Origin of the sequence: Halococcus sediminicola, from assembly GCF_000755245.1 — an archaeon.
Taxonomy (GTDB): domain Archaea; phylum Halobacteriota; class Halobacteria; order Halobacteriales; family Halococcaceae; genus Halococcus; species Halococcus sediminicola.
This window is the reverse complement of sequence record NZ_BBMP01000023.1, coordinates 1-201,533: the sequence shown is the minus strand read 5'-3', so window position 1 is coordinate 201,533 and position 201,533 is coordinate 1. Positions and strand designations below refer to the sequence as shown.

Genomic DNA, 201,533 nt, shown 5'->3' with positions numbered 1-201,533 from the left:
TGGGTGTCCGCGACGTCGATGGAACGGTCGCGAGCCTGCTCGGCAAGGTCTTCCATCTCCGCTGCGACCTCCACGATGGACTTCCCGTCGATGTCTTTGACCACGGGCACCATGAGACCGTCCTCGGTGTGGGTCGCAAAGCCGACGTTGTAGTAGTGTTTCTCGACAATCTCTTGGGTACTATCGTCGATGCTCGCGTTCACGAGGGGGAACTCCTTCAGGGCAGGCACGACCGCCTTCAACAGAATCGGCGTGTAGGTGATGTGCTGGTCGTGTTTTTCGTTCAGGCGCTCCTTGAGCGCGACGAGTTCGGTGGCGTCGGCCTCGAACCCGGACGTGAGCTGGGCGGTGACGGTCAGCGACCGGGTCATGTTGTCGGCGATCTGCCCGCGCAGCCCCGAGAGGTCCCTGCGCTCCGACCGGGACTCGTCCTCGTCTATCGACGTGGGTTCGACGTCGATGCTCGGATGGAGGCCTCCGGCTTCGGCCGTTTCCGTCCCCGCTCCGCCCGCGTGCTCGTCGATGTCCTCGCGCAACACCCGCCCGTCGGGACCGGATCCCTCCACGTCCGCGAGGTCGACGCCCTCCTCGCGTGCGTAGCGCCGCGTGCTCGGTGCGGCGAAGACCCGTTCGTCGCCGGTTTCGGGTTCCTCGCTCTCGGTTTCCGCCAGCTCGGTTTCCTCCGCTTCCGATTCGTCTTCGACTTCCGAGACGGCCTGTTCCGGTTCTTCCTCGGCTTGCTCCTCTTCAGTTTCCTCTTCGGGTTCCTCCTCTTCAGGTTCCTCCCCTTCGATTTCTTCTTCGACCTCCTCGTCGGCTTGCTCTTCTGCTTGTTCTTCGGCGTTCTCTTGGGCTTCCTCGTCCGTTTCTTCCTCGTCTTCGCCTGTGTCGAGAACGACGATGACTGTGCCGACCTCGACCGTCTCGCCCGCCTCCGCGGTGATCTCCTGAATCGTCCCCGAGACCGGCGACGGGATGTCGGTGACGGCTTTGTCGGTCTCGACCTCCCCGAGCACGTCGTCTTCTTCGACCTCGTCGCCCTCCTCGACATGCCACTCTTGGATCTCGGCCTCGGTCAGCCCCTCGCCGGGGTCGGGAAGCTCGAACTCGTAGCTCATCGTCCGCCCCGCTGACCGTGACCGTTCGTCGTACGATGCTCGCTCGTCCGCGTGGCGTGTTCAGAATTCATAGTTCATCACCGCCTCGATAGCATGTTGGGCGCGTTCCTCGTCGGGCAGATAGTCGTCCTCGATGTTGTGGCTCGGGAAGTGCACGTCGTAGCCCGTCGCGCGCTTGACGGGTGCCTTCAACCGATCGAGAGCGTACTCGTTGACCAGCGCTGACAGCTCCGCACCCAACCCGAGGCTACGGCGCGCCTCGTGAACCACGACGCATCGCCCGGTTTTCTTCACCGATTCCAGTATCGTGTCGACGTCTAGCGGCGACAGCGAGCGGACGTCTACCACCTCGACGCTCGCATCCACCGCTTCGCTCGCCGCGACCGCATGACGCACCATCGCTCCCCATGTCAGCACCGTCACATCCTCGCCATCGCGGACCAGCCGCGCCTCGTCGAGCGGCAGGGTGTAATCGTCGGTTGGCACCGATTGCTCGCCGCCGCGATAGATTTTCTTCGGCTCCATGAACATCACGGGGTCGTCGTGGCGGATGCTCGCCGCGAGCAGCCCTTTCGCCTGATAGGGCGTGCTTGGACAGACCACCCGCACGCCGGGCGTGTGGAGGTAGTACGTCTCGGTCGATTCTTGGTGATATTCGAGGGCCTTCACCCCGCCGCCATAGGCCATTCTGACCGTGAGAGGAACCTCGACATCGCCGCCCGTGCGGTCGTATATCTTCACGAGCGCGTACATGATCTGGCCGAACGCGGGGTAGGAAAAGCCCATGAACTGGATTTCGGGGACGACGCGTTCGCCGGCCATCGCCATTCCTACGGCGGTCCCGATGATGCCGTTTTCCGACAGCGGCGTGTCGATGACGCGCTCGTCACCGTACTCTTCGAGAAGATCTTCGGTCGCACGATAGACGCCGCCGATAGGACCGATATCGTAGCCCATAATTCTGACCCCATCGTCCTGTGCCATCTCCTGATGGAGGGTGTGGTTGACGGCGGTCACGAGGTCGATGTCCTCGGTCTCGTCGCTCGTGTCGCGCTCGGACGCCGGGGCCGGATAGATTTCACTCATCGAATCCCTCCCCGTCGAAGTCGGTGAAGGGATTCTGGCCGTTCTGCTCGCGTTCTAACTCCGCGCGCTGGTGGGCGTGATTCCACGGCTCGCCGTGAATCTGGTGGTCGAACATCCGCTCGGGTTCGGAATCGGGCACGTCGCGGGCCGCATCGACGGCTTCGGAGACCTGTTCGTCGATTTCGTCCTCTACGTCCTCCGCGAGGTCGTCGTCGAGCACGCCCGCTTCTCGGAGGTAGGCTTCATACCTGTCGAGCGGGTCTTTCTCCTCCCACTCCTCCTTTTGCTCTTCCTCGTCACGATACACGTTGGGGTTGTCCGAGGTGTTGTGCTCCTCCATCCGGTAGGTGACACACTCGATGAACGTCGGTCCCTCGCCGTTGCGAGCGCGCTCGACGGCCTCTTCGGCCTTCTCGCGCACCGCGAAGATGTCGTTGCCATCGACGCGCTCGTGGGGAACCCCGTAGGCCTCGCCCTTCTTGGCGAACGTTTCGGCTCCTGTTTGTCGGTGTGAGGGTTCGGAGATGGCCCACTGGTTGTTCTGACAGATTATCACTACTGGGGGTTCGAACACCCCTGCGAAGTTCATCGCGTCGTGGAACGAGCCCTCGCTCGTCGAACCGTCGCCGATGAATGCCATCGTCACCGTCTCGCGGTCGTTGAGTTTATCAGCCATCGCCATCCCGACCGCGTTGGTCGTATTGACTCCCACTGGAGTGTAATCCGGCGAGAAATTGACCTCCGGCTCGTCGGTGTCGAGATGTTCGGCGACTGTCTCGGGTTCGGCACCCATGTCGCCGGCGACGATCTCGGCCATCGGGTACTCCCAGTAGAGCAGGGCCGGGTTCTGCCGGTAGGTGTAGAAGATCCAGTCGTCGGGTTCGAGCGCGGCGGCACACCCTAATGGCGTCGCTTCCTCGCCGCGCGAGCGCGCGACGAGACTCGCCTCGCCGCTGCGCTGCATGTTCAACATCTTGTCCTCCAGCGTCCGGGTGGCGACCATCGTTCGGTACATCGCCAGCAGTTCGTTGTCATCGAACGCTGGAGAATCACCGTCGAGCTGTCCATCCGCATCGAGGCGTTGATATTCCCCTTCCGGTGGCTCGTGTTCGGTCCATTCTACCATATCTGAAGTTTTGTTTGAATTCGACGGGATTGATTTCTCGGCGTCTGACACGCCATTGATTCATCGAATAGATAAAAACAGCATCCCGGCCAATTCAAGCCACTAATATCCACCCTATACTGTGTAGCCGCTCAAGCACCCCTGCTTCAACCGGGGAGTCCAGTGAAACCAGCTACGTTGCGGTGATTTCATATTGGTTCGGATCGTGGTTTCATGATGGTCCACGACCTAACATTATTACGCGTGTTCGTGAATCCATTCTGCTACACCAATTTGTAATTAGACGAGACTTTCAGGTGAGTCTGGGAATTCTTCAAAATGCTCGCGGTCATGAGCGAGGTAGACATCAGCATCCTCTTTTCGTTCCAGATTCCGGATTTTTCGGTTTGAGCGGATCGCGTGTTCGGTATCCCATGCGAACGCCGGTTGGAGTTCTTTCTCGTATGCTTCTTGGGTAAACGCGAGATCGGCCGCGAGGATGACTGTGCCTGTATCCTCTAATTCGACTTTCACTGCTTGATGGCCCGGAGAGTGACCCGGCGTCGGGATACACTCGATTGTGCCGTCACCGAAGACGTCGTAGTTTCCGCTGATCGCAGTCACGCTGTATTCCGGGGAGTGGAACACGCCGAAATCGCCTTCGACGTAAAGATTCTGTTGAATAGGGTCAGCAGGCCACCATGCGTATTCGAGTTCGTCCTGCTGGACGATGAACTCAGAGTCGGGGAATTCGCGGATGTCACCCGTGTGGTCGAGATGGAGATGCGTCATCACTACGTAATCGATGTCAGCAGGGTCGTAGCCAAGGTCGGCAACCTGATTGACCGCCTTTTGATCTTCACTCATTTCGATTTCGTCAGCGGCGAATTCGTCGATATAACCCGCTCCATACGGACCGTACTCCTCTGGGTTTTCGAGCATTTCGTAGCTAGTGCCGGTATCGATCAATACCGTCCCTTCAGGATGGTCAATCACGTAGAACGGGGTGAGTGAAGGATACGTCTCACCCGGCTTTTGATTGCGCATCATCGCACTGTACTCGTAGTCCCAATCTGCGGCGTTCAGCGCGTACAGTTCTGGTTGAGCCATACACAGTATTGTGTCTCTTGTTTCGTGTAAAGATGATGCCTGAACACGCAATCAAGGAGGTATCCATGCAGTAATACTAATGACATTTTATTGTCAACAAGAGCGTCGATACCCTGAAAGAGCAGAGCAATGCCGAACACTTCGTAATGGAAGCGTTCAAACACAAGAAGTCAATCGCCGCGCTTGGCGACGGTATCGAGATGTTTGACGAGGTGGGACTGTCGGACGTCGATGTCTCGGATTGATGAGGACATCGTATCAGAGAATGGTATTGTGGCGAGTCACGATAGCAACGATTTGGCGCGTTCGTGGACGACTTCAGCGATGCCATCGCGAAACACCGCCACTGGGAGCGCGACAAGAGAGATTTCTGCATAGTCGATTTCGTTCTATTTAGTACGGGAGGCATCCTCTCTCTACGTATAGCTGAGAATCCTGACTGGATCGGCAGATCTGAACCCAAGCGAAGAATACTGGCATCGACTCAAACTCGGCTTAGCAAACCGCTACTTCGGCGGTTGAGCCGAAATCCGATAAGAAATCTGGATAGCACTCGAATCGATCAGTCCGCCAGGTGTTTATCAATACCTCTGTCCGGTCTCTCGACACTCATCTCCGAAACGCTCGTCCAAGAACGGAACGAGACGTTATAATCCTCGCAACAGGCACAATCACTCTCATTGATCGGACCCAGCATCAGACACCACCGCTCCCTCCTTCGGTCTTCGACGTACGGGTACATGAGAAGGGTGAAAGAGTATGTTTCGTGCTGTATCTATCTAACTTGCCATGTTCGAGTGTGCCAACTGTGGAGGATGGGGTGACCGAGCAGTACGCGCGGGTGTTTGCCCGGTCGGGGATACGAAGCGTACGCATCTGTCCAACCTATAAGGACAAGCTCTACGAAGAGGGTCAAATTCGGAATGCTCATTCGCCCCACCATACTAATGGCTGAATCGTTATTCGCGCGCCCACCGGCCCGCACCGAAATCGAGAGCGCCACCACCGCGCGGGTCGCACTGGCCGCCGGGAGATTCGCCCTCGCCCCGGTGTTCGAGCACATCCCGGACGCACAGGTCAGCCTTGAACCTACTGTCGCTAACCCAGACACCCACGGGTTGGTGCTGGTTAAAGCAGAATGTGACCGGAGGGTGCTCGATACCGCACCCCGTGCCGATCCAGCGATTGCGACTACCGAAGAGTTCAGCGCGCGAGAAGACGCCCGACAGTATCGTGTGACATTGGACGGTCGCGCTCGCCAGCTTATCGAGGAACTCGTCGCCGAGGGAATTACGCTACTGGCTGCACACGGGCGTGCGGGCCAGTGGAAGCTCCGCTTGCTATCATCCAATCCGGAGGGAATCGCCCGTGCGCACGAGGTGTTAGAGTACCTTGGTTGCGAACCCGACTTGGAAGCGATTAGTTCGTTCAACAGCGAACAACAGGGGCGTGACTGGCTGACCGATGAACAGGACGAGGCACTGGTAGCAGCCTTCGAGATGGGCTACTACAATATCCCGCGGAGCGTCACCAGCGGGGAACTCGCCAATCAACTCGACATCAGCCATCAGGCATTCTCCGAGCGATTCCGACGTGCGTATAGGCAACTAAAGAGTGCGACCGTTGTGGCGATTCGGTACTCACACCATATCTCGAAGACGGAGTCTGTCCTCAATGTCGAAGATGACGAGAACAACTTTCAAGTTCAGGCTAAAGGCTCGTATCCCTGGGTGCTAAAGGACAAGTGCCTATTAGCAGGATAGCTGATAGGCACTGAGTGGTCACAGGAAAGGAAATCCACCTGCCCGTGATTTCCTGTCTCGAGACGCACCACGATGTCGTGGTGCAGTGCCCACACTTCCATTGGCAGCGGTTCAGGTGAGTTTCCATTCCTCCCTGAACCGTCTACCTAGTGCGCAAGTAATTCATGCATTTCCATATTATATATTATATTCGTCAGTTATTTCGACAGTGGTGGCGATCTCTTCGGTCGCAGTCTTGTCTTCAAAAATTATATCGTTTACTAACCAATAACTCACGTGAATGAGTACAAACAAAAATCTCTGGGTTAATTTTGCAATTATAAACTCGTAAGCTAAAGCCGGAGAAAAAGCCAAGTACAGAGAGACGAAGTACTCAGTATGAGTGATTATCAAGAGGCAATAGACAACGTAGAGCAGCTTGACATTGATCCTGATGCCTTTACAACTCTTCTAATACCGGTCTACAGCGCTTCCGAAGCAGAAGACAGAGGCGGATATGATAACCTTGTCGCTGCACGAGGTGAACCCGAAGATCGTAACCTCTTAGAAGTCGCCGGACTGGCCGAAACGACTGCAGAATTGAGAGAAGAAGGGCTTCCTCTAACGGAAAACGGAGCTGCAATTCATCACTATTATCATGAGGTCGGAAAGAATGACGCTGAAGCAGAAAAGCAGCTCAATGAGAACCCAACGGAATTCGCTCGCCAAGCATTTCAATGGTGGTATAACGAAGGTAGAAACGACACCGATATCTAGTGATTTATACCCTGTCTCTTGTACACCCTGAATAAGGAACTCTTCGGCTGTACTGGTCACCGCATCCTCACTTTTAACCCTGAATGTCACTTTAATAGGCAGTAGAGCTGTGTATGCGAGCTTCAATCCATTCCTGCAGTCTTCCAACGATTTGCTCCTTTCAGAACCATCTCAGGGCAACTCATAGTCCTCACAACTCCCTCAGAAACGAGACCTATCCGATAGATCTAGTGGTGACGATACTTCAAACAATCATCTGGGTTTGCTAGGATTCTCGCAGCTGTCTGGCCTTTACTTGCAAGCCAGAAGCTTTGCCCGCTAAGACGAGAACCTTGAACTCCCTCAGCTAGAGATCCCCAATGGACGTAACCTACCGGATTGAATCCGAAGAACCTGAATCAGTTGCAGAGACCGAAGTGATCCGATACTGGCTGCGCAAAGAGATTGAAGAAGACACTGAGGACAATCTTGATCCAGATACACTTGACGACCGAAAAGAGCTACTTGATGCTTTAGTTGACCGCAAGCCCCTCGCAGAGTCGATTTTTGGTGAGGCTGATCGCAACTGGTATCGACTGGTGCTTTCTGAACACGAACTTCGTGGTCTCGAAGTCGTTAGAGGGCCTGAGAACGAAGGGTGGCGGGCAGTCGCTAAGGGTGGCCTCATCGAAAGCATCGCCGAGCGAATCCTTGCTGCCGACAATCTTGATGCATTCGACAACGAGGTGCCGAAAAACCTCACAAAGGTCGCTGATTTCGCCGACAACGTCTCCAGTGAAACGGAACTGGAGGAACTGATTGTAGTAGGCGATGAAAACGGACGTCCCTACATTGCGGATGGGAATCATCGTGCGGTCGGAATGGCACTACATATCCTGCAGTCTGGCGAATATATTGAACAGCAAGCCTATGTCGGTGTCGACCGTCAGCGTATCAACCTTCAGTAACAGCGCAATTTTGTCCGTTAGTTGTGAGCCCACGCAACCGCAGGCCGCAGGATTACGTACTGAGGACCAGACTGAGAGATGATGAGCGAGAAAGCACAGCAAATCGATGCACAGAAGCAAGATCGTCAGCCGGGCCTCGAAGATGAGATGCACCCATCTGCGGAGTTCATTCGTGATGGTTACCAATCAAGTGACAAATTAGCTGGCGACGTTGCAATGGTCACTGGTGGAGACAGTGGAATCGGGCGCGCCGTCGCAGCCCATTTCGCTCGTGAGGGTGCAGACGTTGCCATCGTCTATCTCGACGAACACGAGGACGCCGAGGAAGCGAAAGAAATGGTCGAGAGGGAAAACCAAGACTGTCTCCTGTTCGATGGAGATGTGCGTGAGAGCGCGTTTTGTCAAGCTGCTGTTGAGGAAACACTCGATAGCTTCGGCGGTATCGATATCCTTGTCAACAACGCTGCTCAGCAAGTCGTGAAGACCGACCTCACCGAAATCAGTGATGAACAGTGGGAAGAAACGTTTGCAATCAATATGCACGGCTATTTCTACATGGCGCGAGCGGTTCTTCCCCATCTTGAAGCCGGCGATGTAATCATCAATACAACGTCCGTCAACGCGTTTCTCGGCAATGATATGCTCATCGACTACTCGTCGACGAAAGGTGCAATCGCTGGCTTTACGCGTTCGCTCTCGCAGCAAGTGGCCAGCGAGGGCATCCGTGTCAATCAAGTCGCTCCAGGGCCGATCTGGACGCCACTCATCCCGGCGACGATGGGTCAGTACGATCCAGAACTCGTCGAAGAGTTCGGAACGGACGTACCGATGGGTCGTCCAGGTCAACCCGCCGAACTCGGGCCTGCCTACGTCTATCTCGCTTCTGACGATTCGTCCTACATGAGCGGTCAGACCCTCCATCTCAACGGTGGAAAGATACTCAACGGTTAGGACTCCCGTGAATAGCTGTAGCTCAGTACTCACCTCCAAACAGCGACTATTCATTCAGAATTCTGACTTATATTGATTCAGTACTGTCTAATCAAAGTATGAGCAGTTCTTGGTTCGAGTATGATGACGCTCCAAGAACTGCTCACGGAGACTGTGCAACGCCGTCTATTGAGTGTTGGGACGAGGAGAGCACCGCGAACGCCCTCAGAGCGTTCGCGATGCGGCTCTACTCAACAGGCATTTCGCTACGAGAGACGGCTGCCGTGTTCGAAAGCATCGGCGTCTTCCGGTCGCATCAGGCGGTCTTCCAATGATTCACCGCGTCGGCAAGGAGGCTCCCGACAAAACAGTACGAGTCGCCATAGGTCGACACCCAGATATCGGCAGTGGCATCGCGCTCCACAGCGGGGCGGATCCTGCTTCCGTACTCGTCAGTCGAGTATTCCACTACTGTGTGAACCTCTTCACCAGAGAGGTGATCGCCTGTGTTACGGGATCGACCGGCTCCCCCAACGAGTCAAGTGTGAACTGCGTATCGGTGACTACATACCGGCGTGGTTGATTCTCAATATTGGGATACAGGATGGTCTTCGCCGCAGCGAGGATAACTGGTTCAGCGAGCAGCAGCTTCGAATCGATATCAAGCGCCCGTACTCCCAGAAATAATTACATTTTGACTAGACACTGCCCTGACTTTGGGGCTGAGCTATCACCGAATCGAACGATACTATGGTCGGTGTCGGAGCTCTCGTAGGTGGGTATGGACGGAATACGGTTGAGGTTACTTACCAACGCTGCTGAACCGATTCACGAATGACTGAACCATGACCGTGAGCCGACCCACACGCCGAGCGTGAGCCCGTAGATGAGATGACCGGCATAGAAGACCGCCGCTTCATCGGTATCCAACTTCATATTGAGCATCCGCGCAAGCACGACCCGTTCACCGAATACTGAAGCTGCAAGACCGTAGATCGCTCCAGTGACTAATCCAACTGTCTCGGGTTCGTCAGTCTCCCCGATCATAGTCGTGAAAATCGGAACAAAGACGATCCCTGCACCAATTCCGTATAGCAGATGTAAGACAAATGCCGCTACTGGGTAGTCCGCCTGTTCGCCGCTGAGGTAGCGCGCGAGAAATTCAGCAGTTGGGGGCAACGCTCGCGCCGTTGGCTCACGAAAGAGTGTCATAACCACGGTGGCAAAGAGTCCGCCCTCGACGCCAGTTAAAAGCGGATGACGACCATCTACAGTTTGATTCTCTCGCTCATGATCGTGGCTCATTAGCCAGACATCGTAGTCAGCGGTGATAGGGATGATGCTGGCAAACACCTCACGGTGACATCCTCCCCACCCTACCGCTCGCCTGACGGCTCGCGCTTGAGGGTAGGGCTTCCTGTTTCCGCGACGTGGTTTGCTGCGACTGGCTGAAAAGCAGTCGCCGTAGGGACCACCACCTCTCGAAAATCGGTGACATTCCCATCGAACTCCACCGCGAGATACCCGACGACGGACGACTCAAGCAGGTCGCGGTGAAGCAAGAACCCACGGGCGAGTGGTTCGCCACCTTTGGCGTCGAAGTGGACCGCGAACCACCCACAAAGCCCGACGAACCGGAACGGTGCGTCGGCGTCGACGTGGGTATCCTGAAGTTCGCTCACGATACCGACGGTTTCGCGCTCGGGTCGCTTGACCTCGCCGACGAACGCAACCGCCTCGACCGCGAACGCCGGAAGCTTTCGCGGAAGGAACACGGGTCGGCCAAATGGGAACGGCAACGCCGGACGGTCGCTGAACGCTACGCCGACCTGAAGCGAAAACGCCGTGACTTCCTCCACCGTGTCTCGGCGTACTACGCCCGCGAGTACGATCTCGTGGCGATCGAAGACCTGAGCATCGGTGGAATGCTTGAAAGCTCATCGAACAGCCGGAACACCGCGTCCGCCGCGTGGGGAGAGTTCCAGCGGATGCTTGAGTACAAGTGCGAGCGCGAAGGCACGCACTTCGTGGCGGTCGAACCAGCGGGAACGACCAAAGAGTGTGCCCGGTGCGGTGTCACCACCGACAAACCGCTCTGGGTGCGCGAACACTCGTGTCCAGCGTGTGGATTCACCGCCGACCGGGACGCGAACGCCGCCGTCAACATCCTTTCTCGCGGACTTGCCGACGTAGGAGTGGTTCACTCCGAAGTAACGCCCTCGGAGACTGCGACCGCTACGGGAACCGACGTTTCCACGGTTCCTGCAAGTCGCGTCACTGAACAGGGAAGCCCCGCCCTCAACGAAGCGAGCGCGCAAGCGCGAGCAGAGTAGGGCGGGGTAGTTCACAGACGTACACATAGGTGACCCTAATTGACTATTATCCCGGAAAGAATTGGCGTGAGTTGGAACTGTGTTAGACCTGACGGAGGTGGACGCCATCATCGTCGTACGAGTTTACGTCCTCACTCCGAAGCTCGTGGGTATCATCGTCGTCATCCCATCCGAGCGCATCCGTCAGGTCATCAAGGATACCTGAGTCACCATCACTCGTGTCAATGAGTGCATTACCGTCTTGAACGTCGTTAACAGTCCCGATGCGGTTTCCATTGTTATCGAACACACTGCTCCCTCGGTCGCCGTCAGTGAAGTCTCGTGCCATCGCAGTTGTTCAACGACGTCTATGGGAAACTTTGTTGAGCATGCAGTAGCAAGGTATCTCTGATACTGTCAGGATTTCACGATCACTCTCGAGGCGGCACTGTCTAGATAAGCGAGTTCGGGCGAGTGAGTGTAGCACTCTGGAGAATTACTTCGAGTTCAGACAAAGATTCTTGATCAACCGGCTGATCGCCTCTCCGTCTCATCACCCGCCGAATCAGCTCTCGTCTCTTTCCATCTCTCACTCCGACCTCTCAAACCCCCGAAATCGTCCGATCCGTCTTAACTAAACAGTGCCGACGGTATACAAACCTAAGCGTTCCGATGGAATATCCAAACGGCCACCACTGCGTTGCTGGCGGTTGCGACCATCCGAGACAAAGCGGACGGCGCGTATCCCCGCCCTAAAGGGCCGAGGCTTTGCGCCTGCAATTCACGGTAAGAGCTACGCTGAACGAGGGCTCGCGGCAATGAATCGCCGCAAGCCCGACCGAGAATACGAATGCAAACTCGACGGGAACGCTGAGGCTCACCACATTTGACTCGCTTGCAGCTAACTACCGGAGGGGCAAGCTTGTTGGACGCTGCATCTCCTTGTCGATGAACTCGTCACCCTCGACGAGATCAGTTATCACTGCCGGCAACGCTAACATTTGTTTTTTCAATGGTTGTTGAGTTCGCTGTATTGGAAGCAACGATCGTGACGTTCTGGTTGGTTGGAAGTGCAAGAAAAACACTCGTTTCTCCGGAGGTGATTTGGTGCGTTGAAAAAGCCTGTCCGTTTTCTTGGATGACGCTGATTGTGGTAACGTTGCTCGCCGCTGGCGTCGACCTAAGGGTGGTGTTCACCCATACGTGATTCGACGCCCACGGCTCGTTGACGGTAAACTCCTCGAAAACCACCGACTCGTTTGCAGCTGGATGCACAGACGTGTTAACTGAGAGACAGCCGCTGAAGACGAGCATACAAGCAAAAACGGTGATTAGCAACGTTCGTCTCCGATACACAGTCTCCGTTGGATGTTTTTTCGCAAAACGGTTCCGGTCGTTCAGTGTACCCTCTGCTCCGACCGCCCACTGAACACTGCTCTCTTCATCCGATAGTATATGCAATTGGACGGATAACCCATCCATGATGGTTCAAACAAGACGATGAGCGGGTCCTCGCCCGGGAACACGATGCAAGAGCGCATCGGCAGTCGACGAACGAAGCTCCGTCTCTATCTCCTCCTAAATGTAAATCGGCGTTGGATGGCGTTCGGTCTGGCGCTCGGAATGTTCGTTTCTCTTGTCTTACTCGGTGCTTATTCCGTCCCCGTGTTCCGCGAGTACATGGCGTCGAAGGCCCCGACACGCTACGTCTTTCAGGCGTTCATCGGCGCGCTTATCACTGGTGTGACGCTTGTCGTGACGATCAGTTTGAACGTACTCTCACAGGAGTTCGGGTCGCTCGGCGACCAGCGTTCCCGGATGTCGGGATCGATGGGCTTTCGCGCGGACGTTGAGGATATCTTCGGAGCGTCGAGTCCGCCCGAACCGAACGACTTCCTCCGGGCGCTGGTCGAGAACACCACCGAAAAAGCGGAGGCGCTTGACGAAGCTGCCGACGATGAGGGCGAGGGGTTCGCCGAGGCGGTCGACGAACTCACCGACGACATCCACGATAATGCGAGCGTTGTCAGCGAGGAGCTTGAAAACCGCAACTTCGGGGAGTACACGGTCGTGAAGGCGGCGCTCGACTACAACTATTCGTGGAAGATCCATCAGGCACGACGGTTGCAGGACGATTTCGACGAGACGATGGATCGGGACACCCGCCGAAAGCTCATCGACCTCATCGACATCCTCGGGTTCTTCGGACCAGCGCGCGAGCACATCAAGACACTGTACTTCCAGTGGCAGCTCGTCGATCTCTCGCGCGGCATGCTCTACCTCTCAGCACCTGCACTCGCGGTCGTCACGGCGATTGCGATGTATCTCGCCCCGACATCGTTTCCCGGTACGTTCCTTGGGATAGACAACCTCATATGGATCGTGAGCGCCGGGTCGGCGATCGGCTCTCTGCCGTTCCTGTTCTTGATGGCGTTCATTTTGCGGCTCGCGACGATTGCGAAGCGCACACTGGCGATTGGTCCGTTTATCCTCCGAGGATCGGAGCGCTCGGAGGACATCGAATGGCGATGACTATGATCAGTAGTTCGTTCCCGTCCGAGAAAGCAGGACCGCTCCGCGTTCGATTCGCGGGAAACGGCGACCGGCGCTTCGCGGCTACGACTCGACTGGTCGTTTGAAGAAAACGAGCAGCGAAGATGGGTCGACGATGGCGATGTCATCATAGACCCAGCCGTCTTCGGCCAGTTCGTTGAGGAGATCCTGAAGCTTGTACTGCTCGTTTCGGAGTTCGGTCGGCGAGAGGAAGGCTGGTTCAACTCGGTATTCGTACTGTTGATCGGCCATATCGGTTGTACCACTGGAAGAACTAAAAGCGTGCTTCGCCGGCTTTTCCCACAGTACGCTCCAACAGCCTGACGAGGGCACATCTCTCATCGAACGATACGGTGGCAGACACGTGCAAGCAGAACAGACGAGTAACCAATCGGCAAACTGTATGCATGACTTCAGACGATTACGGTATCCGAGAGCGTGAGGCGCTCACCGAGCGGTATCCGGGGTTAGACGTACTGGTTTCGGACCCGGCTAACGCCCAGACTGCCTCGCGGACGAACCTCGCAAGCCACCTCACGCCGCGCGAAGAACATTACATCCGTACTCATCACCGCACGCCCGACATTGATGCCGACGGCTGGACCATCTCGCTCACGGGGCTGGTCGAGCACGAGACCGACCTCTCGATGAGCGAACTCCGCTGTGAGTTCCCCACCGAGTCGGTCGTCCACATGATGGAGTGTTCTGGTAACAGCCGGCGCTACTTCGACCCCGACGCCGAGGGCGACCAGTGGGGCGATGGGGCTGTCGGCAACGCCGTCTGGACCGGCACGTCCGTCAGCGCCGTGCTCGACGAATATGGAGCCGCAACCGACGGCGGTCTCTGGCTGTCGGCGATGGGCGGCGAGGCACCCCCCGACAAGGACGTGTTCTGTCGGTCGATACCGATGGCCAAAGTCGTCGACGACTGTCTACTGGCCTACGAGATGAACGGCACGCCGATGAGTGCCGAACACGGCTTTCCTGTGAGGCTGATCGTCCCCGGCTGGTTCGGCAATAACAGCGTCAAATGGGTCGAGGAAATCCGTGTGATGGAGACGATGGTCAACGGCGAGGAGTGGACTGACCGAAACGGGCGGGACTATACCCAGTACCAGCAGTCATCCTACCGAATCACGCCTGCACAGGACAACGAACCGACGCGCCACGAATCGGTGGATGTCTTCAGCACCTACGACCAACTGACTGAGGCCGTCGAGGAGGTCGAAAACGCCTACCTCTTCGACCAGTTGGTAAAATCGCTCATCATCGCCCCCGCGGACGACTCTACACTTCCCGTTTCGGCGGTCGAACTCGCGGGTATCGCATGGTCGGGCGAGGAACGCGTCGAGCGCATCGAAATATCGACCGACGGCGGCGGGTCGTGGGACGACGCCGAGTTCGTCGGTCCCGACCTCGGTCCCTACGCGCCCACGAAGTTCCGGTACGTCTGGGAACCCGAACCCGGCGAACACACCCTCTGTTCGCGCGCGACCGACGAAGCGGGACGGACCCAGCCAGCGACACTCTCGAAGCCCGAACAGGAACTTCGCGGCATCGAAAACGACCAGTACCCCTGGAATCAGAAGGGCTACGGCAACAACGCGTATCTCCCGCACGCGATAACCGTCGAGGTGACCGAATGAGCGACGCCGCGACCGACCGGTCGCGGACGCTGGCCGAGGGCGTCTCCCGCCGGGCACTCGTGGGTGCCGGCGTGTTCGGGTTCGGGTTCAGCGGTCTGATCGACGTGCTCCTCATCCACCACATTCTCCAGTGGCATCACCTACTGTCAGGCATTTATCCGATGAACACCCTTGTCGGACTCCGAACCAACATTTTCGCCGACGGCTGGTTCTCGGTCGGGATGGTCGTCATTGCGGGCATCGGCGCAGGGGTCGTCTGGCGGGCCGAACGACGCACTCACGAGCCACTGGCCTTTCGTCCGATAGCAGGGTCGGCAGTAATGGGTCTCGGCATCTTCGATCTCTACGACGCCATCGTCGACCACGCCCTCCTCGGTCTTCATCAGCCGCTGTCGATGGGCGGGCAGTACAACCCCCACTGGGCAGTCGTCAGCCTCCTCATCATCGGGGTGGGTGCGTATATCTACCGTACAGCGACTGGGACCGACGAGTCCGCCTAACTCGTGCATCCCATCTACTCGGGGTGGACCGCGCTCTCCGCGACGCTGGCACACGCCGGAGCGGCGGCCACGCCCGTTCCCCACTGGGCAGTGTTGCTCGTCGGCGTCGTCGGTCTCTGGGTCGTCATTGGAAGTGGCGTCGTCATGATCGAGAAGCTCCTCGCGTGGCTTCCGAAGCGGTGATTCGATTGTTTTCCCTCTCCGCTGTCTCGGTATTAGTCCCCGCGGTAGCCGTCACTCGCAGGCTGCTTGCTTATCGAAGTCCCTCGTCTCGGTACGAGTGCAATGTGCGCCAATGACCTCAACGAGCTGTTCGAGGAGAGCCTGAAATACGTCTACTACGCCGAACAGCAACTCGTGGACGCGACCGAAGAACTAGCTGAAACGACCACCAATGACCAGATCGCCGAGGCGTTCGCCGAACACCACGACGAGACCCAAGAACACGTCGAACGCCTCGAAGAGGTCTTCGAGGAGATCGGGGTCTCGCCGGAGGGTGAGACGGACAAGGCCGTCGATGGCATGATCGAAAACCACGAGCACTTCGTGAGTCAGGACCCCGACGACCACGTTCTCGACCGATACAACATCACCGCAGGACAGATGTCAGAACACTACGAAATCGCCGCCTACGGCAACCTGATTCCGCTGGCCGACCAGCTCGACATCGATGTCGCCGATACCCTCGAAGCGAACCTCCGCGAGGAACAGGACGCGCTCGACGAACTCTCGGAGATCGGTGAGGAGTTCGACTACGGCCAGATTGAATAGAACCTCGCTTTGAGAATCCATTGACGACTGACAGCCGAAACCCACTCATTTCCATGTCCCCATTCATTCACCTGATAGCCGACTACGGAACGGGCGATCCCTCTTTCTCGGAAGTCATCCAGCGACTCAAATCTGAGGACCCCGCTATCGATGTCAGCGACCCACGACTGAAGTCGTGGGCTTGTCCGTGGACTCCTGGTCTGCCGACACGTCGTCGTGGGCGGTGTAATCGCCACTCCCGTTCAGCGTCCCGGACTTCAGGGCAAGCTGACCGTTGCCCAACCCATCGGGACGTTTGCCCGATGGTAAAGTTACAAGTCGCATACCGATGTTCTTCGCCGCGTTGTAGTCGCCGTCGTACTCGGTCCCACACTCGTTGCACGAGAACCAGCCGGTCGAACTGTCGCGGTTCGTGCTCGACTGGTGGCCGCACCGCGAGCACGTCTGACTCGTAAACGCCGGGTTCACGTCCTCGACGCGAATCCCGTGCTCGGCGGCCTTGTACGCGAGCATTTCTCGCAACTCGCGGAACGCCCAGTTGTGCATCTGACGCTTGATGCAGTCGTTTCCGTTGTCCAGCCGGTCGCGGATGTTCGTGAGCCGTTCGACGGCGATGAACGCACAATTGTAGTTGCGGGCCTCGTCCACGAGTCGCCGAGAAAGAGTGTGCAGACGGTCCAAGACGAAGCGGTTTTCTCGTCCCGACACTTGCTGGAGTGTCTGCTTGGCGGAGCGAGTGTCTTTGTCTTGGAGGCTTCGGCGCACGCGGAAGTGGTGGTTCTGGCCCCACAACAGCCGACCACCATCGTAAAACGTTCCTGTACTCGTGACGGCGACGTTTTTGAGGTTCAAATCCACGCCGAGAACGCGGACGCCCTCGCGTTGTTCGACCTCCTTCATCACGACGATGTGGAGGTAGAAGGCGTCTTCGTCCTCGCGGTAGTGCAACGTTCCCATCCGGCGCTCGTACTCGTCGTCGTCCAAATACGACCGCTGATAGTCGCCGATAACGTACTCGACTTCGACGCGCCCGTTGACGGTCGAAAGCGTGGCGCTTCGGTCGTAGATGGTCAGCGTACGTTTGTCGTACACGGCGGACGGTTCGTTGAAGCGAGGCAACGGTCGGCTGTTGCCCTTTTTCCAGTCGGCGACCGTCGATTTCATCGCTTCGACCGCTTTCGAGTACGCCCGAACGCATAGGTTCGACGGTAGGTCCGTTTGGTCTCGAAGGTCGTAGTACACGCGGTCGTGTATCTTCGACTTGTTCAGGATGAGGTAGCCGTCGTCGTTGCGTCCGTTCTGGATGGTGTAGTTGGCGGCGTCGTTGAACTGTTCGATAGTGGTATGGAGGTCGTCGCGCCGCTCGTCGGGTACATCGAGTTTGACGGGAACGGTGCGTTTCACCTCCATTCGCGTATTCACATACGAGGCGGTCCTTTATTGCGTTATCGGTTGGGGAGTCGGGCGGCAGGAACATCGAAACCGGCGTTTGTGGCCTTCCACGACACAGCTTACGCGATTCCTCCCACGAGTAAACTCGTGGGCATCCTCGCTGTTCTTGTGTGAATGCTTACTTCATCTTGATACCCTCGTATAGCGCAAGCAGAACGAATATATTTTGCAGCACGCTCTACTCTCTTGGAGAAGACAATGACAGCAGAATGTCCAGTTTGTGGCGAGCGGGTGGACGACACCGTCCCACCTGCTGACGTAGAGCACGACGGAGAGACCTACTACTTTGAATCAGCCATCTGTAAGGAGAAGTTCAAAGAAAATCCTAACGAATATCTCTGATACCTACGCACAGAGTCCCTAACGAAGGTGATCTCGCCCGACCGCACGATCTATAAATGGAAACACTCAGACACTGAAGGCATAAGATGAGCCTTGCCCTGTCGGACGCATGGAATGCCCACTACCGTGTCGCGGTGGTCCGCCTGTGCAACCCCGAGCACGGACGGGGAAGATCGTCGTTCATGATGAGGAGGTCACTGAAGGTCTTCGGAATGTTCTTGCTGTTGATGCTCCTGTAGTTTATCTTCGGTATCAAATATCCGCTCACAGATTGTACATTCATACTCGTCTTCACCACTCCACTCTCCTGATGACATGTCGGTTTAGTAGAGCCACATACTTGTTAGCGGTACGCTTGCATCTGCCTGTAATGTACCTACTCTACTCGCTCCCGACTTGCGTCGGTCGCTCATTCCTTGAGGACGGGGCTTTTGCCGTACCGCGATTGTGCCCGATCTCTATGCATGGACGCGGTGTCGAGACCTTCGACGCATCGGATAGAGGATAATGTTTCCTGAAAGTATGTCGGTGTTGACTCCCCAAATTCACGTTTGCATGCCTTCTGCACCGAGAAACCAGGCATGGAAAGAGAACAACAGTTGTCCGTGGTACATCGAGTATTGGCCGGGAGAGACTCTCTTATCGGGATCTGGTTCCAAACAGGTTGTGGATGGTATCAGCACTACTAATCGCAGGCGTCGTCGGAATCGGTTTGGGAATATTCCTCCAGAAAGGCCGATTCTGTTTCGTCCACGCCTTCCGTGACCTGTTTGCGTTCAAAGACACCAGAGTTACCAAGGGCGTTCTCGCCGCAACAATACTCACGATGGTGTTCTGGAGTATCGCTTACGAATTAGGATTCTATCAGAGCTTCTGGGTACCCGGATGGGGCTTTACCGGCTTAGTCGGCGGCTTCATATTCGGGGTTGGGATGACCTACGCCGGGGGCTGTGCCTCTGGAACGCTGTATCGTGCAGGGCAGGGATACCTCCACTTCTGGCTCACACTCGCGTTCATGGGAGTAGGGTATGCTGCATTTACCATCGCGTATCCAACGCTCGAAGCAGCGTACTTCGAACCGCTGACGATCGGCGAGGGGATGACACTGTTCAGAACGTCCCCCGTACCAGCACCTGTTCTTGCACTCGGTATTGCTGCTGTCGTCGTCGTCGTTGTCTATGCTCGACTCAATTATAGTGGAGGAGAAGGTGGCGAACCTGGGGCATCTGAAACAACGGCAGTCTACGCGTCTCTACTACCCCTTCCAGCCTCCTCGGGTAGTCTGCGAGCCTTTGCCCACGGTACCAGAGAATATTTCGAGGGTATGTGGGCCAAGATCTGTGATGACCCGATTGCAGCCTCAAAACAGCCGTGGGACCCACGTACTGCAGCCCTCGGTATCACAGCCGTTGCTCTCGTCTGGTTTTCCCAGGTCTCGGTCGTTGGCATTACTGGCCCTGAGTCCCGTTGGACGGGATATCTTCTGAATCAAGTCGGTGTCAATGCAGGCGAGTTCCAGTACTGGGGGTCGATTCTCTTCCAGGGACAAGGAATCGGTCTTACTACCGATATGGTCATGATCGGTATGGTCATCGTCGGTGCGTTCCTAGCCGCTGTTTGGAGCGGTGATTTTTCGATCCGTATTCCGAAACGACGTCGATTGCCGAACGCTATCGTCGGTGGCTTTCTCATGGGTGCAGGCTCGCGGCTTGCCCCAGGTTGCAACATCGGTAATATCTACACCGGTATTGCTGAACTATCGGTGCACTCGTTCATTGCTTCAGCCGGTATCATCGCCGGTGTGTATGTCATGACACACTGGCTGTATCGTGAAGTCGGCTGTGCGCTCTGATCGGTGTAGTATCACCCGCAAACATCACCCAAGACGCTCAAACCACCACAACACAACGATGCCAAACCTAGACGAATTCGTCGACATGCCGGATGAAGTCGACAACGACAGCGCAGCACAGCTCACGGATGAAGCGACACGCACTCAGGACATGGTAGGGGAAGTCTGTCCCTATCCCCAGATTGAGGCAAAGAAATCACTTCAGGATCTTGAATCGGGTGATCTGCTCGTTCAGGAGACGGACCACGTCCCTTCGACCGAAAACGTCCCGAAAGCTGTCGATGAGATGGCTGATGGGAAAGTCTGGCGGAGTGGCGATGGTACCTACAAGATCTTCCTTCGGAAACGCTAATCATGCCTACGGAAATCACACCGCAAGAATACAGACAGCGGCGACAGAACGGAAAGAACGTACAGCTCATCGATATTCGGGACACAGAGGCCTACGAAGAAGGTCATATCCCGGAAGCGGATAATATCCCACTCGAAGAACTCGGTGACCGAGCTGAAGAAAAAGAGTGGGTACGGAATGAGGGCGATGAAATAGTAGTCGCCTGCTACATTGGCGAAACATCAGTCCAAGCCGCCAGAATGCTCGAAGCCTACGAGGGGACCGGTAACGCGACTGTCTCGACGATGGTTGGTGGGTACGAAGACTGGTCGGGAGATCTGAAAACCGAAAAGTAGAGTACTGGATGCCATCTGGTTGGCAGCTCAGAGCACGTCACACTGAGGCAACATCTAAGCGACTTCGGATCAGTATGCCCGTCATGGCAGCAGTCTCCCGGATTAGGCTGTATCCGGTCAAATCGTTGTCTGGTGTCGATGTCGATAGCGTGCCCATCTCTGATTCAGGGCGGATGCGATACGACCGAGAGTATGCCCTATTCAGCGAGGATGGAGCATACGTGAACGGACGGCAAAACAAACTGGTTCACAAGATCAACACCACAGTCGACCTCTCGGCTAACTCGATCGAATTCGAAATCCACGATACGGAACGTACCTTCTCCTGCGAACTCGATCGAATTGACAACAGTCCGGAACTAGAGGAGTGGTTGACGAACTTCTTCGGCGAACCGATCACGGTCGAACAGGCCAAGCAATCGAACTTCACCGACAGTGCAGGAGGTATCGCCCCGATTCGAGTCACCGCCACGGGCCCTACTTTCGTCGGCGAGAAAACGTTGGCCGAAGTCGCATCGTGGTACGACGACCTTGATGCCGACGCGATTTTCAGGCGATTGCGGACCAACGTTGTAATCGGTGATGTAGAACCGTTCTGGGAAGACAAACTCTACTCGAACACGCCAGCCACACGTCGAAACCCCGGTACTGGAGTAGAGTTCACGGTGGGAAACGTCACTCATTACGGAATCATGTGCAAGCCGCGGTGTGTCGTTCCATCTCGTAATCCGGAGACTGGTGAGCGAAAAGCGAATTTCACGAAGAAATTCACGGAAAAGCGGAAGGAGCGATTTCCTGAATGGGCCGATGCGGAGACGCTGGGGACAAACATGGACCGTGACGGGGCGGAAGATTACTACTATCTGACGGTCGTAACGCGAATTCCGTCGCGTGAGTCCGGCAAGGAGATCGCCGTCGGTGACGAGATCTCTATTGAGGGGGAAGTTCCCCTCTTGCAGACACATTAGTCCCGACCTCTCTGCGTTTATCGTCTCGTCTAAATTGCGGTAATCGTGAGGGGTGCCCGGGTCAACCGCACAACCCACAGAGACATATTATCAATTGTTGACATTGGATTCCGTGGTAGGTACGGACCGTGTCTTCCATTTCCAATTCGTCAATGAGTGCAACGGCGAAATCTTCCATCGCGACGTAGCTTTCGCCTCACCGATGTCTGTTACAAATTGTGAGACGACGCTTATCAGAGAGATCAGGGTGCCTATCAGCTTACCCTCTCAGGGGCCGCTAGATGGATTTATCATGTATCGCCATCGATACACGAACATTTTCCAATCGACTTTCGCGTTCGGTGCAGCAATGTCTCCACATCCTTACAACCTACCTTTGTCAGTCCTACGTCACCGGAATTGCTGTCGCAGATGAAGATCGCACTCTGATTTGTGCGGGATCGGTGTCGTCGGGAGCAAAGTCTATGACGACCATTCTGCATCGAGCAGAGTCTGCTGGACGACTTCCTCACCGACGGCGTCAGCGAGTGCTTCGAAGCCGGCGCGCTCGCTGCGATCACTCGCGTTCGCTACTAATCGCGAGACGATGAATTCCGGCGTGGATCGACCAACGGTCTCGAATTGCGGTTGATAATCCACATCGAGCGTCAGATCATCGCGCAGGCCTCTAGCGAAAATACCGTCAGTGCGCGCCCGTTCGGGTAATGGTTCGAGGTCGTCTGCGAGGTGGGTTACGTAGACACCGATGGCTCCCGCGTCGACGGCGAGTCGCACTAATCCATACAGAAGATCGGCGGCACTCCCCGGCTCGGTGATGGCTTCGAACTCGTCGACAAGCATCAGCGTTCGGTTGCTTTCGGTCAGTGGCGGAACGATCGTCTGGAGTGTCGATTCGAGCACGCCCGCGTTGAAACTCGCGTGCCGACGATGGAACACGATGGCATCGACGCGACTCACCTCGGCCTCATCAGCGGGTACGGGCAGGCCCATGTGAGCAAGCACGACCACCTGACAGAGCGTCTCCAGGAGAGTGGTCTTCCCACCACTGTTCGCCCCTGTGAGCACCGTAACCTGATCCCCGGTTGGCACCTCGGCTGCACACTCGTGGTCGCCGACAGCGTATGTGACTGGCTGAACACCACTGTCAGCCGCGGCTACGAGCGACAGGTTGCGTGCGTTCACAGCCGCCACACAGCCTGATTCGACAAACGTAGGGCGAGCCAGATCGTAGGCGTGTACGAACCGAGCAAGCGAGAGCTGGAAGGCCGTCCCGCTCACCGTGGTCACAGCAGCTTCGATCTCATCGCGGCTGTCGTCGAGTGTAGCCTCCAGTTCGTTTGCGACCGCCTGCTCGCGAGTCTCGACTGCTTCACGGAGTGCCTCGAGTATATCGCGGAGGCCCTGCGTCACGAAGTCGGTGGCGTCGGCGGCTTCGGTTGGGGTTGCTTCTCGGACGCGCGGTGCTGGGAGTGGCGTCTCGTTCGCCACGTAGCTAATGAACGTCTCACGGAACTCTTCGGATGACCGAACGCCGTCGGATTGGATGGCTTCGATGACATCGATACCCTGCGCTTCGAGCTGTTCGACCGCTGCGAGCTGCTCGCGGGCCGTATCGAGTTCGTCGTCGACATCCTCGCGGACGGTGGGTTCACGTCCCTCAGTGTCGAGAGAGCCGAGTGCCTCGCGGGCATCTTCGAGCGCGTCTGGATCGATCGCGTCGATCGAGGCGAACACACCGGTTTTCACGCCGATGTCGTGGAGTGCGAGCACGGTCTCGACCGCGGCTCGGTCGCCACCACCTATCTCATCGAAGTGGGTGAAGACATCGAGAACCTCTTCACGGGTGGAATCGTCGAGATCGTTCCAGGTCTCTGTTGCGAGGGTCACCTCGTCGAGGCGCTCTTCCATGGCTTCGATCGACGTCAGTGGCGTCAGCACGCGGATTCGGTCGCCAGCGTGGGCGGTGACAGCGTACTCTTGTGCTCGTGCAAGGAGATCCTTGTAGACGGTGCGTGCATCCGGTGTCGTGAGAATGCCCATCCCCTGTTCGCCATGAGCGTGCCGGAGGATCCGGGTGGCTCGCCCGCGAGCGAGTTCAGCATCGACGAGGGTTCCGATCTCCATCGATTCAATCGCCTGAATTGCCCGCTCAGTACCGAGTTCGTTTTCAAGCCGGGTGGCTGTCTTCGGGCCGATTCCCCAGTAGTCTTGGAGGCGCATACTCGCCGTTCGACCGCGAGCCTCCAAATAGGTGAACCACTCACCGCAATAGCGCCGAAAAATCAGCCAGCTGGCAGGTGATGGACTTCACCAACCTTGGTGAGCCTCAGTTGCTGTCGACGTGTTGCTACCGGCCCGACCCGCGCTCGCTCTAGCGGCGGTTGCGGCCTCTCGAACGCGCTCGACGCGCTCGTCAGTTGGTGGGTGACTTGCAAACGCTCGCTCCATTCGTGTGCGTTCAGTGTGCTGGCGATTCGGGAGTAGCCACGAGAGCAGCCCCCGGCCTGGTTCGTTCGCGCGCTGGATCTTTTTGAGTGCCCGAGCCAGTGCGAGTGGATCATCGAGGACCGCCACGGCCCGGTCGTCAGCCGCATACTCCCGACGGCGAGCGTAGGCCTGGAGTGCCAGCGTCGGCATGACGACCAAACTCATCACCAGCCGGTGCAACCCGCTGCGGAGGCCACTGCCAACGCTGTCGGGGCCTCGCACTGGACGGCCCACGACCAGTGAGAGTCCCCAACAGGCTATCGAGACAGTCACTACGAACGGTACAACCACGACCAGCACGAGCGCCGTTACGGTCCGTAGCAGGCTCGTTGCGAGCGCCCGCAGGAGGCTATCGTAGCCTTCGAGATGGGCGAGTTCGTGCGCGAGCACTCCTTCGAGTTCCGCTGGCGTCAGCAAGCGGATAAGCGACTGATCAATTACAAGCGTTCCATTGCCGAGCGCGAACGCGTTGGGCTGGCCGAGACGCGCAACGTAGACTTCGGGCCGGTTGACATCCATCCGCCGCGTCAGGCGGTCGACACTCGCGTGAATGTTCGGTGCATGTGCGGTCGTGAGTGGGGCTACGTCGAGCCGTGAGAGGAAACGGTTGGTGTTCGCCCGATAGCTCAGGTAGCCGAATACCAGTGCGAGTCCGCCTGTGAAAACGAATACTGACGGGAGCGTTCCCTCGGCGAGAAGCGCACCGAGCAGTTGCGAGCCAACGAGAACCCCGATTCCAGCAATAGCAAGCAACCATGTTCCCAGCAGAACGGCAAGCCCGCGCGGGCGACGCGACGACACCGACATACTACTCGATAGGTGATGAGCACGCAAAACAGTTGTCGAAGCTCTTTCTGGAGGTCCCCCCCTGTGGCTCTCACTATCGTTACCAACCGTTACCAAGCGCTTGATTCGCTCGTTACGGTTGTGATAATACTGAACAGTCGTGGTTAGTGTTTTGACTTGAGTGTTGTCTAGACTGGCAATCAGCTTCACCACAACTGCCGAATCAGAGGTTTGCTAAAGCGAGTTTGAGTTGAGGCACTCGTGAATGGTCTTGGCTCCTGCCTTTTTCTCGCCGTCGGCTTCGGTCTCGCGCAGCACTTCAGCTGCCCGGGGTTCGTCCATTCCTTCGAACTCGTCACGTAGTTCGTCTATCGCATGCTCGTACAGTCGAATTTATGTGCTATTTGTTTCCAAGCTGAATACATGAATTGCTGCTCGATATCTCGCAGTATTCTACTGTTCGGCTTCCTCTTCGATGCGGACTTCCGGCTCGTCGGGTTCGGGCTGAGTCATTGGTGACGTACCGAGGTCGAGGTCTTTCAGTTCTTGGAGGTCACCCGATTCGGATGCCATCTCCAATTTGGATATTTCCTTGCCGTAGTGGAGGAACGTATCAACTGAAGCGACGACGATGCGGGCCTCCACAGTTAAGATCTCGATGCCGACGATCGACACTCTTGCCCAGATATCGATGACGATTCCCTTGTCGAGGATGCGGTCGAGCACTTCTGCCAGACTGTCGCTCGATGGTCGTGCGCTCATCGCAACTCCCTAACTCTGCCCACTACAATATCCTTTGGGCTGGCACGGGCAGGTACCGTGGTTTTGCGTCCGCTGGCGACACGCCTACTATCGGCATTAGCTGAAGGAAGGGGGAGGGGAGAGGTTCGTAGATTCTCGTCGTATCGGCTACCGTTGGCGATTTCGAGAGACTCTATCGCTCTGTGGGTGGACAACTCAAGAGATAAAACCTGGTAATCAGCGCCAATCGCTGTAGCAAATTAGAGGAAGTCGCTGACGCTGACTCCTTGGCCGGTACTTCCGTCTCCGCTGCTCTCGCCGCTCTCAGTAGGGGTGATTTCCTCATACGGCTGGATAATGACGAATCCGTCCTGACCGGCGAATTCGAGCTGGAAGGTCTCGCCCGACGAGCGTCCGATAAAGCTCTTGATATTGAGATCGTGTTTCGCGTTGGGCGAGACGTTCGCGCTCCAGGCCACGGTTGCATTGGGATCGGTTCGGACCGGTGTTGGGACCACGAGCGGTTTACCGTGGGTGGTGATGGCGATATGACCCGGTCCGCTGAGATGGACGTTGAATAGTCCTCCCGAGGACGTGCCCGCGATTGAGCTCATCATTTTGATGTCCCAGCCCACCGAATCCTCGAACGCGAGGACGTCATTGCCATTGACGCTGATCTCGTCGCTGGCATCGAGTTCGAGGATCTGGACTTCTTTGCCCGCATCGGCGAGGTAGAGGTGGCCGTTGCCTGACGCTTGCATCATCACGCCTCCCTCGCCGGTAACGCGCTTTTTGAGCATGCCTTTCAGGCCACCACCGGCGGATTTGCGCTCGAAAGCAATGTCGCCGGTGTAGCCGATCATTGAGCCTGCTTTGCCCATGATGTTTCCGTCCAGCGCGATGTCGAGCATCTTCGAGCTTTCGAGTTCGAACGTCTCTCCTGTCTCCCCTGGTTCGTGCGAGTCCACGAATTCGTCGAGATTCATTGGTGTATCTTCTCCTGAGCCACCCGAGGCGGCTCTATTGATAGAAAACACCGGTGTAGAAATGTATTCACCGCGTGAGACCGTTTCAGGCCCTGCTACGGTTTCGTCTACTGAGACGGTTCTGCTCGATACCTATAATCTGGTATCACCCGTCATACTCGTTGGCAACAGCTTCCTGTCAGTTGGACGAACAAGCGACAAACAGAACAGAGTGAACTCATGAAAATCGAAGAAGCCGTGAAGAAAATTATTCAAGTCGTTGCGGTGCTTGTCTGTGTGATGGCTCCCACGAGTAAACTCGTGGGGCTTCCTCCGTCCACGACAGGACTTAGACCCAATCGAGGGCAAAGCGGTCCCGGTCTCAAGAGGCGTTGTGTCGGTTCGGCTCCCCCGTTCCTACCGTGTCGAAGGAACGGCGCGGATCGGACAAGTACCTTACGCCACCGTATCCCACGAGTGAACTCGTGGGCTTTCGCGGCTGCTGAACATTTAGCTGTAAAAATTCTCACGCAGCGACCGCTTTTCAGCAGTTCGGCTATAATATTCACTGCAACTACGCGGCAGGCTCGATATCTACCACGTAGAAGCCTTCGTGGAGGTTTCTGGTGGTTCCGGAAGTTGTGTTTCACCCGACCGCGCCCACCCGAACAGTCAGTTGTTGTTCCACAGTCGAGAGAAGCGGTAGCGGATCTGCTCAGTCAGAACGATTTCGTTTCGGGGTGGATGATGTCCTACAACTACTGCGACGAAATCCTCAACGTCCGGCGAATTGAACGCTTCGCTCATCCGTCCGGATTCGAGTGGTGGCAGGTCCATATTCGCGGCTATGCCCATGTCGATGGTATCGAGTTGACGGCACACTTCGAACCCGAACCGAGGAGACACCCACGCGCGCACATCACCCTCTTCGGTCTCGATATCGACCGCGGCATGGAAACGTTGCTGGAACTCCTTGATCGTCACGAGATTGAATACGATTGACTCGACACTCCTGTCGAATCATGTTTCCACTCGTCGTTGCACTCTGCCTAATTGATATATGTATCTCCCGATGTGCTGTTCGTCTATTAGGTCACTGTTTCGACACTCATCGGCCGGAAACTGTACAGAACTTGTATTCCGAGTTGCCGTAACTCCTCGATACGGTCGGATGATTCGCCGTCAATTTGGTTTGTAGCAGTGTTGTCAGTGTGGACCGTGGTAAGTTGAACCAGATAGGAGCCACTAGCGTCTGGAAGGACGACCGTCCACTGGTGAGAGTGCCTCTGAGTGGTGATGCTAACGGCCACCGCTTGTCCGCCGAACTGGAGTGGGTCGGTTGTCTTTCCATTCGGTTGGTATCGTTCGAGCCTCTCGGTCTCTATTGGCTGGAGAGTTTGTCTGATCCGCAGAACGAGTGGGCGTGCGTCTTCTCCCTCTGTTGATGGGGCTAGTTCGACTGTCACGAGACTCGTATCGTTGATGATGGTCGTGACGTGCCAGGTCGTGGGTCGGTCAAACGTGAAAACGAATTTCCCATCCACGTTCCCGTAGGGCGTCGTATCCGGCCAGAGTTGGTGGTTGGTGGCACTCGCTGCTGTCCGTTCAGTATTCCTCTCGTGAGCAGGTCCCTCGATCGACGACTGTTCCGTGCTTGGCACTAGCGTGGCGGTTTGGCTCTCGGATCCCACACTGTCATCGGAAACGTCTCCTCTCTCGGGGACTGATTGCCTGCCGCCGTCAATCCTCGAACCCGCCTTCGCCGTTGCTTTCGCACCACCCTTGGCCGTTTCCATCCGTTCGGTCTTGTTTGTCATATGTTGACTCCAGAGCGCCTTCCATGCAATCGAGTGATTTAGCCCGGCCTCTCAGGAAGATCCGAGTGCGTTTCGAATCGTTCAGCCTCCATCCAATGGGTGTCATGTATCGTTTCGGCCCATTCGCGTACGTCTGGCGAGTCAGTGTCGATAAATGCCCGTAGCGCACCGGTGGTCTCACAGTAGCTCCTGATCCCGACTCGTTCATCGAAGATGACAATTCCATGTGAGATGTCAGTATGGACGCGGAAATCGAGACGGCCGCTCTCGATCATCTCCGCCATCCGTTCTGAATATGTTGATGAGAGGTGAGCGGCGATGGCCGGTGGGTAGACGAATTCCGCTTCCATCCCGTCACAAACCCGTCTGTGTACCGCATCGACGTGCTGTGGCGAGAGCATTGTTGTGTCGAATCCACGCAGAGTTCTCGTTTCCTCAATGAGCGAGCAGTACCGCTGTACTGGACGATAGGGGTTGCTTGGCTCGGCAGTCGTCACAATCGCGTCTTCGAATACCGCGATATCGAAGTCGGAATATCGGTCTTGGATGGTTTCTATGAGGGGAGTAAGCCGGTAGGCCGTCTCGACGCTTCGCGTGAATTCGGCGACCACGTCGGCGACGGCTTCGCCCAGTTTCGTGAGAACAAATATCCCGTTTGTTCTCTCGACGAGACCCATCTCGCCAAGTGTCCGTGTGAGCCGGTGGACTGTGGGTTTCGAGACGTCAAGACAGTCCTCTAAATCCCGACGGTCGAGCGGCTGTTCGCGTAGTGCAGCGAGTGCCGGTGCACGCCTGACGAGTGTGATGAGCGCAGGCGTGTCGAGCGGCGAATTCTCCTCACTAAGCCGATGAATCGCTCGTGTGGTGTCTTCGGGAGTATTCCGTGTTCTTTCGTTTGTTGATACTCCACCCGTTAGTGACGTTGCTTCGGTTGTTGCCATGTTATTGACTCACACTACTATCAGAAGACATTTGAGAGAGTATAATCGGGGGCTAGATAGCATAAATCGACGTCCAGTGGGATGGTTTCTACCAGGGCTTCGATCAGTCTGGATCGTCCGGATCGAACATTCGTCCTAGAAGCTTTTCTTCTGCACGGCGGAGATGCTTGTGGAGGGTCGGCGAGCTAATATTGATCGATTCGGCGACTTCTTCGGCCGTCCGATCGCGCGGCCATCGAAAGTACCCGGCCCGATAGGATGCCTCCAACACTTCGCGCTGACGGTCGGTGAGTTCGTCGAGAGTATCTTCGGGGAGCGAATCTTGTCCTGTCTCTACTGGGCGGTCGAGATCACGCTTCGCGGTTAGCGTCGCTTCCGGACAGTACTCGCGGACACGCTCTATAAGTGTCCGAACATCTGTCTCCGAGGCGATTTCGACGACGACCCGATACTCTCCCTCATTAGCCTCCACCGTGCGGACGTTCGTCCCGCCTTTCGAGAGCGCCAGTAATGCCGACCGATCCGTCAATGTAAACTCAACTATGTCGTCTGCGTCATCAACCATTCTGATACTGGCAATACCTTCAATTCCTGATGTGGTATCCACAACGTGCTGTGCGGAGTCATCCATGGCGTGGTAGTAGGCCAGGACTTCACCGTCTCTCGCAGGCACGAGTCCCTGAAGAGAAAGTCGGCAAGCGGCTTTTTTCGTAACCTCCGCAAGTGCAGCATCGGGACACTGAAACGTGATTTCGGTAACGGTATCGGCGAGCAGTAGTCGCTGATTTTCGACGGCGTCGATGGCTTGACTGACTATCTCTCCGAGCTGGCCGAGAATCGCGAGTTCTCGTGACTCGAACGCGTCGAGTCGCGTCGTGTAGAGGACAAGTGCGCCATAGATCGACTGACCATACCCCAATGGAATGACCGACCACGAGCCGTGTTTGGTATCGAGAACATCGGGACGTATCTCGGGAATCGACGAAACAGCCTCTTTCGCAGGTCCCGCTGTGGGAATCGCTATCGGTCTGGCACCTCCCTCGATATCCTCACCGCCATCACCGGCAACGATTTCGTCAGATGGGTCGATAATAATACTCGACTCGGTATACAGGTCTGAGGCAGTCAGCCGATCACAGACGACTTCCTCAATGGCGGTCCGACTGGTGGCGTTCACGAATGCTTGAGTGATGTCACGGATGGCTTCGTTGAGCTGGTCGAGCTGTGCAAGCTCGTCACGCTGTCTGCGGAGGCGGCGTTCGCGATGCTTGCGTGCGGTGATATCATGGAGGAGGAGGGTGTGCCCGATTTCGAAGCCGCGCCGATCCGTAATCGTGGAGGTCCGGGCTTCGTAGAATTGCCCCTCTATGTGGAGCTCGGCGAGTGCATCCGGCACGTCGAATTCGATAGCGGAGGTATCGACGAGATCCGCTGCTGATGTGCCGAGTGCTTTTCGTGGATCGCAGTTGAGGACATCGGCGGCTTCGGGATTGAGATAGATAACGTAATAGTTGTTGTCGAGGATGAGAATGGCATCGTCGAGGGTGGCGATGGCGGTATCACGCCCGAGCCGGCGGGTCGCGGGCACCAACTCAAACAGTCGCCGACGGAACAGCGCATACCCAAACGTGAGACCAGTTACGGTGAACGCAAACGGTGTAACGTCGATTCCAGGCAACGGCGTCACTTCGGTTACGGAGACCATGTTGCCGACTAGTGGAACGATGGTACCGACGACCAGCAGGACAGCCTGATCGAGGAACAGATAGTCCGAGACGAACACCAGTCGGAAGATCAGGAATGTTCCGACACCGATGAGCGTGTAGGCATAGACCACAAATAGCCAATACCAATCACCAGGCTGTCTGGTTGCGATTGCCATACCGTTCGCAACGTAGACCTGGGTATCCGCCCAGACGAGACCGTGTAGCGGGTTCGTTAACCCCAATGCGAGCGACACCAGCGGAACTATCGATAGCAAGAGCACAGTCCATCCCGAGACGAGTTCGTCGTGACCGGTGTATGTCAGAGCAAATAGCACCCAGAAAACCGGAACGAACACGGTCGCAGCCCACTGTCCCTGCTCGATGAGGAGATGTATCTCTGGGTCATGCGCCAGTAGCGTTGCGGCCGCACAGATCGCCCAGAGGGCCGTCGCCGCCATCAACCCAGCGAACGGGCCTGCACCGGGTTCATCCCGCCGGTGCCACGCGTAGACCGCTATCCCGCCAGTGATCACCGCTGAGAAGCCGAGTAGTGTGAGATACGCTGTGACGAAAAGTACCATTGTGAATGGCCTCGTCCGTTATCTTCCTCGTCGTGAGTTAGCTTTCGTCATATCAAATTCACCTATACCGTTCATACATATAACTATTTACCAATTCTAAAAACACTCAGACAACGGCCGGAAATTTGTTTGTCGCCGAATTGCAGAGCAGATCGGATGGATTGGTTCCTTTCGTTGTTGCTAGATAGATGGCCCTGAAACAGTCACGGGTGAACGCGCAATGACGTCATCGAGTGGGAATTGTCTCGGGTCATGGATTATTTTCAGTAGATGAGAGAGTTTCGCTCGATGATTATAATCATTCCTCGTCCTTTCCGATAGCTGTGCGCGGATAACTCCGCCGCCGTTCGAACGACGAACGTACTCAACTGGAGAACACCATGGCAAGCACACAAGATATCGACGTTGAGCGAGATCCTGCGGCACCGGCCGCGGCGAACGAATCGGAACTGGACGGCAACGTCGCGGGGGCACTGTCGTACCTGTTCGGATTCATCTCGGGACTGATCTTCTATCTGATCAAGAGAGACAACCGGTTCGTGCGATGGCACGCCGCCCAGAGCATGGCATTCAACGTTCTGCTCATCGTGGCGTCGGTCGTGTTGACCGTCGTTCAACTCGTTTTCACGACGGTGATGTTCAGCGGGAGCGACAGTGGATTCCTCGTCGGAAGTCTCGTCTCGCTGATCCTCGGAGTAGTCTGGCTTATCCTCGCTGTCGGCGGCTTCGGCGCGTGGGTTTACCTGATGATCAAGGCCTACCAGGGCGAGGCAGTCCGGATACCTGTTGCTGCCGGCATCGCCGACAAACTAGCGTGAACATCACCGGAAAAAGAAGATAATCCAATGCGATACGACACAGCAGATCGACGAACGAACCGACGGACGTACTTGAAAGCAATCGGCGCTGGCGCGCTCGCCACCGGTATAGCGAGTGTCGCGGGCTGTCTCGGTGCGGAAGCCGAGAAACGGAACGGATCAGGCGGCGACAGTGGAAGTTCCGCCGACACGAACAACGCACAGGAGGGTGGGGAAAAACCCGATGCACCGACGGAGACGAGTAATGATGGCGGTTCAGGCGGGCCCGTATCAGAGCCTGCTAAGTGTGACGTCTTGAAATCGAACCTTACGGCGTACGATACAGCGGGTACGGCATTCGTCTTCGCGTTCGACTATCCGAGTGAGTGGGAGCAACCAGAAATAGTGGGCGGAGATGAGAGTGGCGGTGATGTTGAGTGGTGGCAGAGCAAGTCATTCAAGGACAAGGATGAGTCCACGACCGGGACAAACGAGGTACAGCTCAAACTCGTACAGGAGTACGATGCGGTTACTCCCGCAAAGGTTTCCAAGGACCTCAACGAGCTGACAACGGAGTCCGACTCCTTTGATCGAACGTGGGAAGAAATCGAGGAACTCGATTTCGCTGGCGAGACAGTTCGCGTGATGGCTACATTTGAAAGCGATTACAGCCACTATGCGCTGTACCCACCACACGAGGGGTCAGGTAGTGGATCGGAATACTACCCGGTCAGCTTTAGCACCTTCTTCCTGAGAGATAGTGAGAACCCCTGCACGAACACCGTGAGGGAACTGTCAAATGGAATGATGCGGTCGTTCCGACCGAATCCCGACTCGATTATCGAAGAAATGTGATCCCATGGAAAGTAGCGGGATGAGGCCATATAATCCGTCGGCGTGGTCGAAAACAACGGCCAGAAACCATAAAACCAATGAAATATGAACTTACACGGGTACAGGACGGACGGGCTCAACTTCTGAACGCACGCGTCGTCGTAACGCTAACAGTGGCACTCGCAGTTGTCCTCGCGGGCTGTGTTGGCGGTTTCGGGAGCAGCGATAGCGAGTCCGGCGTCGCGGAAGCCGAGACGCCGGGCGGCGGTGCTAATGGCACGGATGGCGGGGCCAATTCGAGTGACGGAGCCAACGAAAACGCCGACAGCAAGGGCAACGAACTGGCGAAGACCAACATTCAGCCTCAAGCGAAAGATTGGTACAACGCCACCGAAAACGGATACGAGTTCGAGATTGTCGATGCCGAGAACGGCTCCGGGACGGCCAGCTTCGAGCCGCCGGCAGATCCTACTGAGACGCTGTATCCGACCGTGACCTACGAGGGTGACGAGAGCTTTGAGCAAACCTATTCGGGGACAGAGGATTCACTGGGTGACCCAACGGGAGCCGTACTTCAACCCCTCGCCCTCGGTAGTCTCTTCGGATCTGGCATTGAGGGCGACAACCTTGCAGTAGGATACGAAAACTCGACCACGTCTGATGGTTCGACAGTCACAGAGAAAATCACGGGCGTGGAGTCGTATGCCGGCGTCGAATGCTACGCTTATGAGATGACTGTCGACAACCATCCAACGATTAAAACCTGCATCGTGCCGTACACTGATGAAGCCATCGTGAGCAACTACCCGCCCTACGTCGTCATTTACGACGAGAACGACGAAGTAACGATCGAGGTGAAGCTCACCGAAATACGGGAGGAGTAAACTGCTCCCACTGATTTGAGTATCGACATCGCACATCAGCCACCGGGTATTCGTCATCTTGAAGGAACTGTGCCGTGAGTTCACGTTGGCGACGACCCCGTACGGGCCAGCCTCGCGCGGTTCAGCCCGTCGTCGACGAACGTCCTCGAACGCACCGCCGAGTCGATTCTGGATACGGTCGTGGAGCCGCTTGTTTTGCAAGCTCGCCTGATGTTCGTTGACGGTGGCCGGGCGCGACACCTCCGCAAAGAGATGCACACCACGCTCAAGCGATTCAAGAGCGTGACGCCGCCGAGTGGCGTACCGACGAACGCTTCGGGCACTACCAGAACTCCCTCACCGACATCGTTGAGAAAGCGTCTCGCAAGGCCGTCGAATACGCCCGGAGCTTCGAGCACCCGGTTATCGCCCTCAAAGACCTCTCGTACATCCGCGAACGACGGGATTATGGCGCGTACATGAACCAACGGTTGCACTCGTGGACATTCGCCCGGCTTCAGGACCGGATCGAGGACAAAGCCCGCGAAGCCGGTATCGCCGTCGAGTTCGTCGCCCCGGCGTACACGAGCCAGACGTGCCACGACTGCGGCCACATCGGGAAGCGTTCGGGACAAGCGGAGTTCCGATGTACGAACTCGGAGTGTTGGGTATCGGAGTACCAAGCGGATTTGAACGCGGCCAGCAACATCGCCAGTCGCGTTGACCCGTGGGGAGAGAGCCTGCCGCTGAAACTGGCGGGCGATGACTCGCCACAGGACGGGAGCACTCGTGACAGTGCCACAGCCCGCCGCGAGCCGAGCGCGAAACCCGCGCAGATGACGCTCGCGGAGTGGGGCTGAAACCTCTTCAGAACGACTAGACTCCCACCGTGTGGAAGCCCCGCCGTGAACGGCGGGCGAGGATGTCACGTTTTCCGCGCTGTATCATCTCAATGGGGCATCGACTCGATAGCTGCTACAACGTGTTCGATGCCAAGCCAGTGCGTTGAAACACATCAAGTGAGTAGCTGTGAGCAGTGAGGCGACTGTGGGATTATCGAGTGACAATCATCGCTCTGTGTACGCTCGCGTTTTTCGCAACGATGGTCGCTCGGTTGGTTATCAGCCCGGTCGTTCCGGAGATCGTCGACACGTTCGATTCCTCAACCGGTGTTCTGGGGCTGGCCTTGACTGGTCTCTGGATGGCGTATGCGTTCGCACAGTTTCCTAGCGGGGTGCTCGCCGACCGGTATGGCGAGCGGATCATTATCCTTGCAGCGATTGGGTTAACGACCATCGCCAGCGCTCTGCTCGCGCTTTCACCGTCGATGCCTGTATTCCTCGTTTTGACGTTGGTTTTGGGTGGAGTTGCTGGCCTGCATTATAGCGTTGCGACGACGTTTCTGACTCGCGAACTGAACAATATCGGTACCGCGATCGGCCTTCATAACTCTGGAGCACCACTGGCGGGATTGGTAGCGCCGATCGCAGCGGCTGCAGTCAGTCAGTGGTTCGGCTGGCGGGCCGCGATCGCACTCGGAGCCGCAGCCGCATTCCCGATTTTCGTTCTCTTTCGCTGGAAGATCCGTCCGACCGAGCCGGCACGGCCCGAGCAGCCGATGGGCGATCGGCTCGCCCTCAAGCCGGTCATCGAGTTGCTCTCCCGGCGGAAAATCGCGTTCACCGCTATGCTCGCGTTTCTATTCGAGTTCATCTGGCAGGCGACGGCATCGTTCCTCCCGACCTTTCTGATCGCGTATCACGGCTATTCGGTGACGTTCGCCAGTACGCTGTTTTCGGCGTATTTCATCATCCAAGGACTCACACAGCCTGGCATCGGGTCGCTCTCGGATCGGTACGGTCGCGAAGAGATTGCTGCTTTCTGTGCAGTTGCCGGCATCGTGGGGTACACACTGCTTCTCGTCGGCTCTCGATTGGGCGTCCTTCTCGTTGGCATCTTTCTGATCGGTGTTGCCATGGGCTGGGGAGCGGCACTGTTGCCTCGATTCGTCGACAACCTCTCGGCTACGGAACGTGGTGCGGGATTCGGTCTCGTTCGGACGACGTATATGATGCTGAGCGCGACCGGAAGCGTCGTCGTGGGATCCGTTGCGGATACTGCTGGATGGAGCATCGCGTTCGGGATTTTCGTCGCGTTTCTCTCGGTGATCTGTCTCGCGCTCGCCGGTAATCGTTTGCTCGATCTCGGCTTCTAACCGAATTCCTGCTGGCGAGTTCGTTCGAGACCCAGATAGACCGCGGTTGAGGCAGCGACTATCTCCACAATACTGACAAATAAAGAATAATCGAACCATGATGCGATTTCCCCTCGCGCAATCAACGTATCCGAGAGTGGCTGAATTGCCGATATGCACTCTGTGTTCTGCACTGACGAACAGAACTACTTGATTGCCGTCAGAACGACCCTGACCGACTCAGAGCGCGTATCTTTCAACCGTGGAGAAGATTGACCTAGACCACTTGAACTGAGTTGATGAACTCACTACAGTTAGACCGAGGTTTTCACTTCGTTCCACTGCCAATATTCATCCGGGTGGTCAGCACTGCGGCGTCGCTCCCTCCGGAGCGTTCACGGAGTTTGGTGTCCAGGACCTTTTGGACTTCAGCTATTTGCTCCTGGGAGAGGTCGGTAACCAGTGCTCCGGCGATTGGGTTGCTGTTGACTACCATGTTCCAGAGGTGCGTGGCAGACTGGAACTCCGTGTCCCACGTGTCGGTGTCAATGCGGATGTTGTCCAATCCAGCGTCGGCAAGCTGTGCACGCAGATTCTCGGGATTTGCCACTTGAAACGGCAAGGGCGGGGGGTCCATCGGAAGGCTATCGAAACCGGGAATGGCCGCTTGCAGAGCCCCCATGAAGAAGGTGAGAAACTCTGCCTCGGTGGGCGGACCAAACGCTAAGATCAACACCCGACCACCTGGCTTTGTGACGCGCACCATCTCGCGTAGTCCGCGCTGCATGTCGGGAAACGTCGAGATACCGTTCTGGGATGCGGAGATGTCGAAGGTGTTGTCCTCAAGCTCAAGGGCGTGGCCGTCCATGACGCGGACCTCAATATCGGTCAGATCCTCGTTCCGTGCACGCGCCGTGAGCAGCTCAACCATAGCCGGAGAGATATCTGTCGCCACTACCTCCGCTCCGAGGTGTGCGGCCGGGATACTGAGAGCTCCGCTGCCGGCAGCCACGTCCAAAAATCGCATTTCTGGCTCGAGATCTACGCGCTGAAGGACAGCCTCTGCAAAGGAGATTGTCAAGGGTGTGGCGTACTCGTCGAAGCCGTCCGCGATCTCGTCCCAGGCGGCTTGTGTTTCACTGAGTTCCTTAGCGGTCATGGGTGTTTCCCGCTGTGTCAGACTGGAGTACGGGACCGCGAAGTCGCCCCCGAAAGCCTCCAACTGTACTACCATCTACCGGGTTTGCATGTACTCTCATAGCAGGATGATCCTAGAGACGCGACGAGAGAGCAAATAATTTACTACCAATAATTATTATATAATCACGACACTATGGCGGCGGAGGGTGAAATTTTTGAACTGCACCTACTGCTTACATCCTCTGTATCTTGCACGCTGATAAGCGCTGACACCTCCAGAACAGAGGCCGTTGGTGATGTTACTGAATATCGCAACTATAATATTCAAGATGAAGAGAAGGTACCCGAGAACTCTTCTAACAGGTCATCCACCGAAATCTGGCAGCATCTCTCGTGAGAGTCTCAAATCTCAATATCTCCGCGTGGCTGAAGAGACGAACGCCGAATGCAAATGCCGTCACAGCAGGCCTGTGACAGCTACCGTCGGTGGGGGCGCGGCGCGTTCTCGTATTTGATCATCTTCTCGGGCTTGTCGGAGATCGTCTCGTAGATGCGTTGGAGGGTTTCCTCGGCCTCCAGTAGGTTGTGTTCGTCGAGGAACTCCCGGCCCGCATCGCTCACGCCGTAGAACTTCCAGGGATAGCCCTGCCGACGTTCGTCGTCTGGAAGCGCCGCCTCCTCGACGATGCCGGCGTCGATGAGTTTCTGGATGTGCTTGTAGACGGTGGCGTCGCTGATGCTCGGATTCAACTCCTCGAGTTCGTACATTGAGGGGAGCTGTTCGGGGTGCTGGAGAATGTTGCTGAGCAGCGTGAATCGCGTCTGCTGAGTCACGAAGTGGACGAGTTCACGCGCCTCTGTCCCCTCAGCGGTTCCCACGTCGGTACTCATGCGAGCATCTACACACCGGCGCGGCAAGTAGTTTATCCTTGAGTAAATCACTTTGGGGTAAATCGTAGTATAACTAACCCAGTAGTTTATGTAGTAAATCATATCTCGTCGTCGAGCGATAGATGCGGTATGACCGACGAGGGGTCGCCGGTTCCCGACGAAATTCTCACGAGTGCTAAAGAACAGATCGACCAAGAGGAGCTCTCGCTGGCGGACAACGAGGAAATTCTGCACGCGCTGAGCGAACTCACGCCGATCTACGAGAACGAACGCTCGTATTTCGTTCTCGGGAACTACGACCGGGAGCCGATTCGGCGACTAAATCTGGTCGTTGACCGGCTCAACCGTCGTCAGGACGCCTACGCATTTCGAATGGTGGACATCCGCGGGGAGTGGGACAACAGTATCCAGAAGTTCTGCCTGGTCGCCGACCTCGTCACGTATCTCGTCGGCGTCGCCGAGAAGGGCCCCAGCGACTTCCTCATCGAACAGGGCCTGCTCGTCGGGACGGTCGAGTACTTTTCGAAGAGTCACGTCCTCAAACGAGTCTACGAAGACGAAGAGCACCCGTTTGGCTGGATGCAGGATGGCGTCTTCGGCCTGTTCGAGAACGAAGGTCGGCTCTATCAATGGCGAACTGAAGAAACCCTCGTCGACGTCACCGAGGAACTTCCGTAAAGTCTGGTCGGTAATCGGCCTCGGTTTCGAGATCGTCGCACATTCGGTCAAGGATATCCAGTGCCGACTCGAAGGTCGCGTAATGCTCGCGCGCGAACGCAACGGTTTCCGAGCAAGAGATGACCGGCCGCCCGTCGATGGTCTCCGCATCGATCTGTGCACACGGTTCAAGGACGATCTGTAGCGACCCATCGACTTCATCGGGTGGCTGGCGCTGTTGAGCTGTGGGAATCCCGAACCGTTCGAAGAATCGCTCCCAGCCGGCGAGATTCGATTCGCGGGTAGCAATGAACAGCGGGTAGTCCGTTTCATTGCGTGCGACCTGGTAGCCGCCCCGGGTCCAGACATAAACGGCGTCGATAGCCGTATAGGCGAACTCTAGCCGGCGAACTAAGGGAGGACGTACGCCTCCGAGATGGTAGGTGGGGATACGGCTGCTGCGGCCGCAAGGAAGTCGAGCCCCGCCTCTCGAACGGTGTCGTTGATAACGAACAATCCACCATCGTATTGCACGTAGCCCGCCTCTTCGAGACGGTTTACGAGTCCACAGCTTAATGGCCGCGTGGCGGCACGGTTTGGTATGGATCGGGGGACCGACGTGCTCGTCGTTGGCGGCGGCGCGACTGGAGTCGGCGTCGCGCGCGACCTCGCAATGCGAGGCATTGACGTCACGCTCTGCGAACGCGGCGGGCTGGGATCGGGAACGACGGGGCGCTCGCACGGCGTGCTCCATAGTGGCGCGCGCTACGCCGAATCCGACGCTGAGGGCGCACGCGAATGCATCGCGGAGAACCGGATCGTGAAGAGGATCGCCGGCGCGTGCGTTCGGGATTCGGGCGGCTATTTCATCGCACTCGAAGCCGACAACCCCGACTACTTCGAGGCGAAGCTCAATGGCTGTCGCGAGCTGGGCATCCCTGCCGAGACGATGTCGGGAACGGCGGCGCGTGAGGCGGTCCCAGCACTCGCCGAGGATGTCGAACGGGTCATCCGAGTGCCCGATGCCGTGGTCTACCCATCACGGCTCGTCGCGGCCACGGCCGAGAGCGCCCGACAGCACGGCGCACGGGTCCTGCCGAACGCGCCCGTCACCGACCTCCATACCGAGAACGGGCGGGTCGTCAGTGCGGCGATCGACCACAACGGTGGTGAAATGATCCGTGCTGAACACGTTGTCAACGCGGCGGGTGCGTGGGCGGGCCGGCTTGCCGAAAAGGCCGGCATCGAGCTCTCGATGCAGCCCACGAAAGGCGTGATGGTCGCAGTCGAGGATATCGCTGTGAAACCCGTCCTGAATCGATGCCGGTCCCCTGCCGACGGTGATCTCGTGGTCCCCCACGAGGACGAGGTGGTCCTTGGCACCACGAGCGTCGCGGTCGACGACCCTGACGAATACCCCACGGAGACCGAGGCGGTCGACCGAATGGTTGCCGAGTGTGCCGCGATGGTGCCGGACCTCGCCGACCGGGAGCCCAACCGGAGCTACTGGGGCGTCAGACCGCTCTACGCACCTGACGAGACCGACCGTGACGGCGCGCGCTCGATCTCGCGGGGCTTTTTCCTGCTCGACCACGCGGACGACGGCGTTGCGGGCATTTCGAGCATCGTCGGCGGGAAGCTCACCACCCACCGTCGGATGGCCGAGGCCGTCGCCGACCATGTGTGTGAGACGCTCGGCGTAGACGGGACGTGTCGAACTGCCGACGAACCGCTCCCCGGTTATGACGATTCCGCCAAACTCGACGATCTCGTCGGTGAGTTCGTGACGGATTCGCCCGCTGACAGCGACCTTCGGGCCTGAGGTAAGGATTCCGACCACGGTAGGTCGGATGATGACGGGCGCTGTATCCCCACCCTACCGCTCGCCTCCGTAACGCGGCTCGCGCTTGAAGGTGGGGTCTTAGCGCCCTGTGATTCAGAAAAATCGCAAAAACTACTACTGAATACGTGTGTTTGTGTGGCAGGGAAAGCGCCCATGCCATACGAAAAGCAAGCGGCCAGATGTGCCGAGTGTGGGAGTGTTACGACGGCGAAAGTGGATAGCGATGAGGATCAGTTCTTGATGGGGATAAACGAATGCCCGGACTGTGGGTGCGAGGACTTCGAGATACTCGAACTGGACGAGTCGGAAGATTCCTCAAGAGCAACCAACAACTAACTACGTCGCCAAATCTCGACTAACGAACTCAGAAGCTTCGAGGCGATCAATTGTCACTCAGTAGTCGACGCTTGAGACGGTACTCAGTCGTCGAACTCATTCCATTCGGAAGATAGTTCTTTATTAATGTCTCTAAATATCTCAGAATCCATCCATAATCTTTTCGTGCTTCGACATCACTGGTTGAATCCCCGGTATACAGTGTCACTCTACCGGGGAGAACGTGGGAGGACGAGCGTCATGTCTGCCAGTTTCCCACGTTTTGAGCAGGATGCTATGCTCCAACATAGTAGAACTGACCAGTTTGAAGACTGATTGACCTACCTCAGTGGGTAGTAGTCTGGTCAATGGTTAGAAAGGACTTTACGGTGCGCGCACTTATCCCGAATCGGCTGGAAAGGGCAGCGGACCAGTCAACTATCCGAAGGGGAGAAAGGGTGATGCCACGCAACGATTCTGTATTCTCTCCCTCTTCGGAGGGACTTTCGTCCCAGTAGCAGCTACGTTCTCCCACCCTTTTGAGGTCCACGGCTGCATTTGCCGGTGTTAGCTCCCTTTGCCGAAAGATATGCCTTCTGGAGCGGTCTTAATCAGCTTCGAACCCAAAGACTCGCTGCAACTCAGTTTCTATGCGAGCAACAAACTCTTGACATCCTCCCACGTCTGAAGACGTGGGATTCCTTCGGTCGGGGTCTATTCGGCAGACACGCCGACGAAGGTCTTTTGCTGGTGCGTGCGAACTTCGTTGGGACGAGAGTGTGGTGACTCTGCCCATGTATGGGCGTCCCACTTGAAGCGCACGGGCCGTGCCATCGACCCTACTTCCCTGTCCGTGTGCCGATTCAGGAACGTCGCCGACGCCGTGAGGTCCGCGTGGCCGTCGAACCCACACGGACAAGTGAGCGTATCGCTGTGGCGAACGGTCTCGTCGTATTCGCCACAGTCGGGGCACTCTTGGGAAGTCCACGCTTCCGACCGCGCTTCGACCTCCATGCCGTATTCCTCGGCAGTGTACGCCAGCCGGTTCAGGAACGCGCGGAACGCCCAGAAGTTGTGCGTCTTCGCGTTCGCTTCGACCGACCAGTGCGTTTCGAGCACGCCGGTTAGGTCGCCGACGACCACCGTCGAAACACCTTCGTCGTGAAGGCGTTCCATGAGGTCTCTGGCGAGCGCGTCCATCGCGTGGTCGCGTCTCGCCGTTCGCTTCCGGTACAGTTGTCGTATCCGTTGGGTGCTGTATCGGCCTTCGTCGGCTTTGGCGAGTGCCTGATACTCGGCGATTCGTTCCGTCGTCTCGCGGAAGCGGGCGAACAAGTCCCTGCCTTCGTACAGGAACTGTTGGCCGGTGCTCGTACTGCACGCGACGATGTTGTTCGCGCCCACATCCAGAGCAGCCGTCTCGTCGGCTAATGGTGTGTCCTGCCGAGAACAATCGCTGACAGGTTGAATGGCCCTGAATTGGTCGGAACGCTCGTCGTAGAACAGTTCGAGCTGGCACTGTTCGCCCGTCCACTTCGGTTCGCCCTGCACTTCGAGGCGAAGCCGCTCGCGGTGTCCGATGTTGAACTCGTCTTTCAGGTCTTTGCCGATCGAGATTTCGAGTATCGACTGTTCGCTGTTGCCGGTCGCCCATCGAAGCCGGTACATGTCGTTGCGGATGTACGACCGGAGGTCGCGGCCTTCGTCCTCGTTGCCCCAGTAGCCCGGCAGACCGTTCGCTTCGCCGCTCTCTTTGAGCTTGAAGAACGAGCGCCACGCTTGGTCGTTCTTCCGAATCACCTGTTGAGCCGTCGCCGAACCGAGAACGCCGACGTACTGCTTGCGGTAGTCCTCGGTATCCCACACCGACTTGTCGATATCCGGGTCGGTGAAGTTCTGGCGACGTTCGTAGTTCAACTGGTTCCACAGACTCGCCGAAGCGTCCAACACCCGCCGAAGGCACTCCGCGTCCGCGTCGGAACGGGGAACGACTCGGAAGGTGTTGACCCGCTTCATTGGCCTGTTTGCGCCTCGATGTACTCCTCGATGATTTCATCCGACACTGCACCGGCAGAGGACACGAAATAGCTCCGTGTCCACATCGACGGCAGGCCCATGCTGCCGAACTCGTCGCGGAGAACCCGTGACGAGTAGCCCTTGACCTGCTGGATGATTTTGTTCGGCGCGAGCGTCGGGTCGCCCTCGATGAACAGGTGAACGTGGTCGGGCTGGATGGACAAACTGATGATGTCCACGCCGAGTTCGTCCGCCTTGTCGTGAATGAGGGCTTCGAGACGGTCGTGAACGTCATCGGTGAGCACTGCCTTGCGGTACTTCGGACACCAGATGAAGTGGTAGTGCAGGTTGTGGATTGAGGTCCGTTCCCTGCTGTACCCGCGAGGCATTGGCAGTAGATAGAAGCTACACAAGCATAGTGTACCACTTCCATTGAGACCCCGACCAGCCGATACACTGTGCGTTCGGCAATTCAGCCACCTCCGCTCTGGCGCTCGGACCCACGACTAAAGCCGTGGGCTTCCGCTTGCTTACTGTCAATTTCGTAATATCTGGTGGTGCGTATTCTCGTCGTAAATGCCAATTTCTGGCAAGCGTTAAGCTTTTGCTGCTGAAAGTCATACAAACGCTTCCGAAATGAGCGATGTAGACCATCTAACGGACATTTTCATGGACGTTTCTCAGGGCGCTGAATCGACTACCGAACAACAGGACGAACAGCGCGGAAGCTGGCGGCCAAACACGAGTGGCGACACCGATACGAACATCCGCGAGACGATCGTGGAGATGCGAGAGCGCTACGGCCTCCAAACCCAGCTCTCGGACGACCAACTGGTCACGCTCGTCAAAGCGTATTTCGAGGGCGATGGAGACACGACAATTGCCCGCCGGCTTGGCGATGTCGGTCTCGATAAAACCGTGACCCGTGCTCGACTCAGCCTTCACCTCTTTCGCGAACGTGATACTGCAGCCGACTTCGATGTTGAAGGTCTCAAGGAGTGTCTCGAAGCAGGAAACTCCGGGGCAGAATGTGCACGGCGTCTCGATATCGGGAAGTCGACTGCCAATCGGTATCGACGCATCTTCAACGCGAAAGCAGAAGCCGAACAGGTAGACCACGAATACTCCGAGCGCTTCCACCAGTACTATCAAGAGGAAGCTGGTGACGACGATCTCGAACCCCTCTCCAATATGAACGATGGACTCTCCGACGCGGTCGCGGGTGCTGGCGCAGACAACCCCCAACTACAGTAGCGACAATATCCGATTCAACCGCTTTCTACCTGCGTCTCAAACGAACTCGCCGATCCCGCCGATCTCGTTGCCAAGCAATTCAGCGACCACTACTCCGGAGGATGTCATCTCGATTGACCTCCTCCACGCCGTAAACGGCGTGGAATCCGACCATCGGATTTCAGTAGCTACCGAGGGCTACCGTCGGTTTCAAGACGCATACGTTCCAAGCGTCTGTTGGTGGGCTTCACCATCGGCTTGGCTATCTTGTGGCGCGGTCAAACGCGCCCCATCTCCAGCCGAGTCATCGCCGTCCGTGTGTTCTCTTGAACGGCTCTCTCCGCTGGAGTAGCGGTCTGCTATGTTCAGCGCGGCGTTCACGTCCGCTTGATACTCCGAAATCCAACACTCGTCGTTCGTACACCGGAACTCCGCCTGTCGCGGTCGGTATCCCGTCTCGCCACAGATATGGCACGTCTTGGATGTGTACGCGGGGTTCACCGTCTCGACAGGGATACCGCGTTCGGCGGCTTTGTAGCACAGTTGCGCGTGCATCTTCGCAAAGCCCCATCCGTGGAGACGACGATTCATGTGCGAACCGTAGTCCATGCTCTCACGGATGTACGTGAGATCTTCGAGCACGAGAACGGGATTCTCAACTGACGCGGCGTGCTCAACCACAGCATCCGTCACCGAATGGAGGGTGTGGTCTATCTGCCGCCAAAGCGAGTCACCGTAGGAGTTGGCAATGCGCTCGCTCCCTCGTTCCTGAAGCCGCTGCGTGGCGGTGAAATACGTCTTCCGAAGGCGTCGGACTTCTTTGCCCTCGTTGTTCCAGAGTGTTGGTGCGGTCGGGGTGCCGCGCTCGTCACGGTGACACACCGTGAGCAAGGCAGATTCCCCGATGTCCACGCCAATCGGCGTCTCGTCGGACACCGAATCTGACCGTTGTTCGACCTCTTTCGTAGCTACCATGTGGAGATACCACTCGCCGTCGCGCTCGAACAAACGACACTCGCCCATATTGGCATCTCCCGCGAACACCGCTTCGACCCACGACCGCTGTTCGGGGTTCGGTTGCGCGGGTATCCAGAGGTGATAGTCGTCGTGGTGCGGGACTTTCACGTACCACTCAACGGCGTTCTGTGGTTTGTGGTCCAACTTCACGCCCTCATTCGTGAACCGAACGGGATGCTCGTCGTGAAGCTCGTCGGCGTGATAGCTCCCGCCATAGAGTTGCGGGACGTACTTCTTGAGCGCGTTCTTCGCGTAGCCCGAGAGGTCGTACTCGACTACCACATCGTTCGCCGCCGATTGAGTCGTACAACCAGCGTCGAACGCGGCATGGAGTGCCGAGCGGTAGGCGTCGGTCGTCTCACGGAGTTTTCGCCGCTTGTGGGCGTTCGGCGAGACGAGTTTTAGTTCCAGCGTCTTCGTGGTCCCGCTCATGCTTCGGCCTCTTGGCGCTGGATGTAGTCTTGGACGGTTTCGCTGGATACCTCGCCCGCCGTCCCCGCGTAGTAGCCCCGTGCCCACTTGATTTTCTGGTCGTCAGAACTTGCGTAGCGGTGATTGTATTTCCGCGACGAGATACCTTTGAACCAGTTGGCGAGGAGCGAGGGCGCGTGCTTCGGTGGACTACTCACGAACAGGTGGATGTGATCGGGCTGAACGGTGAGATCGATAATCTCCAAATCCTTGTCACCTGCTATCTCTTGGATGATCTCTTCGACGTGGCGCGCGACCGTTCCCGTGAGTACCGAACGACGGCACTTCGGCAACCACACTATGTGGTAGTTGAGGTTGTAAACCGAGTGCCGTGTGGTCTTCATCCGTATGCACACTATTCACCCAAACATTACTAAGCGTTACGGTAGGCTGGAAATCCAGTCCACCGATACGCCAACGGAACCAGTTGCACAGACACAGAAAAGGCCTACCGCTCAACCTCCGCCTGAAGACGGGGGTATGCGCTAACGGTTTGTATCAAGCCGCCCCCGAACGCCTGCGGCGAGAAGGAGTGACTGACACAGCAGATCCCTGATAGCGACAAGCATTTTACTATTGCACACTTCTGTGCAACTATACGATGTTCGAACAGTGTGGTGAAGCAGAACTCAAGACACTCCTCGCCATCAATCCGGGCGACCCAATCTCGGGCGTGGCTCGCAAAATCAATGAGAACCATGAGACGATTCGCCGAGCTGTAAACCGTCTCGAAGAGGCGGGCTACGTGCAATACGATGGTGGATTGTTCGTTATCAACGACACCGTTCGAGAGGCGGGGCTCGACTTCCTTGCGGCCGCAGCAGCCGTATCCCCACCTACCATCTCGGAGGCGTACGTCCTCCCTCAGTTCGCCGGTCTAGAGTTCGCCTATACGGCTATCGACGCCGTTTATGTCTGGACCCGGGGCGGCTACCAGGTCGCACGTAATGAGACGGATTATCCGTTATTCATTGCCATTCGTGAAACGGATCTCGCCGACTGGGAGCGCTTCTTCGAACGGTTCGGGATTCCCACAGCCCAACAGCGTCAGCCAGCCGATGAGATCCCTGGATCGCTGCAGATCGTTCTCGAACCGCGTGCGCAGGTTGATGCGGAGACCATCGACGGACGGCCCGTCATCTCACGCGAGGAAACTGTGGCGTTCGCACGCGAGCACTACGCGACCTTCGAGTCGGCGCTGGATATCCTCGACCGGATGTACGACGACCTCGAAACCGACGCCGACTACCATACGACGCTAGCCTCGCCATGAGCCAGGAAGAACGAAGCGAGGCTCTCATCGATGTGCTCGCGGACCTAGAGCGCTCCACTATCGACTTCGTCCTCGTCGGAGGCTACGCTGTCTCGCAGTTCGAGACGCGCTTCTCGACCGATCTGGATCTCGTCATCGCCCCGAAGACACCGATGCCGTGGTGACGTTCTTGGAACAACACGACTTCGAATGAAAGAACGAACTCGAAGTGCCGCCAGAAGAGACCACATACGACCGCGAAATCGAACTCTTCGAGCGAACAAAGGGGCTTCCTCACCCGATCGGCGTTGATCTGTTGGTGAACGGTCTGGGATGCCGCCAGACCGAGGCCGAGTGTCGTTCGACTACGTTAATCGCAGGCGCAGAGCCTCGCCCTTCAGGGCGGGGGTACGCGCCGTAAACTGTGACGTGGAACGCCACAACCACCGGGAACAGCCGTTTCGCCCGGCAGGAGTGCCACCGTGTACGGAACGCTTAATACCATCCCACCCCACAGTATACATGGATGGTAAAGAGCACTCGTCACGTGGTTTACGAACTCTATTACCACATAGTGTTCATCCCGAAATACCGGGAGTCGCGTCTGACGGGAGAGACGCCACAGCGTCTTGACTCCATCTTCGCCGAGATTTGCGACGAGAAAGGCATCGAACTCATCGAGTCCGAGATTCGCTCCGACCACGTTCACCTGTTCGTCGGCAGCCCGCCGAAGAACGCGCCGTCACTGTTGGTGAACTGGCTCAAAGGCATCTCGGCGCGCTGGTACAACCAGCGTTTCGAGGACCGAATCAAGTGGACGCGCTCGTACTATGTCGGCAGTTCCGGCAGTGTCCTGAAAGAAACCATCGAGCAGTACATTCAGGAGCAGAGCGAATAGATGCAGCGCGTCAATACCTTCGACGTGGTTCCACAGACCGACGCCGACGAAGAACTGCTTCGTCGGCTGTTGGACGCTTCGGCGTCTCTGTGGAACGAAGTCAATTACGAGCGCCGCCGGAACCGCGAAGACCCCGACGGGGACGTGTTCGACACGTCCGAGTACCGTGGCCGGTACGGAGACGTTCTCGGCGCTTCGACCGTACAGCAAATCGAACGGAAGAACGCCGAAGCGTGGCGATCGTACTTCGCGCTCAAGAAGAAGGGCGAGTACGCTCGCCCGCCCGGATTTTGGGGCAACCGCGACGAAGGACGCGAACTTCGGACGTACATCCGCAACACGTCGTACTCGATTCAGTGGGGCGAACGGTCCCGTCTCGACATCCTCGTGGGTTCGAACCTAAAAGAAGAATACGGTCTCGGCGCTCAAGAGCGCCTTCGACTAGAGATACGCGGAAAACCGAAGTGGTCCGGCAAACAAGGCCGGCTAGAACTGTACCACGACGAGAGTTCCGGCAGATTCAGGGCCATTCAGCCTGTACGCGACTGTTCTCCACAGGGATCACCACTGGCCGACGAGACGGCCGCTCTGGATATTGGCGCGAACAATCTCGTTGCCTGTACGACCACGACCGGGAAACAGTATCTGTACGAAGGACGCGACCTGTTCGGACGTTTCGCAGAAACGACCGAACGAATCGCCGAGTATCAATCGCTGCTGGACGAAGACAGGTACAGCAGCAACCGGATTCGTCGGCTGTATCGAAAGCGAACGAAGCGTCGGAATCACGCACAGGACGCACTCGTCCGCGACCTCATCGAACGGTTGCACGGCGAAGGCGTCTCGAAAGTGTACGTCGGTGCGCTCACCGACGTACTCGAAACGTCGTGGTCGATCACGGCGAACCAGAAGACGCACAACTTCTGGGCATTCCGGCAGTTCGTGAAGCGTCTCGCGTGCGTTTGCGAGGAGTTCGGGATGGAACTCGAAGCCGACGGCGAAGAATGGACTTCGCAGGAATGCCCGCACTGTGGCGAACGCGACGAAACGGTTCGCCACAAGGACACGCTGACGTGTCCGTGTGGCTTCGACGGTCACGCGGACCTCACGGCGTCACGGACGTTTCTGCACCGGCAGCTAGACGATTCACAAGTCGGGCTGATGGCACAGCCTGTGCGCCTCAAGTGGAACGACCACGAATGGTCAGAGTCGCCATACTCTTGTTCCAACGAGGTTCGTGCGAACCCGCAAGTTGCCTTCGTGGCCGAGTCGGCTTAAACCGCACTCCCCACCGAAGGAATCCCGCCCCTTCAGGGGCGGGAGGATGTCAACTTCGTGATCACAGCTCCGAGACGACTATCTCTGGAGGAACGCGGTCAACCACCGCTTCTGTCGCCGACGGTGAGGTCTTGGTCGCTGCCAAGCTCCACAGCGCCCGCAAAACCGATCTGGCTGACGTCCTCGCTGCCGTCCCTCACGTCGATTTTCTGACCGTGGCATCGCATCTTCATCGAGGAGACGAAGACGCACTCCAATCACAGCTTACGGATGCACAGGAGTTCATCAAAGGCGCGGGCTGGATCACCGATTCAAGAGCATATTCGGCCAATCGTCGGCCTCGCCAGAGGATATCGACGCTTTGCTCGAATTCCTCCAGCAGCAACAGTACTGACCAGAATCTTTAGTAACAGATTGCGGAGTGCCAACTCGTGCGATTGAGGTTAAATCCAGTACAGAACGGACATCGGACAGAGAACATGCCGCCGGCTATCCGCGACTCAGGACATTCGTACTCCCACACTCCGGACACTGTGTCATCGTTCCGAGCGGTGGAGCCTCCACATGGTCCCACTCGTCGCTACCAGGGGCTGCTTCGAATCTACACTCCAGACACCGCGACGGCAACACTGTCGAGTCACGCCGACTCATATCGATTCCCCGGTTGTGGAAGTGACCCCAGCGCTTCGAGTTCCGACTCCGCATCGTCATCAACCCGGATGAGTCCCCCTATCATACTGACAGCCACCACGCCAGACTCTGTAAAGGTTGTCCCCACCGCCACCCTTTTTCTCCTCAATGATCGCGACACATCGCTGTGACCACAGTTGTTCTCCAACTCCGCAAAAACTTCAGTACTCAATCGTGCCCTCAGTCAGGCCGGAGCCGCCGCGAGCAACTCACTCGCTATACTACCACTCCATGCCGCCGTTGACGGCGAGAATCTGGTCCGTCATGTACTTCGTCTTTACCCGCGACGAAGCGGATGAGACCCGCGATACACCCCTCACAACACACCTCTGATTCGTATTTATTTCGGTGAGTCCTCTTCTCTGAGCACCGGGGCCACTACTCGCCGTGGAAATCATCGCCATTGGCCTCACTGACAGTCGCTGAGTGACTCTCAGCATCCCTCCCTGTCGATCTTAGTATTATATACGAAGCACTCTCGGAAACCACAGTCCCAGACATCCAAAGGAGTGCATTAGCTCGTCGCCACGAACAACGAAGCATCCGCTACTCAGATGACTGTCCATGAGTTCCAATGCCAAAGAGTCATGAGAGAGTATGACCTTCATTCGAGCACGAAGCACGCTATACAGCTCGTTCACATTATCCAACGGACGGTGTCACCGTCCTCTGGCGTGGATTTCTCTTGTAGACGCGCCTTCGACCCCCGAGGTGAAAACTCCATGACCCCAAACTGTTCGAAGCCGATGACTGAGACGGAATTCGAAACCCGTCTTCATCAACTTATTACCGAAGCACGGGACAGAAACGCACCGCTTGCCGGCGCGTATTTCGTGCATTCGCCCGAACCCAACGTCCAAGATTACGAGGTGCTGATCACAAAAGTCGCCAACCAATTCCCCGCAACTACTAATACCGACAGCTGACCTTGCAAACAGCGGCTCCACCGTAAGACGTTTCATTGTAGTAGGTCTAAAATTCCTCCACAATCACATATCCAAGCTAAAAGCCACTCATCCTCGACAGACGTTGCGCGCATTCAGCGACCTGAGAGCCCTGAATGTTATCGTCGCTGTCGCTCGTCCCAAATGGGAGGATCGTTAGCCTACTAAATGTGAAATCAATGAATTCATCTGGATAACAACATTAGCCTATGACTCAGACAGACACGAGAAACAACGAAAACGAGCGCGCACAATTCGAAACGAGCCTCGTCGCCGAATTCGTCATCGACCGGCCGAGCTATGTGGCCATCCTCGATGAGCTACCCAACACACAGCTGATCGTCGAAGGAATGACTGCCTGTGATAGCGAGACCGTCCTGATCACGTTCTGGGCGAATGGCCCCGATCTCGCAACGCTCGAACGGGGCCTCGAAAACGAACCATCGATTCAGACCATCGAAGTGCTGAGCGGCACGGACGCTGACCAGAAACTGTACCAAGTACGGCTCTCGGGTGCGGCGACAACCTACTGGGGGTGGATCAACCTCGGCGGCGTGTTGCTCGGCTGTACGCTTGACTACGAGGGAAAGTGGATACGCATGCGCTTTCCCAACCGGGATGCGCTCGTGGCCTGTCGTGACTACTGTGCAGATCACGGCTACTCGTTTGCCCTCAACAGCCTGCAGCCGACGTCTTCTGGTGTTGATAGCAAACCAACCGGACTGACCGTTGCACAAGACGAGCTACTCACGGCGGCTACCAATGAGGGCTATTTTAACGTTCCCCGTAACACGACGATGGACAATCTCGCCGATTCATTCAATATTTCGAATCAAGCCGCCTCCGAACGCCTGCGGCGAGGAATCTCGAACATCCTCGCAAACAGACCACCTCGGTCGGCCGAGCGATTGCTGAGTCAACGACCCAACGAATAAGTTGATACTGCACCACTGTCGATATCGAAAACAGACCAAGTGCCGAATACGATTCCAAGGCGAGTTACACTACCAACAACTCCATCTCGATTAATCGCTCGGCAGCTACGCCGGAGCCGTCGCAAGCAGTTCGTGAGCGACGCTTGCTAACTCCTCAGCATCCGCCTCGCGCAGGCGCTCATCGCCCAGCAGTAGACGCAAGCGCGGACGCCCGACCTCGATAGGTACTTTCTCCGTCTCGAGTAATCCCTGCTCTTCGAGGTGGGTCTTCGTCCGTGAGAACGTCGCCTTACTCGCAACGCCTGCATCCTCACCCCATCGCGAGATATCGTACAGCAGCTGTTCGTGTTTGGCTGCCACCAGCAGGCTCAACCCTACTTCATCCAGTCCGCCGTTCTCCATGCTCTCGACCGGTTCCAGAGCTGTCCGAAAGTCCGTCTCCATCCCCGAGCCGAATTTCTCACCGAGCGATTCCAGCACGCGCGTGTACGCCGGCGTCCGTAGATCGAACTCTTCTCCACTCTCCCAGAGGTCGTTCCAATGCTTACGAGCCGCCGCGACGAACTCCTCGTCGTCAGTCACCAGCGCGGCGCTGTGCTCGTCCGATGTGAGCAGCGAGATGACCGTCTCCTCAGTCACCACCAACGCGCCATCTAACTGATCGGTGGCTGCCCGTATTTCCAAGGTGTCCGCTTCAAGCAGATCCGCTGCCGTGCTCGCCAATACGAAATCATCGCGGACCCATTTCAGCACGTCTTCTTCGACGAGCAGGCGCGCTTTCGGCGGCTCGTCGCTCTCGGCGAGTATCTCGACGAACTCGCGTGTCGAATCCCTATCGAAACCGACAGCGATGATCTCTCCGCTTTCCTCGACAAGGATTGTCCGAAGGTTCTCGCCAACCGATGTTCCCATCTGGTTCGAGTTGATTGTCATAGAGTATTAGTAGCGTTGAAGCTATATCTACCTTTTGGCTATATTAATAAAGTTCTACAAGAATAAATATGGTAGGGAACCTCAAACACCTATTTTCGGACGAATGCTTTGACGTGATTCGGAATAGTATAACGTTTTGAAAAAAGCAACCTGAGTTACACAAATTCGTTCTGCCTCCTCTTTGGTCGGTTCGCCACGCTGATATTCTCCCCACGTCTGTCGTGGGTTTCCGCTTGCTTACTGCCCTTCGGCGGTTTGAAGCCACGCTATCCGGCGGGTACCGAGCCGGCGCAGTAGCGCTGAGGAGCCATACCCCAGCACGCCGACCGCTATCATCCCGACGATGATGTTCGAGTACGCGCCCGCGGTGAAGGCGTTCCAGATGAAGTAGCCGAGACCGCTGCTCGACAGCAACTCCGCAGCAACGAGGCTCACCCATGCCAGCCCCATCGCGTTCACAAGTCCCGTGTATATCGACGGCAGCGCACCGGGCAGGATGACGTGACGCATCGTCTGGGGCGGCGAGGCCCCGAGCGAGCGCGCCGCCTGCGGGTACTCCTCCTCAACACCACGAACGCCCTCGACGGTATTGAGCAAGATCGGGAAAAAGGCCGCTAAAAAGATGATGAACCGGACGATGTTCGCGGGCGTGAACAGGATGATCGTCAGCGCTGGATACCACGCAATCGGTGGAATCGGCCGAAGCACTTCGAGCGCCGGAAACGTCAGGTCGGAGATGGTCTCGCTGCGCCCGATGAGCAGTCCCAGCGGGATCGCGACGACCGCCGCGACGATGAAGGAAAGATACACCCGGAACGTGCTGCGGGTGACTTCCTCCCAGAAGGAAATGCTGGCGGCTGCACCGGCGAACGCGACCGCCACCTCAACGGGTGAAGGGAGGCTCGGGATGATGTCCACGACCATCGTTCCGAGCGCCCAGATGGCTAGTATGGAAAGCAGCGACGCCGCCTGTTGGAGGCGTTGTTCGTACGCCATCAGACCCATCCCTCCGCCTGTTTCATCGCGCTCTCGGCCTCGTCGTGGATGTTCTCGATGGCTCGGCTCTGGAGTTCGTTGAACCGATCTGTCGTGGTGTCGTCGTGTTCATCCATGCTTACTCCACCGACCATGGCGTTAGCCACCGGCCGAGTGCCTCGACGAACGCCGAAGAGGCGTATCCGAGCGCACCGACGGCGAGCATCCCGATGACGACGATTTGATTCTGTAGCAGTCGCGAACCCTGGATGATGATGTAGCCCAATCCCGGTCCACCGGTCAGCAGCTCAGCGGCGACGACGGTAATCCAGCCGAGACCGACACCCAGCGAGAGCCCGGTGATGATCGAGGGCAAGGTTGCCGGCAAGATCACGTGTCGGAAGATGTCCCCCGAGGAGGCCCCGAGCGAGCGCGCGGCTTGCGTGTACTCGATCTCGATGGTGCGTGCGCCCTCGAGGGTGTTCGTGAAGATGGGGAAGAAGGCCCCGATGAACACCACGAACAGTGCGGGCAGCGGCACCGATACTGCCCCCACCGCGAGCGCCGGAAAGACGATGATGGCGACGGGCAGCCACGAGATGGGTGGAATCGGACGAAACGCTTCGAGTGCCGGATAGAGCAAGTTTTCCCAGCGATCGCTCGTCCCGATAACGAGACCGAGTGGGATGGCGAGCAGCGCCGCGACCACGACGCCGACCGCGACCCGCGCGCCCGAGTAGACCGCATGCAGGTAGATGGTGTCGCCGCCCTCGGTTAGCGGTTGGCCGGTGAGCGCGCCGACGAATTCGACGATAGTGGTCGTGGGGCTGACGAAGTGCTCGAAGTTGAGTACGCCGAACTGGTAGAACAGCCACCAGATCGCGATGAAACCGACGAGCGAGACGAGTTTGCGAGCACCACGGAGCGGTGATGGAAGCCTCTTGGCAAACCCTTTGACGAGGCGCTCGTTTATCGGACTGGTGCTCATCGTGTGCCTCCGGAATCGTTCCCCTCGGAAGCATTCTGCGCCGATGCATTCCCGCCCGAGCCGTTCGTGGAAGTGTTGTTGGAACCTCCGGCCGACCGCGGTGACCAGTTAACTGACTTGCCGAGTTCGGCCGCCGCCTCGTTGAGTATCTCCGGTTTGTACCGATCCGGTGGCGGCGGTGCTTCGAGCGCACCCTGTTCGGTGAGGAACGCCGGTGCAGTCTCTTTCATCAACCGCCCCGGCTCCTTGGCCTGCTCGTAGTCGGTCGCGAACTCTAAGCGCTTGACTGTTTCGCCGATTGGTGGGTCCTTGTAGACACCCCACCGAAGCGTCGCCCGGTCGAAATATCGGAGGTCTTGTTCCTGTTCGACCAGATCCAGAGTCCGCTCGTGGTCAGTCGCGAGAACGCGGGTCGCTTCGAGTTCGGCCTTCAGAATCGCCTTCGCTGCCTTCCGGTGGTTATTGATGAGATTGTCGGTCATCGGGAGTCCACCGGCATCGATGACATTGTACTCCGCACCGGTTGAGACGTATCGCGTGAGGTCATCCTGAAAGACCGACTTCGCTATCGATGGCTCCCACCCGACCCCTGCCGCGATGCGGCCCTCACGGAGGTTGGCGAGAATGGTCGAGATGCCCGTATCGACCATTTCAACCTCGTCCGTACTGATTCCCTCGGCTTGGAGCAGACGGAGGAGATAGCGGTGGGTACACGAGCCTTGCGTGACGCCGATACTCTTGCCCACAATATCGGACGTTTGTTCAATGTCCGAATCCCGCGGGACGATCAGGAGGTTACATTGCTGGCCGCGCGACCAGTTGGCGAGCCCGACGAGGCTCGCGGGAGTCTCGGTCTGAGCGATGGTCGTCAGCGCCGGCATGTCACCCATCCAGCCGGCCTGATTCTTCCCGACGCTGATGCGATTGCCGATAACCGCTCCTTGCAAGGCCGACTGCCATTCGAGCGAGTAGCCATCAGGGAGGTATTTCTGTGGGATATCGCTGTGTTTCATCACGAGCGCCTCCCACGCATGGGCCGAAAACGGCTGATAACCCATTGTCAGCGTCGTTTTGGTGCCACTGGCCGATCCGAGACAGCCCGCCAACAGTCCAGTCCCCCCGATGGCCGCCCCACGAAGGAATCGCCGTCGGGAACTGCCTCTCGATACTCCAGCCAATCGTTGCCGATGGTTATCTTTCATGTATGCACTGTCACCATTCGCCACCCGGCACGCTCTCACCGAAGTCATGTCGACCCCCTTCGAAGATGGCAGCCGCCACCATGCTCTGTAAGTTACGTATTAGATATCTCCCCTTCCTATTCGTGTAAATCTATTGCATTCACACGCAGGCTATAGTTCCGAAATATCTCACCGACAGTGGGCCCAGTGGGGCAATCTCCGGGACCGGGCGGGCTCGTACTGGTCGGCCAGTGGTGGCTCCTGCTACGACTGCTTTTGCTCGGCAAGGGCTGCCAGAAAGGTTAACAACACGGCTCACGGAGGATGCTGACTACGTCACGATGGCTCGAAAGAAGAAACTCAGCCCGAGCGGCTCGAAAGACCAGAACGGAAGCTACCACAATGCTCATCTGAGCCTTCACGAAGACGAACTCTCGATCGCAGGTCTTGAGATCGGTGACGAGGTGTTCGTTCGCGTGTATGACGACTCGATTACCGTCCAGAAAGCCGATTGATGTAAGCGCGTCTCCTTGTACTCGTCGTCCACCCCAGCTTTCCGGAGAGCTAATTCGTGGCTGATCCCTACAACAGGACGACTTGTGCCAGCCCGAGAAAGGCAAAAAAGCCGAGCACATCGGTCGCCGTGGTGATGAAGATGGTTGCTGACGTTGCGGGATCTTGTCCCAGCCGGTCAAGGATAAGCGGGATGAGGGCACCGAAGAACCCAGCGATAATGAGGTTCAGTACCATCGATACACCGATGACCAGCCCCAACAGCGGACTTTGATTGAATATCGCCGCAATGACCGCAACGAGCGCACCAGTAATGACTCCGTTCGCGGCACTCGCGATGACTTCGTTGATGATAGCCCGCGTGCCGGTTGCGAGTGATACCTGCTCAAGCGAAATACCGCGAACGGTCACGGCCATCGTCTGAGTACCTGCGTTCCCTCCCATCCCCGCGACGACCGGCATATACGCCGCCAGCACTGCGAGTGCCGCGATAGTGCTCTCGAACAACCCGACGACGGCCGCGGCCATGAACGCCGTTCCGAGGTTGATAATGAGCCATTTGTACCGACTCCGGATTTTCCTGAGTGGCCCATCGAGCACACTCTCCTCCTCGGCGACGCCAGTGAACTCGTAGAGGATCTCACTCGCTTCCTCCTCGATAAGCGAAAGCACGTCGTCAGCACGAATGACCCCGAAAATCGTGTTCTCCTCGTCGAGAACGGCGACGGTACGCTCACGATTCGCCTGAAACACTTCAATAACCTCTGTCTCAGGCCAATCATAGCGGACGTACGGAACATCATGGACGTACTCTGTGATCGTCTCGGATTCTCGGGCGGTCATCGCTAGTGTTGGTCCCGGTAGTTCGCCCAGTAGCTCCGTCCCATCAGTGACGAACACGGTCGGAAATCGGCCCGCTCGATCCTCGAAGCGACGGACGCGCTCAGCCACACGGTCGAAGCTCGCGTCCAAGCTAACAGTGATGTAGTTGAGGTCCATTACCCCGGCGGCGGTTTCGGGATCGAACTTCAGCAAGAATCCGAGTTTCTCTCGACGAGTGTCGCCAAATTCTTCGAGGACAGCCTCACGCGTTTGTTCATCGGCCATTCCGAGTACGTCGGTGGCTTCGTCAGGATCGAGACTGCGAATGAACACCCGCAACTGCTGATGATTCATATCCGCAACCAGTGACTCCTGTATCACCTCCGACAGGCGGAAGAACACCTCCCGCTTGCGGTTCTGGGGAAGCTCTGCAAAGGGTGTTGCAGGCGTCGGAGAGACCGCAATTGCCTGCTGGATGTCCATGAGCTGGTCAGTCATAAAGGGCGATCTCACCGAGTACCTAAATTTTGCATTGGTCCGTTAAGGCGCTCTGCTTGGGTTGCTGGCCGCCCGTTATGTCGCGCGAGCGTCTGACTGCTATTCTGGGCTGGCCCGAACGAACAAATACGCGCTAAATCCGCCACCGATCACGGCGAAGACGGCTAGCAACATGAACAAAACCAACGGAGAGAAGTAGGTGAGAACTGCCCCCGCGAGCGAGGCGGCGAGTGCCCCAATACCGAAGTCGCCGAGATAGGTGAATCCATACGAAAGTCCACGAGCTGCGGGCGGGGTGTATTCGGCGACGGCCGCCTGATAGAACGGCTGGACATAGAACAGGACGAACCCGAATACGGCAGACAGCACGAGCAACGGTCCGAGACCGGCGTTCGCCGCGGGGAGATAGCCAACGGCGAGTACTGCCAACCCGATAAAACCGGTGATGAGACCGACTTCCACGGGAACCCGATCAGTGAGTTTCCCGCCAGTGTACTGGCCGAATATCCCCATGGCGAGCAAACCAGCGAAGACGTAGTTTCCCGGTTCGAACGTCGCTCCGAAGGCCTGAATCGGCTGAATTGCACTGAATCCAGCGAATAGTTGCGGGAGGAACGTGAGCGAGCCACGGTAGTAGAGTCCGTAGCTCATCACCATTCCAAAGACGATGATAAACGCACTTGCAAACAGGAGCTTCGAGGTGTCGATGAACTCGCTCATCGACTCCACGCCCGTGTCGGCTTGCCCGCCGTCAGTCGCTACACTGACAGCCGCTGTTTCATCGACGTCGATACGTGCGGCGAGTACGGCTCCCGCGAGCGCCGGCAGTGCGAGCACGAGCGCTACAAGCCGCCACTCGTCACTGAACACGACTAAGAGGAGTGTTGTCAGCAGCGGACCGACGGCGGTGCCAATGTTCCCCGACATTCCGTGGTAGGCAAAAACGTCGCCGCGGGTGTTTGCCCCCTTGGTGATCAGCGTCAATCCTGATGGATGGTGAACGCTTGCCGCGGCTCCCCAGATCGCGAGTACGAGCGCCAGCACGGGTAGATTCGGCGCAGCACTCACCCCGACGAAAGCGATTCCCATACCGACGAGACAGCCGACCAACAGCGGTTGTGAACCAATGCGATCGGCAAGGATTCCTGACGGAAGCGAGCCGACACCATACAGGGCGAGACCGACGGTCACAGCGCCGCCGACAAGCGCTGGTGTCGCGTTGAACTGTGCAAGCCAGACCGGGATAAAAATCGGGATGGCGAACTCGTAAGTGTGCACCAACGAGTGCGAAAGCACCACGAGACTGGTGATCGCCCGGTCGTTGTGGTCCATACCGTCTGCGACGTGAGCCACTCACTTCATCCCCCGATTTGCATAAAGTGCCCGCAGTCCCCAGCTCAGCGTTCGCCCCGCTCGTTGGTGTGGTACTCGTTCTCTGCAATCCTCGATAGAAACGAATATAGCGAGGCTAGGATCGCTCGATCGTGGCAATGGTCGCCGCTTCGATACGGTCGGGGTCGTCGCCGGGATACGAAGCGACGAACTGCCAGGTCTCTTCGCTTTCGAGGTTATCCACAGTGAGCCATCCTTGGGCCAGTATCTCCTCCAGGCTGGTTTGGAACTGCACCTTGATGCGGACCTGCCTGATGGTGCTCTCGGAGATGTTCTGTATCCGTCCAGCGACCGCTGTCCCGCCTTCGCTATCGGTGACCAGCGATGCCCCGAAAAAGGCGATAGTGCCGTTTCCGTAGAGGGTGGCCTTCACTCCGTTCTTGAGCGTTTTCGAGTTGGAACTGGGCGGTGTTGTGACCGAGCCATAACTAGGGCCGTCGTTGAGATCGGTATCGCTAAGGGCGGCTCCCACACCGGCAAGGACCAGCGCGCCACCTCCGCCGCTGGCTGCGAGGAATTCTCTTCGATTCACGTATACTGATCGTTCGTGCCCTCCGAGATAGTGTTTCGGAACGAGCTACAGGACATTCGACGAGTGTGTTCTGATTGGGACTCTCGATGTCGGCCTTCGAAAGTCAGAGCGAGTCGCTGTGGCACTTTTCGGACGAGTCGGTGTCGCTCTCGACTAGTCGGGGTATGGCCGGATGTCTCTCGAAGCGTCTCGTTAGCAACGGATATATTGGGAATATCTGAAGGGGGACATATTCTTCCAATCGAAAGTTATGCATAATGAGTTTAATTCCCTACTATTTCGGAATCTTTTTTAGATAGCTAGCATTAGGTGTAGATGGCTGGGAGGGACACCAGCCAATTCCCTGAATGGGTTACATGGTGATGCCACGCAGTGGACTATCCCCTTCCTGCAGTAGGAGTTCACGCGGACTCCGCTCCTCCTCTCGGTCGTAAATCAACCGTTGCCCTGGTGAAACTCCCTCCATAGAATGGATGGTAACTGGAGTGGAACCGCACTACACAAAGCTTATGACTCTCCGAACTAATCATTCAATCAGGTCGAGCGAGGAAGCTACGTTGCGTGGCATCACCTTGTGACTTCTTCCCCGTTCGACCGTCCTCCCCCCCCTGTTTCACAATATCGATAGCACTGGCTCCTTCGGGGCTATTTGCCAGCTGTCGATGCAGAATGGCCAATCAACCGAATACAGACATTGACCTCGGAGTTGCCAAGCGCTTGCTGATCACTCGCTGGTTGAACCCGGCGACAGTCCTTCGGTCCACTCGGGTGCGCAACACGTTTGCTGCTCCTATGGAATGCAGCTCGATTCGGCAGCGACGGCTCGTCTCTGAACGGTCCCTTGAGTGGATGGGCCCATGAAGAGCAAAAGGGCACACCAGAAACAATGCCAGAGAGTGCTCTAGTGCCGACAGGACCTGAAGAGGCTCACAACTCCCGCAGATCCATCCCTTTTACTCTATAGAAGGGTCACAGACGGACACCAAAAGCTTTTCTATGAATATTGTTACAAAAAGTAACGAAGCCGGTGGGATATAATTACGGCAGTATTAGTGCCACGAACAACTCACATCAGGATGATACGTTTACCCACAGATGTGTCTCTCGGTAGGCGTTCTCGACGGTCGGATTGTCAGGCGGCGAGCCACGATAAAGCAGGTAGGTAAGGCGGAGGCGCTTGCCAGTCAACGTGGGTGTTACGTCGTGGGTCCAGTTGGCCGATTCGTTTGCAGGGATCGTCCGACTGAACCGATCTAACTCTCGACTTTCGCGGACAGTCGTCGAATTGTTTTGAATCGAGACACGCTGGAGTTCGGCAACGACTGAGTAGTCGACCTGTTCATGCTCGTGGTTGCCAATTCCGACAACGAGGGATTGACTCTGGCCGGCGGTGAAGTTCTGTGGGTAATCATCGGCGACGAGCGCACCGGACTCGTTCTCGGTAAGCAGGTAGAACTCGCTGAAGCTCTCGCCGGATTTGGGCACCAGTATGGCGTAGCCGACGCTACTGACCGCGAGCAACAAGCTCACGACTAATATGACGTTCAGGACGGCATCGAGGCGCGTCTCCGGGGCGAACAGTTCCGCCCGCGCGGTCTCTATCCAAGCACGATACGGGACCCGAAACCGTTCGGCGGCGGGCAGCGCCTGACGACGCAGCGCAGCAACCACGCTGGCGGCCAGCGTGAACCCACCGATCGAGAGCACGATCGGCACGAGCCGGATCCCAAAGGGCGTAAAGTTCAGAACCAGTCCGATCAGCGGCGTGATGGCGATGCTGAGTCCAAAGGATAGTGCCACCCGCTCGATGCCGTCGATGCTGCCCTCGTGGCGGGGGTCGACACGTTCGGTCAGTCCGGCGCGGGTATCGGCTGCCGTCTCCTGTTCGGCCTCATCGGGGTTCGGCATCGGGCGCTCGCCCTCCTCGCCGTCGGTCGTTGAGACTTCCTCGACACTTGGACCGCGTTCGGGAAACAGCGCCGCGATGAACGCGTAGCCGGGCGCGAACAGCGCGAAGACGAGACCGAGGACGACGCGTAGTGGCGTCTCGCTGACGATGGGTGCAAGCGTGGCGACTCCCGTCGCGAGTACGAGCAGGACGATTGCCGCGAGATCCGCGGGAAACCGACGAAGGAATCGCGGCAATAGCAATCGAAGCGTCCCGTCAGACATACTCCCGGATTTCGCTAACGGCACCTAAAGGGCTTGCTTTCATCGTTCGCTTGTTCGAACGCTCACTACCAACCGCTGCACGGTCGTTACGGGACGGTTGACAGTAATGTAGTTAGAAATAAGTTTATCTACTTCTGAAACATATGAATCTCGTGAACTACGATCGCCGAACGATGCTGAAGGGTTCAGCGCTTGGATTATTAGGGGTCAGTATGGGCCACAGCGGGACGACCAAAGCAGAGGGGAACTCCACAAACTGGAATGACTCTTCATCTAATTCATCGGCGGGCTGCTCGTCAATCGAGCATAAACTCAATTCTCTTAAGGGTTCTGGGATGTACGATCACGCAACGTGGGGATTACTGGTGATAGATCCTGAAAGCGGTGACGTGGTCCACTCACTCAACCAGGACCAATTTTTTGCCCCAGGCTCTACCGCCAAACTCGTCCCCATTTCGGCCGCATGGGACACGTTCGGCGCCGACCATCGTTTCACGACGCCGGTCTACCGAACAGGAGCGGTGACCGATGGCCGGCTCAACGGCGATCTCGTCCTCGTTGCATCAGGAGACCTTACGATGGGTGGGCGGACACTCTCAAATGGGAAAATCGCATATACATCGATTGATCATACGTACGCCAACGCGATCCCCGGAGCCACTCTCACCGAGACTAATCCGTTGGCAGGAGTAGACGACCTCGCAGCACAAGTGCGAAAAACGGGCATTACACGAGTTGAGGGAGATGTTCTTATCGATGCACGATTGTTCGAGGACAACGATATTCTGGATCCGGAAACACCCCTCTCACCGATCCTCATCAATGACAATCTCGTTGACGTACTCATGACGCCGACGGAGCCGGGACAGCGAGCGGAGGTCTCTCACCGGCCTGAGACAGCAGCATATCATATCTGGGCTGACGTTGCAACTGTCGGGAATGATCAGGAAACCACTGTTGAAGTTTCCAGCCCGCAAGAGGGTGAGATCTACGTGAGCGGTCAAATCGCTGCTGGAGAAGACCCTCTCTTGCAAGTTTATCAGGTCGACGATCCGGCTGCGTTCGCCCGTACTGCGCTGATTGAGGCCCTTGAAGAAGCCGGTGTCGAAGTAGCAGCACCGCCTACTGGACCAAACCCGACCACTGACCTTTCGGGTTCCGGATACCAGTCTTCTATGAAGGTCGCTGAACACGTTTCGCTCCCGTTTTCCGAATATGCGGAATTAATTCTCAAGACGAGCCACAATCTCGGTGCTAATCTCATGGTCTGTCTCTTGGCTGTCGAAGCAGGAAGCAATGATTGCCGCGATGGTTTCCCAGTCATCTATGACTTCCTCACGAATGTCGGTATCGACACCAATGAGGTGTCACTGTCGGATGGCCGAGGGGGAGCGCGCGAAGACCACGTCACGCCCCAAGCGTTGGTTTCTTTGCTCTCATATTGGCATGGCACACCTTCCGCGGAAGCGTTCGCTCAGACGTTGCCAATTCTGGGGGTAGACGGCTCGTTAGCTGAAGTTGCCCCAGATAGCCCAGCCGCAGGCCATGTATTTGCGAAGACCGGGACCGTCGCAGGACCGGACCTCCTCAACAACCGTATCTATCTCACAGCCCAAACGCTTGCTGGCTATATCGACGCTGTGGACGGACGCAAACTGGCTTTTGGTCTCTTCATGAATCATGCTAGCGTAGAGAATATTGAGGGCGTAATTGAGGTAGCGGATCAACTCGGGGAACTTACAGCTACCCTCCAGCAGGAGTGCTGAGTAGCCGGTCTCTATTGGTATCTGCGTGACTGAGTTAGAGAATATCCTCAGCAAGGACTATTGATGAATTCATATAGCTGATTCGCTCTTGTGAAGAGTTCACGATGCAGATTGACACCCTCTTATCGACTTGTTCGTACTAGTATGTCCTCCAACCTATCTCATGAAAAGCTATGGTACTCTCTATCAGGAAAATTTAAATGTAAATGCGATATAGTATGGTCTATGAGGATTAAAGAAACCCTCTTTGGCGGGAAGAGAAAATTCGCGCTCGTTGCGCTCGTCGTCATTGGTGCCATCCTTCTCGCGATGGGAACGTACTCGTTTTGGACTGATTCGGAATCCGCTCCCGGAAACACAGTCGAAGCGGGGACGCTTGATTTGAGCATTGACGAGAGCGCTAGTGACACTATCTCGCTCACCAACGCCCAACCCGGTGACACTGACAGCGCTACGTTCGCCCTGCAAAACGTCGGCTCAACCGAAGCAGACCACGTCGAGGTCGATCTCAACTTCAACGAAAATGACATACAGGACGAACCCGCTGATGCAGATTTGAGTACCGAGTTGAATGCCCAGGAGACTGCCGCAATGATCGAAGTCACTGACTTCACCTACGACGGGACAGATCTGCTCGGCAACGTGTCCGATCAGAACGGCAACGGCATCGTTGACCTCGCAGACGTGCAGAGTCAGGCCGGGAGCACCGACAATCTCACTGCACCCAGTGCCGGTGGCTCTGACACCACCGAACTCATGCTTGGTGTTCAGATAGCTAACGACAACGATGGGTCGTTCACTGGCACTGACGAAGACATCATGGCTGATGGTGTCGATATCACACTCGACTTCACGCTCAACCAAGACGCGAGTCAGTAACGCAATCAACCTGATGAACCGCCGTACGGTCCTCGCCTCCGGCCTCTCAACGGCAGCACTACTCGCGGTTCCTCCAGTGGCGGCGCAGTTCATCGATACCGAATCATCTGAACAGGGACCGATTGAGGGAGGTGTACTCGATCTCAAACTCAGTGAGGTCGGCCCTGCCACGCGCGGCAGTACGACCGATGAACTTCAAGAAGACGAGGTCACGAGAACCTGGCGGGACACTGATCATGGACGCCTATTCAGTTCAACACCAGCTGGAAACACGCTTCGCATCGATAATACTGCATCGACAGTCGACTGTGATGAGATCGGCGTGGCGGTCTCATACGTGGAAAACGACGGCCGATTTGGACGAGGTGGAAATGCTAACTTGACGGTACGTTCGATGCGGGTGAGTGAGTTTACCTACGGCGGCAGGAACTTGCTTGGATCCGTCATCGCTGACGAGAACGGGAATGGTCGGTACGATGTCGAAGACCTCACGCTTGGGAGCACACGCGAGAGACTCACGTCGCTTGCAGGGATAGAGGCTGGAGAGAGCACCGACCTTCGAATCGAGATCAACGGAAATCGTGGTATCTTCGGGAGAGTTCGCCCGGATGACGGGATCGAGATCACGGTTTCGGTCGTTGGCTCTGCTCAGTCATTCGAAGACCAGGACGTATCGGTTGAGAACACGATCCAGTATCGATAGACACTTCCATTGCAGTAAACTCACCTTGAGATAGTAATTTGGTCGGAAACGTATGCATGCAGTGCCTCCGTGAATATCGTTCAGAGATACTGGTGAGTATTGCTCTTGTTCCACTCATCATCCACCTGGTGTTCGTTCCTCTACCAAGCTACGGAAGCTATGTCGTCCTGAGTGGGAGTATGGAGCCAGCAATTCAAACAGGCAGTCTTGTCTATACACACGAAACGAACGATTACACAAAAGGCGACATCATCACGTTTTCCGTGCAAGACAGAACGGTTACGCACCGAATTGTCGGCGAAACTTCAGAGGGGTTCATCACAAAAGGTGAAAAGCAGCCACCCGATTCATGGCGAATATCAGAATCGCAGATCCGTGGTGAGTATGTCTTTTCAGTCCCACTCTACGGATATCTCCTTCGTCCACTTACCGCGCCAGGTCTGGCGCTCTGGGGAATGATCGTGGGCGTAGTAATCCTCTATACCGCCGGACGGGAGCTACTCAGAGAGAAGTGTAGTGAAGAATAAGCAGACCGGTACAGCCCATCAGGAGAACCGCGGATGGGCCGCTCACCCTTTAGCTGTACTACAGTCAGGTTCGCGGTTATCGTCGGCTGAGGGTGCGCACGTCAAAACTATCACTTCCGGCTCACCAGAACGATTGCGACGGTGATGAGGTAGGTTGAACTATGTGGGCGTTCGTCATCGTAGCATGCAGGTCACGCGCCGCTACTGGGCGGTCGCCGGAACGGGCCTTCTGCTTGCCGTTCTCGCGATCGCGTTCGCTCGCCCACTGCTGTTGGTCGGTGCGGCGAGTCTCGGCGCGTGGCTGCTCGGACGCCAGTATCTGTTCGTTCGTGCACTATCGGAAACAACCGCTGTGATGACCATCGAGCAGCTCCCCGCCCAAGACCGAGTGGTTGCGGGCAACGAGACGCCAGTCACACTCGCGGCATCGTTCGCACGCCCCGCCCCGCTGGCGATCGAAATCGAGATCGGTCTGCCGATCAGTGCAACTGGTACGGACGCCGAAGAGCGCACACTCGATATCGCGCCTGGCGACGAACAAGTCGATACCGTTGTGACTATCCAGTGGGCAGTCGCTGGCTCCTACGAATTTCCCCAGCCGACACTCACGCTTGGCGATGCCGATGGACTGTTCGTCGAGCAGTTGTCGCGCGGACCGACGCCATCGATCGTTGTTGAGCCGCAAGGGCCGCGGAATGTCCACGTCGGTGAGGGTGGCGAACAACTTATGACGGCGTACGGGCGGCGTCAAGGCGGTCGTCGGGACGCCGGGCTTGATCCGGGTGAGCTTCGCGAGTACATCCCCGGCGACACCGCCGACCGCATCGACTGGAACGCGACCGCACGGTTGAACGAGCCGTACATTCGCGAATACGAGGTCGAAACGAATCGAACGACGGCGCTGCTTGTCGACCATCGTACAACCATGAGCGACGGGCCGCCCGGCGAGACGAAACTCGACTACGCAAGAGAGGTCGCGTTGACGTTCATCGACAGCGTCAACGAGTTTGATGATCCGCTCGGTTACTACGCCGTCGGCGACGGCGGAATCACCGATTATCGCCCCCCGACATCTGGGCGCTACGGCGACGTCAAACGCCGGCTGCGCGCTCTGGAACCAACCGCCGGAGATACGACCGCCACCGACCGCGACGACCCCGCCACGCTACGTCACACCGCTCGCGGACTCACAGACCAGAATGCCTTTGAGCGGACGGTCGGGGCGTATCTCGAATCCACGGCGACATATGTCGAGCATATCGCGGGCGATCCACTGTTCGAGACCGCACGCACCAGTCTTGCCCGGCTGTCAGGGACGGTCTGGACGGTGATCTTCACCGACGACAGCCATCGGGCTGAGCTTCACGAGACGGTCAGGCTCGCCCGGCGCGGCGACGGTCGCGTGCTCGTTTTTCTCACGCCGACGGCATTGTTCGAGCCGGGCGGGCTCGCCGATCTTGAGGAAGCCTACGAACGTTACCGACGATTTGAGTCGTTTCGGCGCGATCTCGCGCGTCTCAGACGTGTCTCCGCGTTCGAGGTCGGCCCACGTGATCGGCTGGATGCCGTGCTTGCAAGCGGGAACCAACGCAGCCGCTCGGCAAACGCACAGTAGACGTGTTCACGCCTGCGCCGCGTGGCTTCCCGCTTCGACGACGTGCTGTATATCCACTTGTATCGAGGAGAGTGGAGAGCACAGTCTTCCAGGTCTTATCTGTGACTTCGAGCGCCGAGTGTTGGATGGCAAGCGGGAATACGACATAACGCAGAAGATACCTGCGCGTTTTTAGTGGCAGGCGTATATCGAGAACGTATGGCGACCCGTCGACGGCAGCGATTCATCTATGCGCAGACGGCCTGGATGCTCGCAGCCATCGGTGGGTTGGCGTTGCTCGGGGCGCTCTCGCTGGAGTTGTTTTTCGTCGTCTCGCTCATCGGCTTTCTGATCATCGTTGAACTCACCGCTCCGTTTTCGGTGACGCCGGAGTGGCGCTCGCGGCTCCGATGGATCATCCTCGCTGGGCTAGCCGTCTTCGCCTACGTTGTCGTTCGTCGGGTGCTCGCGATCCTCCCAGAGGGGGTGTTCTAGTGGGGCTGCGAGAGCGTTTCGACGTCGGCTATCCACAGCTCGTACTCGTAGCGCTCACCGTCGTCACGGTCGTTGGCCTCGTACTCGCGGCGAGCACGTCGAGCGCGGCGTTCGGCTCGTACAATGACGCGTGGGACGGGGCCTCCGAGCTTCGCGAGCAAGCACAAGCAACCGGTGCCGAGGGTGAGATCGTCCGGAACACGTCGCGATACGCGAGTGTATCACCGAACGGAACGGTCGCGGTCGTCCTCTCGCCCGAAAGCGACTATGGCCCGCGCGAGACCGACCGGCTCCGTTCGTTCGTACGCAACGGTGGCACGCTGCTGGTGGCTGAGGATGTCGGTCAGCATGCGAACGGGCTCCTGGATGCAGTCGGCGCACGAGCGCGCGTGACCGGCCAGCTCCTACGCGACGAGCAGTACAGCTACCAGTCGACGGCGCTGCCGATCGCACCCAATATCTCGAACGCCTCGCTGATGACTGACGTCGATAAGCTGACCCTCAATCACGGTTCGCCCGTCGCTCCGAACGGCGCAACGGTGCTCGCGAGCAGCTCCGAGGTGGCGTACGTCGACAGTGACCGCGACGGCGAACTCGACGACGCAGAGGAGATCGGGACGAAACCAGTCGCGACGGCTGAATCGGTCGGTGACGGTCGCGTACTCGTCGTTGGCGACCCAAGCTTGTTCATTAACGCGATGCTCGAGCGCTCGGACAACCTCGCGTTCGTTCGCTCGGTGTTCGGCGTCCACGAACGCGTCCTGCTGGACTACTCGCATGCAGGCGGACTACCGCCGCTGTCGGTCGCACTATTAGTCGTTAGGGACGCGCCGCTCCTCCAGATCGTTGTCGGGGCGCTCGGCATCGGCGTCATCGGTCTCTTTGCACGCTATCCCGGTATCGCTAGGCGACTTGTCGACCGCGCCGGCCCCGCCGATGAGCCATCGCTAGCGTCGCGGCCAGAAGGACTGGCCGCGTTCGTTCGCGAGCGCCATCCCGACTGGGATGACGAACGAACCGAGCGTGTCATACAAGGGATTATGGCCCGTCGGGAAGAGTAATTCACCAATGGCTACCCCCGAAGAGCTCTACGAAACGCTGAACGAGGAGGTCAGTGCAGTACTTATCGGCAAGGAAGATCTGGTCGAGGGACTCACGATCGCGGCACTGACTCGGGGGCACGTCCTGCTCGAAGGCGTCCCGGGCGTCGCGAAGACGACGCTCGCACGACTGTTCGCACAGGCAAGTGGATTGGAGCATACGCGGATACAGATGACTCCGGACGTACTGCCGGCTGACATCACCGGGACGCACGTCTACCGAGAACAGACAGGCGAATTCGAACTCCAGCGTGGACCGGTGTTCGCGAATCTCGTGATCGCCGACGAGATCAACCGCGCGACAGCGAAGACCCAGAGTGCGCTGTTGGAGGCAATGCAGGAACGACAAGTCACGATCGGCGGCGAAACCCTCCCACTGCCGGAACCGTTTCTGCTCGTCGCGACCCAGAACCCGATCGAGATGGAGGGAACCTTCGAACTCCCGGAAGCTCAGCGCGACCGCTTCCAGCTCAAGCTCACGGCCGACCTGCCGGACCGCGAGGAAGGACACCAGCTCCTCGATCGCTTCGACGACGACCCCGACCTCGGCCCAGGGGACATCGAGCAGGTCACCACCGCCGACGAACTGCTTGAGGCGCGGACGGCCATTAACAAAGTGTACGTCGATAACACGGTCAAAGAGTATATGCTCGATCTCGTAGCCGCAACACGCGAGAACCCAAACGTCGAGTACGGTGCGTCGCCGCGGGCTACGCTTGCCTTCCTCAATGCAGCAAAAGCTCGTGCGGCCATCCATGGCCGCGAGTACGTCATCCCGGACGACGTGAAAGCGCTGCTCGAACCAGTCCTCGTCCACCGACTGGTGTTGAGCACCGACGCGTCGCTTGGTGATGTCTCGGTCGCAGACGTGCTGGCGGACATCGAAAACGACGTCGAGCCACCCGGTAGCGACGTTACGACCCCTGCGGCGACCCCCGATGGAGGCGAATTTTTCGACGGTGAGGCGAGGTAGTCATACAAAATCAGTTCCAAACTCGATTCGGTCGATATCGGCTAATAGAACGGTGAGACTTCTCTACTGTCTCGGTTAGGTATGATTCTCCCACGAACACGTTACGAGGTAGTCGGCACGATCACCGTCGGCTGCTTTGGTCTCGACGGTGACTGCCCGATCCAATCCGGCCGCGGTCCCGACGCCGAGAAACGACGCTACGGGGTGATCGATCCGGTCGACCGCACCATAGGTACTTCCGTTGATGGCAAACGTGACCTGCCCGTCCCCGTCAGTGCGATCTGAGGTTACGCTCTGTGCCAACTCGAACTGTTCAACGAGTCCATCGGCGAGCTGTGTAGCGAGCGTGACCGGTTCATCGGCGAGCCCGCCCGATAGCGTCTGACGGAACTCAGCGAACAGCGGGCCACCGCTCGGATGAAGGGCGACGCCACGCTCGGCTTCGTTGTCTGTAAGGACGAACACTGCGTCGAGTGCTGATGGATCTGGATGCGTGTATTCGGACTGCTGAGGGACGAACAGTCGTATCGAGACGCCGTTTGGCGTCTCCGGTCCAGGGAGATACAGTCGCTCGTCTTGGAGTCCGAGTTCCCTCACGAGTGCTGCCTCGGTCGCTGCAAGCGAGCCGTAGATTCCCTCACCTACCGATGCAGAGATGAACTGCTCCGGAGTGAGATAACGGGTCAGTGCGGCCGCGAACAGGCCGGTGCCACCGAGCGCGAAGAGTACGGTGCGAGATTCAGGAAGGGCCACCCCGCCGAGTGTCGCGAGCAAGCCGACAGCGGCCAATGCGAGCGCCGTCCGACGGTACTGCGTTCGACGCGCGCGTGCATATTCTTCGCGGAGGCGCTGGTTTTCCTCTTGAAGGACGTCGACCTGCGCGGCGAGTTCGGAGGCCTCGGCAGTTGCTTCCGCTTCGGTTTCCGGCTCGTCCGACCCTACAGGTCGATCCTGAGCTTCGCTCTCGCTCATGTCCTGACTAACCCCAGCATCACTCGCTCGTATCGGTGAATGCCGTAGGCGAAGAATGCGGTGGCGAGGGCGAGCGCGCCCGCGACGATCCAAACTGTCTGGCTCGCCTGAAAGCCAAGCCAGCCGATCGATCCGATCACGAGACCGGCCAGCAGCGACACGACGAGTAACCGTGCTGGGTCGTGATGATCGACGGCAGTACTGAAAAGCACTCCGAGCAGGCCGATCTCAGCAAGTACGAGGATCGCAAACGCCCCACTGGCTGGGACGAGCGCGACGAGAACGACCTGTCCGAGCGCAAAGGCTGCCGTCGTCGAGATGAAGTAGAGAGCACTAACGAGACCAGCAGCCATGAGAACACCGAGCGGACCGACTGCCACGCCGACCGCGAGCGTTGCGACGAGCGTTCCGAGCGCTGCAACCACTTTCGCAATACGAGAAAGGCGTGGAGCGTTCGGTTCGTGAAAGGTAACACTCATTGGTATTCTTTGGAATGGCGCTAGATTAAGAACAATCGTTTGTACACGGGAGTCGTCACAGGATGATTTATGTTTTGTCTTTTGACCGAAATCATTCCGATTGTGCCCTGGAATCCGTGTCCCGCTCGTCGGTCGTCGCTGGGTTATCGGATTCGGCTACCGTCTGAGCGTCATCGAGTGCGGACGACGCTGTCTCAGTCGAGAGCGAACGCTGGGAGAAGGTTGCACGCTCGTAGCGTTCGGTCAGTCGCCTGAGTGCCCCGAGCCGATGGTGGTCGATCCCGTGGTCGACGCATGCTTCCAGAAATTCCCAGTGTGTTCGTGCGCCACCGAGTTCGGGGTCGCGACCGAGCGTCCGTCGGACGGCCGTGTACGCGATCTCGATCGCATGCTCAGAGTCACCCGCCGATAGCCGTTCGCGTGCCGCCGTGAGCAGCGCCACGAGACCATCGCGCTGTTCGTCGGTGGATCCTGTCGCCTCACTTCCTATCGTCGACGTGGGAGAGTCTGTGGTCTCGGTACCGCCGAGACCGAGCCACGCACGAAGGACGGCGACGGAAGCGCCGAGTACGAAGATGCAAGCGAATCCAAGCAGCAATTGATAGGTCACGGGGAGAGCTGTGAACACGCTGAGGAACTGCTCGAAGACGCTAGTCACCTGGACCGGAACCATGAGCTGGAGCGTTGTTCGGCGACGCGATGATTCGAGGTTCGTGTTTGCGCCGTCGAACGTCGCACCGATCGTCGTCATCGTGGTGCCCGTCTGATCCGCGAAGACGTTTTGCGGCACCGTGATGTTGGCCGCGTAGCTGCCGTTTTCGTCAGTTCTCACGGGCGTCGTTGAGTTATTCAGTTTGACTGCCACCGTTCGGTTCTCGACCGGCGTCCCGTTGGCGGTGAGGTTGCCTTCGACGTGGACGGTCGGTCCGCCGATGGCCGAACCGTTCACCGACTGCTGGGTGGCGTTGATCGACAGTGCCGTCGGTGTCTGCGTGACCGTCACGGGAACCGACGTGTTCGCACTGGCGATGGACCGATTCTCGACTGGCAGCGAGACGCGAACGTTTTGACGGCCGGGGGTGACGCTGGCCGGCATCCTATCGGTCATCCTGAAGCGACCGTTCTCGCCCGTCCGGACGCGACTGCCATCGGAGAGGTTGAACTCCTGGCCGTCAATCGAGACGGCGACCGGTAGCGAGCCGACGCCACTGTCGTTGACCGCGACGCGGCCGGTGATCGACAGTAGGTCGTCGAACCCGACGGTCTGTGGGGCCGTCCGTGCCTGGATCGCCGGCGTTGTCTGTTGGACGGAGACAGGCACGGAGGTTTGGTTACTCCGATAGATCGACTGGGTCGACGGTCGATAGCGGACCGTGAGACGCTGTGTATCCAGCGGAAGGAGTGTCGGTCGAAAGGTGATGGTGTACCGTCCGGAATCGTCGGTGGTCGCCCGTTGGAGACGGTTGTTGTCCTCCAATGCGATGGTACGGTTTGGGAGTGGTGTCCCATTCGGCGTCGTGAGGCGGCCGCTCACGACAAACGGATCGTCGAAGGAAGCTCGTGGGTTGGCCGTCGAGGCTGTGATCGTCGTATTTGCGAACTGTTCGACGCTGACCGTTTCGGCGACGGCGGAGACGTTGTTGGTGGTCGCGTTGGTCGTTTCGATTGCCGCCGAGAAGTTCTGGGTCGTGCCGTTATCGATCGTACGATAGTCCTCGGTCAGTCGGGTCCCAGTCTCGTTGATCTGTTGGGATAGCCGTTGGGCACGACGCGCAAGTCGACGGGCACGTTCGGTTTGACCGTTTTGCCGTGCAGTCCGGTACTGCTCGACGGTCCGGTGAAAGCGTTGGACGTCGTTTGCGTACGACGTCTGATTTTCTCTGGCCTCTTGGAACTCGTCGGTTTTGTTGGTCTCGGAGTCGGAACTGCGGGTGACGTTGACGTATTTGCCGAGCCAGTCGGGGTAGTCCTTTGATTGGTTGCAGGCGTTGTAGTTGCCGACCCCTATTCCCTCCGTACAGTCGACGAGCGTCTCGCCGAGTCGATCGGACAACGATCCCTGCAGGGCGGAGACGTTGCCCTCGTCGTCGGCTGATTGTGGGTCCTCGTGGGCGACGGAGCTGTTGTTGGCCGGCTGGTCGATCTGTGATGGCTGGTCGGCCGTGTCAGCGCTGGCCACCGCCGCACTGGCTGGTACCAGCCCAACGGTCACGAGCAACATCGCCAGACAAACCACCATGACGGTGCCGAAGCGAGGCGCGGAGACCACACCGGCATCTCTCCACGACCGGATAAAACTGCTTTCCTTCCCGGCAATCGGCTCGATTGTCGCGTTCGGCGGCGTAACAAGCGACCGCAACTGTCATCATTCAGGTCACCGTCGCCCAGACAACAGCCGAGATGAAGATCGCACTCTGTCCCCATCTCTCCCTCGAACATTATCGCGGCGGCGAGAAGTGGACGGCAACGCTCGCCAACCGCTTGGCCGCTGATGGCTTCGATGTCGCGGTCCGTGCGCTGCCCTATACCCCGCAAGACGAGCGTCGTGTAGCGGTTGATGATGTCCTTGACGATGCTGTCTCCTACCGCGAGTGCTGGCATCACGATCTCTCGGCGTTCGATAGTGCCTACCTGTTCTATCATCCGTTCGCCCGCTCGTTTTTCACCGGCGAGACGCGTGCGATCGCGGGCATCCATTCATGGGTGTATCTCACGAAGCAGTTGTACGAACCGTACTATGGGATCGTCCCGACGGCAGCGAAACTACTGTATCACGCACTCGGCAAGCACGCTTTCGATCGGTTCGATGCGGTTCACACCGTGACCGACAGCTACACCTCTCCGCATCCGAACACCCATCATATCCCGAACTTCGTCGATACGTCGCTGTTCAAGCCCGTCGAAGGCGAGCGCGAAGGACCGTTTACCGTACTCGTCACGGCGGCACAGCTCCCTTCAAAGGGCTGGGATCGCACGCAGAAAGTCGCTACCACGCTTGCCGACGAACTGCAGGTGGTGACGACCGGTGACAGCGACCATCCAGCGATCGAAGGGCTTGGTTTCCTCGATGAAGACGAACTCGCTGACGCCTATGCGAGCGCTCATACCGTCTTGCATCCGACCCGCATCGACGTCGACAGTCTAGTGATCAAAGAGGCGCTGGCGTCAGGCACGCCGGTCGTGACGACACCATTGCGAACCCACCCCCCGGAAGGGGACGCCGTCTTGCATGGGTCGACGGTCGGCGATCTCGTTGCGCGGCTCAGAACGCTTCGATGGGAGTGGACCCACGACAGCGGCTACGAGCGGCGCTGTCGCCGGGCTCGTGAGATCGGTGAACGCTCAAGCATCGACACGGTGTATCCACAGCTCAAAGCACTGCTGACGACCCCGGAGCGAGCCGATGGATAGCCGTCTCGAACGTATCGGGGGTCGACTTCTGCCCGATACGATTGCCACGCTGCTCGCACGCTCGTTTCGACGTTACGCAGTAGTGCCGTGGTATATCGTCGTGCTCGCGGTGGTGTTGTTCGTCGGGTTTGCAGCCTACACCATCGCCCTCTATGAGAGCTTCTGGCTGACTGGTGCGGACTTCGGCACGTATGTCCATATGCTTGCAACGACGCTTGATGGCGAGGGATTCCTCCAGCAAGGGAAATACGTCGCCGGCCATCCAAGCGGGTCGTACTGGGGCGGCCATTTTACACTCACACTATTGGTGTTTCTGCCGCTGTTCGCGCTCGTCACATCGCCGATAACGCTGCTGTTGTGGAAATCGTTCTTTCTTGCAGCCAGCATCTTGCTCGTGTGGGTCGTCGCCAGAGATCACATCGAGGATCGACGCTTGGCTGGATTTCTAACCGTCTCCTATGCGTGCAACCCGTTTCTCTGGTCGGCCTGGATATACGACTTTCAAGAACACGTTCTCCTGCCGATGCTGGTCCTTTTGGCCTATCATTGGTATCACAACGAGCGGTATCGACTGTTTTTGCTCGCGTTCGCACTCGTGTTGGTTACCAACGAACTCATGGTGCTCATCGGCGGCGGCTTTCTGGTCGGTCTCGCAATCAGTGCCTACCGTGCCGGCCGTCTTGCTCGCGAACGATGGGTGTTCGCTGGGGCGGCCGTACTGACCGTCGCCGCGAAACTCCTCTCGGGGGCGGTCATCGCTCGCTTCAGCCGTGTCTCGGGCATCCGCGAGGCGGCGATCGCGGCCCCGCTGCAGCCATTCGTCGAGGGTGGCCGAGCAACGACCGGTCAGTTGCTCTCGTTGATTCTTTCGCGGCCCGAACTCATTGTCGAGTCGCTCGGAGCCGACGTCTTCACCAAACTGCTATATTTCGCGCTCTTTCTCGCACCGGTACTGTTCCTCGCGCTGGTCGATGAGAGCACGCTCGGTGCGCTGGCACCGTTTCTCGGGTTCGCATGGCTGCTCAGCGGGACGGAGGCGTTCTACACGTTCGATGTCCACTACCCGCTCTATCTGCTGCCGTTCGTCTATATCGGGGCCAGTCGCATATTGGGGCGACTATCGCCGATGTTACCGTCGGGACGCGCGCTCACGACGTTTCTCGTCGTGGTGCTTCTGACGAGTGCCGGGGCCGGCGCACAGACTATCGCCGACGAAGGTGCGGTGCCGGAGACCAACGACCACAAAGAGACGCTTGCGACGGCTGTCGAGAGTGTGCCGGCAAATGCCTCACTCGTGACCCAAAATACGATCTATCCTCACGTCGCGACGCGCTCGAACGCGACGTTCATCCCGAATCCATCGCTGTTCGGGCTCTATCAGCAGCAGTACGGCACGCCGAAGCCGGAGTACGTCCTCTTCGATACAGGACTCGATACGCGCTCGTACGACTGGTCGATACCCGTGCGGGACGCATATTTCCCCCTGGTTGGCGACGAGTACGGCGTCTATCGCTATCAGGACGGTATCTGGATTCTCAAGCGGGGGTATAACGGATCGCCAGTCGGCATCACGCAATCATCACCGAGCGAGCGCGTTGTCTTCGATGCCAACGAGTTCACAGCGAGCGAAAGACGAGTCAACGGTAGCCGCCTCGTCGATACTCATGGCACCAACGGCAGCAACGTCTGGCACGGTCCTTACACGGCGCTGCCAGCGGGCAACTACACCGCAACGTTTCGTGTCTCCGCGGCCGACAGCGGAGCGAACGGCTCAGCCTTAACCGTCGACGTGGCGGTGGGCGATAGAGCGCGTGTAATTGCCCGTCAACAGGTGCCAGCAGCGAGTGGGGCGCAGACGGTGACCGTCCCGTTCACGCTTGCGGAACCGCGCAATGGAATCGAATTCCGTGGCTTCCGGACCGGCTACGGGACGATCGCGCTCGAGTCAGTCGTCGTAGAGTCGAAGGCGAACGGATCGGCAGCGGGTGGTTGAGGGAACGAACTTCGAACGTGGTTGATTGACCGGCAATATGATAATTGAGAATATTTTGAAGCGCTCCTTGAAACGCGCACGTACTTTCGCTGAAACCGCGCCAACGAAGCCTGCCGGACTTATTCTATTATGATGGGATCTCTGCTCCGCACTCCTCACACTGGTTTGGTTGCCACGCAACAGTTTGGGTGATCGACTGCACGGACTCACACGTCGGGCAGTATTCCTCCTTGTCTGGTGTCTTGCTGTACGGCATCTTTCTCTCTGATCGTTGGATTGTTTGGTAAAGAATCTGATGGATATTTTCAATATCCACTTGCTAAACACAGGATTCTCTCCGCGAAATAAGGGCTACGAACGGCCGAACACACCCTTCATCCATCGGTTTCGTTGATTGGTTCGATACGATAGAGGTCGAACTGTCCGTTCGCATAAGTGTTGGCGATACCGGGTGTTGTATTGAGGTATGCAAAGTCCGCCCGCGAGAACTCGACCCCACCGTACAGTTGTGTGCTCGACTGTCGGTCGGCTGCCGTCACCGGGAGATAGAACGGATCGTCGGACTGTGTTCGAAGCTGTTGGTCGGCGAAATGGTATGGGACGCGCGAGTACGCACCGCTACCGCGTGGGTCGTCGAGCGATGCTTTGGGAACGCTTGATGCATTCGAGCCGGCGATGCCATCGCGATAGCGATAGATCGGCGATCCGACGCCGGCAAATCCCATCTCGCTTGCGCCATGGGCAAACGCGAATTCGTAGCCATCCATCTGCCCTTCCGGAACATGGTCGGTCTCTTGGGTGACATACGGTGAGCGAAACATCGTGAACGAGGAGACGACGAGCAACACGACGAAGCCGACGGTAAGGACGCTACGGACGGGCATCGATGGAAGCCAGGTTTCGGCGGTGGCGCGTGCCTCCCAGAGGAAGACGCCACCGAGGACCGTCACGAAAACGAGGATGAAGCCGAGATACCGGAAATACTGGAGCGGGTTACCCGCAAGGACGTATAGCACGGTGAGGACCACAGCAGGGACGACCCCACAGGCGAGCGAGAGCACGACCGAATAGCGGATGTTGCGGCGGTCCGCCAGTTTCGAGAGGATCGGAACGAGGAGGGCGAGCATGGCGAAAACAGCATAGACGATCTCGACGGCGAACGTGCGGCGATAGATTGCGCGGACAGACACCCCGAGTATTTGTAGTGTGTTGCTGCGCGGGATAATCGGTTGTGCGGGATTGTCGAGCAGTTCGGCGATGATGGTGTCAAGCGAGTGTGTTGAGAGGAATGTCCGAAGCTGAGTGGTGTTCTCGACGTCAAACAGCACTGGGCCGAGCTCGGAAACGCCCCGGCCAAAGAGCGACTGGGTACTGAGCCAGAGCCAGACGACAGCGAGGCCAACACCGGCGAGCACGACGAACTGGACGAATAAGCTCGCGATTGCTTTCGGCCCCGTGACCGTACGCGTCAGCGTCTGGGCGAAAAACTGTGTAACCAGTACGATTCCGAGTAGAGCTCCGAAAACGAGCCCGTGCTGTGGGTGAAGGACGACGAGAAAGGCGAGAGTAATCACAAGCAAGGTGCCAAAGGCGAGCCGTCGGGGGCGGCGTGTGTACGCGAGTAGGACGAAGGTGACAGCAGGGATGAAGAGGATGGCTTCACTGGTCGGGATCGGCTGGAGCACCGGGAGGTAGATAACGGCGATCGGGAGCAAGAGCAGGGCCGAGAAGACGGCGATCGGGTCGATAGTGGTACGGGCAACGATCAGGCGTACACAGAGGGGTACGTACAGAACAAACACCGCGACGAAGATTGGGACCGTAATTAAGAGAGCCCACGTGAACGACTTTGTAGTGATCGTGCCGAGAAGGACAGCAAGAGTGTGCATCGCTGGATAGATAATCGTCGTGAGATCGACGGTTCCGTGAACGAGGCCCTTCGTCGTGCCGAGATGTGTGAGCGCGTCCTCCGGGCCAAAGAAATAGTAGCCACGAATGAGTGGCAACGCGGTGAACGCGACGATTGCGAGACCACCGAGCCACAGCGCCGCGATACGGATCGATCGTCGGTCGCTGCCGAAGGCAAGAACGGCCGCGACCGCCAGCACGGCAAAGAAACCAATCCAGAACACACTCGGTGTCGCCTGGTAGATCGAAAGTTCGTAACCCGTCGCCGGCGTGAGGTGTGCAGCGACAGCGGTAACGGTGAGCGCAATTGCACCTGCTGCAAGTGTGGCCTTCGAGAGTCGCCGGTAAGTGGTAGCGTTCATCTGGGTTGTTACTGTACCGTTGGTAGGTGGACAACTGTAGACTGTTTAAAAGACAGGGAATTGCGCGGTGGATACCGATACTCAACTGAGTGCCCTACTTTGAAGTGGCGCGAAACGTGGTAGTGAGGAACGCTGTTGACGGAATTCCCTCTCAGAAGGATCTCGTCGGAAGAGTTCGCTATTGACAGACTACTAGAGCGAGTCATAGCGTTCTAGTGAGCGTACAGCGGGTAGTCGACACTATTATTAGGTTTGCTTCAGAGTGTTTGTTAAAGGGCTAAAATTGACACGGATTCTAAAAGAATTTGTCAAAGGGTGTGATAGATGAACAGCATACTGATGCTAGCGTTCGTAGTGCTAGCTATCGCAGCGTTAGCGTGGGGATTCGAACGTTATCGGAGGCGGTTCATCAGGACAGACCTGCTGCTTGCCGGCGGTGCGGCCGTTGGACTGCTCGCCGTCGCCTTTATCCCGGCGATCTACGATCAAATTGGGAACCTCCTTAACATTCGCAAGCGATACGTGACCGTCTCGTTGCTCGGGAATGTTGGCTTGCTGGCTTGTGTGTTCTATCTCGTGTCGCTTGTGCGTGCCAATCGGGGCCGGATCAACGATCTCACACGAAGTCTCTCGCTCGACCAGGCCAACGCGATCCAGGCAGACGGAGGGGGCGAGACAATCGGTGTTGTGATTCCGGCCTACAATGAAGAAGCAACCATTGAGAAGGTCGTCAACTCGTTGCCGGAGACGATTCGTGGCTATCTCGTCATGCCGATCGTCGTTTCGGATGGTTCAGCAGACGCGACCGCCCACCGTGCCCGTTCCGATGGCGTGACCGTCGTTGAACACCATCTCAATCAGGGTCAGGGTGGCGCTCTTCAGACGGGCTTTGCCATCGCTATGCGCGAGGAGGCCTCGATCGTAGTGACGATGGACGGTGACGGTCAGCATCCAAGCGATCGGCTTGAACGGATGGTAGCCCCGATCATGAACGACGAAGCCGACTACGTAATGGGGTCGCGGCACAAGGGCACTGATTACTCGGGCAACAGTGTCGTTCGTCGAGCCGGGATTCGTGTGTTCACGCGGCTGATCAATATGCTCACGAAATCGGATATCACCGATTGTACGAACGGCTTTCGGGCGATTCGTGGGTCGGAACTGCCGAAGCTGACGCTGACCGAAGAACGATTCAGCGCGCCCGAGTTGATCATCGAAGCGCGCAAGAACGGGCTTCGACTACGGGAGGTGCCAATCACCATCGCAGAGCGACAAGCCGGTGAAACGAAAAAGCCGCAGTTGGGCTATGCGTTCGGTTTGATGCGAACGATCCTCACGACGTGGATTCGGTGAGTAGCTATCGAGACGCACAGCGACTCCCCGGACGGTGGTATGAAGCTGCTGTACGTCAACAACACCTCGTTTCTCTCCGGCGGCGGTGGCGGCGAGGAGCGGGCGAACGAGATCACTAAGCGCCTCGCGGCGAACGGCCACGAGGTGACGGTGCTGGCGGGGAAGACCGATCCCGAACTGCCGAACGAAACCGTCGATCAGGGACGGCGCTTCCGGCACGTCACCTGCGTTCCGGTGTTCGTCTTCAAGTATGGCTCGCTCGGGTATTTTCTGTCGCGCTATCTGTTTGCGTTCGTCAGCCTGCCGATCGTAATCGGGCTGCTGTACCGCGAGGAGTTCGATGCGATCGCCGAGACGATGACGCCGTATCCGACGTTTGTGGTTCTCGCGGCGAAGCTGTTCGGCGTGCCGATCGTCGCGACTCGCCACGAGTTCTTCGATCGAAGCTGCTACGACGTGTACGATCCGCTCACGGCGACGATTCAGCTGACCGTACAGAACTTTCTGCGTATCTTCGAGTATAACGCTATCGTCGTTCCGGCGACCCACGTCAAACAGCAGTTCGTGGACTACGGCGTGCCCGAGGAGCGACTCACCGTCATTCCGAACGGTGTGGAGTACGAACGGTACCGACGGCCGGCGATCGAGTCCGAGCCGGGACGACTCGTCGTGGTCGGTCGGTTGACGAAGCGAAAGCGCCAGGATCGACTTGTTCGTGTCGTGCGACGGCTTCGCGACGAGGGCTCCGACGTCCGGTTAGACGTTGCCGGCGATGGGCCCGCACGGGAGCGGTTGGAGCAGATGGTCGAAGAGCTCGATCTGGATGGGTGCGTTACGGTGCACGGGTTCGTCGACGAGGAGCGGAAGATCGAGCTGCTCAATCGGGCCGAGCTGTTCGTCTTCGCTTCGACACAGGAGGGGTTCGGGATCGTGCTGCTGGAGGCGATGGCCGCCGGTCTGCCGGTGGTCGCAAAGCGGCTGCCGGTGTACGAGGATTTCTTCGTGGACGGGGAGAATGGCTATTTGATACAGGATGATGGTAGTGGTACCGACGAGTTTGCGGACGCGATTCAACAGCTACTTGACGCGCCTGCGATTGAGGAAGAAACGAAAGCGAGGAACATGCGTACCGCCGAGCACTACTCGTGGAATGCAGTCACGGATCAGACAGAAGCGGTACTCGCCGCAACGATAGCATGACCCGTGTCTTACTGTTCGCACCGCTATATCCGCCGTACAGCGGTGGGTCGCCGACATTCTTTTCGGAGCTTGCGAATACACTTCCAGATGAATACGATGTGCACATCTTGACTGCATACCATCAGGACAGACCGCTCTTCGCCAAAGAAAACGGCAGTCATGTCTATCGTATTATTCCGATGAAACTCGATCTGCCAGCTCCAGCTCGAATGATTCTCGAAGGTGGGGTCGCATTCGTGGCGGCGATGCTTATCGGTCTCTTTCGTCGTATCGACATTGCTCACATCCATTCGACATCGTTCTCGACCCCGCCGATCGCCATTTCGATGATGCTGCTCTCCGTTCCAGTCATCTATGACTGCCAAGATCTGGCTGTTCGATCGTGGATAGCCACACTCGGTAATCCAGTGGCCCACTTCAGCGTCGGCAAGCGGGTCGACGAGATACTCGTGGATGCTGGCGTCGACGAAGACAGCATCATCAGAACACCGATCACGAATCCAACATACGTCTCCGAGTACGCTTCTCGACCGGTCGATAGCGCTGACGATTCGTTTTCAGTCGTGTTCGTCGGTGCATTGCGTGAACTGAAGGGCGTCGATATTCTTTTCAACGGGTTCTGTGAGTTTGCGGTCGAGCATCCGGATGCAACACTGACGCTTGTCGGGGACGGCCCTTTGCGGGAACAGTTGGACGATAGCATTCGCAACACCGAGGTCGGCAGTCGAATCGAACTGCTTGGAAACGTACCACATCGCAAAGCCCTGTCAGAGATAGCATCAGCCGATGTGTTAGCTCTTCTTTCGAAACGAGAAACTGGGCCACGAGTCGTCTTCGAAGCGTTTGCAGTCGGCACGCCCGTCGTAGCCACCCGTGTCGGCGCGGTTCCGGACGTACTCGACGACGAGGAGACCGGGCTGTTGATCGAACGATCGCGCGAAAGCATCATCGAGGCGCTAGCGACGTTGTACGAGGACCCGCAGCAACGGCAAAAGATGGCTGAGAACGCATTGGACGCGAAACATGGCCCAACCGAAAGCGAACTCATCAACGCTGTCGAACGGGGGTATTCTCGTGCAGAATCCGTTTGAGCTAGCTACGGGCCTAGCCACCCCGCCACGATTGGTCACCCCTCGCGACGTTGGCTTCATCAAAGCGGTGTCGCTACTTGACGACATCAGCTATCAGGATCGGTTCCAATAGGGGAAACGAATAGGTCGTCTCGGATGAATGGATATTTATGAAACACTTGCGCAACCACTAACGAATGAGAGTCTCTGGGAGAGTGGCTGGCGTCTGGGTAGTGAGCGCTCTCGCCGGCTTGGCACTGGTTTTGCACCCAGACCTCTATCCTCGGTCGTGGCTCATGTTTGGTGTGGTGGCCCTTCCGGGCATTGTTACCGTCATCGCCGCCCTCTCCGAACAACTCTCACCGCGGAAAACGATGCAGTATGCCATTTCCGGACTGTACACTGCATTGCTTGTGCGGATCGGTCCGTTTCTCGTTATTCCATACAGTGGTATCGATCAAGTGTCACTTTATGAGATTGTTAGGAAAACACTTGCATCAGGAAAATATGCTGCGCCCGGTGGTCTCTATCAATCCGCTACTCAGTATCCGATTGGTTCAACCGTAATCGCTGCTGTGTCCGGCCTTCATCCCCCATCACTGCGTTTCGCTAGTCTCATCGTTGCGGCAACGTTTCCCTGGCTCCTTGCTGCACTGGTCTACAAAGCCGGAGAAGGTGGCCGTTCAGCAATCTTTGCTGGGGTCCTGGGATCGTATTTCCCGCTTTTAGTCCGAACATCAGCACTCATCGAAGCAGAATACATGTCACTCCTATACTTTCTTGTCGTACTCTATCTACTCGTTCTCGTCCTTCGTGCGCCGACCCGCCGAAACGTGTTTTTGCTCATGTTCATGCTAGCGACGAGCGTGCTCGTGCATTTCTTCTACTCACTGGCTATTGTTGGAATCATCACGATCTCGTTCGTTGTTCACACGGTTCTCTCTGGTCAAAAGCGAGTGAATCTACGTATCGTTGGAGCACTACTTGTCGGTGGAACAGTCATCCTCACCCGAATTCTGTGGTCCGGATACGCAGAAACCACCGTTGGAATGGCCGTTGGTTCTACAGTCGCTGCAGCCAAAAGTTCTGGTGGCCTTCTCGCATCGTTCATTCCGATGTCAGGCACGGCTGCTTCTGGTGCGGGAACTGGTGGTGGGCAATCGTTGATCATGGTCGTTCTTAAGTTCGTGCCCCTGATCGTCCCACTTCTGTTAGCCGCGATCGGTGGCCTCAGTATGCTTCGACGGAAGCGTTCGGATCCAATCGTTTCAGTTGGAATTGGGGTGGTAGTTGCGACAATCGGCTTAGCGGTCGCATCGGGGCCATCGGGCAAGCAATTTCGGGCGTACTATTTCGTGGGCTTACTAACGATCGGTTTTGGCGGGATCGGAGCAAGTGTATTGTGCAATCTTGGAAGATGGTCAGCTGTTCGAAATATCGTAGCTGTTGGACTCATTATACTATTTTCGGTCACTGCGGTCATCGGTCCAGCAGCACCAATGGGGAACGATGTTGATCCTCAGTTCGGAGGAACCTCGTTCGCTATCCCGCAGGACCCAGCAACAATCAATTTGATTGAGGAATTTCGATTCCTCAGTCGGTCTTGTGATCCACTACGGAAGAAGACAATTGATACCGGTGGGTACGCCAAATGTTCGCCACCGGATTGATTTTATATGACGGCAGTGTCTAGTCAGGCGTTCGTCGCCTCCTCAACTGGCGTGCGGTCATCGAGCGCTTGATTCGGGCGCTGATAGTTGTAGTAGAAGGCGAATGCAGCGAGCCAGCGCTGCGCGCTGGCTCTGCCGCCCATCCACGTATGGTGGAAGCGCTCGACGCGCATTTTGAGCGTCTGGAACCACTTCTCGATCAGATTTCGCGTGACATAGTTGAGGTGACCGCTCAAATCGGTCTGCGCGAGGGCGGTCAGGTAGCCCATTCCATCGACCAGAAATTCGGTTTCTGAGAGGTCGTGACGCTCTTTCAGCTCGGGAAAAAACGCGCTGACGGGCCGCGTGCCCCGCCAGCGCGAGACCCGTATGCCGAGTAGCAGCTTCGAATCAACATCAAGCGCGGCGTACACCCTGAACTGCTCGCGGCTGATCCGAATGGCCGTCTCATCGACCGCGACCCGCGACGGCTTCGCCGTCCTCAGAACGCTTTGCGTTCTGATGTGCTGCACGAGAGCTTCGCTCTCGTGAACGTCGGCGGGTCGAGAGCCTTCTCATCAACGCGGTGGATCCACTGATACACCGCCTGATGTGACCGCTTGATGCCGATGCTTTCGAGAGCGGCGGCCGTTTCTCGGTACGAGATTCCCGCTGAATGGAGCCGCACTGCGACCGCTCTCAGGGCGCTCGCAGTGCTCTCGTCGTCCCGACACTCAAAAGAAGGCGTCTTGACGGTCTCTGTGAGCAGTTCTTGGAGAGTCATTTACCTCAACCCAGGAAGTGTTCATACTTTGACTAGACACTGCCTATATGACGACTTTCACTATTTGTGACTATATGTATCCAAGAGCTTCCAAGTGCTCGCGTGTATTTGTCGTTGTTTGATTATACTGGCTTGGTGTATACTCCTGTGAATCCGTTCCGCTCGTAACCACCCACGGGACGTATTTCACATCGGGATGCAGGAGGCCGGGAAGGTGACCATAGATTCCGTACTCGCCAAATGCTTCACCATGGTCAGCTGTAATCGCTACTGTATCTGCGTCGAAGTTCTCAATCAAGAGTTCTACTTCGTCGAGTACAGAGCGAAGTTCTTCGAGATAGGCTTCCCATACTAACGACCGATCCGTTCCACTGCGAAGCGCGCTAAACGGATTTTCTTCGTACTCTCGGCGCTCACGGTCCTCACACTGTGCAGCAACCGTATATGGAGCATGTGGCTGTGAGTAATGCAGAGCAATATGATCGTACTCTCCCTCTCGCCCGAGTTCAATCGCGCGATCAGTCACTACTCTCGGTGGGATGTGTCCTTCGTATTCGCTTTCTCCCCGTTTCCATGCGTAATCGAGCTCTCCAAACGTCTCGTGATCGACGGTCCGATCTGCGGTCAGCGATGGCGGAGAACGGCGGCCGCCAATATACACTTCCGGATAGATGCCGTCCTCCAACACACGTTCCGCATAGCCATTAGCGGAGACATATGCTGTCTCACTTATTTCCGAAGCATACTGGTCAACGAATGTATTTGCAATCCACTCGTTCGAGGTACTTCCAACGGAAAGGAGTCGGTTGATCTCCCCCAGAAATTCGTAGTCATCAGCGACTTCTCGAAGGGCATCTACACGGCATGTGTCAAGGAGGATGAGGAGATCCCACTCTCGTTCGTAAATGTTGGTTCCAATAGGATATCGAGAGGTGAGTGTAGTCCAGGCTCCGACATACGTCGAGTATGCACTAGCTACCAGATCACGGTTGAGAAGCCAGTCATAGGACTTTCGAAGACTTGTTCCAACAATAGAATCGTGTGGAACGTCTCTCATTGCTGTAGAATGTGGCAACAAACAGTAAATCACTTTGGTTATCCGCGCAACCGCTGGATAGCCGCAAATCCAAATCGCTAAATCAAACGAGACAGAACAGGATTAAACACATGAACACAACACGTCTCGCGTTAGGGATTAAAAATCCCCGACTACTACTTCGAGAAGCCAATCGATTGTTTCATTCTAGGTTGGGATGTCGGTCACACAATCCGAATGGGATTGATGTTCTCAGCAAAGACTGGGATAATCTACTAATACTGGACGGGTGCCGGTACGACATGTTTCGAGAAATTGCCAGTCCAGAGCTAAAGGGCACGACTAAAAAGGAGATATCTCGGGGATCCGCAACACCAGAGTTCTTAGCTGCGAATTTTGATGGGAACGATGTTTCCGATACAGTATATGTGACCGCCAATCCACAACTTGAACGAAATGCAGACCATGTCAATGCGAATTTCCATGCAACAGAACAGGTCTGGCTAGATGAAGGATGGGACGAAAAGTGGGGAACTGTTCTCCCAGAGACGATAACAGAACACGCAAAAGAAGCAATCGTGTCCTATCCAAATAAACGGTTGATAGTTCATTACATGCAGCCCCACTATCCATTTATTACTGATTCGACTACAGAAGACAAAGAGTTTCTTAATCAAGCCAGTCCTCAAGGAAAGCACATCTGGTTGCGATATGAGACTGGAGATTCAACAACCTCTATCGAAGTTACTAAAGCAGCGTACTATGATAACCTGCGACGAACACTTCCTCATATTCAGAAATTGGTTGATGCACTTGATGGGCGTACAGTGATTACTTCTGATCACGGCAATATGCTGGGAGAACGATCTACCCCCATACCGATCAAACAGTGGGGACATCCTTCAAGAACATATACTCCGGAACTGATCGAAATCCCTTGGCATGTCATTGACGATGATGAAGAACGGAAGATCGTAGCAGAAGACGAGACAAATAACGAGACTGATGTTGAACAATCAGTGGTTGAAGATCGCCTCTCTCAATTAGGTTATCTTGAAGAATAACGCGATCGCAAATCAGTCAATGGAACTTATGAGGCTGGTATCTCTTTCTGAAAGGCCGATATTCATGATGGTTAAAGCGAATATCGATATGCCTACTATTGCTGCTACTATTGCTGCTAAGATTGATGACCCACCAACGAGCCGCACAACGACAATTCCACCGATAGCAGCACCGACTCCCCAGACGTGATCGAATATTTCCCGGTCGTACGGCGCAATGCTGAGGTAGTGTCGCACTTGCAGTGCTCGGATAATATTCACAACGCTCAATGAGAGACTGCTTGCTATCGCAGCACCAAACATCCCGTACCGATTCACTAACACGAAGTTCAGTATCAGGTTCGCTATTGCGACGGCAGCGGAGTTCAGTAGTTCAGTGCGTTCCTTATCGGCCATCATCAATAACATCCCAGCAGGACCGGTACCGACAGCAACCACACGGGCGGCGGCCAATACTGCAAGCACTGGAACGATACTCACGAATTCTTCGCTGAGTAGTCCCACATAGGACCTCCCGAATAGAACCAATCCACTGGCGGCGATCACCGTTAGATACGTGATCCATTTCGTGATCGCTTTGTAGTACGCTGAGAGTTGTTCGATCTCATTGTCATTGTACAGTCCCGCAGCGATCGCCGGAAACACTGAGTTGACCGCGACGAGCGCAAATCCGAGGAGAGCAGCGGTTTGATACGCGACCTCATACCGGCCAACGGTTCCGGCAGACGTCAGATACGCCAAGAATACGATATCGGCCCAGACGACCGACTGTTGTGAGATGCCGATGCCGAACATTCTGGCACCCTCGGGGATGATTGATCGCAGATCGAAGTCGAAGCCGGAATCGAGCGAGATCATGTCAAAGCGAGTGAGTGCGTAAATCCCGAGCAGTGAGGAGAGAACAGTTGCACCAACGTACCCGAGGACCACCAGTTCAAACGATGGATTCAGTATAACGATCGCACCAGTGATGAGAAAGGAAGCTGTGAAGAAGCCGATGTCGAGGATGTACACGGAATATTTGGCTCGCTTGAACCCTCTGGTAATCGCCGCTGATATTGTTGCAATAGCAAAAAATGGTATGCCAATCACGAAAATTCTGGTGAAGCTGTTGTTCGATTTACCGGACAGAACGGTAACAATGTCGTCGTTCAGAAGAAGAACACCGCTAAACGCTAATCCAAGAACCGTTACTGCGCCGATACAAGCTACAACGAGTCCATTTAGCTTCTGCTGTTCCTCATTTGCTCGATAAATCGAAACGTATTTTTGCGCAATATTCACGAGCCCTGCTGTTGAGAGGGTCTTGCCGATCTGTAGCGTAACTTTTCCAAATGAGAATATTCCGACGGCTACTGGACCAAACCTCCAAGCGAGGAGAAGGACCATGCCGTAGGACGAAATTCTACCGACGATTTTTCCAACAAAAGTTGTAAACGCAAGATTTCGTATGCTTTGTATCATTGTTCGAATTTACTTCATAGCTTCATGTTCTACCCTATAGTCTCCAGCCATCTCTGTTGTTACAATTTGCACGGCGGTAGTTAAGACGTGATGTTCACTCATAGATCGTCTCCCAGTAGGTGTTCTCGACGGTCGGCGTTGCGGGCGACGAGTCACGATAGAGCAGCGAGGCGAGCCGGCAGCGCTCGCCAGTCATCGTGGGCGTCACGTCGTGGGGTCCAGTTGACCGATCCGTTCGCGGGGATCACTGGCTGAAGCTGTCTTAATGATCGACCAGCTGCCCGCTCACCATCGCCAAATTCGGTATACCTACTGAGTTGGGATTCGCTTCACATACATATTCGCATCTGATGCGATGCAGAGTATGTGAGAATCTTCTAGAATGAAGGTGGTTCCATTCGAGTGCGGGAATTTGCTTACAATATCCCATGTTTCGCACCCATCGCTTGATTTGCAGATCGTAGCGTGGTTCTTGATATCCTGGCTGTGGAGAGCGAAAAACTCACCGTCGATTTCGATGGGGCGCTTAACGCGAATATCATCACCACCGAGCGCAGTATCGCCTGCTGTTGTTTGTCCTATTTTCTCGAAGTCGCGTCCAATCCCTTCTGGGTCGGATGCTACTGCCACTCCCTATCGTAGTTTTTGTGTCCGGTTCTCTGTGCGTTGTAGATGAGCCGGACCGTATCTTCATACAGGAATGCCTCTGGCGCGTGAACAAAGTGATCGTCGCACGTTCCTTTTTCTCCGATGTCAATCACAGCAGTAGGCTTTTCCTGTTGATTACGCTGAATCTGCCAGTCGAAGCCGTTGGTGCTGGTTGCATGCCCTATCGCGTAGGGTTCACCGGATCACAACCGTCTGAACTTCGCTGACGTTTTCAAAATCGGGATCGCCCGAGTATAGCCGATCACACTCGGTCGCTACGGCAGTTGCAATGTGAATGGCGTCGGCGTAGGAGAGTTCAAGCGACCGGCGGTGGTAGTAATCGTCCCGAATGGCAGCGGCGTGAAGCGCGACATCGGCGGTAAGCGGCTCAATCAAAAGATGTTCGATCCGCTGAATCATTTCGGTGAGGCGCTGCGCTCGCTCAACACCAGCCTCGCGGCGCGCTCGGTAGTTGACTTCGAGGAGGACCGTCGGTGCGATGACTCCGCCCTCTTCATCGATGTCACGAACCAGCGCCGCGGCGTCCGCCCCATGAGTCCCTTGGAAAAAGGCCTCCAACCACACCCACGAGTCGAGGAATATCACTCGCGTGGCTCCGGCTCCGAATCCTGCTCGTCGAGTGAACTCCATACGGTTTTCGAGTTGCGTATCATGGCGTCAAGGTCGACGTCCGTCGCTGACTCCTCACCCATCACCAGCAGCTCGTCGGCCGCTTCAGCGGCAGTAATGGAATCGTGATCGGACGTAGCTGTGTCGTCAGTGTCGTCGGTGAGCCACCAGACGACTCTCCCAGCGGTCTTGCGCTGGTCGACGCGATCCTCTCGATGTAACTGTCGGAGCTTTCGGCGGGCAGTTTCGCGCGAGCAGCCGAGCGCGTCGGCAACGTCGCCGCTCGTGACGACCGGCCCCTTTACGGCATCGAACACGCCGAGCACCGCATTGAGCGTGACCGATTCGACGAACTCGCCGCCCTCGCTACGTTTTCGTTCCATATTTGGAGTACGGAGCTGTATAGTATAATCCTATTGGTGAAACCACGAGGTGTATACCAATAGGTTTAACACGGTGTGGTGTATACAATATGGTGGAGACAGACCGGCCCTTCAGGGCGTTCTCGACGGAGAGAATGCCCGCGCGCTGAGACGCGCGGGCTGGCTGTCTTACCAGGCAACAGCCATGTGCACTACAAGCCTAAGCGGTCAAAACAGTGTCGCACCGATAGCGAAAGCAATCACGGACGAGAGCGGTGGTGAGCAGCGATGAGCGGCGAGTGCTGCCCGAACTGCGGATCGGGATTCTACGGCTACTTTGCCCGTTATCACATAAAGTACTGTCCTCACTATGGGCACGGAGGCAGCCGATGAGCGTCGAGACACACCACTCGATCACCGTGCCGATCGAGCGGGCGGTCACCGGAGCCACGATCAGTGATGGTGAGCACGCGCTCTGTGGACGGTGTGAGCGATCAGTCGGCGAAGGGTCGCCAGTGAGTGTCTATGCGTACTCGATGTCCGACGAGCGTGATGTCACGGTCGCACGGATCAACTGCAGCGATTGTGCATCTGACACTATCGCTCACCCGACGCTCGGTGGCACCGAGTGGCTGGTGTGTGGAACTCTCGGGCTGCGAAGTGATGTCGCGCGTCAGTCGCATCAGCTCGTGTTCGTACCCACTGAGGGTGTAATCGACATGTCGCCGCCAACTGAGAGTTCGGGAGATGCAATAGAGGAGCAACTGTAGATACAGGACTAGCGCAGTGTTCCACTTTTCTAGGAGGCGATTGAACAGGGCGCGCGCCCGGAACAGCGATGAATTGCTGTATCGAATTCGCCCGATGGAATAGTGACTGTATCGGAAGCGACAGGGTTCAAGCTGACTCGTCTCAATCCTCTATCTTTGTATGAAGATGACTGAAAAATCCATAGCCCACAGGGGTGTGCCGAGTGCCACGCGCCGCAATGATGCCGAGCACACCCCTGTGCGCGCTTAATTTCCTGACGAGTTTGGAATAAGCTTTGTGTATCAATGACCTGCATCACGTTTACACCCTGACACATCACTGGTACGCTAGCCGATTTTATCTTATGTAACTTGTCGCTACCAGTGGAAGGTCAACTGTTACACAAGGTTTGGTTGCTGAAGGCACGTCTGTCCCGATATATCTCAAGCGGGAACTATGCATCGGCGACAGTATCTTGTAGCACTCGGACTGGCCAACAGCTACATCGTTTGCGGGCTGTAGCGAATTGAGTGCCAAACTGGCGAGGGGGGCCGCGGAGGGCACCCCCCCCCCCCCCCCCCTCGTTCGTTTCACTTTTACCACCTAGCTGTCTCCCCTGATCATTGTCTAAACGACTCACCCACTGGTTCATTTATCGGTAGGTGAGATAGGTATTTATCGACCGTTCACTACAGTGTAGATATGCCAACCTTTGATTCCATTACAAGCCGCATCCCACTCATGCGGCCGGGCCGCACCGCCCGCAACGTTGGTGTCGTCATCGTCGCGCTCGTTGCGCTGCTTTTTCTCCCGGTGGTGATGCTACTCATCGCGCTTGCCGTGCCACTGCTTCTCGCGTTCAACATCCGCGGGCTTCGCGATCGTCTGAGCGCATCGTCGCTTTCGCGCCTCCCGGGACTCTCCCACGAGCGCCGAGTCGTTCTCGTGCTCGCAGCCTTCGTCTATCTCCTCGTGGTGACCGGCGCAGCCAGCGCCGTTTGGTCGGGATTCGCGCCCGCGGGGAACAACACGAGCGCGACGAATGCCACGGCAGTCGAAGCACAAGCCCCTGGCATTGAGGTCGTGAACACCACGGACGTGAACGGTGATGGAAGCTACGAAGCGTTCGATGTCCTCGTACACGCGAACACGTCGGTTCCCGAGGGTGACGGTAGCCCTGGCGAGCCTGGTGAGCCGTACTTCGCCGTCCAAGCAAACGGGCAGTGGCGCTTCGATACCTCGGAGGTCGCCCGAGACGAGGAATTCTCGACGACGATCCCGATGAACGACTCAGTCATCCCTGACGAGGCAAGCGGGGAGTTGAACGTCACCGTTCGGCTGCTTGACCGCGACACAGCCTTCAACGACGGTATCGCGGCCTGGTCCACGACCGTTCTGTACGCACCCGCCGAGACACCGACTGCGACACCGATATCCACATCGACGGCAACACCGACCACGACAGCGAAGCAGTCGAACGCCAGCAGCGGTGGAGGTGGAGGACAGAAATCTCCCTACCCAGATCAGGCGCTCATCAAGAACGTCTCGGTCGTCAACGAGCGCGATAGCGATAACGACGGACGCCCCGAAGCGTTTGCACTGCAGGTACGTGCAAACACGACGCTCCCGGCGGCCAATGCTGACGGCAGTGCTGGCGATCCATACTTCGCGATCGCTGTCGGTGGGAATTGGAAGTTCGACACGCCGAATGTACGTCGCGCGCCGAACGGGACGTTCACCATCCGGATGAACGAGTCGCGGCTCTCGTCGGCCTCGCCGGGTCAGGTCTGGATACGCGTTCGGTTGATGAACCGAAACACGTTGTTCCACGACCGCATCGCGACGCAGAAGGTGAACGTTCCGTACGCGCCGGCAAGCACACCAACGCCGACACCGACGGCAACCCTAACACCCACAGCAACGGAAACACCGACCCCGACCCCCACACCAACACCGACAGCTACCGAGACACCGACTCCTACGCCGGAACAGTCGGGCGCGAGCGGCGGAGGCAGTGCAGGTGAGGGTGGTGACTCAGGGAGTAGCGGCGATAGCAGCTCCGGCGATGCTGAGAGCGGTGCGCGCAGCCCTGACGAAGGCAGTGAATGGACCGTCACGGTCACGGAGATCGTCGATGGCGACACGATGGAGGTGCGCTTCCCGAACGGCGATGTCGAGAACGTTCGTCTGCTTGGTGTCGATACACCCGAGGTGAGCGGTGGGGTCAGCCCCAACGAGTTCGAGGGTATCCCCGAGAACGACGCCGGTGAAGCACACCTCTCGGAGTGGGCCGACCGGGCGAGCCGGTTCGCAAAAGATCAGTTGAGTACTGGTGAGGAGATTCGTATCGAGACCGATCCGAGTGCCGACCGGCGCGGGAGTTACGGTCGGCTACTGGTCTATGCCTACCACGATGACGGCCAGCTGTTCAACCGTCAGCTGCTTGAGGGCGGGTATGCACGACTTTACGAGAGTGAGTTCTCGAAGAGCGGCGAGTTCGCAGATCTCGAATCGGATGCACAATCGGAGAACATTGGTCTGTGGAACTTCGAGGCCTCGGACACTCCCACCCCGACGCCCGTCCCGGATGGCGGCGACAGCTCGGGAGAGCTCACCATCGCGAACATCCAGCCCGAAGGTGACGACGAGACAGTCACTCTCGAAAATCCAACTGGCTCGACGATCGACCTCTCGGGATATACGATCGTCTTCGACGACGATCAGACATACGGGATCCAGGGTATCACGCTCGAGGCCGGCGAGACGCTCACCGTTCACACGGGCGAGGGGAGCGATTCAGACGGTGATGTCTACGCTGGATTCGGGCGTTCGGTGCTGAACAACGATGGCGACACGATCTCGATACAAGACAGTTCGGGCACCACGGTTGCCGAAGAATCCTACGGTGACGGCGGGTAAACGGCGAGTAGAGCCAACCCCTATGGCCCCGACCATTCTTCGTCGACGTCGCTGACGAGCGCGTCCGGTGAGAGGCCATCACTGTCGAGCATTGCTTCAGCGAGGTCCCACGCGCGCTGCTCGCGTGGTCTGAGAGTGCGCGTATCCCACCGTAGGCGACGAGCGCTTCGATGATGAGGAGTTTATCCTGGCGGTGCATTACGCGCGTGTGGCTGCACCATTGTACAAGAACCTTCGTCTGTGCGATCAGTAGCACGGCTCGGTCAGTCGTCGACCGCGGCTACCAGCGCCGGTCGTTTGCGAGATTGCTTCGTGCACTTGACTTTCCACTCTATACTTCCGCTCAACTTCCCCCATGAGAATGGTTATGTGGACACGGCGGATTGGCAGTCATGATGGACCGACGAACATACTTAGCGACGTTCGGAACGATCTCAGGGGTGGCCCTTGCGGGGTGCAGCAGCGGCACGGGCGGAAACAACAGCAGCAACGGCAACGGCGGTGAGAACGAAGACACCGCCGGTAGTGGTGGCAGCGGAGATGAAGAAGACACCGCCAGCAACGACGATAACGACGACAGCGGTGCCGAGACCGATAGCGATAGCAACGACGACAACGACGGTGCTGAGACGGACAACGACAGCAACGACGGCAACGAGAACGACAGCAACGACAGTAGTACGGACGGCGGCAACGACAGCGATGATGACGATAGCGGCGCTGAAACGGATAGCGACAACAACGACAGCGATAGTGACAACAGTACTGACAGCGGTAACGATAGTGACGGCACCGACAGCAGTAGTGAAGATTAGCTGTAGAGAGCCTGCTACCACCTTCGACTGTCACCCGCTCTTTTTCAATACGGGGTGAGAAGCGAACGAATAGTCCAACAAGGACAGTCAACGCTACACGTCGCTATCGAGAAGCACTTGGAAGCGTTTCCAAGGCTCGATTCCACTTTCACAACGCATGGCTCGCCGCTTTAACGGTGCCAGTAGAACCAGCGTCTATGGAACCAAGCGCGATGCAGTGTTCGAGTTGGGGCGAATTTTGCGCTATCGGTATAACCACAGCCGGGGAGCACTACTGTACTGGCTCCAGTAGATGTTCGACCTGGGGCGGAACGGAGCTTAGCCGAGTGACGACTGCGATGACTCGGAGGACAGGCCCGTGAACGAACTGATTTTCTTGGCTGGTCTTGCTGTGGGATTCAGTATTGCTGTACCTGCACTAGCGCGAATTTGCCAAGTCGATCTCCGCAGAGCGTTTGAGCGTGTATAGCCGAGCAAAGATATTATAGTCCGAAAAAGCGCCCTCATAGCGCTCGCGGTGCTCTCGTCGTCCCAACACTCAATAGATGGCGCTCGACCAACTTCGAACGCTCTCGAAACGGCGTCACCGACACGTCGAATGACTCTGTGAAGAGTACGACATTCCGAAAGCTCGAGTGGCGTCGCACTCGCTGACGCGGCCACAAGCGGTAGAGTAATCGATCACGACAGATTTCTGATCCTAATAATCCGAGCCTCGGTAATGAAGCGAATCACCACAGCAACCCTGACACGGGCTGGGATTGGGAATAAGACTACTGTAACGCTTGGAACGCTCCATCGGAAGATAGCCAGGTTCATCATTCGCATCGCTTACTTGTGCATGTACTCATTCCCGAACGATGTTTCCGCCCACACCCGCCAAATTCGATATCTACCGTTGATATCCGCTTTTGATTCAGCGCAACCTATTAGTCGTAGAAATGCATCGGCATATCAATGACGCAAGGTAGTGATTGTCACAACAGTGATAAAAACCGAGTGATTTCTCGACCAACTACTATGAAATCGGAGAATGTAGCCAGACTCACAAGCAATTTAGCGGGTATCAGTTCCGGAAACGGTGAAACTTCTGCACAAAGGAGGCGCATCGATGTCCAACGATGGACTTCACCGCAAGACTTCGCTCCGGGCCAATTCAGCGGGACGCGACCCACGAATCGAGCCGGGTCGCTCACTATCGCACACTCCATTGGAAAGTGCGAGTACACCGATCCGTTGGGTTATAGCACGAAAACTTGGAGGTACAGCCGGTGGACATCACCAGTACACTCGGTGAGTTTCGGAGCAAAACAACTGATCGCATCGTGGACCGCGGATGTTCCATCAGATACATGGCTGGAAATAGAAATACGAGGGACGACCACCAGCGGTGACCGCACCGGCTGGTACGTCATGGGGCGCTGGGCAATGACGGATATGGATATCCATCGCACTTCCGTCCCAGATCAAGACGATGAGTTCGGCCGAGTTACTGTGGATACCTTCAAAGCAGTCGATGGAGTTACACTGCGTTCGTATCAGCTGCGTGTGACGCTTTATCGACTGCCCAATAGTGAGCACTCGCCAGTGGTACACTCGGCCAGCGTCATGGCCTCCCACCTATCGGAACAAAAGCACGTCGACGCCAGTCCGCTCGGCGGAGCAGAAGGCATCGTACTGGACGTACCGAAGTACTCACAGGAGATTCACAAGGGAGAGTATCCGAAGTGGGACGGTGGTGGCGAGGCGTGGTGCAGCCCTACCTCCACCGCGATGATCCTCTCGTACTGGGGGCGCGGTCCTACTGACGAACAGATGAGCTGGGTCAACCCAGACTACAAAGACCCGCAAGTCGACTTCGCCGTGCGCGGAACCTACGATTACAGCTACGATGGTGCCGGCAACTGGCCGTTCAACGTCGCATATGCCGGACGGTTTGGTCTCGATGGCTTCGTGACCCGACTCCGCTCTCTGACCGAATTGGAACAATACATCAAGGCCGGTATTCCCGTCATCACTTCGGTGTCGTTCGAGGCGGATGAATTGCCTAGTGCGGGGTATGGGACAGATGGGCATTTGATGGTAATCGTCGGTTTCACTGAAGACGGGGATGTGGTCGCCAACGACCCGTTTGCACCGACCAACGAGGATGTGCGATGTATCTATTCGCGCGCGGCGTTCGAGAATGTCTGGCAACGCACTACGGGAAGCGGCGGAATCGTCTATATCATCTATCTACCCGAACACACGCACCCGGCACATCCAACTGGGACGAAACAGCGATAGCGGGCATCCGATCGAGTACGACCGACGCCACGGTCAGAGACTGTCTCGAATTCCGTGTTGAGGACGTCTCAAACAACGGCCGGTAGATCATTTCGTTGAACTAGGACTTCGACTCCAGATAGGATTGGGGTTGACGTCACCCTACCGCCAGTCCGTCACTTTCTCTGTGCGTTTCGAGCCAATCGTATACGAGCGCACCAACCGATGCGAGGACGTCCGTCCCCTCCCCGGGAGAATCAAGTTCGTCAAGAAACACGGCGAAGACGAGGGGGTCGCAATCTTCGATGCGGAGGGTTCCGGCGTCGAGAACGGCGTCTGTCAGCTCTCCCGTCTTGTGTTCGATGTCTACGCCCAACGGGAGATAGCGAGCAACCATCGAGGTGTCGTGCTGGTGGCGAAGCGGAACCCGAAGACGGTCGTACGCAACTGACGAGAGTGTTGTCTCGTGGACCGTATCAGCTACCAAGCTGGCAACATCGCGCGGTGAGGTGACATTCTCAGAGATGCCCGGCGGCAGGTCTTTGGTCCCACCGCCAGTCACCATCATCTTCCGTCCGAGGCGGGTGTCGGCGTAGCCCAACTCGTTGAGGACGGTGTTTATTTTCTCTCGGCCAAGATGGTCGATGAGTTCGTTCGTCGCCGCGTTGTCGCTGATACCTATCATCGCCATGGCGAGATCCTCTAATGTCGGATCCGGATCGTCAAGGAGGTGAAACAATCCGGTGCCAGCGACCCGATTTTCGGCCGCAAGACCGTATGGTTCGGTGAGGGCATCGAGTCGGCCATCGTAGCGGTCATAGAGCGCGTACTGGACGAAGAGTTTAATCAGACTCGCGCTGGTGAAGCGCTCGTTGGGCCGCACCGTGTGGACGACGTCGAAGGTTCCTGGGGTCGTGGGAAACCCGAAGAAAGCCCCAAAGCGTGCATCGAGGCGATCGCCGAAGGCGTCGACTCGATCGCGGAATTCGACTCGGGTCTTCGGTGGTGTCGCGGGACGCATGTATCAGAGATCATTTTCTTCGCCCTCGCCCGTGCTCATCCCTTCGTCTCCAGCACGAGGGAGAATACGAATCGCCATCTCGAACGTGTCGTCGTGCAACTCGAGATAGTTCTCGGCATCTGGGTCGAGACTGCTGATGACGACTGCATCATCATCGCCGTAGGCGTGGATGTACTCGTCGCCGCCGAGACTGATCGCAACATGACCTGGAAAGAAGAGCAGGTCGCCGGGTTTGAGGTTATCGCGAGCGATGGTCGGTCCCATCGCTCGCTGCTGGTCCGCATCTCGCGGGAGGGAAACGCCAGCCACGTAATACGGAATCCATACGAGACCGGAGCAATCGATCCCCTCGGTCGTTATTCCGCCCCACTCGTATTCGGTACCGAGAAACTGTTTGGCTATCTCAACGAACTCGTCACCGCCGGGCGGTTTCGGCCGCGTGACGGCGTCGGCCGGGACCGTGACGGCCTCTCCAGTTCGGAGGCGACCGGTTGTCCGGCCGTTCTCAACCGTCTCGACGGCGATGTCTGTACCAGCGTGGAGCGTAGTCGATCCGGCGTCGACCCGGCGACAGATGACATGCTCCGGGCTGATATCAGCGACATCGGTGAGCTGAGTTGATTCGATCCACCCTATGTAACCGTCGGGAACGCGCACTTGGGTCCATCCTTCATGACCCTGACTTTCCTGATCGTCCGGTTCGTAGGCAGTTATTGCGGCACCCCGTAGCACCTGTGTCACTTGTTCAGCGTCCGTCGACGGCTCGCCACGGACCGAGGCGACGGAAACGGCTACTGTTCGTGGAGAGGCGTCAAGAACGCGAACCGCGGTGTCGAACTCGTCACGGACATCGCGTGCGGCCGCGAGCACTCGCTCTCGAAGGTACGGTTCGGAGACGACGCCACGAATGGTCGGAACGGTTGTCGAGTGGTCGACATCCACGTCGAATACGGTTACCCTGTCGTCGGGCGCGTATCGCGTCCGAACGCGACGAACTGCAAGGGACAGGGAGTGAGCGGTCTGATTCACCCACGACGGTGTGCACGCACCTATCAAAGGTCTATCGCTTATCGGTCTCGCTTTCTTGAGCGGTGTTGCGGACAGCGTTCGAAGCCAATGCTTGCATGAACTCGCTCAGGCGATCATATTCAGAAAAACTCGCTTGTTCCATATAAATAGCTACAAAAATATTATATACATTCGGTTTCAGCAGATGATACGGATGAAAGACAGTGACAAACGGACCCGGCGTTCCTTCCTGAAAGCTACCGGCGGAGTAGCGACGGCAGTCGCTCTTGCCGGCTGTTCCGGGAGCAATGATGGTGGCAACAACGCCACGAAAAAGAAAGAAAACGCCAATAACAGTAGCAGCGGCGGTCAGGGAACGAAACAAAATATTGAGGCTGATTCTTCGAAGACACTGCAACTGACCAGCAGCAGCGTGACAACGTTTGATCCAGTCGCAGCGACTGACGCCGTGAGTGGATACGTTAACCACCAGTTGTACGATATGCTGATGAGCTATCCGAACGGGAAGGCAACTCCCGAAAAAGGCCTCGCAAAGAACTTCAAGCTGGCCGAAGACAATACGACCTATACTTTCAAACTGAAGGACGCGAAATTCCACAACGGAAAGGACGTCACCGCACAGGACTTCATCTACTCGTGGGAGCGTCTCGCAGCCTCGAAGAATTCCAATCGAGCCTATTTCATACTCGATTCGCTCGGCGTCAAACACGAAACGACCACTCAGGACGGCGAGGAGACCTACAAACCCGATTCCTTGGCGCTCAAAGCCGTGGATGAGAAAACCCTCGAAATCACACTCTCTGAACCGTTTCACGCGGCGATGGAGGTGCTCGCGTACAACACCTTTGCAGTCATCCCGGAGGACATTCTCGGTGACATCAAGGGGTACGACGGCGAGATGTCGTACGAGAAATTTTCGAGTAGCAACCCGATCGGGACAGGGCCATTCACACTGAATAACTATCAACCTGGAACTGAGATCGAAATCACGCGATTTGACGACTATTACGGTGGCAAGGCATCTATCGCAGGCGTTCATTGGCAAATAATCGACAAAAGCTCGTCGGCGTATCAGTACGCGATAGCGAAAAACGCCGATAGCTTCGATATTCCGACCTCACAGTACGACAAAAGTAAAATCAACATCAAACGTGGCCCGGATGACCTTGGACGAGAGTTCGGGACCTATGGACCGCTCAAAAACGGTGAAACGGTCCAATACTCCTCAGTTCCGTTAATTATCACCTACTATCTTGGCTTCAACATGGCACGAGTGCCGAAGCCCGTCCGACAGGCATTCGCCTACGCAGTGAACCAGGATCAGATAATCAAGGAGGTGTTCAAAGGTCGTGGCTCACCGGCCTATCTTTTCACGCCGCCGTCGATCTATCCCGGCGGCGCGAAAGCCTACGAGAAACACGCAAAGCAGAACTACCCCTACGGATACGCGAAAACCCAACTTGATAAGGCGAGAAACGTCATGAAAAAGGCGGGATATGGGCCGGACAACCAGTACACCATAACGTGGACGCAGTATCAGGACGACACATGGCTCGAGCTCAGCAAACTGTTGCGCGACCAACTGTCGAGCGCGTATATCAAGATGGAGATCCAACAGGCTCCGTTTTCGACGTTACTTGAACGCGTACATAATGGAAAGGTCGAAATTTACACGCTCAACTGGATTGCCGATTGGCCGGCACCTGACAACTTCCTCCAGCTCCTCAATCCTCCCCAGACCGACACCTCGAAACCGGAATCGCTCACGGGAGCCAATTGGACATCGAAAAATGGCGACGCGGCTGAGCAGGCGAAGCAGGCCTACCAACGAGTTTTGAACAACCAAGACCCGACGAAAAAAGCTGAACGCGCCCGTAATAAGGCATACACCGAGATAGAGGAAGCAAACTGGGAAGATGTCAGTCTTCTCCCGGTCTATAACAGCCTCGGCGAGAGGTTCAGATACAACTGGGTCGACATTCCAGCATTTGGTGGAATGGCGAGCAATCGTCAGCAATTGAATGATGTGAAGATCGCCAAGCAGCGCGGCTGAACGAGTTCCATCTTCACTCGCGTCGAGTCATGGTCCTCTTCGATAGCAAGAAAGAGAACGCCATCCGCGCCGTGGCGTTTTCCATCGAGATCGGGATCGAGGTCCGTTTTCCGGTCGCAGTGAGCGCTGGCGAACACCGCGTAGTCGGGAACCGCCGCTACTTTCGTATCTCCGACGAGGAATCGTTCTCCGTGGCGTGGTATTTCTCGACCGCGATTATCCCGTCGCCGAAGCTTATGGTTCGTCCTTCTCCAAACGCGTGAGGTCAGCGAGCGTCTCGCGCTGACGGACGATACGGTTTGTCCCGTTCGCGAGCGCTATCTCAGCGGGACGAGGGCGGGAGTTGTACGTACTCGCCATTTCGTAGCCATATGCCCCGGCGTTGCCGATGGCGATAACGTCATCTCGTTTGGGTGTACCAAGTGGACGGTCGGTGCAGAAAACATCGGATGATTCACAGATTGGACCGGTGACGGTAATGGGGCTATCACCTCGATCAGCGAGGATAGCCATTGGGTGGAAAGCGTCGTAGAGTGCTGGACGAAGTAGTGTCGTCATGCCAGCGTCAACGCCGACAATGGTCGTCTTTGGAGCAGGTTTAATCGTATTGACTGTCGTCAGCAGGACGCCTGCGTCGGCGACAATATAGCGGCCAGGTTCGATAGCGAGTTGAGCACTTATCTCACCTATTGCCTCCCGCGTCGCGTCAGCGACAACACGCAAGTCAAACGGTGGTTCGTCCTTCCGATAGGGGACACCGAAACCACCGCCAACGTCCACAAATTCCAAGTCACCTACCTCACGGGCGAGTGTCCCCATCCGTTGTACGAGTTCACGGTGGTTCTCAAGTTGGTCGACATCGATGCCCGACCCGGCATGGGCATGGAGACCGATCACGTCGAAATAATCACGAGCTTCGGCGACGACATCAGCCGCACGATTGTAGGGTACGCCAAACTTGGCGTCCTTACCCGTTTGAACCATCTCGTGGTGACCCGCGCCAACGCCAGGATTAACGCGTATGCAGAGGCGACCATCGTATCCTCGTTCAGAGAGGCGTAACAGCGTATCACGTGCACCAACGGTGACAGTAAGAGCGTTATTCTCACGCCAGCAATCCACGATATAGTCCAAGTCCTTGTCGGGTGGGTTGACCGCAGTGTACTGTATGTCGTTTGCCCCGTAGCCTGCGTCGAACGCGCGAGCGACTTCACCAGCCGACGCACACTCGGCATCGAGACCAGCCTCACGGACGGTCTTAAGTACCGTATGCCCGGTATGAGCCTTTACAGCGTACTGGATATGTGCGTCAGGAAAAGCCCTGCACACGCGCTGCGCGTTCGAGCGCACGCGTTCCAGATCAATTACGTACAAGGGCGTCCCGTATTTAGCAGCCAGTGAGCGCAAGTGTGCCCTATCCCAGTCTGCAAGTCTGCGCACGTCGCCTCCGCTCATCCGCACGGCCTCTCTTCCCAGTGGAGAAGGCCACAGACATTGAATTCGATGCAGAGAGCGCCGATCAGTCGTTTGGCTACATTGTGCTCCCATCCGTTGATTCGCTGTCCTCCCGCCCCGCTCTGTGCGTATTTCGGCATGACTCGACTGCTGGGCGAAGCGCTCATATCACTTCTGTCTCTGTTGCGTTGAATGCAAGCAAAGTAAATATAAATAAGAGTGGGGAATCAGTCTTACTTCAAAAATGACCTATATGGCAACTATATTCGGATGTCTGTCAACACACATATTCAAACCGGTATTATAATCGGAAAATTAAAGCTATAGCGAACGGCACCGAATGCATGCGCATATTCATCTCAGCCGATATGGAAGGTATCTCCGGGATTGCGACTTCCGAAGACGTCACGATGGGTACCGCAGAATATCGACGTGGGAAGGAGTTGTTTCATAGCGATGTGAACGCGGCGATCGAGGGTGCGGTCGCAGCCGGTGCAACTGAAATTCTTGTAAACGATTCTCATTCCTCCATGCGAAACCTCGATCGTGTCGAGATAGACGAGCGAGCACAGCTGATCCGCGGAAACACAAAGCCTCGGTCGATGATGCAGGGGCTCTCCGACGAATATGACGGCGCGCTGTTCGTTGGCTACCACGCTAAGGCAGGGACATCCTCTGGCGTGCTCAATCACACGTTTTTCGGCTGGAAACTGGTTCGACTTCGCGTGAACGACCACGAAGTCGGCGAACTCGGGTGGAACGCGAGACTAGCTGGTGCACTTGACGTTCCCGTGGTGTTGGTGACCGGCGATGACGTGACTGCTACCGAAGCACGTACCGAATTGGGCGATGAGATCGAAACAGTGGCAGTGAAACGCGGTATCGACCGCTTCACAGCGTACTGCCGGCCCGTTTCGGAGACACAAGCAGCAATCCGTGACCACGCCGAGCGCGCAGTTTCCACTGCTGCCGATGGTGATGTAGCCGTGCCGATGGTTGATACGCCGATCCGAATCGAAGCCGACTGGGCAACAACGAATCAGGCAGCCCGTGCAGCCGGCACTCCAGACGTCACGAGAACCGACAGCCGCACAACGCGTGTTGAGGGCGACAACTATCCCGATGTCTACGAACGCTCGATCGCCATGCTACGAGCGGGTGGAGCCGGAACCGACGCTCAGTACGGCTAATCTGGTCTGATCGCCAAGCCGACGAGATGCTTGACAGTAGAGTGCTCTATTGGTGCCCTCTTATTGAGTCAGCGGACAGTTCTTCGTCTTCGTTGACGGCCAGCCGCTTGTTGAGCGCTATCCGAAACTGCGCTACATTCTCGGTGAATTCCCGAGAGCAAACGATACAGTGGTACAATCATCAGATGAATGCAATCAAAACGAGCGCGAAAACGCTACAAACTGAAACAACGGGACTTCTGGCCGGGACACTCGGAGTCGGGATCGGAAGTGGACTCGCCAGCGCACATTCGGGGACGAACAATTAGTGGACTCGTATGGGATTGGGCGGCTGGACGAGTGGAACCCTCGGATGGCTCTAAATGCTCGTCCCAATTGTCCTCATCGTCTGTTTCGTCTACCTACTCCGCACTCAGTCAACCATCTTTGGGGGAAAGAATCCGTTTGTTTGCCGATATACCCAGTTATTAGTGGTCATATAAATTGCGGCCATAAGATTAAAAAAGTTTGTTCCCGATACCGAGAGAAGAGGTATGAACCGCTCACGACGATGGTTCTTGAAAGGTGCAGGTACAGCCGGGGTCGTCGCCCTCGGAGGGTTATCGATGACTGGGACGGCCGCTGCGCGGTCGTACACCATCGATAGCGACCTCAGACAAACCGCCGATGTCACGGGTAGGGAACTCGATGCGGCCGTCGATGCCGTCTCGCCAGGCAGTCCGCTCGTCGGCCTCGGAGATACATGGGCGGTCGTGCAAAGCGAACGGCAAATCAACGCCGTCTACATGGCTGCCCACGCAGCGCTCGAATCCGCGTGGGGGCGTAGCAACATCGCCCAAGAGAAAAACAACATCTACGGGTTCGATGCGCGCGACATCTGTCCCTCGGAGTGCGCCGACGGTTACGCGTCGTTTGCTCAGTGCGTGCGCGAGGTAATGGCGTACGTCGATACGGAATATCTCACATCGGGTGGCGACTGGTACGAGGGGACGTCGCTGCGTGCGATGAACGTCCACTACGCTACCGACGACCGTTGGGCCGAGAAAATCGCCAGCATCATGAATGATCTCGATGCCGAGCTTCCCGATGGTGGCGGGGGTGGCGGCGGTGGCGGTGGTGGCGGTGGCGGATTCAGTGATGGCGAGCAGATCAAATCCACCGTCGATCTGAACACGCGCCACCGACCAGGTACCGAATCACGTGTGCTTGACACCCAACCCACGGGCACTACCGGCGAGATCATGAACGGTCCCGTCTCCGAGGACGGCTACACATGGTGGGGTGTTCACTGGAGCGACGACGTATGGGGCTGGTCGGTCGAACGCTACCTCGTCCGCGCATAACTCAAAATCGAAAATCGATCCTCAACTCAAAATCAACCAATGACGCGAAAGATCTCACGACGGACGTTCGCCAAAGGTATCGGCACCGCTGCAACCGCCCTCGCCACACCCGCCGTCCTCAGCGGGACGGCCAGCGCGTTCAGTAACGGCGACCGAGTCGAACCGACGACGGACCTCAACACACGCCACCGGCCGGGTACTGAATCACGCATCCTACAGACAATGGCTCCCGGAACGGTCGGCGAAGTCATGAACGGCCCCGAAACCGAGGACGGCTACACGTGGTGGGGCATCCATTGGCTCGACGCCGACATCTGGGGCTGGTCTGTCGAACGCTATCTCACGTCCGCTGATGGCGGCGGTGGAAGTGGCGGAGCGGACTTCACGTGGCCGATTACCGGCTACATCACGTCGCCGTACGGCGACCGCTCCGGCCACTACGCAGTGGACATTGGGGCCAACGGTAATATCGGCGAACCGATTTACGCGGCCCGCGATGGTGTCGTTGACATTCGGAGTTACCAAGCCGGGGGTTGTGGGAACTATCTCAAACTCGGTCATAAGAACGGTTATCAGACGATGTATTGCCACCTGAACAGCTTTGATGTCTCACAGGGTGAAAGCGTGTCGAGGGGACAACAGATAGCTGGTATGGGTAACACCGGCAACTCGACTGGCCCGCACCTCCATTTCACTATTGAGCGAAATCAAACTCATCAGTCAATCCCCGGTAGCGACGGACAGAACATCACTGCAAATGACGCAATCCCGAAAGACTACGTTGACATCTGAACAGAGAACACGTCCATGACACGAAAACTCAGTCGGCGGACGTTCGCCAAAGGTATCGGCACCGCCGCAACCGCCCTCACTACACCTATCGTCCTCAGCGGGACGGCCAGCGCGTTCAGCGATGGTGATCGAGTTGAGTCGACGACCGATCTGAACACACGGCACCGACCCGGCACCGCCTCACGCGTGCTCGATACGATGCCGTCGGGCACAGTTGGAGAGGTGATGAACGGTCCCGAGACCAAAGACGGCTACACATGGTGGGGTATCCACTGGCTCAATGCCGACATCTGGGGCTGGTCGGTCGAACGCTATCTCGATTCCACCAGCCCGGGTGGCGGCGGTGGCGGCAAGCCATCGGTGCGATACGACCAAGCCGCTGCGGGCAACTACGGCACGGCGAACCGCTCTGCGGGCGACATCCGGTGGGCGATTATCCACACCATCGAGGGGTCCTATCAGACAGGTATCAACGTGTTCAACAATCCGGACTCGGGAGTGAGCGCCCACTATGTCGTTGGCAACGACGCCGGGCAGATCACTCAGATGGTCGATGACTCGGACATCGCCTACACGGCTGGCAACTACGACTACAACACGACAGGGCTGAACTTCGAGCACGATGGCTTCGCCGCGGAAGGCCATCCCGATTCGCTCTATCAGAACGCTGCCGACATCGTTGGGTGGGTCTGCGAGGCATACGACATTCCGAAAAAGCACCCGAGCGGCGTCGCGCCTGCCGACGCGACCGTCGGCGGTGGAGTGATCGGCCACGAGCAGGTGCCAGATCCCAATAATCCGAGCCTCGGTGGTGGAGCAAATCACCACGGCGACCCTGGCGCGGGCTGGGATTGGGGGTACTTCATGAGCCTGCTGTAAACACTCAATTGGACAAAATCACGGTGAGTCATGGGAATGAAGGCGATACAAACTGGGGTGGCGCATGGACGACTCGGTATCAATATCGACGGTATCGTTGGCCCGAGCACGCGGAAGGTGCTGGTAGATTAACACCAGAGAGCTACCGAATCATCGAATCACAGGTTACCGAAACACGCGACTCACACTATAATAATCATGAAACGACGACAGTTCATCACGCGAGCAGGGAGTACAGCATTCGGAATAGCCACGGTCGGCGCGACGGCGAATACCGTCACGGCCAGTCGAACCGTCCCGTTGGTCTCGACACGCGAACACTTCACAGATGGAGGTGACCTCGCAGCCGGGCGGACAGCGACGGGCTATGACACGAATGGCAACGTTCCGGGAATCGATACGGCGTGCGCTGATGATCTCACCGTCTTCGTCCACGGCTGGAACAAAAACGGCGATGATCCCGAAGCAGAAGCGCTGGCCAAATTCCACGAAGCAGACACCGCATTGGGCGAGGCAGGATATACCGGAACTTTGGTCGGTTATACGTGGGATTCAGACAAGGGCGGTGGAGTGGACTTCGGCTGGGGCGAAGCACAAGCAGTCGCTCAATCGAACGGTCCGAAGTTGGCGAACTTTGTCCTGGATTATGCACGAAACTGTTCCGGTACGCTTCGATTCATCAGTCACTCTCTCGGTGCACAGGTCGTGTTCAGCGCGCTCCGAACGCTCAATGCCGACTCGACGTGGGATGCCAACGGGTACAAGCTTGCATCGGTCCACTTACTCGGTGCGGCACAGGACAACGAAGCACCGACAACCGAATGGCGCGATACGTACGAGGCACTCCTTTACGAAACCGAGTTGACGTTCAACTACTACAGCCAGGAGGACGACGTGCTCGCATGGGTGTATAATACAATCGAGTTCGATCAGGCGCTTGGAGAAACTGGAGCGGAGAGCGGTAACACCACTCCCGGCAATTACTCGGATTACGATGCCACCTCACAGGTGGGCAGCAATCACTCGGGTTACGTGTCTTCGCTTGCCGACGAGGTTGTCTCTGATATGGCATCATCATGATGATAGGCAAGACTCGGCAGTAGGATTCATACCATACCATATCATATCTATGCACTGTCTAGTCAAAGTATGAGCAATTCCTGAGTCTGGTGTCTATGTACATCCAGAAAAGATCGGCTGATGGCGATCAGACAGCAGTGTTCGGGTCGGAGTCCGTTTCCGGTCCAGGCTGGTCATCGCGACGGAGTTGGCGGTACGCGTCGGTGAGCACGGCCATCAGATAGACCACCAAAATGGTCGAAAGGATGCCCGTAACGAGCTGTGAGACGGCCGACGCAGGTGGCATGACGAATCCGAGGACTAGTGAGAGGATCATGTACGCGACGAAGACGGCGACATACAGTCCGAGCAGCCGCCATCGATTGCCCGACGCGAGGCTCCAACTGTTTTTCATCGCGCTGAAGAAATTCTCGTCTTCATCGGCGATGTAGATCACGGTGAACAACAAACTCACCGTCAGGAACAACCCAGGGATTATCAACAGAAAGAATCCCACTGTCGACAGGATTCCGAGGACGATTCCGCCAACGATCGAATTGAGTACCACCCACCCCATCCGTCGCGTGTACGTCTCACTGGTGATAGCAGGATGGTCCGCAGTCATCACGCGAATCAGAACGACCGTGATCACCTGCAATGCGAAGAGCACAACGATCGAGAGCACTCCCGCCATCGTCGCCGATATTGGCAGCGATAGTGGGACTGAAGCCGTGGTTTCGGTAGTCCCTGCCGGGAGGTCGAGACCTGCCAAAAACGCCTCAGCAAGGGTGTTCGACAACGCCAAGAAGGCGATCTGGGCGACACCGATCAGAACGACGAATACGAGCCCGGCTGTTGTGAGTGTCTTCGAGACGCCGTTGCCGAGTGCGCGTTTGATGTGCAACACCATGTGCTTATTTCCACTCGCTATAGTATAAAATACCCAAGCATACAAAGATGCGCCGAAGTACGGCTATGTGCGGGGTGCTCCAACTTATAGAGACGCTCCACGCCGTACTCCAACTATTAGATCTATTCGTCGCTGTTTTGCTCGTCAGAGTCTGAGCAGGTTGAACTCGTCGCGTTTCACTATATCTCACGCTCAGACCACTTACTAGGCAACGACTCCTTCAGGTCAAAATCGGCCATCCCTGTGACTTCGAGAGCCGTATTACACTCACAAACGAACACCGTTTCCCCGGGCAGCGCTGCTGCTTGTTTAACTATCGATTTACAAGTAGTACACTCGAGTAGCGTTCCCATCCCTTCAATATATACAGACCTCTGGGTTGTTCTTGTGGTTGTATTCGTATTGGAGTCCTTCGACAGGATCGCGTCATGCTCGTAGTCGCTGAGTGTAATAGTCTCGAATCACACCACTTACCTTCGGCACACCTTCTCTCAACCCTTGCCAGTATGACGGACTTCGTGCATCGTAGCGTGATCGAGTGCGTCGAATAGCTTTTCGCCTGTCCAGTCGCACTCGACACATTCGTAGCGGGGCATGAGACCAGACTCTGTACGAATTAATTCGTAGTTGATGCAGCCCTCGTTGATGAAACTACCCTCTGATTTAGGCCAGCCAAAAGACTCATTGGCGAGGGGGTAGCGTACTCTTTCGGAGAGGGCATTCGCACTGTCTCTAGTTACAGTGGGCATCACACCCTCCCATCCCATAGCTTCAATCGGGTGAATTGGTACACGCTGGTCGTTGAAGCTACCCCGCCCTACCCGCCGGCTCCTTGAGGACGGAGCTTTCACCGCACCGTGACGGCACCGCAACCGCCGCGGAGAGGTTTCGGCGGGTCGTCCCCATGCGGGGCGAGGCTCGGTTGCACGCCGGCAGCGCCGCCCCGCGAACCGTTCCGTTCGCGGGACGGCGCGGTGGTCTCGTCGAGACACGATTCTCCCCCTGTATTAAGATAGTCGCATGGCCTGAGAAAAGAGTAAATAGAGGCAGTCAGTAACGGGTCCCAATGAATATCGCGCTGGTGGTTCTTGATACTCTCCGCTATGACGCGTTTGTCCAGCATTTCGACTGGCTACCGGGGGTTCGTATCAAGAATGCATGGGCACCAAGCTACTGGACTGTTCCCTCTCATGCAGCGCTGTTCACCGGCTACTATCCGAGTGAGGTCGGGATTCATGCTCGCAACACGACTTTCGACTGTCCACAGTCGATGCTTGCTGAAGATCTCCACGATGCTGGGTACACAACACGGGCGTTTTCGAACAATGTCAACCTCACCCCTGTCTCATCGTTCGACCGCGGATTCGACCACTTCCATGGTGGATGGCGCATACAAAACCTCACTGCGAACACGTTCGATTGGGAGACGTTTGTCTCCGAGACGCGCAATGAGGGGATGATGCGGTACCTCCGAGGAATCCGTCAGTGCATTACTAACGATTGTGCTACATGGCCATCACTGAAACGAGGTGGGCGGCTCAAGCTCCGCGACCTCGGCCTCGATAACCAACCTGACGATAACGGTATACAAGAGACCCTCAACTACGTTCGTGAGACGGAGTTCGGCGAGCAGGAGTTCCTGTTCATCAATCTGATGGAGGCACACTGGCCATACCAAATCCCTGACTCGTTTGGCAACGAGGAAGTTGATGATCTCAGTGACGCGAGTGAGTATAACGGCCTCGTCGCTACACTCGGCGGCGGCCCACCGATTGATGGTGAACGCCTCCGCCGAGCCTACGACCGAAGTGTCGACTATCTCTCGACAATGTATAGGTCGGTATTCGCCGAACTACGCGACGATTTCGATGTCATTTTCACTGTTAGTGACCACGGCGAGTTGTTCGGTGAAAGCGGTGGATGGCAACACGCCTATGGCATCCGCCCAGAACTTACCCGTGTTCCAGTTGTAGTTTCAGGTGACCAAATCGGTAACGAGAGCGATGAGCAACCGACTACGCTTCTCGATGTTCACCGAACGATTCTCTCATTAGCGAACGTAGAGGGATCATCGAAGGGTCGTGTACTCCCCTACATTTCGGATGACCCACCAACCGATGAGGAACGCAATGTGTACACCGAATCTCACGGGCTCAATCAGCGCAGCGTGGCTCGCGCACAGACCGAAGGTTATGATCCATCCCTATTAGACCACGAGTTGACAGGCGTTGCAACGCCTATCGCGTATGGATACGAAGACCGCGATGGATTCGGGGTTGAGAACAAGAACGATGACCTTATAGTGGACTCGAGTCTGCTGAAAGAGTCCATCGAGACCCACCGAAATCGCATCAACCGGCGTACCGTTTCGCAAAGCGATGAGGCTTCGAAAGAACTTCAGCGCCAACTCGAAGCACTCGGATATGCTTAAACCCCCGTTGGGTCATCCACTCCTTTCTCTTTCGCATATCCGAGCGCTTTGAGGCGTTCATCGGCGGTTGCGGATAGCTCGTCGATCCGCTCTGGAATATCGGGATCGTATCCACCACAGTCGTTTGCGGTCGTTACAAACCATGGAACCTTGCGGAGGACATCGAGTGGAACGTTCGGATGTCCGTAGATCCCCCATTCGCCTTTTGCATTACCGTGATCTGCAGTGATGACCGTTCGATTAGCGTTGAGGTTTTCAAGTAATATCCTGACATCGTCGAGAACGTATCGCAGGTTATCCACGTACGAACGCCAAACCTCGCGTTTGGACACTGTCCCACGCCGGAGTTGCTGCCACGCGTGTTCGGCTCCCCCGAGCCAGTTATCGAGATCTACACCGCTGGAGAGTGGTTGAGGAATCGAGGGGAAGTGAGGCTGCATATAGTGAACGATGAGTCGGTCGGCGTTGTGTTTCCGACTGGTGTGAATCGCTCGGTCAGTGACTGGCCGCGCAGGGACCGTCCCGAGGTCTTCATCCCACTGGTCACGCCAGACTTCATTTAGTTCGAGAAAATCGGTTCGGTCGAAAAACCGCCCTGAGTGTGGATTCGCGGTTACATGAAGCGTCTTGGCCATTTCGTCAGCGTATTTGTCAGTAAACGTGCGCTCCATCCATTGGTAGGAGGCGGATCCTGGAGAACGATGTGTGCCTGAACTATCGAGAAAACTGTATTCAGGTGCGATACCACGAAGCACATCGGGACGACAACCGTCGAGAATCACGAGCGCGTCCCACGAGCGGTCGTAGATGTTTGTCCCAGTATTGGCAAAGTCATCGGCCCGTCGTAGCGCGCCGACCCGAAGTTCGTAGGCACTTTCCCGTGCACCGTCTACTCCTTCAGCAGCGATTCGTTCACTAGTCTCTTTAAGCCAATCTGATAGCCCCATATCGTGTAGATAGATACTGACTATTATAATAACTGTTGTGTATAACAGATATATTACTTCTCTACTCGCATCTCGAGACTATAACGATGATTTCGGCAGGCGATAGTACCTGCGTCTTCAGGTGCAGGGTACACTACCCTGAGCATCAGTTCCAAACCGCCGAAATCGCAAGATGTAGACTCTTTACCGCCCAGCGTGAGGGTCTTGAAGGTGGCATGTCCGCCTACAATCGGATACTATTCGACAACCCCATAGATGGATGAACGACCTTCGTCGTATCGTGAGGACGGAGCGACAGACTAGCGTTGCAACGCTAGTCCCAAGTGCTACGCCTGAATCTTGACTGAAACAGTGTCTTGATGGGGATAACGGGGACGTAACACTCCCTGTGGCTGTCCGCAGTCACAAACCGCCAAAGAACCAACAAACCCGCCTGCGGTGCAGGGCAGTGGGATACTCTATCCTTCAGGATGCAGAGGATATCACACTACCGTAGACTGCACACCCCACATGCATTGATTGTTGAGCTTCTCATCGAGAAGCGCCACGTATCCGCACTTGGAACAAGGACTCATAGCGCTTATCGCTCTCCTTTGAACTCCACGACCGTCGTCTCTAGGCTACAGTTGTGGCGTCTGTGACGAGTTCAGCGTCGTCAACGAGTACGGGGGCGGCCGATGAACGTCGAGACACACCGCTCGATCACCGTGGCGATCGAACGCACGGTTACCGGAGCCACGATCAACGACAGTGAGAACGCGCTTTGTGAACGATGTGAGTGATCAGTCGGCGAAGGGTCGCCAGTCAGTATCTACGTTCTCGATGTCCGATGAACGTGATGTGACAGTCGCGCGGATCAGCTGCAGTGGCTGTACACCAGATACTATCGATCACATGACACTCGGTAGCACCGAGATGCTGATGTGGAACTCTCGGACTGCGAAGTGACGTCATGAGTCAGTCGCATCAGCTCGTGTTCGTACCTAGCGATGGTACAATCGACATGGCACCAGCAACTGTCGGCTCGGGTAGTCGGAGACAACAATACCGACAACAGTCGCAGGAGCCAGAAAACCCAGCACAGAATTGAAGCTGTTCAGTAGCTATGTTCAGCAGTTGTGTTCATTAGTTGTGTTCATCAGTGAACAAAAACTCGGAAACCTCCGCACGGGCTATAGCTCGGGGTAGGAGACAAGACCGATTATCGTCCTCGAAGCGTCATCGGCAATCCGTTCTGCGTTTTCGTCGCCATCTCTGGTTCGATAGCCATATCTGTCTCGTCACCGGCCCATTCGAGATTGAACTGCTGACCGATCGTTGCGAGCGCGAGCGTTGCTTCGAGTCGGGCGAACTCCCGCCCGATGCATGTTCGCCGTCCACCCCCGAATGGAATGAAGGCGTAATCGTCTATAGGGATTATCGGAGCAATCCATAGTTTTGCACGAGTCTTCTCCAGTAGTTGGGGGATACAGCGTGTGAGATACAAAGCGCGTATCTCTCATAACAAGACATGCAAGTGAACAGCACACACCAATATGTAGTTATTGTCTTACTTATCTTTGGGGAGACTGGTGACCCGAAATGGCTACCACCGAACCGGCAACGGTCAATGGCGTTGACGTCTCTGCGCTTGAGAGGGCGGTCGAAGGAATCTCAGATGACCCCAATGTGGGGATGTTCACGTTCCGTGCCGAGACTGAATGGGAGGACGCGCTCAAGTCCACAACCAGTATTGATGAGTTCGATCAGGCGGGCGAAACGGTTCAAACACGCGAGTTTACGCTCCAAGGTGATGAACCCGAACAGATCCTCGGTGAGCGTGCGGGACCGAACGCCGTCGAACTCCTGCTGGGAGCACTCGGATCGTGTCTGAGCGTCGGCTACGCGGCAAACGCTGCTCACATGGGCATCGAACTCGACGAGTTCCAGTTCGAAATGGAGGGCGACGTCGACCTCCGAGGATGTCCGTCCGGGCTACGAGTCGATTACCTGTACGGTGTCCGTCGACGCTGACGCTACCGGGGACGAGCTTCAGGAGTTGCAAAACCACGTCGAAGCGACCTCACCGCTCGTGGACATGATCACGAACGAGGTCCCGCTTGAGACCCGCCTGATCGCTAAATAGATCCTCTCTATGCAGCACGCCGTTTCTGACAGAATTAGATTAGATCGAGTTGCTCTGGCAGAGCTCACAACGCAAGTCGATCAGAGGTTTCGTACGGCAAGGATCATCAATCATCGTCGGCAGTGTACGCTCCACCGCGACGCTTGGTTCGGGCGACCACCATCCGTTGCTCGGATTGATGAAAGGTCACGGGGAACTCACCGATGCGCACTTTCTTGTGCGGACTGTTCTGGAGGGGTTCACCATAGTCCGGCGGATCTCGCCACGGTGAGTCGACAATCTCGTCGAGTTTGTTCAGTATCTGCTCTTGCTCAGGTGGAGAAAAGGACGAAAGATCGTCCTGTGCTTTCGATGTGAGTTCCCACGTCCAGTCGCCCTCACTCATCGCTGTCCGTTCCAAACTGTTCGCGGGCTTCGTCGGCGCTCATCGTCCGTCCCTCACGGATGTCCTCCTCTGCTTCGAGGAGAGCGACGAGTTCGTCGCGGTCGAACGTCGGGAATTCGGTCGCGTCTCGGAGGGTGTATCGGATGAACTCACTACGACTGTTGAACCCGCGTCCCTGCCATGTGCCGTCTATTTCGTCAAGAAACGACTGTGTGACTTTGAAATTCACCGTGACGATCTCGTCATCTCCGTCTGATCCGGTAGTCGCTTCGGACATACGCTGATATTACGCGCGTCTTACTAAATCAGTTCCGACGGTACCCGCTGGATCAGTGGCCACCTGCTGCATACACCTCTATGCAGTATTGGGTGTACTGTCAGAAGAGATGAAAATTACCTACCTGTGGTGAACTTGTCGGAGTGCATCGGCAGTAGCGGTTCCAGAAATTCGCATGTATTTCTGAGCCGTCGCGAGATCGCCCCAGCCCATGAGGGCCTGCAAGGGAACCGGAGCCACGCCTTTATACGCATGATAGCTGGCCGCCGTCGCCCGCAGACAGTGGGGATAGATTCGTCCGGTGAGGTCAGCCTCCTCGACAGCTTCTTCAACCCGCCGGTTGACGGTCGCCCGCGACCGTGGAAAGCCGTCGTAGCGGTTCGCATATCGCTCGATGCACAACTCGATGCGGAGCGACAAATCGAAGGGGATCGACCGGGCCGAGGCGATAGTCTTCGGGTGCCAGCGTGAAGCGAGGGCATCCGGTACAGTAAGCTGTTCGTTGTGGGCTGCCTCCTGACGGGCCTGGGCGTCGACAGTAGCCACAGCTACACGATTCATGCTGTGGAATCCGGATGAGCTTGCGATCCCAGTTGATCCATGAAGTCTGGAAGTGAGCTATATCTCCAGCGCGGAGGCCGAGTCGCCCACCGACTAGGCAGACAAACCGCACTTCGAACCCTCGCGGGTCAGGGAGTGTGGTACACGCTTCCAGCAGAAGTGCGAACTCGCGGTCGTTCAGGACATCCTCGTGGGTGTGACGGGTGGTCAGCGCCTTCCGGTGCCGTTCCGCGCCCACTCGTTTTTGGATTTTGGATGGTGAGCCATCTCGTACGAACGTGTGCTGATGAAGAATGTGTCTTCCTCTCGGCACGACGACAATAGCGAGCCTTCTTGCTGGATAGAGAGCGCGTGTCTTGCAACCACTCTGGGAAAATCTTCCACTACGTGAGTGCTCTACAGAAGGCTGGAATCAGCTGACAACATATTCATACAATTGAAAGGTCATGGAAACAGTCACCTCTGCAGATGGCACGTCAATTGCGTACGAACAAATTGGGAGCGGGCCGCCGGTCGTGCTGATCCACGGTACTGTCGGCGACCATACGCGTTGGGAGCTGGGCGACGTTCGGCCCGCGTTCGCGAAGCATCACACCGTCTACGCGATGGACCGGCGGGGCCGGGGTGGAAGTGGTGACGCCCCGGAGTACGACCTGGAACGAGAATATGAGGATATCGCTGCAGTAGTCGACTCTATTGACGAGCCCGTGCACCTGCTCGGCCACTCCCACGGCGCTACATGTGCCCTGGAGGCATCCCTACTGACCGAGAACCTCCGGTCGCTGATCCTCTATGAGCCGCCGGTTCCCTGGGAGATCGTCGGCCCGGAACTCTTCTCCGAGAAGACGGTGTCCGAGATGGAGGCGCTTCTGGAATCGGGTAAGGACGAAGTGGCGCTCGTCATGTTTATGCGCGACCTCCTGAAACTCCCGGAGGAACGACTCAAGGAGCTCCGCTCGGCCCCGAGCTGGCAGGGTCGGGTGGACGCGGCCCACACGTTGCCACGCGAGGAGCGGGCCCGTTCGGCTATGAATGGGACCCGGGCCGCTTTATGGAGATGACCACGCCGACACTACTGCTCGGCGGCGAGAGCCCGAAGTGGGCCAAAGAATCGACGGAGGTGGTCCACAAGGCATTCCCGAATAGTCGGATCGCGGTCCTCGTGGGACAGGGACACGTCGCGATAAATACCGCACGAACTCTTCATAGACGAGGTATTTGCGTTCATCGGCGAGTGGAATTAACAAAATCTCGCCAGGCCAAATATCTGATAAATCTTCTCTATCTTGCACGGAATTTCAGGAAGCTGCTAGAGAGTTCGATAGGTCCATGCTGAATAGACAGCGCGTATCTTGCAAGTTCCAGCTCATGCTTATCCTGCTTTCATTTTGTCAACGGTTTGGATTTGCAATCATATGCCCGGGTGATCGGTTGGTCTCATGTGATGGTTGCGGTAGTTGTAGCAACTGACTATCCATCTGCGGTCGAATACATAATCGACTTCAGTTCAAAACTGGTCACTCTCGGCTGATCGTACGGACCTCAACACGAGTCCCGACCGGCCAGCGGCCTCATCTGATATGTATAAGCACGCAATTGACAATACGATTCTATATTCTTGTATGACGTTATATGGGCCGTCTAGGTCAAACGCAGACTTGGAGGAGACTTATGAAAACGAATATCGAACAGAAAAAGAAAATGAGCGGGTTACAGAAGATAGGCGGTGTTGCCGCACTGACTCAGGCCGTTGTCTATCTGGTAGCGATGGTGTTGTTCCTCGGGATTCTTATCCCGGCTGGCTACGGGACAAGCACCGATCCGATTCAGAACGTCGCCTTCCTTGCAGACAATCAAACCGCGGTGTACACCGTGAACGTACTCATCTACGTGGCGTCAAGCGTCCTCGTGGCGGTCTTGGCACTGGCGCTCTACAACCTGCTGAAGGCCAACTCGCCAGTGCTTACGCAGACGGCGACCGTGTTCGGGCTCATCTGGGCCGGCGTGCTCATGGCTACAGCCATGATCGCAAGCATCGGTCTGACCACCGTCGTCGATCTCTACGGCCAGGACCCAGCCCAAGCGGCGTCGCTCTGGATGGCGATCGAAGTCGTGCAGGACGGTCTAGGCGGCGGCACTGAGATCGTCGGCGGCATCTGGGTGTTGCTGGCGAGTCTGGCAGCCCTGCGGACCGGGGTGTTTCCACGCATCTTAAACTACCTCGGCGCAGTGATCGGGGCGGCGGGCATCGTCTCAGTTGTCCCGGCTCTCGGCGGTCTTGTGGACCTGTTCGGACTCGGGGCCATCGTGTGGTTCGCATGGCTCGGGATTGTCCTGCTACGCACCAGCCCGAGCGCGCTCGAAGCACAGCAGACCCGACAGAAACCTGCCGCTGATCAAGCGTCGACTTGATCCAGCAGCTTTCCTCGTTCCCCTCGTGAAGGGGCCACGAGGAGGCAAATTGTTTCAAAGTGAACCGCATGACCAACCACCGGATAGCCTTTCGGCGAAGGAGGATATCGGGAGTCGGAACTCATTGATCCACGACTCAGTGTTTGAGAGGTAAAAACCTCGATATCGACTTTGGCTGGCTGTCTTGTGGAGCAAACAGCCATGCTCACTCCAAGCCTAAGCGGTCAGAACAGTGTCCTACCGATAGTGAGCAATCGCGGCCGAGAGCCGGTAGTGGGCAGCGATGAGCGTCGAGACGCGCTATACGACTACCCCTCAGCGATACCGGGCGGCTGAAGTGCGGGACTCTCGCACCACGGAGTGGCGTTGCACATCAATCGCATATGCTCGTGTTCGTACATAGCGAAGATTGTGGTTAACACGTCGCTGCCGACTAATGGTTCGGATATTAAATCAGAGGAGCAACAGAGATAGGTCGGCTTCAACTCTCAGTCCGAGTCTTCGGCTTCGCTCTCATTAGAGTGAAGAGACGAAACTGCTGAATTGGAGGGGTTTTGTAAACGGTCTCGTGCTGAAGAAAGTTCACCATCGACCGATTCTGTAGGTGCAAAATTCATCATTCCTGTTGGTGTTTTCTCCATTCCATTGTAGATCGCCTCAATTCCATCTTGAGAGTAAAGTTCATGCCAAAATGATGTTCCCTCTGGATTCTCAGCTAGTTCATCCCATAGCTCGCTATGGGTACCAGTATATGTCCACTCTTCAAGCGAATCAAAATCTTCCCAATACTGCCGAATCACAAAGTGAGGCGGCAGAAGCGAGTGAATTTCCTCTTCTATGTGGAGCAATCCTTCCGGCGTGAGTTCCTTCGAATCATCAATTCCATTCACACTTTTAATGATCTGATAGCCGTATCTTACCAACTTTACCACGCCCTTCAGCGAATTTGCCCGCATACCTGCCCGAATAATGACTAAATCGGGATGATTCGATAAGTTAACTGTTTGTCTGCTTCGTTCAGTCATCGTATCTACTCATGCACGGAAGGACCATTAATCAATTCACCGACGACACTGGCTATTGGTAAAAAATATATGACGTAAACCGGATCTGGCCGCCAAAGATTTATTCAGCAAACCAGGACTGTACGGTAGAAATGGAGCCAGATGATGACATCAATTATATTGTCAATTCTGACAGTCAAATTGCTGTGCTGAGAACATTGCGAGGTCGGTCAGAGCCAATTATGAAACGCGAACTAAAAGCTGAAGCTGAAGTCTCTCGATCAACGGTCAAAAGGGCAATCAACAATCTCTCTGAGCGAAATTGGATTGAAGAGGCTGGGCGGAAGCGGTATGTAATCACCACTGTCGGCGAATCTATAGTGGAGCGATATGATGAATTCTCCAGCACTGTCGTTGGCGCGCAGACGAAGACGCAACTCATCAATCAATTGGGAAAGCACGTTGAACCACCATCGATTGATGTATTCAGTGAGGCGGAGGTGGAAGAATACCCCACCACAGACCCAATGAAAGGTTGGAATCGGGCCGATGATGAAGTCTCACAGCAAATCGAGACAGGTTTGAATTTCTATCGAGGAATGAATCCTATTGTCAGCACGAAAGGTAACGAAATTGGGCGTAAGTTGCTTGATGCGGTCGATGAAGCCGAACTGATCATTGACGAAGACGTGCTTGACGCATCAAAGGAGAATTACACCGATGAATTAGATGAAGGATTAGCAGACGACAGCCTCGAGATATATGTTAGCCATCAAAGAATACCTATTACGTTAGCGATTTACAATGATGAGCGAGTCGAATTATCGGTTCACGACGAGCAGGGTCATCCCATCGGAGGAATTCGCGGCACGAACGAGAAATTGGTCTGCTGGGCAAAGGACCTCTACGAGCAATATCGGGCACAGTCGTTCTCAATAACGAATTTGTTACAAGAAACTGGATAGCTAATATCACCCCTCCCCTTTCTTCGTTGGAATTGTAGAGCACTCGATGAGCGGATAAAAAGCCGAGTCTAAACTATATAATTACTGAGTGTTTAAATCACGGTGTGGTGCATTCGGTCACGGCATGAATGTTTAATCTCGCAACCCAGAGTGGGCAATGAACGAATGACAACCGCTTCGGGTGAACTTGCGATCGCGGTAGGGAAGCCATCATTCTTCAGAGATATCCGTGTCGGCTACGAACTCTGCCGGTTCGGCATTCGAGTCATGAAGATAGCGACTACCGAGATCAGTGAGTGCGTAATATGCCCGTGCCTCGTCCTGAAACGGCTGGTAGACAAGTCCATGTGTCGAAAGCTCTTCACGCAATCGCCGGCCGACATGCTTTTCGGAAGGTGCGGATGCGCCATGCTCAGCCCGGAGATTGAGCGCGATCGCCTTTGGCGGCATGGCGACACCCGTTTCATCAAGCAGACGCAGAATGTAGCCGTCTGCTCCAGTCATCCACGGTACCAGCGGCGGCATTGACTCTCGATATGCCCAGACAGGGTTTTAAGACCCATGGAGTGCGGGGCTAGATGCATCATTAGTCCCACAATACTCTTGTAAGGGACATATTTATTACGATCGCTCTCAAAGACGGCTAATGTCAGAGGCAACCGGATGCACAAAACCGCACCCAGTCGACGCAAGCGATGTCAGCAGACGTCGAGCAGCGGGTGCGGGACGGACGCTCGGCTCACGGGCGTTTGTCGTCAGTGCGGGCAAACTCGACTTCGCGGCCTGAGTGACTTAGGATCACTCGGAATCGGTCGAACCCGCACTGACTGGCTCTGGCATCATCGGAACGCTGACTCGTTCAAACTCAACCAATCCAATGAGCCACAGCAACTCGGGCTACGGTGTCAACCCACCTAAAGGCACCGCACGTTCGCAGGGCGAACAACATACCAATCAGTCAGAAACTACCGACAGCGAAACAGTCGAACCCGCCTGTCGCACGGTGAAGATGGGGCGCGGAATCGACCGTCGAGAGTGGCGCGAAATGCCCTACGTCGGTGGCACGAACACGTTCTACGAGCCATGCAACTGGCCAGAATGCTACCCCGACGGCCCTCCCGACGAGAGCGAAACCGAGACGGTCGTGCGGAGCTGTCGTGCACCCACGGTCTATCACCGGCCGCGAGACGACGGCACGCCAACACACGAGACCGACGATCCTGAATCCACCGCGGACGACACCCGAAGTTTACAAGACGCTATCGAGACGATCGGACCGATTAGCTCGCTGACGGACCTCCAAGAGGGCCAGCGGGTCGCGGTGGAAAACCGGAAACACCCACTGTGCGTCACCGAAACCACGAGCGAACCGGATGGAACGATCGGTCTTCGCGGTCCCGAAGGAGGTGAGTATCAGGTCGAGGGGCGACCGGAGTTCCCGCAACCATACTACCTCTCCGAAGCCGGCTACCTGAGTGAGATCATCCGTGTCCGCGTCGAAACCCCGGCGGAGGCCGTCTAAGAGGCTGAGTGGATGCACCCCACCAGCTGCCGCTCCCATCCTCTCATGGGTTCTCGACGGTCCCTCAGAACACCGTACATCGCTCCGACCACCAACCGCTGCACCGTCAGCCCACGGCAAGGGCTGACGAAGCAGTGCCCAGGAGAACGACTTGAATACCTCTCCTGGGTGGCTCACGGCAAACACAGCCATCGCCCGACACACAGCGGCGTTGCTGTCTCTCGTTGTGACGACCTGCGTACGTCGGCGACACGCGAAGTCAGTAAGTACGACGGTTCCCCCGACCGCCAGCACTCCAACCCAGAGCCACAGCGAATGGCCGCACGTCAGGGAGCACACGCCCACCGACACGAACGCGCACAAGCCGCCCACCACAGCGACCGCGAGCGCGCCCGGCAAGCTCGGGCACGACTGTCCCGCGCGAAAGAAGCCGTGCGGTATCGCCATTGCGAGCACGCGACGCTCGCGACCGATAACGACGACCGCGCCGGCCCTGGCATCGGCGACCGACAGGGGGAGGTGGCCTGATGCAGATCGACGCTTTCGGGCGGGTTGTCGACGCCGACGTCCCCGAGACGATCCAGTGTGCCGTCTGTCACGGGACGGCCGAACAGCTATCGAGCGCGTGGCAGGGCGAGGGCATCGCCTACCACAACTACCAGTGCCGTGCCGATGACTGTCCGGCCACCGGCACGATCGTCGAACACGATAGCGGTGAGCAGAGGCCGGTCGGCCCCGCGTTCGGCGACCCCGACCTCGCCATCCATCTCGTGACGCGCGAGCAGCGTGGCCACTCGGCGACCGGCCAAGCGTGAGCGACGCAGTCGAGCGGTACGACGGTCCATCCAGTCGTCAGCGTCGGACCGACGTGGCTCACCCATGAGCCACCAGTCAGCCGTTCCCGATAGCACCGCGACCGGCCAAAGCCAACCCACCGATCCGCATGCGGGGCTCTCGCTTGTCCCGCCGGGCAGCAACAGCCAGCGCACGCTCGATACGCCCGCCATTCGGAACATCGGTCCCCGGTTTACCGAGTGGTTACCGGCCGTTCTCGACGCGCTCCTCCCAACGATTACCCATACCACACGCGAACTCGCCGTTCAGCATGACCCCCGAACCCTCCAGCATAACCGACCGTACGGGTTCGCGGCCGCCCTGTTCGAGACCCACAACGTCGGCACTGCACCAACGGCGACGACGCCCACCCACCCGTTCACCGACGCCCTCGCGAAGTTCGCGATTTCATACGCCGACGTCGAACCCGACGAGTTGAGCGAGCGCAAACGCGACCTCTACGACTACGCTCGCGACGAGATCACCGGTGTCGGCACGCGTGATCTACCGGGTGCGCCGACCGGCCTCGACGCCCTGCAGGAGACGATCATCCCATTACTCGCCGCCGGCGAGCAGACACCCACGATCGTCGTCAGCCTCGATGGCCCCGCGTGGGAAGCCATCGACGATGAACGGACGGCCGCCCGCGCTTGCGACACGCTCGCAGTGCTCGCCGCCGTGGTGGACATCCGACTCATCTGCTCGCCACGACTCGACGCCCATCTCGAACGCACCCACCCCGACTGGTACGACGAGCATCTTACTGACGCCGGGGATACCCACCGGGACCCAGCCCCCGATGAGGCGAGCGAGAGCGCGCTCTCGGCGGCGTGGAACACCATCGGGGAGTTCACCCCTGGCGGTGGCCGCCTCCGGCTGCTCGCGGCGCTCGACCCGGCCGGCGAGCGCGAAGTGCGCGACCTCAAAGCCGACAGCGAGATCGAGCTTTCGGCGGGGGCAATCGACCGCTACGTTCGTGAATTCGCCGACGAGCACGATCTCCTCGCCATCGACACTCGGCCGAAATACAATCGCGTTTCGCTCACAGAAACTGGAACGGCCGCACAGGAGCTTATCGGCCCGGAATATCGTGTTTTCCATCCTGAGCAGAGCCAGTTCAATAACGACCTTACTCGCACCCCTCACGACACAACAAGTAGAGTGTGTCGTGCCGACGCCGAAGAAAGGTCCACCCCAACCACCGGCGGTGGCGGTAGCGGTGCTGTGTCGAGTGCGGCCGCCTCGTCGTCGGCACACTCGCTGCCGGCGGCCGCTCCAACCGCGGAAGACTGGCTCGCGGCGACCGGTGACGCTTCCGCCGATGGCTACACACAGTGGCTCGGTGGTCCTGAGGGTCGTCTCGACGCCTGGGCAATGCACGACCGGCTCCTCGCCGGCCGTCAGACCGAGGGCATCACCCTCGTCGACGAGCCGGTCGAACCGTTCGAAGACGGCGAAGTGAGCTACGTCTCCTGTTTCGACGATCACGCCCAAGTCGTCGTCCAGTGGGGTGGCCCCCTCGCCACACTGGTCCGCGTCACGAGCGCCTTACTCAGCAAGCAGATGTTCTCGAAGGTGCTCCCACCCTCGGTAATCGGCGACGAGCTTGACGAACTCTACGATGGCGCGCTTGAGAACGCGACCAACGATGTGCTCCGACTCGGTGCGCAAATCGGCTGGTTCTCCGAGGACGAACAGAACTACGACGGCCTCCGCGAGCGCTACGGCGAGATTCGTCGCCGATTGCTCGCGAAGCTCGGCGACGTCATGGATGGCGATGCGACCGCGTGGAGCAATCTCTGTCGGGACGCCCATGGCCTGCTCGCGTCGGCGACACAGCTCTATCGGGCGGTCGGTGTCGATATCACAATCCACATTCGTGTCCCCGATACCGCACAGCTACGGACCGGCGAGGGCAGGTATCAGGACTTTCTCGATTTCTTCAAACACACGGTGCCGAAAAACGCCGCCTACGGTGTCCATAGTGTCTATCGCCTGCTGTACGAGGAGCGAGTTGACAAGCTCAAACACCGAATGGGCTACGAGTTCGACGACGACCCGACCGCCGATCTCACAGCGTCGTGGGTAGTCTCGGGACCGACCGCCTCGACGTTCCGTGAGGACATCGAACGGGCTATCGCGTCGAAAGCGACCGACGTTCGTGAGACCATCCAGGAGGGCACCGAGCGCGGCGTCAGCCTCACGATTCCGGTCGTCGACGGCAACGCGTACGGGGCGCTGCGCCGCGTCGTCGACCGCCACGCCGACCGGAAGGGCTTCGCGACACTCGATTCTGACCAACGGCGCAGACTCGTCCGGCTGGCGACCGCGACGCTCGGGAGAGAGATGGGCCGATGTTCACCGTATGGCCTCGCCGAGGCGTTGCTCAGTATCGCTAGCGCTCGCTCAGCGAGCGCACCGCTCACCACCGACGATGTTGCGTCGGGTCTCGCCCGGCTACCAGCCGCCCGTCTCTGTCCATCACTCCCGTCGACGATGCGGAAGGCTCTGAAGACGCTACTGGTCGCCGACGAACCACTCGGTCGGTCAGCGATCGTCGAGCGGGCTGGCATCTCCGAATCTTCCTACGACCGCCATCTCGACAAACTGGCGGCCGTCGGTATGGTCGAGTCGGTTGGGAATGGCGGCCACAAGAAGTGGCAGGCGTGGCTCATCCCGTGGTGGTCGCCGCTCGCTGACGTCGACGCCCCACGGACGGCCGACAGCGACGAAAGCAGTCCCACGCCGGCGTCCCGGTGGGACGACGTACTCTACGACATCGCGCTTGATCTTGGCCTCAACCCCGATTACGAGCTGTTCGCCGGACAGGTCGATATCGACGAGGTGTTCGCTGCACTGCCGGCACTGGATCGATGGCGTGGGTTCGTCGCAGTGCACTACGGGTTCGACGCGAATGCTATCGTCACTCTCGAGAGCGCTGTAAGCACGAGCGAGAGTACTGCTAGCCAGATACCCGGAACCACCGCTGCCGTCGAGATCGGGGCATCCTTAGACGACAGACAGGTATCCCTTCACGAGGAACCTGATAGTAATCCGCGGAAGTGTTCGGACTTTCTCATATGATAGGTTCCTGTATCGCTGAAATCAGCGTGAGCGACTCAGAGCGCGTATCAATCACTGGACTCTGTGTACTCCAGCGCCATATATATGAAGAGTTCAGTTCATAAGGTACGATAGGCATATTACATATCCAATCGACAAGTTTAGTCATGGTACGGATTCGTCACGGGCGAGAAGGAGACAGTGCGGGAATTTCCAAGGCCCATGTGGCGTCCATCCAAGGTATCGAGGGAGCAGCTTACAGCGAGGAAGAACTCGCACTCTGGGCAGCTGGAGCTTCGTCAGCCACCTACGCAATCAACGATCCAAAGGTAGTGTTTCTAATAGCAGAAGCTAATGATGAGATCGTCGGGTTGGCAGAGGCGTCATTCGAGGGGGTAGAACTCAACAAGCTGTACGTTGACCCCACGTACCAGAACCAAGGGATTGCAACAATGCTAAGTGATGAGATCGATACGCGAGTTCGCTCTCATGGAATTGACTCACTGTACGTCGAAGCATCGATGAATGCAACACCGTTCTATGAACGGATTGGCTACGAACAGATCGGTGCCCACCAGAAATCAATTGTCGTTGATGCGGCCTCCGCAGATATGAAAATGATTGATATGGAGAAAGAACTTCGGTAAATTCGCCCCCGGTACCTAATGACTATTCAATCACTGAAAACGAGAACCCACTAACAAGTGCTTGTTGAATGTATCCTCTCTATCTCTCAACAATCCTAACAGCGACTGGAGAATTTCATACAGAGATGCGAGATACAAAGCGCGTATCTTGCACGTCCCCACGCTCATACTTATCCCGCCCGCGCCGCGGCCCCGTAGGGGCCGTGAGGCTCCCGAGATCGCGGGAACGACCGCCAGAATACACCTTACACGATGCACTGCTGAATCTTGATTATCGCATCAACTAATCACCACAACTATATGATTCGCGGGGGTGTTCCGTGATATGAAGATCTGCCTATGAGCATCCTCGATACTCTTCACAAACGCTCACTATTCAGTCCGCAGAACAAGCGTCTAGTGCGATATCTTCTCGTTGGCGCACTCGGATTTGCGATCAATCAGATTATCTTCGTACTCGCATTCAATGGAATCGGTATTCAGTACATCATTGCTGGACTTCTCGGCAGCGGGGTGAGTATTTTTGCCAACTACGTGATGAACGATAGTTGGACATGGAAAGATAGTGGTGCAGCCGGTATTGTTCAATGGTTCTGGCGTGGTATCAAATACGGCGCGACGCGGGTTGTTGGGGTTGGTATTGGTTCGATAGCGCAGATTGTTTTTGTCGAAATTTTTGTGATTGACCCTGTGATATCGAACGTTCTCAAAGTCGGTGTAGGCGTACTATGGGGATTCGGCGCGAGCGAGAAGTGGGTATGGAGTTCCAACAAGTCTTCACGAAATGAATCCACCACCTCGGCTGCGAATAATGATTAGCATGAACAACTGACCGTAGATAGCTGAAAGAACTACCCTGTAAACAGGCTACGCTCTTTATGTAGCAATTCGGTGGTAAATTGCCGAGTGGCTGCTTACAGGGTGTAGTGAGTGTTCATTGGGTTGTCTCCTAGCTATGGCAGACATTTTGAACATCTGTATAGAAAGCCATAACGGAGCAACCATCGGATACGTCAGTATGTCATCGGGAAGCTTTCCGACTTCTTGGACTGACCCGGATTATGTGGCGACTGTCGTTGGTGTTCTCGCATTGGGTGTCCTCGTATTCTACACTGCGTTGAGCGATTCTGGTCTTCTAGTTGATGAAGTGGTTTTCGTGGTGCTCGTAGTAACTATACCAGCGACAATAGCCCGCGAAATCGCTCGTCGCTGGTTGTAGGATGGTTCCTGCGATCCGGCGGGCTGGCGGGATAAGCATAAGCCTGAAGCTCGTGAAACCTGTCTATCTGGCAACTACACGGGTTGTACGGCGAGAAGAGCGCAGTCCTAATTCTACGTAGTCTATCTCATCGTTGAGCGCGAGTCGATATGCAAGATACAACCTCTCTATCCAGCACGCGGCTCCTGCTGGAAACTCGGCAGTTCGTATAAGCGGTGCTGAATATAGGGCGCATATCTTACAGGTTCCAGCTCATGTTTATCCTGCCAGTGCCGGGGCGGCCCCAGAGGAGCCGAGGGTAGCACGCGTCTATTCGTGGATGAGGTAGCTATGATGAATCTCGGTTTTCAAGTGCCGCTCTAATGTTTTGGTAAGTGCGGTCGAAGTCCGACTCTTCGTATGAATTCTCTGGCCAGAGGTCTAACCCATCGCCAGAACGGCGTGGGGCAAGGTGAATATGAAAATGTGGTACAGACTGCTGGGCAGCTCGTCCGCTATCATGTAGTAAGTTCATACCGTCAAAATCGCGGTCGTAGAGACATTCAGCGATAGTTCTTGTGTGCTCCATCACCGCTCCGAGCGTTGCTTCAGAAATATCGAATAAATTTTCGTAGTGCTCTTTGGGGATTACCAGTAAGTGCCCTTCAGAAAACGATTCGAGAGGAGCGAATGCAAGCGTTTCGTCCGTTTCATCGAGGATTTCAGCGTCTTCCTGACCCTTGACAATAGAACAAAATGTGCACTCCATACCGACACATCGCCATCGTCTGTCTTAAGCATTGAATTGTGACCTACTAGAGGCGATTCGCTTTCTCTTCCCCTATTAGCAGCCACTCTTCTGCTTGCAGGTCAGTCTGAGAATAGCGATAACGGCTAGGTGCGAGATACACGCTCTCTATCTCGCACGCTGTATCTCCCAACTACTGGAGAAGACTCGTGCAAAACTATGGATTGCTCCGATAATCCTATAGACATGACCGCGAGAGCATTCGGCTGGAACGGGCGAACGGTGCGAGTGCGACGACTTGATTCTACGGGTCGGAGCCGCGCACACTCACGCCGGTCGAGACCTCGTATTCGACGTCAACCACGCTCGTCGAGAGCACGTCGGCCAACTCCGACGTCATGTCCGGGTAGTCAACGGCTTCCTGGAGAGCGGGTAGCATCGTGGTCGTGAACTCACAGGCCCCATCTACCGCGCCGGAGCGGGTGCTCTCGCCGAGCGCGTCGCCGGCGTCGTCGTAGAGGTCGGTTCGCATGCGTACTTCCCGCCAGTTTCGATTCTCATACGGGCTAATTTTGTACATCGCCTTCGCAAAGGCGTTCTGCTCGGGTGAATGGGTCGGCTGCTGTCTGCTGTCTGTCGCGCACTCGTCTGACTGCTATAGATTTACGGACACGAAACCGACGGGTTCGGCGCTCGTTTTGCACATCGAGCGCTCTCGGTCGCGATGGTTGATGCGCAAAATGAGGATTGGCGTTCTGTCGGCGTGAAACCGCGCGGAGTTGCACGCAGAGATGTGGTTTCGCGGTTTACTCGTGCTCGCTACTTCAGGACGACAGTTGTAGTGATACACTTGCGTACATGTTGCACAGCTGAGGTTCTAACCTCAGCGAATACGGTCCTAATGTTTAACAATGCTTCAGGCAGTAATATGGCTTGTCATGGTCCGACACAACAGGCGGTCGTTCCTCCGGTTGACGGGCACAGCACTCGGTGCTGCAACGCTCGGCGCGGGCACCGCAACAGCAGCTCCCTCCGACTCGCGCTTTTTCATCAACCTCCGCGATGTCGACCGTTCAGAGGTTCCTGACGACGTCGAGATCATCCACGACCTCTCGCAGGCCGACGTCCTCGTCGCACGCGGCGATCAAGAGCGTGTGAACGGCACGACGGCCCCCGATCGCGTCATCGACCGAGGCGACGACCGCACCGGTGCCGTCAAATCACGCGAAGGACCGACCACCGACGGCAAGGGGTCGAGTCACAACCACGATGGCGCCCCGAAAAACAGTGAGTTCCAATGGGACAAACGCGAACAGGACGTCAGCAACGAACTCACCGACAAACCGGGTGGCGGTAAATCCATCCACGACACGACGACCGGTACAGGTACTCGCGTCGCCGTCGTTGACTCCGGTGTCTACGATGCCCATCCCGACCTCGCGGACGTCGTCAACGACGAACTCTCGGAGAACGTTTCCGAGGACCCCTACGACTGGCGGCCCAATGGGGCCGGCAGCCACGGCACGCACGTCGCCGGTATCATCGCGGCGACCAACAGCAACGACGGTCCCGATGGCGGGGTCCTCGGAACGGCCCCGGACACCGAAATCGTCTCCTACCGGATGTTCTCCGGTCAGGAGGGCAAACAGGGCGACGGCTACGCCGGCTGGGTGAAAGCCGCCGAGGCGGGCTGTGACGCCATCAACTACAGCGTCGGCTTCCCCGCGCCGTACGTCTACGTCGACGAGTATCCCTACCTGACCGAGGAGTTGCGCATCGCTGAACAGGTTGCCGAATACGTCCGCTCGCAGGGGACGGTCATCGTCAACTCCGCAGGCAACGACGAACTCAACATGAACCCCGAAAACACCCTCAGCATACCCACGGAGGCCGAGGGTGTCTTCGGCGTCGCCGCGACCGGTCCCATCGGCTGTGGCTGGGGCGGCAAGCACAGCGACAACGAGGCGAAGTGGCTCACGGGCAACCGGCTGGAGGACCCGACGGATTCCCCGGCGTTCTACACCAACTACGGGAACGCCGTCGACGTGAGCGCCGCGGGCGGCGACGCCGACCTCGACGCGCTCGACCGGATTCCCGAAGCCGAACGCGACCTCGTCTACTCGACCATCGTGAAGACGACCTACGAGGATGGACCGGACGACGACGAGGACGACCCAGTCAACAGGCCGAGCGAAATCGTCGACACGGAACCGGGGTACGGCTGGAAGGCGGGCACCTCGATGGCTGCCCCACAGGTCGCGGGTGCGGTCGCACTTGTGCGCTCGCTCCGACCCGACGCGAGCGTCGAGGAAGTCGAGAGCCTCATCCAAGAAACTGCAAGCGACGCGCCCGGGGGCGAAACCTACCACGGAGCCGGTCACCTCAATCTAGAGCGCCTTGTCGAGCGCGCCTGAAAAGTAACGAAGACGCCTTTTTCCTCGATAAGAGGGCAAGAGAGCAACAGAGGCTAGGTGCGAGATATATCCTCTCTATCCAGCACGCCGCTCCTGCCAGAAACTCGGCAGTCCGTGCAATCGCTGCTGAATACAGAGCGCGTATTTCATAGCGGATACTCGTATTCCTCCCTCTCGTCCGCTCACGCGGTCCACTCTTGGGAGAGGATTGAGTACATTTCTCTATCAACGTGTTCACCATCATGAAACGCATCGTCTCGCTTTGTGCCCTCGTGAACGAATCCAAGCTTCTCCACGATCCGCTTCGAAGCCTCGTTAGACGCAACAATTGCAGCTGAGATTCGGTGAAGCCGCAGTTCCTCGAAACCGTGAGTGATCGCCAGCTGGGCAGCCTCGGTCGCAGCTCCTTTTCCTTGATGATCAGGATAAATCCAGTATCCGAGATTGGCCCAGCCGCGCCGTTCATTGATTGGCGCAAGCGAGACATTCCCGAGGCGCTCGTCGCCCTCGCAGACAAGCAATTCCACAAATTCACCGTCAGAGATAGGATCAAACCACTCCTTCTCGTAGCGCTGGCGGTTGTACGGTAGGTCGCCTCCTGCGTACTGACGCACAGCTGGATGGTTGATACTCTCTTGGAGGAATTCGATGTCATCCTCTTCAATAGTTCGCAGGTCGACACTGTCGCCCTCTATGAAGACTGATCTTGACATATGGATAGAGAGTTAATCCGCCCGTGGCTTATGATTGTGCTGACTAAGCCTCTCTATCTCGCACACCAAATCTGCCAGCCCTGGGGAGGTTAATTCCGGAGGTGTAAGATACAAGACGCGTATCTTGCAGGTTTTAGCTCATTCTTATCCCGCCAGTGCCGACGGCTCCGGAGGTGCTGTGAGGGTCTCGCGACGGGTATCACGGTCAGGAGGTGCTCTCGCTCGTCGATATCAACCCCGACATTCATCGCTTGCTGAAGTAGTAAATACAGCCAATACACTATCCGGTGCCTGACTGCGTTCCTGAATCATCAAGTGGCTCAAGATCGAATTGCCAGTATAAGATAAACAGTCCAGCGTAGAACCCCGCCCACGCATACCAACCGGGCGGCCCTTGCTGGATAAGAGGTTCCGCTGCCCAAAAGACAAACAGCAGTAATGAAAGTCCTAACCACCACAGACGGTTCTTTTCACCGGTTTTAATATTAGCGAGGTAGCCGAACACACCGATTATGCCAAGCACTCCCCAGCCGAGTCCACGTAGCTGAGGAGACGAACGCTGCTCCCTCTTTGCTTCTCGATAGACATATTGGCCGATGAGCGTCCAGAAAAAGAGAAACAGCACTCCAGTGTAGAGGAGTGTCCTACCGGATACGCTCAACCACTCCATGCCTGCCCTTAGCTTTCTGAGACATTAAATCCCTATACGAAAATCAGAAATAGCTTACACTACCCGGTTGACGCTAAATCAGTGACACCGCCAAATCAAGATGTGCCTTCAAGTGCGACGATCACTACGGAGTCTCTGTCCACGTTTCGGGCATCTGCGAAAGTCTTCATTATTGGCATCCTGATGGGAAGCGCCGACGCTGTTCCTGGTATCTCTGGTGGAACGGTCGCACTTATTGCAGGGATCTATGGACGCTTAATCGAGGCTATCACAGCAATTACTCCCTCCCGCTCTTTCGATCTGTGCAAAGCAGTATTGCCAATCGGCTCCGGAAGTTCGAGACACCACGCCAAGCTGATTCTCAGGGAGTTCGATGCGATGTTCGTTGCCACCTTGCTCACTGGGATCGCCACAGCAGTGGTCATTGTTGGACGGGTCGTCGAGTATGCAGCGGCACGTGTTCCTGTGCTCCTCTTTGGGTTGTTTTTCGGCCTCATCGCCGCTTCCGCAGTGATTCTTTGGCGAGAACTTACGATAGATACGACTGGTCAATGGCTGGTGGCAATCGTGGGGTTCTCTCTTGCATTCGTGCTTTCTGGTAGTGTACAACTGCTCGAAGAGGGTGGCCTTGTGGTTGTCTTCGTTGCCGGCGCAATCGCAGTGAGCGCGATGATCTTGCCCGGGATTTCTGGCTCTCTGCTGTTGATTATTCTCGGCCAGTATATTCCAATGTATGATTCACTCAACAGCTTCCTGGATGGGATCGGTGGAGTGGTTACCGGTGGTGCGTTTGAAACGGTTATTGCCCCTGGTCGGGAGGTCTTCACGTTTCTCGTGGGTGGTCTGGTAGGTCTGTTCACTGTTGCCCGCCTCATCCGAGGACTACTCAAGAGAAATCGAGAAGCAACGCTAGCATTTCTTGTTGTCTTGGTTTTCGGAGCACTCCGTGCACCGATTGCGGAACTCTCTGGTACTGAAGGGGTTGACTGGACATTGGTAACAATCGGAGAATTCGGTGTGTTAGCGTTTATTGGAACGGTCTTAGTCTTGGTTCTTGATTGGTATGCAATCGATATCGATTTCGGTAGTCTGTGAAACCCTATTTCATATCTTGTTTCTTTCTAAGAGCACTATCAGTCACAATTGGCCCTACGCCTGCAGAAGTCGGCTAGACGGATTCGTTGTGGCCTCTTTGCTGACTATAACCTCTGAATCAGTCAGGCGAGAGCTGGCAGAGATACGGTAGTTCTGAACGAGGGTGCTGACTACAGAGCGCGTATCTTGCACACCCGACGGTTGCATTTCAGGGGAAAGTCAGCGAGTGATCCCAACATTTTGTACACCAAAATCAGGGGTTGATTGTTTGAGATGGAGGGTCAGTATTTCGATACTCCGACGCACAACCTCGTGCAGTTGTGTGGGAACCGGTTCCACTGGCTTCGTGGCTTGTGCTTGTTCCACCTATGGACCGGTCCCAAGGGAGCTATGAAATACCCTTAGAGACCGGTGATCGCTCAGTGTCACTCTTGGGTACCAATACCGATAAACTTCCGCCATATGCGAATCACCAATTGATACTCGATAAGCGCGAACCCCAAGACGATGATGAGAAATCCGATGAAGACACTGACGGTGACCTGACGGCCGAATATCACCCAGCCCAGTGGGGCAGCGACGATTGGTTGTACATAAAAATTTAGGCTTGCTCGTGAGGGTCCAATGCGATTGATGAGCTCGAAATGCGTTACGTAGAGGATTCCTGTTGCGATAACTCCAAGCACGAATAGTGCGTACACCATCTGTACAGTCCACTCAACGTCAGCCAGCGACCCACCAAATCGGAGAGTCACCGCGTGATTGAACAAACCGGCTAACAGTGCTCCCCAGGCGGTCAGCGTGATTCGCGGCATTGATGGATCGAGACGCTGAGTCAGTACGCTGCCCAGTGCGAATACCACAACACTTGCGAGCATAATACCGACCCCGACCACCCGGGACGTCAGGAGGGCCGCTGGGGTCGGATTAGCAACAATGAGTGCTCCAATGAATCCGAGACCGATCCCCACCACATCGGATCGATCAAGGCCCGCGGCTGGGAGGATCAGCACAGCAAAAGCCGTCATTAGCATTGGCATGAGGCTATAGGCGATCGCTCCAACTGCACTACTGATATACTGTTGGCCAGCCAATAGTAGCGTATTCGTTGCTCCCAGAGTAAAAACGCCAGTCAGGGTCACTCCGATGAAGTCACGGCGGGTTTGAGGAAGCCAATACTCGTACTGGAAAGCAACAATCGGAACTAACAGTAAGCCGGCGACGTCAAGGCGGAGGGCAGCGAGGACAAGGGGTGGCGCATATGGCAAGCCCATCTTTGAGCCCACAAACACGAGTGCTCCAATCACGCAGTACACCCCGAATAGGCCAGCATTCTGTTGGTCTGATCGAAGAGGTAAGCGCACCTATATTCCCCCGATAAGCGGTTGGACCTGTCCACCGACACTAAACATGGACTGGACAGCCACCGCCGTTCCAATGAACCAAAACAGCAGGAGCGTCAAAGTACTAAGACCGACCACGGCAGCAAGTTCCCCGAAGATCGCCAGCGTGCCGAAGCCTGCTATGGCGAACACGATCAGATGGCCGACCGTCGACTCGTCTACCAATACGCGAACCTGACTGACTATCATGTTCATAGTCGGTTCACACAGTTGCTACAATAGATATACACTGAGCTGCTGTCGGTTTTACAGCGTGGGCATACCGTACAGCCCGATCTACTGGGGTGTTGCGCGGGTAGGTCGGTATCCATCCCTTTCAGTGAGATGCCCCGTCCTCCTATCGGCATTCGCGAGAGGTGAGAGTAGGTGAACATGATCGCACCGAGTATGGGAAATATGCCGATGGACTCAATGGTCGAGGGCTCGCTCGAGAGGGAACTCATCTCTGGACCTCGCTAACGGAACCATCGACTCGACGATTCCGTTTCAGTGAATACTGATGCGGAGAGATTCCCCATGGGTTCGATTCCGGTGTCATGTATGATCTGTAGGCACGACACTCGATAAGACTGAGTTCGTATTATTGTAAACGCGACTCGAAATTGAGTTGATTAGCGCGGAGCTATCAGTATGATACTGACCATATCACTACTATCAGTGCGAGATCGGGGAGCAAACTAACGGACTTACTGCAGTCAGTCTTCGCCTGTCGGCACGACCGGCGCTGAGATGCTCTCGGATCGCTCAAGTTCGTCAGCATTGATAGCGTCGAGGCTGGCTCCAACTTCGCCGAGGGCAACCGTGGCCGCCCACGCCTCGGCTCGGCGCAATCGGTAACGAAGCGTCGTTACCGGAAGATCAAGATCAGTAGCGAGGTCCTCCAGCGTTGCGTTACGTGGGTGGTCATAGTAGCCCATTCGCACGGCCGCTTCGAGCGCCTGGCGCTGCTTGTAGGGCAGGTCCGTACCATACTGTGGCTGGCGAATCCCCGCCCAGCGTTCGGGTGTGCCGACCCGACGAACGGCGAGCGTGACACCATCCGGAAGGTCTTCCTGCAGCGTTCGGCGGAACGCGCCGACATCTCGATCAGTTGGGATGAGCACGCGCCATTCGTAGTACGGGCCACGCTGAGTCGCGTCGAACACAAGTCCATCTCCGAAGGTCTCATACGCGAGATAGCCGAGCGAAGAACAGTAGCTCATATCTGTTACGTGCCGGTAGATCGTTCGCGCGGTTGGTTCCTGCTCGATAACCTGGTATGAGGGCGTTGCGTCGCAGTCAGGTGTGGGGTACGTACAGTCGTTACAGTGCTGGTCGAAATAGACGGATTCGAGCGCGTTGAGGTCCTGTTCGGAGCCGGTAACCCGCTCGACCCGCCAACCGCCATCAGAAGTGACCGACATGTTGAGGGTTGTCGCTACGATCTCCGGATGGTCGATGAAGAAATCGCGTATCGGATGGACATCACGATCGTATTCGAGGAGAAAGACGTATTCGCGCATATCGAGAGTATTGGCAACGTACTCACTTAATCTACAGGCCCACTCCGGCAGAAGGGTTTCTGCTGCATAGGCAGCGACCCATCCACTCTATAGTGATCTCGGTATTTTGATCCATACCGATCGAGAGCGAGAAATAAGGCTTCGCATGCGTTCATCGCAGCATCGGTGGGGCGGTATTGATATTTATGAATCCAGCTCCAGTACTGTTGCTAGACAAAATGTACTCAACCTCTTCATCTTTATCGGTGTGCTACTGGCATTAGTAGGGTAATTCCGTTTGGCATCGGCACTATTCGTGTCTGTGTAGTTCCACGCTGGATCGATGCAGCGCTATATTCGGCTGCCTGTTTCAGTTACATTGGCCGAATCGAGCAGTTCCATCTTGCTCGACATCGCTTGGATTGCCATTTGAGATGCGCCCTGGTCAAAGTGTGAAGAAATCGTCTCACAAATAGTTAGAATTTATCCCCCGAGAAGAGGCATTATCAGTCGCAATGTACTCTACTCCAGCAGAAATCGGCTAGATAAATAATTACGATCTTTTGCTGGATACAGCCTCTGTATCTCGCACGCTGATCTCAGTCAGTCACGAATCTGGCACATTAGAAAGTATGAACACCACTGCGAATCCCTATATCATGTGGGTGGTGGGCCTACGTCCCAACGCTTATCTTTGTAGGGGTTCAACCCCTACGTAGTCGATGGCACCAACGACCGAGGTGTTCAGAGAGAGACAGATACCTACCCGAACGGAGACCGATACCGAATGAAGGTGTTACAAGTGCCGCAAAGCGACAATTATCCGCTCGGCCTCAAATACAGCTTTCAGGACATGGCCGCGGATGGAACGCGCTACTACGCTTCGACAACTATCCCGATCACCCGAACGTAAGTACCCATCACCAACACACCCGTGAGGGTGCCGAGAGTATCGAATATACGACCATCAACGATCACATTTCGCGATTTCACGAGAAAATGGACGAAATTCATGACCAACGACACGCCTGACGTCGACGACAGTATCGACAGCGAACCCTTCGACATGGGACCCGAAGACGCCGAGTATCCGCCCGTGCTGCGGATCACCGCGAATCCCCAGGAGAAAGCTCGGGCATCCTCACGCGAGCGGCTAGAGGACTGGCAGGCCGGCGAGACAGTCCCGCACGTCATCAACTTTCAAGATCCAGAGATGCTTCGGAAGTTGCTCACCACCCGCCGACTCGAACTTCTTCGGAGCGTCATGACCGAGCGTCCGGACAGCATTCGCGACCTCGCCGATCGGCTCGATCGCGGCGTTAAAGAGACCGCCGACGACGTGAACCTGCTCGCCGACTACGAGATCGTTTACTTCGAGCAGGACGGCCGCGCGAAGCAACCCTACGTCCCGTACGAGTCGGTAAAAATCGAAATCGAAGTCGAGGCGACGGCGACCGACGAGGGCGAAGAACCCGCACCGGCATAGTCTTCCGAGAGCCGTTTGGTTTCCCCGACACCACGACTGAAACAGGAAGATCCACTCAATGATGCACCTATAGGGATTAGCACCGATCCTCGGAGTTTCACGTCACAGGAATCCGGTTTATATTACCGCAAAACCCGAACGATGGCTTCAGAACAGGGGACCGGCGACATCGAAGAGGTTCCGATGTTCGAGGATAATAACAAATACACAGTGCTTCAGAACAAGTCAAGAATTGAACACGAATATAAGTGGATTAGTTACGATGGCCCGATGATGACGATCGAACGATAGCAGAAATTCAAAGCGCTTTCAAGAGTTGCTGAATGTATGGATTGTTCCCCCAGCTTCGATGGCGCCCCATGACTGAGAGCAGTTGTCGTGCCTCCGCCGCGGTTATGTGCTCGTTGCGCGCGTAGTCACAGACCAGACATGGGGCGGGAACAATCCGCGATCCAGTAAGTGCAGCATGGATGAGTGCGAAGTTCGTCCCCGCGAACTCGTCGGTGAGGAACCCATCGACATCGCGTGCGTTCGCGAGGATAATTCCAGCGGTTTCGCCCTCATCGAGCCCGTACGTGGGGAGCGAACTCTGGGTATCTGACCGCTGGAGCGGATCCTCAACGTGATAGTGAGCGCTCGCGGCAAGAACGTTCGTCGCGGCAGCCGCATGGATGTCGGTGTACTGCGCGGTGGTTCGTAGCTCAGTCTCGACCTGTGTCGGCACGTGGACAGTACAGGAGGTGAGAAAGAGCTGTAATGGGTCTGGATCGGTCGTCGTATCGTACGTTGCGTCGGCTGCTGGCACGGCCAGACTGATGAGTGCGCTCGTATCGGCAACGGTGGTCTGCATTGGAGGGACTTGGAGTGGAGAGCGCGGTTAGTCTCGCGTGTTGGTGTCGGATTCAGCCGGATCGGCGGTTTGGCGGTCACCATCGTAGATATCGGTGTCGCTCGGAGAAGGCAGGTCAAGTGGTTCACGGTCGATATCACGCTTCAATAGCCGGAATCGTTGGGCAACATCGGCTCCGACGAGCTGCTTGGTCGTCTCGAAGTCCAATCGGTCTTCGTAGTACTCGTTGGCGACGATGCCCTGAAATGAGTCGTCGCTGGCGGTCTCATCGACGTACTCGCGAAGCGCCTCGTTGAGGACGTCTGTTCGGTCTTTGTCGAAGATGGTTGCGATAGCGTCGACTCGCTTGATGAGGTGTTCCGGCGAGTGAAAATGAACGCGTTGGGTGTCTCGATCAGTGCTCATGAGTCTATGCACATATTCTGCACACGGACTCATAAACGTTAGCGTCTATGTGCAAACCTTGCACATCGAACGTTCCGGAGGTCTTCGTTCACCTGCAAGCTCCACCCTTTAGCGCCTTATAAGTTAGCTGACCACATTCACCTCGCATGGCCGATATGCGAGTCGCGGTACTCAAGTCCTATGGTGAACCGCTCGAACTCCAGAAAATTTCTGAACCCAACGTCGCCGACCATGGTGTCGTCGTTGACGTCGAAGCGTGTGGTATCTGTCGGAGCGACTGGCACGCGTGGCAAGGCCACGGCGAGTGGGCCAATGATCAGGTTCCGCTGGGTCAGATTCTCGGGCACGAGCCGGCCGGTCACATCGTCGACGTCGGAGCCGATGTGACTGCACTCGACGTTGGTGATCGAGTTGCGGTCCCATTCAATCTTGGCGACGGGACGTGCCACCAGTGCCGGAACGGGCATGGTAACGTCTGTATAGACGGCTACGCTCTCGGTTTCGAGGAGACTGTCCCGGGGGCGTTCGCCGAACAGATTCACGTACCACACGCCGCGTTCAATCTCACTCGGCTCCCCGACGAGGTTACCATGGATGCGGCGGCAGCTCTCGGCTGTCGGTACGTAACGGCGTTTCACGCGCTCGCCCATCGGGTATCGCTCACTGGCGGCGAATGGGTTGCGGTGCACGGCTGTGGTGGACTCGGTCTCGCGGCCGTCCAGATAGCGTCCGCGCTCGGCGCAGGGGTGGTCGCCGTCGACGTTCGTGACGCTCCGCTGTCGATGGCAGGCGACGTCGGTGCAGATGCCACGGTTCGTGCTGACGAGGAGTCTGTCCCCGACGCAATCGACGACGTGACCAATGGCGGCGCTCACGTCTCGATCGATGCTCTCGGACGGGCAGAGACGTGTCGCAACAGCCTAGCCAGTCTCCGGGCCCGCGGAACGCATGTCCAGCTTGGATTGACGACGGACGCTGAGCGTGGCGAGTTTGCGCTCCCGATCGACCAGGTGACCCGCTGGGACGTCTCGTTCCTCGGGTCCCGGGGGATGCCGCCCTCGCGATACGATGAGCTGCTTCGGCTAGTGCAGTCCGGGCGAGTTGATCCGGGAGCGCTCGTCACCAACCGTGTGGCACTGTCGGACGTATCAAATCGGCTCGCCGCGATGACAGAGTACGAAACACATGGGATCGAGGTCGTCACCGAGTTCTGACGGAGAGCATTCGTTCCGGCTGCAGTCGCGAGTGAGGTGTTGGTAGACTCAGTGTTGTATTGCTATAGTCGGTCGGTGTAATCAGGCAGTTCTAGCATATCATCGGCCAGCGCCAGCATTCGATAGCTTCGAAAGTCAGCTTCTCTGCCCTAAAGGGCGGAGCTTGCAGGTAAACTCCCACTCTGGCCGTCGCGGCTCTCGCCGGAGGCAGGTGAAAACTCACCATTCGCGCTCAGTGTTCCCTGCTTGAGGGCAAGTTGACGGTTTGCCCGTCCGGACGGAGACTTTTGCTCCGACCGGGCGTGTTTGAAGCCGACGTTCTTCGCGACGTGATAATCGGCGTGAACCTCGTTTCTGCAGTCAGCCACAAGAGGAACCGGGTGCGACGCGACGACGTGATCGTCAGGGACCGCAACGCCGACAGTTGCCGATCCAACGTACTGGGCTACGACAGTTCGTGGCCACAGTTCGGACAGAACGACTCGTTCCCGTCCAGCAGATGCAGACACTCGACACAGATCCGGTTGCTCGGAGAAGTGGCGATGTCCTCCAGAAAGTCCATCGCTGTCCGCGATTCGACACCTGGCCCGTAGCCGCGAGCATACCCAGGGAGTGTCGAGGCCCACTGAACGGTTCCCTCGTCATCGACGACCGCGATGTTGCCGGCAATATCGAGTGTCCCGTACCGCTTGAATCCGTCCGACGGCGTCGGGTCAATGGTCTGATTCAGATCTCGATTCCGTTTGAGATCGCGTTCGTAGACTTCCTCGGGTGAGGGATATCGCACTTCGCCAGGGAAGTCCGTGATCGGTCCATGCTGTTCGTCAATGCGATCGATCTCGACGGTGATACCATGCTCGTCGTGCAGCGTCCCCAGCAGGCCGAGCGTGTGCTCGTACCATTCCCGGATGTCCGCATCTGCGTAGTAGCGTATCTTCATCTGTCCGAGTCGGTCTCATCTATGGCCGCGATGCGAGTAGAGAGACTGTCGGCGAGCAACTCGTTGGCGAGTTCGCTGGCACGATCGACCATTTCCTCGTGATCCATTTCCTCAGTTTCGAAAGACTCGTAGACGCACCACTGCTCCGCGGTCGGATCGAACACGAGCACGTGAGTCTTCGTTTCCATATCCAGTAGAACGCCTCAATCACCCCGGGTGTCGAACTAGGAAACCCCATCGCGCCACGGATCTTCGGGTTGTCGCTCTCGCCGATTTGCTTGACGATGTTGTCGGTGACCGGCTGGCTCGGAAGCGACGAAAGAAATTTGGGCGAGCTATCGGAATTGTCGGTCATACGTCTCGTTTGGTGGAGGTTCATCTTGAATCCGTGGCTCTACCCTGACGACCTGACCGACAAAATTCTGCTCTATTGAAAATGGAAGACAGCGTAGGGATTGGGGCGTTCCGCTGGTTGTTGGTAGATAAAATTCAGCACATCTCTCACCGAAATTGATCGAGATGAGATAGCGATGATCGTCACCGCCAGTACAGGTGAGAGACCACTCTACTTCTCGGTCGAAGTGCGCGATTTCTCGGCTCAAAATCTACTCACCCCGCTGCCGTACCGCATTTTCAATAGAGCAGGAGTCTCCTACTCTCTAAGGACAACAAGCCATAATTTTTGCAAATTCACTAGCATCTCTTGAGAACATCTCTCTCTCTTTTCAGTCCGCCTTTTCTTGTTCTATCCTCGAACCGGGTTGCAAAATCTTTATGATAGATTTCTTCAAAAGTATCTATGAAAAAGGAAGAGGGAGGAGCAACGGGTGATGCCATGCAGCGGACTGACAAATCTAACACAGTAGACCGAGTACGAGCCTGTGAGAAGTGTGGAAAACGAATGACGGATCCCTATATTGGGGACAGATTCTGCTACCATTGTCTGAGTAGTTAGCACAATCATCTACTTATTTCACTTAGAATCTCTCTAAACGATTTTCGGAGGGATAAGGGTAAGATCCTACATTGGATTCAGTTTCCTTCAGCTACTCTCACATACCCTTGAACCACTACTAACGGGCAACTCTGTAGGGAGGGAGAGAACAACTATGGAAAGCCGGTGTAAGGGCCGGCCAAACCCTCTGTCTCAAGGCCGAGTGTGGACATCTGGACAGATGTCATGATACAATGATTACCGACCACACTCGACAATTGGTTATTGAGGGACAACGACAAAAACATTTCGTCTGAACAGCAAATCACCTCATACTCTCTGAGGATACTCACAGGCCGCTGAAGGGCAAAGCGGGGGAAGAAGAGCAATGCCTCATGAGAGCCGGCAGGGTTGCTCAGTTGGGAGCTACGGCCCAATTGAGGACCGCAGGGAGGCTCTGAGTAAGATGGGATAACCGTCATACTCATAGTCTACAAGAATACCGAACAATCCCGACGCCGTGTGCCGTTTTCAACAGAGCACAAAATTCCGGCTTGTTGTCGGGACAACACTAACAGTCTTCCTGTTCAAAGCACCCCTTATGACCAGCTACGTGTTTCGCGTATGGCTGTTGCCGCACCCGCCGCTGGAATTCGAACCCAACGAGGAAATCTAGCGTGACATACAGGTAGATGGTTTACAGACGTTGGACGAGTTTCGCGAGGCGATATTCGAGGCCTTCGACCGCTGGGAGGCCCATATCTACGAGTTCCTCACCCGCGACGAGGACGGCATTTCCACCCGGAGCTACGTCCATCCTCAGCTCTACGATGGCGGGTTCGAGTTGGGTACCGATGGACAACGACCAGATCGAGCGATTCATCGGTATCGCCACCCTCGTGGTATCCATCGCTGCGATCCGCGTGTTCGTTAGCGAGGAGACCGAGGAACTGTCACGTGAACACTTTACCCGCCGGATGGGTTGGGCGGCACTGAACGTCTTCGTCGGCGCCATCGCCTTCGGGATCATCGTCGCTCTCGGGTTTGTCGCGTTGATTATCCCGGAAATCTTCCTCCTGGTGACGTTGGCATTTTGGTCCGTCTTCGTCGCCGTTGAGGACGAAAACTTCCTCAGTGGCTTCAGCAGCAGCTGGGGATTCACCAAGGGCCACCGCTTCAGCCTCCTGTTATTGGGTATCGCTGTGATACTCATTGGGATCGTCGTCGACGCGGTCTTCGGGCTCGGGGCCATCGCGGGTGTGACCGTCGGACTCGTGGTTGCACAGGCTGGTAGTGCTATCGTGACCGTCTTCTCGACGGCCGTGCTCGCCGCCGCCTACACCGAACTCACGGCCCTCCCGAGTGAAGACACTCCCATGGTCGAAGAGGAGTCTGTCTCCCCTCGCGACGGTACGAAAACTGCCTGATTCAGGCGGTGATAAGGGACCGAGCCCCATTCGATCGGTCGATTTTTCGATGGGGACGGTACGAGTTCATTTTTTCACTTGGTGCATCCTACGGGCCTGCTACGGGCGACCGGCCACAGCTACCGCGAAACCGAGAATCGACTCCGGTGTTTCGCCGAACTTCGTGAGATTCTCAAGCTCGATTTCGATCCGCTCGTCCTCAGACAGGGATCGAGGCCCGAAACAGTCGGTCACAACGCGTTGATCCGGGATGCCGGATACTCGCAGCGGTGAATGGCCGAAACGTCGTACTCGTCGGTCAAGCGCTCGCACGGGGAGCCGAGCGAGCGCACCACTGGTATCGGGAGTTCCGTGAGATCGTTCTGAGGTTCGCCGTCTCGAACATCGAACAGCTTCGTGAACCACTCTGATCACCGTGCCCTGTGCCTATTCAACACAGCACTACAGAGCACTTCTATAGGGATTAGCCGAAGTCTTTGTACTTTCTAATGTCACGGAATAGCTACCTGTTGAAATCGGCGTGCGATATAGGGCGCGTATCGGTCAGCACATATCGGGACTGATGAACTCTCTTGACCGAAGACTCTCGCTCGGTGGCTATCTTGCTCTATTGGTGAGGAACGCACCCCAGAACGAGGAGTATATTATTACACCGCCAATGCTGATATCAGTATTCTCGCTGAGAAGCACGGATTCAAGCACAATTCCGACGTTACGCGGTGATCCTCACCTAGAAAAATTCTGTAGTAGATTCCTGAAGAAAGCGAGTAAGTCTTGGGCTACAGGGTTTCCAACAACAGTAACTGTATCAAATCCAGCGTATCCATGTTCACCAGACTCATCTCGCTCCCAGTAAAGCCATGCAACGTCGTTTTCATTATCAAGACCCGTACTATTAATCGGGAATTGTAGAGCTACCGCATTGACCGACTCTGCATCATTTCCATGACCAGAATGTATTTTAGTGACTTTACCATTCCCAGCAGGACGAGCACCTTCTCCGTCGTCAAGAGCACTCCGTGAACCAAATCTATATCTTACATCTTGTTCGGTCGGATCAAATGTTTCGCGCTTCCCCTCGCTATTGAGAAACGTCGAGGGAAGGACTGCGACCGAGACATGGTCGTGTTTGTTGAAATCAACATAATTATCTTCATTATCTGGTTGAACATCAATATCAAGTTCGGCTGGGAAATGGGCTGCCGCGACTCCAGTTATCGCAGGGAGAGCGATTGCTGCGCTAGCAGCGCCAACGGCACCTCCAAGGAAACGTCGCCGTCCAATATGTCGAGTCGTACTCTTGTCCGGTGTTGAGGAGTGGTCTGTGTCTACCATTTCGACAATATAAGGGAGATCGGAGGTGAGTTGATTATTCTGGTTCAACCGTCGAAAAGTCGCTTTGTGCACGATTATGATTGCCGAGTGCTTCATCATCGTGAGCGTTGTCGTCGGGATGACGGTTCTTTGTGATCTCGAAGATTCTTTCCCCCCAGTGAAATGGCGTATCCGGACCATTCACGCAGTTCTGCGACGATCCCTGGCTTCGTATTTCGCTTGAGACGGCTGACGAAGTAGCCGTCGTTCTCAGAAGGACTTTCGAGGCATGGACCAGAACCGGCTTTTCGCTACGGCGTGTACGGCTAAGTATGCCAGCAGGCACGGAGAGGGGTCTCTCCCGACGCACGTTCGTGAAAGCTGCCGTCGCAATCGGCGGGCCGGCAGCGCTGTCAGCCTGCGTAGCCCGCGAGAACGCTCCTGACCTCCCGCAAGGACCGAACGACCTCTCGACGTTGCCGACGCGCCAACACGCATGGAACGAGTTCCTCGCGCTCGGCGACAACGACAACCACCTTGGTCCGCGCCACCGCGTGCTGCTATACCTCCGTTACCGGAAAGAGGGGACGCCAACGCGAAAAGACGGGGAGCAAATGGAACGAGCACTGCGAACGCTTGAACGGGCGTATCCCCACTCCCACGACGGCCTGTTGTTCACCGTGAGCTACTCGCCGGCGTATTTCGAACGCTTCAACGAGTCGCTCCCGCAGTCGGTCGATCTCCAGAAGCCGAAGGCGCTCACACCATTCGAGGCCCCGGAACTCGATCGGCCGGATGCAGTCGTACACCTCGCCAGCGACCACGGACAGGTCGTCTTGGGTGCGGAGGAGGCTCTCGTAGGAGACCGGAAAAATCTGAACGGTGTCGACATCGACGTCTCGCTCAAGAAGGTTTTCGAGCGGATTGACCGGCGGACAGGGTTCGTTGGCGACGGATTACCCGCTGATAATCAGGACGTCCAAGGGATTCCCGATTCAGAGCCCGTACCCGACGACTCGCCGTTGTACATGGGTTTCAAATCCGGCTTCGACAAAAACCAGGCGACCGAGGACGACGTGACTATTAACTCAGGACCGTTCACGGGCGGAACGACCCAGCAGATCTCGACAATCAAGCTCCACCTCGATCAGTGGTACGAGCAGGACAGCCGCTATCAGCGCGTCGGCAAGATGTTTTGCCCAGCCCACGCCGAGTCGGGTATTGTCGAGGGTGACGGCGACAATCTGGGCAATTCGAGCCGAATGGACGACTGTCCGCCCGCCGAGAAATCCGCCCGCGAGTCGGGGCTGGTCGGCCACTCGCAGAAGGCCGCCCGTGCGCGCGAGAACGACCGACCGGTGATCCTCCGGCGCGATTTCGATTCGACCGATGGCGACGAAGCCACACTGCATTTCCTCTCACTCCAGCAGGACACGACCGATTTCACGAAGACTCGCGAGTCAATGACCGGCACCGACCTCGCCGAGGAATCCGCACTCGGTCGAAAGAACAACAACGGCATTCTCCAGTATATGTCTGTGACGCGCCGCGGCAACTACCTCCTCCCACCGCGCGGGCTACGGGCGCTTCCTGCCGCCGTGCCGCGGCAGTGAACTGAATGTCGACAAATACGGAATCGTCGCTACGCAACCTACCGAACCCGTTTTCGAGCACTGAACCAGAACGCACTCGAAGCAAGCAGTCATAGGGTAGGTAATGGATCGACGATCGTTTCTCCGAGCCGGCACGGCCGCGAGCACGGTCGGCGCTGGCCTCCTCGCCGGCTGTTCGGGGCTTTTCTCTGTCCAGACAGGACCTCCAGGGCGGATGCCACCACTGCCCGAGAACCGTCCCGCTGCCGTTTATTTTCCCTCGCACGTCGAAGGCATGAAAATGGTCGGTGTGAGCGAGACGGCCGCCGGAAACGGAACAAATGCAACAAACCGCTCGAACGGCTCACGGGACAGTTCGGGAACGGCTACGGGCTATCGGTGTGCACTCTCGTATAGCTATCCCCACCGGTTCTGGACCGTCACCGGCGAGCGGACGAAGAAGGTGTCCGTGGAGGACGATTCGCTCCACCTCATGGTGAACGTCTGGGATCCGGCAACCGGGATTTCGCCGTTAGATACGAACCCGACGGTATCAGTCTCGCAAGACGGCGAATCGGTGACGACACTCTCCCCGTGGACGATGCTCTCCCAGAACATGGGTTTTCATACCGGCGACAACGTCTCGCTGCCCGGTGCCGGTGATTACACCGTCAGGGTCAACATCCCGCCGACGTCCGCACAGCGGACGGGTGCATTCGCGAACCGGTTCGGTGGCCGGCAGTCGTTTGAGTTCACGCTCACCTTTGACCCCGAGAAAATGAGCGACATCATGTTCAAGCGGCTCGGTGAGAAAGCGGGCACACGCGGGGCGGTCAAGCCAATGAACATGAAGAAAATGCCGCTCACACTCGCGCCGAAGAAGGAGGCGCTTCCCGGCCGACCGCTCGGGACGATCCGGACCGGCAACGCTGTGTTCGTCGTGCGAGCGCTCGACGAGGCATCCCGGTTCGATACGGATGGGAAAAAGTATCTTGCCGTCTCGGCACGGACGCCGTACAACCGATACATCCTACCGGCGATGTCGCTGTCGGCGACAGTGATGCGGGGCGACGAGACGGTCTTCGATGGGCCGCTCCAGGCGACGATCGACCCGGAGTTGAACTACCACTACGGAGTCGGTGTCGAGAGTATCCAGTCCGACGACGAGATCGAGATCACGGTTGATGCGCCACCGCAGGTCGCCCGTCACGAGGGCTATGAAACCGCCTTTCTCGATATGCCGTCGCGAACGCTCACCGTCGGCGGCAAATCGTCCGGGTAGTGATTCGCTGGATCATTTCTACCGGCGTCACGTGGCCTCGACATGAGCTATGAAACGACGACGGCGACGGCCGGCTATTCCTCTGCCACATCCTCCAGCAACCGATCGGTCAGGCGAACGAACCGATCGACCATGCGCGTCGGCGACGAGGGGCTGACTTCCCGCAGCAGCCGCGTCGTCTCGGTTGGGCGAACGAGCACGAGCGTGACATGATTGCGTTCGTCGCGCTTCTTCACGATGACATCCTGTTCAACGAGGTGATCAAGGTGCCACTCAAGTGTGCTGCGGGCGACATCGAGTTCGTCGGCGAGTGGTTGGGGCCGTGTTGGCCCGTGCTCACAGAGCACCGCGACGATATCACCGGCGGTCTCGCGGCGCAACAGCGAGAGCGCGCCGCGTCGCCACTCGTTACACTCGGGCGGGTAGTAGTGGGTCCGACCGTATCGCTGCTCGTCGGTTACCGCTCCCGATGAACACAGCCGTTTCAGATGGTATTGGACCTGTCCGGGCGCGAGGTCGAGCGTGCGCACGAGTCCGTTGAAATGAATGCCGGGAGCCGTGTGGATGCGCCGCGCGACGCGCTTACGAGTCTTGTTCATTGATGGTCGGGTTCGGACGTTCAGTCGTGCGAGCGTAGTATACCGCGGCGAGCAGTAGGATAGCCATGACGCCATCAAGCGCGTGTTCGAGAAGATGGTGGAAGACTACCGTAACCATTCCCTCCATCGCCAACCCGCCGACCAGCGTGCGCCCTGCCAATGTCCCGAGCGCCATTGTGATCAGCAGATACGAGCGCGAGCGTCGCTGTGTCAACGCAACGACGGCAAGTCCGAGGACAATCAGTGAGACGATGCCCGTAATGGCGAGGACGGTTGGCAGCGCGATATCGCCGATCAGTGTCGATCCTTGGCTCATTCCTATATGCAGAACGGAAATTGGTAGCTCCATTTCACGCTGTTACCTTCCTATCCCGTGTGAGAGCATCGTCATGTCGGGGCCGATAACGAGGATTGTTCCTGCAGGGACGACTTCGTTGTTCCATTAGTGGTGATAGGGCAATCATCCGAATAATGATTCTGGTACAGGAGTCGAATCATTTCTCTCATGAAACGACTGGCCGCGAGATGACCCACAACGAAATCACCGTGTAGCCAACCATCAGCATCACAAGGGGAAGGTGTGCTCGTCTAGCCCGGGCGAGCGTTTCGTAGCGCTCGACTGCCACAGTATGAGCAGCCACAACAGCGATGACGTGTCCAGCGACGATCAACAGTACCTGGGAGCCCCAAAACACGGGCAGCGAGAGCCACCCGAGCAGATTAGGTGGTCCTACCGGCGAGAGAACAAGCGACCACGCGATAGCCATGAGCCGTCCGAGCCGCTCGACGACGAACGGGTAGTTGTGGGCAACCTCGTAGGCCGCGGCAATCGGCAGTACCGTCGGTGCAAACGCAATAGCAGTATTTCTCCACCCACCACCCGCACCAGCGATTTGCATTGCCATACTGACGATAACGAACGCCGCGATGAATCCACCTAATCCAAGCACGTACACGAGCACGCTCGTCTCGGGGCCGGTCGTAAGCAAATCACGAAGGCTGAACAGAAGGCTCTGGAACTCCGGCGTGTTCGTGAAGCCGTCGAAACTCACTGTATAAACTGTGGCAACGACGAACGCGACGAGACCGAAGCGCTCGACGGGATGCGTACAGTTGGTCCATGGCGGATGAACGACGACGCGGTAGCCGTCATCCACCGAGCGGTAATCCACTGGAGCAACCCGTCCAAACAGTTGATAGAGCACTGACAGCGCGTCAGCATAGCGAAACCATTCCCGACCGAAGACAACCGCACCGAGGACCATCATTGTGGCATAGCCAGCGATGACGATGGCCGTCGCTACTGGCGAGCGTGGCACGACCGTGAGATTTTCCAAGATGCCGATGCCGACGATGAATCCGCCGAGTGCGGGCCAGTAGCCGAGCCACGACGGATATTCGTCGACCAACGCGATGTCGCTACCCTCGATCCGCGCCAGTCCATCGTAGAGCGTCCGCCACGGCGACAGCACTCGCCACGGGTTTCCGATGAGAATCGAGAGCAGGCCGACGCCCTTGAACCACACAGCCCAGACGAACACTGTGGCGAAGTTCTCGGCGGCGATCTGCGGGCCGAAGAGACCACGAGCGATGGTGACGAGAAAGCCACTGAAAAAGATCGCTCGCGCCCCATACCGCACGAATTTTGCGATATTCGTCGGAATCACGACCCCATCCCACGTTCGTGCCGTCGCGGAGCGCTCGCCCGTCACAGCGAGCCATGCCGCTGTGGCAGCAACCGTGACCCCCGCACCGCCAAACAATAGGGAGAGCGGAATCGGTGCGGTGAAGCGTGAATTCTGAATCTGATGGGCACCCACGACGTCGACGAACGTCGTAAGTGCGATCAGAAGAATGAGCACGCTCCGGCGCTTGTCCATTCCCTTACTTACTGAATAGTAGCAAAGAAGCCGTTGATATCACCTCCATTGGTACGATTCTCGAATCCATTAGGCCAACACGAGCTTTATTCCCGGCTGGATGGAATGCGGAGGTGTGCAGGCGCGAACTGTGGTGGCCGCAGTGCTCATTCTCTCGGTACTAGCTGGAACGGCGGTTCTCGGGTTCAGTAGTCTCAGTAGCTCGGGCGGCACGCTCGACGAACGATGGGTGAGTAACACCTCGACGGATATCGTCGGGAATCACCACGCCCCTGCTGCCGGGAAAATCAACGGCAAGGGAATGGTGTTCGCGCCGATCAGCGGGAGCGGGAACACTAGCAGTTGTCGGCTCGTGGCGCTGGCCGCCGACAACGCAACACCACAGTGGCGCTATCAGGTCCCGCCGGCCAACTGCACGATTCACTCGGTCGCCGACCCGATACTCGCCGATTTCGACGACGATGGGACGAAAGAGGTCGTCGCAACCACGACCGAAGACCTCGTCACCGCTCTCGACCCACAAACCGGCACCCAAGAGTTCGAACACAACCTCACCGACTACGGTTACACCCAACCCCTCGTCGCGGACGTGACCGGCAACAGCACCAAAGAAATCGTTGTCGTCGACTTCCGCGGAACGGCGTTCGTCGTTCGGCCTAACGGCAGCGCGGTCTGGACCCGGAAGCTCGACGCGAAGACGGAGGCCCAACCCGCGGTCGCCGATTTCACTGGTGACAACGAGAGCGAAATCGCCGTCGGAGCGGGTCAGAAAGCCGTTCTGTTAGACCAGAACGGAACGGTCACCTGGAATCAAACGAAGCCGTTCGGGTCGTCAATTACGTGGATGACGACTGGGAAGGCTGATGACGATGAGGCGGTCGAGATCATTGCTGCAACGGTCGGTGGGCGGGTCGTCGCGCTTGATGGTGAGCGCGGGGCGGTGCAGTGGCGAAAGAACTTCGACGATCTCGCGGCGGTTCACGCCTTCGAGGATGGCGATGGTGATGGGACAGCCGAAGTCTATGTAGCCGCCAAGGACGGCAAACTCAGGAGTCTCAACGCGAGCGACGGCACGGTTGAGTGGTCGACCCAACTCACCGCCGAGGACGTACCGATGACGCCGCCGCCGAGCATGGGTGATATCGACGGCGATGGCGAACCGGAACTGGTGGCGGTGACGAACAACGGCATCGTCTCAGTCGTTGATCCGGATTCGGGGGACATCCGTGCTTCGTACGAGCGAAACGTGCCGATCTATGTCCATCCGACAATTGCGAATACAGACGACGACCCCGCCGAGGAACTGTATGCGATCTACGGCGATGGTCGCGTTGTCGCGCTTTCGTACGAACATCGGGAGTTGCGTAGGTGAGGATAATCAGATTCTGCTCGTCGTCAAAGTAGGTTCGTTCGACCAGCCACACACGGACACCATCATCAAATTGCTCGGTCATATTCGCCCGGTTATTGTGCCTCAGGATTGAATGATGGAGATGGCATATAGGTGAATCTCCAGACACATAGAAGTCAAATTTGCAAGATACACGCTCTGAATCGGTCAGACGGGAGCTATCAGAAGGACAGGAGTTCTGAATGACGGTGTTGACTAAGGGCGCGTATCTTGCATATCGGTTCGCCAGAGGTGTTCTGCTCGGGCAATTCACTGCTCGCTTACCGAATTCAGTTTCCTATTTCGCTCCCAATGGTCGTATTTTCGGACGAAATCAACGAGTAACTCGCTCAATTTGCACATCGAAAAGATTGGGGCACAGCTATTGGTGCGCAAGATGGGGATTGCGATTTTCTCGACACGCAACCGCATATCTTTGGGCAGTTCGCAGAGTTCACGACTAGGGTCCTCCCTCACAGTTCACCCACTTTGTGAAATTGTCTGGGTATTATCCATCTCGCGTCCCTCCTTACTAGGGGATGAGCGAGCTTTTCCAACCACCAAGCCGCTCATCCCTCTTTCATACCGCATCCGAGCACGAGTACCCAAACGACACTTTCATGTACAGGCTTCGTTCACCTATCCTTCGTGTCGACGATAGCCGAGTTTAGCATCCCAATCGCGGAATTTGCGCTTTCGGAGACGCTCGAACGCCAGCCGGACATGGTGTTCGAAGTCGACCGCGTGGTGGCCCATGATACGACCCACGTAGTACCGTTCGTGAGAGCAACACAGGGCGATTTCGGAGAACTGACCGAGATACTCGAAGCCGATACGAGCGTCGAGGAAGTCGAACTGCTCGCCAACGTTGAGGGAGAGTCCTACTATCGGATGGTGTGGATCAATCGTGCAGAAATCATCGGCTATATGGTCGCCGAGCAGGGCGCGACCGTCCACGAGGCGATCGCGAGCGATGACGAGTGGCACTTGCGGGTGTTCTTCCCTGAGCGGCGTGGGCTTTCGGCAACGAACGACTACGCACGCGAGAACGGATTCACGCTCGACGTAACCGCTATCTATGGGCTGGGAGACCTCGAAGAGGCCCAGCACAATCTCACCAAACAACAGTATGACACTCTCACCACGGCCGTCGAGCGAGGCTACTACGACATTCCACGCGGAACGAATGCCAAGGAACTCGCTAACGAACTCGACATCTCCCATCAGGCACTCTCCGAACGGTTCCGACGCGCAACCAAGAACCTCGTCAAGAATTCGCTCCTCGTCGACGAAGACGAAGAAGATTGACTGTATGGATCGATAAGAGACAAGAGATAGCGACAGAGATGCGTGCGATATAGCCTCTCTCCAGCACACCGCTCCTGACAGAAACTTGGCAGTTCGTACAAACCCTGCTGAAAGGGCGCGTATCGGTCATGGCCAGTCGAGTACTCATTTAAATACCTAGCCGATCATTTTAGCGCAAACAATGCCGATTTTCGATCGGACCGAATCAAAAAATCATCAGGTGATCGACCGATGGGATGGAGGTATAGGATGGATTGCTCATCCAGACGAAGACTCACGCCGCGCAAGCCATGCAGTCGTTGGTGATAATGGCGGAGTGTGGCTTATTGATCCCCTCGACACACCAGACCTTGATGTATTGCTTGACGAGGTAGGAGAGGAAGTCGTTGGTATTGCAATTCTATCAGAACTACACATACGAGATGCGGGAATTCTCGCGGATCGATACGGTGTCCCTGTGTTCGTCCCAGAGGAGATGGATGGTATCGCAGAGCGAGTTGAGGCACCGATTGAGCGATGTTCAGAAACACTGGGTGATTCTGGATTCCGTATTCATCGATTTGAATATGATACAATCGCGTATCGCGACTCGGATCGGACGCTCTACGTCCCTGATCTATTGGGGACGGTATCCTTCTACACTGTTGGTGACGAGCGAATTGGATTGTTTTTGCTCGGTCGGATCTCACCGCCTAAAGATCTGAACGACTTCGTTCCTGACCGCATTCTCGTTGGACACGGAGCTGGAATTCTTACCGATGCATCAGCAGCCCTCACAGACGCACTGAGAGGAGCACGTAGACGGTTTCCCAGAGCACTACTAACGAACGGTCTGAAACAGATGCGCGCGACGTATACTGCAATGAAGGAGTAGTAGATTTGAGCTACACATGGTCGAATCCTCAAGAGGTTCCTTGTATTCGTGAGCGGTACTTTTACCCCTCAGCCTCTGTCATCTCTGTATGAGCAATTCGCCAGTTATTGCGCTCTAAGTACAACGAACAGATCCGCTTTTGTTTGCTGAATACAGCGCGTATCTTGCACATTGCCCGGACTCAGTGGCGTGGTCTGGTGTGTGAAATCAGGATAGCCTTTTTCTCGATGTGCAACCGGGTACAGTTCGCTCCGAAACCGGACTCACCTTCACTAGAGTTGCTCTCTAACCATGAGAGATTTCAAATCACGTAGAATTCTCACCGATTGATTTCGGTCGTTGTTGACGAACCGACCGTAGCGACCACTCAAGAACCGCGAGTATTGCGATTCCAATGGGTGCATACAATCCGTACATGATAGCGACATACAGCGCGGAAACACCGGCGCCTGTCGTAACTCCCAGAAACGACCAATAGGCAACGTAGCAGGCGAGACCGATGATCGGTGCAATCAATTCGTACCGTTCCCGGAGAAATATGGGACCTCCAATGAGAAGGAATGTACCCACGACCACTAGTATCCCGAACTCGCTTAAGAAGACAGCACCAGCTTGACCCCATAGGTCTGAGAGACGCCAGACATCGGTCACCAGCCCGGCAACTGTGAGTGCGGCCAGACTCCCTCCCCAGACGAGAACAGCGATCTTGAGCGCACTGCGGGTACGATCCTTGAACTCCATATTTACTATTACGTGACATTGTATAATAACTTTGCCGCGAGCATCCCCACACCCCTCGTAGGAGTGAGGTCAAGCAGAATGAGTCTAAGCCATAATCAGGAGCGGCATACGGGGAGGTCCCTATTCCACTCTATGAGGTGAGAGATAACGACAGAAGCTAGATGCGAGATACATCCTCTCTATGCAGCACAAGCTTTCTAACAGAACTTGGGAACATCGCTGAAGCGATACGAGATACAGAGCGCGTATCTTGCACGTTGCTCACACTCACTGGTGAGATCTGATGCGCAGAATCAGGATAGCGCATTTCTCGCTGCGCGACCAACTATCGGAGTACAACCCATTTTTCTTCTCCTCTGGCACTATTCTGCGTAGACAGAGAAGAACCCTGTTTAGACGTCGTTCGGAGATACTCGTTCGCCGTTACTATGAACCAGAGGCGAGTTCTCACCGGGGAAGCTCAGCGACGTTAGCTCACCATCGAAAGTGTACTGGTCGTTCCCTTGACCGCTGACGGCACCGGACACCGACTTACCGTTGATGGTATCCTGTTGGCTTTCAACGCCCTTTTTTTCACGAATAGATCCACTGACCGAGAACTCATAGGGGCTGTACTCTCCGTCAGCAAAGATACGGAGCACTCGGTCAGGGCGATCGCCCACGTGGGCAGGTTTGCCATCAATGGTGATCCGAAGCTCTCCCGAACGGTCGAAATCGAACGCTCGCAAATGACCATCATATGTATATGCATCTTTTCCTCCACCGACTACACCGAAAGCACCATTTGTCGGGTTCTCATCCTGTGGGTCGATAGTTGCCCCCTGAGCATCACTCTTGAATGGATAGTTGCTGGTCATGAAGGAGTAGCGAGTATTCGTTCCAAATCCTTCTATGACGAGCAGATGGTCGGATCGTTGACCAATACGCGCCGGCTTGCCATTGAGTGTGACGTTGACTTCACCAGACGAATCGAAATCAAAGGCATGGAGCGACCCATCGAACGTGTAAGCGTCTGTTCCACTCCCGACCGCGCCATGGGCGCTCTGTTCGACGATATCGTCACTACTGCTGATGGTCGCGTCGCCAGCTGCACTTTTCTGGAGGTTATCTTCTACACTAAACGAATAGGGCGTGTGCATACCGAATCCCTCGATTTCGAGCAGATAGTCCGGTCGGTTACCGACGCGTGCTCCATGGGCACCGAGGGATACCTGCGCCTCGCCGTTGAGATCGAACGCAAGGAGATCGCCAGTAAAGGTGTAAGCGTCACCACCGTTTTCAACCCTTCCACTCGCTCCGTTGTTCGTGATGGTATCGGTATCGTCGATGTCCGCACCAGAATACGAATCCTTTTCGAGGTTCCCGCTGACAGCAAACGAGTAGGTCGCGCGCTCACCGAGGCCCTGAATGAGCAGATCACGTTCTTTGGTGTCGGCACCTGCTGCTTGTCCGATACCAGCTATCGAGGCCGCAGTAGCGAGACCGACTTTTCCGGAGGTGGTAAGAAATCGACGGCGTGAAACGTTGGCGATCTGTGATGAATCACGCTTGTTCGACTGTGAACTCTGCGTCTCGTGGTAGGAATCGATGATTTTCATCTCTAATGAAAATACCCTGGTGCGTTATAATAAGTTTTCTGCTTATATCATGCAATAATTCTTGTACAAAACTTGTGCTCAGAGTTGGCTTGACGTTCATAGCCAAACTTGAATGAACAACCTCTCTGCTCGTTGGCAAAAGGCAAGAGATAGCGACAGAGGCCTACTGAGAGACATATACTCTCTATGCAGCACGACCGTTCTAACAGAATTCGAGAATATATTCATCATAAGACCCACCCTATTAGCAACCACGATCCTATCGACAGTGGGAGCGTGTATGACGAGCTAGTAACTTATCGGAGGATTGTGAACTGTCGATGGGTACTTGATCAATCGGCTCTTCGACGCTGGACAGCCCCCAGAGCGACTCCAGCGGCAGCACCAACAGCAGTCCCGACAGCGAGAGCACCTGTTGCTACGCCAATAGCGGCCCCGACACCGACCCCGATTGCCGTCCATACTCCCATGTTTGGGCCTCTCTCTACGGATGTGGCTGATTCAGCCATGCCTATCGGTGGGTGGGTACTGATATAATTCTTCCTAGCACCACATTTCTGGAATTACACCGCTCAGTCCACCTTCCCCTGTCAGCAGCCACTCCACTGCATACAGGAGCAGCCAGAGAACTTTGAGGCGAGAGATAACAATAGAGGCCTGATGTGAGATATAGCCTCTGAGTCGGTCAGGCGAGAGATGACAAGGATACAGCAGTTCTGAACGGCGGTGCTGATTACAACGCGCGTATCTTGCAAGCACAACCGAGTGAATTTGCTGTTAGCGACACTGGTATAGTGATCACGTAGATGGTGGCGGGACCTATGATATCGCGCACCCTCGATTCTCTCATTACGATCATGGACGAAGAGCATTCGCCTGAAGGATCCATCCGTACTACGATCTATGATGTCGACGTGCAGTTCCGTATGGCATCAGCCAGGGACGACCGATCCATTTCCGACATGGCCGAAGGATCAGCAGCTGAGATATTCGAGGACATGTTCACCGAAATTCACGATGACGATGTCTTCTTCGAGATCGGCGCTTACATTGGTATGTTCAGCTGTGTGATCGGGCAAAAGTCTCCTGGGATTGGCATCGTCTGTTTCGAACCTCACCCCCATACACGGGAGATCCTAACGAGGAACCTCCAGTTGAATGGGATCGATGCCACGGTGATGGATTGCGCCATCTCGAATTCGGATGGGACGATAGCGTTCGACGATCGTAGTGATACACCCGAGGGGATGGGCGAAGTTCGGCATACCGAAGGAAAAATGAAAACGCCCGCTCGAACGCTCGATGGGGTCGTCGCGGACGGTGATGTACCATCGCCGACGGTGATTATGTCGGATATCGTCGGCGAGGAGACCAACATGCTTCGTGGCGGGTCGAGGACCCTCTCGTCGCCGACAATGCGGGTGGCGTACATCGTAATTCACGACCAGCCATTAGAACGTCTTGGAAGTAGTAAGCAGGAGCTTGAGGAACTTCTGAGAAGGTATGGATTCGACGAGTTGGAATACCTCCGAGATAACCTTCTCAAGGCTAAGAAGTCGAGTCAAACCAGGTGACTGTAGAGGTCGACAGCTACCAGCGAAATGCCATCAGTGAGACGAGAGCGGGCGTTCACTCAGTTGATGATATCCACTCCGTCTACGGTTAGCGCTCTGCTGAATACATCCTCTGTATTCAGTAAACAGCTCATTCTAGGAACTCGGCTGTTCGTACATGCTCTTAGTTCACCGATGAGGGCAACCGGGCCAACAACACGGCCGGCGCTTTCCGTCTATCAACTCCTCTTTTGTCCGCCTGATCCGGCGATTTCTCGTCTCCGGTTTTTTCGCGTCTTCAACCCAGCAGATAAACTCATTGCGCGCGAGTGGCGTAATATCCTCCCATGCGTCCCGCGATTCTGGATTAGAGGTAAGGGTCTCTCGTAGGTCCGCAGGTAGGTCGTGCACCACACCATCGGAGAGTTCTTCGATCTTTCTCATATCGCTCATGATTACTCCCCCACAGCCTGCTCCAACACCGCAATATCGAGTTTCTGCATCTGGAGCAGCGCCTCCGTGGCCCGTTTTGCTTTATCGGCGTCCTCGCTCTGGAGCAATTCGTACAATTTGGTGGGGACGATCTGCCAGGAGACGTCGTATTTGTCCTTCAACCAGCCGCATTCACCTTCCGCCCCACCGTCGGCCGTGAGTTTCTTCCAGTAATAATCGACGTCTTCCTGTGTCTCACAGTGGACGATGAATGAGATCGCCTCGTTGAAGCCGAAGTCGTGGTCCTGTGCGCTGTCCGCCGCTGCGAACCAGTGGTCGCCGAGTGTGAAATCAGCGTACATGATCGTGCCTTCCTCGTCCAGGTCTTGATCTGGGCTATATCGTGCAATCTGTCCCTTCGTCGTGTCGGCGAATATGGTGGTGTAGAAGTCCATCGCGGCTTCCGCGTTCCCACAGTTATCGCCGACGAACAGCATCGACGGCATAAATTTGGGCCGCCACTCACCTTCAGGATCGGCCAAGATCAACTGCCAAGATACCCCGTATCTGTCCTGTATCCAGCCATATCGGTCGCTGAACGGGTAGGAATCGAGCGGCATCAGTACCTCGCCGCTGTCAGATAGCCGTTCCCAGAGTCCGTCGACCTCGCCTTCAGTGGAGCAGTTGACGATGAACGATATGGCTGGATTGAGGGTGAATGCTGGGCCGCCGTTAAGCGCGACGAATTCCTGCCCGTCAAGTTCGAAGTCAACGGTCAGGACACTACCTTCCGGCTGCCCAGCGGCTTCCGCTGTCGTCGCATCGTATCGGCTGATCGTACCGAGTTTCGTATTATCGAAGATTGATACGTAGAATTCTGCTGCTTCTTCGGCCTGGTCGTCGAACCACAGGTTCGGGGTGATTTTCTGCCTGGACTCGACCACACTCTTGGTCCCATTTCTTGAACTCATACCACATCTTCTCCGTAGTATAGGTAGGTCTGCCAATGTAATATACTCGCGCTAGGTATGGTGAAAGTGAACAGTATTATCTGTTCTTTCCTTCTTCTGGGACCACTCTGGGGCGTGTAGCCAGATTTCTCATTTATCGACTCAGTTGCACGAACTCGTCGTCAGAAGCACCGTTCCCGACATTGAATCAATTCTCTCTTTCGAGATAGTAGTAAGGAATAGCAGGGTGTTACTAGGTACGGCCTGCTGAATGTAGTTTCTGTAGCCAGAACGGGCGTTAGAATCATGTGTTGGTATTGATTGGAATGATTGACACCTGTACACTACGTAGGTGTAGATACCGCCGAGTCCGCTGTTTGACGCGCGCAAGATGTTCGGACTCTATTCAGCACGACTGTTGAAACCTATCTCTGATCGAGGGGTTCAACAAGGCCGCGCTTACCGCTCTTTGTGATACATGCGGAGCGATAGCGGCGCGAACACGACGATGATTAACGCGGAGGCGATGAGCACCCACGTCACATCCATCAAAGCGACGTTCCCATGCATGAGGCCCCGAGAGGCGTCAGTGAGATGGGTGACGGGATTCACGCTGACCACGGTCTGGAGCCACGCCGGCATGGTCGCCGGGTCGACGAAGATGTTGCTCACGAACGTCAGTGGGAAGAGCAGCAGAAAGCTCGCCGTCATGACGGACTCGGGAGTGTCGACGAGCAACCCCGCGAGAACCCAAATCCACGAGAGACTGAACGCGAAGACGAGCACCAACGCGAGCGCGAGGAGCACGCCCACGATCCCGGCCCCGGGACGGAACCCTATGATAACACCGAGCCCGATGACCATGAGCGCCGCCATCGAGTAGCGCAACACGTCGCCGAGGAGGGCTCCCACCAGCGGCGCAGGCTGCCAGATCGGGAGCGACTGAAAGCGGTCGAACAGGCCCTTATCGATGTCCGTGTTGAGGCCGACGCCCGTGTAGACGGTGATGAAGACGATAGACTGGACGAGGATGCCCGGGAGCAGGAACTGGATGTACTGCTGTGGTGATCCGGCGAGAGCACCCCCGAACAGGAACGTGAACAGCAGGGTGAACATGAGCGGGAACGCCGTAACGTCGAGAAGCTGAAACGGCACGTGCTTAATCTTCAGGAGCGCTCGCCACCCGAGGGTGAGCGAGGCGGAGACGGGTCCGGGGCGAGACGGCCGCTCGATCCGCGAGAGGACATCGTCGAGATCCTCCTCGACGACAGTATTCGATGGAGCGGTCTCGCTGCTCATGCGGCCACCTCCTCCGTCGTGTCCTCAGCGGGTTGACCGGTGAGTGCGAGGAAAACCTCGTCGAGGCTCGCCTGTCCGAGCGAGAACTCGGCGACGTTCACGCCGGCATCCGAGAGTGCCGTCAACACCGCTGCTGGCTCCTCGTCGTGTGGGACGCTCGCGGAGAGGGTATCTCGGTCAGTTCCGTTGTGGACAGCCCCACCGAGGTATTCTCGCAGGATGGCTTCGGCCTCCTCTCGGTGTCCCGGATCGTGGAGCTGCAACTGAAGGGTGCTGGCATCCACGGCAGCTTTGAGTTCGCGGCTCGTGCCCTCGGCAATGACACGACCGTCGTCGATGACGGCGAGACGGTCGGCGAGGCGATCGGCCTCGTCGAGGTACTGCGTGGTGAGGAGCACGGTGGTTCCCTCGGCGGCGATGGCGCGGATGATGGCCCAGACCTGATTTCGACTGCGCGGGTCAAGGCCCGTCGTTGGCTCATCGAGGAACAACACCTCGGGCGTGATGACGAGGCTTGCGGCGATGTCGAGTCGGCGTCGCATCCCGCCGGAGTACGTTCGCACCTGGCGGGTGGCCGCATCGTCGAGACCGAAGGCCGTGAGCAGTTCGTCAGCTCGCTTTCTTGCACCGCGCCAGGAAAACCCGAGTAGGCGTCCCACGAGGACGAGATTCTCGCGGCCGGTGAGGTCCTCATCGACTGAAGCGTACTGACCCGTGAGGCTTACCTTCGCGCGGACTTCGGCTGCATCCTGGGCGACGTCGTGTCCGAGAACGGTCGCGCTGCCGCCGGTCGGGCGGAGTAGCGTCGTGAGTATGCGGATTATCGTGGTCTTGCCGGCACCGTTTGGACCCAAGAGCCCGTATACGGAGCCCCGAGGAATCCGAAGATTGACGCCGTCCACGGCGCGCGTATCTCCAAATAACTTCTCGAGACCACTGGTTTCGATTGCGAAAGTCGATTCGTCGTCGGTTCTCCCGAGAGGCAGGTTGCCATTGTCGGTCACTGATGGCGGTTGACTGACGCGATCCGTCTCCACCGCAGCTGTCTCTATCGAGTCCGATGCTTCCGTGATTTCGGCAGGATGTCGCGGTGACTGACGTTCGTTCATGCGCTCACTTCCCCGTTTACAAGTCGTGGTCGCTCGTTTACGAAGCGACGTGCTGCCTCGGTTCTGTCTGGATGGGTGGTGCTGACGCCCTGAATGAGGATTGCGGTCAGCGGACTGTTGGTATGCTTATTGATACTCATCGCTCTGGAACTTCCTCGCTTTCCATAGGACTCTCTAGACGATATACCTGAGCCACGCGCGGAGTGAAAGTGGTCGTATGAACGTCTGAGATGAGCTATCTTGGATTCTTTCGTGGTATTTCATCTCTCATTTTGTCACCTCGTTTCCTGTGCAAGATGAATAGAGACCAGTACAGAGCTTGAGATTGCTGCCGAAACTGTTCGGGTGCCTCCATGCTCCGTTCAATCGGTACTGTCTAGTCAAAGTATGAGCAGTTCTTGGTTCGAGTATGATGACGCTCCGAGAACTGCTCATACTTTGACTAGACACTGTCTTCATGCACGACTGATCTCGAAACCGACATCGGCAGTATGAATTTCGGTGTTGGCTATGCATGACGAATCGAGCTAGCCAACTTCTGCCAGGAATGGTCTGCGTAACTTTTGATCCCTTGAGTCGAATGAAACACGTTACTACTCACTCGAGCGGCGTCTAACGATTTAGTAGTGCCTCTCGAGCGTATTTTCGAAGGGTTCAATTCTTTCGCAGATCACTCAAGGCAGAAGGCGCATATCGGTGTAGCGATGATATGGACGCAGATGAGCTCTACGAGTGCGTGGACGGTCTCGATTATATCGACTTTCGAGCATGGGAGAACTGAGACTGATGACTAACGAGTGGAATGTTCCCGACCCGAAGGACGACTAGTAGTGAATCAAGAAAATGGAGACGGGTCAAGCCAGTCCGACAGCAGACAGTCGGGTTTTGAGAAGATACGGTTCTATAACGAACCGCCAGCCCCGGACAGTTATTACTACGAATATTTTGACGGTGGGATGGTTCTCACCCACGAGACCCGCAACGACGTTGGATCAGCTGAAAACGCTGTCCGCGTCGAAGTTGACGAGCGCTATGAACCCGGATTTTCTCGTGAAAAGCTCGCTGCGACCCAAACGACAGTAAAGAACCTGTTGACATCGGCTCTCGTCAACGTGCTCATCGCAAGTATCATCGTTTACACTATTGTCACGAATGCACAGGTGGTGCTTTCGGCTGATGCTTCGCTTTCGATAGTGAACTGGATTTTGAGTGGTCTGTTCGTCCTCATTGGTGGGTATGTGCTTTCTCAAAGAGCCCGGGGATTTCGGAACCTGTATCAGTTGCGGGGAATCGGACGGTCAATGTCACTCACCGATGACCAGCAGTGAACCTCCTGCTTAGTGTCGCGGTTCATCCGGCACGTCCGTCTCTCTGTTGCAACTGACGGTCGGTTTGAAGGCAGTGTGTTACAGAGAACGACCAACTATGGTTGAGACCACTCGTTATCGCTTAAGCTCAGAGATTTCCAGTTCTCGTGTGAAACAGAAATAACGCAACAAGAACAATGTGCACTGAGTACACGGAAATTTGAGACTGTTTAAGAGATGACGAAATGAAGCTTGGTGTTTTAATCGAGAATTCAATCGCTCATGAGATGGACGAACTGGTTGATGAGTGCGCTGATCTCGGTGCAAGTCGCTCCGAGATCGTCGAAGCTGGACCGACGGCGTAATGATGGTCGCGGCACACGAACCAGATCTCGATGCGAGCCGCGACGTGGGACTCCACACTGCGTACGTCCACCGATCCACTGAGTGGGGTTCCGACGCGGTCGAAAGCGCCGAGAAGCCCGATGAGTCGGCCTATGATATCGTGGTCGATGATTTCGTCGAACTCGCAGAGTGTCTCGGTGCTCCCTCGATCATCCACTGAGAACGGACGCCTAGTTGATGAGGCGAAGCTCCATGTTCGATCTCGGTTGCTGAATACAGCCTCTGTAGTCAGCACGCCCGCGGTGATCGCGTGCAGTCATGTCTCCCACCGACTGCTGAATAGAAAGCGCGTATCTTGCACGTTCCACGCTCATCCTTATCCCGCCAGCCCCGCGGCGGGGGAGGGGTTGCGACGGCGAAGCGAGCGCCCGAGATGTCGGTCACGCGACAGCGTTCGGTAGGCAGTTCGGTCAGGATGAGAACCTTGCCGAACGCCTCTCTGGTCGTAGTCTTCCCTACGTTTCTTGCATAAAAGCCCAAATCTCGTTCGCAACTTGCTCGGAATTTGAGTAGACGCCGTTATGACCCATGTCCTTCAGTTCGACAAGTTGACTGTTGGGGAGCGTCTCATGGAGCCTCCCTACGCCGTCTCGAAGGTGTTCTGGGCCTTCTTCGCTCCTCAGCAAGAGTGTCGGTACAGATATATCGAGGTCCTCAAGGCGATATTGTTCGATAGCACGGTTCTGCCGAACAATAATTTTAGCGTGATTCACGATTTCGGGCCAGATCGGGAGGCGTTCGATATTTTCAAGTCCTGCACTTTCTCGAAGGTACTGTTTGACGGCCTGACGTCGTTCACCCGCGTCGAGAAGTTTTTCCATCTCGTCGGAGAGGTTCGCATCGTCTTTGTGTTCCCCTGTTAGAATCGCTGGTTCATACAGAATCAGTCGCTTGACTGTCGCCTCTCGTGCTGCCTCCAGTGCGCAGAGTCCACCGTATGAATGACCGAACAATGTCGGATTACTGCCGACTGATTCAATAATCGAATGGATGTCGGCTACTTCCTGTTCGAGGTTGTAGTCGCTGGTGTCACCGCTATCCCCGTGTCCACGTCGGTCCGGAACGAGAAGTGTGGTGTCTGAGATAAACTGAGGTTGCATAGTATCCCAGAGTGTTTGGCCACTGAGACCTCCCCCGTGAATGAGGATGAGCGGTGGGCCATTTCCACCCTGTCTGTAAGCAATCTCCGTCCCATCTGTTGATTTGACTGTGGATGATTTTGGCATAGAGCACGGTCTAATTGGTGATGGCATGAAAATCTCGTCGGTTTACTTCATCCTTGTCAGCAGTCACTCCTCTGCTTGCACGGTCAGCCTGAGAGATAGCGACAGCGGTTAGATGCGAGATACAGCCTCTGGATCGGTCAGGCGAAAGCTGGCAGGGTTACGGCAGTTCGTCCAAACGCTGCTGGAAGGGAAGTCCGTGGCGTGTACCGGGTGCAGACTCTGCTCCGAATAACACCCGCTCGCAAGGACACTACCTCAGAAAACGGCAACCTCGATTTGAATATTTGAACGAAGGCAAATTATTTGCACCACGGGGTGTAAGAGCCAGTACGATGGCTGAACCGAATCCGGGGTTATGGACGGAGAGTACAAGTGGGCGTGAGCGCGTCCGGCACGTCGTGGAGCTGCTGGACGAACCAACGCCAGTGCAGGAGATCGCGGACTGGGCAGACGTCTCACGCGCGACAGCTGACGATGAACTCCAGCGACTGCAGAGTGACGACTGGGTCACTGAAACGACCGTCGACGGGACGAAAGCCTACGACCTGAACCCCGTGCGGATGCTCTTCGATGAGATGACGGACCTGATTACGGCCCACTCGCGTGACGAACTGGAGAGCCAACTCACAGAGCTGAAGGAGGAACAGGAAGAGCTGGCGACGGAGTACGAGGTCAATTCACTTGATGAGTTCCGGGAGCAGCTCGCTGACGAGGACCTCTCGGCTGAGGAGCTTCGTGAACGTCGCAACGTGATCGCTACTTGGGAGGCGATCAATACGGAACTCGGGCTTGTGAAGCACGCCCTCCAACTGTATGATGACATCGTGGAACTCTCGTCACCGCGCACAGACACTCCCTCGACGCTCGCCTAATGGTTGTCTTCCTCGCTAATCGGGCGAACTTGCAAAACAAGCGGCTCCACGACCGCATCCAGAATCGACTCAGCGGCGCGCTCGAGAACGTTCGAAGACGACGGGCTGAACCGCGCGAGGCGGGCCCGTACCGGGTCGTCGCCAATGTGAACCCGCGGCAGTTCCTTCAAGATGACGAGTACCCGGTGACTGATGCGCGGGTCGAGATCGGATTTCAACTACGGACCAGCGACCCGTACGAGTACTACTGGTTCAACTGGATCGAGCCTGAGCGCAGTCTGCTCGTCGGGTGGCATCAGGATGACACACACGATGACCTCGGGCCGGTTCACCTGCAAGTGAACGATGGGGCAACGGCTGTCGATCACCAACGGGCACAGTTCATCGACTCGCACCCACTTGATGTCGTGGAACAACGACTCAACTCGCTTCCAGATTCAGTCTTCGCCGTCGAGTGGGAGCAGGGACGCCCTGTCGGACTCAATACGTCGTGGCGTCCGTAGTTGAGTAGTGTACTACTGTCAGCCGTTTTGACCCGCTTAGGACGGTGAGCGATCCGAGAGACCAGTACGCATCGCCCTCTGCAAGGTCGAGTATCCATGCTGGGAGGGGGTTCGCTGTTCAATTCTATACTATCAGTACGTCTCTTCACAGAATAAGCTTCCACTGCCGTTTCTTTTACTGCATGATCGTATCTTTGGTTGGGAATGATGTCTGATGAGAGCCTCCGCGGTCATGCTGACATACTCTCTATGCAGTACTGGATGTACTGCCAGAAAAGGGAGATCAGCTATCGGTGGTGCACCTGTCGGAGTGCGTCGGCGGTGGCGGTTCCAGATATCCGGATATATTTCTGGGCCGTCGCGAGATCACTCCATCCCATGAGTGCCTGTAAGGGGACCGAGGCCACGCCTTTGTACGCGTGGTAGCTGGCCGCCGTCGCCCGCAGACAGTGGGGATAGATTCGTCCGGTGAGATCGGCCTCTTCGGCGGCCTCCTGAACCCGCCGGTTGACGGTCGCCCGTGACCGTGGAAAGCCGTCGTAGCGGTTTGCAAATCGCTCGATGCACAACTCGATGCGGAGCGACAGATCAAATGGGATCGACCGGGCGGAGGCGATAGTCTTCGGATGCCAGCGTGACGCGAGAGCGCCGGCTGTGGTGAGTTGATCGTTGTGCTCTGCCTCTTGTCCCGCTTGGCGTCGACAGTAGCCACAGCTACAGGGTTCATGTCGTGGAATCCTGATGAGCTGGCGATTCCAGTCAATCCACGAGGTCTGGAAATGGGCTATCTCTCCGGCACGGAGGCCGAGTCGACCACCGACCAGACAGACGAATCGCGCTTCGAACCCCCGTGGATCTGGAAGTGCTGTACACGCTTCCAGCAGAAGTTCGAACTCGCGGTCGTTTAGTACGTCCTCGTGGGTGTGACGGGTGGTCAGTGCCTTTCGGTGCCGTTCCGCCCACTCGTTTCTGGATTTTGGATGATGAGCCATCTCGTACTGACGTGCGCGCATAAAGAATGTACCTTCCTCTCAGCACGACGGTAGCAACTGGCCTTCCTGCTGAATAGAGGGCGCGTATCTTGCAGAGCCAGAAGTGCGAACCCATCCTCATTGAGCCGCCGAGTCATAAAGATCGATGTCGTCTCCTCTGTCTGATTCGTGAAGAACGAACGGTCCAATTGCGCCCGTCCGCTTTGCAATCGTGGCAACCCGGAGGACTATCGACGTGAGAACGAAAAACGGTGTGGTAGACAATGCCGAGGCCCCACCGACGACCCAGATGATGGTGGGTACCGTGAGAAGGGTCCCTTGAAACGAATTCGGCTCCAAGAAGAGTAGTGTCGCCGTTGCGACTACCAGCGCAGGGATTGCTGTAACCAGGATTGAGCGGAGGAGACGCACGAGTTCCCATTGATAGTATATCGATTTGAAGTGGCCTCGCGTGATGCCAAAGAGCGTGAGTACGTCCAGCAACTCCTCGAATAGCTCGTCGTCGCTAGCGCTCAGACTCCCTTCGTACTCCGATCTGAGCCACTGTATGCCGAAAATCTTCCACGAGTAGTTGTAGTTCATCGCCGCTCGGAACAGCTCGAATTCCCCGAACTGTACGTCTTCCAGTTGGTCGATGACCTCTTTGGCGTTCTCCGTGAGGTCCTCGACGAACCGCTCGACCTGTTCATGTAACTCATCGTCGTCATTCGTAGCAATGGCGTCCTCAAGGTTTTCAGCCCGAGTCATGCTCGATTCGATGAGCTTGCGCAGAAACGTCCCTGGATCCGGCGGACCCGCAGAGCCGAACACCTCCTCGGCATCGTGGCGGAATTCGACGGCACCGGACATCCGTTCCCGCTGTGTCTCCAACGAGCCGAACTCCTGTGAAAGCACTAACTGCCCAATCGTCACGACGAGCGTCACTCCGGTGATGAGTGAGGCGATCAGTGCTTGAAAGGTGATTCCAACTTGATTTGTGCTCCGAAACACTGCGCGAAACGTCGAGGGATCAACCGCTCCGACAACGAGGAGGGCGAGAAAGAAACCGACAGTCAGCCCGGCTGAAATCAGCCATCGGTCGCCGTCCAGCAAAAACCAGTACCGCAGCCGGCTTTCGTCCATCCGCCCGTGCATTGTTTCGTCTTGTGTGTCATCGTCCATGTACTTCGATAGGCGGTCAGTAGCAAAAAGGAGAACTGGTGGAGACGATTGACGATGTGGTGTTGTGTATCTGAGGGTAGTCGGCTGAAGAGCTGATGACCCGTTTTCACTCGACAGCCTGTTTGATGAAATAGAAGCGGCGACAGATACCGAGTGTTGAGAAGAGAGGAATCTCTGACCGCTGTCTGCCAGTGATTTCTTACTGAATACAGCCTCTCTATTCAGCACGCCGCTCCTGCCAGAAATTCGGCAGTTCGTACAAACGCTGCTGAATACAGGGCGCGTATCTCGCAGAGAGACGGACAAATTAGATCACTCGAATTAGTCAGTTTAGCAACTAATTATGCACGGATTAGTGTCCATTGGAGGATAGACCCCCGTTCGAAGCTTAGCGCCTTTCTCAACTCATCTGTGTGCCAGTTACGTGCTGCGCTTAGTCTTCACAACCCGGTGACCAACCTAATTCTGGCGTTGAGGAGTCCATTCCCTCCCAACCACAGTCCAGAGCATGGGGCCCGTCATGTCTCTCCTTCACTATTCAACAGCTCGCTGGCGTCTTCGATCCGCCGCAGGGTGTGGTCCTTGACGGCACTAAATTAATCGAAGTCCACTACGACAATTTCCAGCGCCCTAATCAAGCGCTTGATAACCATATCTCGGTTGAGGAAATACTAAATCGGTGATTAGACAGTCTCGCAACAGCTATATTGTCTGCTGTAGTAGATCATACCATGACAGAATTGACATTTAGCGAACAAGTATTTCTCAATGGAGAGCAGTTCGACACCGAAGAGCTATCGTCTGATTTGAAGGCGGCAAATCCAAAAGGAATTGGGAATTATACGAAATCAATAGGCCCAGAAACAAATATACGACTCCTGCATAGCGATTCGAAAGCGCGGGGGAGTGTTCTTGGTCGAGCACTATTGGCAGTGGCCTTCTTAGCTAATGAACAGGAAGGAACGATTCGACTTGTGCCGGGCGAAAAGAAGGGATTGCTGAGGCGACGTACATATACAGTGCTTTGCGCAGAGAAAGCCAACACGACAGTAGCGTGGCCAGAACATTCACTTGAAGCGCATATACTATCCCTCCATGAGAAACTCCAAGACGACCAGGGGCGTGTCCAGATTGAGGACTTGGTATACCACTTGCTTCGGAAAACCGGTGGACGGGTCAATAGCCCGGTTGGGCTCCCCTCACAGTTAGTCACGTCGGGACTGGCTGAGCGCGGGGTCGTTGAAACCATCAAGAAACGGAGGTTGATCTTCAAAAGGATCCACTATGAATTGCCCGAGCGGACCGCAACACTAGCCCACCAAGCCGATCTTGCACCTATTCACCAACTGCTCTCGGAGACAGCAACCGACCGCCCCAATCTGTGGAGGCTTCTCATACTAGAGATCAACAGCGGACTCAACATGATGTTTGATTACTACAATGATTAGAGAGAACTACCCGACTATCAGTAGGCGCGTTTATCGATACTGTTCATTTCCACCCGGTCGCAGAGTCCTTTTTAGCCCCTCCAATCCTTGCTTACAGGGTGTGGGCACTGATATAATTCTTCCTAGCACCACATTTTTGGAATTACACCGCTCAGTCCACTTTCCCCTGTCCACAGCCACTCCACTGCTTACAGGAGCAGCTAGAGAACTTTGAGGCGAGAGATCGCGATAGAGGCCATGTGCAAGATATAGCCTCTCTATCTCGATGCTGTATTTCTCAACTAGCAAGAAGGTTCGCGTGTAGCTATGGAGTGTCCCGATAGAACCACCACTTCCAGAGGCTTTCGGCTACCTTATGTAACAAATTCGCATATTCCGACCCACGATTGTTGCACAAGGTCGGACGAGAAGCGAGAGAAAATATGAACAGTATCACTCGTTGTCGATGTACTTGGAGGTGAGCGTGCCGTCGCTCATGCGATAGTAGCGATACTTGTACGGGCCGTGTTTCTCCCCCTCGGACATGCATTTGCACGTTTCGTCACCACAGGTCACTTTCTCCATGACCACCGTTCCCTCTCTCCCATCGTTCTCGTCGCCAACCGGCTCCGCCGCCTGCGGCAGATCGTCGTTCTCGACCGGCCGCTGCTTCCACTCGATTAGCTCGTCGAGATACTCGCGGGCGTCCGAAAGCGCCGCGACATTCTGCTTGGCAAGACGATTTTTCACGCTCGCCATCGGCTTTGGCGTACCCGTGGAACGTGGTCGTTCCAGCTTTGGCGAGGGACTGGTAGAGCTCGTTCTTTGAGTCGTACTCCTCGCCGTAGTACGGACGGAGGTGGAGGTCGGCGACGACCACCACCGGCCGATTTGGAAGAATTTCGAGGATGTCTTGCTGGATGAGAGTCTTGCCGATTCGTTCGAGCTCGGAGGTGGTGAAGAATCGTGTTGCCGTGGGGTGATTCCTCTGAAATCTCGCAAAGGTGAGTAACTGAGTCCTCGTCGGCAGTCGCGCCGACGAGGACGTCCCAGATGTCCTCGGAGTCAATATTGGCGTTCTCGCCGAGTCCGATATCGATCTCCTCGTCGAGGGTATTGACGAGAAAGTTAAGGACTTGGTCCTCTGTGAGTTCACTGGCTGCTTGGTTGGCCTCCATCAATCCACCAAGCAGCCGTTCACCTAACGAGCTTTGTGAGGTACTGAGTTTGGTGTTCCGCTCAGAGATACTGTTCGGCGAATGCCCGATGTTCGGCGGCCCGAGCATCGCGGTCATCCAGCGTGGGGTCGATACGGGAGAATAGCGGAAGACAGGCCATCTGGTCCAGACGAAACGCGAGTCGATACACACGAATCCGATCGCGCGTCGCCGTATCGAAAGCCCACCCATCGCGCACCGATTCATACCCCTCCCAGAGCGCCCGGCGCAACTCGCCAGCGCGGCCTGCCGATGCGTCGGCATCCGTGTTCAAATCCGGTTTCAGTAGCTTCGATTCCGCGATTGCAAGATTGAACCCCGGCGGAGCAGACATGAGGTTCGCCCAGTCGAGGACTGCACGTGTCGCTCCGGTTTCCGGGACGACCACCAAATTTCCGTATCGGTAGTCCTTGTGGCAGTAGGTCGCTGGCTCTGGTGGGAGGAGGTTTGGAACCGTCTCTCTGAGGTAGTTTCGGATCTCAGGGACGAGGTCGTCGAATCGGTTCGGGTCCTTCGTGAGTTCGGGAAAATACCCACCCTCCCCCAGAAGTTGATTGAGGGTCTCCTCGTACGAGTCGAGTAGCCACTCGTGGAAGACATCGTAACTCGGCGAATCTGGGGTGTCGAGTACCGATACCTCGTTGTCCTTCCCCACTAGGTCACCCACTTCGTCCAAGGGACCAAGCGTGTGGAGTTCCGCCAGATTCTGCCCAGCCTCACGGAAGATCGTCTCGCGGACGTCGACCGGGAGATTCGGTGCGTCAGCGTGGTTGATCGTCTCCCCGTCAACGTACTCCATCAGGAAGTACGGGGTCGGGTAAGTTTCGTGGTCGTCGCAGGTGTCGAACACAGCTGGAACCGGAACAGCAGTCTTTCGCTGGAGGAGCGAGAGGACCCGCGGCTCGGCTCTAGATCGATCCTCAGCTAGTGGGTGAGTGCTAGTGCTAGCCTTGAGGACGATTCTCTGTTCTCCTGTCGGCGTATCGATATCGATGGCGACCGTGGAATTGACGCCCTCCACGATATGTTCGATGTTTACTGGAGTCCAAGAGGACCGTAGATGACAGACCATCTCGGCCAGCATCTCGTCGGAGATCTCGGTGGACGATTGCTCTGCCCCGGCACTGGACATACGTCTCCGCTAGGAAGATACACCGGAAAAGTATGGCGCAGCGTAGTGGTCTTGAGGAGAAGCGGTCTTTCTGTTAGACTGCGTGCTGGTCTATTCACCCACTAAACGACTGTGTCGCTTTCTCTCAGGTCCTATCAAATGATTCTTTTGCTGAATACAGTCTTTGTATCTCTCACGCTATATCTCCCAATTACTGAGAAGGATTCGCGCAAAACTATGGGTTACTCTGAGAACCTCTATAATCGACGAAGTATATCAACTAAAAATCCGTTGTGGTATTTATATCATCTTGCAACTATATCTCTGAGATACCCGTAAACCGTAGTGTCATGATGCAATCGTACGAAGCGGATGGCCTGATCTATCTTCACTACAGTTTTTTGGAAGAGTAGTATACTATACCCTATAGCCGCTAATGCAAGAGGCCCTGAAAAGATAGTTCCTCTCAATCCAGAAGGGACTACAAACAGCGCCCAAGCACTCAGACCACCAACAGCCCCGATATAAATAAGCAGTTTAAAAATTTTTCTCGGGCTATATTCCATTGTTGACAAGGGTGTTTACAGTAATCCTACTTAATTTTGTCTGAATACCTCCAGGTTGTGGGAGAATACTCTCTCATCATATACACTTGTAAACAGATGTCTTCATATTTAGAGGCTATAGAACAGGCAACTCTATACTGAACGCCTTCCTAAAGCCCTATCAAATTAATTAGTCCTGTTTGCTGTCTATATCCTCTCTATCCAGCACGCCGCTCCTGCCAGAAACTCGGCAGTTCGTACAACCTCTGCTGAATAGAGCGCGCGTATCTTGCATATCGATTCGCCAAAGAGATTCTGCTCGAGCGAGTGAATTCGCTTCAACCCGACCTTCGACCTCAAGTATAGTACATTCGTCTATTTACAGCACTGGTCGAAATTTCGAGCGAGAACCCGCTGTCACCTGTCACTCGCATCCTCGTCCAATCACTCCAATCGGTAGATGTGGTCTATCGAGCAACCAAGACAACGCCAACAACTGCGAATGCGATGCCGACGAATCTGGTTATCGTAATCTCATCTCCGAGCACGCCCATACTGATGATGGCTGCAACGACGAAGTACATGGCACCGAGAGTCGAGACGACTGTCGTTGACCCTTGAGCGAACCCCATGTACATCGAAATAAGGCCGATTCCGGTAAACAAGCCAGCCACGCCAGCAAGTAGCCCTCCTCGCATAGTGACGGCGACTGATGCGTCAGAAACGACGACAAATCCGAGTGCAAGGAGTCCCGCCGTCAAATACGAGATGGCGGCTGCAGTTCTAGGGTCGATAGACTCCGCCGCAGCGTTGCCCAGAATGATCCAGATCCCCCACGTCACCATTGTAGTCAAGCCGAACAAAACGGTCGAATCCATCTCTGCGAATTCCATCGATAAGTGTCTCGTATCGCTCCGCAAAGTCACTTCGTCCTCAAGATTTTCCGGACAAGATGGCGCTCAGTGAGAGTGAACCCACAGACGATGACAGCCAACCCCACAACCACAGTAAGTGTGATATCCTCTCTGAAAAGAATTCATCCAAGTAGAGAGGCAGCGATGGCTTGCAGATAGAAGCCAGATATAACCTCTGTATCTCGTACATCGGTTTCCAACAAATCGGGGATATGTAATGTGAAAACCGAGGATCAGTGCTAATCCCTATAGCAATGAATCGGAGCGATGAGAAGTGAATCAGTCTCTGGAAATAATATCGTCCAAGCTATAGTCAGGGTCCTGTTCTGACGACCGTGCTCGATAGAGTGCTACAAGTCCCCACAGAGTCCCACCAAGGATACTTGCGATTCCCGCAAGTGGATAGGAGATAGAGAAGTATGTTACCCCGTAGACATACCAAATAATTGTAGTCGGGATACTTGTCTCGCGTGGAATAGTGGAATTCTTATCGAGGAGCATAAGAAGAATTACTGATATCTTTATGAATGCGCCGCTCAAGAATACAACCTCTGCCGTCACCATATTGTGGAAGACGGTTTCCTCAATAACGATCCCGTATTATGATACTTTGCGCTCTGAGCGAATTTGAAGCCATGATCGGACAGCGAATCTCTATTCAGGCTTTTGTGAAGGGAAGGACTCACAGGCGATGGGATCCAGCAGTAACGAACCGGAGCGGCGAGAAATAGATCAGTCACCGGGAATAATATTGCTCGGGTTGTAGTCAATCTCCTGCTCTGATGACCGAGCTCGAAAGAGGGCCACAAGTCCCCATAGAGTCCCACCCACAATGCTTGCGATTCCCGCAAGTGGATAGGAGATCGTGAAATACGTCACCCCATAGACGAGCCAAACGATTGCAGTGGGGATGCTTGTTTCACGAGGGACAGTAGACCCTCTGTCGAAGAGTGTGGGGAGAGTGAAAACAATCTGGAATGTTGTCGCGGCTAAAAAGACCGTTTCCGCCGATACCATGTTTTAAAGACACTTTTCATGGTGTTAACTTTCACGATTTGCTGGATGTGCGAGCAAATCTAAAGTACCATTCACAAGTCTTCAGTCGGTGCTATCCAATTGACATCCTCCCACGGCTTCAGCCGTGGGATTCCCACCGCCCTGCACCGCACGTGGGTTCGTTGGGAGTTTCAGGTTCGTGGACGGACGCTTTTCGTCCACTGGGAGTGCCAAGCCCCCGGTACTCCTATCGTTCGGGACACCATACGCGGACGCCCTGCCTTTCGGTGGGGCGTCCGTGCGGTCGTCATTCTCCCCGACTCGACTCGGAGGTACTTCTGTCGCACCGCCCCCACAACCTCCGGCGAAGGTCGTTCGCTGAGCGTTATGGGTTGTCGAAGATTGTCCGATTGTCCCGGCATGGGCGCGGACGTGCCGCGTTCGATACCGCAGGATAGGCACTCAGAGAGCCTAAGCCTTGCGATTTCGGCGGCTTGTGACCGTTGCTTACGGCGCTGTATCCCACGACTAAAGTCGTGGGCATTAGCGCCTGCCAAAACAATAGCGTGTAAGAGTGATCAGGTCGAAGAACTGGTTGTTCATGCCACTCAGCGACCTGCTCGGTGAGACGTTAGAGGCGGTAGATAGTGACTGTTGGGAGCGAGAGCGGATGGCAACGCCTGTCAAGGGCGTTCACTGTCCGTCTCCATTCTGCGGAGGCTTTCGCTCCGCGAGACCGTGGCGATCCTCAATCTCCTCGGCGCTGACTGCTCGCAGCACGACACACAACATTGCTTTCGGTCAAGATTAAAATTTCTGTAACGGCACTATCTTACGTGAAAGATAGGTGCAAAGCCTCGCCGTTTACGGCGGGGAGGATGTCAAAGTCTCTATACGCAGTGGAGTGATGGATGAACGTCTCACAACAAGGCGAAACAAGGACGGGAAAGCGACCGAATTTCAGCTGATAACCAGTAGCGTGACATGACTATTCTCGCTCTTACTGCTCTGAAGCCGATTATCCGAGGAGATTGTTGAGAGTTAGGAGGATGAAGAGCAGAATAACGGCCTCATTGACGATCCACGAGTTGGCGTTCATCCAGTCACGAACCTTTGGAAGAAACGCTTCTGCCCGCTTGCCGAGCGCAAGCACAGCAATCGACGGGAGTGCCAGAAGGAGGACAGTAAGTAAGATAAAACCGATGGAATCCCTCCACGGCAGGTCGTTGCTCGAGAGATACGAACCGACGGCCGCAGAGGTGAGAATATCGGTCGGAAACACACCTAATAACAAGAAGCCAAGCTTGAACGAGAACCGGGGATTCGCGGATTGTAGTTTCCCCATCCACTTTGGCGGTTCTGCCTCCTCTCTACCGAGGTATACCGAGACCATAGCAGAGAGCAAGAGAAGGAGTACAATTATCTGCAAACCCGTGTGAGAACTCTCCCCTCCACCAGAAACACTGTTGCCGAGGAGATATGCGACTGTGACGATAAGCGTGATCGAGAGAGTTGCTCCGAATACGAACAAGGCAGAGTTTCGCCGCCAGTCCTCACTCGTAGCGAGGAAGATGGCACTGAGAAGTTGCGGGCCCGCAATCATCACAATTGCTAACGGGAGGAGGGTGAGAAAACTCATCGCTCAACCGTCCTGTACTCCGCTTTTTCACTATTATCTTCATAGCTTATGTGAAACCTGTTCTTCATTTTGAATTTCTGTTAGTCGTCACGTCGTCTGTGTGCTTTCCGCTCCCTTGGTCGATGGTGGGTCTCATTAGGTCGCCTCCCCTCCCTTCAACGGATCGTCAAGATCCTCATCCGTATCCTGGAACGTCGTCTGACCGACATCGAGAGGGAGAGATGGTTCTTCGTCACGGAGTTGTGGGACGACCACCTGGAGGAACTGGACGACGATGACCATCAAGAGTGGGCCAAGGAAGATACCATACCACCCGAACAGAGCCGGCCCGAGGAGATAGGCGAACATGACGAGCGAGAGATGGAACATCTTTCCCGAGAGGTACGGCCGGATGTACGTTCGGACGACGTTATCGAACGCCAGCGCCATGAACACGAAAAACAGGAGTGGGTACCAGACGAGCGTTGGGTTGAGCTGGATAGCGCCCAACGCGAGAACTGCAGCGATACCAAGATAGATGATGGACCGACCAACTAGAGGGACGAGAGTGAAAAGACCGGTAACGACCGCTAACAGGATCGTTGCTGGAATGAGGAGATTTCCCGGGGCGAAGAAATTGAACACGTTGTAAATGACCGCTGTAAGAATCATGATGACAAAGATAGTCAACGTGTACCCGAAGAACACCGAGTTCAATCCTCTATCGACTGCCTCGAGATAATCGATAGACACTGCGTCGCTCCCGAGAATCTGTTTTTTGCCCCACTGACTGAGACGCTGGTCTTCCACAAGGAGAAAGAACCCCAACAACAGCGAAAGGAACATCATGAAGAGACCAGAAGCGGTGGCACCCACGAAGGCTTGCGCTTCGGTGAGTGTCGATTGTACCGACGGGTCTGATAGCGTCGCAGTCGCTGTATCTATTAACTGATTGGGGTCGTCCGGTATCGCCCCTATGCCAATCGGTGATTGTTCGAGGAGTTGTTCTGAAGTTTCAGATGTCACAAAGGCGGCGAATTGTCCGAGCGCTACTGAAAGAAACACCCCTAGTAATAGCAAAATGGGTACGATAATCAGAAGCAGTGTGAGTGCCGCTGAAAGGTTTCCTTTCCCGATTTGGTGGCCGATGCGTCGGTTGATGGGACGAGCAACATAGTAGATGAAGAGCCCTAAGACTACCCACGGAAGAAAGGTGTATCCAACGAAAGCGATGATTCCAAACACCACCAAACCCACGATGCCCCATTTCACATCCGGTCGAGCGACGCGGACCCGCGTTACTCCCGGGCCTTCTCCACTTGTAGCCATGCAGTGCTAGTGGATATAAGATATCTTATAAGTATCGCTGAATTGCCGATGAGATTGATATATAGTCGGCGGTAGCATCTAGAGGTTTCAATGCGATCTTTGTGTTATATAGTGAGGGTACATATCCAGAGACGCGATACGCTTCGTACTAGATCTTGATATAGAAGGTTCCTGAGTTGAATTAGAGATGGGTGGTTTACACCAAAGACAGGGAGAAAGCCCACTGTTTACAGGTGGGATGAATCGCGTAAGCTACTTGTTTCTCTCGCCCGTTTCTTTCGATACGGTAGGAACGGGTGGAGCCGAACCCTAACGTCTGTGGAGACTGGGACCGCTGTGCCTTCGGGTATAAGTCCTGTCGCCGAAGCAGGAAGCCCACGAGTTTACTCGTGGGAGCCATCACTTTGTATCTTCTTGCTGTGACTGTCGTTAGAGTTCCAACCGAAAATATCTAACCGGTGGTGGTTCAGGCACCTCGTGGCTTCGTTCCCAAGGAGGCGCTTTCCTCATTGGACCTACGGCCACTCATCGCAAGCATAATCAACGACAGCCCTGTGCTGAGGAGGTTTACACCAAACAAAATACCAATGGCCCAGATAGCGGTACTCGGCCATCCGATCCAAATTAGGGCACCGACAACGATGCCGAGAACACCGCTAGCCACCATCCATCCCCGTCCCTGCTCGCCTCGAAGTCCCACTCCCATGGCAACCTCAAGGATTCCGTTGAAAATAAAGAACGCTGCTAGAATCACCGTCAACGTCGCTAACGTAAACAGGGGATTTACTACTAAGGCAATACCTGCGATAGCGTACAGCGTAGCCAAGATAACTTGCCAAATCGCTCCCTTCCAGTTCCCTGCCGAGAAAGAATGAGCAACGTGCACGAACCCACTGGCAAGGAGCAACATTCCAAGCAAGACTGAAATCGACACTCCGGTGATGAACGGAAACACAACAGCTAATACCCCGAAAATCGCGGTCAAGGCGCCAACGAGAGCAAGCGGCCGCCAGCTAGTTGATAGTGGTGTCTCTTCGACTGCAGCATTGGTTTCAGAACTCATGATTGCTTATCACTCAGCAACCATATGACGGGCAATAGCTTAAACTAGTATTCTCAACCATTGTCAAATTGTCGGCAAAGAGAAATTTACCGAACCAATAGGATGGTCCGATATGCAAAATTATAATGGCGCTATTCTTGACGCGCAACCCGTACGTTACGGTGTTGTTTGCGTGCTCGTTGTTGGTTCAGATGCTGGTATGAGCCATGACGGAACAACTCGGGTAAGGAGAACCATTCCAACTAATTCCACGAGTGTCTGCGTTACGACGACCGCTGGAGCGAGCTCGTATCCAGATGGCAATGCAAGTGCCAACGGCAAAATAACCAGCGAGTTTCGAGTAACGGATGTGAATACCAGAGCACGGCTTTCGCCTACATCCATCTGGAAGAGGCTGGCTGCCAACCGTCCGAGCAGTGGCATCACAACGAGAAACGCTATGTAGACAGGAACAACCACCGCGATCTGCCCAATCGAACTTTCAACACGCAGGAGTTGGGACGCAATAACCACGAACAGCGTCGCACTCATCATTGGGGCTGGCAACCACCCCATTGCATCTTCCCACCGCTTTCCGGTCTCAGAACGCTCTGCACCAATTTCAGTGAGCCATGCGAACGTCAGCGGAAGCGCGATGATGAGGACAAACGCTTTAATGAAGGGTCCTGCCTGGATGAACTCTGCTACCCGTTCTCCCATGAACACCCATAGATACCCCGGAAGGAGCAGCAACTGAATGAGTAGCAGCACTGGCGTCGCAGCAGTGATCTGTTCTGAATCACCGTTCGCAAGCTCCGTGAACGAAATCACGTAGTCGATGCACGGCGTGAGTAATACCATGAATGCCCCGACGAGAATGACCGGATTCTGGGGGAGAAATCGAGTGAGAATGAAGACGACAACCGGGACTACGAGGAAGTTCATTCCAAGCGCAGCCAGCATAAACCGGCCGTTTGTGAACGCTCGTCGAAGTTTGACGAACGGGATTTCAAGGAATGTCACGTACGGCTCTATTGAATCCGCAGAGGGCAGCGGGATTCACGGTTTGAGGGGCAATTCGAGGTTGTAGACCGCAGCGGTGAGCGTGATCTCGCGGAACTGTCGATACCATGACCGCGCTCGGACGGCGGAGCCGTACGAGCGCTTGATTACCGAGTTTACGGTCTCACAGATCGAGCGCTGGTTGTAGAGTTCGTCCTGGATTCGCGCGTTGTGCGCGTGATCGTACGGTGCGAAGACACGGTGTTTGATCAGCGGACGCACGCCTTCAGCACGTAACTCCTCGCGGAAACTCATGGCGTCGTAGCCCTTGTCGGCGGCGAGGCTGAGCAGGTCGCCTGCGTTTCGCAGGGCGACCTGCGGGCCAACGTTCGTCCCGTTGGGCCACTTCGCACTACAATGAACGTCGATAACCGCGCCCTGCGCGGTATCGACGAGAAATGTCGCTTGCACGGTCTGTACGTCTCGATCACAGCGCTTGAGATAGTGGCTCGATGCTTCTCTGCGGTCGAAGTAGGTGGCATCGATGGCGGCGTGACCGGACTGGTCGAGCAGCTCCGACGAGAGTCGGAGCAGCTCTCGCCAGACGGCCATCGGAGCTCGATCAAGGGACCTACACAGCGCGGACGGACCAAGGAACTCACCGCGCTCGAGGACGAGCGCGGCTCGTATGCGTTCCATTTCTTCGGCCCAGTCGAGGACTTCGGTGAGTGTCGCGTCCATATGCTCACGGAGAAAGTGCAAGACAGCGTGCTTCCAGCCGGCAACTCTGTTGCCGGCAGGATGGCTGATCTGCATCAGCGCTGCATCAGTAAGTTTTCGTGCAATCGAGACAGCCTGTTTGACGAAGCGGAAGAGAATCTTCTGCACAAAGACTCCTCTTCCGCTTCGTCTCAATCGTTCTGACGACTCATCCCGACGCTGTCGGCGGATTCAATAGAGCCGAATATAATCGATAGCGGGGAGGTGTTGTCCGCCACTCAGATCGTACGTTGCTCGCTTGCGTTGATATCTCTCGGAGCGATATCCCAGTAGTAGCGGGAACTCGCCTACTCATCTAGAACCAGCAGCAAACAACCGTTTCAATGAATAGTCGATGCTTCGAACTCCGTGCTGTTGTGCATTATACACCCGGTACATTGCACCGTCTCGTCCTCTGTTCCGCTCTCTGCCAGTATGATGAACTGGTCCTCTGAGTCAAGGAGCTTTGAACCCACATCTTGGTAGGAGTAAATAGACCCAACTGCTCCTGTTCTTCTCGGTGTGACTGAAATAGCCATACCAACCTCGAAAACGAGATGTTCTCGAGGCTCATCGCAATCGCTTGCTGCTACCGTTTCAATACGGATGCTGTCGCCATCCTCCGTGTTAAAGATCATTGCAGGTAGCTCGAACGCGAACACCATCATGGATTCTGTCTCGCGTTCCGAGCCACTGTGTAGCCCACGGTACCCTGGATATAATACTCAGCCAGTGTTCGATCGAGTATGTTTCAGCCATGAGTTCTCCCGATGACGGAGACGAAAGAGGGTTTGATGATGCATACACTGGAACGCCTCCGTGGGCTATTTCTCGGCGTATTCGGAGAGATCCGTCGGTCGAGACGTGTCCGTCTGTTCGGGGGATAGCGAGACGAATTCCAAATCTTCGCTCGCAAGCAATCGCTCGGCGCGATCGGTTACCGACGGAGCAACCAAGATTCCCCTGACGGATTTACCGTACAACTCGCGTTCGAGAGCTTCGACGTACCGGTGCAATTGTCCGACCGCATCCGGACCTACTCGGCGGCGTTTGAGCTCGACCGCAGTGGGAGTGCCATCGGCGTCCTGACCGTAGATATCGATTGCCCCAGCGACAGTCTCGCGTTCGGTCGCCATTGCCGTGAATCCAGTTTCGAGGACGTCAGGATTGGCAAGAATTCGTTGGCGAAGGTCCTCTTCACTGCCTTCGAGTGCGAGACCCGAGGTGTCATCCAACTCCAGTAGTGAAGCCTGTGCAACCGCCTCGAAGGTAATCTCAAGCTCTTCGTGAGGTGAGGTGCGGACACTCTCGACGATGAGGCTGTCGCCGTCGAGACGAGCGTTGTGCGTCGAACCGGGTGGCTGCCAGTTGACCGGTTTGCGCTGGCTGTCTTGGTGAACCAACAGCGTGCCATCGGGCTTGAGAATTACCAAGCGCTCACCAGGCGGGAGATGACTCGATGCGCGTCCGTCGTAGTCGACTTCACACTCTCCGACGAGTGTGAGCATTCCGCCGCGCTCAAAGCCCGTGCTGAGCAGTTCGAGCGCATCTTCGGACGCTGGGTCAGCGAGCGACGAGACGGGCATAGCAGCTGTTTAGGTCTACAACAAGGTAGTGGATTCGGTGGTGTACGTGGTGTCTGTCTGTGACGAAATTTGCGCGGTCAGGAAGCAGCATTGACCGCCCCGTTGTCGTGATACTGATTTTTCACCGACTACGGCACTGCTAGATTGAGCTCTCCAGTTCGAGTGCTTCGATCGGCGTTTGATTCTCCAGCGCTTGGTGACTTCTGAGGTGGTTGTAGTAGGCGGTGTAGGCAGTCAGCCACCGTTGGGCGCTTGGCTGACTGTCATTCCAAGTCTCGTGAAATCGGCCGACACGCATGGTATAGGTCTGGACAGCTTCCCAACGACGTTCCGGTCAGTGTAGTTGAGGTCGTCGAGGAGGTCGGTCTTCGCCAGCGCCGTCAGGTAGCCCATGCCGTCGACGAGGAACTCCGCTCAGTTCAACCTCAATCTAGCAGTGCCTCCAGAGGGGAGTGAATGTTGAATATCCAGAATGGCTACCGTCTCGTTGCTGGCGGTTGTGAGAATCCACGGGAAAGTTTACGCGATTCACGCCCGCTGTGGAATGGCTGGATTCTCTCCCTGTTTGAAGATAGTCGGATCCCAATTCGTTGCCCTGAGTGGCCGCTCTCTTTGTGGCCGGAAACTGCAATCCGCACCCTTTTGCGGGTTCCTACCCTTAGTTTTAGCAATGGAATATCGCCGTCTTGTCGAGATTTACGACCGTCTCGACGCAACATCTTCGACACTCGAAAAAACCGATATCCTAGCTAATGCTTTCGGCGACGCCGGAGAGTTGCTACCGGAGCTTACCCAACTCGCTCGCGGTCGCCTATTCGCCGCATGGGAGAGCGACGACCTTGGTGTCTCATCGTCGCTCACGGCGCAAGCTATTGTCGATGCGACCGGCATCGATGACGAGCAGATCCAGTCATGGTGGCGTGAAACTGGTGACCTCGGGAACGCCGCCGCAAACGCCGTCGAGAATCGTGCTCAGACTACTCTCGTCTCGGAGACGCTCGACGTCCGCACTGTCTACGACACTCTCCGCGGTCTCTCCGAATACGAGGGGCCAGGCAGTCAGGAGCGACGCATCAACGATATTGCGGACCTGCTCGCGGACGCCGAACCGGACGAAGCACGCTATATCGTACGGACTATCGTCGGTGCAATGCGGCTGGGAGTTGGTGAAGGAACCATTCGCGACGCCCTCGCTATGGCGTTTTTCGATGGTTCCGACGAAGCGATCCAAGCGGTCGAACGGGCCTACGAAGTCACGAACGACTTTCGGACCGTAGGCGAGACCGCCCGCGAGCAGGGACGCGATGGACTCGATGCCCTTGAAGTCGAGCTGTTCCGGCCCGTGAAGGCCATGCTCGCCCAGAAAGCCGAAGACGTTGCTGACGCACTCGACGCAACCGAACAGCCCCTCGTCGAGTACAAGTACGACGGAATGCGGACGAAAATCCATGTGAGCAGCGACGAGATTCGCGTGTTCACCCGACAACTCGAAGACGTCACGACACAGTTCCCGGACATTGTCGCTGCCGTCCGCGACGAAATCACTGTCGAGAGCGCCATTATCGAGGCCGAGGTAGTATCATACGATTCCGAGACGGGTAAGCCGATTCCCTTTCAGGAATTTTCCAAACGTATCAAGCGGAAAAACGATATCGAGAAGATGGCCACAGAGTATCCTGCAACCGTCCACGTCTTTGACCTCCTCTACCACGATGGCCAATCGCTCGTCGATGCACCACTGGCCGAGCGCGTCAAGCATCTTGAAGGGATCATCGAGCACGGTGGAGAAACCGTCCAGCGGGCAGCGAACCTCCAGTCAGCATCGGCCGAGGGGGCGGAGTCGTTCTACGCTGACGCGCTGGAGGCCGGTCAGGAAGGCCTAATCGTGAAGAATGCGAACGCCTCCTACCAGCCCGGGTCACGTGTCGGATATATGTTGAAAGTCAAGCCAATGATGGAGCCGCTCGACCTCGTTGTCGTGCAGGCGAAGTGGAGTGAGGGCCGCAAAAGTGACTGGCTGGGTCGCCTGCGTCTCGCCTGCTGGGACGCTGAACAGGAGGAACTCCGCGAGGTCGGGCGGATGTTCTCCGGGATGACCGATGCCGAACTCCGCGAGATCACAGCCAAGCTCGAACCTCTGATCCAGTCGATTGATGACCGAACGGCGAACCTTCGCCCGGAGGTCGTCATCCAAGTCGAGTACGAAGAGATCCAAGAATCGACCACCTACGATTCCGGGTACGCGCTCCGATTCCCACGGTTTGGTGGATTCCGCGATGACCTCGGACCCGAGAATGCCGACCGGTTAGAGCGCGTCGAACGCCTCTACGAGGAGCAGTAGCGATGAGCTACCCTGCAATAACTAGGTTGTCGAAAAGAACACAACATGGCGGTAGTCATCGATGACGGGTGCCGGGACGGTCAGCCTCCGCGACGGCGTGCAGATCGACCTCACGACCGGCGAGACATTTGTCGCGGACGCAACCAAACCTAGTGGAGATATCATCGCACTGAGTCACGCCCACGGCGATCATCTGTATACACGTGCACCTGCTGGCGTGATCTGTTCGGGCCTCACCGCTCGACTCGCTGCTGCGCGCCGAGAAGACGAAGGGTCGCTTTCACGCAAGTCGCATCGAGCAGTCAAACAGGTGTCAGCGGGACACGTTCCGGGGTCACGCGCTACGATCATTGATGATGACGACGGAACCACCTACCTCTACACGGGTGACTTCTCGACGCGGGATCGATTCACTCTCGACGGATTCGACGCAAAAGCAGTCGCCACTGACCACAACATCGACGTGCTCATCACCGAAACCACCTATGGAACGCCAGAGTACGTTTTCGAAGAGCAGGATGTACTAGAGACTCGTATCGTCAACTGGCTGAATGACACTCACGAGACGCCGGTCATCCTCTTCGGCTACACGCTCGGGCGCGCCCAGGAACTCGAATTGCTCGTCAATCGTTCCGAGCGCGAGCGACTATTCGTGACAGAGGCTACCGAGCGAATAAACGACGTTATTGGCAAAGCTCATGGTATTGACTTCGGCGCTGATCGCTACAGGCGAGATGTGACAATAGGAGCTGGGGACGCGCTGGTACTTCCTGCGCAGACGAACAAGCTCTCGTTCGTTGACCACATCGTCGAAAACACGGGCGCGGTCAAGGCCGGCTTCTCGGGGTGGGCCACCGAGGACTCGTTCAAGTATCGCGGCGACTATGACGAGACGTTCGTGCTTTCCGACCACAGCGATTTCGCTGAGCTTGTTGCAACTGTTGAAGCACTCAATCCGAACCAGGTATACACTCAGCACGGGTTCGCCGACGCATTCGCTACTCATCTCGAAGCTGAACTCGATATTGAAGCACGGTCGCTCAAGAAAAATCAAACCTCGCTAGATGCCTTCTGAATTTGTCACACCAACAAAAACGGTTCTCAGATATCGTCTATTAGCTCTTTTTGTTTTGGAATCCACGTCACTGTCACCGACCCCGCGGTAAACGGCGGGGCTTGCGTGGCGGTCGGTGGGGGCGTCGTTGCGCGCCTAATCCGACCTCGTTTGATGGCGGACCACACCACCAGCGGCAATTTAGTTGCGGGTGTTCTCGGACCTTCATCCTTTCCGTCCGCACCGCAATCCGGGAAGATGTTCAGTCGTCGTCGTTCCCCACTCCGAGGTTGGGTGACTGCAGCCCGTCCATGACGAGAAACCGAACAGTGGTCGAAGCGTCCGGCACCCCTTGCGGGGCTGTCTTCGGCCCGTCGTGGACTATAGGGCCTAGCGTAACCTTTTGACGTTCAGGATCGACGAGCAGGCGACGATCAAAGAATACTGCCAGACTAAGCGAAATCAACCATCGAAAAGTTCTGATAAGCCCTACCGTCCAGACGGGCCGCGGAGCTAAGAAGTTTACCCGATTCCGCCCCACCCTTCAGCCCCTCGGGCTTCAGGACGGGGTTATCTCCCTGCGGAAAGATGCTTTGTGAGTATGCGATCAGCTAGATCGCAATCTGGATGGGCTAATGGAAGGGATCGACCATCTCTTCTTTTACCCAAAAGGGAGTCTATGAACGTGCAGAGGTGAGTTTTGTTCTCAATCCTCGTGTTCGTCATCGTGCTCGTCATCGTCGTCGCGCTCATCATCGTCGTGTTCGCCATCATTGTCAGCCATCAAACTAAAATATTCAAGAACAGTTGGCGTATCCGCAATAAGACTGTCAACATCCAGTTCAATAGGTTGACGGGCCTCTCTCCAATCATCGACCGTATAGACATTCACTTCGCGTCCTTCCTCGTGAGCGGTTTCAACCAAATCTCGATCAAGTACCCCTAATGAAGGATTGAGTGCTTCAGCATCGATTTTTCTGGCAAATTCCAAATTCCTTTTCTTGTTATTTCCAAACAATTTTGCTACATCAACATCCGGATCAATCTTTCGAACTGCTTCGAGTGCATCTCTGCTGAACGAAGAAACATAAAAATCACCAGAATATCCTGAAGCAATGTCCAATGTACGTTTGGCAACATACTCCCAAGAGTAATTGAATGAACTCTTGAATTCAATATTCATCGTAATACTTGGCTCGACTGTGTCAAGAACTTCAGTTAGTGTTGGTACTGTCTCACCTGTCTCTAGAACTTCAGCATCTAGTACCGTTTCGCAAGAAGTGTCGCCTACTATTCCTTCTTTATCTGTAAGGCTATCCAGTGAATTATCATGAAATACGACAATTTCTCCTTCACGACATGGCATAATATCGATCTCAATTCGGTCAGCCCCGATTTGCGACGAGCCTTCCATAGCTGCTAACGTATTCTGCGGAAAGAGATCTCTGTATCCACGATGTGCAGTTATACGAGGACTATAATCCTCGCCTTGATCAGAATTTGCCTCCTTGTTTCTAGAATCCTGCGCTGCTGCAGTAGTACTCAATGCTGAAGTTCCGACAATTGCACCTGCAGCTTTGAGAGCAGTACGTCGCGAAAACTGCTTCTGCTGTTTAGTGCCTTTCGATGGCATACCATACCAACTTCCTTCATATACATTGATTTTTTGGCCGTGTTGCAAACTGGTCTAAAATTCGATAACAATTGACTCCCACTTAGGGGGAGAGGGGTGCTGAGTACGCCTAAATACGAAACGGACCTGAAAACTCACCTCCAACGGACGCTGGGTGTCTACGCCCATGCACTTCAGCTAACTCCCCCAACGGGGTAGACAGCCGAGAGACGCTTGTTCGTGCTCTCGTCTTGTCGGTGGTGATTCAATCTCGACAGTGTGGTCGGGCGTCAGTAGCACTCGGCAATCGTCCGGATCAGCGGTGACGAGGGTATGGAGATCGTGGTTGGGCAACGCAAATGACTAGTCGTTTTTCTCACCTTGTGTAACAGCTGGCTTTCCAGAAACAACGGAATGTTACCCAAGGCACGACGAGAGCGGAACAGACTGGCGACGGTGGACCGAATGCAGTGCCGACCCGACGATTACGCCGATGCAATGCACGATTTGCGGGACGGACGGCACTGAATACGACGCCCCGGCTTGCATCTACTCGACCGTACGTGGATCGTGCGGGATCTGTCGGCGGCACGAGTGCGCGCTAACTCCGGTTGCGGTTACTTTGGACCTCACCACACGAACTTAGCGGTTCAGTCGCCATCCTCGGCAATTGGGGAGACGGTGCTGGTGGGTATCTGTTGGCAGTACGTTTTTGCGGTTGTAGAGAGATACACTATACATGGCCGAGCGTGACACACGGCGGATTGCTCGTGACATCATGGAAGAGCCACATATCCATGGACGGCGCATCAGCGTCCGGCAAGTGTACGCTCTCATCGAAACACGCGACGAAGACCCAGAATCGGTTGCCGACCGATTCGACCTTGATCTGGCTGATGTCTATCATGCACTCGCATACTACCATGATCACCCACGTGAGATGCGTGAGATGGAAGACGAACGGGAGGTGGCCATGAGAGAGTTCCGCAAGACGATTGACCGGCCGGAAGGCGTCGATCCAGATACGGCGTGAGATGAGCGAGTGGCGATTTCTCTGCGACGAGAACCTCGACCCGAAGACCGCAACCTACCTACGAAAGGAGGGGCTTCACGCCGAACACGTTCGCGATGTCCTTTGGCAGGGTGCGGACGACGCGGATGATGTCCTGCCGTACGCACGAGAACACAACCTCATCATTGTGACGAGCGACGTGAAAGACTTCAGCGATCAACAGGTAGATACTCACGCTGGGATCGTGCTTCTATACGACGACACGATGCCCGCATATCGCGTTGCGTCGGCCCTTCTTGCGATGGTTGACGCGTATCCAAGACGCGACGAGTTCATGGGACGCGAAGAACTCGACCCGTGGGCCTGAACACCTCGTCTTACTTCACCACCGATTCTGGGGAGTGTTCTCGAAGACGACGTACTCGTCGTTCAGATTTCGGTTGTCATTGCCGTCGGCATCAGCGTGGATCTGCGCGATTCACGACGAGTGCCTTGATGATGAGGAGGTCACCAAATAGTCGCTAGTCAGTCGTTGTTTTGGGCTGATGGCGATGATCCGTGGCTTGTTCGAACGAGTAGCCGATCTCGAGGAGTGACGGTTCGTCGAACGGTTTGCCGAGGATTTCCATCCCGACTGGCAATCCATCAGCAGTGACCCCCGCTGGGACGGACATTGCACTGCACAGAGACTGGGAGGCAATGATCGTGTTTGTCGCGAAAGTCATCGTCTGATATTTCCCTTCACGAATTTCACTCTCCTTCGGTGGCACAACCTGGACATCCGGGAAGACGATCGCATCAAGGTCATGCTTAGCATACACATGCAAAATATCCATCTGAAATGCATGCTGGGCGGCAGCTCGCTGCCAATATTCTATGTCGTCGGAAATGTCGTCCGATCCCTCCTCAGCAAAGGCGATAAACAGATCAAGTACATCATGATATTGGCCATTCTCATACAGTTCAGTTACTGAATCGACCGGAGTATCACGGTCATCGAGAAAGTCGTTAATGTCACTCTTGGATTGGATCGTATACAACATAGTATCGTCGAGATACTCATCCAACTGTGGAATTTCCACCGGATCGACGAGGTTTGCTCCAGCATTCTGCATCGTCGTGAGCGCAGTCTCGATTACCCGATTGACTGGCCCAGCAGTGGAGTCGTCGTCATCGCCGAATTTACTTCGAAGTACCCCGATTCGGGTCCCGTTTAGCCCATCAACTAAGAGATGGTTTGTGTACGAATCATTGATCGTCTTGAATTCTGTTTTTCCACTTAGCTCGTCGTGTTCGTCGTAGCCCACGAGTACATCTAGCAATTTGGCCGTGTCCTGCACTGTTCGAGTCATCGGCCCGGCAGTATCCTGTTGCGATACTAATGGACTGATGCCGGATCGGCTGATCAATCCCGGCGTCACACGAAATCCGACGAGGTTGTCGAAGGAAGCTGGAAGACGAATCGACCCTCCACAATCTGTTCCAATACCGACTGTACCGAGATTCGCAGCGATGGCCGCCCCAGTCCCACTGCTTGATCCCCCGGGATCACGACTTAGTTCGTACGGGTTTTTCGTTCGACCACTTATTGATGAGAAGCCGAACCAAGACGTGGCCCAATCCGGCATATTGGTTTTCGCCAGAATGATCCCTCCCGCATTTCGCAACCGACGAACGACTTCTGCATCGTTTTCAGCGGTGTATCCTTCGAATGCAGACGAGCCGAACGTGGTGACCATCTCTGTTGTCTCGATATGATCCTTCACGAGAACAGGAATACCATGCAGTGGACCGATGAACTCACCAGTTTCTCCGAATTTCCGATCACACTCTTCGGCCCGGTCAATTGCCGCGTCGTTGATCGTTCTGATTGAGTTGATTTGAGGACCGTTACGATCATACGTTTCTATCCGCTGGATATAGTTCTCGACGAGATCGACACTAGTCAGATCACCTGATTCGAAAGCTCGATGAATCTGACTGATAGTTGCTTCTGCTATTGTGAAACCTTCGTGTGGCATACAATATCTGGATATCTTCCCCAAGGGCATAGCTGTTCCCACCCCTGCAAAAACAGAAACTGTAAAGTAAGATGGCCCCTCTTCAGCAGTCGACTATCTTCAGTAATTATCGCGATAATCATTATCCAGAGAATGACCTTCTACGATAGGAACGCCGAGCTCGAAGCGCTTGAACGAGCCCACGGCTCACCCGGTCACGGTTTGCACGTGGTCTATGGACGGCGACGGGTTGGAAATGCCGAATTACTCAAGCAATTTTGCGCTGACCGAGTTCACGTTTAGTTCCTTGCTTCGCAGGAGGCAGAACAGCGACAGCGTGAGAAGTTCGTTGAACAGATTGCCGATCATTTCGGGGTTCGCATGCCACGAATCGACCGGTGGGACGAGGCGTTTGGCTACCTCGGAGAGAAACTCGCGACGGAAACGCTCGTAGTCGTGATCAATGAGTTTCCGTATCTTGTCAACGAAAACGCCTCCCTCTCCTCGTACGTGCAGTCGTTCGTCGACGAGCGGCTGCAGGATACCGAATCGATGCTCGTGTTGTGTGGGTCCAGTATGAGTACCATGGAGTCCGAAGTTCTCGGACACGAAAGTCCGCTGTACGGTCGCCGGACGGGACAGATCGATCTTCAGCCGTTTTCCTTTCTGGAAGCTCGGGAAGCGATTCCGTACGCCTTTGAAAGGCAGCTCGATCGTACGCTATTACTGGTGGGGCACCAATGTATCTCACGCTGCTTGACTACACGAAACTACTTCGTGAGAACATCCAGACGCACGTCCTCTCACCGACGGCCGTTCTGTATAACGAACCGGAGTTTCTGTTGCACACCGAACTCCGAAATCCAGCCCGATATATGAGTATTCTCGAAGCAATCGCGATACCACGTCGCGACAACGCTCAAGGATATCTCTCAGGAAGCCGTCTAGGAAGCAGTTCGTCGCGGTGAGCTGACCCCTATGCCGAAATCGGCCGATGGTGGTACGACGAAAACGAAATCGACCTCGTCGGCCTCGCTCTGGACGACGACCGAATACTCTTCACCGAGTGTAAGTGGACAGCTGAATCGGTTGGATGCGCGCTCGTAGATGCACTCAGAGAGGATGCTGAACACGTTCGGTGGGGCCCAAACACGCGCGACGAGCGATTCGCCCCCATCTCGAAAAGTGGGTTCGTCGACGGTCTTGCGGATGATCTCGATGAAAATTGGTCGCTGTTCAGTGCGGTAGATATCGAGTCGTTGTTGTCTCCCGATACGAGCAACTAACGCCTGCTCTTTCACGCGGCTCACTTCCGAGATGGGTGCTTCGAAAAGCCACGACTACAAACACGAACTCGTACAACTCCCGACAGAACGTCTTGTTCCATCGCTCCCACCGACGATACAGAAGGTACTGAAGGCGCTATTGGTCACTGACAGCCTTCCCCACGGTCGTGGTTGTGCTTCCCAACATGCTTGTAGACTCTCACCGAGACGTTGTGCAAGAACTCTTTCGCTCATCGATTCTCACGATCGCCGACGGATCCGATGGTCTCGTGAGCCGATTCCGTGCCAGTCCGTTGTAAGTCGCCACGAAGCTGTTCGACAACTACCCCTGTTGGAAATTCACCCAACTTCGGGGAAGCCGTCGTCTACTCAACTCCATCGGTGACTCTGCATCGTCATTCGCGTGGTCTGGTGGTCCACGTCGTTTCTCCCCGTCGTTATTCGCATGTCCCGGCGGACCACGCTGCTTCTTTCCATCGTTGTTCGCATGCTCGGGTGGACCGGTACGCTTGCTCTCAAGCGGTCGAAATCCGAAAAGGAACGTCATCGGTTCCGGAGACACCTGATATTGCTGGAGCGTCGGTATTGGCGTTCCACCGACACCCGTCACAACGTGATCGAGATGTATCGTCGTAACCTCCTCTTTCTCCTCAAGTTCGTAGACGTGATCCGCCTCGGCGAGGTTTTGATATCGATTGATGTTGACGTGCATCTTCGGATGAGCAAAGGAGACCAACCCGACCCCATCGTCATTCGTGAGTGCCGCCCATCGAGTGTCCGCCTTATTACCGTTGTCTGAAGGGGGCTGGTAGGCAACGAACTGGTCGGCGACGCTGTCCTCGTAGACGTCAATCTCGGCCCCCCACTTTCGGTCGGGATATGTCTCGTGTGGGCCACGTCCGAACCACTCGAACTGATCAAGATCGTTAGGGATGTCCATTGCCACCCCGATTCGGGGCAGCCAGTGACTGATGCCGTCGACGAGCGCTTGGGTAGGCTCGATGTCAACACCTAAGAGAATGTCGCCACTTCCGAATACCTTGTATCGGTATTGGGTGTCAAAGCCGGCGTTGGTGCCTGACCCCAACACGGAGGTCTCGACTGCGATTCGGACCACTGAATCTTCCGTCCGGGTGAGATCGACCGACGCTACCTCGTGCTGGAGGTCGTCCAGTCCGAGGTTATACCACTCATCGGATTCCGCCGCACCCCATCCTTGGATCTCGTTTTGAATTGGAGCCCGGAAGAAATCGAGTTGAGGGCCGTCAGCCACGATCTCTGTACCGTCACAGATGGCCGAAACAAGCGTTCCCCGCTCTCTGCTGAAGATATACTCGAAGCCATCGCCTGAGACGCTGAACTGCCCGTCGTCTTCGCTCACCGAGAGTGCAGACATGTCTCTGGTTTCCACTGTCGAGGGCTCGGGAACCTCGAAGGGAATCTGTAGTTGGTCGAATGCAAGCTGATGACCGGCATCGGCCCACACCGTGTCCTCGGTCGTCTTGAAGCGAAGCGTTAGCCAGTACTCGACGCCCGGCTCGAGAGTTGGTTTTTCGAATGGTACGGTAACTTCCGTGCTCTCGCTGGGGGCGATGTTCGGCGCGAGCGTTCCACTTTCGACCACCTCCTCGCCGGCCTGTAGCTCCCACGTGGTATTTAGTGTGCTCAAGTTGGCGAAGTCGAGATGGTTGGTGATTCTGACGGTGCCATCGACGAGGTCCGAGCCAACCACGCCGACCGGCTGGTGGCTCTTTTTCAATTGTTCGAACTGTGGTTGGGGAGTTCGCTCCTCGAAGATAACGCCATTCAGACAGAACGGGTTACCGTCGTAGAATCGGTATGAAGCCGCTGGTGCGTCACTGCTGGTCAGTTCACGGTTGACCGCCTGGTCGACCCAGTCCCAGACGAACCCGCCCTGGAGGGGGTCGTACTCCTCGTAGCGTTCGAGTTCCGTGTTCCGCGTGGGTTGGGCGAAGTCCATCCAGAGGACAGCGCTGCTCGGCGGCGAGGTGTCGCTCGCCGCGCTCGCTACCTCCGAATTCGATAAGGCTCGGTCGTACACTCTTACCTGACTAATCGACGCGTCGGTGTATCGGTCCGCCTGGGCGTTATAGCCGATCGTGACCGGGTAACTGTAGTCCGTTGGCGCGAGGGTCGAGGCATTGTGCGGAGTCTCCCCGAGGAGTTCGCCGTCGACGAACAGTTTCAGCGTCGAGTCTGTCGCGACGCCGACGAGGTCGTGATAACCCTCACCCTCCGTCCAGCCCTCGGGCACCGGCACGTTGAGGACCTGATACCCGTCGTCATAGATGAAAAATTGGAGACTGGGTGTTGGATCGCCCGGGACGATCTTCAACGCGTACTGATTGTCCCCGCGCGTGATGTAGGGATCGTCGTCATCGGTGCCCTCGTCCTTGACGCGGGCCCACAGCGTGAACCCGGGTTCGGTGAAGTCGAGGCTGGAGTCGGTGCCAACGTCGACATAGCCGTCGTTCTCGAAGACGATCGCGCCGTCATTCTCGTCGACGATACGCGAGTCGCCGATGACCGTGCCGGTGTTGCCGGCGTCGGATTCGTCCGCGAAGACTGTCTTTGTGACCGTCTCGTGGTCGGGCTGTGCGTAGTCCCAGAAGTCGTGGAACAGACCACCGCTGTTGCCCATCGCATGGGCGTATTCGCCCATAATTATTGGTACGGACGAGCCAATCGCTCTGCTCCGCATCGCCCCCGGCGAGGGGTATCGTGGGCCGTCAATGGGAGCGAACGGCGCGATGCCCCCGTTGTTTGCCTGGTGATAGAGGAATCGGGTCGGATCGATAGTTGGCTCGAAGGGGTACTCTTCTAGTACGCTTCCGTCGTCGTCCTGGTCCTCGCCAGTCTTGAACTCCGCCATGTCGTAGTGGGCGTCGTGGAGACCGGCTTCGTTGCCCGTCGACCACGTGAAGATACATGGCCGGTTCTTGTCCCGTCCGATCATCCGTACGAAGCGCTCGACGGCCTGTTCGTCGCTGTTGTCGCTCTCTCCTAGGTAGTTCGTATTCCAGTGAGTTTCGACGTTCACCTCGTCTTGAACGTAGAGACCGTACTCGTCGGCGAGGTAGTAGATCGACGGGTCGTTTGGGTAGTGCGAACACCGGAAGGCATTGATGTTGGAGCGCTTCATCAACTCGAAATCCTCCCGGACTCGGTCGTGTGGGACGTACCGACCGTGATCGGGATCGGTCTCGTGTTTGTTCACGCCTCGGATGTCGACCGGCTGGCCGTTAACCCGGAACTGTGCGTCGCTGATCGAGTATTCCCGGAAGCCGACCTGCTCGAACACCGTCTCCGTGGTCGCGCCGTCGACCTCGTGCTCGAAGACGAGCGTATAGAGGGTCGGATCCTCGGCGGTCCACGTGTCCGGTCCCGCGACGGTAGTGTCCATCGAGAGTGCGGTACTCGTGGAACTGCCGATCGAGTCTGAAGTTTCGAGGGTGGTCACTTTCGAGCCATCACTATCGAATAGGTGGCCACGGATGGTATGGTTCCCCTGGCTTGACTCCGTATAGTTGGCAATCTCAGCGTCCACGGTCAGCGTGGCGTTCTCGTAGTTTTCGTCCAACTCCGTTCGGACAAACCAGTCACGGAGCCGGACCGTCGGCGTCGAGTATAGCGATACTGAGCGGAAGATCCCAGCGTACCGAAACATATCCTGGGTTTCCAAGGGTTCGGCGTCCGAGAAGCGATACACTTGGACGGTCACCTGATGGGACTCGCCCGGTGTGACGTGGTCGGTGATATCGAACTCACCGGTGGTCATCGACCCTTGGTCGTAGCCCACGTACTGACCGTCGATCCAGACGAAGTACGCCTGTTTGACCCCCTCAAAGCTCAGGAATGTCTTCCGACTGTCCCAGTCATCAGGAACGTCGAACTGGCGTCGGTATACCCCGACGGGGTTGTAGCTGTCTGGTACGTTCGGCGGGTCAGCACTTGCCCCATCGATATCCGTCCAGGTTAGGGGCGTGTTGACGTAGACGTACTCGTCGTAGCCCGCGAGGTGCCACGACAGGGGGACATCAATTGTGTCGAAAGACGTCCCAGAGTACTCCGTGGGAACGTCATTGGGAGATTCGAAAAACGCGAAATCCCACTCTCCATTGAGAAGTCGGTAGTACGGTGAATCGTCCAAGCGCGTCTCCAGTTCGTCAAAATGGGTGTTCGCGCTCCGGGCAGCCGACACTGAATCGAACGGAACCGCCGTCGGAGCATGTGCAGGCTCTTGGTTCTCGGCGTACACCCCTGGATTTTCGATGTATTCCGAGAGGTTAGAGACGCTTCCCGGTCCCCCATTCGAAGATGTTTTGGGTGCGCCAACGGCTGTCCCCGACGAGACAGCCCCGGCGAGACCGGCGAGACCGATCGCTTGTAGAAATTGCCGGCGAGATGGCGTGATCGCATGAGGTGTGATACTACCTGTGTTTGATGAGGGGTCTCGTTCTACCATCGTTACTGATCCAAATTTTCATTGAAGAAGGTGGTACAAAAATCATTCTGAAAGAAATAATACGTATATATACGTTAGGCTATTGAGGCTGAGTGAATGAAGTTACGCCCCAAGATACACCTCGCGGCACTCAGTATGATGAATCGATCAGGAATGGCGGCCATAAGATGTGGCGAATGTGGGTCGTCTCATGGTGATCTCCGCTCACCGACGTCAGTGCTCCCGCAAACAGCGAGCTTGACGCGAACACATTATTTTGAACCGTATCAAATTGAGCCAGTACAGAACAATTGGTTTGTCCGCTCTCTCTGAAAGAGCAACAGCAACAATAGCTGTACCCTCTACGCCGTTCTCTGAGTGCTGCTGTTTGAGAGAGATCGCGAATCCGATCATCGTGGGTGTTCAAAGCCCTATGAATATTCCGGGCTGCTGGCTGTCTCGAACGTAATATCGTACAACGCGAGTGCTACTGAACCACTATGCCAACACCACTGACCAATCCAGCCCGAAGGGCCGGCCGAAGCCCGGTTGCGCCAAACGTTCCTCCACGACCAGACCGCACAGACCTATCGCGAGCGCCACGCCGCTATCGATATCCGTGTGCTCGCAACTCTCGACCAATTCGGAAAGCAACTCTCATTGGGTATGATGGCGGAGCGATCGTATGTCGCGATCAGTCACCTCGCGTTTGTTTTCGGTATCAAATCCTCGTGAGGTGTGGCTCATCACGGTGGCCCACGCCGTCAACGAGTTCTATAGCGTCGCGCTTCCGCCGATCTTACCACTCTTGGTGAACGATTTCGCAATCACATACGGGGAGGCTGGATCGCTGCTAACCGTCTTTTTTGCCACCTACTCGATCTTCCAGCTACCAGCGGGCGTGCTTGCGGATCGGATCGGCCAGCGGTGGCTTCTCGCGGGCGGCATGATCGTCCTCGCGGCCGGTATCCTCGTCGCTGCGAGCGCACAGGGGTATTGGACCCTTGTTATTGCCGAGGTAATCGCCGGCATCGGTGGGAGCACCTATCACCCATCGGGGATGTCGATCATCAGTGACCTGGAGAGCGGTGCTACCGAGGGGAAAGCAATGGGCATTCACGGCCTCGGCGGGGTCGTCGGCACCGCCCTCGCCCCCGCGCTCGTCGGTGGTCTCGCAGCACTGTTCGACTGGCGACTTGCACTCACGGTCAGCGCGGGCGTCGGCGTCGTCTACGCGATGGTGTTTCTGGCTGTCTTCCGGCCTGAAAGTCGTTCGAATGGCACCGCCCGGGTCGAACCTGATGGCGGGACCGACGAGAGAGCCACTTCGCGGACGACCGAGGAATCCGGCGGACGGTTGGCCGGTCTCACCAGTCTGATCTCGGTGCCACTCGAACCGTGGGTCGCAGTGTTGTTTCTCGCCAATCTCGCGATCGCTACGGAACTCGGCGCGGTTCGGACGTTCGCGACATCGTTCCTTGTTGAGCAAGCGGGCACAACTGCCGGCGTCGCCAATGCGATTTTCTTCGTGCTACTTGTCGGCGCTGGTATCTCCTCGCTCGCCGCTGGCTCCCTTGCCGACAGTATGGATCGGCGGGCTCTGGGGTTCGGTGCGCTCGCGATCTCGACGGTTGCTTTGGCTGCGATCGCCATCGTTCCGCTGGTCCCGATCGTGCTGTTTGTGTGGTTTTTCTTCCTCGGCGTTGCGATGTGGGCTGCCCTACCCGCGATGAACGCGATTACGTCTCAGTATTCCGAACGCGGGTTCAGCGGGAGTCTCTTCGGCGTGATGTTGACAGCGGGATCGCTCGGCGGCGCGATCGGGCCCTTACTGTTCGGCGTCGCCGCCGAACAATTTGGCCTTGGTGCAGCGTTTCCGCTCGTCGCAATCATCAGCGCCGGCGGCGCTGTTGCCTTCCTCGGTATGTATCGGATCTGAACGATACACCGGATTACATTCGATCGAAAATCGATCAACCGTCAATGCGGCGATATCTATCACTGAGAACTGATTAGTTGAATCTCCTCCCTGCACGCGCCTTCGGCGCTCGCTGAGGAAGGGGGATTGGCGCCCTACAATTCAGCTAAAGCCGGAACCATCACGTTCCATGGCTGCGCCACAGCGAATGTTTTCCTCTATCATATTAATTCTGGGGAGAAAGAATAAGATAATGGCGTAATGGGGATATAGCTTCATCATCTACCCTCTGTGTATGACTATTTCATCACACAGGGTGGACACGTCGGTCGTCGAAAATCTGCGTCCGATTCTCGATGAAGCGGCTGGAGGAGTACTTGCGGTCAACCTTGATGAGAAGGCAACCAACGGACTCGTTGAGCTACTCTTCGAGATAGATGATCCACCGTACGTCAGCTTGCTCGCGGGAGAACACGTACTGAAATGGCTGCGCGACGATTTCGTGCTGGCGAGCGCAGCGGCGGAGTTAATCGAAGCCGAGACGCTCGCAATACGGGCAACCACTGAGTACTTGGAGAACCCACTGGTGGTAACGAAGGAGATGGTCGTCTCGCTGCTCACACCGGATGACGAGCACAGCGCGGCACTGGTGACCAACGACCAAGAGTTCGTCGAAGCCGCGGGCGAGCGCTGGCAGAGTGCATGGGACAGTGGCGAGGAATTCAATCTGCGGACGCCAGCTCGCTCGCGTGTGCTGGACTCGCTTGGTGAGGAGTTCGGCTCGGCGGCAGAATCGGATTTCCGAACCGTACTAGACACACTCGGGAGTACACGCGATGAGAGCGTTCTAAACGAAGTGGGAGTGAGCTTGCTGGTGGCGGCTAGACACAAGGAGTTGCTCTACGATCTCTCGAAGTGGGGCGAAGATACGGGTGTTGCGAGCAAGGCGACGTTCTCCCGAGGAAAAACTCACCTTGAAGAACAGGGACTTCTCGATACCGAGAAAGTGCCGATTGATGTTGGACGGCCACGATTACGTCTGATACTGACTAACGAGCGCCTGCGTGAGGCGGACATCGAGGAAGTGCCGAGCGTGGTGCGGGAGATGCTTGCGGCAGCTCCGGCCTAACCCAGGGGATCAAGTGGCTCTTCGATACCGAGCAAACGGTGGTTGACAGGCCTACGGCGAAGCTTACGCATTTCTCCTTTCTCTATTCACGGCTTCGTTTCGACCGTCGTTGGAACCCCGACGCTGTTTGAAGAAGACACCCCATACTGTATTCTGGTAGATATACAAGGAATAAGTACGAATCGATGAGAATACGGTTGTATGACGGATCTGATCGTTAAATCGGCAATCAAAGACCAACTTACAGACCAGAACGTCTCGGCGGACTTCTACGATGCACTCGATAGCGAAGTCGCGGACTTGCTTGAAAAGGCTGCACGACGAGCAAACGACAACGACCGCAAGACCGTTCAGCCCCGCGATCTCTGAATCGGGCCGAGTAGCAGACCTTGTTCGGTATCGATATATTTTAGTCTTTGAATAACCATTTCTGAGATATGTACGATCTGACTGGCTTCCAGCGCGACCTGCTGTACGTCGCTGCTGGACAGGACGAACCGCATGGATTGGCACTCAAAGACGAACTCGGACAGTACTACGAGGGCGAGATCCACCACGGACGGCTCTACCCGAATCTCGATACGCTCGTCGAGAAAGGTCTCCTCGAAAAAGGCCAGATCGACCGGCGGACGAATTACTATCAGGTAACTCAGCGTGGCCAGCGAGAAATCGAGGCCCGCCGCGAGTGGGAAGATCAATATGTCGCTGCCGAGGCTTGATACTATGAATGGTGTTTCGGTCCGTCGGACACACGCCCTTGCTGTCTCACTCTCACCGAACACTAGCGATAGAGGAGGAGAGGACGTCTAATGGTCGATATCCCAGATCGGTTGGAATATCTATTCACAGCCACGATCGAAAAGGATGACGACTCATACCATATCGAGGTGCCACAGGACGCACTCGATATGGGAACGGTTTCGGCCGGCGAGACCTATCGAACGGTCATTCTCGGAAATTCTCAGCTTAGCGAGAGCCAAAGCCAGCAGAAGCAACCGTCCGCAGAGTCGACACTGACACCACCGGTCAATACGGGCGACGTCCGTGAGGTAACCATCGAAACGCTGGGCGATCAGGGCGATGGAATAGCGAAAATCGAGCGTGGCTACGTACTGATCGTCCCCGGAGCGCGTCCCGACGACGAGGTGACCGTCGAAGTCACCGATGTGCGCGAGAATTTCGCATTCACGACCGTCTACGAGGACGCAGACCGAGCCGGGATTTGAGGACCCACAATCGGATGATCACGCGATCAAAAGCCATCGGACGTTGGATTCGATATTTGCTACTCGAACCGATGCTTTTGTATCTAACCCTACTGGTACGTGTTATTAACAATGATCGTTGCGGCGATGACGACTGCGCTGGGACTCCTTCTGGTTGGAGTTATCACACAATTATTCGGCTATCGGCTAGGTGGAACGATTGGGATTCCGATGCTCGCAGTCTATACCCTGAAAAACGTGTTCATGCTCCCGATATTTATCGTCAGTACAATCATCGCGTACGCCGGACTCTATCTTGCCAAACACAGGACGCTGATCTATGGTCGCGATGAACTCCTGGTCGCGATGGGAATCGGTAGCGGTGTTCCACTGGTAATTTTCGTAGTTCTAGGTGAGTATCTCCCCCGGCCGCTACGATTCGTGCTATTCATCGGAAGTATTCTGCCTGGACTGGCGGCGTTCAACTACCACCAGCTCAAACCCGAGTACCGCAAGTGGGACCTGATTACGGCGATTTTGCTATTTTCTGGCCTGTTCGGTCTTGGGTGGTTGCTGATCGATCCTCGATTTACCTCCACACTCAGTACACTCACCCCGCCGGCGCTCTACGCTGAAACCGCCGACGTGGCCGTCTGGAAGAACGCTGCCGTGCCCACAGAACTCGAACCGATCATCCTCACCCGACCACGGGCAGTTGCGCTCTTCTTGGTTGGATTCCTGATCACCGAACGCGTGCGCGACCGATATGGGCTCCGGATCGGGCTGATCTCGGTCGCATTGCTTGCGATCTATGCGCTCTCTAGCAAGTGGCTGCTCGTGCTCTATGCGGTGACGCTGGCGCTTGGCTTTGTTTTCCTCTGGACAATCCATCACGTTACTTTGCTGTACGGTCGGGTGCTCATCTCGATCACGACCGCGTTCACGCTATTGGTCGCGCTCCCTCTGGTGGCCCTCTTACCGATCACGCGCGGCCTGTCGGCGTATTTCGTAGTGATCCTCGCCGGCATCAACGCCTACAACTGGCACACTGCACCAAACTCAAAGCGCAAACTGTTCGTGCCGATACAGTTCGGTACGTTCACTCTGTTGCTCGTGCTCGCGCGCTCGACGGGTCGGATCCTCCCACGGGGGATTCCACAGGAGTTCGGTCTTCTCCAGATCGGTCTTGGCGCGCTCGTGGTGGCAGTCTGTCTCGGGGTTGTGGAGTACTACACCGTCGATCAACCCTCTCGTGAACGGGTGTTCGAGGCGTCAATTCTCTCGGGAGGCTCCGGGGATGATTGAGCAGGGCTCCTTCGAAGTGGTGCGCACCGACGAGGGGTGGTTCTGGCGGCTTTACGATGCCGAGGTGTGCTTGGGTGTGGGACCGCACCGATACGAGACCGCGAGAGCCGCCCGGGAGGCGGTGGATCACGTACGCGACGCGGCCGCCGTCTTCGAGGGCTATGACGAGTTCGAGTACACCGAGGGATCCTCAGCTCCCCTCCAAGCGTGGGCCGATGTTCGGAGTCATCCCGAGTCGGATATCTTCGAGTGGTCGCTGGAGTACGATGGCGAATCCGTGGCCGTTCCCTTCGTCACGTACACAACCCGCGAGCACGCAATCGAGTCGATCGAGCGGTTTTGTGAACTGGCTGCCGGTGCGATTCCGGTCTATCTTACGGGAGCCGAGGCGGAAGTCGAGTACGAGCACGATCCTTTCGAAGTCGGGACATCTGCCATTCGAGGGGCGTTGGGGACGCTTCTCTCACGTGGCCGTGCTCACCGTCGGTCCATTCGGAACATCGACACCAAGATCGTGGTCTCGGGGATCAGGGGCAAATCCTCGACGGTACGCCGTCTCGATGACGTCTTTAATCGTCGAGGTTACGACACGCTGACCAAGATCACGGGTAATCACCCCGTACTGATCCGCAACGGCGATGTGATCCCGATCGATCGGACCGGCCACTACACCACCCTCTACGAGAATATCAATGTTCTCCGAGAGTTCGGCTCACAACTCGAATCGTATGCTTTATTGAAAATGCGGTACGGGAGTACGATCATAGCGTCTCGGCGAGCTTCTTGATGTTGTTGAGCGCGAACATGAGAACGATTTCACGAAATTGACGATACCAGAATCGCGAACGCAGGGCGGAGTCCTGCGTTCGCTTGACCGTCGAATAGGACGTCTCGGACATCCATCGCTGGGTGTAGCCTTTTGCTCGGATGAGCGCGTTGTTCGCAACAGCCATCGATCTCGATCCTTGTGGATGAACTAGTTACTCAACTTCTAACGCACCCATTTCGTATTTGTTTTTCCCAG

General features: G+C 56.2%; 179 protein-coding genes and 13 pseudogenes. 99 read left to right on the top strand and 93 right to left on the bottom strand.

The window, feature by feature from the left end; genetic code table 11:
• The 4 genes from ACP97_RS15195 to ACP97_RS15180 form a co-directional block, all read right to left on the bottom strand.
• The coding region (locus tag ACP97_RS15195) for a dihydrolipoamide acetyltransferase family protein (RefSeq protein WP_049998678.1) at window positions 1-1,118 on the bottom strand (1,118 nt) is incomplete at its 3' end.
• Window positions 1,119-1,178: 60 nt separating this feature from the next.
• Window positions 1,179-2,204: an alpha-ketoacid dehydrogenase subunit beta gene (locus ACP97_RS15190; RefSeq protein WP_049998677.1), complete on the bottom strand. Its 1,026-nt coding sequence runs from the start codon at window positions 2,202-2,204 to the stop codon at window positions 1,179-1,181.
• Entirely contained in the window at window positions 2,197-3,330 is a 1,134-nt protein-coding gene (locus ACP97_RS15185) for a thiamine pyrophosphate-dependent dehydrogenase E1 component subunit alpha (protein WP_049998676.1), read from the bottom strand. Before ACP97_RS15185 ends, ACP97_RS15190 begins: the two co-directional genes overlap by 8 nt.
• Window positions 3,331-3,609: 279 nt before the next feature.
• Window positions 3,610-4,419: an N-acyl homoserine lactonase family protein gene (locus ACP97_RS15180; protein ID WP_049998675.1), complete on the bottom strand. Its 810-nt coding sequence runs from the start codon at window positions 4,417-4,419 to the stop codon at window positions 3,610-3,612.
• Between the two features lie 947 nt (window positions 4,420-5,366).
• Here ACP97_RS15180 and ACP97_RS15175 point away from each other — a divergent pair.
• From ACP97_RS15175 to ACP97_RS15155, 4 genes are all read left to right on the top strand, one after another.
• A complete protein-coding gene (locus ACP97_RS15175; RefSeq protein WP_161782630.1) occupies window positions 5,367-6,182 on the top strand; it encodes a helix-turn-helix domain-containing protein in 816 nt (271 codons plus the stop codon).
• Window positions 6,183-6,560: 378 nt separating this feature from the next.
• A complete protein-coding gene (locus tag ACP97_RS20010) occupies window positions 6,561-6,938 on the top strand; it encodes a hypothetical protein (protein ID WP_154020036.1) in 378 nt (125 codons plus the stop codon).
• Between the two features lie 359 nt (window positions 6,939-7,297).
• The gene (locus tag ACP97_RS15160; protein WP_049998671.1) at window positions 7,298-7,885 is read left to right on the top strand and encodes a hypothetical protein; all 588 of its coding nucleotides are present in this window, start codon (window positions 7,298-7,300) and stop codon (window positions 7,883-7,885) included.
• Between the two features lie 81 nt (window positions 7,886-7,966).
• Window positions 7,967-8,836 carry an SDR family oxidoreductase gene (locus ACP97_RS15155; protein WP_237561199.1) on the top strand — a complete coding sequence of 290 codons (870 nt, stop codon included), beginning with the start codon at window positions 7,967-7,969 and terminating at the stop codon, window positions 8,834-8,836.
• Window positions 8,837-9,643: 807 nt separating this feature from the next.
• Here ACP97_RS15155 and ACP97_RS15145 read toward each other — a convergent pair.
• Complete coding sequence (locus tag ACP97_RS15145) at window positions 9,644-10,168, bottom strand: hypothetical protein (RefSeq protein WP_237561198.1); 525 nt, start codon at window positions 10,166-10,168, stop codon at window positions 9,644-9,646.
• 125 nt (window positions 10,169-10,293) lie between these two features.
• Here ACP97_RS15145 and ACP97_RS15140 point away from each other — a divergent pair.
• Together ACP97_RS15140 and ACP97_RS21080 are read left to right on the top strand one after the other, a co-directional pair.
• Window positions 10,294-11,148, top strand: a pseudogene (locus ACP97_RS15140) (RNA-guided endonuclease InsQ/TnpB family protein); the annotation flags it as partial.
• A 79-nt stretch (window positions 11,149-11,227) separates the two neighbouring features.
• Window positions 11,228-11,353: a hypothetical protein gene (locus ACP97_RS21080; protein ID WP_272913455.1), complete on the top strand. Its 126-nt coding sequence runs from the start codon at window positions 11,228-11,230 to the stop codon at window positions 11,351-11,353.
• Between the two features lie 746 nt (window positions 11,354-12,099).
• Here the strand turns inward: ACP97_RS21080 and ACP97_RS19250 are convergent.
• The gene (locus ACP97_RS19250) at window positions 12,100-12,441 is read right to left on the bottom strand and encodes a hypothetical protein (RefSeq protein ID WP_237561197.1); all 342 of its coding nucleotides are present in this window, start codon (window positions 12,439-12,441) and stop codon (window positions 12,100-12,102) included.
• A gap of 186 nt (window positions 12,442-12,627) precedes the next feature.
• On the opposite strand from ACP97_RS19250, the gene ACP97_RS15125 reads away from it, so the two are divergent.
• Window positions 12,628-13,659: a hypothetical protein gene (locus tag ACP97_RS15125; RefSeq protein ID WP_237561196.1), complete on the top strand. Its 1,032-nt coding sequence runs from the start codon at window positions 12,628-12,630 to the stop codon at window positions 13,657-13,659.
• A gap of 84 nt (window positions 13,660-13,743) precedes the next feature.
• On the opposite strand, the gene ACP97_RS15120 is transcribed toward ACP97_RS15125, so the two are convergent.
• Entirely contained in the window at window positions 13,744-13,932 is a 189-nt protein-coding gene (locus ACP97_RS15120; protein WP_049998666.1) for a hypothetical protein, read from the bottom strand.
• A gap of 155 nt (window positions 13,933-14,087) precedes the next feature.
• On the opposite strand from ACP97_RS15120, the gene ACP97_RS15115 reads away from it, so the two are divergent.
• From ACP97_RS15115 to ACP97_RS15100, 4 genes are all read left to right on the top strand, one after another.
• Window positions 14,088-15,326 (top strand): sulfite oxidase, encoded by a 1,239-nt coding sequence (locus ACP97_RS15115; RefSeq protein WP_049998665.1) that lies wholly within the window; start codon window positions 14,088-14,090, stop codon window positions 15,324-15,326.
• Window positions 15,323-15,826: a DUF2243 domain-containing protein gene (locus ACP97_RS15110; RefSeq protein ID WP_049998664.1), complete on the top strand. Its 504-nt coding sequence runs from the start codon at window positions 15,323-15,325 to the stop codon at window positions 15,824-15,826. Before ACP97_RS15115 ends, ACP97_RS15110 begins: the two co-directional genes overlap by 4 nt.
• A 3-nt stretch (window positions 15,827-15,829) precedes the next feature.
• Window positions 15,830-16,009, top strand: coding sequence for a hypothetical protein (locus tag ACP97_RS20515; protein ID WP_049998663.1), 180 nt, complete (start codon window positions 15,830-15,832; stop codon window positions 16,007-16,009).
• A 102-nt stretch (window positions 16,010-16,111) separates the two neighbouring features.
• Window positions 16,112-16,597 (top strand): YciE/YciF ferroxidase family protein, encoded by a 486-nt coding sequence (locus tag ACP97_RS15100; protein ID WP_049998662.1) that lies wholly within the window; start codon window positions 16,112-16,114, stop codon window positions 16,595-16,597.
• 153 nt (window positions 16,598-16,750) lie between these two features.
• Here ACP97_RS15100 and ACP97_RS20005 read toward each other — a convergent pair whose 3' ends face one another.
• The gene (locus ACP97_RS20005; RefSeq protein WP_154020035.1) at window positions 16,751-18,007 is read right to left on the bottom strand and encodes an RNA-guided endonuclease InsQ/TnpB family protein; all 1,257 of its coding nucleotides are present in this window, start codon (window positions 18,005-18,007) and stop codon (window positions 16,751-16,753) included.
• Between the two features lie 240 nt (window positions 18,008-18,247).
• Between ACP97_RS20005 and ACP97_RS19245 the strand changes: the two genes are divergently transcribed.
• The 5 genes from ACP97_RS19245 to ACP97_RS15075 all read left to right on the top strand — a co-directional run bounded on the left by ACP97_RS19245 (window position 18,248) and on the right by ACP97_RS15075 (window position 21,898).
• Window positions 18,248-18,391 (top strand): YHS domain-containing protein, encoded by a 144-nt coding sequence (locus ACP97_RS19245; protein WP_079977660.1) that lies wholly within the window; start codon window positions 18,248-18,250, stop codon window positions 18,389-18,391.
• Between the two features lie 670 nt (window positions 18,392-19,061).
• Window positions 19,062-20,243 carry a YeeE/YedE family protein gene (locus ACP97_RS15090; protein ID WP_049998661.1) on the top strand — a complete coding sequence of 394 codons (1,182 nt, stop codon included), beginning with the start codon at window positions 19,062-19,064 and terminating at the stop codon, window positions 20,241-20,243.
• Between the two features lie 58 nt (window positions 20,244-20,301).
• A complete protein-coding gene (locus ACP97_RS15085) occupies window positions 20,302-20,595 on the top strand; it encodes a sulfurtransferase TusA family protein (RefSeq protein WP_049998660.1) in 294 nt (97 codons plus the stop codon).
• 2 nt (window positions 20,596-20,597) lie between these two features.
• On the top strand, window positions 20,598-20,930 hold the full coding sequence (locus ACP97_RS15080; RefSeq protein WP_049998659.1) for a rhodanese-like domain-containing protein: 333 nt from the start codon (window positions 20,598-20,600) through the stop codon (window positions 20,928-20,930).
• Between the two features lie 83 nt (window positions 20,931-21,013).
• Window positions 21,014-21,898 (top strand): MOSC domain-containing protein, encoded by an 885-nt coding sequence (locus tag ACP97_RS15075; protein ID WP_049998658.1) that lies wholly within the window; start codon window positions 21,014-21,016, stop codon window positions 21,896-21,898.
• Between the two features lie 462 nt (window positions 21,899-22,360).
• Here the strand turns inward: ACP97_RS15075 and ACP97_RS15070 are convergent, their stop codons facing one another.
• The 4 genes from ACP97_RS15070 to ACP97_RS15055 all read right to left on the bottom strand — a co-directional run bounded on the left by ACP97_RS15070 (window position 22,361) and on the right by ACP97_RS15055 (window position 26,898).
• A complete protein-coding gene (locus ACP97_RS15070) occupies window positions 22,361-24,118 on the bottom strand; it encodes a MutS-related protein (RefSeq protein WP_049998657.1) in 1,758 nt (585 codons plus the stop codon).
• Window positions 24,119-24,205: 87 nt separating this feature from the next.
• On the bottom strand, window positions 24,206-25,192 hold the full coding sequence (locus tag ACP97_RS15065; protein ID WP_079977659.1) for a M48 family metallopeptidase: 987 nt from the start codon (window positions 25,190-25,192) through the stop codon (window positions 24,206-24,208).
• A gap of 432 nt (window positions 25,193-25,624) precedes the next feature.
• Window positions 25,625-25,933, bottom strand: a complete 309-nt coding sequence (gene gvpA, locus ACP97_RS15060) for a gas vesicle protein GvpA (protein WP_049998656.1) — start codon at window positions 25,931-25,933, stop codon at window positions 25,625-25,627.
• A gap of 239 nt (window positions 25,934-26,172) precedes the next feature.
• Window positions 26,173-26,898: an AIM24 family protein gene (locus ACP97_RS15055; protein WP_049998655.1), complete on the bottom strand. Its 726-nt coding sequence runs from the start codon at window positions 26,896-26,898 to the stop codon at window positions 26,173-26,175.
• A 726-nt stretch (window positions 26,899-27,624) separates the two neighbouring features.
• Between ACP97_RS15055 and ACP97_RS20895 the strand changes: the two genes are divergently transcribed.
• Complete coding sequence (locus ACP97_RS20895; protein WP_154020034.1) at window positions 27,625-27,879, top strand: hypothetical protein; 255 nt, start codon at window positions 27,625-27,627, stop codon at window positions 27,877-27,879.
• Between the two features lie 86 nt (window positions 27,880-27,965).
• On the opposite strand, the gene ACP97_RS15045 is transcribed toward ACP97_RS20895, so the two are convergent.
• The 3 genes from ACP97_RS15045 to ACP97_RS15035 form a co-directional block, all read right to left on the bottom strand.
• The gene (locus ACP97_RS15045) at window positions 27,966-28,694 is read right to left on the bottom strand and encodes a hypothetical protein (protein WP_049998653.1); all 729 of its coding nucleotides are present in this window, start codon (window positions 28,692-28,694) and stop codon (window positions 27,966-27,968) included.
• 38 nt (window positions 28,695-28,732) lie between these two features.
• The gene (locus ACP97_RS15040; protein WP_154020033.1) at window positions 28,733-29,635 is read right to left on the bottom strand and encodes a helix-turn-helix transcriptional regulator; all 903 of its coding nucleotides are present in this window, start codon (window positions 29,633-29,635) and stop codon (window positions 28,733-28,735) included.
• 103 nt (window positions 29,636-29,738) lie between these two features.
• Window positions 29,739-31,922 carry a histidine kinase N-terminal 7TM domain-containing protein gene (locus ACP97_RS15035; protein ID WP_049998651.1) on the bottom strand — a complete coding sequence of 728 codons (2,184 nt, stop codon included), beginning with the start codon at window positions 31,920-31,922 and terminating at the stop codon, window positions 29,739-29,741.
• Between the two features lie 380 nt (window positions 31,923-32,302).
• Here ACP97_RS15035 and ACP97_RS15030 point away from each other — a divergent pair, with 380 nt between their 5' ends.
• The 5 genes and pseudogenes from ACP97_RS15030 (at window position 32,303) to ACP97_RS15010 (ending at window position 36,631) form a co-directional block, all read left to right on the top strand.
• The gene (locus tag ACP97_RS15030; RefSeq protein WP_049998650.1) at window positions 32,303-32,740 is read left to right on the top strand and encodes a DUF4870 domain-containing protein; all 438 of its coding nucleotides are present in this window, start codon (window positions 32,303-32,305) and stop codon (window positions 32,738-32,740) included.
• Between the two features lie 72 nt (window positions 32,741-32,812).
• Complete coding sequence (locus ACP97_RS15025) at window positions 32,813-33,574, top strand: hypothetical protein (RefSeq protein ID WP_154020032.1); 762 nt, start codon at window positions 32,813-32,815, stop codon at window positions 33,572-33,574.
• Window positions 33,575-33,726: 152 nt separating this feature from the next.
• On the top strand, window positions 33,727-34,437 hold the full coding sequence (locus ACP97_RS15020; protein WP_049998648.1) for a hypothetical protein: 711 nt from the start codon (window positions 33,727-33,729) through the stop codon (window positions 34,435-34,437).
• Between the two features lie 210 nt (window positions 34,438-34,647).
• Window positions 34,648-35,276 (top strand): annotated as a pseudogene (locus tag ACP97_RS15015) (RNA-guided endonuclease TnpB family protein); the annotation flags it as partial.
• 200 nt (window positions 35,277-35,476) lie between these two features.
• Window positions 35,477-36,631, top strand: a complete 1,155-nt coding sequence (locus tag ACP97_RS15010; RefSeq protein WP_049998647.1) for an MFS transporter — start codon at window positions 35,477-35,479, stop codon at window positions 36,629-36,631.
• A 307-nt stretch (window positions 36,632-36,938) separates the two neighbouring features.
• Here the strand turns inward: ACP97_RS15010 and ACP97_RS15005 are convergent, their stop codons facing one another.
• A complete protein-coding gene (locus tag ACP97_RS15005; protein ID WP_049998694.1) occupies window positions 36,939-37,769 on the bottom strand; it encodes a class I SAM-dependent methyltransferase in 831 nt (276 codons plus the stop codon).
• Window positions 37,770-38,227: 458 nt separating this feature from the next.
• Window positions 38,228-38,641: a MarR family transcriptional regulator gene (locus ACP97_RS15000; RefSeq protein WP_049998646.1), complete on the bottom strand. Its 414-nt coding sequence runs from the start codon at window positions 38,639-38,641 to the stop codon at window positions 38,228-38,230.
• Window positions 38,642-38,770: 129 nt separating this feature from the next.
• Here ACP97_RS15000 and ACP97_RS14995 point away from each other — a divergent pair, with 129 nt between their 5' ends.
• On the top strand, window positions 38,771-39,319 hold the full coding sequence (locus tag ACP97_RS14995; RefSeq protein WP_049998645.1) for a hypothetical protein: 549 nt from the start codon (window positions 38,771-38,773) through the stop codon (window positions 39,317-39,319).
• Here the strand turns inward: ACP97_RS14995 and ACP97_RS20890 are convergent.
• Window positions 39,300-39,982 (bottom strand): annotated as a pseudogene (locus tag ACP97_RS20890) (RNA polymerase subunit sigma-70). The gene ACP97_RS14995 and the pseudogene ACP97_RS20890 overlap by 20 nt on opposite strands.
• On the opposite strand from ACP97_RS20890, the gene ACP97_RS14990 reads away from it, so the two are divergent.
• Window positions 39,900-41,120 (top strand): FAD-dependent oxidoreductase, encoded by a 1,221-nt coding sequence (locus tag ACP97_RS14990; RefSeq protein WP_049998644.1) that lies wholly within the window; start codon window positions 39,900-39,902, stop codon window positions 41,118-41,120. The pseudogene ACP97_RS20890 and the gene ACP97_RS14990 overlap by 83 nt on opposite strands.
• Window positions 41,121-42,170: 1,050 nt before the next feature.
• On the opposite strand, the gene ACP97_RS14980 is transcribed toward ACP97_RS14990, so the two are convergent.
• Together ACP97_RS14980 and tnpA (ACP97_RS14975) are read right to left on the bottom strand one after the other, a co-directional pair.
• Window positions 42,171-43,472 carry an RNA-guided endonuclease InsQ/TnpB family protein gene (locus tag ACP97_RS14980; RefSeq protein WP_049998642.1) on the bottom strand — a complete coding sequence of 434 codons (1,302 nt, stop codon included), beginning with the start codon at window positions 43,470-43,472 and terminating at the stop codon, window positions 42,171-42,173.
• Complete coding sequence (gene tnpA, locus ACP97_RS14975) at window positions 43,469-43,861, bottom strand: IS200/IS605 family transposase (protein WP_049998641.1); 393 nt, start codon at window positions 43,859-43,861, stop codon at window positions 43,469-43,471. Before tnpA (ACP97_RS14975) ends, ACP97_RS14980 begins: the two co-directional genes overlap by 4 nt.
• Window positions 43,862-44,141: 280 nt before the next feature.
• On the opposite strand from tnpA (ACP97_RS14975), the gene ACP97_RS14970 reads away from it, so the two are divergent.
• A complete protein-coding gene (locus ACP97_RS14970; protein WP_049998640.1) occupies window positions 44,142-44,726 on the top strand; it encodes a hypothetical protein in 585 nt (194 codons plus the stop codon).
• A 189-nt stretch (window positions 44,727-44,915) separates the two neighbouring features.
• Here the strand turns inward: ACP97_RS14970 and ACP97_RS14965 are convergent, their stop codons facing one another.
• Both ACP97_RS14965 and tnpA (ACP97_RS14960) read right to left on the bottom strand, forming a co-directional pair.
• A complete protein-coding gene (locus ACP97_RS14965) occupies window positions 44,916-46,154 on the bottom strand; it encodes an RNA-guided endonuclease TnpB family protein (protein WP_049998639.1) in 1,239 nt (412 codons plus the stop codon).
• A complete protein-coding gene (gene tnpA, locus ACP97_RS14960) occupies window positions 46,151-46,537 on the bottom strand; it encodes an IS200/IS605 family transposase (protein WP_049998638.1) in 387 nt (128 codons plus the stop codon). The genes ACP97_RS14965 and tnpA (ACP97_RS14960) overlap by 4 nt, the downstream gene beginning before the upstream one ends.
• A gap of 257 nt (window positions 46,538-46,794) precedes the next feature.
• Between tnpA (ACP97_RS14960) and ACP97_RS14955 the strand changes: the two genes are divergently transcribed.
• The 7 genes and pseudogenes from ACP97_RS14955 (at window position 46,795) to ACP97_RS14935 (ending at window position 52,190) form a co-directional block, all read left to right on the top strand.
• Window positions 46,795-47,466, top strand: coding sequence for a hypothetical protein (locus tag ACP97_RS14955; protein ID WP_049998637.1), 672 nt, complete (start codon window positions 46,795-46,797; stop codon window positions 47,464-47,466).
• The gene (locus tag ACP97_RS20885; protein ID WP_237561195.1) at window positions 47,463-47,630 is read left to right on the top strand and encodes a hypothetical protein; all 168 of its coding nucleotides are present in this window, start codon (window positions 47,463-47,465) and stop codon (window positions 47,628-47,630) included. Before ACP97_RS14955 ends, ACP97_RS20885 begins: the two co-directional genes overlap by 4 nt.
• 341 nt (window positions 47,631-47,971) lie before the next feature.
• Window positions 47,972-48,343: an IS200/IS605 family transposase gene (gene tnpA, locus ACP97_RS14945; protein WP_049998636.1), complete on the top strand. Its 372-nt coding sequence runs from the start codon at window positions 47,972-47,974 to the stop codon at window positions 48,341-48,343.
• Window positions 48,344-49,621 carry an IS200/IS605 family transposase gene (locus tag ACP97_RS14940; protein WP_049998635.1) on the top strand — a complete coding sequence of 426 codons (1,278 nt, stop codon included), beginning with the start codon at window positions 48,344-48,346 and terminating at the stop codon, window positions 49,619-49,621.
• 53 nt (window positions 49,622-49,674) lie between these two features.
• Window positions 49,675-50,015: pseudogene (locus tag ACP97_RS21295) on the top strand (hypothetical protein); the annotation flags it as partial.
• Between the two features lie 1,018 nt (window positions 50,016-51,033).
• Window positions 51,034-51,237 carry a hypothetical protein gene (locus ACP97_RS20000; protein ID WP_237561194.1) on the top strand — a complete coding sequence of 68 codons (204 nt, stop codon included), beginning with the start codon at window positions 51,034-51,036 and terminating at the stop codon, window positions 51,235-51,237.
• 227 nt (window positions 51,238-51,464) lie between these two features.
• On the top strand, window positions 51,465-52,190 hold the full coding sequence (locus tag ACP97_RS14935; RefSeq protein WP_049998634.1) for a helix-turn-helix domain-containing protein: 726 nt from the start codon (window positions 51,465-51,467) through the stop codon (window positions 52,188-52,190).
• Between the two features lie 105 nt (window positions 52,191-52,295).
• Here ACP97_RS14935 and tbsP (ACP97_RS14930) read toward each other — a convergent pair whose 3' ends face one another.
• The 4 genes from tbsP (ACP97_RS14930) to ACP97_RS14915 form a co-directional block, all read right to left on the bottom strand.
• Complete coding sequence (gene tbsP / locus ACP97_RS14930) at window positions 52,296-53,123, bottom strand: transcriptional regulator TbsP (RefSeq protein ID WP_049998633.1); 828 nt, start codon at window positions 53,121-53,123, stop codon at window positions 52,296-52,298.
• Window positions 53,124-53,360: 237 nt separating this feature from the next.
• Entirely contained in the window at window positions 53,361-54,119 is a 759-nt protein-coding gene (locus ACP97_RS14925) for an ABC transporter permease (RefSeq protein ID WP_049998632.1), read from the bottom strand.
• A 118-nt stretch (window positions 54,120-54,237) separates the two neighbouring features.
• Entirely contained in the window at window positions 54,238-55,086 is an 849-nt protein-coding gene (locus tag ACP97_RS14920; protein WP_049998631.1) for an ABC transporter permease, read from the bottom strand.
• The gene (locus ACP97_RS14915) at window positions 55,083-56,288 is read right to left on the bottom strand and encodes an ABC transporter substrate-binding protein (protein WP_049998693.1); all 1,206 of its coding nucleotides are present in this window, start codon (window positions 56,286-56,288) and stop codon (window positions 55,083-55,085) included. Before ACP97_RS14915 ends, ACP97_RS14920 begins: the two co-directional genes overlap by 4 nt.
• Window positions 56,289-56,521: 233 nt before the next feature.
• On the opposite strand from ACP97_RS14915, the gene ACP97_RS20505 reads away from it, so the two are divergent.
• Window positions 56,522-56,782, top strand: coding sequence for a hypothetical protein (locus ACP97_RS20505; RefSeq protein ID WP_154020030.1), 261 nt, complete (start codon window positions 56,522-56,524; stop codon window positions 56,780-56,782).
• 67 nt (window positions 56,783-56,849) lie between these two features.
• On the opposite strand, the gene ACP97_RS14910 is transcribed toward ACP97_RS20505, so the two are convergent.
• The 4 genes from ACP97_RS14910 to ACP97_RS14895 all read right to left on the bottom strand — a co-directional run bounded on the left by ACP97_RS14910 (window position 56,850) and on the right by ACP97_RS14895 (window position 62,196).
• Complete coding sequence (locus tag ACP97_RS14910; protein WP_049998630.1) at window positions 56,850-58,100, bottom strand: magnesium transporter; 1,251 nt, start codon at window positions 58,098-58,100, stop codon at window positions 56,850-56,852.
• 99 nt (window positions 58,101-58,199) lie between these two features.
• Window positions 58,200-59,432, bottom strand: coding sequence for an MFS transporter (locus ACP97_RS14905; RefSeq protein WP_049998629.1), 1,233 nt, complete (start codon window positions 59,430-59,432; stop codon window positions 58,200-58,202).
• 136 nt (window positions 59,433-59,568) lie between these two features.
• Window positions 59,569-60,024 (bottom strand): FxLYD domain-containing protein, encoded by a 456-nt coding sequence (locus ACP97_RS14900; protein WP_154020029.1) that lies wholly within the window; start codon window positions 60,022-60,024, stop codon window positions 59,569-59,571.
• Between the two features lie 1,071 nt (window positions 60,025-61,095).
• Window positions 61,096-62,196, bottom strand: a complete 1,101-nt coding sequence (locus tag ACP97_RS14895) for a DUF1616 domain-containing protein (RefSeq protein ID WP_049998627.1) — start codon at window positions 62,194-62,196, stop codon at window positions 61,096-61,098.
• Between the two features lie 143 nt (window positions 62,197-62,339).
• Here ACP97_RS14895 and dacB point away from each other — a divergent pair, with 143 nt between their 5' ends.
• From dacB to ACP97_RS14860, 8 genes are all read left to right on the top strand, one after another.
• Complete coding sequence (gene dacB, locus ACP97_RS14890; RefSeq protein WP_079977657.1) at window positions 62,340-63,962, top strand: D-alanyl-D-alanine carboxypeptidase/D-alanyl-D-alanine endopeptidase; 1,623 nt, start codon at window positions 62,340-62,342, stop codon at window positions 63,960-63,962.
• Window positions 63,963-64,106: 144 nt separating this feature from the next.
• The gene (locus ACP97_RS14885; RefSeq protein WP_237561192.1) at window positions 64,107-64,841 is read left to right on the top strand and encodes a TasA family protein; all 735 of its coding nucleotides are present in this window, start codon (window positions 64,107-64,109) and stop codon (window positions 64,839-64,841) included.
• Window positions 64,842-64,854: 13 nt separating this feature from the next.
• Window positions 64,855-65,544: a hypothetical protein gene (locus tag ACP97_RS14880; RefSeq protein ID WP_154020028.1), complete on the top strand. Its 690-nt coding sequence runs from the start codon at window positions 64,855-64,857 to the stop codon at window positions 65,542-65,544.
• A gap of 56 nt (window positions 65,545-65,600) precedes the next feature.
• A complete protein-coding gene (locus ACP97_RS19220) occupies window positions 65,601-66,071 on the top strand; it encodes a signal peptidase I (RefSeq protein WP_079977656.1) in 471 nt (156 codons plus the stop codon).
• A gap of 184 nt (window positions 66,072-66,255) precedes the next feature.
• Window positions 66,256-67,686, top strand: a complete 1,431-nt coding sequence (locus ACP97_RS14875; RefSeq protein WP_049998623.1) for a DUF58 domain-containing protein — start codon at window positions 66,256-66,258, stop codon at window positions 67,684-67,686.
• Between the two features lie 198 nt (window positions 67,687-67,884).
• Window positions 67,885-68,160, top strand: a complete 276-nt coding sequence (locus ACP97_RS14870) for a hypothetical protein (RefSeq protein WP_049998622.1) — start codon at window positions 67,885-67,887, stop codon at window positions 68,158-68,160.
• Window positions 68,160-69,221, top strand: coding sequence for a DUF4350 domain-containing protein (locus ACP97_RS14865; protein ID WP_049998621.1), 1,062 nt, complete (start codon window positions 68,160-68,162; stop codon window positions 69,219-69,221). The genes ACP97_RS14870 and ACP97_RS14865 overlap by 1 nt, the downstream gene beginning before the upstream one ends.
• 7 nt (window positions 69,222-69,228) lie before the next feature.
• On the top strand, window positions 69,229-70,233 hold the full coding sequence (locus ACP97_RS14860; RefSeq protein WP_049998620.1) for an AAA family ATPase: 1,005 nt from the start codon (window positions 69,229-69,231) through the stop codon (window positions 70,231-70,233).
• Between the two features lie 75 nt (window positions 70,234-70,308).
• Here the strand turns inward: ACP97_RS14860 and ACP97_RS14855 are convergent, their stop codons facing one another.
• The 3 genes from ACP97_RS14855 to ACP97_RS14845 all read right to left on the bottom strand — a co-directional run bounded on the left by ACP97_RS14855 (window position 70,309) and on the right by ACP97_RS14845 (window position 73,953).
• Window positions 70,309-71,205: a hypothetical protein gene (locus ACP97_RS14855; protein WP_049998619.1), complete on the bottom strand. Its 897-nt coding sequence runs from the start codon at window positions 71,203-71,205 to the stop codon at window positions 70,309-70,311.
• Window positions 71,202-71,630 (bottom strand): hypothetical protein, encoded by a 429-nt coding sequence (locus tag ACP97_RS14850; RefSeq protein WP_237561191.1) that lies wholly within the window; start codon window positions 71,628-71,630, stop codon window positions 71,202-71,204. The genes ACP97_RS14855 and ACP97_RS14850 overlap by 4 nt, the downstream gene beginning before the upstream one ends.
• 145 nt (window positions 71,631-71,775) lie before the next feature.
• On the bottom strand, window positions 71,776-73,953 hold the full coding sequence (locus tag ACP97_RS14845) for a carboxypeptidase-like regulatory domain-containing protein (RefSeq protein ID WP_237561190.1): 2,178 nt from the start codon (window positions 73,951-73,953) through the stop codon (window positions 71,776-71,778).
• 131 nt (window positions 73,954-74,084) lie between these two features.
• On the opposite strand from ACP97_RS14845, the gene ACP97_RS14840 reads away from it, so the two are divergent.
• Window positions 74,085-75,095 carry a glycosyltransferase gene (locus tag ACP97_RS14840; protein WP_049998617.1) on the top strand — a complete coding sequence of 337 codons (1,011 nt, stop codon included), beginning with the start codon at window positions 74,085-74,087 and terminating at the stop codon, window positions 75,093-75,095.
• Window positions 75,088-77,088 (top strand): DUF2079 domain-containing protein, encoded by a 2,001-nt coding sequence (locus ACP97_RS14835; protein ID WP_049998616.1) that lies wholly within the window; start codon window positions 75,088-75,090, stop codon window positions 77,086-77,088. The genes ACP97_RS14840 and ACP97_RS14835 overlap by 8 nt, the downstream gene beginning before the upstream one ends.
• A gap of 374 nt (window positions 77,089-77,462) precedes the next feature.
• On the opposite strand, the gene ACP97_RS14830 is transcribed toward ACP97_RS14835, so the two are convergent.
• Complete coding sequence (locus ACP97_RS14830) at window positions 77,463-79,358, bottom strand: hypothetical protein (RefSeq protein WP_049998615.1); 1,896 nt, start codon at window positions 79,356-79,358, stop codon at window positions 77,463-77,465.
• A 324-nt stretch (window positions 79,359-79,682) separates the two neighbouring features.
• On the opposite strand from ACP97_RS14830, the gene ACP97_RS14825 reads away from it, so the two are divergent.
• The 4 genes from ACP97_RS14825 (at window position 79,683) to ACP97_RS14810 (ending at window position 84,651) form a co-directional block, all read left to right on the top strand.
• Window positions 79,683-80,711 (top strand): DUF2304 family protein, encoded by a 1,029-nt coding sequence (locus ACP97_RS14825; protein WP_049998614.1) that lies wholly within the window; start codon window positions 79,683-79,685, stop codon window positions 80,709-80,711.
• Window positions 80,712-80,750: 39 nt separating this feature from the next.
• On the top strand, window positions 80,751-81,911 hold the full coding sequence (locus tag ACP97_RS14820) for a glycosyltransferase family 4 protein (RefSeq protein WP_049998613.1): 1,161 nt from the start codon (window positions 80,751-80,753) through the stop codon (window positions 81,909-81,911).
• Complete coding sequence (locus tag ACP97_RS20880; RefSeq protein WP_154020027.1) at window positions 81,908-83,002, top strand: glycosyltransferase; 1,095 nt, start codon at window positions 81,908-81,910, stop codon at window positions 83,000-83,002. Before ACP97_RS14820 ends, ACP97_RS20880 begins: the two co-directional genes overlap by 4 nt.
• Window positions 83,003-83,214: 212 nt before the next feature.
• A complete protein-coding gene (locus ACP97_RS14810) occupies window positions 83,215-84,651 on the top strand; it encodes a hypothetical protein (protein ID WP_154020026.1) in 1,437 nt (478 codons plus the stop codon).
• A gap of 23 nt (window positions 84,652-84,674) precedes the next feature.
• Here the strand turns inward: ACP97_RS14810 and ACP97_RS19215 are convergent.
• Window positions 84,675-85,414: pseudogene (locus ACP97_RS19215) on the bottom strand (IS6 family transposase).
• A gap of 70 nt (window positions 85,415-85,484) precedes the next feature.
• Entirely contained in the window at window positions 85,485-86,471 is a 987-nt protein-coding gene (locus ACP97_RS19985) for an alkaline phosphatase family protein (RefSeq protein WP_154020025.1), read from the bottom strand.
• Window positions 86,472-86,752: 281 nt separating this feature from the next.
• Between ACP97_RS19985 and ACP97_RS19210 the strand changes: the two genes are divergently transcribed.
• Window positions 86,753-87,514, top strand: coding sequence for an alkaline phosphatase family protein (locus ACP97_RS19210; RefSeq protein WP_202593633.1), 762 nt, complete (start codon window positions 86,753-86,755; stop codon window positions 87,512-87,514).
• A 12-nt stretch (window positions 87,515-87,526) separates the two neighbouring features.
• Here the strand turns inward: ACP97_RS19210 and ACP97_RS14795 are convergent, their stop codons facing one another.
• The 5 genes from ACP97_RS14795 to ACP97_RS14785 form a co-directional block, all read right to left on the bottom strand.
• On the bottom strand, window positions 87,527-88,978 hold the full coding sequence (locus tag ACP97_RS14795) for an oligosaccharide flippase family protein (RefSeq protein ID WP_079977654.1): 1,452 nt from the start codon (window positions 88,976-88,978) through the stop codon (window positions 87,527-87,529).
• 94 nt (window positions 88,979-89,072) lie between these two features.
• Window positions 89,073-89,174, bottom strand: a complete 102-nt coding sequence (locus ACP97_RS20875; RefSeq protein ID WP_237561188.1) for a DUF1616 domain-containing protein — start codon at window positions 89,172-89,174, stop codon at window positions 89,073-89,075.
• A gap of 113 nt (window positions 89,175-89,287) precedes the next feature.
• Complete coding sequence (locus ACP97_RS19980) at window positions 89,288-89,608, bottom strand: hypothetical protein (RefSeq protein WP_154020024.1); 321 nt, start codon at window positions 89,606-89,608, stop codon at window positions 89,288-89,290.
• 213 nt (window positions 89,609-89,821) lie between these two features.
• Window positions 89,822-90,232, bottom strand: coding sequence for a type II toxin-antitoxin system VapC family toxin (locus tag ACP97_RS14790; RefSeq protein WP_049998607.1), 411 nt, complete (start codon window positions 90,230-90,232; stop codon window positions 89,822-89,824).
• The gene (locus ACP97_RS14785; RefSeq protein ID WP_049998606.1) at window positions 90,229-90,639 is read right to left on the bottom strand and encodes an SgrR family transcriptional regulator; all 411 of its coding nucleotides are present in this window, start codon (window positions 90,637-90,639) and stop codon (window positions 90,229-90,231) included. Before ACP97_RS14785 ends, ACP97_RS14790 begins: the two co-directional genes overlap by 4 nt.
• Window positions 90,640-91,007: 368 nt before the next feature.
• Here ACP97_RS14785 and ACP97_RS14780 point away from each other — a divergent pair, with 368 nt between their 5' ends.
• From ACP97_RS14780 to ACP97_RS14765, 4 genes are all read left to right on the top strand, one after another.
• Window positions 91,008-91,388 (top strand): hypothetical protein, encoded by a 381-nt coding sequence (locus tag ACP97_RS14780; RefSeq protein WP_049998605.1) that lies wholly within the window; start codon window positions 91,008-91,010, stop codon window positions 91,386-91,388.
• 682 nt (window positions 91,389-92,070) lie between these two features.
• Window positions 92,071-94,287: a lamin tail domain-containing protein gene (locus ACP97_RS19975; protein ID WP_154020023.1), complete on the top strand. Its 2,217-nt coding sequence runs from the start codon at window positions 92,071-92,073 to the stop codon at window positions 94,285-94,287.
• 395 nt (window positions 94,288-94,682) lie between these two features.
• Entirely contained in the window at window positions 94,683-95,102 is a 420-nt protein-coding gene (locus tag ACP97_RS14770; RefSeq protein WP_049998603.1) for a hypothetical protein, read from the top strand.
• A 1,293-nt stretch (window positions 95,103-96,395) separates the two neighbouring features.
• Window positions 96,396-97,388: a peptidase C39 family protein gene (locus ACP97_RS14765; protein WP_202593632.1), complete on the top strand. Its 993-nt coding sequence runs from the start codon at window positions 96,396-96,398 to the stop codon at window positions 97,386-97,388.
• 136 nt (window positions 97,389-97,524) lie between these two features.
• Here the strand turns inward: ACP97_RS14765 and ACP97_RS14760 are convergent, their stop codons facing one another.
• Window positions 97,525-98,388 carry a serine hydrolase gene (locus ACP97_RS14760; protein WP_049998601.1) on the bottom strand — a complete coding sequence of 288 codons (864 nt, stop codon included), beginning with the start codon at window positions 98,386-98,388 and terminating at the stop codon, window positions 97,525-97,527.
• A 3-nt stretch (window positions 98,389-98,391) separates the two neighbouring features.
• A complete protein-coding gene (locus ACP97_RS14755) occupies window positions 98,392-99,417 on the bottom strand; it encodes a C40 family peptidase (RefSeq protein ID WP_079977650.1) in 1,026 nt (341 codons plus the stop codon).
• A 193-nt stretch (window positions 99,418-99,610) separates the two neighbouring features.
• Between ACP97_RS14755 and ACP97_RS14750 the strand changes: the two genes are divergently transcribed.
• Entirely contained in the window at window positions 99,611-101,470 is a 1,860-nt protein-coding gene (locus ACP97_RS14750) for an ABC transporter substrate-binding protein (protein ID WP_049998691.1), read from the top strand.
• Between the two features lie 234 nt (window positions 101,471-101,704).
• Here the strand turns inward: ACP97_RS14750 and lysA are convergent, their stop codons facing one another.
• Window positions 101,705-102,925 (bottom strand): diaminopimelate decarboxylase, encoded by a 1,221-nt coding sequence (gene lysA, locus ACP97_RS14740; protein ID WP_049998598.1) that lies wholly within the window; start codon window positions 102,923-102,925, stop codon window positions 101,705-101,707.
• 344 nt (window positions 102,926-103,269) lie between these two features.
• Between lysA and ACP97_RS14735 the strand changes: the two genes are divergently transcribed.
• The 5 genes from ACP97_RS14735 (at window position 103,270) to ACP97_RS14715 (ending at window position 108,209) form a co-directional block, all read left to right on the top strand.
• Complete coding sequence (locus ACP97_RS14735) at window positions 103,270-104,115, top strand: M55 family metallopeptidase (protein WP_049998597.1); 846 nt, start codon at window positions 103,270-103,272, stop codon at window positions 104,113-104,115.
• A 605-nt stretch (window positions 104,116-104,720) separates the two neighbouring features.
• Window positions 104,721-105,458, top strand: a complete 738-nt coding sequence (locus ACP97_RS14730) for a glucosaminidase domain-containing protein (protein ID WP_049998596.1) — start codon at window positions 104,721-104,723, stop codon at window positions 105,456-105,458.
• 39 nt (window positions 105,459-105,497) lie between these two features.
• Window positions 105,498-106,250, top strand: coding sequence for a M23 family metallopeptidase (locus tag ACP97_RS19190; protein ID WP_154020021.1), 753 nt, complete (start codon window positions 105,498-105,500; stop codon window positions 106,248-106,250).
• 15 nt (window positions 106,251-106,265) lie between these two features.
• Complete coding sequence (locus tag ACP97_RS19185; protein ID WP_079977648.1) at window positions 106,266-107,129, top strand: N-acetylmuramoyl-L-alanine amidase; 864 nt, start codon at window positions 106,266-106,268, stop codon at window positions 107,127-107,129.
• 195 nt (window positions 107,130-107,324) lie between these two features.
• Window positions 107,325-108,209, top strand: coding sequence for an alpha/beta hydrolase (locus ACP97_RS14715; protein WP_394297709.1), 885 nt, complete (start codon window positions 107,325-107,327; stop codon window positions 108,207-108,209).
• Window positions 108,210-108,336: 127 nt separating this feature from the next.
• Here the strand turns inward: ACP97_RS14715 and ACP97_RS14710 are convergent, their stop codons facing one another.
• Window positions 108,337-109,098, bottom strand: coding sequence for a hypothetical protein (locus tag ACP97_RS14710; protein ID WP_237561187.1), 762 nt, complete (start codon window positions 109,096-109,098; stop codon window positions 108,337-108,339).
• A gap of 1,066 nt (window positions 109,099-110,164) precedes the next feature.
• Between ACP97_RS14710 and ACP97_RS14705 the strand changes: the two genes are divergently transcribed.
• The gene (locus tag ACP97_RS14705) at window positions 110,165-111,529 is read left to right on the top strand and encodes a sulfatase-like hydrolase/transferase (RefSeq protein ID WP_049998594.1); all 1,365 of its coding nucleotides are present in this window, start codon (window positions 110,165-110,167) and stop codon (window positions 111,527-111,529) included.
• Here the strand turns inward: ACP97_RS14705 and ACP97_RS14700 are convergent.
• Together ACP97_RS14700 and ACP97_RS19180 are read right to left on the bottom strand one after the other, a co-directional pair.
• Window positions 111,526-112,476 (bottom strand): alkaline phosphatase family protein, encoded by a 951-nt coding sequence (locus ACP97_RS14700; protein ID WP_049998593.1) that lies wholly within the window; start codon window positions 112,474-112,476, stop codon window positions 111,526-111,528. The genes ACP97_RS14705 and ACP97_RS14700 overlap by 4 nt on opposite strands.
• Window positions 112,477-113,677: 1,201 nt before the next feature.
• Complete coding sequence (locus ACP97_RS19180; RefSeq protein ID WP_237561186.1) at window positions 113,678-113,962, bottom strand: cytochrome P450; 285 nt, start codon at window positions 113,960-113,962, stop codon at window positions 113,678-113,680.
• A gap of 95 nt (window positions 113,963-114,057) precedes the next feature.
• Between ACP97_RS19180 and ACP97_RS14695 the strand changes: the two are divergent.
• Window positions 114,058-114,601: pseudogene (locus ACP97_RS14695) on the top strand (OsmC family protein).
• 106 nt (window positions 114,602-114,707) lie between these two features.
• Here the strand turns inward: ACP97_RS14695 and ACP97_RS14690 are convergent.
• The 3 genes from ACP97_RS14690 to ACP97_RS14680 form a co-directional block, all read right to left on the bottom strand.
• On the bottom strand, window positions 114,708-114,986 hold the full coding sequence (locus ACP97_RS14690) for a toxin (protein WP_049998592.1): 279 nt from the start codon (window positions 114,984-114,986) through the stop codon (window positions 114,708-114,710).
• Window positions 114,979-115,263: a ribbon-helix-helix domain-containing protein gene (locus ACP97_RS14685; RefSeq protein WP_049998591.1), complete on the bottom strand. Its 285-nt coding sequence runs from the start codon at window positions 115,261-115,263 to the stop codon at window positions 114,979-114,981. Before ACP97_RS14685 ends, ACP97_RS14690 begins: the two co-directional genes overlap by 8 nt.
• Window positions 115,264-115,383: 120 nt before the next feature.
• Window positions 115,384-115,824, bottom strand: a complete 441-nt coding sequence (locus ACP97_RS14680) for a tyrosine-type recombinase/integrase (protein WP_237561185.1) — start codon at window positions 115,822-115,824, stop codon at window positions 115,384-115,386.
• Window positions 115,825-116,270: 446 nt separating this feature from the next.
• Between ACP97_RS14680 and ACP97_RS14675 the strand changes: the two genes are divergently transcribed.
• Window positions 116,271-116,885 (top strand): alpha/beta fold hydrolase, encoded by a 615-nt coding sequence (locus ACP97_RS14675; protein WP_202593630.1) that lies wholly within the window; start codon window positions 116,271-116,273, stop codon window positions 116,883-116,885.
• A 610-nt stretch (window positions 116,886-117,495) separates the two neighbouring features.
• Entirely contained in the window at window positions 117,496-118,236 is a 741-nt protein-coding gene (locus tag ACP97_RS14670) for a DUF4386 family protein (protein ID WP_237561184.1), read from the top strand.
• Between the two features lie 488 nt (window positions 118,237-118,724).
• On the opposite strand, the gene ACP97_RS19175 is transcribed toward ACP97_RS14670, so the two are convergent.
• A complete protein-coding gene (locus ACP97_RS19175; RefSeq protein ID WP_079977647.1) occupies window positions 118,725-119,261 on the bottom strand; it encodes a phenylacetaldoxime dehydratase family protein in 537 nt (178 codons plus the stop codon).
• A 131-nt stretch (window positions 119,262-119,392) separates the two neighbouring features.
• On the opposite strand from ACP97_RS19175, the gene ACP97_RS14665 reads away from it, so the two are divergent.
• Window positions 119,393-120,205, top strand: a complete 813-nt coding sequence (locus ACP97_RS14665) for a helix-turn-helix transcriptional regulator (protein ID WP_049998590.1) — start codon at window positions 119,393-119,395, stop codon at window positions 120,203-120,205.
• A gap of 210 nt (window positions 120,206-120,415) precedes the next feature.
• Here ACP97_RS14665 and ACP97_RS19170 read toward each other — a convergent pair whose 3' ends face one another.
• Window positions 120,416-120,730: a hypothetical protein gene (locus ACP97_RS19170; RefSeq protein ID WP_237561183.1), complete on the bottom strand. Its 315-nt coding sequence runs from the start codon at window positions 120,728-120,730 to the stop codon at window positions 120,416-120,418.
• 352 nt (window positions 120,731-121,082) lie between these two features.
• Between ACP97_RS19170 and ACP97_RS14655 the strand changes: the two genes are divergently transcribed.
• From ACP97_RS14655 to ACP97_RS14630, 6 genes are all read left to right on the top strand, one after another.
• On the top strand, window positions 121,083-121,727 hold the full coding sequence (locus tag ACP97_RS14655) for a hypothetical protein (RefSeq protein ID WP_049998588.1): 645 nt from the start codon (window positions 121,083-121,085) through the stop codon (window positions 121,725-121,727).
• A 315-nt stretch (window positions 121,728-122,042) separates the two neighbouring features.
• Window positions 122,043-122,255, top strand: coding sequence for a hypothetical protein (locus ACP97_RS14650; RefSeq protein WP_049998587.1), 213 nt, complete (start codon window positions 122,043-122,045; stop codon window positions 122,253-122,255).
• Window positions 122,255-122,542 carry a hypothetical protein gene (locus ACP97_RS14645; RefSeq protein WP_049998586.1) on the top strand — a complete coding sequence of 96 codons (288 nt, stop codon included), beginning with the start codon at window positions 122,255-122,257 and terminating at the stop codon, window positions 122,540-122,542. Before ACP97_RS14650 ends, ACP97_RS14645 begins: the two co-directional genes overlap by 1 nt.
• A 64-nt stretch (window positions 122,543-122,606) precedes the next feature.
• Entirely contained in the window at window positions 122,607-125,645 is a 3,039-nt protein-coding gene (locus ACP97_RS14640; protein WP_202593629.1) for a helix-turn-helix domain-containing protein, read from the top strand.
• Between the two features lie 146 nt (window positions 125,646-125,791).
• Entirely contained in the window at window positions 125,792-126,271 is a 480-nt protein-coding gene (locus tag ACP97_RS14635) for a GNAT family N-acetyltransferase (protein WP_049998585.1), read from the top strand.
• 339 nt (window positions 126,272-126,610) lie between these two features.
• Window positions 126,611-127,090 carry a GtrA family protein gene (locus ACP97_RS14630; protein ID WP_049998584.1) on the top strand — a complete coding sequence of 160 codons (480 nt, stop codon included), beginning with the start codon at window positions 126,611-126,613 and terminating at the stop codon, window positions 127,088-127,090.
• A gap of 728 nt (window positions 127,091-127,818) precedes the next feature.
• Here the strand turns inward: ACP97_RS14630 and ACP97_RS14625 are convergent.
• Entirely contained in the window at window positions 127,819-128,238 is a 420-nt protein-coding gene (locus ACP97_RS14625) for an HIT family protein (RefSeq protein ID WP_049998583.1), read from the bottom strand.
• Window positions 128,239-128,521: 283 nt separating this feature from the next.
• Window positions 128,522-128,749 (bottom strand): DUF7692 domain-containing protein, encoded by a 228-nt coding sequence (locus ACP97_RS14620; protein ID WP_049998582.1) that lies wholly within the window; start codon window positions 128,747-128,749, stop codon window positions 128,522-128,524.
• A 406-nt stretch (window positions 128,750-129,155) separates the two neighbouring features.
• Here ACP97_RS14620 and ACP97_RS14615 point away from each other — a divergent pair, with 406 nt between their 5' ends.
• A complete protein-coding gene (locus ACP97_RS14615; RefSeq protein WP_049998581.1) occupies window positions 129,156-130,631 on the top strand; it encodes a S8 family peptidase in 1,476 nt (491 codons plus the stop codon).
• 182 nt (window positions 130,632-130,813) lie between these two features.
• Here ACP97_RS14615 and ACP97_RS14610 read toward each other — a convergent pair whose 3' ends face one another.
• Complete coding sequence (locus tag ACP97_RS14610; protein WP_049998580.1) at window positions 130,814-131,344, bottom strand: GNAT family N-acetyltransferase; 531 nt, start codon at window positions 131,342-131,344, stop codon at window positions 130,814-130,816.
• Between the two features lie 280 nt (window positions 131,345-131,624).
• Window positions 131,625-132,014, bottom strand: coding sequence for a hypothetical protein (locus tag ACP97_RS14605; RefSeq protein WP_049998579.1), 390 nt, complete (start codon window positions 132,012-132,014; stop codon window positions 131,625-131,627).
• A 183-nt stretch (window positions 132,015-132,197) separates the two neighbouring features.
• On the opposite strand from ACP97_RS14605, the gene ACP97_RS14600 reads away from it, so the two are divergent.
• Entirely contained in the window at window positions 132,198-133,109 is a 912-nt protein-coding gene (locus tag ACP97_RS14600) for a DUF368 domain-containing protein (protein WP_202593637.1), read from the top strand.
• A gap of 425 nt (window positions 133,110-133,534) precedes the next feature.
• Here ACP97_RS14600 and ACP97_RS14595 read toward each other — a convergent pair whose 3' ends face one another.
• From ACP97_RS14595 to ACP97_RS14585, 3 genes are all read right to left on the bottom strand, one after another.
• A complete protein-coding gene (locus ACP97_RS14595; protein WP_049998686.1) occupies window positions 133,535-134,416 on the bottom strand; it encodes a DMT family transporter in 882 nt (293 codons plus the stop codon).
• 57 nt (window positions 134,417-134,473) lie between these two features.
• On the bottom strand, window positions 134,474-134,707 hold the full coding sequence (locus ACP97_RS14590; RefSeq protein WP_049998577.1) for a hypothetical protein: 234 nt from the start codon (window positions 134,705-134,707) through the stop codon (window positions 134,474-134,476).
• 500 nt (window positions 134,708-135,207) lie between these two features.
• On the bottom strand, window positions 135,208-136,014 hold the full coding sequence (locus ACP97_RS14585; protein WP_049998576.1) for a helix-turn-helix domain-containing protein: 807 nt from the start codon (window positions 136,012-136,014) through the stop codon (window positions 135,208-135,210).
• A gap of 766 nt (window positions 136,015-136,780) precedes the next feature.
• Here ACP97_RS14585 and ACP97_RS21075 point away from each other — a divergent pair.
• Together ACP97_RS21075 and ACP97_RS14580 are read left to right on the top strand one after the other, a co-directional pair.
• The gene (locus tag ACP97_RS21075; RefSeq protein WP_272913454.1) at window positions 136,781-136,906 is read left to right on the top strand and encodes a hypothetical protein; all 126 of its coding nucleotides are present in this window, start codon (window positions 136,781-136,783) and stop codon (window positions 136,904-136,906) included.
• Between the two features lie 99 nt (window positions 136,907-137,005).
• Entirely contained in the window at window positions 137,006-137,479 is a 474-nt protein-coding gene (locus ACP97_RS14580) for an HVO_A0114 family putative DNA-binding protein (protein WP_049998575.1), read from the top strand.
• 298 nt (window positions 137,480-137,777) lie between these two features.
• On the opposite strand, the gene ACP97_RS14575 is transcribed toward ACP97_RS14580, so the two are convergent.
• Both ACP97_RS14575 and ACP97_RS14570 read right to left on the bottom strand, forming a co-directional pair.
• Window positions 137,778-138,329, bottom strand: coding sequence for a hypothetical protein (locus tag ACP97_RS14575; RefSeq protein ID WP_049998574.1), 552 nt, complete (start codon window positions 138,327-138,329; stop codon window positions 137,778-137,780).
• Window positions 138,330-138,356: 27 nt separating this feature from the next.
• Window positions 138,357-138,734: a ribbon-helix-helix domain-containing protein gene (locus ACP97_RS14570; protein WP_049998573.1), complete on the bottom strand. Its 378-nt coding sequence runs from the start codon at window positions 138,732-138,734 to the stop codon at window positions 138,357-138,359.
• Between the two features lie 155 nt (window positions 138,735-138,889).
• Here ACP97_RS14570 and ACP97_RS14565 point away from each other — a divergent pair, with 155 nt between their 5' ends.
• Window positions 138,890-139,948 carry a zinc-dependent alcohol dehydrogenase family protein gene (locus tag ACP97_RS14565; RefSeq protein ID WP_049998685.1) on the top strand — a complete coding sequence of 353 codons (1,059 nt, stop codon included), beginning with the start codon at window positions 138,890-138,892 and terminating at the stop codon, window positions 139,946-139,948.
• Between the two features lie 445 nt (window positions 139,949-140,393).
• Here the strand turns inward: ACP97_RS14565 and ACP97_RS14560 are convergent, their stop codons facing one another.
• Entirely contained in the window at window positions 140,394-140,888 is a 495-nt protein-coding gene (locus ACP97_RS14560) for a zinc ribbon domain-containing protein (RefSeq protein WP_049998572.1), read from the bottom strand.
• Window positions 140,885-141,076 carry a hypothetical protein gene (locus tag ACP97_RS20870; RefSeq protein ID WP_237561182.1) on the bottom strand — a complete coding sequence of 64 codons (192 nt, stop codon included), beginning with the start codon at window positions 141,074-141,076 and terminating at the stop codon, window positions 140,885-140,887. Before ACP97_RS20870 ends, ACP97_RS14560 begins: the two co-directional genes overlap by 4 nt.
• A gap of 1,600 nt (window positions 141,077-142,676) precedes the next feature.
• Here ACP97_RS20870 and ACP97_RS20865 point away from each other — a divergent pair.
• Together ACP97_RS20865 and ACP97_RS19150 are read left to right on the top strand one after the other, a co-directional pair.
• Complete coding sequence (locus tag ACP97_RS20865; RefSeq protein WP_049998571.1) at window positions 142,677-143,249, top strand: hypothetical protein; 573 nt, start codon at window positions 142,677-142,679, stop codon at window positions 143,247-143,249.
• Window positions 143,250-143,432: 183 nt separating this feature from the next.
• A pseudogene (locus tag ACP97_RS19150) lies at window positions 143,433-143,659 on the top strand (IS5/IS1182 family transposase); the annotation flags it as partial.
• Window positions 143,660-143,975: 316 nt separating this feature from the next.
• Here ACP97_RS19150 and ACP97_RS19145 read toward each other — a convergent pair.
• Entirely contained in the window at window positions 143,976-144,584 is a 609-nt protein-coding gene (locus ACP97_RS19145) for a hypothetical protein (RefSeq protein ID WP_237561181.1), read from the bottom strand.
• Between the two features lie 311 nt (window positions 144,585-144,895).
• Between ACP97_RS19145 and ACP97_RS14535 the strand changes: the two genes are divergently transcribed.
• Together ACP97_RS14535 and ACP97_RS14530 are read left to right on the top strand one after the other, a co-directional pair.
• The gene (locus ACP97_RS14535) at window positions 144,896-146,176 is read left to right on the top strand and encodes a twin-arginine translocation signal domain-containing protein (protein ID WP_049998568.1); all 1,281 of its coding nucleotides are present in this window, start codon (window positions 144,896-144,898) and stop codon (window positions 146,174-146,176) included.
• Window positions 146,177-146,279: 103 nt separating this feature from the next.
• Window positions 146,280-147,437: an iron transporter gene (locus ACP97_RS14530; protein ID WP_049998567.1), complete on the top strand. Its 1,158-nt coding sequence runs from the start codon at window positions 146,280-146,282 to the stop codon at window positions 147,435-147,437.
• A 74-nt stretch (window positions 147,438-147,511) separates the two neighbouring features.
• On the opposite strand, the gene ACP97_RS14525 is transcribed toward ACP97_RS14530, so the two are convergent.
• The 3 genes from ACP97_RS14525 to ACP97_RS14515 all read right to left on the bottom strand — a co-directional run bounded on the left by ACP97_RS14525 (window position 147,512) and on the right by ACP97_RS14515 (window position 149,916).
• A complete protein-coding gene (locus ACP97_RS14525) occupies window positions 147,512-148,036 on the bottom strand; it encodes a winged helix-turn-helix transcriptional regulator (RefSeq protein ID WP_049998566.1) in 525 nt (174 codons plus the stop codon).
• Window positions 148,020-148,352 carry a DUF7471 family protein gene (locus ACP97_RS14520; protein ID WP_202593628.1) on the bottom strand — a complete coding sequence of 111 codons (333 nt, stop codon included), beginning with the start codon at window positions 148,350-148,352 and terminating at the stop codon, window positions 148,020-148,022. The genes ACP97_RS14525 and ACP97_RS14520 overlap by 17 nt, the downstream gene beginning before the upstream one ends.
• Before the next feature lie 187 nt (window positions 148,353-148,539).
• Window positions 148,540-149,916, bottom strand: a complete 1,377-nt coding sequence (locus tag ACP97_RS14515; protein WP_049998564.1) for a hypothetical protein — start codon at window positions 149,914-149,916, stop codon at window positions 148,540-148,542.
• A gap of 115 nt (window positions 149,917-150,031) precedes the next feature.
• Between ACP97_RS14515 and ACP97_RS14510 the strand changes: the two genes are divergently transcribed.
• The 3 genes from ACP97_RS14510 to ACP97_RS19140 all read left to right on the top strand — a co-directional run bounded on the left by ACP97_RS14510 (window position 150,032) and on the right by ACP97_RS19140 (window position 153,488).
• Window positions 150,032-151,288: an outer membrane protein assembly factor BamB family protein gene (locus ACP97_RS14510; protein WP_049998563.1), complete on the top strand. Its 1,257-nt coding sequence runs from the start codon at window positions 150,032-150,034 to the stop codon at window positions 151,286-151,288.
• Window positions 151,289-151,954: 666 nt separating this feature from the next.
• Window positions 151,955-152,614, top strand: a complete 660-nt coding sequence (locus ACP97_RS14505; RefSeq protein ID WP_049998562.1) for a helix-turn-helix domain-containing protein — start codon at window positions 151,955-151,957, stop codon at window positions 152,612-152,614.
• A gap of 181 nt (window positions 152,615-152,795) precedes the next feature.
• On the top strand, window positions 152,796-153,488 hold the full coding sequence (locus ACP97_RS19140) for a hypothetical protein (RefSeq protein ID WP_079977646.1): 693 nt from the start codon (window positions 152,796-152,798) through the stop codon (window positions 153,486-153,488).
• Between the two features lie 306 nt (window positions 153,489-153,794).
• Here the strand turns inward: ACP97_RS19140 and ACP97_RS14500 are convergent, their stop codons facing one another.
• Together ACP97_RS14500 and ACP97_RS19970 are read right to left on the bottom strand one after the other, a co-directional pair.
• Window positions 153,795-154,229 carry a hypothetical protein gene (locus ACP97_RS14500; RefSeq protein ID WP_049998561.1) on the bottom strand — a complete coding sequence of 145 codons (435 nt, stop codon included), beginning with the start codon at window positions 154,227-154,229 and terminating at the stop codon, window positions 153,795-153,797.
• 392 nt (window positions 154,230-154,621) lie between these two features.
• Window positions 154,622-155,827, bottom strand: coding sequence for a pre-peptidase (locus ACP97_RS19970; protein ID WP_154020019.1), 1,206 nt, complete (start codon window positions 155,825-155,827; stop codon window positions 154,622-154,624).
• Between the two features lie 821 nt (window positions 155,828-156,648).
• Here ACP97_RS19970 and ACP97_RS14490 point away from each other — a divergent pair.
• Window positions 156,649-157,401 carry an FkbM family methyltransferase gene (locus ACP97_RS14490; protein WP_161782625.1) on the top strand — a complete coding sequence of 251 codons (753 nt, stop codon included), beginning with the start codon at window positions 156,649-156,651 and terminating at the stop codon, window positions 157,399-157,401.
• A gap of 168 nt (window positions 157,402-157,569) precedes the next feature.
• On the opposite strand, the gene ACP97_RS21285 is transcribed toward ACP97_RS14490, so the two are convergent.
• The 4 genes from ACP97_RS21285 to ACP97_RS14475 all read right to left on the bottom strand — a co-directional run bounded on the left by ACP97_RS21285 (window position 157,570) and on the right by ACP97_RS14475 (window position 160,963).
• Window positions 157,570-157,824: a YdeI/OmpD-associated family protein gene (locus ACP97_RS21285; protein WP_394297707.1), complete on the bottom strand. Its 255-nt coding sequence runs from the start codon at window positions 157,822-157,824 to the stop codon at window positions 157,570-157,572.
• Between the two features lie 11 nt (window positions 157,825-157,835).
• Window positions 157,836-158,783 carry a VOC family protein gene (locus tag ACP97_RS14485; protein ID WP_049998559.1) on the bottom strand — a complete coding sequence of 316 codons (948 nt, stop codon included), beginning with the start codon at window positions 158,781-158,783 and terminating at the stop codon, window positions 157,836-157,838.
• Between the two features lie 438 nt (window positions 158,784-159,221).
• On the bottom strand, window positions 159,222-160,061 hold the full coding sequence (locus ACP97_RS14480) for an ABC transporter permease (RefSeq protein WP_049998558.1): 840 nt from the start codon (window positions 160,059-160,061) through the stop codon (window positions 159,222-159,224).
• Window positions 160,058-160,963: an ATP-binding cassette domain-containing protein gene (locus tag ACP97_RS14475; protein ID WP_237561180.1), complete on the bottom strand. Its 906-nt coding sequence runs from the start codon at window positions 160,961-160,963 to the stop codon at window positions 160,058-160,060. Before ACP97_RS14475 ends, ACP97_RS14480 begins: the two co-directional genes overlap by 4 nt.
• A 1,037-nt stretch (window positions 160,964-162,000) precedes the next feature.
• Here ACP97_RS14475 and ACP97_RS14470 point away from each other — a divergent pair.
• Together ACP97_RS14470 and ACP97_RS14460 are read left to right on the top strand one after the other, a co-directional pair.
• Entirely contained in the window at window positions 162,001-162,498 is a 498-nt protein-coding gene (locus ACP97_RS14470; RefSeq protein WP_154020018.1) for a hypothetical protein, read from the top strand.
• Between the two features lie 346 nt (window positions 162,499-162,844).
• Entirely contained in the window at window positions 162,845-163,042 is a 198-nt protein-coding gene (locus tag ACP97_RS14460) for an HAD family hydrolase (protein ID WP_049998556.1), read from the top strand.
• Between the two features lie 295 nt (window positions 163,043-163,337).
• Here ACP97_RS14460 and ACP97_RS19130 read toward each other — a convergent pair whose 3' ends face one another.
• Entirely contained in the window at window positions 163,338-164,108 is a 771-nt protein-coding gene (locus ACP97_RS19130) for an alpha/beta fold hydrolase (protein ID WP_161782624.1), read from the bottom strand.
• 332 nt (window positions 164,109-164,440) lie between these two features.
• On the opposite strand from ACP97_RS19130, the gene ACP97_RS20500 reads away from it, so the two are divergent.
• Together ACP97_RS20500 and ACP97_RS14445 are read left to right on the top strand one after the other, a co-directional pair.
• Window positions 164,441-164,980 carry a DUF7342 family protein gene (locus tag ACP97_RS20500; RefSeq protein ID WP_202593626.1) on the top strand — a complete coding sequence of 180 codons (540 nt, stop codon included), beginning with the start codon at window positions 164,441-164,443 and terminating at the stop codon, window positions 164,978-164,980.
• On the top strand, window positions 164,980-165,483 hold the full coding sequence (locus tag ACP97_RS14445; protein ID WP_049998554.1) for a hypothetical protein: 504 nt from the start codon (window positions 164,980-164,982) through the stop codon (window positions 165,481-165,483). The genes ACP97_RS20500 and ACP97_RS14445 overlap by 1 nt, the downstream gene beginning before the upstream one ends.
• Window positions 165,484-165,770: 287 nt before the next feature.
• On the opposite strand, the gene ACP97_RS14440 is transcribed toward ACP97_RS14445, so the two are convergent.
• Together ACP97_RS14440 and ACP97_RS14435 are read right to left on the bottom strand one after the other, a co-directional pair.
• Complete coding sequence (locus ACP97_RS14440) at window positions 165,771-166,475, bottom strand: tyrosine-type recombinase/integrase (protein WP_079977661.1); 705 nt, start codon at window positions 166,473-166,475, stop codon at window positions 165,771-165,773.
• 117 nt (window positions 166,476-166,592) lie between these two features.
• On the bottom strand, window positions 166,593-167,864 hold the full coding sequence (locus ACP97_RS14435; protein ID WP_237561178.1) for a hypothetical protein: 1,272 nt from the start codon (window positions 167,862-167,864) through the stop codon (window positions 166,593-166,595).
• Window positions 167,865-168,367: 503 nt separating this feature from the next.
• Between ACP97_RS14435 and ACP97_RS14430 the strand changes: the two genes are divergently transcribed.
• A complete protein-coding gene (locus tag ACP97_RS14430; RefSeq protein WP_154020017.1) occupies window positions 168,368-169,084 on the top strand; it encodes a hypothetical protein in 717 nt (238 codons plus the stop codon).
• A gap of 432 nt (window positions 169,085-169,516) precedes the next feature.
• Here ACP97_RS14430 and ACP97_RS14425 read toward each other — a convergent pair whose 3' ends face one another.
• The 12 genes and pseudogenes from ACP97_RS14425 to ACP97_RS21435 form a co-directional block, all read right to left on the bottom strand.
• Window positions 169,517-169,822: a DUF6788 family protein gene (locus ACP97_RS14425; RefSeq protein ID WP_049998551.1), complete on the bottom strand. Its 306-nt coding sequence runs from the start codon at window positions 169,820-169,822 to the stop codon at window positions 169,517-169,519.
• 7 nt (window positions 169,823-169,829) lie between these two features.
• Window positions 169,830-170,241: pseudogene (locus ACP97_RS20860) on the bottom strand (ISH3 family transposase); the annotation flags it as partial.
• 61 nt (window positions 170,242-170,302) lie between these two features.
• Complete coding sequence (locus ACP97_RS14420; RefSeq protein ID WP_237561177.1) at window positions 170,303-171,364, bottom strand: phosphotransferase family protein; 1,062 nt, start codon at window positions 171,362-171,364, stop codon at window positions 170,303-170,305.
• Between the two features lie 1,039 nt (window positions 171,365-172,403).
• Window positions 172,404-172,829 (bottom strand): EamA family transporter, encoded by a 426-nt coding sequence (locus tag ACP97_RS14415; RefSeq protein ID WP_049998549.1) that lies wholly within the window; start codon window positions 172,827-172,829, stop codon window positions 172,404-172,406.
• A 2,035-nt stretch (window positions 172,830-174,864) separates the two neighbouring features.
• Entirely contained in the window at window positions 174,865-175,485 is a 621-nt protein-coding gene (locus ACP97_RS14405) for a GAP family protein (protein ID WP_049998547.1), read from the bottom strand.
• A gap of 135 nt (window positions 175,486-175,620) precedes the next feature.
• The gene (locus tag ACP97_RS14400) at window positions 175,621-176,793 is read right to left on the bottom strand and encodes an AI-2E family transporter (protein ID WP_237561176.1); all 1,173 of its coding nucleotides are present in this window, start codon (window positions 176,791-176,793) and stop codon (window positions 175,621-175,623) included.
• Window positions 176,794-177,259: 466 nt separating this feature from the next.
• Window positions 177,260-177,856 (bottom strand): HdeD family acid-resistance protein, encoded by a 597-nt coding sequence (locus ACP97_RS14395; protein ID WP_049998546.1) that lies wholly within the window; start codon window positions 177,854-177,856, stop codon window positions 177,260-177,262.
• A gap of 156 nt (window positions 177,857-178,012) precedes the next feature.
• A pseudogene (locus tag ACP97_RS14390) lies at window positions 178,013-178,861 on the bottom strand (arsenic resistance protein); the annotation flags it as partial.
• Between the two features lie 33 nt (window positions 178,862-178,894).
• Complete coding sequence (locus ACP97_RS14385) at window positions 178,895-179,725, bottom strand: IS5 family transposase (protein ID WP_049998545.1); 831 nt, start codon at window positions 179,723-179,725, stop codon at window positions 178,895-178,897.
• A gap of 212 nt (window positions 179,726-179,937) precedes the next feature.
• Window positions 179,938-180,264, bottom strand: a complete 327-nt coding sequence (locus tag ACP97_RS14380; protein ID WP_049998544.1) for a hypothetical protein — start codon at window positions 180,262-180,264, stop codon at window positions 179,938-179,940.
• Window positions 180,265-180,420: 156 nt separating this feature from the next.
• Window positions 180,421-181,182 carry an endonuclease NucS gene (gene nucS / locus ACP97_RS14375; RefSeq protein ID WP_049998543.1) on the bottom strand — a complete coding sequence of 254 codons (762 nt, stop codon included), beginning with the start codon at window positions 181,180-181,182 and terminating at the stop codon, window positions 180,421-180,423.
• 139 nt (window positions 181,183-181,321) lie between these two features.
• Window positions 181,322-181,596: pseudogene (locus ACP97_RS21435) on the bottom strand (IS6 family transposase); the annotation flags it as partial.
• Window positions 181,597-181,852: 256 nt separating this feature from the next.
• Between ACP97_RS21435 and ACP97_RS14365 the strand changes: the two are divergent.
• Together ACP97_RS14365 and ACP97_RS14360 are read left to right on the top strand one after the other, a co-directional pair.
• Complete coding sequence (locus ACP97_RS14365; RefSeq protein WP_049998542.1) at window positions 181,853-183,523, top strand: ATP-dependent DNA ligase; 1,671 nt, start codon at window positions 181,853-181,855, stop codon at window positions 183,521-183,523.
• A gap of 61 nt (window positions 183,524-183,584) precedes the next feature.
• Window positions 183,585-184,598 carry an mRNA 3'-end processing factor gene (locus ACP97_RS14360; RefSeq protein WP_049998541.1) on the top strand — a complete coding sequence of 338 codons (1,014 nt, stop codon included), beginning with the start codon at window positions 183,585-183,587 and terminating at the stop codon, window positions 184,596-184,598.
• 685 nt (window positions 184,599-185,283) lie between these two features.
• Here the strand turns inward: ACP97_RS14360 and ACP97_RS19120 are convergent.
• Complete coding sequence (locus tag ACP97_RS19120; protein WP_079977641.1) at window positions 185,284-186,210, bottom strand: glycerophosphodiester phosphodiesterase; 927 nt, start codon at window positions 186,208-186,210, stop codon at window positions 185,284-185,286.
• Between the two features lie 718 nt (window positions 186,211-186,928).
• On the opposite strand from ACP97_RS19120, the gene ACP97_RS14350 reads away from it, so the two are divergent.
• Together ACP97_RS14350 and ACP97_RS14345 are read left to right on the top strand one after the other, a co-directional pair.
• Window positions 186,929-187,222, top strand: coding sequence for a DUF433 domain-containing protein (locus ACP97_RS14350; RefSeq protein ID WP_049998539.1), 294 nt, complete (start codon window positions 186,929-186,931; stop codon window positions 187,220-187,222).
• A 1-nt stretch (window position 187,223) separates the two neighbouring features.
• Window positions 187,224-187,568 carry a DUF5615 family PIN-like protein gene (locus ACP97_RS14345; protein ID WP_049998538.1) on the top strand — a complete coding sequence of 115 codons (345 nt, stop codon included), beginning with the start codon at window positions 187,224-187,226 and terminating at the stop codon, window positions 187,566-187,568.
• Between the two features lie 154 nt (window positions 187,569-187,722).
• Here the strand turns inward: ACP97_RS14345 and ACP97_RS14340 are convergent, their stop codons facing one another.
• Entirely contained in the window at window positions 187,723-189,222 is a 1,500-nt protein-coding gene (locus tag ACP97_RS14340) for an amidase (RefSeq protein ID WP_049998679.1), read from the bottom strand.
• Window positions 189,223-189,354: 132 nt separating this feature from the next.
• Between ACP97_RS14340 and ACP97_RS21145 the strand changes: the two are divergent.
• Window positions 189,355-190,487 (top strand): annotated as a pseudogene (locus ACP97_RS21145) (ATP-binding protein).
• A 322-nt stretch (window positions 190,488-190,809) separates the two neighbouring features.
• On the opposite strand, the gene ACP97_RS14325 reads toward ACP97_RS21145, so the two are convergent.
• The gene (locus ACP97_RS14325) at window positions 190,810-194,658 is read right to left on the bottom strand and encodes a beta-galactosidase small subunit-related protein (RefSeq protein WP_237561172.1); all 3,849 of its coding nucleotides are present in this window, start codon (window positions 194,656-194,658) and stop codon (window positions 190,810-190,812) included.
• Between the two features lie 192 nt (window positions 194,659-194,850).
• Window positions 194,851-194,973, bottom strand: a pseudogene (locus ACP97_RS21280) (twin-arginine translocation signal domain-containing protein); the annotation flags it as partial.
• Between the two features lie 664 nt (window positions 194,974-195,637).
• On the opposite strand from ACP97_RS21280, the gene ACP97_RS14320 reads away from it, so the two are divergent.
• The 7 genes from ACP97_RS14320 to ACP97_RS20495 all read left to right on the top strand — a co-directional run bounded on the left by ACP97_RS14320 (window position 195,638) and on the right by ACP97_RS20495 (window position 201,296).
• Entirely contained in the window at window positions 195,638-196,891 is a 1,254-nt protein-coding gene (locus ACP97_RS14320; protein WP_049998534.1) for an MFS transporter, read from the top strand.
• A gap of 274 nt (window positions 196,892-197,165) precedes the next feature.
• Window positions 197,166-197,999: a transcriptional regulator TbsP gene (tbsP, locus tag ACP97_RS14315; protein WP_049998533.1), complete on the top strand. Its 834-nt coding sequence runs from the start codon at window positions 197,166-197,168 to the stop codon at window positions 197,997-197,999.
• A gap of 201 nt (window positions 198,000-198,200) precedes the next feature.
• The gene (locus tag ACP97_RS14310) at window positions 198,201-198,368 is read left to right on the top strand and encodes a DUF1931 family protein (protein WP_049998532.1); all 168 of its coding nucleotides are present in this window, start codon (window positions 198,201-198,203) and stop codon (window positions 198,366-198,368) included.
• Between the two features lie 68 nt (window positions 198,369-198,436).
• Complete coding sequence (locus ACP97_RS14305; RefSeq protein ID WP_049998531.1) at window positions 198,437-198,718, top strand: PadR family transcriptional regulator; 282 nt, start codon at window positions 198,437-198,439, stop codon at window positions 198,716-198,718.
• Window positions 198,719-198,808: 90 nt separating this feature from the next.
• Window positions 198,809-199,225: a TRAM domain-containing protein gene (locus ACP97_RS14300; RefSeq protein WP_049998530.1), complete on the top strand. Its 417-nt coding sequence runs from the start codon at window positions 198,809-198,811 to the stop codon at window positions 199,223-199,225.
• A gap of 111 nt (window positions 199,226-199,336) precedes the next feature.
• Window positions 199,337-200,509, top strand: a complete 1,173-nt coding sequence (locus ACP97_RS14295) for a poly-gamma-glutamate biosynthesis protein PgsC/CapC (protein ID WP_049998529.1) — start codon at window positions 199,337-199,339, stop codon at window positions 200,507-200,509.
• Window positions 200,502-201,296: a hypothetical protein gene (locus ACP97_RS20495; protein WP_049998528.1), complete on the top strand. Its 795-nt coding sequence runs from the start codon at window positions 200,502-200,504 to the stop codon at window positions 201,294-201,296. The genes ACP97_RS14295 and ACP97_RS20495 overlap by 8 nt, the downstream gene beginning before the upstream one ends.
• Here ACP97_RS20495 and ACP97_RS14285 read toward each other — a convergent pair.
• Window positions 201,271-201,533, bottom strand: a pseudogene (locus ACP97_RS14285) (IS5/IS1182 family transposase); the annotation flags it as partial. The gene ACP97_RS20495 and the pseudogene ACP97_RS14285 sit on opposite strands and share 26 nt — an antisense overlap.

Coding starts and splice junctions, on each gene's coding strand:
- ACP97_RS15190 (WP_049998677.1), bottom strand. CDS start 2,204: ATGAGTGAAATCTATCCGGCCCCGGCGTCCGAGCGCGACACGAGCGAC.
- ACP97_RS15185 (WP_049998676.1), bottom strand. CDS start 3,330: ATGGTAGAATGGACCGAACACGAGCCACCGGAAGGGGAATATCAACGC.
- ACP97_RS15180 (WP_049998675.1), bottom strand. CDS start 4,419: ATGGCTCAACCAGAACTGTACGCGCTGAACGCCGCAGATTGGGACTAC.
- ACP97_RS15175 (WP_161782630.1), top strand. CDS start 5,367: ATGGCTGAATCGTTATTCGCGCGCCCACCGGCCCGCACCGAAATCGAG.
- ACP97_RS20010 (WP_154020036.1), top strand. CDS start 6,561: ATGAGTGATTATCAAGAGGCAATAGACAACGTAGAGCAGCTTGACATT.
- ACP97_RS15160 (WP_049998671.1), top strand. CDS start 7,298: ATGGACGTAACCTACCGGATTGAATCCGAAGAACCTGAATCAGTTGCA.
- ACP97_RS15155 (WP_237561199.1), top strand. CDS start 7,967: ATGAGCGAGAAAGCACAGCAAATCGATGCACAGAAGCAAGATCGTCAG.
- ACP97_RS19250 (WP_237561197.1), bottom strand. CDS start 12,441: ATGCTCGTCTTCAGCGGCTGTCTCTCAGTTAACACGTCTGTGCATCCA.
- ACP97_RS15125 (WP_237561196.1), top strand. CDS start 12,628: ATGAGCGGGTCCTCGCCCGGGAACACGATGCAAGAGCGCATCGGCAGT.
- ACP97_RS15120 (WP_049998666.1), bottom strand. CDS start 13,932: ATGGCCGATCAACAGTACGAATACCGAGTTGAACCAGCCTTCCTCTCG.
- ACP97_RS15115 (WP_049998665.1), top strand. CDS start 14,088: ATGACTTCAGACGATTACGGTATCCGAGAGCGTGAGGCGCTCACCGAG.
- ACP97_RS15110 (WP_049998664.1), top strand. CDS start 15,323: ATGAGCGACGCCGCGACCGACCGGTCGCGGACGCTGGCCGAGGGCGTC.
- ACP97_RS15100 (WP_049998662.1), top strand. CDS start 16,112: ATGTGCGCCAATGACCTCAACGAGCTGTTCGAGGAGAGCCTGAAATAC.
- ACP97_RS20005 (WP_154020035.1), bottom strand. CDS start 18,007: ATGGAGGTGAAACGCACCGTTCCCGTCAAACTCGATGTACCCGACGAG.
- ACP97_RS19245 (WP_079977660.1), top strand. CDS start 18,248: ATGACAGCAGAATGTCCAGTTTGTGGCGAGCGGGTGGACGACACCGTC.
- ACP97_RS15090 (WP_049998661.1), top strand. CDS start 19,062: ATGGTATCAGCACTACTAATCGCAGGCGTCGTCGGAATCGGTTTGGGA.
- ACP97_RS15085 (WP_049998660.1), top strand. CDS start 20,302: ATGCCAAACCTAGACGAATTCGTCGACATGCCGGATGAAGTCGACAAC.
- ACP97_RS15080 (WP_049998659.1), top strand. CDS start 20,598: ATGCCTACGGAAATCACACCGCAAGAATACAGACAGCGGCGACAGAAC.
- ACP97_RS15075 (WP_049998658.1), top strand. CDS start 21,014: ATGGCAGCAGTCTCCCGGATTAGGCTGTATCCGGTCAAATCGTTGTCT.
- ACP97_RS15070 (WP_049998657.1), bottom strand. CDS start 24,118: ATGCGCCTCCAAGACTACTGGGGAATCGGCCCGAAGACAGCCACCCGG.
- ACP97_RS15065 (WP_079977659.1), bottom strand. CDS start 25,192: ATGTCGGTGTCGTCGCGTCGCCCGCGCGGGCTTGCCGTTCTGCTGGGA.
- gvpA (WP_049998656.1), bottom strand. CDS start 25,933: ATGAGCGCACGACCATCGAGCGACAGTCTGGCAGAAGTGCTCGACCGC.
- ACP97_RS15055 (WP_049998655.1), bottom strand. CDS start 26,898: ATGAATCTCGACGAATTCGTGGACTCGCACGAACCAGGGGAGACAGGA.
- ACP97_RS20895 (WP_154020034.1), top strand. CDS start 27,625: ATGTCCTACAACTACTGCGACGAAATCCTCAACGTCCGGCGAATTGAA.
- ACP97_RS15045 (WP_049998653.1), bottom strand. CDS start 28,694: ATGACAAACAAGACCGAACGGATGGAAACGGCCAAGGGTGGTGCGAAA.
- ACP97_RS15040 (WP_154020033.1), bottom strand. CDS start 29,635: ATGGCAACAACCGAAGCAACGTCACTAACGGGTGGAGTATCAACAAAC.
- ACP97_RS15035 (WP_049998651.1), bottom strand. CDS start 31,922: ATGGTACTTTTCGTCACAGCGTATCTCACACTACTCGGCTTCTCAGCG.
- ACP97_RS15030 (WP_049998650.1), top strand. CDS start 32,303: ATGGCAAGCACACAAGATATCGACGTTGAGCGAGATCCTGCGGCACCG.
- ACP97_RS15005 (WP_049998694.1), bottom strand. CDS start 37,769: ATGACCGCTAAGGAACTCAGTGAAACACAAGCCGCCTGGGACGAGATC.
- ACP97_RS15000 (WP_049998646.1), bottom strand. CDS start 38,641: ATGAGTACCGACGTGGGAACCGCTGAGGGGACAGAGGCGCGTGAACTC.
- ACP97_RS14995 (WP_049998645.1), top strand. CDS start 38,771: ATGACCGACGAGGGGTCGCCGGTTCCCGACGAAATTCTCACGAGTGCT.
- ACP97_RS14990 (WP_049998644.1), top strand. CDS start 39,900: ATGGATCGGGGGACCGACGTGCTCGTCGTTGGCGGCGGCGCGACTGGA.
- ACP97_RS14980 (WP_049998642.1), bottom strand. CDS start 43,472: ATGAAGCGGGTCAACACCTTCCGAGTCGTTCCCCGTTCCGACGCGGAC.
- tnpA (WP_049998641.1), bottom strand. CDS start 43,861: ATGCCTCGCGGGTACAGCAGGGAACGGACCTCAATCCACAACCTGCAC.
- ACP97_RS14970 (WP_049998640.1), top strand. CDS start 44,142: ATGGACGTTTCTCAGGGCGCTGAATCGACTACCGAACAACAGGACGAA.
- ACP97_RS14965 (WP_049998639.1), bottom strand. CDS start 46,154: ATGAGCGGGACCACGAAGACGCTGGAACTAAAACTCGTCTCGCCGAAC.
- tnpA (WP_049998638.1), bottom strand. CDS start 46,537: ATGAAGACCACACGGCACTCGGTTTACAACCTCAACTACCACATAGTG.
- ACP97_RS14955 (WP_049998637.1), top strand. CDS start 46,795: ATGTTCGAACAGTGTGGTGAAGCAGAACTCAAGACACTCCTCGCCATC.
- ACP97_RS20885 (WP_237561195.1), top strand. CDS start 47,463: ATGAGCCAGGAAGAACGAAGCGAGGCTCTCATCGATGTGCTCGCGGAC.
- tnpA (WP_049998636.1), top strand. CDS start 47,972: ATGGTAAAGAGCACTCGTCACGTGGTTTACGAACTCTATTACCACATA.
- ACP97_RS14940 (WP_049998635.1), top strand. CDS start 48,344: ATGCAGCGCGTCAATACCTTCGACGTGGTTCCACAGACCGACGCCGAC.
- ACP97_RS20000 (WP_237561194.1), top strand. CDS start 51,034: ATGACCCCAAACTGTTCGAAGCCGATGACTGAGACGGAATTCGAAACC.
- ACP97_RS14935 (WP_049998634.1), top strand. CDS start 51,465: ATGACTCAGACAGACACGAGAAACAACGAAAACGAGCGCGCACAATTC.
- tbsP (WP_049998633.1), bottom strand. CDS start 53,123: ATGACAATCAACTCGAACCAGATGGGAACATCGGTTGGCGAGAACCTT.
- ACP97_RS14925 (WP_049998632.1), bottom strand. CDS start 54,119: ATGGCGTACGAACAACGCCTCCAACAGGCGGCGTCGCTGCTTTCCATA.
- ACP97_RS14920 (WP_049998631.1), bottom strand. CDS start 55,086: ATGAGCACCAGTCCGATAAACGAGCGCCTCGTCAAAGGGTTTGCCAAG.
- ACP97_RS14915 (WP_049998693.1), bottom strand. CDS start 56,288: ATGAAAGATAACCATCGGCAACGATTGGCTGGAGTATCGAGAGGCAGT.
- ACP97_RS14910 (WP_049998630.1), bottom strand. CDS start 58,100: ATGACTGACCAGCTCATGGACATCCAGCAGGCAATTGCGGTCTCTCCG.
- ACP97_RS14905 (WP_049998629.1), bottom strand. CDS start 59,432: ATGGACCACAACGACCGGGCGATCACCAGTCTCGTGGTGCTTTCGCAC.
- ACP97_RS14895 (WP_049998627.1), bottom strand. CDS start 62,196: ATGTCTGACGGGACGCTTCGATTGCTATTGCCGCGATTCCTTCGTCGG.
- dacB (WP_079977657.1), top strand. CDS start 62,340: ATGAATCTCGTGAACTACGATCGCCGAACGATGCTGAAGGGTTCAGCG.
- ACP97_RS14885 (WP_237561192.1), top strand. CDS start 64,107: ATGTCCTCCAACCTATCTCATGAAAAGCTATGGTACTCTCTATCAGGA.
- ACP97_RS14880 (WP_154020028.1), top strand. CDS start 64,855: ATGAACCGCCGTACGGTCCTCGCCTCCGGCCTCTCAACGGCAGCACTA.
- ACP97_RS19220 (WP_079977656.1), top strand. CDS start 65,601: ATGCAGTGCCTCCGTGAATATCGTTCAGAGATACTGGTGAGTATTGCT.
- ACP97_RS14875 (WP_049998623.1), top strand. CDS start 66,256: ATGCAGGTCACGCGCCGCTACTGGGCGGTCGCCGGAACGGGCCTTCTG.
- ACP97_RS14870 (WP_049998622.1), top strand. CDS start 67,885: ATGGCGACCCGTCGACGGCAGCGATTCATCTATGCGCAGACGGCCTGG.
- ACP97_RS14860 (WP_049998620.1), top strand. CDS start 69,229: ATGGCTACCCCCGAAGAGCTCTACGAAACGCTGAACGAGGAGGTCAGT.
- ACP97_RS14855 (WP_049998619.1), bottom strand. CDS start 71,205: ATGAGCGAGAGCGAAGCTCAGGATCGACCTGTAGGGTCGGACGAGCCG.
- ACP97_RS14840 (WP_049998617.1), top strand. CDS start 74,085: ATGAAGATCGCACTCTGTCCCCATCTCTCCCTCGAACATTATCGCGGC.
- ACP97_RS14835 (WP_049998616.1), top strand. CDS start 75,088: ATGGATAGCCGTCTCGAACGTATCGGGGGTCGACTTCTGCCCGATACG.
- ACP97_RS14830 (WP_049998615.1), bottom strand. CDS start 79,358: ATGAACGCTACCACTTACCGGCGACTCTCGAAGGCCACACTTGCAGCA.
- ACP97_RS14825 (WP_049998614.1), top strand. CDS start 79,683: ATGAACAGCATACTGATGCTAGCGTTCGTAGTGCTAGCTATCGCAGCG.
- ACP97_RS14820 (WP_049998613.1), top strand. CDS start 80,751: ATGAAGCTGCTGTACGTCAACAACACCTCGTTTCTCTCCGGCGGCGGT.
- ACP97_RS20880 (WP_154020027.1), top strand. CDS start 81,908: ATGACCCGTGTCTTACTGTTCGCACCGCTATATCCGCCGTACAGCGGT.
- ACP97_RS19985 (WP_154020025.1), bottom strand. CDS start 86,471: ATGAGAGACGTTCCACACGATTCTATTGTTGGAACAAGTCTTCGAAAG.
- ACP97_RS19210 (WP_202593633.1), top strand. CDS start 86,753: ATGTTTCGAGAAATTGCCAGTCCAGAGCTAAAGGGCACGACTAAAAAG.
- ACP97_RS14795 (WP_079977654.1), bottom strand. CDS start 88,978: ATGATACAAAGCATACGAAATCTTGCGTTTACAACTTTTGTTGGAAAA.
- ACP97_RS20875 (WP_237561188.1), bottom strand. CDS start 89,174: ATGACTGGCGAGCGCTGCCGGCTCGCCTCGCTGCTCTATCGTGACTCG.
- ACP97_RS14785 (WP_049998606.1), bottom strand. CDS start 90,639: ATGGAACGAAAACGTAGCGAGGGCGGCGAGTTCGTCGAATCGGTCACG.
- ACP97_RS14780 (WP_049998605.1), top strand. CDS start 91,008: ATGAGCGTCGAGACACACCACTCGATCACCGTGCCGATCGAGCGGGCG.
- ACP97_RS19975 (WP_154020023.1), top strand. CDS start 92,071: ATGCCAACCTTTGATTCCATTACAAGCCGCATCCCACTCATGCGGCCG.
- ACP97_RS14770 (WP_049998603.1), top strand. CDS start 94,683: ATGGACCGACGAACATACTTAGCGACGTTCGGAACGATCTCAGGGGTG.
- ACP97_RS14760 (WP_049998601.1), bottom strand. CDS start 98,388: ATGCGTCCCGCGACACCACCGAAGACCCGAGTCGAATTCCGCGATCGA.
- ACP97_RS14750 (WP_049998691.1), top strand. CDS start 99,611: ATGAAAGACAGTGACAAACGGACCCGGCGTTCCTTCCTGAAAGCTACC.
- lysA (WP_049998598.1), bottom strand. CDS start 102,925: ATGAGCGGAGGCGACGTGCGCAGACTTGCAGACTGGGATAGGGCACAC.
- ACP97_RS14735 (WP_049998597.1), top strand. CDS start 103,270: ATGCGCATATTCATCTCAGCCGATATGGAAGGTATCTCCGGGATTGCG.
- ACP97_RS14730 (WP_049998596.1), top strand. CDS start 104,721: ATGACTGGGACGGCCGCTGCGCGGTCGTACACCATCGATAGCGACCTC.
- ACP97_RS19190 (WP_154020021.1), top strand. CDS start 105,498: ATGACGCGAAAGATCTCACGACGGACGTTCGCCAAAGGTATCGGCACC.
- ACP97_RS19185 (WP_079977648.1), top strand. CDS start 106,266: ATGACACGAAAACTCAGTCGGCGGACGTTCGCCAAAGGTATCGGCACC.
- ACP97_RS14710 (WP_237561187.1), bottom strand. CDS start 109,098: ATGGTGTTGCACATCAAACGCGCACTCGGCAACGGCGTCTCGAAGACA.
- ACP97_RS14705 (WP_049998594.1), top strand. CDS start 110,165: ATGAATATCGCGCTGGTGGTTCTTGATACTCTCCGCTATGACGCGTTT.
- ACP97_RS14700 (WP_049998593.1), bottom strand. CDS start 112,476: ATGGGGCTATCAGATTGGCTTAAAGAGACTAGTGAACGAATCGCTGCT.
- ACP97_RS14690 (WP_049998592.1), bottom strand. CDS start 114,986: ATGAGTGAGGGCGACTGGACGTGGGAACTCACATCGAAAGCACAGGAC.
- ACP97_RS14685 (WP_049998591.1), bottom strand. CDS start 115,263: ATGTCCGAAGCGACTACCGGATCAGACGGAGATGACGAGATCGTCACG.
- ACP97_RS14680 (WP_237561185.1), bottom strand. CDS start 115,824: ATGAATCGTGTAGCTGTGGCTACTGTCGACGCCCAGGCCCGTCAGGAG.
- ACP97_RS14675 (WP_202593630.1), top strand. CDS start 116,271: ATGGAAACAGTCACCTCTGCAGATGGCACGTCAATTGCGTACGAACAA.
- ACP97_RS14670 (WP_237561184.1), top strand. CDS start 117,496: ATGAAAACGAATATCGAACAGAAAAAGAAAATGAGCGGGTTACAGAAG.
- ACP97_RS19175 (WP_079977647.1), bottom strand. CDS start 119,261: ATGACTGAACGAAGCAGACAAACAGTTAACTTATCGAATCATCCCGAT.
- ACP97_RS14665 (WP_049998590.1), top strand. CDS start 119,393: ATGGAGCCAGATGATGACATCAATTATATTGTCAATTCTGACAGTCAA.
- ACP97_RS19170 (WP_237561183.1), bottom strand. CDS start 120,730: ATGCCGCCGCTGGTACCGTGGATGACTGGAGCAGACGGCTACATTCTG.
- ACP97_RS14655 (WP_049998588.1), top strand. CDS start 121,083: ATGAGCCACAGCAACTCGGGCTACGGTGTCAACCCACCTAAAGGCACC.
- ACP97_RS14650 (WP_049998587.1), top strand. CDS start 122,043: ATGGCCGCACGTCAGGGAGCACACGCCCACCGACACGAACGCGCACAA.
- ACP97_RS14645 (WP_049998586.1), top strand. CDS start 122,255: ATGCAGATCGACGCTTTCGGGCGGGTTGTCGACGCCGACGTCCCCGAG.
- ACP97_RS14640 (WP_202593629.1), top strand. CDS start 122,607: ATGAGCCACCAGTCAGCCGTTCCCGATAGCACCGCGACCGGCCAAAGC.
- ACP97_RS14635 (WP_049998585.1), top strand. CDS start 125,792: ATGGTACGGATTCGTCACGGGCGAGAAGGAGACAGTGCGGGAATTTCC.
- ACP97_RS14630 (WP_049998584.1), top strand. CDS start 126,611: ATGAGCATCCTCGATACTCTTCACAAACGCTCACTATTCAGTCCGCAG.
- ACP97_RS14625 (WP_049998583.1), bottom strand. CDS start 128,238: ATGGAGTGCACATTTTGTTCTATTGTCAAGGGTCAGGAAGACGCTGAA.
- ACP97_RS14620 (WP_049998582.1), bottom strand. CDS start 128,749: ATGCGAACCGACCTCTACGACGACGCCGGCGACGCGCTCGGCGAGAGC.
- ACP97_RS14615 (WP_049998581.1), top strand. CDS start 129,156: ATGGTCCGACACAACAGGCGGTCGTTCCTCCGGTTGACGGGCACAGCA.
- ACP97_RS14610 (WP_049998580.1), bottom strand. CDS start 131,344: ATGTCAAGATCAGTCTTCATAGAGGGCGACAGTGTCGACCTGCGAACT.
- ACP97_RS14605 (WP_049998579.1), bottom strand. CDS start 132,014: ATGGAGTGGTTGAGCGTATCCGGTAGGACACTCCTCTACACTGGAGTG.
- ACP97_RS14600 (WP_202593637.1), top strand. CDS start 132,198: ATGGGAAGCGCCGACGCTGTTCCTGGTATCTCTGGTGGAACGGTCGCA.
- ACP97_RS14590 (WP_049998577.1), bottom strand. CDS start 134,707: ATGAACATGATAGTCAGTCAGGTTCGCGTATTGGTAGACGAGTCGACG.
- ACP97_RS14585 (WP_049998576.1), bottom strand. CDS start 136,014: ATGCGCGAATACGTCTTTCTCCTCGAATACGATCGTGATGTCCATCCG.
- ACP97_RS21075 (WP_272913454.1), top strand. CDS start 136,781: ATGAAGGTGTTACAAGTGCCGCAAAGCGACAATTATCCGCTCGGCCTC.
- ACP97_RS14580 (WP_049998575.1), top strand. CDS start 137,006: ATGACCAACGACACGCCTGACGTCGACGACAGTATCGACAGCGAACCC.
- ACP97_RS14575 (WP_049998574.1), bottom strand. CDS start 138,329: ATGCAGACCACCGTTGCCGATACGAGCGCACTCATCAGTCTGGCCGTG.
- ACP97_RS14570 (WP_049998573.1), bottom strand. CDS start 138,734: ATGAGCACTGATCGAGACACCCAACGCGTTCATTTTCACTCGCCGGAA.
- ACP97_RS14565 (WP_049998685.1), top strand. CDS start 138,890: ATGCGAGTCGCGGTACTCAAGTCCTATGGTGAACCGCTCGAACTCCAG.
- ACP97_RS14560 (WP_049998572.1), bottom strand. CDS start 140,888: ATGAAGATACGCTACTACGCAGATGCGGACATCCGGGAATGGTACGAG.
- ACP97_RS20870 (WP_237561182.1), bottom strand. CDS start 141,076: ATGGAAACGAAGACTCACGTGCTCGTGTTCGATCCGACCGCGGAGCAG.
- ACP97_RS20865 (WP_049998571.1), top strand. CDS start 142,677: ATGGACAACGACCAGATCGAGCGATTCATCGGTATCGCCACCCTCGTG.
- ACP97_RS19145 (WP_237561181.1), bottom strand. CDS start 144,584: ATGGTAGACACAGACCACTCCTCAACACCGGACAAGAGTACGACTCGA.
- ACP97_RS14535 (WP_049998568.1), top strand. CDS start 144,896: ATGCCAGCAGGCACGGAGAGGGGTCTCTCCCGACGCACGTTCGTGAAA.
- ACP97_RS14530 (WP_049998567.1), top strand. CDS start 146,280: ATGGATCGACGATCGTTTCTCCGAGCCGGCACGGCCGCGAGCACGGTC.
- ACP97_RS14525 (WP_049998566.1), bottom strand. CDS start 148,036: ATGAACAAGACTCGTAAGCGCGTCGCGCGGCGCATCCACACGGCTCCC.
- ACP97_RS14520 (WP_202593628.1), bottom strand. CDS start 148,352: ATGAGCCAAGGATCGACACTGATCGGCGATATCGCGCTGCCAACCGTC.
- ACP97_RS14515 (WP_049998564.1), bottom strand. CDS start 149,916: ATGGACAAGCGCCGGAGCGTGCTCATTCTTCTGATCGCACTTACGACG.
- ACP97_RS19140 (WP_079977646.1), top strand. CDS start 152,796: ATGCCGATTTTCGATCGGACCGAATCAAAAAATCATCAGGTGATCGAC.
- ACP97_RS14500 (WP_049998561.1), bottom strand. CDS start 154,229: ATGGAGTTCAAGGATCGTACCCGCAGTGCGCTCAAGATCGCTGTTCTC.
- ACP97_RS19970 (WP_154020019.1), bottom strand. CDS start 155,827: ATGAAAATCATCGATTCCTACCACGAGACGCAGAGTTCACAGTCGAAC.
- ACP97_RS14490 (WP_161782625.1), top strand. CDS start 156,649: ATGATATCGCGCACCCTCGATTCTCTCATTACGATCATGGACGAAGAG.
- ACP97_RS21285 (WP_394297707.1), bottom strand. CDS start 157,824: ATGAGAAAGATCGAAGAACTCTCCGATGGTGTGGTGCACGACCTACCT.
- ACP97_RS14485 (WP_049998559.1), bottom strand. CDS start 158,783: ATGAGTTCAAGAAATGGGACCAAGAGTGTGGTCGAGTCCAGGCAGAAA.
- ACP97_RS14480 (WP_049998558.1), bottom strand. CDS start 160,061: ATGAGCAGCGAGACCGCTCCATCGAATACTGTCGTCGAGGAGGATCTC.
- ACP97_RS14460 (WP_049998556.1), top strand. CDS start 162,845: ATGGTCGCGGCACACGAACCAGATCTCGATGCGAGCCGCGACGTGGGA.
- ACP97_RS19130 (WP_161782624.1), bottom strand. CDS start 164,108: ATGCCAAAATCATCCACAGTCAAATCAACAGATGGGACGGAGATTGCT.
- ACP97_RS20500 (WP_202593626.1), top strand. CDS start 164,441: ATGGCTGAACCGAATCCGGGGTTATGGACGGAGAGTACAAGTGGGCGT.
- ACP97_RS14445 (WP_049998554.1), top strand. CDS start 164,980: ATGGTTGTCTTCCTCGCTAATCGGGCGAACTTGCAAAACAAGCGGCTC.
- ACP97_RS14440 (WP_079977661.1), bottom strand. CDS start 166,475: ATGGCTCATCATCCAAAATCCAGAAACGAGTGGGCGGAACGGCACCGA.
- ACP97_RS14430 (WP_154020017.1), top strand. CDS start 168,368: ATGACAGAATTGACATTTAGCGAACAAGTATTTCTCAATGGAGAGCAG.
- ACP97_RS14425 (WP_049998551.1), bottom strand. CDS start 169,822: ATGGCGAGCGTGAAAAATCGTCTTGCCAAGCAGAATGTCGCGGCGCTT.
- ACP97_RS14420 (WP_237561177.1), bottom strand. CDS start 171,364: ATGCTGGCCGAGATGGTCTGTCATCTACGGTCCTCTTGGACTCCAGTA.
- ACP97_RS14415 (WP_049998549.1), bottom strand. CDS start 172,829: ATGGAATTCGCAGAGATGGATTCGACCGTTTTGTTCGGCTTGACTACA.
- ACP97_RS14405 (WP_049998547.1), bottom strand. CDS start 175,485: ATGAGTTTTCTCACCCTCCTCCCGTTAGCAATTGTGATGATTGCGGGC.
- ACP97_RS14400 (WP_237561176.1), bottom strand. CDS start 176,793: ATGGCTACAAGTGGAGAAGGCCCGGGAGTAACGCGGGTCCGCGTCGCT.
- ACP97_RS14395 (WP_049998546.1), bottom strand. CDS start 177,856: ATGAGTTCTGAAACCAATGCTGCAGTCGAAGAGACACCACTATCAACT.
- ACP97_RS14380 (WP_049998544.1), bottom strand. CDS start 180,264: ATGATGGTGTTCGCGTTCGAGCTACCTGCAATGATCTTTAACACGGAG.
- nucS (WP_049998543.1), bottom strand. CDS start 181,182: ATGCCCGTCTCGTCGCTCGCTGACCCAGCGTCCGAAGATGCGCTCGAA.
- ACP97_RS14365 (WP_049998542.1), top strand. CDS start 181,853: ATGGAATATCGCCGTCTTGTCGAGATTTACGACCGTCTCGACGCAACA.
- ACP97_RS14360 (WP_049998541.1), top strand. CDS start 183,585: ATGACGGGTGCCGGGACGGTCAGCCTCCGCGACGGCGTGCAGATCGAC.
- ACP97_RS19120 (WP_079977641.1), bottom strand. CDS start 186,210: ATGCCATCGAAAGGCACTAAACAGCAGAAGCAGTTTTCGCGACGTACT.
- ACP97_RS14350 (WP_049998539.1), top strand. CDS start 186,929: ATGGCCGAGCGTGACACACGGCGGATTGCTCGTGACATCATGGAAGAG.
- ACP97_RS14345 (WP_049998538.1), top strand. CDS start 187,224: ATGAGCGAGTGGCGATTTCTCTGCGACGAGAACCTCGACCCGAAGACC.
- ACP97_RS14340 (WP_049998679.1), bottom strand. CDS start 189,222: ATGCCACACGAAGGTTTCACAATAGCAGAAGCAACTATCAGTCAGATT.
- ACP97_RS14320 (WP_049998534.1), top strand. CDS start 195,638: ATGTCGCGATCAGTCACCTCGCGTTTGTTTTCGGTATCAAATCCTCGT.
- tbsP (WP_049998533.1), top strand. CDS start 197,166: ATGACTATTTCATCACACAGGGTGGACACGTCGGTCGTCGAAAATCTG.
- ACP97_RS14310 (WP_049998532.1), top strand. CDS start 198,201: ATGACGGATCTGATCGTTAAATCGGCAATCAAAGACCAACTTACAGAC.
- ACP97_RS14305 (WP_049998531.1), top strand. CDS start 198,437: ATGTACGATCTGACTGGCTTCCAGCGCGACCTGCTGTACGTCGCTGCT.
- ACP97_RS14300 (WP_049998530.1), top strand. CDS start 198,809: ATGGTCGATATCCCAGATCGGTTGGAATATCTATTCACAGCCACGATC.
- ACP97_RS14295 (WP_049998529.1), top strand. CDS start 199,337: ATGATCGTTGCGGCGATGACGACTGCGCTGGGACTCCTTCTGGTTGGA.
- ACP97_RS20495 (WP_049998528.1), top strand. CDS start 200,502: ATGATTGAGCAGGGCTCCTTCGAAGTGGTGCGCACCGACGAGGGGTGG.